Raw genomic sequence first — 181,735 nt, 5'->3', positions numbered from 1 at the left:
ATCCGCGCGCACAATCGCGCTCTCACGAGCGCAGACGCGAGCGCGTTCGCTATCCGCGCGCACAATCGCGCCCCGACCAGTCACCATTTCCCGCGCACCCGACGAACGGGCGCGCATTCGCGGCGGCCGGGCCCTGGACCCAGGCGCGCACACCGCTGCCCCGAACTGCTCCGGAGCGTTTGCCCCGGCGCAGACGCGCGCGCGTTCGCTATCCGCGCGCGGATTCGCGCCCCGACCGGTCACCATTTCCCGCGCACCCGACGAACGCGCGCGCATTCGCTCGCCGCCAGGTCGAACATCCTCTCCCCGGCGAGGCTTCGTGGGTGTCGACGAGATTCTGTGGCACAGTCGATGTCGATGAAACTCCCCGTCGAACAGCGCCGTATCAGCAGAGTTCTGCTCGATTTCGATCTGAGTATCGAGTTCGACAACGGTGCCAGCATTGCTTTCAGTGAGGTAGTGATCGATGGCCTCACTGTCGATGAAGACAATCAGTTCGAGGGTCTACGAGCCTTCGCAGCACTGCACGGTCTTGTCTGCGAGGACGCAGACTACGACGAAGCCGGTGTTCTCCGTCTGACGTTCGAGGGCAGGCAAAGGGTGGTGGCCGCCCCGCGAGACGAAGTCGAATCCTGGGAGTACAGCGCGACAGATGGTTCGACCGTGTTGTGTGGACCGGGAGGGGCCGTCGAATCGTGGCCCGCACCCGAGCACCCGAAGGCGGAGACCCCGACCGTCGAAAGGCTTCCTTCGATCGGTGCCACTGTGGTCCGACTCTCGACCGGCGACGATCCTGCCGTCGAATTCTCCGACGGCACGAAGCTGTTGTTCGACCTCGCCCTCGACGCCGGCTATCTCGTACTGCGGGAGAGTGTGACGTCGAGCTCCCACTCGGACGGTGCTGTCACAGAGGGAGATTGGGTCGTCGAACTATCCTCGGGTCACGTGATCTTCTACCGGCCGCGCACGGTGTAGGGCTTGCCGAACTGAGTTTCTACACCGGGGGAGTACAGCACCGAGTCGGGTGGCCGAGTACTGACATCGGGTAGGCCTGCCGCAGCGACGAGCTCGTCGGAGCAGTGGGTGAGTTCAGCATCGACCAGCTGCCAGTGTCGGTGCACGTTCGGCACGTAGAGCAATCGCCCGGCCAACGATGTGTGCAAGCCCCACCTCGCGGTGAGGAAGACCGCGAGCGCGTCCTCGGACATATCGCGAGTTCCTCGGACGATTCCGAAGTCGGTCGTGGCACCGCGATGCGGGGGAGCGAGCCGCCGACTTCGATAGCTGATTGTCGTCGTGTCGTCGTCTATGTCGATCGACGACCAGCGATACGGAATGCGAGCGGCATTGGTGCCCAACACGACTGCGAGTCTGGACGCCTCGAGAGATCGGAACACGACGCCGCGTCGACCTTCCGCGTCGATCGAGTACAGGCGCACGTTTATCTCACCGAACGTGCCGAAGTACGGAACGGGGTGACGGTAACCGAGGCCGGCACCGACCATGTGGAAGCCGATCAGCCCGACCCACGACGAGCCGTCGAATTCGTCGGGCGTGCATCCGCGAGGCAACAGCGGGGCGACGGCCGAACTCGGAACTCGCCAATGCAGAAAGACGAGCCGTTCCCAGCGCTGATCCATCAGGATCGGACGAGGCAGCAGCGGCGGCCGCGGCCAGAGGCGTCGGGCATCGTCTCGATTCATGATTCGAGCCTAGGCGCGACGCGTCAGGAGGCCGTGAACCGGGCGTGCACGCTCGCGGAGATCGTGATGTTCTCGGGTTTCAGTGCAAATCCGGCAGGGGTCGACTGCGCGGCGAACATGCGAGCGGAGGGCTCGGCTCCACCATGTTCGGTGGTCCCAGGAAGCAGGCCCGGGTCGGCTATCGCCACAGCGTGCACGCCCGAACGGCCCAGGCTCGATGCATAGGCCTCGGCCTTGGAGACGGCGTCGCGCACAGCGAGTTCTCGGACCGCGAGCGTACGAGCGGTTCTGCTGGATTCGGTGAGGTCCCAGTCGAAGTGGTCGATCGACACTCCCTCCAGTGCAGAGGCTGCGTAGACGAACGCGTCCACCAGATCGAGTTGGCTGAACTGCACCTCCACCGACGCCTCGGCTTGGTAGACGTAAGGGAGTTGTTCTCCGTCGTTGTTGAACGGGCGGTGGCGCGAGTGGCGCACCTGGTCCACCGACCAACGATCGATCGGTCCGCCGTCGCTGTTGTAGAGCGGCTCGACCAGTCTGGTGAGCTCCCGGACGAGTTGCTGAGCGGGTTCGGACGCGGACTCCGCCGTGCGGCCGTCGGTGCGAACGGTGAGCGAGAGTGTGCACTGCTCGGGTGGGTAGGTCGCTGCGCCGTGACCGACGACGGTGATGTCGAGTGCTTCAGGGCTCATGGCGTCCAGTCTGGCATCCACGCGCCGATATTCACCGAACCTCAACAGTGCTGGCCGACGCGTCAGGTGGGGAGGACAATTGCGAGCATGCTTCCCGTTCTGGATCTCGGTCTGGCCGATGACGACCCCCGCTCGTTCGAGCTGTCGCTGCGTGAAGCGGCTCACGGGTCCGGCTTCTTCTATCTCGTCGGACACGGGATCGAGAACGCTCGTATGCACGATGTGCTTCGCATAGCGCGTGAGTTCTTCGCCGTGCCGGACCATGTCAAGGACGAGATCAGTCAGCTGAAGAGCCCGCACTTCCGCGGTTACTCGCGGGTGGGTGGCGAGCTGACCAACGGTCGGGTGGATTGGCGGGAGCAGATCGACATCGGTCCCGAACGTCCGGCAATCGAGGGTGCGGCGGGCTACTGGAATCTTCAGGGCCCCAATCTCTGGCCTTCGCAGCCCGCAGGATTCAGAGAGACGTTCGAGCAGTGGGAACGGACGTTGTCGGGTCTTGGACTCCGGCTGCTTCGGCATTGGGCACACTCCCTGGGAGCGCCCGAGAACGTATTCGACGACGCTTTCGCCACCGCTCCCGCGACACTGATGAAGGTCGTGCGTTACCCGGGTACTTCCGATCATTCGCAGGGCGTCGGTGCGCACAAGGACTCCGGGGTGTTGACGCTGCTGCTCGTCGAGCCGGACTCGACCGGCCTGCAGGTGGAGACGACGCCCGACACATGGATCGATGTGCCGCCGCTGGACGGGGCGTTCATCGTCAACATCGGTGAGCTGTTGGAAGTGGCGACCGGCGGCTATCTACGGGCGACGCGGCATCGGGTGGTCGCGCCCGGGCCCGGCACCGATCGAGTCTCCGTGCCCCACTTCCTGAGCCCCGCCCTCGATGCCGTCGTACCTGTCATCGAACTGCCACCGGAGTTGGCGCTGCAGTCACGAGGCGTCGAGAACGATCCCGACAACCCCATCTATCGCACCTACGGCGAAAACGCGTGGAAGTCCCGAACGCGAGCGCACCCTGACGTGGCGCAGTTGCACCACGGCATTGCCCCAGCAGAGCAACGGTCGACCTACTGACGCCTGCTGCGTCCATGTCGTGACTGTCGGTACTGCGCCCATGCCCCGGTGCACCACAGTGCCCACACGATCAGTAATGGTTGGAACAGCAATCGGATTCCTCGTGCCGTGTCGGAGTCGAGGCCGAAGGCGTTCGTGTGGTTGAAGAACTGCGAGATGTTGCCGGGGAACACCGCGACGAAGAACGCGGCAACAACCCAACCGACGAGCGGCGCGCGAGCAGTCCAGAACAGCAGCGCCAGGCCGAGCACGATCTCCACGACGCCCGATGCCAGCACCACGAAATCGACACTGATCGGCATCCACGTCGGCACCTGAGCGGCGAAGGTGCTGCGCGCCCAGAAGAGGTGGCTGAGCCCGGCGAAGACGAGGAACGCCCCCAACACGACCCGCCCGATGGTGCGAGAAATCGATTTCGTCATGGCGTCATGAGACACCACGGGCACACTGAACACCATGACCGGGAGCGCTTCGACCGACATCGCGCGTCGCCGATGGGTACTGCACGTCGACCTCGATCAGTTCATCGCTGCCGTGGAAGTGCTCCGCAATCCGGATCTGGCGGGCAAGGCAGTGGTGGTCGGCGGCAGGGGAGATCCCACCGAGCGTGGGGTGGTCTCGACCGCCTCCTACGAGGCGCGTGCGAAGGGCGTCGGATCCGGAATGCCATTGCGCGTCGCCGCGAAGAAGATTCCCGACGCGGTCTTCCTCCCCGTGGACAAGCCTGCGTACGACGAGGCGTCGGCGATGGTGATGGACACTCTGCGGACGTTGGGATTCGTCGTCGAGGTGATCGGTTGGGACGAGGCTTTTCTCGGTGTCGAGACCGATGACCCCGAGGGGGTAGCGAAGACAGTGCACGACGCTGTCTTCGACGCGACGGGGCTGCATTGCTCGGTGGGCATCGGAGACAACAAGTTACGAGCCAAGATCGCCACCGACTTCGACAAGCCGCAGGGCGTCTACCGGCTCACACAGGACAACTGGTTCGAGGTGATGGGCGATCGCAGTACCGATGCGCTGTGGGGGATCGGCAAGAAGATCTCGAAGAGGCTGGCCGCCCTCGGCATCTCGACAGTCCGAGAACTTGCCGATGCCGGGGACGTGGACCTCGCCGCCGCGTTCGGACCGAAGATCGGTCCGTGGCTCGGTACGAAAGGACGAGGCATCGACCTCGCACCGGTGACGTCCGAGCCGTGGGTTGCACGGTCTCACAGTCGTGAGGTCACGTTCCAGACGAACGTCGCCGATTGGGCGGTCATCCGAGACGAGGTGGCCGGTTTGACGTCGAAGGTGTTGGCCGACATCGAGGCCGAGAACCGGCCGGCAGTTCGAGCTGCACTGAAGATTCGCTACGCGCCGTTCGAGACGCATACCGTCAGCGCACCGATCGTCGGCGCGCCGACCTTCGATCCGGAGATTCTGACCTCTGCTGCGGTGGCGCTCGTCGATCGCCTCGACCACACGAGAGAGGTTCGATTGATCGGCGTCCGGCTGGAAATGATTCCGCCGCAACCTCTCTGACTACTTGCGGCCCGTTGCCCAGCGCAGTCCCCAGCCGTACTTCTTGTCGAGATCGGCCTGGCTGCCCTGGATGTACTCGACCTCGCGGGTGACGGTGATGCCCGCAGAGGTGTTCTCCAACAACGCGATCGAGCAGATTCGCGCGGAGTTCTCGGCAGAGTCGAGGCGTACCTCTACCTGCGGTCCGCTGGTGGGGTAGAGCGTCACCACTCCGTCCACTGCGGCCCAGTTCGGTGCGCCGTCGTAGATCATCGCGAAGATCAGGATTCGAGCGAACTTCTCGGGATGGGCAAGGTTGATGTGCATGTTCTCGCCGCCGCTGACCGAACCGGAGCGATCGTCACCGTCGAGCGCGATGAACGGGGCATCCTGCAGTGAACCGAAGCTGTTGCCGAGCGCCTGCACGACGCCCTTGGAACCGTCACGCAGTTCGTAGAGGCAGCCGAGGTCGAGATCGACACCGCCGGAGCCGTACGACGCCGCGGCCAACTTGGCCAGGAAGCCCTTCTTCTTCGGCTGTGCCGCGGGTGCGCCGGTCGACCAGTTCAGGTTGACCCGCATCGAACCCTGCTTCTCGCCGGACTTGGTGAGGCTGATCGTCGGTGACGCCTTGGACAGCGTCACTTTGCTCAGGCTGACAGGAGCTCCGGGTTGCTGCGCTGGGTTCTGCCCGGTCGAGGGCTTGCGGGTGTAGTCGATGGCCATGGTCGTGCCTTTCGATCGCGGTGTGCCCGAAATGCCTAGTTGACCCTAACAAACCGACCACCCGTGCCCCGGCCGCTACCTCGGATCGGAGATTTGCGACCGGCGGAACAACTCCACTTGTTCGTCTACGAACGTGTGGTCGTCACGATGAGGTAGGCCGGACACACCGACGAATCCGACTATGCCCACCCTCTGGACAACGATGGGAAGAACCCCGCCCGCAGCTGCGAATTCGTTGTGGGGAAGTCGCGAGTCCGTGTCGAAATCGCGGCCGGTCGAAGTGAAGAGTTCGAGCACGTCCAATGAACTGCGGCCATAGCGCTGCGCGGTGGCGATCTTGCGGTTGAGCCAATGATCGTTCTCCGGATATGACCCGGGGAGCGCGGTGTGAAATGCGCGCTGTTGGCCGTGCACCACCCCGATGACGATCGGGAGCCCGCGTTCGACTGCAGCACTGCGCAACTGGCAGCCCAGGGTCCAGGCGTCGTCGTAATCGAAGGAGGAGAAGTGCACCTGTAGTTCGTCCGGCAGCACGGCGTCGGCGGTGTTCACGCGGTGCTCGATGCCAGCCAGATATTGAGGCCTCCGTCGACTGCGTACTCGTCGATCTCGGCGAGGTCACTGTCGGAGAACTCCGGACTCTGCAGTGCAAGAACGCTGTCGGCGAGTTGGTCTGGGCGTGACACACCGATCAGTACAGACGAGATCTGCGAACGACGAAGTACCCACGCCAGCGCCATCTGGGCGAGCGGCTGACCGCGCCTTTCGGCGATCTTGTTCAGCGCAGTCACGTTGTCCAGGTTTTCCTGCGATAGCATTCCCTCGCGCATCGTCTTGCCTTGTGTGGCGCGTGATCCGTCGGGAATGCCGTCGAGGTACTTGGTCGTCAGCAGCCCCTGTGCCAGCGCTGAGAAGGCAATACAGCCGATTCCCTGGGCGTCGAGAACTTCGAGCAACGACGGCTCGCCGTCCTCGACCCAGCGGTTCAGGAGTGAATACGACGGTTGGTGGATGGCCAGTGGGGTCCCGAGATCACGCAACAACGAGGCCATCTCGACGGTTCGCGCTGCCGAATACGATGAAATGCCGACGTAGCGAGCCCTACCCGAGCGCACAGCGGCGTCGAGTGCGCGCGCTGTTTCCTCCAGCGGGGTATTCGGGTCGAAACGATGACTGTAGAAGATGTCCACGTAGTCGAGCCGGAGGCTGCGCAACGAATGGTCGAGGCTGCCGAGGAGATACTTGGCTCCGCCGCCGCGGCCGTACGGACCCGGAAAGAAGTCGTAACCGGCCTTGGTGGACACCACGATCTCATCCCTGAGATTGGAGAAATCCTCGTGCAAGATGCGCCCGACATTCTTCTCCGCTGACCCCAGCGGCGGACCGTAGCCGTTGGCGAGGTCGAAGTGAGTGATCCCGAGATCGAATGCAGCTCTGATGATCTCACGCTGACGTTGCAGAGGCGTGTCGTCGCCGAAGTTGTGCCACATGCCGAGTGAGACCGCAGGCAACACTAGCCCGGATGCTCCCACGGCACGGTAGTGCATGGATTCGTAACGCGAGGACTTCGGGGTGTAGGCGTCGTCGAGTAGCGAGGGCATGGTTGATCTCCTATCGAACTGCGAGAAGGTTGGAAAGAAGGTCGATTTGGACCTCGTCTTCGAGGGCCGAACCAACGGCTATCACGCTGGCTCCGGCTGAGAGGTAATCGGGGGCATTCCGTGCATTCATGCCCCCGGTGGCTACGAACTTCAACTGTGGGAACGGCCCACTCATCGCCGTGAACCATCCGGGGCCGAGCACCGAGGCGGGGAAGGCCTTGACCCAGCTGAGGCCGAAAGCGGCGGCGAGTTGCACGTCGGTACCGGTTGCAACACCCGGTAGGTGTGGCATGCCTGCGGCGATGCTTGCCTGCGCGACGAGTGGATCGAATCCGGGTGCAACAGTGAAGGCAGCACCTGAATCAAGTGCTCGAACAACATGGTCCGTAGTGACCACGGTGCCCGCTCCCACGGTGAGTCCGCGCTCTCTGGCTGCGTCCGCCACTGCCGAGAGGGCGTCGAGTGCCGCCGCCGATTGGATCGGTACTTCGATGCAGGTGATTCCGGCATCCCAGCCCCGACGAGCGAGTTCGACGGTTCGTTCGGGTGAGAAACCCCGCAGGATTGCCATGACGGGAGTGTTCGTGAACGCTTCGTCGAACCAGGAGTTCGCCTGAGCTACTCCGTATTCCGTGGTCTCCATCCGAGCTCCTTGGATATGTTGTCGGTCACTGTCTTCAGATCGGGCAGCAGAAGACCGAGTGCGGTGAGATCGGCACGGCCCTTGAGGGCTGTGACCGAGACTGCTGCGACGACGCGGTTCGCGGCGTCGCGTACCGGCATTGCGACGCAGTTGACGTAGTCCTCGTATTCGGCGTCGTCCACGGACCAGCCTCGCTCTGCGACGACCGCGAGTTCGTCGTCGAATTGCGCCCGCGAGGTGATCGTGGTGGACGTGTGTTTCTCGAATTCTGCTGCAGCCATTACTGAATCGACCGTCTCGGCATCCTGGAACGCCAGGATTGCTTTACTGACGCCTGCTGTGTGCAGACATACCGATGCGCCGATCTGCGAGAACAATTTGATCATGCCGGGCTGTTCGATCTTGTCCATGTAGATGATCCGATTCGCCTCCAACGCGGCGAGATGGATTGTGTGCGAGCACTGCTCGCCGAGCCCGACGAGGTAGGGGCGCGCTACGTTGGCGAAATCGAACTGTTCGCGGGCGGCATTCGCCAGCCCGGCGAGCCGGTATCCGACGCTGTACTTGCCGTCCTCTCGTCTGCGAGTGAGTCCGTAGTCGGTGAGCGTCTGCAGTACTCGCAGGGCTGTCGATCGGTGTACGTCGAGGTGAGCTGCGACCTCGCTCTGCGTGCGCGGCCGCACGGCGACGTATTCGAGTATCTCGACTGCACGTTCCACGCTCTGCGACATCTGCTGACTCCTGTTCGTACGGGTTCACCCATGAGTGCGGACCCCGGTGATAGCTGGAACGTAGTCGTTGGTACTGGACAACGCTCGTGCGGCAAGGTCGTGTCCCAGAGACAATCGTTCGCGAGCCTCCTTACCAGTCAGCAGGCCCGACAGGTACCCCGCCGCGAACGCATCCCCCGCTCCCACCACTTCGACAACGTCCACTCGGTGTGCCGGCACGAATGTCGCACCCGCCGATGTGATCTCGGTGGCACCGACGTCGCTGTCCTTGACCACGAGTGTCTCCACTCGATGCGGCCCGGCATCCATCAATGTGCCGATGGATCTTGCGTCGGTGGTGCCCCACAGCTCGGCCGACTCGTCTCGGCCGACGAACACCACGTCGGCGCGTCGTGCGAGTTCGAGCAGGATCGGACCGGCCTCCGCTGTGCTCCAGACTCCCGGACGGTAGTTGACGTCGAAGGAGATGCGTGTAGTCGAGCCGACACACAGGTCGAACAATGCGCGCATCATCTCCAGACACGAATCGGACAGCCCGGCGTTGATGCCGGAGACGTGCACCAGAGGTGCCTCTCGCAGCGGTAGGCCGTCCAGGGTTGCGGGAGACATGTGTGAGGCCGCAGACCCTCGCCGGTAGTAATGGACCGTTGTCGCTGTGCCTTTCGGGTCCTTGAAGTACACCCCGGTGGGAGCTTCGTCCGCGAAACGCACGAGGGAGGTGTCGACGCCGTGCGCGGCGATGTCGTCGACGATACGGCGGCCGAGCGGGTCGTTGCCGACGCGGCTGGCCCAGGCGACGTCGTGGCCCAGTTCGGCGAGATACAGGGCGACAGTCGATTCCGCACCGCCCATGTGCAGCGTGAACAGGTCTGCGGACGCAAGAGGTGTCGCGTCGACGGGTGCGACCAGTGTCATGGTCTCACCGATGCAGATGACCTCAGGCATCGATGTCCTCCATGGCCTCGCGGCGGCGGGTCTTCGTGAAGACGGTCCGAATGTGGGGGCCGACGACGGCAAGCACACTGAGCACCAGCAGACCGACCGCGATCGCGCTCGTGTAGATGCTGGCGGCACCGTCGATCAGGAATGCACGGCGAATGTTGCTTTCGGCCAGAGGACCCAGAATGAGCCCGAGTACCAGCGGCCCTGCCGGAAAACCGTTGCGTCGCAACACCAGACCGAGGAGGCCGAACACGAGCATTAGTCCGACGTCGAATGCACTGTTCTGTACGGCATAGGTGCCGACCATGCAGAACGTGATGATCACGGCCCACAGGTACTGCTGGGGGAGATCCAGCAGCTTGATGACACCGCGCATGCGGACCAGTGCCAATGCGAGGGCGGCGAAGGTGGCGAGCAGCATGATCGCAGCGAGGCTGTAGACGAGATCGGGTGAGTTGACGAACAGCGCCGGGCCGGGTTGCAGGCCCCAGATCACCATCGATCCGATCATGACCGCCATGACGGCATCTCCCGGAACACCGAGTGCCAGAGTGGTTGTCACCGATCCGCCCATGGTCGCGGTACTTGCGGTATCCGCCGCGGCGAGTCCCTCGATTGAGCCCTTGCCGAACTTCTCCGGTGTCTTCGATGCACGCCGCGCTTGGTCCCAGGAGACGATTCCGGCGATGTCGCCGCCTGCTGCGGGAACCACACCGACTACTGCGCCGACGCCGGAGCCGATCATGGCCGGTTTGATCAATTCACGTCGCTCGGCCTTGTCCGGCCACCACTTGCCGAGTTGTGTGATGGGCGTCGGGATCATGTTGGGGTGCCGAGTGATCATCTGGTTGAACACCTCTGCGATGCCGAACAGTCCGACGATCGCGGCGATGAACGGAATGCCGGAGCTCAGTTCGTTCATCCCGAACGTGAAACGTCCGTCGCCAGTGATCGGGTCACGGCCGATGGCCCCGAACAGGAGTCCGAGTACACCGGCGAACAATCCTTTGACTACGCGTCCGCCGGATACACCGATCATCATCGTCATTCCGAAGACGACGAGTGCGAACATCTCCGCCGGGCCGAACTCCAGCGCGATACTGGCGATGGGTTGTGCGGCGAAGATCAGAATACAGATGCCCACGACCGAGCCGACGGCCGAAACCAACGCCGAGCTGGTCAGAGCAACTCCGGCGCGGCCTTGTTTGGCCATCGGAAATCCGTCGAACGTCGTCGCGATGGAGGCCGGGGTGCCGGGGGTGTTGATCAGGATCGCCGGGACGCGGTCGCCGAACTGCGCCGCGACGTAGATGGACAGTAGAACCGAAAGGCCCTGCAGCGGTTCGAGTGTGAGGGTGAAGCCGGCGGCGAGAGCGACGGCCATAGCGGCGGTGATACCGGGAACTGCACCGACGAGGGTGCCGAGGAGGACACCGACCAGCAGGCACAGACCAATGCTCGGATCGAGTAGTGCGCCCAGGCCTTCCGCGACCGCGCTCACAGTGGAACCTGCAACAACAAGCCGAAGATCAGCCACAGAATTGCGGTGGTGACGATCGGGAACACGGCGAGAGCTTTGACGCCGCGACCGCCCGAGATCGCTGTGATGGCTGCCAGTAAGAAGACGGTGACGAGCCGGAAGTCCAGGTACTGCCAGGCAGATCCGTAGACGACGATGGTCGCGAGCGTCGCTGCCAGCACGAACCCGCCGGATGCAGTGATGGGCGGTTCGTCCGAAGTGATACGGCTGAGAAGGGACTGCAGCGCCAAACCGAGTCCGATGACGATCATCGCGACGGCAAGGGCTGTGGGCCACCAGCGCGGTCCGAACTGTTGCCCTTCGCGGGCGACGTCGATGCGGCTGGTCATGACGTAGACGAGTACGCCCAGGGCGATGACCGAGACGGCGACAGCCACCTCGTACGATCGCCGGTTGGGGGAGCGCGGGGTATCCGCACCTGCGTCTTCCACCATCTGATCGACGGTGGGTAGGTCTCGGGTGGTCATTCCTGGGCCGCCAACTCCGCGAAGCGATCGGATTCGGATCCCACGAACGAGGTGGTCTCGCCGGCCGGACGGTAGAGCGGCAGATTGCCGCCGGATTCGATCAGATCGATGTATTCGTCTGTGGCCGAGGCCGTCTCGATGGACTGCTCCAGCTTCGTGGCAACATCCTCGGGCAGGCCGGTCGGCGCCGCGATGACGGCCCAGCTGCCGATCACCACATCGAGCCCGAGTTCGGTGGCGGTGGGGACCCCGGGAAGTGCGGGTGCCTGGTCCTCGGTGAACACGGCGAGTACACGCAGGCGTCCGTCGGAATGCGCCGGTGCAGTTTCGCCGATGCCTGCGACCACTGCATCCACCTGAGATCCGATTGCAGCGGTCACCGCGGGTGCGCCACCGTCGAACGGGACTCCGGTGAACTCGACACCGGCTACGCGGCCGAGCTCGACAGCCCCTGCCTCCCAGATGGACCCAGGTCCGGCATTGGACACGGTGATGGAACCGGGGTCTGCGCCGGCTGCGGCTATCAGATCATCGAGGGTCTGATAGGGGCTGCTCGCGGGCACTGCGATGGTGCCGGGTTGGGAATTGACCTGGCCGAGAAAGTCGTAGGCCGCCGGGTCGATGGAATAACCCTGATGGCCGAGCAAGCTCACCTCGACTGGAAGAACGCCGATCGTGTAACCGTCGGCGTCCTGGTCGGCGAGATACTGCATGCCGATGGAACCCGCTCCGCCAGGCCGATTTTCGACGATGACACTGACGCCCAGGTCGGCTTCCATCTGCTTGCCCAGCGTGCGTGCGGTGAGGTCTGTTGCGCCACCTGCGGACGTCGGCGTCAGCAGGGTGATGTTGCCGCTCGGATACGTTTCGCCGTCGCCACCTCCCGATGAGCGGTCGGCGCAGCCGGCGACTCCGCCGATGAGTAGTACTGCCGCGGCACTGCTGCCGACGGCGACCCTGACGGTGCGGGAGCGGAACGTGAATGTGGGCACGGGGTCCTCCGGGGGTGAGGTGCATCTGGTGGATGGCGAAGCTTCTGTTGCGCTGTATGCAACAGCGTTGCTGGCTGTGCACACAGAGTAACTCATGTGTGACCCCCGGCATAGACTTTCTTTACTGTGATGGAGCGCGCTGCGCTGTCGAGGTCGAGCCGATCGAACCACCGACAGAAAAATCGGCGCGACGGGTGAGACCTCGAAGGGCCACCCATCGCGCCGATGTCTCGGGCGCCGATTCGATCTACGGCCGTGGCACGTTGCGCAGATTCGACTTGGCCATCCGGACTGCCTCGCCGACGCCACCGTTGAGCACGACCTTGCTCATCGCGAGCGCGAATCCCTTGATCTGCTCCCCGGTGATGGTCGGCGGCACCGACAGCGCCATCGGGTCGGTGATCAGCTGGACCAGTGCCGGACCGTCGACCGCAAAAGCGGTTTCGAGTGCACTGCGAATGTCACCGGGCTGTTCGACGCGTTGTGCGTGAATGCCCGCTGCGGCAGCGATGCCGGTGTAGTCGACCGGCGGCACGTCGACGCCGAAGTCGGGCAGACCGTCGACGAGCATCTCGGCCTTGACCATGCCGAGCGTGGAATTGTCGAACAGCACGATCTTGACCGGCAGCTTGTACATCGCCACGGTCAGGAGCTCGGAAAGCAGCATCGAGAACCCGCCGTCGCCGGAGATCGAGACGACCTGGCGGCCCGGGTTGGCGAACTGCGCGCCGATGGCGTGCGGCAAGGCATTGGCCATCGAACCGTGCAGCATCGACGCGACGAAAGCCCTTCTGCCGGTCGGGTTGATGTAGCGCGCGGTCCACACGTTGCACATGCCGGTGTCCGTGGTGAACACCGCGTCGTCGGCGGCAAGGTCGTCGAGCACCGACGCGGCGTATTCGGGGTGGATGGGAACGAGCTTCTCGGCGTTGCGGGTGTATGCGCCGATCGTCTTGCCCATGAGGTCGTTGTGCTTGTCCACCCACTTCTCCACGTACCGGCGGTCGGTCTTGCGAGTGACCAACGGCTGCAACGCATTCAACGTCGCGAGAACATCACCGTGAATCGGGTACTGCACCGAGGTTCGGCGTCCGAGCTTCGTCGGATCGATATCGATCTGTGCGGTGGTGACGTCCTCCGGCAGGAACTGCTGGTACGGAAAATCGGTGCCGAGCAGGATGAGCAGATCTGCGTCGTGGATGCCTGCATGGGCTGCGCCGTACCCGAGCAAGCCCGTCATTCCGACGTCGTACGGGTTGTCGTACTGGATGAACTCCTTGCCACGCAACGAATGTCCGACGGGAGCGCCGATCGTGTCGGCGAACGCGACCACTTCGTCGTGGGCACCCTTGACGCCGTAGCCGGCGAAGATGGCAACCTTCTCGGCGTTGTTGATGGCGTCGGCGAGCTTCTGGATGTCCGCCGCAGGAGGTGTGACGACCGGTGTGGACGGAACGGCAATGGGATCCATCGTGCCGGACGCCGACAGCTCGGCGATATCGCCGGGGAGTGTCACGACCGACACCCCGCCGCCGGTGATGGAGGCGTTGATCGCCGCGCGGAACACCCGGGGAGCCTGGTCGGCAGTGGAGACGAATTCGTTGTAGAGCGAGCATTCACCGAACAGGCGGTCGGGGTGCGTTTCCTGGAAATAGCCCGAGCCGATCTCGCTGCTGGGAATATGCGACGCGATCGCCAGAACCGGTGCGCCGGAACGGTGTGCGTCGTACAGGCCGTTGATCAGATGGAGGTTCCCGGGCCCGCACGAACCCGCGCAGACGGCCAACGTGCCGGTGGTCTGCGCGTCGGCCGAAGCAGCGAACGCTGCGGCCTCCTCGTGTCGGACATGAATCCAGTCGATGCCGCCCTTGGCCGATCCGCCGGTACGGCGCACCGCGTCGACCACCGGATTGAGACTGTCGCCGACGATGCCGTAGATGCGCTGAACGCCGGCGTCGACGAGTCCTCGAACGAGTTGATCGGCCACTGTGGTGGGCATGTCACTGTCTCCTCAAAATTCGGTGACGCACCGATGTGCCTCGGCTACGCCTTCTCGACGCCTTCCCTGGACCGAGGGTCTGCCAAACATGGAAGTGCACGTCGGTGGGGGCCGTCAAGAGGAAAGCGCTGGTCAAGCCCCGTGGCGATCTCCGTCACGTCGCACTACGCCCACCGATGACTGCGGTTACCCGCGGACCGGCGAGAACTGTGTCGGTGCAGTTCGCCCCGGGACCGTGGAGTCGCGGACGACCAGCGTCGGTGTGAGTGCCACCGAGGACACCGGCAGCCCGTGGGTGACGGCCAACAGCATTTCGGCTGCGCGTGTGCCGATTTCGCGGTGGGGACTGTGAATTGTCGTCAAGGGCACCGTCAGTTCGCTGCAGATCGAGATGTCGTTGTAGCCGACGACCGCAATGTCGCGTCCCGGCTGCAACTGCGCTTCGCGCAGGACTCCGAGGACTCCGATGGCACTGAAATCGTTGGTCGCGAAGATCGCGGTCGGAGGTGTCGGTAACGCCAGAAGTGCTGTGGCCCCGCGTCGTCCGGCCTCGGGATCGAAGCCCTCTTCCCGTACGTACTCGTCGGGAACGTCGATGCCTGCATCGCGGAGGGCAGCTCGGCAGCCCTCCGATCGGTCGATTCCGGTGCTGGCCCACGCCGGGCCGGACACGATCCCCACTCGGGTGTGGCCGAGCCTGGCCAAGTGCTCGCCGGCAAGGTAGCCGCCCCGATGGTCGTCGCACGTCACCGAGGTCATCCCCGGGTATCTACGGCTGATGAGCACGAACTTGATTCCTCGGCGGTGGAGGTCCTCGAGGTTCTCGCTGTCGAGGCGAGCGTCACCGAAGATGAGGCCGTCGACGTTGCGGCCGAGCAACAGGTCGATGCGTCGACGTTGCTGAATCGGATCGTCGTGGGTGTTGGCGACGAAGGTCTCGTACCCGGCACGGTTCGCTGTCTCTTCGATGGCGTCGTACATCGCCGAGAGCACCACGTCGGTCAATCGCGGGACGAGTACTCCGAACGCGGTGGACTTCTTGGTGGTCAAGCTCGCCGCATTGGGGTTGGGGACGTACTCCATCTCGCGGGCCAGCTCGAACAATCGCAGATCTCCTGCGCTGGCACCGGCCGGGTCGAGCGCGACGCGTCGGAGAGCTCGGGAAACGGTCGAGACATGTACTCCCGCAGCAGCTGCGACCGTTTTGAGCGTGACGCTTCCCGACGTAGTGCTGTCCACTGGCGGTTCCCCTCGATCCTCCGTCGGCGCTGCCCCGACCCCTGATGACCCCTAAGCTAGCACCGTGCGCAATCGTTTGCGCAACAAGTTGCTCTCGAGGAACGGACATTCGATGACAGGTTTGGGTGGTCTCAATCCATCGCCGACGTCGCTCACGCTCGGCCTGGTTCAACAGCAGGTTCCGCTGATCACCAGCATGGCCGACGTGGATGCGACGACCGATCGCGTGTGCAGTCAGTTGCGTGAGGCGAAGGCCGGCTTCTCGGCCCTGGATCTCGTGGTGTTCCCGGAGTATTCGCTGCACGGCTTACGCAAGTCCTCGTGGGCATCCGACGAGGTGATGTGCGATATGGACGGTCCGCAGGTGGAGCGATTGCGCGACGCGTGCCGTGAGTCGGCAGTGTGGGGGTGTTTCAGCATCATGGAACGCAACCCCGGCGGAGCGCCGTTCAACTCCGGAATCATCGTCGACGACCGAGGCGACATAGCCCTGTACGTCCGCAAACTCCATCCCTGGACGCCCAAGGAGCCCTGGGAGCCAGGCGATATGGGTCTGCCGGTCTGCCCGGGGCCCAAGGGCTCGGTTCTGTCGTTGTTGATCTGTCATGACGGGATGTTCCCCGAAGTCGCCAGGGAGGCGAGCTACCGCGGTGCGAACGTGCTGCTGCGCACGGCGGGGTACAAGTTTCCGCTGCGGCAGTCCTGGCGTATCACCAACGAGGCCAATGCCTTTCATAACTTGGCGTACACGGCATCGGTGTGTCTGGCGGGGGAGGACGGCAACGGCATCCCGTCGATGGGCGAGGCGATGGTGTGCGACTACGAAGGAACCATCGTCGAGCGCGGCGATTCGACACCCGATCGAGTGGTGACCGTGTCGATCGAACCGGCCAGGGCCGATGCGGCACGTCGAGAATGGGGAGTCGAGAACAACATCTACCAACTGGGACATCGCGGGTTCACTGCCCTGGCCGGTGGCGCGCAGGACTGCCCGTACACCTACGTTCGCGACCTGGCCGACGGAACCTATCGACTGCCGTGGGAGGACGAGGTGCGCATCGTCGACGGGACGTCGGAGGGGTACGGGCCCCCGCGTAGACCCGACAGTGCGACCGATTCGGCGCGGGCCGGTCTGCGCGGCGAGTAAGGCGGAGGTTACGCGGCCGGTGCCCGTGTAACGGTGCCATTAATTGGTTCCGGATTTGTCGTTCAAAGCTCGACATCGAGCTCGAAACCCCTCTATCGTCAGAGCAACGCAATCGGTTGCACGACCGGTTGCACAGCAAGCGAAAGAAGGCTCGTTTCGATGACTTCCCAGGTAGGCGACTCTCTGGAGCTCACGGATCGCACCCGCCACGACATCGATTCGATGTCTTCGGGGGATGTGTACAAACTGCTGTCCTGCGCGGTGCAACCTCGTCCGATCGCGTGGATCTCGACCGTCTCCGGCGACGGCGTTCGCAACCTGGCACCGTTCAGCTTCTTCAACGTCGCCTCGCGCAATCCGGCGACGCTGATGATCTCCATCGGCGAGCGCATCGGGTCCCCCGGAGAGCTCAAGGACACGTTGGTCAACATTCGCGACACCGGCGAATTCGTCGTCAACATCCCGTCCGCCGACACCGTGGATGCGGTGACCGCGAGTTTCGCCACCGTCGATGCGGAGATCGACGAGTTCGAGCTCTCGCAGATGACCGCGGTGCCGTCGGTCTCGGTCTCGGCTCCGTCGGTCCTCGAATCCCTGGTATCGCTCGAATGCCGAACGTTGCAGGAAATCACCCTCGGCTCGGACACCCTGGTACTCGGGACCGTGACGACAGTGACCAGCAGGCCCGGGTTGCTCACCAGCGACCTGCATGTCGACACACTCCAACACCGATTCCTCGGCAGGTTGGCAGGCCCGTTCTACACCACCGACATGAACCGAGTGGCGCAATGACCACGTCGGCCCGCCTGCGCGGCGTCGACACCGAGCCGGTCGTCGACACTTTCGATATCGCTGTGGTGCAGACCGGTTCGCGGACCGGTGCCTGGCAGCAGAACATCGATGCAGTGGCTGCAGAAGTGCGTACGCTCGCCGCCGCCGGGTCCAAGCTGATCGTCCTACCCGAATTGTTCGCCAGCGGTTACGATCTCGACGATCTCGATTCGATGGCCGAGTCGGTACCCGGTCGTACATCGATCGCACTCGGTGAGCTCGCTGCCGATACCGATACGGTTCTGGTGACGGCAATCGTGTTTCGTGACTCCGCAGGAGGCGTCTTCGACAGCTCGCTCGTCGTGGGTCCGGACGGCCTGCTGGCGTTGGGACACAAGCGTTTTCTCTGGGACCGAGAGAAATCGGTGTTCACTCCCGGAGCAGAGAGCGGACTGCTGGTCAGCACTCCGTTCGGCACCATCGGCGTCGTGATCTGCTACGAGGCAGGCTTTCCCGAGACGGTCCGCGATCTGGTCCAGCGAGGAGCCGATGTGATCGCCGTGCCGTCCGCATTCGGGCACGTTCGCCTGCACGTGTGGAAGCTGCTGACCCGGTCCCGTGCACTCGAGAACGGCGTCGTCGTTGCGGCCGCCGGACTCACCGGACAGACCGGCGACGGCCCACGGTTCGCGGGTCACAGCGTCATCGTCGGACCGCAGGGGCGCACCATCGTCGAGATGGACGAGGGCGTCGGATCGGTATCGGCCACAGTGACTCGACGCGAGTTGCTCGACGCACGCGACGAAGTGCCCTATCTGAAAGACCTTGCCCGACTGGGCGGTATCACCGAGACACGTACGACCGAGAACGATCACGAGAGGAACCGAGATGTTCGATCTGCGATCAGCTGATCTGTTGCGCGCATTCACCCGTCAGCTCGAGCTGTGCAAAGTTCGGCCCGGAGAGCAGGTGGTGATTCTCGCGGAACCGTCGAGCCGCGGTGATTACATCTCGGCTGCCTTCGGTGCGGCCCAGAGCCTGGGTGCCCAGGTGCTCGCGGCAACGGTGCCCGGCGGCAGTCCGGCGCCGATGCCGAGCACCCACACCGGGGCAGGCCCCGGCCTGGTGTCGGTCATGAACAGTTCGGTGGCTCAGGACATGCTCAAGGGCGCGGACCTCGTGGTCGACCTCACCAGTGAAGGCTTCATCCACGCGCCCATCCAGCAGGAGATCCTGGCCGCCGGAACGCGCATCATCTTCGTCTGCGACGCCCCGGACGTGTTGATCCGCAACATGCCCCAGGACGGCGACAAGGAGCGAGTGCAGGCGGGCGTCGATCTGATTCGCAACGGTTCGACCATGCGCATCACCAACGAGGCCGGCACCGATCTCACCGTGCAACTGAGCAATTCGCAGCCCGAGTTCCAGGTGGGCTTCGCCGACGACAAGGGCCGCTGGGATCATTGGCCGTCGACGATGGTGCTGTGCTGGCCGGAGATCTCCAACGGAAAGATCGTGCTGTCCGAGGGCGACATCTTGTTGCCGTTCAAGGAGTACGTCCGAGACGAGACGACGCTGACTGTCACCAACGGTCACATCGACGAGGTCACCGGCGGCGGCGAGGCGGCGCTGCTGAACATGTTCTTCGCCGACTCCAACGACAAGTGGGCGCGCTACCTGTCCCACATGGGCTGGGGACTGATGAAGACCGGCGACTGGTTCGCGGCCGCGATGTACGGCAAGGACGACATCATGGGCATGGACGCCCGCGCGTTCGCCGGCAGCTTCCTGTGGTCCACCGGCCCGCACCCTGTCCTCGGCCGAGACTCCTACGCACACCTCGACATCGGAATGCGCGCCTGCACCGTGTCCATCGACGGCATCGATGTCGTCACCGAGGGTCGATTGGTGGAGAGCTGACATGGCACCGATCGAAGTGGTGATCGCAGGCGGTGGCCTCGGCGGCCTGACCGCGGCGCTCTCGCTGCGGCACAGAGGAATTCAGGTGACGGTACTCGAGGCCGCTGCCGAGCTGGGCGAGGTGGGCGCGGGAATTCAGACCGCTCCCAATGCCAGCCGTATCCTCATCGCCCTCGGGATGCGCGAGAAGCTCGAAGCGATCAAGACCGAGCCGATGGATCAGGTGCGCAGGCGCTGGGAGAACGGCAAGGTCATCGCGCTCACCGCGCTCGGCGAGTACTGCAAGAAGACGTTCAACGCCCCGTACTGGCACTACCACCGCGCAGACCTGCACTCTGCCATCCACGCTCAGTGTCTCGACCCCGACGGCCCCGGCCCGGTCGTGGTGTTCGAGACCGATGCGAAGGTCGTCGAGGTCGATCGCACCGACCCGATGCGGCCCGTCGCGGTCACCGGAGCGGGACGTCGGTACGAATCGGATCTGCTCATCGGAGCCGACGGAATCCGCTCGACGGTACGCGATCTCATCGGTCTACCCGATACGCTCGTGTTTTCCGGCGAAATGGCCTATCGCGCACTCATTCCGGGTGATCGCATCGTCAAGGATCCGGCTACTCGCTGGCTCGTCGACCGATACCAGAGCACCATCTGGTACGGACCGGACCGGCACCTGGTGCACTACATGATTCGTAACGGCGAATACCTCAATGTCGTTGCGCTGGCCCCGTGTACCGACGAGGTCCGCGACGGTGGGCCACGGCTCGTCGGACCCGAGGAACTGATGGGGACATTCCCGGATTGGGACGATCGCGCCCACGCGATGCTCTCCAAGGCTGACGAGAACGTGCTGTGTCAGGCGCTCTACTACCGCAGGCCCGACCCGCGGTGGACCGACGGCCGTGTCGCGCTGCTGGGCGATGCCTGCCATGCCATGCTGCCGTATCAGGCACAGGGGGCCTCGCAGGCCATGGAAGACGCGGCAGTGCTGGCCGAGGAGCTCGCGAAGGTCACCCCGAGCGGGATCGACGAGGCGTTGGCGCGCTACGTGTTTCGGCGGGCCAGGCACGCGCGGATGGTGCAGGACGCGAGCCTGCAGAACAAGACTTTTTATCACATACCCGATGGACCCGAGCAGCAGAAGCGGGACGCGACACTGGCGTCGTTCGATGGGGAATCCGACATCTCGTACGACTGGCTGTGGAGCGGTACCCCGCTCGACGACAGCGACGACGAGAAATTCCATTACTCGTTCGTCCGATGACGACCTCGGACCACAACACCGCGCCGGAGGCTGCGATGAAGACTGGTGATCAGGTAGTGCAGGAACTCCCCTGGAAATGGGGTGTGCAGGGCAAGATCTTCATCATCGGTGGGCTGGGCTACATGTTCGACGCCTGGGACGTGGCGCTGAACGGCTTCTTGACCCCGCTGCTCGGAAGCTACTGGGACCTCTCCCAAGCCGAGCGCGGTCTGGTCGCCACCGGCAACCTGATCGGCATGGCCGTCGGAGCCGTCGTGTGGGGCACGATCGCCGACCGAGTCGGACGTAAGCGTGCATTCTCGTTGACGCTGTTGATCTTCGCGCTGTTCTCGGTCCTCGGTGCCTTCGCGCCGAGCTTCGAGATCTTCATCATTCTGCGGTTCCTCGCCGGGTTCGGCCTCGGTGGCTGCATCCCGGTGGACTACGCGTTGGTCAGCGAATTCTCACCGCGTCGCATTCGCGGCAAGATCCTCTCTGCCATGGATGTCTGGTGGCCGATCGGTGCCACCATCTGCGGCGTCGTCGCCACGCTGCTCGTCCCGATCGACGGCGACGTTCGCTGGCGCTACATGCTGCTGTTCATGGTTCTGCCTGCGCTGCTGCTGTTCTGGGTTCGACGCGGTATCCCCGAGTCACCGATCTACCTCGCCAAGGTCGGCCGTGAGGCCGAGGCCCGCGCCGTCATCGACGACATGGTGACCCGCACCGGATCCGAGGCAGTCGACTACGTCATCGTCGCCGACACCGCCCCGAAGGGACCGGGCGGCATGAAAGCAGCTCTGACGCAGCTGAAGTCGGTCTGGCGATACAGTCCGCGGATCACCGCCGCAGCCTGGATGCTGTTCGTATCGATCATGCTGCTGTACTACGCAGCGCTGAGCTGGATGCCGTCGATCCTGCGGGCCGAGGGCTACGGGGAATTCGCAGCCTTCGCCGGTACGACGCTGATGACCGGAGTCGGCATCGTCGGTGTGCTCACGTCGGCGTTCATCGTGGAGATCTTCGGACGCAAGTGGGTCATCGGACTGTCCGGCCCGATCGCGGGTAGCGCGCTGGTCATGTTCGCCGTCATGCTCGACATCCAGTCGGCTGCGCTGATCTGGCTCGGCATCTTCGGATTCGTCATTCAGCTGACCATCCCGGTCCTGTACTGCTACGTCTCGGAGTTGTACCCCACCAACATCCGCGCCTCGGGATTCGGGTACGCGTCCTCGGTCAGCCGGGTCGCAACCGGCTTCGCGCCGCTGTTGTTCGGCTCCGTCATGTGGCCGATCCTCGGTCTGCCGTTGACCTTCGGCATCGTCACCGCGTTCGTGTTGTTCGCGGTGATCTGGATGGCGTACTTCGCACCGGAGACCAAGGGACGCGAACTCGACACCCTCGTCGACGAACCCACCGAGGTAGTCGCAGGCGAGGCTCGGGTCTGATGAAGCCCGCACAGTTCGACTACCACCGGGCGCGCGATGTCTCGGGTGCAGTGCGGCTGCTGTCCGAGCTGGGCGAGGACGCGAAGATCATCGCCGGAGGCCAGTCCCTGGTCGCCATGATGAACTTCCGCCTCTCCCGGCCCGGGCACCTGGTCGACGTGGGTGGGTTGAACACTCTGCAGTACATCCGCCGAGAATCCGACGGCTTGCACATCGGAGCACTCACCACCCACCACGACGTCGAATGCGGCGACGTGGGAACGGACTTCGGTGTCCTTCGCGAGGCGATGCGGTGGGTGGGGCACTACCCGATCCGTACCCGCGGGACCGTCGGGGGCAGCATCGCCCATGCGGACGCCACCGCGGAATGGTGCTTGTTGGCCATACTGCTCGACGCCCGCATCGTCGTCGAGAGCGTGCGGGGGCGGCGAACCGTCGAGGCGGACTCGTTCTTCTTCGGGTACTACTCCACCGATCTCGCGTTCGACGAGATGATCGTCGAGATCGTGTTCCCGAACCCGGCACCGCACGCTGCGGTGACCGAATACGCCGAGCGACAGGGAGATTTCGCAATCGTGGGCGCAGCGGTGTCCCTCGATCTCGACGGCGTGGCCGTGGTGGGCGGGCGGGTTGCCCTCGCGGGAGTGGGAGCAACTCCCGTGCGATCGCCGGCTGGGGAAGCCGTCCTGGCCGCAGGCGGGACCTTCGCGGACTGCGCGGACGCCGCAGCCGAAGCACTGGAACTGGAGGACGAGGGCATGGTCACCGCCGAGTACCGCCGCACCCTGGTGCGCACGTTGGTCGCCGAAGCGTGCAGCGACGCACTGGTATCGCAGGGGGTGCCCACGTGAGCGTCGATCAGGTTCTCACGCCGAAATTCGTCGGCACCTCGGTCGCACGCCGCGAGGATCCGCGCTTGCTCACCGGTCGAGGCAGATTCGTCGACGACATCGCGATGCCGGGAATGTTGCACGCTCAGTTCGTCCGCAGCACCGTCGCGGCCGGATCGATCACCGATCTCGACGTCGGTGATGTCGCCGGAGTCGAAGGAGTGCGCGGCGTATTCACCGCGGCGGACCTGGACCTGCAGCCGATCCGCGCCGAATTGTCGCGTCCGCTCAGCGAATTCGTGCCCACCGACATGCCCGTGCTGGCGCACGACGTGGTGCGCTACGTCGGTGAGCCACTGGCCATCGTCGTCGCCGCCGATGCCTACAGCGTCGAGGACGGGCTCGAGGCGGCACGAGTGTCGTACCGGACCGTCACCGCCGTCACCTCCGCAGATCAGGCCATGTCCGAGGGCGTGCCTTTGGTTCACGATTCGGTTCCGAAGAACATCGTCGTGGACGTGCAGATGTTCGCCACCGACGGCGTCGACGAGATCTTCGACGACGCGCACACCGTCGTGTCCGTGCGATCACGCACCGGCCGCCAGAACGCGCTTCCGCTCGAGACCCGTGGATGCATCGCGTACTGGGACGATCGCGACGAGCAGCTGATCATCTACATCTGTACGCAGGTTCCGCACCAGGTTCGTACCGTCACCGCGCAGTGCATCGGGCTCGACGAGCGCCAGGTGCGCGTCGTCGTACCCGACATGGGCGGCGGCTTCGGGCAGAAGTGCGTCGTCGGACGCGAGGAGATCGCCGTCGCCGCAGCTGCGTTGAAGCTCCGCCGTCCCGTGAAATGGATCGAGGACCGCAAAGATGCACTGACGGCGTCGTTCCTGGCGCGCGAACAGCAGTACGACGTGCGAGCAGCATTCGATTCCGAGGGACACATCCTCGGCCTCGACGCGGACGTCGTGTGCGACATGGGCGCGTACTCCTGCTACCCGTTCACCGCCGGCATCGAGCCGCTGATGGCCTCAGCGGAAATGCCAGGGGTGTACCAGGTTCCGGCGTACCGGGTGCGGGGCCGTTCCGTGTTCAGCAACAAGGCACCGACTGCGCCGTACCGCGGGGTGTCCCGCCCGCAGTACGTCATGGTGATGGAGCGGTTGTTCGAGCGAGCGGCCCGTGAGTTGAACCTCGATGCGGTGGAGATCAGGCGGCGCAACGTCATCACCGCTTTCCCGTACACGGGCGTCAACAACATCACCTACGACCCGGGCTCGTACCTCGAGGCGCTGAACCTGTGCGAGCAGACCCTCCGTGACGGCGGTTGGTACGACCTCCAGGACCGGGCAACCGCCGAAGGCCGGCACATCGGCATCGGATACTCGTGCTTCAGCGAGCGAACCGGCTACGGCAGCAGCGCATTCGCGGCGCGCAAGATGAACGTGGTGCCCGGGTTCGACATTTCGGAGGTCAGGATGGACACCTCCGGCACGGTCGTCGTGACCACCGGAACGATGAGCCACGGACAGAGCCACGAGACCACGATGGCGCAGATCGTCGCCGATCGCCTCGGCATCGGCGTCGAACAGGTCAAGATCGTGCAGGGCGACACCGATCGGATCACCTACGGCTTCGGCTCGTTCGCCTCTCGCTCCATCACCATCGGCGGCAGTGCGGTGGCGTTGGCGTCGAACAAGCTGGGAGACAAGCTCTGTGAGATCGCAGCGCACCTGCTGGAGACTCGCGACGACAACGTCGAGTTGGCATCGGGGCGCGTACGTCAGCGCGACGACCACTCGAAGTACGTTACCTACCGGGACATCGCCGACGTCGCGTATCTGAAGGCGCAGCTGCTGCCGAAGGGCGTGGAACCCGGATTGTCCGCGACGGCAAGCTTCGACGTGTTCAACGACGGCACCTTCTCCAACGCCACCCACGGCGTTGTGGTCGAGTTGCACGAGGGCACCGGCCGAGTGGAGATCCTCAAGTACGTGTGCGTCGAGGACTGCGGCGTCGCCATCAACCCCAAGATCGTCGAGGGCCAGTGCCGGGGTGGGATCGCCCAGGGCATCGCCGGGGCGTTGTTCGAGCAGGTGTCGTACGACGATCACGGAAATCCACTGTGTGCCAGCTTCATCGACTACAAGGTGCCGACTTCCTGCGAGATCCCGGACATCGAGATCCACCACCTCGAAACTCCCTGCCTGTTCACCGAATCCGGAGCCAAGGGAGCCGGTGAGGGCGGAACGATCGGTGCACCCGCCGCCGTGCTCAACGCCGTCAACGACGGATTGCGCTCCACCGGAGTCGAACTGAACGACACACCGATCACCCCCGTGGCAATACAGGCAGCACTGGCGAAGGGCAGGCCGTGAGCAACAAACAACTGATCGAACTGAACGTCAACGGCACCGTCCGTGAGGTGATCACCGAACCACGCCGCACTCTGGTCGACGTATTGCGCCACGATCTCCAGCTCACTGGAACCCATGTCGGCTGCGAACACGGCGTGTGCGGAGCCTGCACCGTGCTGATCGACGGCAAGCCGGCCCGCGCGTGCCTGACGTTCGCAGCGCAGGTGGAGAACTCGGACATCGAGACCGTCGAATCACTCGGCATCGACGGTGAATTGAACGATCTGCAGCAGGCCTTCGCAGACCACCACGGTCTGCAGTGCGGATTCTGCACACCGGGGTTCCTGATGTTGGCCGAGGGCTACCTCGCCGACAACCCCGATGCCACCAAGGAACAGATCCGCGAGGTGGTGGCGTCGAACTACTGCCGCTGTACCGGGTACCAGACCATCGTCGAGGCCATCGACTCGTGCGCCGAGCAGCGACGCTGCGCCGGCTGTGTGAACGGAGTTCTCAAGTGATACTGACCAATACACTCGATATCGACGCGTCCGCCGAGGACGTGTTCCGGCTGATCAACGACGTCGAGAAAGTCGCGACCTGCGTACCGGGGGCGGCCATCACCGGTAAGGACGGCGAGACCTACCTCGGCGGTGTGAAGGTCAAAGTGGGCCCGATCAGCGCGTCGTACGCCGGCACGATTCGGTTCCTCGAGGTCGACGCGGAGACCCGCACGCTCACACTCGAAGCCAAGGGGGCGGACTCGCACGGCAACGGCGACGCCGAGGCCCAGGTCGATCTGGCGGTCGAGGCGCTCGGTGATCGTTCGCGGTTGACCCTGAATACCGATCTGGTGATCAGCGGAAAGATAGTCTCGTTCGGCAAGGGCGCGATCGTCGCGGTGTCGAACAAGGTCCTGCAACAGTTCGCCGTCAATCTCGGTGCGCTGCTCAGTGGTTCGGCCACGGCCGAATCGACCACGCCTGCAGCTGTGAAGGCTGCTGTTGCGAGCCCGATGGGCGGCGAATTGAACGCGATGAGCCTGATGCCCGAACCGGTGCGCAAGTACGCACCGATCGCGGGCATCTTCCTCGCGGGAATGGTCGAGGGCTGGCTGGTGTCCAGGGCCTTCGGACGTCGATAGTTCAGCTGCGTACCGCGTTCGAGATTCTGTCGACGACCATCGCAACGGCACTCGGAACCGGCTCGATGACGTCCACGTCGGTGCGCAGTGCCAGCCGCCGGGCCGAATCGCTCAACGGACCGCCGCCGATGACGACCGCCGTCGCTCCGGCGCCGACTGCTGCATCGACCGCTGCTCCCAGTTCGACGACGCTCGATGCGAGGTCCTCGGCCAGGACCAACGGCGATGACGCGGTGAGGAACACACCCGCGAAATCGCCGTCGGGCACGGTGGCACGGGTCAGTGCATCGAGTTGGGGGGCGAGATCGGCTGTGGTGGTGGCGATCGCGAAGCGCCGACCACCTCGTGCAGCGTGCAGGATTCCTGCCTCGCCGATCCCGGCGACCGGAATGTCGACGAGGGTTCGGAGTTCGGCGGCACCGGGATCACCGAACGCGCCGACGATCACCGCTGCCGGGCCATGGTGCTCGATCGCGTCGAGGGCCGCGGTTACGACATCCGGTCCGGCAGCACGCAACTGTTCGGTGCCGGTGATCATCGCCGGTCCGTTACCCGCGGTGACCCCGACGACGGTGAATTCTGTGTCGTGGACACAACGCCGCGCGACGTCGACGAGCAGCTGCGTCGTTGCAGTGTTCGAGTTGGGGTTGATCACGAGAATCTTCACTGCTCAGCCATCTTCCGGCATCGGTTGTCCGAAGGTCTCTTTCGGGAACTGCACGGCAATCCCGCACACGATGAACAGGCCGGCCAGCATCGCGAACATGGCACCCACGCCGGACGAGTCCAGTACGGCTCCGGCAATGAGCGGGAACAGTCCGCCGGAGAGGGAGCCCAGCGCCAGGATCACCGACGTCGCGAGGCCACGGATTCGTGTGGGGTACTGCTCGGGTGCAAACAGCCAGATCGTCGTGTTGAGGATGATGACCGAGAAGTTGAACAGGGCACCGAAGAACAGGACGAGGCCGATGGACGTTGCGAAGAAGCCGAATCCGAGCCCGGCGACGATACCGAGCACAGCGCCACCGGTCAGCGTCACCTTGCGGGGGAGTTTGCGAGCGATGAGTGCGGCGGTCAGCGCGCCGATCAACGACCCGGACTGCATCACGAGGGTGTACCAGAGCGCACTCGAGATCGACATTCCCCGCTCGGTCAGGATGACGGGGATCAGCGTGAGCATCGAGATCTGTGCTGCGTAGGACATGCAGACGGCAATGCCGAGGGCGAGAGTGCTTCTGCGGTAACGCTGCCCGAACATCTCCGTCCACCGTGCGCGCGGTGCGGCGTGATCATCGACCGTGGTGTCGACGTTCAAGTACTGAACCTCGGAGTCGAGGGTGCCGCGAAGCTTGCCCTGCGCCAGGCGGTTGATGACGGTGTTGGCCTCGGCCACCCGGCCCGTCGCTGCGAGGAAGCGAGGTGTTTCCGGAAGCGAGCGGCGATAGAACACGACCGCGAGTGCGGGCAGTACCAGCAGACCGAACAGCCAACGCCAGCGGTCGTCACCGGTGAAGATGGCGAAGACGATGACCCCGAACAGTGGGGCGAGCATGTTGCCCAGGCCGGCCGCTGCGACGTTGATCATGCCGACCGCGGTACCGCGGTGCTTGGCGGAGAAGAACTCGGAGAGCATGATCACCGCCACAGCGATTTCACCGCCGAGTCCGAGACCGACCAGGAATCGAGCGCCCACCAACACCTCGTAGTTGGGTGCGAATGCGCACAGTAGCGAGCCGAACGCGAAGACGAGAAGGTTTGCGCCGAGGAGGGTTCGACGACCGAAACGGTCCATCACCGCTCCGGCCAGGATTCGCCCGAGGGCGACGGCGGTGAACGTCGCGGTGTTCAGCAGTCCGATCTCGGTTCCGCCGAGGCCCCAGGATTCACGCAGGAGCGGTCCGGTGATGCCGACGGCATTCTGTTCGATGGCATCGAAGAACACACCGAACAGGACCATGGCGACGATGCCGAAGTGCGCTGTGGTGAGGCCGATCTTCGAGTACGACGCCTCGATCTGTTCACTGAGGCTGCCGGCCTCGGGCGGTGGGTCGATCGGTGACGGCTTCTCGTTCCTGGTCGGGACGCTCATCCCAGTGCCTCTCGCTAAGTGGTATACCAACAACGGAGAATTTACGGAGCATTGGACCGCGAATGGTTTCTCGGCGGTAACGCTTGCGTTTCCAGGTCCTCTCACCTGGCTCTTGCTGTCTAGGTCTTCGTTGGACAAAGCTTGCCGATGACGCTGGCGGATGCGCGGTATACCTACAGTTCGCTGGTATACAAGCATCATGGCATCCACGGAAGGTCGCGAATCGCTGTCGCGATCGGTGTTCGACGCGATCAGAACACGCATCCTCGACGGCCGCCTCCGGCCTGGTGAAACGCTGAGCGAGCGCAATCTGGGAACCGAGTTGCAAGTGTCGAGGGTCCCGATTCGCGAGGCGCTTCCATTGCTCGAAGCAGCAGGGTTGGTGACGCTGTCGCCGCGACGCCCTGCCGTGGTGACAGGAGTGACCAGAAGTTCCGTCGACGAGTTGTACGACATCAGGTCCGCGCTCGAGCCGCTCGTTGCTCGCCGGGCAGCGTCCGCTGTGGCGGCGGGCGCGGACTCGTCGTCGTTGGTCGACGCCGTGTCCCGTGCAGGTGCAGCGCTCGACCGGGGTGATCTGCTCGAATTCCATCACGCGAGCTCGGGGGTGCACTCGGGGATCGAGGCATTGTCCGCCAACCGGCTGTTCCCGGTCATCATGGAACCGTTGCGGGAGCGCAGCAATCGACTCAACATGGCCAATCTCGAACGGGACCCGTCGCTGCGCCACGGGGAGCATGTCTCCCTCGTCGACGCCATCGCCAAGGGGGACACGGAATTGGCTGCCGCTGTTGCGTTCGCACACGTCGAATGGGGCCGAGCGCGAACGTTCGAGACTCTGGCGCAAGTTCCGGGCTACGACCCACAGCACTGAGCCGAGTCCGCGCTACTCAGCGCGACGCGGGCAGTCCTGCCGCGGTAGGTCCAATGGGCGGTGACTGGGCGATGACGGGGCGGTGCTCATCACCGTGATGCCCATGAACGTTTCTCGAAGCGGCCGGAGGGAACCGATCGGGGCACACTCGCGTCAAACCCGATGACGCCGATTCACCGGGCGTCGCCACGGTGCAACTCGGGGGAGCGTTATGACAGTGAATGTGGATCCAGCGATCCTGCGGCAGTTCTCGAATGTGTTGTCGGCAACTGGCGGGGTGATCCGTGAGGTGGATGCTCTTGCTCCGTTCCGTGCGTCGGAGAATGCGTTGCAGGGTAGTGACTTTCACGCAGCATGTGCGGCGGCGGCAGCTGCGGCGGCCGGAGCTGTTGCAGCTCTGGCCGGGCGGGCCGAATGCGTCGCGGACATCGCCCGCGGCGTCGCGCAGAACTACGAGATCGCCGACGACGAACTCGCCCGCCGCCTCGCAGCGATGGACCAGCCGAAATGACCCCGACGGTCCCGCACGTCGCGGGTTGGGAGCCGGAGTCGATGCGCAAGACGATGATCGAGTTGTCGGAGATCGTCGAGCGCGTCAACGGCCAGCGCTCCGGAGTGCTGGAGGAGCAGGACGTACTGGCCGAGACGTGGACCGGTGAAGCAGCCGATGCCGCAGCCGAGCGTGTGGTGAGCGAATGCTCTCGGATGAGCTCGGTGTGCAGTGAAATCGATTCACTCGGTAGAGCATTCGAGACCGCAGCAGGAATGGTCGATGCTGCGAAGGCCCACCTGCAGGCGCAGGTCTCGGCGGCGACGGCGAGCGGGTTCGCCGTTCGGGCCGACGGTGTAGTGGATCCCGACGGGATGATCGCATTGATACCGGACGTCCTGGGTGAAGAAAAGATACGGAAGGCCGACGAACTACGCTCTGCTGCAGCGCAGTTGACCGAGGATATTCAGGGAGCTCTGAGACAGGCCGACAGGGCCGCACTCGACGCTGCGCAGCAGTTGGCCGAGCCCACGAAGCTGCTGACCGAGATTGCGCTCACCAACCCGACCGGGCAGCTCGTCGAGAACCCGGACGGATCCTTCTCGTGGATGCCGGATTGGCCGACGACCGTTGCAGCCACCGTCATCGGTGGTATGACCGACGTGACGAGGAGGACTCTCGAACTTCCGGGTGTCGGTTCCGTCGACGATGTTGCCAAGAACATCGGTCGGGGGTTGGGGGCGTTCGGCGCGGTGGCGGGAACGGTGCCCTCGATTGGCCACGATATCGATGAGGGGGTGAGCCCCGCTGAGGCGATTGCGGTCAATACGGCGAGTACCGCCGCCGGCCTCGCAGCTGCGAGCTACGTGACCGGTGCCCTGGTGGGAGTCGGTGGTGCCGCGGGTTCGGTGTTTCCCGGGCCGGGCACGGTTGTCGGTGCTGCCGCAGGCGTCGCGTTGGGTGCCCTGGTCGGGGGCTCCGTCAGCCACGGCGTATCGAAGGTCTTCGAATGGACACTGCGATGACCGATCGTGAGGACACAGGCGCTTACACGCCTGCGACAGCGAATCCGGGACCTGTGTGGGTGCGGAGGTGGCGCAGTGTCCACCTCGGCTGGCTCGCAGCAGTTTTCGGCATCTGTACGGCAGTGGTGGGACTGCTGGTTGCCGCTGTCCCTGTGGTTGCCAGGACGGGCGTAGGCGGCCTCCTGGCACTGTCGTGGCTCGCGTTCTTCGTGCTCCTTCCCTTGGGGATGGCGGTGCCGATGTCCGGCATCGGAGCTGCGCGATTGTCACGTTTCGTGCGGCGGGTCGACGTTGCAGGCGTCGGCGCAGGTCTGTCGGTGCCCGGGCGCGGGGACTTCGTGGTCCGGGCAGGTCTACTCGCCTTCGCGTCGGTGGTGGGGCTGTCCTACTTCGTATTCAGAGATGACGGACCGGACCCTCGTCAAGAGAGGGCCGAGTTGCTGACGGCGATAGGCGCGCCGGCATGCCTGGTGTGGTTCGTGCTCGGGTTCGTCATCGTCAACCGCACCAGGATCTCTCTGCACCCCGAAGGTATTGTCCAACAGATCTATCGACGTCGTGGGTGGAAGGTGTCGAACGACGTGAAGGTCGTGCCCTGGAGCGACATTGCGGATCTGCGCCTGGAGGAGCATCCGAATCCAGCAGTACCGCACCGAGGTGACCTGCCGGTGATCAGAGTCCCGCGCCGATCGAGCGAGACCGACGAACCGGAGCTGGTCATCATGGCGTGTGAGAAGAAGGTCGAACCGAATTCGCTGCTCGCGCTGCTTCTGTGGTGTCGAGACAATCCCTGGGCTCGTGCGCAACTGGGCCACGACGATGCGCGGGAGTTGCTGCGCCCACCCAGGCTGCGCGAGCGTATCCGCGCCGACCGTGCCGCATCCACTGTCGGTGGAAGGAACACTGTCCAGTGACGGTTCGACAAAGGACGGTATACACCTATCTCCAGCAGCAGGGTGTCGAACTGGCACCGGTGCATCGCGACGAATGCGACAGGTTCGGGCTCGAGCTCCCGGTGCTACCGGACTGGGAGGCTGTTTCAGAGCTTCACTTCCCACACGCCACCGCGGTGCTGTGCTCGCCGGCGAACGCAGTCGACGGATTCGTACCGAATGCGGTGGTTCTGGTCGGGAAGCTCGCACGGTCGGTCGACCCGGATGCCCTACTGGAGTGCGGCTTCGGAGACGCGCGGGCACTGCCCGGCTGGGTCGAGATCAGTCACGACCGAGGTTCGTTCTGCGGTCTACCGTCCGTCTCGATCGCGGGTCGCTACGACTGCGCCGGTCGGTTGCTCTTCGCCCGGACCCGGTACGTCGTCGTCCACCACATCGTCGACCAGTACCTGGTTCAGGTGACGGTCACCGTGCCGGATTCGCTACGACAGACATTGTCCTGTGTTGCAGATGAATTCGTCGACGAGGTGCGTATCGGTCGACGCTAGCGAATCGGTAGTGCGCGCAACAGCGCCGCAACGTCCTCCGTATCGCCGAGGGAGTCGACGATGTCCTCGATGACCGCGGTATCGGATTCGCCGACCAAGCGGGCGATCTTGGCGCGCACCGCGCTGTAATCCATCGGAAAATGGTCGATGTCGCCCAGCGGATTCGGGGCAGTCGCCGAAAGTGTGGTGCCGTTCCGAAATTCGATCGTCACTTCGGCGGCTCGGCGCTCGGGTAGCAGCGCGTCGAGCTCGCTCGACGATGCGACGTCGACTCGGGCGCTGAACGCTTCGGCCGTCGAGAAGCCCGAACCTCGGGGGTCCAGAGAGTCGACGTCTATCGCGTCGGACACGAACGCTGCGGCCACCACGAACGGCAGCGAGAACATCGCGCCCAACCTGTTCGACGGATGTCGGCGGAACAGGGGTTCCGCCAACGAATGTGTCCGCACGCGAACATGTTCGATGTCGGCGGCGGACCATTCGGCACCGACGCGCAGGCTCTGTACAGCGTCCACGGCGGCGTGTGTGTACGAGCAGCTGGCGTGCTGTTTCGTGTAGCCCTCCAGCGTGAGCCATCGTTCGCCGAGATCCTCGGTCAGTCGGGACGTGTCCAAGGTCCCGACCAGAGCGCCCAGGGTGTGCTCGATGGCCCCCGAGTTGTGGACGACCCCGGATCGGGCGAGCCTGGCCGCGGTCACGCCCGCCCGTGCGGCACCGCCGATCCACAGGTTTCGCGAGAAATTGCCGTCGAGAACCACCGCCCAGGGCGCTACCTGAATCAACGCAGACGACGAGTCGATCGCCGCGGCAACCTCGTTCGCATCGGCACCACGAATCGACGCGGCTGCTGTGGCCGCGCCCGTGGCACCCCAGTGTCCATGGGTGTGCCACGCACTGTGCCGGGTCAATGCCCAGCCGAATCGAGCGGCAACCTCGTAGCCCGCTACGACGGCCGTCAGGAAGGCCCGGCCCGAGATCGGCGTCGATGCCAGCCTGGCCGCGGCGATCGCTGCAGGAAGGACATGCGCAGCAGGATGTCCGGCGGCGTACTTGTTGCCCTCGTCGAGCTCGAGGCAGCACGATGCGATGGCGTCGAGCTCGGCCGCAGTCTCGATGGTGGTGCCGGTGCTTCCGCCTATCGGGTACGTCGATCCTGGTTCCGCGTCCCACTTCTTCCGTAGTTCGACCATCTCGGCGGTGCGGGCACCGGCAAGGGTGACGCCCAGCAGGTCCAACAGAATCAACCGCGCTCGGTCGCCGAGCTGCGCGGGGAGGGGTGACTTCCGTAGGTCGACCATCGCGGTGGCCAAGGCGTCGACCGCGTGCATGTGTTCCGTTGAGCGAAACGCAATTGAACCGTTCATTGGTGGACACTAGAAGGCTCGGAAAGAAAGAGTCAATGATCGAGACGCGCAACCTGCCGACTGCTAGGCTCGGCCTACCGCCGGCGCGAGTCCATACCGCTCAGAACCGTTCCGGCTAGCGAAACGAAACAACGCTGGTGTGAGGTACGCACGCAGCGTCGAACGAGGAGACGAAGCAATGTCCGATCAACTTCTTCGTGCAGTCCAGGGGGGCGTGCGCGCAGTCGATCTCGGTAGACAGTTGAGGGTCGGGATGCCGCAGTCGCCCAATCATCCTCAGTTCTGGCACACCCTGCCGCGCAGACACGGCGACGTGACTCGAGCAGACGGTGGCAGCGCCGCAAACGACATGATCACCACCGGAACGCACGTGGGCACTCACATCGACGCTCTCGCTCACGTCAGCCACGACGGAAAGCTGCACGGCGGTGCCGATGCCGGGCAGTCGTGCCTAGGCGGCAAGTATGTCGAACACGGCGTCCACACCATCGAACCCATGATCCGCCGCGGCGTGCTGCTCGACATCCCGAGGCTCCTCGGTGTCGGTCGCTGCGAGGGCGGGTACGAGATCACTGTCGATGATCTGCAATCGGCATGTGCTGCAGAGAAAATCGAGATCGAACGCGGCGATGTCGTGCTGATTCGCAGCGGATGGGGGCAGTTGTTCGCCGAGGGGTCGCCGTACGTCGGCGGCCCGTCCGGAGTTCCCGGAGTCGGAGAAGCAGGCGCGCAATGGCTGGCGGACAAGGGTGTACACGCTGCAGGCGCAGACACCATCGCGTTCGAGCGGCTCGCCCCCGGCGGTGGTCACGCCCTGCTCCCCGCGCACCGAGTTCTGTTGGTGGAGAGCGGTATCTACATCATCGAAGCACTCGACCTCGAAGAGCTTTCCCAGCAGGAACTGTTCGAGTTCACGTTCGTTCTCGTTCCCCTGAACATCTTCGGCGCAACGGGTTCACCGGTACGGCCGCTGGCGGTGACGTCCGCATGAGCGAACGCACACTTGCGCAGCACCTGGCGCGTTTCGCCGCGACCACCCGCTTTCAGGATCTGCCCGACGCCGTCGTCACCTCGGTCGGGATGCGGGTGCTCGATACGCTCGGGATCGCGGTTGCGGCCACCGACCTCGAGACGAGCAAGGCCGCGACCGCATGGGCCCGCGAACAAGGCGGGGCAGCAACGGCATCCGCGGTCGGCCTCGACGTCGCTCTCCCTCCGGCCCTCGCCGCTTTCGTCAACGGAGTGCTCGCACACTCGCTGGATTTCGACGACACGCATCTTCCATCGATCCTGCATCCGAGCGCCAGTGTCGTGCCCGCGGCTCTTGCGGCCGCTCAGGAGCACGGTGCCGACGGTCGAGAACTCGTCCGTGGCATCGCGATCGGGCTGGAGGTGTGTGTGCGCATCGGTATGGCGGGGTTCGACCCGGAGACCAAGAACTCGGTGTTCTTCGAGCACGGACAGCACGCGACGTCCATCTGCGGTGCGATGGGTAGCGCTGTGGCTGCCGCTGTCATCGGTGGTGCGTCTGAGGAACAGATCGTCGACACGATGGGCATTGCCGCGTCGATGGCGTCGGGCATCATCGAGGCCAACCGCACCGGGGGCACCGTCAAGCGCATGCACTGCGGTTGGGCTGCGCATTCCGCGCTCTCCGCGGCGGGCCTTGCGCGTCATGGGATCACCGGGCCGCCGACGGTCCTCGAAGGACGGTTCGGCTTCTTCCAGGCCTGGCTGCACGAGCCTGGCCGAGCCAACGAGATTCTGGACGGACTCGGCTCCGAGTGGGCCGTTCCCGGAATCTTCTTCAAGCCGTACCCAGCCAATCACTTCACCCACGCGGCAATAGACGCAGGAGCAGCGCTGCGGGCGAGAGGAATCCGGCCGGAGCAGATCGAGAAGCTCGAGCTGGGAGTGCCCGCGGCGAACCTGCGGACCATCGGCGAACCCATCGACGTCAAACGCACGCCCGAGACCGGGTACATGGCGCAGTTCAGCGGACCGTACGCCGTTGTCGTCGGCTTGCTCGGCGGGGGCGGGCTCGGCGCAGCACTCGATGACTACACCGACGAGTTGGCGAAGTCAGCAGATCGGCGAGCTCTGATGGCCAAGGTCGACGTCGTTCCGAACCCGAAGTGCGACGCCATCTTCCCGCACCAATTCCCGGCGGTGCTGACCGCAACTCTGACCGATGGAACAGAAGTGGTCGAAGAGGTGCTCACCACTCGTGGCGGACCCGAACGGCCGCTGACCTTCGGTGAGGTCTCGACCAAGTTCACCAGCAACGCGGGGCCGTTCCTCTCCGACGTCGAGCTGAAGGAACTGGCCGGCCGATGCGATCGGCTCGGGGACCTGACCGACATCGGGACACTGCTCGCACCGTTGACCGACCTGAAATCGACCACGCAGCAATAGGACAGTCGTCCCACCGGCTCGGGCACCGTCACTCGTGTGGCGGTGCCCGAGCTGCAGTTCGGTCGGTTCAGGCCCGGGCGAGGATTTCCCGTGCGCCCCGCACCACTGCCTCGTCGACGAATCGTCCGTTGTCGTCGACGGTCGGTCCTCCCCGAGACACCTCGTACAGCTCCACCAGTCGACGTGCTGTGGTGATGTCGTCCGAGGACGGGGTGAGCGCGGCATTGATGATCGGAACCTGACTGGGGTGCAATGCCGTCCGGCCACGGAAACCCATCTGCACGAAACGGGCCGTGGTGCCGACGAACCCGTCCAGATCGCGAAAATCGGTCGACGTCGGGGCAATCGGTGCTGCCAATCCCGCAGCAGCACAATCGATCACGACGTTCAGCCTAAGTGCGTCGATCATCGATTCCGTCGATTCCGAACGGGTGATCCGTAAGTCCGCGAGGAGGTCGACTTCACCGATCCCGAATGTTCGCACTCTGTTGCATCGAGCCATCTCCGGCAGAGCACGCAAGGAGTGAGCCGTCTCGATCAGCCCGATCAGCTCGACCCCGGGCAGGTTGTGCTCGGTGAGCAATCGGTCTGCGCGCGTGAGTGACTCGACCGAACACTTCGCCACCATGATGCCGGTGACACCGCCTCCGGCGACGGCCTCGAGGTCCTGCGTCATGAATTCGGGGGTGATGCGAATCCAGATCTGGGTATCGGTCGACGGCGTCGAGGCCAACCACCCCGCGAGGTCGGCACGCGCTCGGTCTTTGTCCGCCAACGGAACCGCGTCCTCGAGGTCGATGATCAACGCGTCTGCGGCACCGCCCACGGCCTTGTCGAACAACTCGGGCTTGTTTGCCGGTACGTAGAGGAACGACCGGGCGGAGGTAGAGGTCATCGAGCTGCACGCGCTTCCAGGATGGTGGTGATCGACTGGGCCGCCGCGACGACCTGACCAGCATGAACGATGTGTTCGTCGTCCGCGGACGAGGAGTAGCGGAAAGCGGGGCCCGAGGAGCTGACCGATCCGAGTACGTGCCCTGCGGCGTCGAAGAACGGCGCGGCGATCGATGCTGCACCGGTGTTTCGCTCGTTCGTCGAGGTTGCGTATCCGTTGGTACGGATCTCTGCGAGGCGGGCGCGGAAGCGGGTCTCGTCGGCGTCGGGGGAACTGCTGCGGAGTTCCTGGAAGGCCTCGTCCGCGAATCGATCGGGGAGGAACGCCAAAATCGCTCGGCTCGAGGCTCCCGAGTGCAACGCGTACTGAGGGCCGATCTCGACCACCATCTTCACCTCCTGGGGGCTCTCGTACTGATCGAGATAGACCCGACGGTGCCCCACGAGTACCGACAGCGTTGCGGTCTCGCGTGTGTTCGCGCGAAGCGCGCGCAGCACGGGAGCAGCGATCGACCGGACGTCGAGCTGGCTCCACGCCTTGGTGCCGAGTCCGATCGCCGCCGGGCCGAGGGAATACGTCGACTCGCCCGCAACCGGCTGCACGATCGACCGCGATGCCAGCGACTGCAGAATGCGGTGCACCACAGCCTTGCTCAGGTCGAGAGTGCGAGCGATCTCGGACACGCCCAGTGCCCGATCGGATTGTGCGAAGGCGATGAGCACATCGGCGACACGATCGGCGGACTCTGTTCCCGTCGACGTCTCCAGTGCAGGCCTGCTGACCATAAGTGTCACCTTTCGGATGTGCGTGCGTTCCGCTGAGCGAACCATACCCGTAACAAGAAATTGACGGAAGAGCCTGTTCTGAGGCCGTGATGCGTGCCATACTCGATTTCAGCGAGATCAATCATCAATCTGATGGTGCGCTCAGCGGAACGGTAGGTTCCGCCCAGTGGTTCGACTCGGCGCCGATGGGCGCGGAAGGCAGACTCAACAATGAAGAAGCTCGTAGGCGTGCTGACAGCCGTTGCAGTCGTGGGTGCGGCAGCATGTGGCTCCTCCACCGGCTCGGACGACTCCGGCCCCATCAAGATCGGATCGGTTCATCCCACCACAGGAGCTCTGGCGGGAGTGGGCGGGCTGATGAACGACGGTGCTGCCCTCGCCGTGGCCGATATCAATGCAGCAGGCGGCATTTCGTCCATGGACGGTCGGCAGTTGGAGTTGGTGTCGGGCGACAGCCAGGGCAAGGCAGAGGTCGGACAGAGTGAGGCGCAGCGGCTGATCGACGACGGCGCGGTGTCGCTCATCGGCACGTACCAGAGCGACGTCACACAGAACGTCGCCTCGGTTGCCGAGCGATCTCGGGTTCCGCTCGTGATCGATGTGGCGGTGGACGACAAGATCCTCGACCAGGGTTACCAGTACTCCTTCCGCATGCAGCCAAATGCGTCCAGCATGGGAACCGACGGTGCCAAGGCGCTCGCCGCGATCGAGGAGCAGACCGGTCAGCCGATCGACCGCGTCTCCTACCTGCACATCGAGGGATCCTTCGGAGACAGCGTCTTCAACGCATTCGAGGCCGAGGCCGCGAACCAGGGAATCTCGTCGGTGCAGGAAATCACCTACCCGGCAACGAATTTCTCCGACGCCACCACGCAGGTGCGTGAGGCTGCAGTGTCCAACCCCGACGTCATCGTCGCCACCGGCTACTACCCGGACGGGTTGCTGATCGCACGTGCGGTCGAGCAGCTGAACCTGAACGTCAAGGGCGTCTACGGAATTGCCAACGGCGCGTTCGACGACAGCTCGTTCCCCAGTGACGCAGGTGCCGCAGGGGAGGGCGTGTTGAGCGCCAACTACCACTTCGACGCCACCAGCGACCGCGTCACCGACATCCGCTCGCGGTTCGAGGCCGAATACGGACGCCCGATGGAGACCGCAGCGATGCTGTCCTACCAGGCAGTCGAGGTCATCGCGGCCGGACTGAACGACGGTGCGTCGAGTGATCCTGAGGATCTGCGCGACGCCATCTCCGGCGTCTCGATCGAGGATCCGCTTCTCGCGTTCAACGGACCGATCGAGTTCGACGAGACCGGCCAGAACAAGAACGCCACCGTCATCGTCATGCAGGTTCGCGACGGTGCAGTCGCTCAGGTCTTCCCCGAGGAGTTCGCAACGGACGCAATCCAGTTCCCCGCGGGAGCCGGCCAGTGACGGCCGCTACCTCGACCGCAGAGAAAGCGGGGAACAAAGGTCTCGCGGGGCTCAACCCCGGTATCCCGGTCGCAGCAGCGATCGTCGTCATCATGGCGGTGATCTACCTCGTCGGTGGAAAAGACCAGGGCCTGGTCACGCAGTCGGTCGTCTCCGGACTCCTGCTCGGCGGTGTGTACGCACTGATCTCCGTCGGACTGACGCTGATCTTCGGTGTTCTCGGCATCGTCAACTTCGCCCAGGGTGCGATGCTGACGATGGCGATGTACATCGTCTACACGCTGTCCACCGCCGGGTTGCCGGTCTACGTTGCAACACTGGTCGCCGTTCCGGTGATGTTCTTGTTCGGCATGGTCGTGCAAGCGACACTGTTGACGAAACTGACCATCAGCGGCAGTCACGACGGCCCGCTCCTGGTCACCCTCGGCCTGTCGCTGCTGATCATCAACGTGCTGCTGATGATCTTCGGAGGGCGGCCGCAATCGGTGCAGGCTCCGATCGACGGTTCCCTCGACGTGCTCGGTGCCGTCGCGTCGTGGCCGCGAGTGATCGCGTTCATCGGGGCCGCGTTGGTCGCCGTCGCGCTCACCGCGGTACTGAAGCGGACGCCGCTCGGATTGTCCATCCGCGCAGTCGCATCCAACTCCGAGGGAGCCAAGCTCGTCGGCGTCGACATCGGTCGGGTCTACGCGCTCACCTTCGGTATCGGCGCAGCCTGCGTCGCGGTCGCAGGCGGGTTGATGACACCGTTCACCAGCCTGACGCCGTCGGTCGGAGAACAATTCACCATCCTGGCGTTCGTCATCGTGGTTCTCGGCGGACTCGGAAGTGTCGTCGGAGCCATGGTCGGTGGCCTCGTCATCGGACTCGTGCAGACCGTCGGCGCCCTGTATCTCCCCGGAACAGGTTCGCTGATCCTGGTATTCGCGGTGTTCGTTCTCGTTCTGTTTCTCAAGCCCGAAGGATTGTACGGAGCGCGCCGATGACTACGACAAGAAGCGCACCCACACCGGTGCAGCACGATCCGCGGTTGAAGGACACGTGGCTACGCCGCCAATTGATCACGCTGGTCATCGGATTCGTCGTCGTGGCGGCATTGCCGCTGCTCCTCGGCGAGCAGGCCCAGACGGTTGCCGTGCGCACGTTGATCTTCGCCGTGATGGCCGTGGCGTGGAACATCATGAGCGGGTTCGGCGGCATGTTCAGTTTCGGCCACGCCGCGTTCTTCGGAATCGGTGCGTACTCCGGTGCGTATCTTCTGGTCGAGCACGGAATTTCCCCGTGGATCTCGATGGTGGTCGCGGCAGTCCTCTCGGCCACGGTGGGCACACTCATCGCCTACCTGTGCCTGCGCTACCGACTCGCCGGGTCGTATTTCGCACTGGCGACATTCGCCTTCGCACAGATGTTTCTGCTGCTCGTGCAGAACCTCGAGGTGTTCAACAAGACCGAGGGCTTCAATGTGCCCATCCTGCCGCGTGATTCGTGGTGGATGCTGCAGTTCGAGAAGGGCAGCCCCAATTACGTCTGGATTCCGCTGGTCATTCTGACGCTCGCGGTTCTCGGCACCATCTTCTACACCCGTTCCCGGGCAGGGCAGTTCGTCCAGGCCACCCGTGACGACGAAACCGCTGCAGCCTCGCTCGGTATCGACACGATGAAGTATCGGTTGATCGCCGTGGCGGCGAGTTGTGCGCTGACCGCCGTAGCCGGGGTCTATTACACGCAGTACTACTTCTTCGTCGGTCCCGAGCAGGCCTTCGGTTCGGCGGTTTCCGTCGAAGCGATCGTGCCGGCCGTCATCGGCGGCATCGGAACGATCTGGGGCCCGGTCATCGGTGCCGCCGTGATCGGGCCGCTGTCGGAGTTGATCAACGAACTGCTCAGAAACCCACCCGTCTTCCTCGAATTCCTGCAGGGGACAATCGGATTGGACGTCGCCGCGTACTCGGTGATTCTGATCGCGATCGTGATCTTCCTGCCCAAAGGAATCTTCGGCACGATCCGTGAGAGGTGGAACCGATGAGCTTGTTGAGCATCGAGAACCTGAGCAAATCCTTCTCGGGAATCCACGCGGTACGCGAGGTCAGCCTCGACGTGCCCGAGCACGAATTCCTCGGCATCATCGGCCCCAACGGGGCAGGCAAGACGACCCTGTTCTCCCTGCTGTCGGGTGAGCAGCCCCCGACAGCAGGCCGAGTGATCTTCGACGGTACGGACATCACCGGATGGCCGGCGAGCAAGATCGCGCGAGCCGGGCTGGTACGTACGTTTCAGCTCATGCGCCCCTTCGAGTCGATGTCGGTGCTCGAGAACGTCACCATCGCCGCACTGTCGAAGCGCAAGTCACGCAAAGACGCCCGGCAGCATGCCCTCGACGTCCTCGACCGCGTGCAACTGTCCGACCAGGTCGGCGGCAAGGTCTCGACGATGTCGACGGCAGGATTGAAGAGACTCGAACTCGCTCGCGCCCTGGCCATGGAGCCACGCGTCGTGCTCCTCGACGAGGTTCTCGCCGGGCTCGTCCCGGCCGAGCGGGCACCGATGATCGAACTGCTGCGCACGGTGCATCAGCAGGGCCAGACGGTGTTCTTCGTCGAACACATCATGGCTGCGGTGATGGCCCTGTCCGAACGTCTGGTGGTCATGCACGAGGGGGCGGTGCTCACTTCGGGCGACCCACGCACGGTGGTTGCCGACGACCGCGTCGTCGAGGCATACCTCGGTGAGGAGAAGACAGCATGATGCTCGAAATCGACAACCTGCACGCTGGATACCGCCGTCTGGAGATCCTGCACGGGGTGAACCTCTCGGTCGATCGGCACGAGATCGTCTCCCTGATCGGCGCGAACGGCGCGGGGAAAACGACCACGCTGCGTGCGCTCTCCGGCATGGTGTCCACGTCCGGTGGCAGAATCATGCTGGATGGCAACGCGATTCACGGGATGCGGGCGGACCGGATCGTGCGAGCCGGGCTGGTGCACGTCGCCCAGGATCGGGCGTTGTTCGGCAGCCTCACCGTGGCCGACAACCTCGAGATGGGCGCGTACACCCAGAAGCGCAGCGGCGTGAGGGAATCCCTCGACCAGGTCTACGCCCTGTTCCCCATTCTCGCCGAACGACGAGAGCAGCGGGCCGACACCATGTCCGGCGGTCAGCAGCAGATGCTCGCCATCGGCCGCGCCATGATGTCCAAGCCGCGAGTACTGACACTCGACGAACCGTCCGTCGGGCTCGCTCCCAAGCTGGCAGCTCAAGTGCTCGAGGCGATCGTGCGTATCCGCGACTCGGGTGTGACCGTACTGATCGTCGAACAGAACGCCGCGCAGGCACTCGCGATCTCCGATCGGGCCTACGTCATCGAGAGCGGGTCCATCGTGCTGACCGGCACCGGGCCCGAACTGGCACACGACGAGCGGGTCAAAGCTGCCTACCTCGGTATTTAGGAGTTCACCTCACATGCATCTCTTGGCTTTCACCCCGATCGACGTCGACGCGGCAGAACTGCAGCGCCGGCAGGATCGTTACGACCACCTTTCGCCCGCGGGGATCACCGTCGAGCTCCGCAATATCGGGCCCGACGCGCCGAGCGCACTGGATACCGAACTCGACGTCCGACGGTCGGAACAGGTGCTGTCACAGGCCTTTCGTTCCGTGCTGGACACGCACGCCGACGGGTTCCTGCCCGACTGCGTGCTCGACCCCTGCGCCGAGGAAGCGGATTCGTTCGCTCGGCCGCTCTACGGCCTCACCCGGCTGACGGCCTCGTTCTATGCCTCCCAGGGGCATCGGATCGGTGCATTGGCGAGGAACGACGCCATCGCCGCAGAGCTGGACCGCCGACTCGGGTTCTACGGGATCGTCGCCGAGGCCACCGAAGTACTCGGGCTCGGTGTGCACGACATCGCAGACACCGGCACCTGGGGGAGAGCGGTCTCCGAACACGCGGGCAAGCTCCGCTGCACCATCGCCATCAATGCTTGCTCTGCAGTCGATCTCGTCGATCCACCGACGTCACCGCAGGTGGTGGACCCGACCGGCACGGCGTTGCGGCTGCTGGGTCTGCGTTCCGAGCTGCAGGTCTCCCCGTGAGCGAAGACGGACCCGACCTGGTGGTGGCCGGCGCGGGCGGTGGCCTCGTCGCTGCTCTGCGTGCAGCCGAGCTCGGACTCGACGTGCTGGTCGTCGAGGCCAGTGCGCACTTCAAGCGGGGCAACAACACGGCGATGTCCACGGCCATGATCCCCGGTGCCGGCTCACGGTGGCAGCGTGCGGCCGGAATCGACGATTCGCCGCAGCAGTTCCTGGACGACGTCCTGCGTAAAACGAAGGGCAGTGCCGATCTGCGGCTGGCCTCCACCCTCGCCGATGTCAGTGCCCCGCTGGTGGAATGGCTCGCCGACCACGTGCAACTGCCGCTCACGCTGGTGACCGACTTCGCATACCCCGGCCATTCGCAGTTGCGTTGTCACACGGTCGAAGGCCGTCACGGCAGTGGGATGCTCGAGCACCTCGCGCGAGCGGTCGCCGCCGAGCCGCGCATCGACATGCTGATGCCCGCCCGACTGACCGATGTGTCCGTCGATTCCGACGGGGCCGTCGACGGCGTGACGATCACGATGCCCGACGGCAGCGTCGACGAAGTTCCGACGCGCGCAGTCCTGTTGGCCACCAACGGCTACGGTGCCAACGCAGAGTTGGTGGCAGAGCACGTGCCGGAGATATCCGCGGCGCGCTATCACGGAAGTGAGCACTCCGTCGGTGACGCGCTGACCATCGGGCGCCGTCTCGGTGCTGATTCGGCGTATCTGGATGCGTACCAGGGACACGCGGCACTCTCGAAGCAGGCGACGACTCTCGTCGGATGGGCGACGGTGATGCACGGCGGCGTCGTGCTCGACGCATCCGGTCGCCGGTTCGGTGACGAGACGACCGGGTACTCCGAGTACGCAGCCATTCTGGCCGCCAGGCCCGGATCGGAGGGCTGGGTCGTCATCGACCGCGAGATCTACGACAAGTGTCTGTCGTTCAAGGACTTCCAGCAGACCGTCGACTCGGGTGCCGCGGTGTGGGCCGACGATGCGGACGGCCTTGCTGCCGGAACCGGGCTCCCACCTGCGGCAGTGGCGGAGGAGCTGGCCGCTGTGCAAAAGTATGCACGGGGAGAGGCGTCGGATCCGTTCGGCCGCAGCTCTTTCGAGCATTCGCTCACCGGACCCTACGCAGCCATCAAGATCGTGCCCGCGTTGTTCCACACCCAGGGCGGGCTCGTCGTAGACGAGAACGCACGTGTTCTCCGCACCGACGGTTCCGCCATCACCGGTCTGTTCGCCTCGGGCGGTGCCGCAATGGGCATCTCCGGCCACGGTGCTGCAGGGTATCTCGCGGGGAACGGACTGCTCCCGGCGCTCGGACTCGCATACCTCGCGGCAAGTTCGCTTCGAACACCCCAACTCTTGTGAAAAAATTCGAAAGGACCACCATGTCAACGCTGTTGATCACCAATGCGCGCGTAGTTCGACCAGGTTCCGATGCCCCCGACGAGGGCGAATTTCTGGACCTGCTGATCGAAGACGGCAAGTTCACTCGCATCGAAGCGAATATCGATGCCTCGGCAGCGGATACCATCATCGACGCGGCCGGCAAGGTCGCGTTCCCCGGTGTCGTCGACGCACACCAGCACTGGGGTATCTACAACTCCCTCGGTGACGACGCCGAGACCGAGTCGCGGGCGTGTGTCCAGGGCGGCGTCACCACGTCGCTCTCCTACATGCGGACCGGGCAGTACTACATGAACACCGGTGGTTCCTACGCGGATGTGTTCCCCAAGGTCCTGGAGGCCACCGAGGGACGCCCCTACGTCGACTACGCGTACCACCTCGCGCCGATGTCCAAGGAACACATCGACGAAATCCCCGCGCTCATCGCAGATCACGGCGTCACGTCGTTCAAGATCTTCATGTTCTACGGCAGCCACGGGCTGCACGGCCGGTCCACCGATCAGAGCGAATTCCTCATGACACCCGAGGGCGAGCGATACGACCTGGCGCACTTCGAGTTCGTCATGCGCGGCATCCAGGCTGCCCGAGAGCAGATGGGCGACAAGGCCGATCACATCTCGCTGTCGCTGCACTGCGAGACCGCGGAGATCATGAGCGCGTACACCAAGATCGTCGAGGAGGAAGGCACCCTCGAGGGCCTCGCGGCCTACAGTGCGTCGCGGCCGCCGCACTCCGAGGGGCTCGCCGTCACCATCGCGTCGTTCCTCGCCGACGAGACGCAGCTGCCCAACATCAACCTGCTGCACCTGTCCTCGCGCAAGGCGTTGGCCGCGGCGATGCGGATGGCAAAGGCGTTCCCGCACGTCGACTTCCGCCGCGAGGTCACCATCGGGCACCTGCTGGCCGACATCGACACCGCCTACGGACTCGGCGGCAAGGTCAACCCGCCGCTGCGCCCGCGCGACGACGTCGAAGCACTGTGGGAGCACCTGCTCGCCGGTGACATCGACTGGGTCGTCAGTGATCACGCCTGCTGCAAGGACGAGAAGAAGTTCGCCGAGGACCGGGGCGACATCTTCGCCGCGAAGTCCGGCTTCGGTGGTGCGGAATACCTGCTGCCCGGTCTCGTCAGCGAAGGACGCAAGCGCGGCCTGAGCTGGCGTCGTATCGCCGAGCTCACGTCACTGAACCCGGCCCGACGCTACGGCCTGCCGGGCAAGGGAGACATCGCCGTCGGCATGGACGCAGACATCGCCCTCATCGACCCCGATCACACCTGGACCGTGCGCCCGGAGGATTCCGAGTCGGCTCAGGAGTACACGCCGTTCGAGGGATTCGAGCTCGGTGCCAAGGTGACCGACACGTTCGTCCGTGGTCAGCGGGTACTCGCCGACGGTGCCGTCGCCGGTGCTCCCGCAGGCCGCTACCTGCACCGTCCGTACCTGTGACGGGCCCACTGGAGGGCATCAAGGTTCTCGACATCTCGACGATCCTCGCCGGCCCCCTCGTCGCGCAGATCCTGGGCGACTTCGGGGCAGAGGTCATCAAGATCGAGCACCCCACCAAGCCGGACGGCATGCGCGGACACGGTCTGGACAAGGACGGTCACCCACTGTGGTGGACGATGATCGGGCGGAACAAGCGCACGGTCACCCTCGATCTTGGAAACTCCCAGGGCGGAGCTCTCTTTCGCCGCCTCGCCGCAGAGGCCGACGTGGTGGTCGAGAACTTCCGGCCCGGGACCCTCGAACGCTGGGGGCTGGGATACGACGTGCTCTCCGAGCTCAACCCGGGTCTGATCCTGTTGCGTGTCACCGGTTTCGGTCAGACCGGACCGTACGCCACCAGGCCCGCCTTCGGCACGCTCGTCGAATCGATGAGCGGGTTCGCGCACCTGACCGGTGAAGCCGACGGGCCGCCGACACTCCCGGCGTTCGGATTGGCCGATTCCCTCGCCGGGATCGCCGGTTCGTCGGCGGTGTCGATGGCTCTGCTGCACCGAACCAACAACGGCGGCATCGGCCAGCAGATCGATCTGGATCTGTTGAGCCCGATCATGGCCGCGGTCGGACCGGGCGTCATCTACGCAGACCAGCTGGGGATCGATCAGGAGCGAACCGGGAACCGGTCGAGCAACAATGCGCCCCGCAACCTGTACAAGACAGCGGACGGGCATTGGTTGGCCATCTCCACGAGCGCCAATTCGATAGCAGAACGCGTGCTGGTCCTGGTGGGTCATCCCGAAGTGCTCGACGAACCGTGGTTCGCCACCGGGCGTCAGCGCGCCGCCCACGCGGACCTGTTGGACGAGTACGTCGGCGGCTGGATCGGCGAACGGACGAAGGACGTGGTGATCGACGAGTTCGAGAAGGCAGGTGCCGCAGTCGCTCCCGTCTACAAGCCGAGCGATCTGTTGTCCGATCCACAGGTCAACGCCATCGAGATGGTGACGACCGTCGAGGACGACGACCTCGGTCCCGTCCGGATGCAGAACGTCATGTGGCGGATGGGTGGTAGCCCCGGCCGCATCAGGTACACCGGCCGCAAGCACGGGGCCGACACCGACGAGGTGCTCACCGAAATAGGCTGCAGCGCCGACGAAATCGAGGCCATGCGGCGCGACAGCGTCGTGTAGAGCACGGCCAGTGCCCGGCAACGGTCCCCTTCGGCAGCACTGCCGAGGGAGACCGTTGCCGATGGACGCGCCATCGGGCCGGTCCTCGGTTAACACTGAAATCTGTTGCACGACTGAAGGCAGCCGTGGCCGGCTGGCGCGTTACCCCATCGTCGCCGGGTTCACGCCGGAATCTGTCTCACCACATCGGAAGGCGGCTGTGGCCGGCTGGCGCGTTACCCCATCGTTGCTGGGTTCACGCCGGAATCTGCTGCACCACTGCGGCGACGGCTTCCACCTGGTCCGCGATGCGGGGACCCCACCGACTCGACAGGTCCTCGTCCATCGGGAAGATCCTGCCGTCTCGGACGGCGGTCATCGATCCCCACCCCGGTCGAGCCGCAACCGATTCGGCTGTGACGCCGCAGCATTGGGCGTCGGCCAGGAACACGACATCGGGATCCGCGGTGATCACCGATTCGGCGGACAGCTGGGGGTAGTCGCCTGCGCCGGAGCCGTCGGCGATGCTCGTCAGGCCGAACAGACCGTAGATCTGGCCGACGAAGCTCGCGCTCGACACCGTGTACAGCGTGTCGTCGAGTTCGTGGAAATACGTCAGGGGCTCGTCGCGCGCGGGGACACTGGCCACGGCGGCATCGATTCGGTCGCGCATCTGTGTGACCACCGCGTCGCCCTCGGCGTCGTGCCCGGTCGCGTCCGCGACGAGCTCGATCTGCGAGTACGCGTCGTCCAGGCTCGTCGCCGCCGGGACGAGCAGCGTCGTGATACCGGCCTCGGCCAGAGTGGACGTGACCAGGCCGAGGTCGGTGGAGGTGATCACCAGATCGGGGTCGTACGCGACGATCGCCTCGAGGCTCGGCGTGAACGCCGACAGCCCGGTCTTCGGTGCGTCGGCGGGATAGTCCGACTGATCGTCGACGGCGGCCACCTGCTCACCCGCCCCGACGGCGTACAGGGTCTCCGTCGCCGTCGGGCTCAGCGAGACGATCGAACGTGGCATCGCGTCGATGGTGACGGTCCCGCCGTCCGAGCCCGACGCGATCGTCCTCGGGAACTTCCCGCTCGACGCCGCGACCGAGGTGGTTGCCGGCGGGGAGTCGGTCGTCGTGCTGCCGCAGCCGGTCGCGACCAGTGCTACAACCGCGAACCCTGCTGAGATCATTCGTGCCGATCGACGCTGCACTGCCACTCCTGTGTGTCCGATGCCCCTGGAGCGCCAACACTATCGGGTGGTGGTCACCGGCCCAGGCTCCGTGCCAGGTAGGTGCCGGTGTGGGTGTCGGAGACCACCAACTCGTCGACGGTTCCGGTGAAGGTGATCAGACCGCCGTTGTGCCCGCCATCGGGGCCGAGGTCGATGACCCAGTCGGCGGCGGCGATGACGTCGAGGTTGTGTTCGATGACGATCACCGACCTGCCCTCGTCGACCATCCCGGAGAGCAACGCGATCAGGTTCGACACGTCCGACGGATGCAGACCGGTGGTCGGCTCGTCGAGGACCAGCACCGGCGACGACCCGACCAGTTCGGTGGCGAGCTTGAGCCGCTGCCGCTCGCCGCCGGAGAGCGACGACAGGTTCTGGCCGAGCGAGAGGTAGCCGAGTCCGACGTCCCGGCACCGGCGGAGGATGTCGCGGATCTTTTTGACCTCGAAGAAGTCCTGGGCGTCCTCGACGGACATCTCGAAGATGTCGGCGATGCTGATGCCGTCGACGGTGTGCCGGATCGCGCCCGACCGAAATCGCCTGCCCTGGCACGTCTCGCAGGTGCTCGTCACCGGGTCGGTGAACCCGAGATCGGTGAAGATGACACCGCTGCCCTGGCAGTCGGGGCACGCGCCGTCGGAGTTGGGCGAGAACAGCGACGGCGGCTGGCCGGTCTTCTTGGCGAAGTACGCACGGATCGGATCGAGCAGACCGGTGTACGTCGCGGGGGAGGAGCGCCGCGATCCGCGGATGGGTGCCTGGTCGATAATGACGGCGTCCGGTGCGGCCTCACGGAGGTGCCCGTGGATGAGACTCGACTTCCCGGAACCGGCGACGCCGGTGACGGCCGTCAGGACTCCCAGCGGAATGTCGACGCTGACGTCGCGCAGATTGTGGGTGCTGGCTCCCGTGATGCTCAGCCAGCCCGAAGGGGTTCGGGGAGTATGCAATACGACATCCTCGCGCCGCAACGCGGCACCGGTCCTGGTGTCCGCGTCGCGCAGCTCGTCGTAGGTTCCCTCGAACACGATTGTGCCGCCCGCCTTTCCCGCGCCGGGGCCGATCTCGACGATGCGGTCGGCGATGGACATGACCTCGGGGTCGTGCTCGACGACGAGGACGGTGTTGCCCTTGTCGCGCAGCGCGAGCAACATGTCGTCGAGGCGGTGGACGTCGCGGGGGTGCAGGCCTGTGGTCGGTTCGTCGAAGACGTAGAGCATGTCGTTCAGGGTCGCTCCCAGGTGGCGGACCATCTTGATGCGCTGGGATTCACCGCCCGACAGCGACGACGTTGCGCGGTCCAGGCTGAGGTAGCCGAGACCGAGATCGACGAGTCTTCGCAGCTGCGTGACGATTTCGGCGGTGACGGTACCCAGGCCGTCGATTTTCCACCCGTCGATGCGGTCGGCGAGCTCGGACACCTGGATCGCGAACGCGTCGGGCAGAGACAGGCCCTCGAGGGTCGCGCCGCGGATGGTCTCGTTGTATCGGGAGCCGCCGCAGGATTCGCAGACCCCGCGCGTGACGATGCGCTCGAACGCGAGCTTGGCCTTGCCCTTCAGGGCGTCGGCGTCTTTGGCCAGGTAGCTGCGCTTGAACCGGGACACGATCCCCTCGTAGCTCTTCATGACGGCATCGGGGTTCAGTACCTCGAACTCGCCGGGTTTCGCATCGAAGAACATGTGGCGCTCGCGGGCGGAGTATTGCTCGATCGGGACGTCGAGATCGAACAGGCCCGAGTCGGCGAACACCCGATACGGCCATTTGCCGACCTCGAAGTCCGGATGCTTGAACGGCCCCTCGCGCAAGGACTTCGACTCGTCCACCAGTTCGCCGAGGTCCACGACCTTCGCCTCGCCGAGCCCCTCGCACTCGAGGCACATGCCGGCCGGGTCGTTGAAGGAGAACGCGTTCGCGAACCCGATCGTCGGGGTGACGCCGCGGGACCACAGCATGCGCAGCCAGTCGCCGATGTCGGTGATGGTGCCGACGGTCGAGCGCGGGCCGCCGAACAGACGCTTCTGGTCGACGATCACGACGGCCGACAGGTTCGCGATGAGATCGGCGTCGGGACGGCCGTAGGACGGAAGGAATGTCTGCGCGAACGCGGTGAACGTCGAGTTGATCTGCCGTTGAGCTTCGGCAGCGATGGTGTCGAAGACGAGTGATGACTTCCCCGACCCGGAGACGCCCGCGAACACGACGAGCGAGCGTTTGGGCAGGTCGAGGTTCACGTCGCGGAGATTGTTCTCGCGTGCTCCGCGAACGAGGATGGTGGACAGTTCGTCGATGGATGGCTGAGTTGGTGTCGTCGGCTGGGCCTGGGTCATGTGCGCTTCGGTCGCCTTTCGCCGCCCCCGACGCTGGTTCGCCCGGGGCCGACGCAGCTTACCGTACGGTGTACGGAAACGCCACCGATGGACGGGAAGTAACAGGCTTACCGGTCTGACGATCTCCCATGGGTACCGGTTGCGCCAGGCCATCGGTCGGTCGAAGGGTTTTCATGACGAGCAGTAGTCGTTCCCGCGTGCACTCGGTCCTCGCGCTTGCCCTTCCTGCGCTCGTCCTCGCGGGCTGCGGATCCACGGACTCCGCCGAGCCCGAAGTCCGGACCGAAGTGCGGACCGTGACCGTCGAGGCGACCACGCCCGCACCGACGCCGGTCGACAGGATCGTTGTCCCGGACACCACCGCGTCCGAGCCGCCCGCCGCAGAGCCCGTCCTCGCCGCCATGCCTTCGGTCGTGTGCATGAACTTGCAGTCCGCCCAGAACGCGATCCAGGCGGCGGGAATCTTCTACTCCAGGAGCGTCGACGCGTCCGGTGCGAGCCGGATGCAGGTCAACGACTCGAACTGGATTGTCGTGGCGCAGGATCCGCAAGCAGGGGTGCTCGTCGGTGAGGGTGATGCTCTGCTGTCCGCGGTGAAGATCGGGGAGCCGAACAACTGCTGATCTATCGGCGAATGCTGTGCTTGCCTGCCGGAGCCGGTTCCTGCTCGGTCGAGCTGTAGGCGAGGTGGCCTCCGATGAGACCGCCGACGCTCGCCGTTGCCAGACCGGCAGCGGCCAGGGCCTTGGCGATGCCATCGGTCTGCTTCCGGCGCCGCAAGTAGGAGCCGAGGAAGAGGAAGACGCCGGTCGCGTTGGACGCAGCGTGGATCATCCCGACGCGGCGCTGGCGGGTGTTCATCGTCGACCAATCGGCCCATCCGGTGGCGATGGCTGCCGGCGCGGACACAAGCCCGAGGGAGATGACGAGCTTGCTCGCCCTGGACTGGTGGTTCAGCAGATCGAGGACCACGGCGCTCGTCCAGCTTCCGATGGTGACGTTGACGAGAGCCGGGTGGATGGGATGGCCGATCCACCGGCCGCGTAGACCTGCGCCGACGGCGGTGTCGTCCAGTGCGGGTTTCAGGACACTGTTGATCGCGTTGCTCGCTCCGTCGAGGAACGAGGCAGATTCGAGGCTGTCGAGGGCTTGTTTCGTTGTCATGCGTTCTCGCATGCCCCAATGGCATCGATCGAACCCTGAGGGCAGCCAAACACGGCACGAGATGCTTGGACGTCCTATAACGTCGGGTGATGAGCAGCGGAACACGAGTGAACACCGTCGACGGCGTCCTGCGACGGTCGGCCGCGAAATTCCCCGACCGCCTCGCCGTGACATTCGAGGGACGCAGTCACACCTACGCAGAACTCGATACCGCGGTCACCCGCGCCGCTCGACGGCTGATCGCGTTGGGATTGAACAAGGGCGACCGCGTGGCGGCGTACGGCGTCAACTCCGACGCGTACGTCGTCGCGTTCCTCGCCTGTGCGCGAGCCGGATTGGTGCACGTCCCGATCAACTACGCGCTCGTGGGCGACGAATTGCAGTACCTGTTGCAGCAATCGGGTTCTCGGGCAGTGTTGGTCGACCCGGAGTTGGCGGGCACGCTCGATTCGGTTCGCGGCGAGCTCAGCATCGAGCACGTGGTCTCCCTTCCCGACGTGCTGGGCACGGACGGCGACGGCTCCGAACTCGACCCCGTCGCCGATGCGACCGACCTCGCTCAGTTGCTCTACACCTCCGGGACGACGTCGAAACCCAAGGGCGCGATGATGTCTCACGGCGCCCTGGTCGCGGAGTACGTCTCGTGCGTCATCGCGCTCGGGTTCACCCAGGACGACGACCCGCTTCTGGTGATGCCGATGTACCACTCGGCGGGGATGCACGTGTTCATGCTGCCGTACCTGTCGGTGGGTGCCACGGTCCGCTTGATGCGCAGGCCCGACGTTCCGGAGATCCTGCGCCGCATCGAAGCGGAGAAGATCAAGTCTCTGTTCCTGGCGCCGACGGTGTGGGTTCCGCTCGCCAATCACCCCGATCTGGCGACGCGCGATCTCTCGTCGTTGAAGAAGGCGCAGTACGGGTCTTCGATCATGCCCGTCACAGTTCTCACTCGGCTGCGTGAGCGGTACCCGGACATCGAGTTCTACAACTGCTTCGGGCAGTCCGAGATCGGGCCATTGGCAACGGTATTGCAGCCCGAGGAGCACGAGGCGCGGCCGGCGTCGTGTGGACGTGCGGTGTTCTTCGTCGAGACCCGCGTCGTCGATGCCGACGGCAACGATGTGCCGGACGGCGAACCCGGTGAGATTCTCTATCGTTCTCCTCAGCTGTGCGACGGCTACTGGGACAAGCCGGAGGCGACGGCAGATGCGTTCTCGGATGGGTGGTTTCATTCCGGTGATTTGGTGACACGCGACGCCGAGGGGTTCATCACTGTGGTCGACCGGATCAAGGATGTCATCAACACCGGCGGCATCCTCGTCGCGTCCCGCGAGGTGGAGGATGCGATCTACACCCATCCGGCGGTCGCCGAGGTCGCGGTGATCGGGATGCCCGACGACAAGTGGATCGAGGCGGTGACGGCCGTCGTCGTGCTCAAGGACGGAAGTGAGATGTCGTCGCAGGTGTTGATCGACCACGTGAAGGGTCGGATAGCGCCGTTCAAGGTGCCCAAGACCGTCACCTTCGTCGACGAATTGCCGCGCAATCAGAGCGGAAAATTGCTCAAGCGTGAGCTGCGCAGCTGACTAGTTGTCACGCTGCGCGACGTTTTCGGCGGTGGTAGCTGGGGATGGGTTGTCGTGTGGGGTCGGTGGATTCGGGTGGGATGGCGTAGGGGTGTCCGTCGTCGCCCATGAGCAGTTGCCAGTCGCCGTGGTGGACGAGGCGGTGGCATTCTCCGCAGACCAGGGCGAGGTTGTTCAGGTCGGTGCGGCCGCCGTGTTCCCAGAATGTCACGTGGTGGGCTTGGCACCACTGTGCGGGGCGGCCGCACATCACGCAGCATCGGTCGCGGATGGTCAGGGCGATGCGTTGGTCGTCGCTGGCGAGTCTGGTGGTGCGGCCGAGGGCGAGCGGGACGCCGTGGTGGTCGACGATGACCGGGGTGAGGTCGGCATCGCAGGTGAGAAGTTCGGCGAAAGCGCGGCTCATCGGCCCGGTCCAGTCGAAGTGGAACGGCCAGTCGGCATCACCGGGCTCAGGTGCAGACTTCTGCCCGCGATGGTCACCGGCACCAGTGCTGGGACCGACACGATCGCCGCGGGTATCACCGGTCCGTGAACTGGCATCGGAACAAGCACGACTCTTGTTCACGTGGTGCCCGCCGTCAGCGCCAGCAACGGGACCCGTATCGGTATCGCCGGCCCGTGAGTCGCCACCGGAACCGTCTGTCGTCGAACCCGTTGCTGCGCTGTTCGATTGAGTGTGTCCACGGTCGGCGAGCAGGTCCCGCAGCGGGACGATCAAGTGCACCGATGCCCGCGACCCGCCCGCCGATCCGCGGCCACCACCGCTCAGGTGCCGGTCGAGGATCCGATCGAGTGCATCCGCCCGCCGCTTCGACGGATCACGTAGATCGCGTTCCCCACCGGGGCCGGGCTGCGGCGCGGTCAACGCCGACAACGCGGTGAGCAGCTTCTCGGCCAGGAGCCGGTCGACGTTGCCACCCATCTGGAAGCGGCCACTGGCAAGCGGGTGAACATCGAAACGGTTCAACTCCGGGTTCTCCGACACCGGCACCGGCGGCGGCCCCGCTGGAACAGGTTCGGGCTCGCCCGAGCCGGCTGCGTCACCCGCGTCAGCTCGGCTCGCACGGTCCCGCTCTTGCTCCCGCTCCTGTTCCCGCTCCTGTTCCCGCTCCTGTTCTTGTCGTTGCTTCTCGGCGTGCTCGTGGCGGGCTCTGGCGTCCTCGGCCGCGGAATGCGCCAGTGCCTGCGCGCGGGAGGCGACCTGCCCGGCGGTGCTGCGCATGGCGGTTTCGAGCAGTTCGGCGACGACCGCGTCGCGGCGTTGTTCGTCGAGGGTGGGGTCGGCGACCACCACGGTGGCGTAGCCGTCGGCGATCGCCGAGGCGTGCGCGGCGTGGATGTCACCACCTGCGAGGGCGTTCAGCACGCTGGGCCGGTCGGTGAGCCACTGCCCCAGCTCCATCTGACGGGCCGCGGACCCGTCGGTGATGCGCACCGATCGCGCGTACCACCGGGTCACCGACGAGTAGCCGAGTTTCATGGCAAGACCGCGGCGGTCCATTTCCGCCAGCAGCGTCAATCGCGTTGCAGCGAGCTCGTTTTCGAGGGAGGACACGCCAGCGAGCTCGGAGACCAAATCCTGGTCGCCGAGCCCGAACACATCCCCCCATGCCTTCACACCACAAAAGCTATACCCACCCACCGACAACTTCTGTGTCGCAGGTCAGCGCGTCCATCGGATGCGGATGGGCCCCTTCGCGGTCGACGGATCGACGACGGATCCTTTCTGGGTGATCTCGACTTCTCCCGCGTCGACCATCCGGCGGGCGGCGCGGCGAACCGGTTCCATCAACTCCCGCCAATTGTCGTCGGACAAGGCTCGTGCGACGTCGGAAGGGCAGATGGTGGAGTCGCGGGACCGGGCGTCGAGCAGGGAACGGATCTTGTCTTCGAGTTCCTTGTCGGTGGTGCTCACCTTGTGCCGCCGGCATGCGTCGCTGCAGTACTTGATGTCATCCCAGTTCTTCTCCCACTTCTTGCGCCATTCGATTCGCCGTCCGCACGACGCGCAGACCTTGTCCGCGGGGTGAGCCGTGGGGGAGCGACGGGAATGAGCCATGCTTCGACAGTAACCTTCTCGCATGGCTATTCGACCCATCCTCGTTGCCGGCGACCCTCGTTTGACGACCTGTGCCGCTCCCGTCACCGAGTTCGACGCGGAGTTGGCCGCGTTCGTGGAGGACCTGTTCGAGACCAACACAGCGGCGCACGGTGCCGGTCTTGCCGCCAACCAGGTCGGTGATCCGCGTGCGGTGTTCGTCTACGACCTGCAGGACGGCGGAGTCCGGCATCGCGGGCACGTGGTCAATCCAGTGCTCGAGACATCGGCGATCCCGGAGACGATGCCGGACCCCGAGGACGGTGAGGGGTGTCTGTCGGTCCCGGGGGAGCGGTACCCGACCGGCCGTGCGGACTGGGCCCGCGTGACCGGTGTCGATGTGGAGGGCAGTCCCGTGACGGTCGAGGGCCACGGCTACCTGGCGCGGTGTCTGCAGCACGAGTCCGACCATCTGGCCGGTCACCTGTACCTCGACCGTCTGATCGGCCGCAATCAGCGCGCAGCGAAGAAGATGATCAAGGCCCGGGGGTGGGTCGGGCCCGGCAACAGTTGGCTTCCCGGATCCGACTCGGACCCGTTCGGATGGTGACTAACAGACCCCGGTGACAGCGCACGCTGTCGAGCGTTCCAGCTTCCAACGGCCCTCGGAGACAACGAAGCCGATCGAGGACACTCGCCCGACGGACGTTCCGCTCGCCTCGACCCGGCCGGGTGCGACGACGTCGATGCGGTCGAACGACGCCTCCGACATGATCCCACCGCTGTCGAAGACCGCAGCGTTTTCCTCGGCAGATCCCTCGAGCGCGTCGGCGCGGTCGGACCGCTCGGCGGTCCAGTCGAAGACGGTGCGGAAGATGGCCGTCGCCTCGTCCGGGGTCGGGATGGCGGAGGGTGCGACGGAGGGAGGAGGTGCCGGGAACGACGACGGCGCAACGTTCACCGCCGCCTCGATGGTCGGCTCGGGTTGCGTTGCAGCGCAACCGGTGAGGGAGATGAGAGCCAGTCCGCACTGGACGCGGCCGGCGATCATCAGAACGGGTTGTAGACGTAGAGCGTCCGGTAGTCCCATTCCGACGATCCGGCCGGGATTCGGATCTCCGTCAGGACCCGGCCGTTCTGGGAGCACGAACCGCGGGCGTGAAACGACCAGCAATCGATCTGCCGGCTCGTGCCGAACGGGCTGGCGATCAACGATGTGGCGCTCGCTGCACCGTATGCCGCAGGGTCGAACGCGCTCACGAAGTTCGCGGTGGAATCCGTGGGCCCGAACGGGTTGTCCTCGGGTGCGGCGGAGGCTGTGGGCGCCAGAAGCACCGCTCCGCCGATCGCCAGCGCGACTCCGGCGAGGACCTTCTTCAGCATGGTGGCTCCGTTCGTTTCGAGCACGAGTACCCGGTGCTCTTGGGATCGGCCGCAACCGACCGCGCGTTACGAACCGCTTCGTCCTCGAGCGCGGCACACTGGAGTGCATGACAGCACTCGAAGCGCCCATCGTTGCCCAGCAGCTCGGCCGTCGCCTCGCGGTGTGGGGCGGTGGAAGTGTGCTCGCCGGAACGGTGTTGGCGTTGCGCGGGTCGTCGCCTGCCCGGCGGGCGTTCGGGTTGCAGACGGCGGGGTGGGGCGCGATCGATCTGGCGATCGCGGGTGCAGGCGCGCTGAGCTCGAAGCCCCCGACGGCCGCGAGTTTGAGCCGGCTGCTGTGGATCAATGCCGGTCTCGACGTTCTCTACATCGCGACCGGTGCGCACATCGCCGTCAGGAAGCCTCGGTTCGGCGGCCGGATCACTGCTGACCAGGCCGTGGGTCACGGCACTGCCGTCGTCGTGCAGGGCGCTGCACTGCTCGCGCTGGACACGACTCACGCCCGCATGATTGCCGGCTAATCACACGAGTGTCATTCTCTCCGTAGGTGTTTTGTCAAGTACCGACATGCCCGATTTGTTGCGCGATCAGTAGATTTGCGTAACACTCGTCCCATCAGTCACATCAGTATCGTGGGTCACACGGGGAACGGTGGGTTCGTCTATGCGTGTACGTAGTCGGCAGATCGCTGTCGGGGCTGTCCTGGCGCTGGCAGTGAGCGGACTCAGCGCTTTGACTGCGCCCACCGTGTCGGCCGAACCGTGTGGTGGGCTCGGCGGGCCGGGCTCGTCTCCGCTGTTCGGGTCGTCGGGCAGCGCGGGCATGTCGGGTAAGAACCCGCAGGGTCCGCAGGGGCCGCTTCCTCGGATCACCGGCAACACGCAGAGCATCGCTTGGGTCACCGGTCCGCAAAGTGTGAACAACACCTACAACGACCTCGCGATGTCCGGCACCGACCTCGGCATCAGCTGGGACAACGGTGCCGGCCAGATCCTGATGGCGTTCGGTGACACGTTCGGCGACTGCTCCTCCGGCAATGCCCAATGGCGCAGCAACGCACTCTTCCGTTCGGACAAGGCGTCGACGAACTTGGCGCAGGGTATCGAGATCGGTCCAGCCGATCCCGCGGACAACACCTCCGGTGCCGTCGTGCGTGCGGACAACCCACGCTACGCGGCCGAGATCATCTCGAGCGCAAAGCTACCCAGCGTCGAGGACACGACCATTCCCACGGCGGCCATCGCGATCGGCAACACCCAGTACATCAACTACATGTCGGTGCAGAGCTGGGGCACACCCGGGCGCTGGATCACGAACTACTCTGCGACTGCGAAATCCACTGACAACGGCCAGAATTGGTCGACGGATCCCAGGACCATCCGCGTCAACAAGGGTGTCACCATCCCCGGCTTCACCAACGTCCACGAAAGCCAGGGCAAGTTCCAGCAGAGTGCGTACGTCCTGGGCCGCGACGGCGAGTACCTGTACCAGTTCGGTACTCCGAACGGACGATTCGGCGACGCCTTCGTCTCGCGGGTCGCTCCTGGGGACATCGAGAATCTCGACGCGTACGAGTACTCGACGCAGGATCCGGATCCGACGAAGCAGTGGTCGAAGAACATCGGCGATACGGTCGCCATCGTCAAGGGCCCGGTCAGCGAGATGTCCGTTGCGTGGAACGACTACCTCGGCCGTTACGTGATGATGTACGGGGACGAGAACTCTCGCACTCTGGTCGCTCGCACTGCAGCCAATCCCGAGGGTCCGTGGAGTGCGCCGAGGACCATCCTCGACGCCAATCAGACGGCCGGCGGAATCTACGCACCGTTCATTCACCCGATGTCGAGCGGTAAAGACCTGTATTTCACCGCTTCTCGGTGGTCGGACTACAACGTGCTGCTGTTGAAGACGAACCTCGACGCGCTGAAGTGATCTCCGCGGATCGTCGAATGGCTGCCTCCAGGTAGGCGTCGACGTCCAGATCGAGTTCTGCGCCGAGCAGTCCGCGGCGAATGGTCGAGAGATACCTGCTCGACGGTTCGCCGGGCTCGCGCACGGTCGAACTGGTCAGCGTGAAGGCGGACCTTCCGTCGATGTCCGGAAGCCGTAGCAGTGCATCGTATTTCCCGCGGAAGCTCTCGCCCTCGCGGTCCACTGTCAGCTGCGACCACTGTCCGATGGCGAGCGTCTCCGTCGCCCCGATATCGACGGCTGCGACGACGTTCTCGACCGCGGCCAGATGAGCGAACTGGGCTTGCTCGATCAGATATCCGCGCCCGACAGAGCGATTCGCCGGATCGACCGTCGTGGAGACGAATGCGGACGCTCCGGTCCAGCGCCGGGAGACTCCCGCGAAATACAGCGCATGATCGATCCGCAGCCATCGTTGTTCGGCGGGTAACGACGCGGTGGGTGCCGGCGGGTGCGCACCGAATTCGGAGCTCTCGTCGGACCCGGTCAGGTAGGTATGGAACCTCTCGCGCAGCAGGTTGGACCCGTACGAGACGTACCACAGCCGATCGGTCACTCGGTCTCGAACAGCTGCCGGTATGCCTCGGCGAGCAGGTCGGACGCGAGGTCGTGGTTGTGTGATGCTGCGCCCGTTGAGTTTCCGGATCGCATCAAACGGGCGTTGAGACCGTAAGCGAGGTCGTCGAACGTGTCGTCGTCGATGCCGAGGTCGACGTCCACGTCTTCTTCCAGCAGTGCGCCGAGGTCGATCGACCACGACCACACGCGTTCGTCCCGGTGCGGACCGCGTCCTGCGCTGACCGTCTCGTTGGAGACCTCGAGCTGCTCGTCGGTGCGGTCGCGCGGAACGTTGGTGTTGATGCGCAGGTCGAGTTCTATGGTGTCGTCGTCGTGCACGATCTCGTCGACGCGGAGCGTCTCGAAGCCGCCGCACGTCAGCGTCACCAAGCGTCGCGGACCGGTCTCGGCGATATCGTCGGACAGGGCAGCGATCTGCCACAGATACTTCTCGGTGTTCGCCGGGTCGGGGATCGAGGAATTGATGTAGTCGGCCACGATGCTGCGGATGGCGGGGTACGCGATGTGGTCGGACAGTTCCCAGAACTGCTTGCGTGCCTTGCCGACTGCCGTGTCGAGCAACGTCGCCCGCTTGGCTCTTTCTTTCGGCAGTGCGGATTTCGCGCTCGGTGCTTCGCCGATCGCGCCAGGATCGGAAGGGCGTTCGCGGAGGCGGGTCAGGCGCGACACGAGCTCCTGCAGGTGCTCCAGCTGATCTGCAGTTCCGGCCGCGAAATCGAGTGCCTCGATGTCGGTCCACACGTCGAGGTCCGCGGCGAACCGCGCGGCGACCGAATCTGCGTAGCCCGAGTAGGCCGAGCCGTCGGTGAAGTGCAGAACGTAGAGCCCGGCTCGGTGTTCCTTGGCCGCGAAGACCGTGGCGATGGATCCGGCGTCGGTGACGTCGAATCGTTCGAAGGCGAATCCGTCGGGGGTGGCAGCTGCGGTCATGAACGTGAATCTACCGATGCGAGTGGAGAGCACCTATTCCGCGCCTTGTCCATATTGTCGGAATTGGTGCGCCTGTACCGGTGGCTGTCTCCAAATATGTTCCGACACCGCAATTTCCGGTTTGTCCGTTCCGTAGAAGTATTTTCTCTTCCATGAACGAACGGCAAATTTCTGGTGCTATGTTGTGGAATGTCTGTTTCTACCGCTAACGAAACAAGCAGGAAACACGCGGTGTGAACAATGCCGAGAGCAGTGCCAGTGGGCACCGCCGTGGTGCTCGATGGAAGGTGGTTGCGCGTGGGCGGTTATCTTGCGCGGAGGTTGCTGAACTACGTCGTACTGCTGCTCATCGCGACGTTTCTGACCTACCTTCTGGCGTCGCTCACGTTCGATCCGCTGTCCAATCTGCTCAGCCGTAACCCGCCGCCCTCCGAGGCGGTGCTGGCCGCCAAGCGCGCGGCTTTGCACCTCGACGACAATCCGGTGCTGCGTTACCTGAAGTGGCTGTGGGCGGTGCTGCACGGTGATTTCGGGCAGACGATCGCTGCCGGTTCGGTCAACGACGAGTTGTGGCGTCGCATCCTCGTCTCGCTGCGGCTGGTAGTGCTCGGCACTGTCCTCGGTGCGGTGCTCGGCACCTTGATCGGTGCGTACGGTGCCGTCCGGCAGTACAAAATCTTCGATCACGTCGCGACTGTCGTGACGTTCGTTTTGATCAGTACGCCGATTCTGGTGCTTGCTCCGGTGCTCAAATACCTTGCAGTTCAGGTCAATCAGAGCACGGGGAGTCAGTTCTTCCAGTACACCGGCGAGACGTCGACAACGCTCGCGCCAGGCCTGATGAACGAAATCGTCGACCGTGCACAGCATCTGCTGCTACCCACCGTCGTGCTGATGCTGTTCACCATCGGTGGCTACAGCCGCTACATGCGCAGTTCCATGCTCGACGAGCTGAACATGGACTACATCCGCACCGCCCGCGGCAAGGGGCTCACCCGCGGCCGGGCGATCTTCAAGCACGGCTTTCGCACCGCGCTGATCCCGATGGCCACTCTGTTCGCGTTCGGTATGGGCGCGGTGATCACCGGAGCCACCTTCACCGAGCGCGTGTTCGGTTGGTACGGCATGGGGGACTGGCTGATCTACGGCATCACCAGCCAGGACATCAACATCACGCTCGCGGTCTCGCTCTTCACCGCGCTCTCGGTCCTCGTCTCCGGAATGCTGACCGACATCCTCACTGCCGCACTGGATCCGCGCGTTCGCTACGCGGACTGACCCACCACTTCGATCGAGGAAAGGATCGGCGATGGCAACACCTGTGGTTCCCGAGATCGCTGCGGTGGACGGCCAGGGCGGGACGACGGCCCCGATCACCCGCCGTCGACTGGTGCTGCGTCGGTTCCTGCGCAACAGGCCGGCCCTGGTGGGCATTCTGGTGTTGGTGGTGATGTTCGTCGGCGCGTTCGTGCTTCCACACTTCATCCCCTTCACCTACGAGGAACTCGACGCGTACGCGTTGAACTCTCCGCCGACCACGCGGCATTGGTTCGGCACCAACCAGATCGGGCAGGACGTCCTCGCTCAGACGCTGCGAGGATTGCAGAAGTCGCTGATCATCGGCATGCTCGTCGCGTTGATCTCCACCGTGCTCGCCGGCGTCGTCGGCGCGGTGGCGGGATACTTCGGCGGCTGGACCGACCGTGCCCTGATGTGGGTTGCCGATGTCCTGCTCGTCGTCCCGAGCTTCCTGGTCATCGCCATCTGCTCACCGCTGTTCCGCGACAAGAGCTTCTTCATCCTGGTGCTGCTACTTGCGGCGTTCGCGTGGATGATCACCTCGCGCATCATCCGAGCGATGACGAGGTCATTGCGTGAGCGCGAATTCATCCGTGCCGCAAAGTACATGGGCGCGACCCCGGCGAGTGTGATCGGCAAGCACGTGCTGCCATCGATGGCCTCGATTCTCATCGTCGACGTCACGCTCAACGTGGGTATCGCCATCATCGGTGAGGCGTCCCTGAGCTACTTCGGCTTCGGTGTCCAGCGACCCGACGTCTCGCTCGGCACGCTGATCGCCGACGGCACGTCGTCCGCGTTGACGTATCCGTGGCTGTTCGCGTTCTGCTGTGGCGCACTGGTGTTGATCGTGCTGGCAACCAATTTCGTCGGCGACGGTCTGCGCGATGCATTCGATCCGAACTCGACGAGGGGACAGGCACGTGGCTGAGATTGTGCCGGTGTTGAAGGTCAGCGGGCTCGAGGTCAGTTTCCCCAGTGAGGAGGGGCGCGTCACCGCAGTCCGGGGCTTGGACTACCAGGTCGACAAGGGTGAGGTGTTGGCCATCGCCGGCGAGTCCGGCTCAGGAAAGTCGGTGTCGTCCCTCGCCGTCATGGGACTTCTCCCGCAGACCGCGCGGGTCACCGGATCCATCGAGCTGAACGGCCGTCAGCTGCTCGGCCTGTCCGACCGCGAGATGTCTCGCGAGCGCGGACGTTCGGTGGCCATGATCTCGCAGGACCCGCTGACTGCACTGACGCCCATCTACCGCATCGGTGACCAGATCTCCGAAGCGATCTCGGTACACAATCCCTCGCTCGGCAAAGGGAAGGTGCACGAGCGTGCGCTCGAGTTGTTGGATCTGGTCGGTATCGCCGATCCGAAGACACGGGCCAGGTCGTACCCGCACGAGTTCTCCGGTGGCATGCGCCAACGCGTCGTCATCGCGATGGCCATCGCCAACGACCCCGACCTCATCATCGCCGACGAGCCCACCACGGCCCTCGACGTCACAATCCAGGCCCAGATTCTGGATCTGCTCCGTACCGCGCGGGACGTCACCGGCGCCGGGGTCGTGTTCATCACCCATGACCTGGGAGTCGTTGCCGGCGTAGCCGATCGGGCCATGGTGATGTACGCCGGTCGCGCAGTCGAGACCGCGCCTGTGGTCGAGCTCTATGCGCATCCGTCGATGCCGTACACCGTCGGGCTGCTCGGATCGGTTCCTCGCCCCGACCGGCCGGCCCAGGAGCGGCTCGTGCCGATCGAGGGCACCCCGCCTGCTCTGGTCAACCTGCCGACGGGATGCCCCTTCGGTCCTCGGTGCCCGTTGCACACCGACGCGTGCGACGCAGGCGAACCCCAGTTGATCGAGGTCTCACCGAGCCATGATGCTGCGTGCATTCGCATCGATGCCGCGACGGCAGAATCGGTGGAGACGGAGTTCGAGGGTGCCCCGCGGTCGGAGGCCCCAGCGGAAATGGTGGTGACGGTCTCGAAGGACGCTCCGGTGCTGTCGGTGACCGATCTGCACAAGAGCTACCCGGTGTTCAAGGGCTCGGTACTGCGGCGTCGGGCGGGGGAAGTGCCTGCGGTGCAGGGCATCAGCTTCGATGTGCATGCCGGGTCGACGCTGGCGATCGTCGGCGAATCGGGCTGCGGCAAGTCCACGACCCTGCTCGAGATCATGGAATTCGTGAAGCCGCAGCAAGGTTCGATCCGGATCAACGGCGTCGAGCCGTACAGCCTGAGCCGCGCCGAGCAGCGACAGCTCCGCGCGCACATCCAAATCGTGTTCCAGGACCCGATGGGCTCGCTCGACCCGCGGATGCCGGTGGGGGAGATCATCGCCGAGCCGTTGAAGATCAACGGTGTCCCGGTGGACGAGCGCACCCGCCGGGTTCGGGAACTGATGGACACCGTCGGGATGCGTCCGGAACTCGCAGATCGGTATCCCACACAATTTTCCGGCGGGCAGCGTCAACGAGTCGGTATTGCACGGGCTTTGGCGCCGAAGCCGTCGATCCTGGTGCTCGACGAGCCGGTGTCCGCACTCGACGTATCGATCCAGGCGGGCGTGCTGAACCTGCTGCAGGATCTGCAAGCGGAGCTTGGCCTGGCATATCTTTTCGTCTCGCACGATCTGTCGGTGGTGCGTCATCTCGCCGACGAAGTTGCTGTGATGCGCAACGGGGTGTTCGTGGAGAAGGGTCCGACGGCGCAGATCTTCGACGCACCCGAGGACCCCTATACCCGGGCGCTGTTGAAGGCCATCCCCATTCCCGATCCGGTGCTTCAACGAGCCCGAATCGCCGAGGCCGCAGCACTGGCCGACGCCATCTGACCCTGCAGGTTACGTGCACACTGAGAAAGGTGAATTGATGAGAGCCAAGCTATTTCGGGCACTGGTCCCGATCGCGGTGGCCGTGACCACTGTGGGACTGGTGGCGGGCTGCAGCTCCGGCGATACCGGGCCCAACCCCGATGCGCCTGCGTCCTTCGAGAGCGGAGCGCAGATCAACCCGCATCCGATCAGCGATCTGCAGCAGGGCGGAAACATGAACTTCCCGCTCTCGCAGGTGCCGACCAACTACAACTACTACCAAATCGACGGCACCACAGTCGACGCTGCGCGGTACTACGCCGCGTTGATGCCTACGGCGTTCAAGGCTGCTGCGGACGCAAGCCTCACGACGGCGACCGATTTCTTCACCGACATCACCGAGTCCGAGGTCGACGGTAAGCAGGTGATCACCTACAACATCAATCCCAAGGCCAAGTGGAGCAGCGGGAGGCCGCTGGACTACACCGACCTCGTGGCCACATGGACTGCGAACAGCGGCAAGGACCCGGCTTACGAGGCGTCCAGCACCGCGGGCTGGGACAAGGTGGAATCCGTTGTGCGCGGTGAGAACGACCAGCAGGTGACCCTGACGTTCGCCGAGAAGTTCGCAGACTGGCGCTCCCTGTTTTCGCCGCTGATGCCCGCGGAGTCCGTGAACAGTGTCGAGGCGTTCAACACCGGTTCGGTCGAGACCATGCCTGCCACCGCCGGCCCGTTCCGCATCCGCACGATCGAGCCCGGCGGCAAACGCATCGTTGCCGAGCGCAACCCGGACTGGTGGGGTGAGAACCCAGCGGTGCTGGACACCATCACGTACCTGCCGCTGGATACGACGGCATCTATCGGTGCGTTGCAGAGTGGCGAGATCGACTACTTCGAATTGGGCAGCAGTGCGGACGCTTTCAAGGTTGCCCGCGGTATCCCGAATGTCGACCTGCGTCAGAGCCTGGGCCCGCAGTACCGGCACTTCGACTTCAACGGAGCCCCGGGACGCATCACCTCGGACAAGGCAGTGCGCGTGGCGTTGATGAAGGCGATCGATCGTGACTACCTGGCGACGTCACAGCTCGGTCAGATCACCTCGAGCCCGACTGTCCTGAACAACCACATCTACGTGGACGGGCAGAAGGGCTACCAGGCCAACAACGGCGATATCACCTTCGACCCCGAAAAGGCGAAGGCCGAACTCGACGCGGCAGGTTGGACGATGAACGGGGAGTTCCGATCCAAGGACGGCATGCAGCTCGATCTGCAGGACATCATTCCGGCCGATACCCCGAATGCGACGCAGGAAGCGCAGATCATCCAGCAGAACCTCAAGGCCGTCGGTGCTAATCTCATCATCCAATCGGTGCCGTCGGATGACTTCTTCGAGAAGTACATTCTGGTCGGCGCATTCGATGTCACCCACTTCACCTGGGAGGGAACGCCGTACTCCTCGAGCAGTGACGGCATCTTCCGGCTCACGCCCGGCAGCACGCTGCAGAACTACGGCCAGGTGGGATCCGAGGAGATCAACGGTTTGCTCGACAAGGCTGCCGCCGAGCTCGACGACGATGCACGCATCGCCGACTACAACGAAGCGGACCAGGCGATCTGGGCCGAGGGCCACAGCCTGACCATGTTCCAGCGTCCGTCGACGTACGCGACCAAGTCGAATCTCGCAAACTTCGGAGCTCCGGGATTCGGCGATCTCGACTACTCGAAGGTCGGGTTCCTGAAATAGCTCACGGTCTCGGATATCCGGTCGGTGCCGCGGCGATCACTCTGGTTGTCGCGGCATCGACCGCTGTCGTCATTGCGCCACTGAGCGTGTTCGTGGCCCTGATCGTCCTCGTCTGGACGGGCTGGTCGACAGCGTGCGCAGTGCTGGCCGGTAGGTCGATGAACACCTCGACCACCGTGCGGCGAGTGCGGTTTCAACACCGTATGCGTTCTCGCGGATACCTGGAAGTACACGAGAACGGTGGGCGGGCCTGGTACCCCGTCTACTTCCACACCGGGCTTCTGGCGATCGTCCCGGACGCCGACGCGCGCGCGAGTAGGTCGATTCTCGGGCGGCGCGCCTTCGTCATCGAACCCGGAATTGTGGCGCTGCCGTCGGGGCGGCGTTGTAGTTCGTTGCCTCCCGGCACACCCCTCGATGCCCCTCGTCTCAACGATTTCGACCTGCTCACCCGCAGTGATCGCTTCGGGTCGCTGCGGCGTCGGATCATGCTCGACGCCCCCGCCGCGGTGGCAGGTCCGATCATCGGATTGCTGTGGCTCGTCGTCGACGGAGGCGGATTCGCCGAGTTCGTGGCAGTGAGTCTGTTGGCTGCTATCACCGCCATCTGGTGGTCAGCAATCGGCGGCAGCGACCCCAGCTGAGCAATTGGGGCGACGCGTGATCGTAACTGCCGAGAAACACCTCCGGTCTACGTTCGGGTTTCGGACAATTCAGGAGGCATCATGGCGCGGTCGATGGCGGAGCAGGCAGCGGAGACGATCACCAAGGGGATCGGACGTCGCGGATTCATTCAGGCGGTGGCCGCGCTGGGCGCGGGCGTCGGAATCGCCGGAACGGCAGCCTGTTCGACGTCGTCGTCGACGAGCACCGCCGCCGCGAGTTCGTCGGCGCCGGCACCGGTCGGGATTCTTCAGCCCGGCGCGGGCGACATCTCCGGCGATCACTACCTGAGTTCCGAAGTCGACAAGGTTCTGTGGGGGTACGTCCCGACAGTCGAGTCCGAATCGGTGCTGCAGATGAAGTCCGGTGAGACGGTGACCATCGATGCGCTCAGTCACGAGGGCATTCTCGAGGACCAGGGCCGCGATCCCGTCGAGTTCTTCGGCGGCAAAGGTGTATCCGAATCCGATGTGCTGCAGGACGCCATCGACATCGCCGGCGGGTACGACCGGACGGTCCGCAACTTCGACGTCGACGGTCCGCACGTGGTGACGGGCCCGGTGTTCGTCGAAGGTGCGCAGCGTGGTGATGTGCTCAAGATCGAGACGCTCGAGGCGATTCCCCGCGTGCCGTACGGCGTGGTGTCGAGTCGGCACGGCAAGGGTTCTCTGGCGGTGACCGCGTCCGGTGAGGCACCCGCAGGTATCAGCCTGGACGAGGTGATGCCGCCGATCGGCAGCGATGGCAGGCCGTCGGGTGATCCGACGCAGTACGGCAACGTCTCCACGTTCACCGCCGTCGAGGACGGGCAGGGTGTGATGCGTTACGGCGATGCGGCCGTGCGCTTTCCGCTCCGTCCGTTCATGGGCATGATGGGCGTGGCGTTCGCCAGCGACCCGGGTCTGACGTCACCCAACGCGAACTCGATTCCGCCGACGCTCGGCGGCGGCAACATCGACGTCGGTTTGCTCGGTGTCGGATCGACGTTCTACCTCCCGGTGTTCGCGGAGGGTGCGTTGTTCTACGTCGGCGATCCGCACATGGCGATGGGCGACGGGGAGGTGGCGCTGACCGCGATGGAAGGTTCTCTGCGTGGCACGTTCCGGCTCACTGTCTGCAAGGCGGGCAGTGGAGACGCCCCGTCCGTCGCGTACTCGTATCCCTTTGCCGAGAACGAGGACTCGTGGATCCCGATCGGCCTGTCCGACCCGGACGGTGCCGTCGGCGGCCAGAGTTCGGACTTGAACGCTGCCATGCGTCGGGCCGTGGTCAACGCGCTCGACTTCCTCGAGACCGACCTCGGTATGGACCGGGCGACGGCCTACGCGTACCTCTCCGCGGCCGCGAACTTCACCGTGTCGCAGGTGGTCGACAAGACGGTCGGCGTGCACGGTCAGATCTCCAAGGCACACTTCGACCGGTAGGAGTGCGCCTCCGGCGCAGTGGTGCGGGTAAGTGCCTCAGCGGGCACATAACCGCGCCACTGCCGAAGGCACCTCAGCGGTGTGCCGTCGCGATGAAGTGGCGGGTGGCGGCGTCGACGATATCTGCTGGGGTGACGGCTATCTCGTCGTTCAACCACGCGATGACCAGTTCCGCGAGTCCGCCGATGAACAGCAGGCCGTTGATTTCGGATTGTGGCTGCGGCCAGGCCTGTTCGCCGAACAGCTCGCTTGACTGCTCGGCGACCAGATGGGCGAACGCGCGCATGGACTGTCGTCGATAGTCGCGCAGTGAGTCGACGGCCAGCGACTCGATCATCGCGACGCGGCCCTTGCGTCGGTCGTCGGTGAGAACGCCGACGAACGCGGCGATGGCGTTGTGTACCTGGTCCTCGACGGTGGGGGCGGGGGAGTGCAGAGCGTCCAGGGCGGCGGCCCGGATCTCGTCGGATACCGACTCCACCACTTTCTCGAGCACATCCTCCTTGCTGGAGAAGTTCTGGTAGAAGTAGCGCTCGGTCAGCTTCGCCTCCGCGCAGATCGCGGTCATGGTCGTGTTCTGGGCACCGGCCGTCGAGAACACTTCGAGTCCGGCTTCGAGCAACCGTGCGCGACGGTCGGCGGTGCGATCGTCTGCGCTCATGCCGTTGTAGCGGCGCGTGGAAGCCATGCGTAGATCTTGACAGAGGGAGCAGGTGTGACGCAGACTACATTCCATCTGACAGGACGCTCTGTCAGATTGACGGAGGTCGACAATGGCACGTGCTCTGGCTGCTCCACCTGCTGATTCAACGCTAGAACCGGTATACGGCGACGGCGGTATGCCCGTCGTCGGGCACACGCTCGAGTACATCCGAGACCCCCTGAAGCTGCTCGGGAGTCGGTGGGAGAAGTACGGCGAGGTGTCGTGGCTGACGATGGCCGGTCAGAAGTGGATCACCGTTCTGGGGCCGGACGCATGCCAAGAGGTGTTGCAGAACGCCGACAAGGCGTTTGCGAACGGTGACGGCTGGTCCCTGCTGATCGGCCCGTTCTTTCACGGCGGATTGATGTTGCTCGACTCCGAGGAGCATCTGAAGCACCGACGGATCATGCAGCAGGCCTTCACCAGGGACCGGCTCACCAAATCCGTCGAGGCGTTGAATCCTGTCACAGCAACAGGTTTGGACGCGTGGCAAGGCGGGCGCGACGTTCAGGTCTACCCGGCGCTCAAGGCGTTGACCCTGGAGGTGGCAACGAGCATCTTCATGGGCGGCGCAGAGGGCAGCACCGATGCCGAGATCGCCGAGCTGAACTGCAGTTTCGTGGCGTGCGTTCAGGCGGCGACATCCATTGTGCGCTTTCGTGTTCCCGGAACTCGGTGGAAGCGCGGTCTCGACGGCCGCGCCATGCTCGAGGAGTTCTTCCGGCGGTACCTTCCGTCCCGGCGTGCCACCGAGACCGACGACCTGTTCTCGGTTCTGTGTCGCATCGAGGGGAACGACGGCGAACGCTTCTCCGACGACGAAGTGATCGACCACATGATCTTCCTGCTGATGGCCGCGCACGACACGTCGACGATCACGCTGTCGACGATGATGCAGTACCTCGGTCAGCATCCGCAGTGGCAGGACAAGTGCCGTGCCGAGTCCGAGGCGCTCGGTACCGATGCGCCGACGCTCGCGCAACTCGACGAACTGCACAGCGTCGATCTGGTGATGAAGGAATGCTTGCGTTTGGTCTCGCCCACGCCGGTGGTGGCGCGCCGCGCGGTCAAGGACACCGAGGTGCAGGGCAAGTTCGTCCCCGCGGGGACGTATGCGTCGGTCGCCCCGCACTTCACGCATCACATGGCCGAGTACTGGCCGAACCCGGAGAAATTCGATCCCGGCCGGTTCGCCGACGACCGCCGGGAGGACAAGGTGCACCGCTACGCGTGGGAGCCGTTCGGCGGAGGCGTGCACAAGTGCATCGGGATGTTCTTCGCCGGCGCGGAGATCAAGACGATCATGCATCATCTGCTGCTGCGGTTCGACTGGTCGGTCGACCCGGATTACGTTGCGCCGCTGAACTTCACGTCGCTGCCCTTCCCGGAGGACGGGCAGCCCGTGCAGCTGCGAAAGCGGTAGGTCTATCCGGCGCGGTCGGTGAGCCAGCCGATGATGTTCGCGGTGACCTCGTCCCGGTTGGTCTCGTTGAGGATCTCGTGGCGGGCACCGGGGTAGAGGGTGACGGTGACGTCGCTCATCCCGGCCTCGCGGTACCGGGCAGCGAGGGTTTCGATCAACTGTCCGCCGCCGGCGAGCGGGTCGTCGGTGCCCGAGGTGATGAGCAGCGGGAGATCGGAACGGATCTGCTCGAGGTTGTGCGGGTCGGCCAGCTTGTCGGCCTCACCGAACAGCGCCGGGACCGTCGAGTCCGGGAGGTCGAAGCCGCAGAGAGGATCGGCGACGTAGGCGTCCACTTCGGCCTCGTCGCGGGAGAGCCACTCGTATCCGGTGCGGTGCTCGAAGGCGGCGTTGAACACGCTCAGGTCACCGGCTGGCGCGTCGGCCATTCCGGCGGCGAGGATGTTCAGCGTGGTCGAGCCCGACAGCACCACACCCTCGTACAGATCGGATCGTTCGATCAGAACATGCTGCGCGGCAAACGATCCCATGGAATGGGCGAACAGGAACAGTGGCAGGTCGGGATATTCGTTCAGCAACGACTCCCCCAACTGCTCGATGTCGGCCCACAAACCTGCGAACGCTGCAGCACCGAAATCGCCGGGGGTGTCGACGATCGACTCTCCGTGGCCGCGATGATCGGACGCGACGACGTGGAATCCGGCGTCGTTCAACGCTGCGGCGAAGCGGGCATAGCGGCTGCCGTGCTCGGCGAGTCCGTGTGCGATCTGTACGACGCCGCGAGCCGGGTCGGCGGACGTCGCCCAGATGTAGGTACTGATCTCGGTGTCGTCCTGCTTGGATACGAACGACGAAGCATTGGCCACGGGTGACTCCTAGAAACGGCGATGGGGACGAGAATCGAACTTATCTCCTACGCCCTGAGCCTCGGAGCGAAATGCTCGACGACGGGGAAGGGTTCGTAGAGATGATGCAGCAGCGTCTTCCACTTCTGGTACTCGTCGGACTGCCTGAAGCCCTCGGTGTGGTCTTCGAGGCGTTCCCATTCGACCAGCAGTAGATACGTATTCGGCTGCTCGATGCCCCGCGACAATGTCAGATTCACGAATCCCGGCATCGCGGAGATGATCGACTTCGCGTCGGCGAACGCGGCCTCGAATTCGTCGGTTCGATCGGGGGCGATGTGCAACAGAGCATGTTCGACGATCATCGAGACAGTATGGCCGCGGCACGACAAAGCTCCCCGGGCAACTGCCCGGGGAGCCATGCCGACAGGAACTACTTCGCGGAGACGCGCACGAGCTTCTTGTTCACGAACTCGTCCATGCCCCACGGTCCCAGCTCACGGCCGACGCCGGAGCGCTTGACGCCGCCGAACGGCAGGCCGGGCAGCGTGGTGCCGTGCTCGTTGACGAAGGCCATGCCCACTTCGAGCTGCTCGGCCACGTCACGGGCCTTGTCCAGGTCGGCGCTCCACACCGAGCCGCTCAGGCCGTAAGCCGAGGAGTTCGCCAATTCGATTGCCTGCTGCGGGCTTTCGACCTTGTAGATCACCGCTGCCGGTCCGAACAGCTCCTCGCTGTACGCACGCATGTCCGGGGTGACGTCGGTCAGCAACGTCGGCTGCACGAATGCACCCGGTCCGTCGATCTTCTTGCCGCCGGTCAGCAGCGTTGCGCCCTTGGCGACGGCGTCGTCGATCTGCTCGATCAACGTGTCGGCTGCGGTCTGCGACGACAGCGGGCCGAGGGTGGTGTTCGCGTCCAACGGATTGCCCGTCTGCACTGCCTCGAACGATGCGGTGAGCTTGGTGACGAAGTCGTCGTAGAACTCCTCGGCGACGAGGATGCGCTTGGCGGCGTTGCAGGCCTGGCCTGCGTTGGACAGCCGCGCCCGGGTTGCGGATTCGACGGTGGCGTCCATGTCGTCGGAGTCGAGCATGATGAACACGTCCGAGCCCCCGAGTTCGAGAACGACCTTCTTGAGGTTGCGTCCGGCGGTTTCGGCGACCGAGGTTCCGGCCCGCTCGCTACCGGTGAGCGAGACACCCTGCACGCGTGGGTCGGCGATCATCTCGGCGATCTGATCGTTGGTCGCGAAGATGTTGATGTACGCGTCCTGGGGGAGTCCGGCCTGTTGGAAGATCTCCTCCATCAGCAGGGCCGACTGTGGGCAGTTCGGTGCGTGCTTGAGCAGAATCGTGTTGCCCACCATCAGGTTCGGGCCGGCGAACCGGGCCACCTGGTAGTACGGGAAGTTCCACGGCATGACGCCGACGAGCGCGCCCACCGGCTTGCGCTGCAGCACAGTGTCTTCCGCGCCGGGGACGTCGAGCTTCTCGTCCTCGAGCAGCGCGGGACCGTTGTCGGCGTAGTAGTGGTAGATGTTCGACGACAGCTCCACCTCACCCTGGGATTCGGTGAGCGGCTTACCCATTTCGAGCGAGATGGCCCGCGCCAGTTCGTCCGAACGTTCGGTGTAGAGATCGGCGACCTTGTGCAGAATTTCGGCGCGGTGCTTCGGTGAGGTCTTGCGCCACGTCTGGAAGCCGGCGTGTGCGTCGGCCAATGCGCGCTCGACGCCGGCCGCATCGAGAGTTTCGAATTCCTTGACAGTTGTGCCGTCGGCAGGATTGACAGTTTTGTAGGTCGTCATATTCGGTTCAACGGTCGGGGAGGGGTCCGTTGTTCCGATCCGGGCAAATCGGATGCTCCGACGGTGGTCAGAGGCGGGGCAGGGGTAGGCGGCGAAAACCTTTGAGCGCCCTACCGGTCGGTAACTTGGAACCGCCGATGGAGTGATACCCCACTGGCACGCACAGCGGCGGGTTCAAAGATTAAAGTCGACGGTGGACGCATCCAAAAGACGACGTTGAAACTGAGGCAAAGGCGAAACATGACTGCGAAGAAGCCGACCATCATCTACACCCTGACCGACGAGGCGCCCATGCTGGCGACTCACGCGTTTCTGCCGGTCATACGTTCTTTCGCCAGCGCGGCCGAGATCAACGTCGAGTCGAGTGACATCTCCGTTGCCAACCGCATCCTCGCCGAGTTCCCCGACTACCTCAACGAAGACCAGCGAGTGACCGACAACCTCGCCGAGCTCGGCAAGCTGACGCAGCTGCCCGAGACCAACATCATCAAGCTGCCAAACATCAGCGCCTCGGTTCCGCAGCTGCTCGCTGCCGTCAAGGAACTGCAGGACAAGGGCTACGCGATCCCCGACTTCCCCGGCAATCCGAAGACCGACGAAGAGCGCGAGATCCGCGAGCGTTACACCAAGTGCCTCGGTAGCGCGGTCAATCCCGTTCTGCGTGAGGGTAACTCGGACCGTCGCGCGCCGAAGGCCGTTAAGGAATTCGCCCGGAAGCACCCGCACAGCATGACCGAGTGGTCGATGGCGTCGCGCACCCATGTCGCGCACATGCGCGAGGGCGATTTCTACCACGGCGAGAAGTCGACGGTCGTCGACGGTGACCGTGAGATCAAGATGGAGCTGCTGCCCGCCGACGGCGAGCCGATCGTGCTCAAGGAGACGGTCTCGCTCACCGACGGTGACGTCATCGACTCGATGTTCATGAGCAAGAAGGCGCTTCTCGATTTCTACGAGCACGAGATGCAGGACGCCTACGACACCGGCGTCATGTTCTCCCTGCACGTCAAGGCGACCATGATGCGGGTCTCGCACCCCATCGTGTTCGGCCACGCTGTGCGCGTGTTCTACAAGGACGCGTTCGCCAAGCACAACGAGCTCTTCGAGGAGCTGGGCGTCAACGTCAACAACGGCCTGTCGGACCTGTACGCCAAGATCGAGACACTCCCGGCGTCCAAGCGCGACGAGATCATCGAAGACCTCCACAAGTGCCACGAGACCCGTCCGGAGCTCGCGATGGTCGACTCCGCCCGCGGCATCTCGAACTTCCATTCACCCAGCGACGTCATCGTCGACGCCTCCATGCCCGCGATGATTCGCGCCGGCGGCAAGATGTGGGGAGCGGACGGTCGTCCCAAGGACACCAAGGCCGTCAACCCCGAGTCGACGTTCTCCCGGATCTACCAGGAGATGGTGAACTTCTGCAAGACCAACGGCCAGTTCGACCCGACGACGATGGGCACCGTTCCCAACGTCGGCCTGATGGCGCAGAAGGCCGAGGAGTACGGCTCGCACGACAAGACCTTCGAAGTACCGAAGGCAGGCGTCGCGAACATCACCGACAAGGCCACCGGCGAGGTGCTGCTGACGCAGACCGTCGAAGAGGGCGACATCTGGCGTCTGTGCATCGTCAAGGATGCCCCGATCCAGGACTGGGTCAAGCTCGCCGTCACGCGTGCGCGTGAATCCGGAATGCCGGTCGTCTTCTGGCTCGACCCGTACCGCCCGCACGAGAACGAGCTCATCGGCAAGGTGCGCAAGTACCTGAAGGATCACGACACCGAGGGCCTCGACATCCAGATCATGTCCCAGGTGCGTGCCATTCGGTACACGATGGAGCGTCTGGTCCGCGGACTCGACACCATCTCCGCGACGGGCAACATCCTGCGTGACTACCTCACCGACCTGTTCCCGATCCTCGAACTCGGCACCAGCGCCAAGATGCTCTCCATCGTTCCCCTGATGGCAGGCGGCGGACTGTACGAAACGGGTGCAGGTGGGTCGGCTCCCAAGCACGTCAAGCAGCTCATCGAGGAGAACCACCTGCGGTGGGATTCGCTCGGTGAATTCCTGGCTCTGGCCGTGAGCCTCGAAGATCTCGGCACCAAGACCGGCGACGTCAAGGCGACCATCCTCGCCAAGGCACTCGACTCCGCCACCGGCAAGCTGCTCGAGAACAGCAAGGGCCCGTCGCGCTCGACCGGTGAACTCGACAACCGTGGCAGCCAGTTCTACCTCGCTCTGTACTGGGCACAGGAACTTGCCGAGCAAACCGAGGACGCCGAACTGGCCAAGCACTTCGCTGCACTGGCGAAGACGCTGGCGGAGAACGAGGAGAAAATCGTCTCCGAGCTCAACGAGGTTCAGGGCACCGCAGTCGACATCGGCGGCTACTACTACCCGGACCCCGAAGCCACCGCGGCAGTGATGCGTCCGTCCAAGACCTTCAACGAGGCTCTGGAGTCGGCGAAGAAGTAGTTTTATCTGCTCCACCCCATGGAATGAATGGTCCATTCACGCGCTCAGACGTGTTGAATGGACCATTCATTCGTATTGGGGTGCAACAGCATTGGGGTTTACCGCCCACCCCGTTCGGATCAATGTGACTTTCACGCGCTCAGACGTCGTGAATGGACCATTCATTCGTTCAAGGCGGGCACCAAAATATCCAGAAACGCCGTACAGCTCGCACTTTGGCGTCGCCCCGGCAACTGGACAACAGAGATGGTGCGATGGATGGTCGGCTCGATAGGCAGGTAGACCAGGTTCGCGAACGACATCATCGGCACCACCAGTTCCGGGATCACGGTGATGCCGAGTCCGGCAGCGGTCATGCCCGCCACGGCGGCCACGTTGTGCGCCTGAACCGATGGCCCGACGTCGACTCCCGCGCTTTCGAGCCCCAGTTGCACGTGTGAGGCGATGCTCGATTCGGGACCGAACGCAACGAACGGCTGGTCGGCGAGGTCGGTCCACAGTAGGCTTGTCCGTTGTGCAAGAGCATGATTCGGAGGCAACGCGCAAACGAAGGCGTCGGTGCTGACCGTCAATCGCACCAAGTCGTTCGCTCGTCCCGACGCGGCGACGACTGCGAAGTCCACGGAACCGTCGCGAACCGAGGCCACAACATCGTCGCGCAGCCCGTCTCTGATGTGTACCGAGACGTCGGGGTGACTGCTGCGGAAGTCCACGATGTACGGCGGGAGAAACGTCGCCGCGATCGAGGGCAGGCACGCGATGGTGACGGTTCCGCGGTCGCCGGATACGAAGCGCCCGATCTGCTCCAGGCCGTCGTCGAACTCGAGCAATACCCGACGGGCATAGGCCGTGACTTCGTGTCCGTCTCCGGTGAGGTCGACGCTGCGGGTGGTGCGCATGAACAGTCGGACGCCCAGGCGTCGTTCGGCCTCGGCGACGGTACGGCTCAGGTTGGGTTGGGAGACCTGAAGCCAGTTCGCCGCTGCAGTGAAGCTCGCATGATCGGCGAGTGCGACGACGGCGCGTAGATGGGCGATGCCCAGGTTTATGCCCACGGTGCATGAATCTATACCCAACTGATGTTGGACGGAGTAAGTGATCTGCACAACACTCGTCGTATTCGATGAAGGAGATCACATGCTCTCACTGCTTGGCTTCGGGACGATTGCCATCATCCTGCTGCTGTTGTTCACCCAACGCGTTGCGGCGATCGTCGCGCTTGCAGGTGTCCCGCTGGCTGCGGCGTTCCTGGCCGGCAACTCGCCATCCGAGGTGGCCGGGTTCGTCAAGGACGGACTCGGCGGCGTGGTGGGCGTCGCGGCGATGTTCCTCTTCGCGATCGTGTTCTTCGGGATCATGCGCGACGCGGGACTGTTCGATCCCATCATCGCCCGCATCGTGCGCTGGGCAGGTAGTGCCCCGCCGACCGTGGCAGTCGCGACCACTGCCCTTGCCGTGGTGGCTCACCTCGACGGCGCCGGCGCAACCACGTTCTTGATTGCCGTCCCCGCCATGCTCCCGATCTACGAACGCCTCGGTATGAGCCGGCTCGTCCTGGCCACCTGCGTCGGACTCGGTGCCGGAGTGATGAACATGGTCCCCTGGGGTGGTCCGACGGCTCGCGCTGCAGCAACTCTGGGCGTCGACGCCAACGAACTGTGGGTTCCGTTGATTCCTGCTCAGATCGCCGGAGTCGTGTTCGCACTGGGCGTCGCCTACTACCTGGGTCGGCGTGAGCGGACCCGTCTGGCCAAGGTCGCCGCGGGCGATGCGTCGGCGGTCGTGGAGGAGTCGACGGCGCGAATCGCCGAACGAATGTCCGTGGGATCCGGGGATACCGGATCCGCAGTCGGTGACGCGAACGAGGAGCCCGGCAGCCCGTCGACCGGTGGCGACGATGCGGACGGTCCGGCAACCGCGTCGAGTGACCGAGCACTGCTGCGGCCGAAGTTGTTCTGGGTCAACGCCTTCCTGGTAATCGCGACGTTGGCTGCGTTGATCGCCGCCATCGCCCCTCCGGAAACGTGCTTCATCATCGCCACTATCGTGGCGCTACTCGTCAACTACCGCGGAATGAAGGCCCAGTCCGCCCGCATCGAGGCCCACGCTGTCGGCGCGATGCTGATGGTCGGCACGTTGTTGGCTGCAGGGGTACTTCTCGGTGTGCTCGACGGCAGCGGCATGATCGAGTCCATGGCGGTCAGCGCAGCGAATGCCATTCCGGACGCGATGGCCCCCGCCTTGCCGCTCATCGTCGGCGTGTTCGCCGTCCCGATGAGCCTGATCTTCGGGCCGGACGCCTACTACTTCGGTGTGCTGCCGGTCCTCATCGAGGTAGGTGACCAATTCGGAGTCAGCGCAATCGATCTGGCGCAGGCCTCGATCATCGGTGAGGAAACGGTCGGATTCCCGATCAGCCCGATGACCGGCGCGTTCTACCTTCTGGTGGGTCTCGCGAAAGTCGACATCGGTAAGCACATTCGGCACACGTTGGGGTGGGCGTGGCTGATCAGCCTCGGCATGCTCGGCGTTGCCATGGCCACCGGCGCGATCCCGCTGTGGTCGTCATGAGCGCCCGCGGAACCGTCCGGTTGGGTGCCGGCGCAGGTTTTGCGGGCGATCGCATCGACCCGGCGCAGATCTTGGCCGAGCGGGGCGAGCTCGACTATCTGATCTTCGAGTGCCTCGGAGAGCGGACGGTGGCGACAGGGCAGGCCCGAAAATTGCTCGATCCCACGGCGGGCTACGACCCGCTGTTGGCAGCGCGGATGCGTGCAGTTCTCGGGGCGACGACGGAGCAGGGCATCACCGTCGTCACGAACTCCGGAGCCGCGAATCCTGTTGCGGCAGCGGCCGTCGTTGCGCGCGTGGCCGAGCAGGTGTGCTCGCGTTCGGTGCGCATTGCTGCCGTCACCGGCGACGACGTGCTCGACGCGGTGCGCCGGATCGACCCGGTGGTGTGGGAGACCGGTCGACCGCTGTCGGAGCATTCCGAGGAACTCGTATCGGCCAACGCCTACATCGGTGCCGATGCGGTACTGCCTGCCCTCGACGTCGGTGCCGACGTGGTCGTCACCGGCCGTCTCGCCGATCCGGCGCTGTATCTCGCACCTCTGATCCACGAGTTCGGTTGGGCCGGGCAGGATTGGGAGACACTTGGTGCAGGAACTGCCGTCGGACATCTTCTCGAATGTGCGGGCCAACTGACCGGTGGTTACTTCGCCGATCCGGTCACCAAGCCGGTGCAGGGTCTGGCGAATCTGGGCTTTCCGTTCGGCGACGTACGCGCAGACGGCACAGCAGAATTCGGCAAGGTCGACGGTACCGGCGGGGAGCTGACGCGTCGAACGTGCGCCGAGCAATTGCTGTACGAGGTCGGCGATCCCGCCAGATATCTGACGCCGGACGTGACCGCCGATTTCACCGGAGTCTCGTTCGAGACCGTCGGACCCGATCGGGTGGCGGTGTCCGGGGCAACGGGCAGCACGCGGCCGGAGGAGCTGAAAGTGACCCTCGGGTTCCGGGGCGGTTGGCTCGGTGAGGGGCAGATCAGCTACGCGGGTCCGCGCTCGCTGCAACGCGCCGAGCTCGCCGGAGAGATTGTGCAGCAACGACTGTGGGAGGTGCACGGTATATCCGCCGAGAACGTGGCCGTCGAATACATCGGTGCGGGCGCTGCATTCCGTGGACTCGTCGCCCCCACCGATGTCCCTGAAGTGAGACTGCGCGTGACGGCGAAGGTGCCCGACGCCGAAACTGCGGCTCTCGTCGGCTGGGAAGTCGAGAGTCTTTACACCAACGGGCCCGCCGGCGGTGGCGGTGCGCGCAGCAGCAACACGGAGGTCTTGGCTATCAGATCCTGTCTGATTCCACGTGCACAGGTGACGACCTCCGTGCACATCACGGAGGTGACGATATGAGGACTGTCGACGATTTCGCCGACGTGCGAACCGGGGACAAGGGCGACACTCTCATTCTTGCTGTCTTCCCGCGGACCGACGAAAGCTACGAAGTGCTGACTCGCACAATGACTGTCGAGGCCGTCGCTGCGCATTTTGCGCCGCTGGTGACGGGAGAGGTACGCCGAACCGACATGCCCCTGGTCTCCGGACTGGTGTTCGAGCTACCCGGCGTACTCGGTGGGGGAGTGACGGGTAGCCCGGTGCTCGACGGACACGGCAAATGTCTGAGCTACCACCTGCTGAGTATGACTGTGCCCGAGCAGATCTAGTCGAGTTGCTTGACCTCAGCATCCGGCAGCACCGGCAATGTCACCGGGTACAACTGAAATGTTCCGCTCATTCCCTTGAGTTCGACGTCACGCGGTGTCCCGAGACTCAGGTCATGCGCCCTGTCGATGGCATTGCGCACCGGTTCGCTGACCAGGATTTCGCCGCCGTCGGCTTGGTTCGCCACTCGTGCCGCCATCGCGACGTTGAGCCCGAACAGGTCGTCACCTCGGCGCACCGAGCTGCCGACGTGCACACCCATACGGACGCGAATGCGGTCCCAGCGATCGGGGTTCTTCAGCAGTGCTTCCTGGACTTTCACCCCGCAGCGCACGGCCTGGGCCGGGTCGGAGAAGGCGATCATGTAGCCGTCGCCCTGGCTTTTCACTACGTGACCGTCGTGATCGTCGACGTGTTTGCGTATCAGCTTGTTGTGCTTCTCGAGCAGCTTCACCCAGCCGCGGTCGCCGAGTTCTTCGTTGCGGGCGGTGGAGCCCTCGATGTCGGAGAACATCACGACGATGTCGCCGTCGGCGGTCATGCGCGCGAGGTCGGGGCGTTCGACCTTCGCCCAGCCGGCGAGGTCCTCGACGGAGTTGCGGACCGTTGCGCCGAAGCCCTTGTTGATGAGTAAGTCCGTGGTGTGGAAGGCGGTTCTGATCGCGAAGGGCACGATGCCGCGTCGCTTACGGCGTTGCTGCGATTCGAGAGCGCGGTCCAGTGCACGACGTGTGTGCTTCAGCTTCCGACGCGAGACGATCAAGACCACACCGAGTGCGATGATGGCAGCGAGCTCTACTCCGGCAACTATCCACAGGATCACGTCGCTCATCTTTGCCTGTCGACGATGCTCGTGGTTGCACAACCGACCGCAAACTGCCGTCGGTAGGCCGTCGGCGTCACCGCGAAGGCCGAGCGGAAGTTCTGACGCAAAGTGACGGCGCTGCCGAATCCGCACAGCGCTGCGATGTTCTCGACGCTGCGATCGGTCGTTTCGAGCAGGCTCTTGGCCTCGTTCAGTCGCTTGTCCAGTACCCAACGGGCGGGGGTGGACCCCGTCTCGAGGTGGAACTGGCGGATGAAGCTGCGTCGGCTCATGCACGCATGTTCGGCCAGTCGCTCGATGGGCAAGGGCTCGTCCAGTCTTTCGAGTGCCCAGCTCAGCACGTCGGCAATCGCGGTACCTCCGGATGCCTCCGTGACCGGACGCTCGATGTACTGGGCCTGGCCACCGTCGCGATGAGGTGCGACCACCAGACTGCGCGCCACCCGGGTCGCCGCCGCCGAACCGAGGTGTTTGCGCACGATGTGCAGGCAGGAATCGATCGACGACGCGGTGCCCGCAGACGTCATCACGTCGCCGTGATCGATGTAGAGCACCGACTCGTCGACGCCGGCGTGTGAATTTCGCTCCCGCAGTTCGGTCATCTTGGTCCAATGAGTGACGGCCGGGCGGCCGGCTAGCAGCCCGGTATCTGCGACGGCGAACGAGCCGAGGCACAATCCTGCGATTTCCGCTCCACGCGAATGGGCGTCGCTGAGCGCCGCCGACAGGTCTTTGCCGATGTGCGGCAACGACTCCGGCCACGACGTGACGATGACGATGTCGGCCCAGTCGACGGTATCGGGGCCGGCGATGTCGCCGACCGGGAAGCCCTCCTCGGTGCGGATCGACCCGGCTCGGTCGGACCACACCCGAGTCTCCCAGTCCGGTGCGAGTCCGAGTCGAGTCACCTCGCCGAACACCATCAACGGCGCGGCGAGGTGAAACATCGTGATGCCGTCGAACGCATAGAGCGCGATGCGCATGGCGTCTCCGATCTCGAATGTTGGCGCAAATGCATCGAAAGTATGCATCCGTGCCACTCGTGGAAGCAAGGCCGCCACCGCAGGATGAGAAGCGACCGAGATCGCCAGTCGAAGGAGAACACCATGACCGCACCACGCAGAGCATTGATCGTCATCGACGTCCAGCAGGAGTACTTCGAGGGCGTGCTGAAGATTCAGTACCCGCCTCGTGACCAGTCGTTGGCCAACATCGTCCGGGCGATCGAAGCCGCAGTGGCGCAGGATCTTCCCGTGGCGATCGTGCAGCACGAGATGCCCGACGGCGCTCCGGCGTTCGTGAAGGGCACCCCGACGTACGAGCTGCACCCCGACATTCAGGCGCTCGTACAACCCTCGTTCGAGCGAGTCGAGAAGAAGTACAGCAGCGTGTTCGCCGGTACCGGTGTCGCGAAGTGGTTGCAGGGCAACAATATCGATACCGTCACGATCGTCGGATACATGACCAACAACTGCGACCTCGCATCCAGCGCCGACGCCGAGGTGCTGGATCTGACCGTCGAAATTCTGTCCGACGCCACCGGCGCGATCAATCTCTCGAATGAGGCAGGCACCGTCTCGGCGGAGCAACTGCACAAGGCGTTGATGGTGCTGCTGCAGTCGAACTTCGCGGCAGTGGCTTCCACCGACCAGTGGGTCGACGCCGTCAAGAACGGAAACGATCTGACCGCAAACAATCTGGTGGTCTCGGCAGCTCAGGGCAACGACGCGGTGGCCTGACGCTCGGTACGCTGGATGCGGTGACGGCACGGGCAATTACCGACGAGACATTCGGTGCGTGGGTGATCAAGTGCAATCCGCACAAGACCGATCTCGCGCCGATGGTCGACGCCGGACGTGCGCACGACCACTGGTGCGTCGCCGACAACTATCGAACTCGTCTGATGGCACCCGGACAGCCGGTGTTGTTCTGGGTCAGTACCCATGCCCGACGCGGAATCTGGGGTGCCGGCACCCTGACCGGCACCTCGGTCCCCGGTCCCCAGTGGAAAATCTCGACGGACATCACGCTGTTCGACGAGCCGATTCTTGCGTCGGACATTCAGTGCATCGCGGAATTGTCGATGCTCGAGGTGTTTCGATCACCGCAGCAATCGAATCCGTCCTGGATCGACGTGTCCGCGTGGGCAGTGATCAGGCAGATGCTGCCTCCCGAATGATGTGATGGCGGTATGACCCTGGAGGACGAGCCGACACTGCACGGAATGTTGGACGTGGGGGACGGGCAGCGCATTTACTGGGAGCAATGGGGTCCGTCCGACGGCGTTCCGGCGGTCTGTCTGCACGGCGGTCCGGGTGGGACTCTGAACGCGAGCCAGTTTCGTCGTCACTTCGACCTATCGCGAGTTCGCGCAATCGGATTCGAGCAGCGCGGGTGCGGACGGTCCACCCCGCACGCGTCCGATCCCTCGACGTCGTTGTCCACCAACACCACTGCCCATCTGATTGCCGACATCGAAGCGTTGCGCGAGCACCTCGGCGTGGAGGCGTGGATCGTCAACGGCGTGTCTTGGGGATCCACCCTCGCCGTGGCCTATGCCCTCGCACACCCCACCCGTGTCCTCGGCGTCGTATTGTTCGCCGTCACCACGACCTGTCGTGAGGAAGTCGATTGGATCACCGAGGGCGTCGGCGCGGTCTTCCCCGAAGCGTGGGATCGTTTCGCTACCTTCGCCGAGCAGGCCGGCGTTGGCTATCGGCGCGGGCACGGTCGACTGGTCGACGCGTACGACCGTCTGTTGGATTCGCCTGATCTCGCGTTGCGTGACAGTGCATCCCGAGAATGGGCATTGTGGGAGGACGTCCACATCTCGATCGGCACCGGCGGTCTCAGACGCGATCCCAGGTGGGAGGATGACCGGTTCCGACTGGCCTTCGTACGGCTGGCCACGCATTACTGGTCGCACGACGGGTTCTGCGATCCGCCTCTGCTCGATCGCGCCGCAGGTCTGCGCGATATCCCGGGCGTCCTGATCCATGGCAGACGCGACGTGTCCGGACCCGCCGTCACCGCGTGGCGTCTGCACCGGGAGTGGCCCGGATCGACACTTCTCGTCGACGAGGGTGACGGGCACGGTGGCAGGTCCATGGCCGCGCGTTGGGACGCAGCGAACGAGGAACTGGTCGAGCGGGCCCAGAGGCGACCGAATGGTGCATGATCGAGGAGTGACTTCTTTCCCGATCATCGCCCTCACTCCCGACGAGCTGCTGACCACCACGCGCACGGTCCGCAAGCGGCTCGATCTGACGCGACCGGTTCCGATGGAGCTGATCAAGGAATGTCTCGAGATCGCGTTGCAGGCACCGTCCGGCTCGAACAAGCAGGGGTGGCAGTGGATCGTCGTCACCGATCCTGATCTTCGCGCTCGCATCGGTGCGATCTACGGCGAACTGTTCACCGCGTATCAGGCGTCCAAGCATTCTGCAGCTGCCCTGTTCACCGACGACCCGGAACGTGCCTCGGTCCAGAAACGCGTCGGAGACAGTGCGAGCTGGCTCGGCGAGCACATGGGCGAGGTTCCGGTGTTGCTGATCCCATGCATCCAGGCCGGCAAGACGCTCCCGGCCGGTAACCAGGCCGGTCTGTGGGGCTCGCTGCTACCCGCGGTGTGGAACTACGCCCTGGCCGCACGGGCGCGTGGTCTCGGAACAGCTTGGACCACAATTCATCTCGCGAAGGAAGCCGAAATCTCCGAACTGCTCGGCATTCCCGACGACTTCCATCAGGGTGCGCTGATCCCTACGGCGTACTACACAGGGGAGACCTTCAAGGTCGCTCCGCGGGATCCGATCGAGACGGTGCTGCACGTCGATCGCTGGTGATGCGACGTTGCGATTCCAACCGCTGACCTCGGCCCCATGACCGTCGACGAGTGGCTGCTCGAGTCCGATCCGGCGATTCGATGGCAGGTATTGCGTGATCTGCACGATTCATCAGCTGCAGACGTGGAAGCTGAGCGGAGCAAGGTAGCCACGGAGGGCTGGGGTGCCCGGCTGCTTGCCGCCCGCGATCCAGGTGGTGTGTGGGCCGGAGGTGCGTGCTTCCCATCGGGTTTCGACGGCGACATGTCGACTGGGCAGCCGTGGACTCCCACGCTCCCCACGTTGACACTGCTGCGTGAGTTGGGCGTCGACCCGGCCGCGGACGCTGTTCGGGTCGCGATCGAGGCGGTGCGCGAGACCGGCCGATGGGAGCATGCGGGCCAATGGTTCTTCGACGGGGAAGTGGAACCCTGCATCAACGGCAGGACCGTTGCCGTGGGTGCCTACTTCGGCGTCGACGTCGATGGGATCGTCGCCAGGTTGGTGATTGAGCAGTTGCCGGACGGCGGCTGGAATTGCGAGGCGGAATACGGGTCGACGCGCGGGTCGTTCCACTCGACCATCTGTGTGCTCGAGGGTCTACTCGAGCACGAACGCGCGACAGGTGGCACCCCGGAATCGATTGCCGCACGGGACCGCGGCGAGAAATACCTGCTGGAACGCCAGCTCTGCAGGCGACTGAGCACGGGCGAAATCATCGAGCGGAACTGGTTGCAGTTTGCTTTCCCCACCTGGTGGCACTACGACGTGTTGCGCGGTGTGGAGTACTTCCGAGCTGCCGGATCAGATGTCGATCCTCGGTTGGCAGCGGCTGTCGACCATGTCCGGTCGAGGCAATGCGGCGACGGCACATGGCTGCTCGACAAGAGTCACCCCGGCGCGGTCCACTTCACGATGGAAGAGGGCATTGGTCGGCCAGGCCGGTGGAACACACTTCGCGCGTTGAGGGCATTGAAGTGGGCCCGACGGGGGTAGTGCGATCACCGAAAAGCGACAACAATCCGGTCGATCAAGTGCGCAGGTACGCCACCACCGCCATCACGCGGCGGCTCATACCGCTGGAGTTCGCCAATCCGAGTTTGTCGAACACGGCGTTGATGTGCTTCTCGACCGAGCTCACCGAGATGTACAGATCGGCGGCGATTCGCGCGTTGGTGAGACCCTGCGCCATCAGCTCGAGCACATCACGTTCGCGTGGCGTGAGTCTGTCGAGTGGATTTGATCGGGTGGTGCGTGACAGCAGCTGGCGCACCACTTCCGGGTCGAAGGCGGTCCCGCCGTCGGCAACTCTGTTCAGAGCGTCCAAAAATTCGTCGACCTGCGCGACGCGGTCCTTGAGCAGATATCCGACCTTGCCTCCGGATCTGCTGATCAGCTCTGCCGCGTAACGGTTCTCGACGTACTGGGAGAGTACGAGCACCGCTACGTCCGGCCATCGATCGCGAATGATCAGAGCCGCTCGCAGTCCCTCGTCGCTGTGACCCGGAGGCATGCGGACGTCGGTGACGACGATGTCGGGACGGTCCTGTTCCACGGCACTCAGGAGCATGGCGGCATCGCCCACGGACGCGATCACGTCGTGGCCCTCGTCGACGAGCAGACGAACCAAGCCCTCACGCAGCAGCGTCGAGTCCTCCGCGACGATCACTCGCACGGGACGCTCGCCGTCACGACGGTCGGGCCGCCCACCGGACTGTGCACGGTCAGGGTGCCGTCCATCGCCGCTACACGACGGGACAGCCCGGACAAGCCTGTTCCCGACGGATCGGCCCCGCCGGGTCCGTCGTCGACGATGGTTGCGAGAACGCGGTCGAACCTCTGATGGGTCACGGAAACCTCCACCAGTCGAGGGGAGGCATGCTTGGCTGCGTTGGTCACCGCCTCCGAGATGACGAAATAGAGAACGGTCTCCACCGCGGGACGTAGCTTTTCCGTCAGCTCGTATGTGAATCGGACGGGGACACTTGCCCGTTCGGCCATCGTCTCGACCGCTGTGTGCAGACCGGCCTGATCGAGCGCGATCGGGTACACCCGGTTGGCGACCTCGCGCAGCTCGCTGATCGCCTCCTGGGATGCGACATGGGCTTGGGTGAGGAGTTCGTGCACCTTCTCGGGTTCCTGGGCGCGGCGAGCCCGGCCGATCAGCATCCCCACCGCAACCAACTGCTGCTGGACTCCGTCGTGCAGGTCGCGCTCGATGCGGCGGCGTTCGTCGTCGATGGCATCGACGACGTGATCGCGGCTGCTCGTCAGCTCGACCACCCGCTGGTGCAGCAGTCGATCCGACTGACGGCCGAGTACCTGGATGACAAACCAACGGTCCAGCGAGCCCACCCCCACCACCCCGGCGATTGCGACGAAGATCAAGAGGGTTCCCGGCAGCGACACCAGCGCTACGACTCCACCGTCGACCCGGTCGGAGTTCTCGATCAGGCCCCAGTTGCCGTTCATGATCCACGCCGAGACCATCGAGCCGGCCACGATGAGACACAGAGCCAGGAACAGGACCACGCCGGTTCCGAGTAGACCGATCGTCCAGCGTCCGCCGAGATACCAGCGACAGCGGCGAGGGGTCAGCACGTCCGTGTGGAGCCTGCCGTGGAAGCGGGCGATTCGCCGGATCTCCCACTCGCTCAGGCCCAGTGCCCCTTCATCGACTGCAGCTCTCACTGGCTCGCCCCACCGGCCGAGGAGGCGCGCCGGAGTCAGTACGAGGAGAGCCACCACGGTGAACAGGAGGGCCGAGACCGCCGTGACGCTACCGAGCAGAACTCCGGAAAGTGCCATCAGCCAACGCTGAACAAGCGAGCCGGCGGCAATCCGATCCGCCAGTTCGGGTGGATGTACGACGTCGTTTCCGAGCACGCAAGCAGCGTAGCGGGGTAGGCGGCCGCTGATATCGCGGTAAACCGCAAGGTTTCGACGGGGGAGTCCCCGTCAATGTTCGACGGTTTTCCTCGATGCCCCCCATTCGGAGAATTTCTAGCGTTCTCAGTGGCCGTCCCGACCGGAGACGGCACCGACGAACAGGGGAATGAATATGTTCGACTTGCTGATTGCTGCAACTGCTGAAACCGACCAACTCGATGGGCTGGCCGGATGGGCGGTCGGCGTCATGGACGCACTCGGCGGCCCCGGTGCGGCCGTAGTCGTCGGGGCCGACAATCTGTTCCCGCCGATCCCGAGCGAACTCGTTCTGCCCCTTGCCGGTTTCTCGGCCAGTCAGGGCGTCTTCTCTTTCCGTGCGGCTCTCTTCTGGACGACGCTCGGCTCGGTCCTGGGCGCGATCATCGTCTACGCAGTCGGTGCGCTCATCGGGCGCGAGCGCACGCGGGCACTGGTGGCGCGGATCCCGCTGATCAAGGCCAGCGACTTCGACCGCTCGGAGGCCTGGTTCGCCAAGCACGGCTCGAAGGCGGTGTTCCTCGGCCGGATGGTCCCGCTGTTTCGGAGTTTCATCTCCTTGCCTGCCGGCATCGAGCGAATGGGAATGCCGAAATTTCTGCTACTCACCACACTCGGCAGCCTGATCTGGAACACCGTCTTCGTCACCGCGGGCTATCAACTCGGCGAGAACTGGCACCTGGTCGACGCCTACGCCGAAATCCTGCAGAAGATTGTCATCGTCTCGGTCGCAATCGCTTTCGTTGTGTTCGTGGCGATGCGGCTGCGATCTCGCCTCCAGACCAGGCTGTGACAACGCCTGATTGGAACTACCTGGGCAGCCCCATCTTGTACTGCAAGGCGTAGGCCAGCTTTCCGGGCTTGTCGTCCGAGTACGGTGCCGAGAGCTTTCCGAATTCACCCTTGGTGGCTGCCTTGCCGTCGTTCCAGGCGTCGAGCGCACCGAGTTCTGATGCGGTGCGGCCACTGTCGATCACCGCATCTTTGGGTGCCGCGACCTGTGCACGCGACACCGCCTCGACGGTGCTCAGGTAGCTCGTCAGGTTGTTGGCGTCCCAGCCGCTGATGTCGACGGCACCCGAGTCACGAACCCATGCACCCCAATAGAATTCCTGGAACGGAATGGTTCCGGGAGTGAAGCCGATATCGCGCCCGAAGTACGTCAGGCTGCGGTACTTGTCGTTCTGGAACTTGGCGAGCCCCACTCCCGAGGGCAGCTGTTCCACCGGAACCTCGTTGCCGTCGACGTCGTAGTTCCACACCCACTTCTCGGCCTTCATCCGCGCCCAGAAGTCAGCGGGGCTCAGGTCACTGAGGTTCGCGACCACCCGCAGGCGCAGATGCAGATTCGGTCCACCGTCGGCCGTTTCGTAGAACGAGGTCAGCGTGTGGTGTCCGTCGGTCAGGTAGGGCACGCCATCCGGACCGATGACGACCGTCTTCATCGGCGCGATGGTGTCGGGCGTTTCCTGGCCGACGGGCACAGTGCAGGTGAACGACGACGGATTGTCCAGTCGCGCATCGGGCATCGCCGACGCGACCTCTTCCTGGCCGTTGGCTTCGCACCAGTCGTCGAACTTCTTGTTGATCCCGTCCTTGCCGAGCGTGTACCGACCGAGCTTGTAGTACACCTCGTCGTACCCGAGTGACGGTTGTGTCGCGCGCACCTCACCGATCGGGAGATCGAGAAGCTCACCCGCTTCGGCACATTGGTAACCGAGGCCCGAAGACGATCCGGTGGGGATGAGGTCTGCGACCTGGCACAGCGGCGATGCCGTCCGTGCCGGCGCAGCAGTGGCAACACTGGCCAGCGACGTGGATGCGACAGAAATCAAAGCGAGCGTGCCCAACAGTGCAGCTCTACGAAGCGAGGCCATCGGTGAGACTCCCATGAGTTCGAGTGAAGTTCCCCGGAGACTGCCCCACTCCGGTCACCGTTCGATGTCGCAGAACCAACGCAGAGGTGAACGTCGCATGATGGACGTCAGCGATCCTCGCGCAACATCGCGTAGACAAGGGTGTCGGTCCATTCACCCTTGCACCACCAGTTCTGGCGGAAGTGCGCTTCCTGACGCATCCCGACCCTCGCGGCCAGGCGGGCAGAGGCGTCGTTGCGTCCGTCCAGCTGCGCGCTGACACGGTGAATCTGGGGAAGCGAGAACACGTGCTCGATCAAGGCTTGTACCGCCTCGGTGGCGTATCCGCGACCGGCTACCGCAGGGGAGAACGTCCACCCGAGTTCGACGAGAGCCGGTGACCCGTCGATCAACCATGCCTCGACGTTGCCCACCACCGTCCCCTCGTGTTCGACGACCATCGCGAGGGCCTGAGTGTTCAATCCGGTTCGCTTCATCCGCTTGCCCACCGCAGCAACGGCATCGGCGTGCGACCACGCTTCGTGCAGAAGGTAGCGGCAGACTTCGGGATCGCTGTAGTACGCGAGAATCCCGTCCACGTCGGTGGGCTCGTACAGGCGCAGCGTCAGGCGCTCGGTATGGATGGGCTCGACGTTCATGAGGGCAATTCTGCCCGACCTAAATTCACGCTGATTCGAACCCTGGTCGTAGGCCCCGGTCTGACCGAAGGTGAGTAGTCGAACCTGCTCGCACTCAACCGGAAGGCCTGTACCCATGGTCGTGACGTCGTACGCCGTTCCCGCGGCACCCGTGGACACGCGTGTCAGCGACGTTCCCAACGGCGGCCCCGCGCATGTTTCGCCGAAACAGTCGGTGTGGCAGCGGTACCGATGGACCGTCGTTCGCGTTCTCTCACCCGTCGCACTCCTAGTCCTGTGGCAGATTGCCAGTGCTGCCGGAGTTCTCTCCGAACGAGTACTGCCGGCACCATCGCTGATCTTCGACGCGGGCCTAGAGTTGCTACGCAACGGAGAGTTGGCCGATGCCCTCACCGTCTCCGGAACCCGTGTGGTGCAGGGACTCGTGCTCGGAGGTGTGATCGGGGTGGCGCTCGGTGCGCTCGTCGGACTGTCCAAGCTCGCCGAGGCAACCGTCGATCCGCCGCTCCAGATGCTGCGGGCACTTCCGCACCTCGGGCTGATCCCGCTCTTCATCCTGTGGTTCGGGATCGGCGAGACTCCCAAGATTCTGCTCGTGGCTCTCGGAGTCGCATTTCCGCTGTACCTCAACACGTTCTCGGCGATCCGCCAGATCGATCGCGACTTCCTCGACACGGCCGTCGTACTCGGCTTCTCGTGGCGTCAGCGGCTCACCACCATCATCCTGCCCAGCATCGCCCCACAACTACTGGTGGGATTGAGGCAATCGCTGGCTATTGCGTGGTTGTCGCTGATCGTGGCCGAGCAGATCAATGCCGAATCTGGGCTCGGCTACATCATCAACAATGCGCGAGATTTCCTGCGTGTGGACACCATCATCTTCGGGCTCGTCGTCTACGCGCTGATGGGAATCGCCACCGACGGCATCGTGCGCATCCTCGAAAAACGCGCTCTTCGTTACCGATTGGATGTCTGAATCATGACTGCGACGACAACGTCCGTTGCCACCCTGCACGGGATCGAGAAGTTCTACGGATCCAGCCACGTGCTGAAGGGCGTCGACCTGTCCATCGAACGCGGCGAGATCGTCTCGCTCGTCGGACGATCCGGGTCCGGCAAGTCGACGATCCTGCGCGTTCTGGCCGGGCTGTCGACCGACCACACGGGTGAGCGGCATGTCGCCGGGAATCCCGCGGTGGCGTTCCAGGAACCACGGCTGTTTCCGTGGCGGTCGGTTCGCCAGAATGTGTCCTACGGCCTGAACACCGCAGGCGTCACCGGCAACGGTGCGCTGACCGCGGCGGATGCAACGCTCGCCGAAGTCGGGCTGGCCGAGAAGCGAGACGCGTGGCCTCTCACGTTGTCCGGTGGGCAAGCTCAGCGCGCAGCCCTGGCGCGGGCGTTGGTGGGGGAGCCGGAACTGCTGCTCCTGGACGAACCGTTCGGGGCGCTCGATGCACTCACTCGACTGACCATGCAGTCCCTCCTGCTCGACCTGTGGGGACGGCACCACTTCGGCATCCTTCTGGTCACCCACGACGTCGACGAGGCAATCGCGTTGGGGGACAGGGTGGTGGTGCTCGACGGGGGTGCGGTGGCCGAGACCGTCACCGTCGATCTGCCTCGTCCCCGCGACCGGGGAACAGCCGGATTCTCCCGCATTCGTACCCATTTGCTCGGGGCCCTCGGCGTTCACTGACCGATCAATTCCTCTCATACGAAGGATCTTTCACGCATGTCGTCACACGCTCGTTCCAGATCCCTGCGCGCCATCGGTGTGCTCGCTGCGCTGTCTCTGACGGTCGTCGGACTCACCGGCTGCGTCTCCCGCGGCAGCGACACCACTACCACCGAAGCGCCCGAACTCGTCTCCGACGACCAGCTCACCACGGTCACGCTCGACGTCGGCGACCAGAAGGGCGGCACCGAGGCGCTGCTTCGTGCGTCGGGTGAGCTCGACTCGGCCCCATACGATGTTGTGTTCTCCACCTTCACTTCCGGCCCGCCACAGGTGGAGGCCGCAACAGCCGGCCAGATCGACTTCGCGGTCACGGGCAATACACCTCCGGTGTTCGGGGTCGCAGCCAATGCGCGCATCAAGGTCGTCTCCGCCTACAGCAACGACGCCAGCGGCGATCAGATCCTCGTGCCGTCCGATTCGACGCTCACGTCGTTCTCCGATCTGCGCGGCAAGAAGATCGCGGTGGGCAAGGGAAGTTCAGCGCACGGCCACGTGCTGCTGCAGTTGCAGAAGGCCGGGTTGACCGAGGACGACGTCCAGATCATCTTCCTCCAGCCGGCGGATGCGCTGACGGCATTCACCTCGGGTGAGGTCGACGCCTGGGCGATCTGGGATCCCTTCACCGCGATCGCGCAGGTCCAGAACGGCTCGAAGACACTGACCACCGCCGAGGGCGTTGCCAACGGTTACGGGTTCGGCATCGCCTCACAGCAGGCTCTGGACGATCCGGCGAAGAACACGGCGTTGCAGGACTTCGTGGTTCGTCTGGCCAAAGCCTCGGCCTGGGCTGAGAAGAATCCGGCCGAGTGGGCGTCCGCGTACTCCACGGCCGTCGGGATCGACCCGGCTGCAGGCGAATTGGCGCAGGGACGAAGCCAGCGACCCGCAATTGCTCTGGACGACACTGTGATCGAGTCCGAGCAGGCTCTCTTCGATGCGTTCGTCGAGAGCGGAAGTATCCCCGGCGGCAACACGTTCGCGGACTTCGTCGACACGCGTTACAACGACGCCATCGCAGACGCATCCGCCGCCACCAACTGATCACCCACCACGTTCTAGGAGTTCCACTCGTGACCGCACGCATCTTCTGGTTTCTTCCCACTGCAGGCGACGGCCGCTCCATCGTCGGCGCGTCCCACGCATCCGGCAATCTCCGCGAACCCGCCGGCTTTCGTCGCCCGTCGTTGCGGTACCTCACCGAGGTGGCTCAGGCCGCGGACCGCCTCGACTACGAGGGCGTGCTGACTCCGACGGGAACGTGGTGCGAGGACGCGTGGCTGACCACGGCGGCGTTGCTACAGAGCACCCGACGGCTGAAGTTCCTCGTTGCCTTCCGCCCCGGTCTCACGCCGCCCACGTTGGCGGCGCAGCAGGCCGCGACGTTGCAGCGGTTCTCGGAAGGGCGAGTGTTGTTCAACATCGTCACCGGGGGCGACGACGTCGAGCAGCGTCGTTTCGGGGACTGGATCGACCATGACCGGCGATACGCTCGCACCGACGAGTTTCTCGAACTCGTACAACGCATTTGGACCGAGACTTCGGTGGACCACGAGGGTGAGTTCTTCAAGGTTGCCGATGCGCGGGTGTCCGAGGCTCCGGACCCATTGCCGGAGTTCTGGTTCGGTGGCTCCTCCGAGCCTGCTCTGGCCGTCGCAGCCAAGCGGGTGCAGACGTACCTGACGTGGGGTGAGCCGCCGGCCGACGCCCGCGCGAAGATCGAAAAAGTACAGGCGTTGGCAGATGCCGAGGGCCGCAAGCTGACCTACGGCGTCCGCCTGCACACCATCAGTCGCGACACCTCCGAGGAGGCCTGGGCCGTCGCGCAGAAACTCCTCGACGAGCTCCCCGAGGAACAGGTGTCTGCGGCGCACGCGCTGCACTCGTCGTCGCAGTCCGAGGGACAGCGCCGAATGGCCGCACTGCACGGCGGCAGCAAGGACTCGCTCGAGATCTACCCGAACCTGTGGGCCGGTGTCGGTCTGGTTCGCGGCGGTGCCGGGACGGCGTTGGTCGGTTCGCACGAGGAAGTCGCGAACCTCATCGGGGAATACCACGATGCCGGGTTCGACGAGTTCATCCTCTCGGGCTACCCGCACCTCGAGGAGGCGTACCACTTCGCCGAGGGAGTGCGGCCGATCCTCGACGCGCGTGGAATCACCGTTCCCGCGCGTCGGGTGTGATGTCGGACGTCCTCACTAAGCAGTGGATGACAGTGCGTCGAACACGGCCCGCACGTACTGCTCGGCTCGGTCGGAGCCGATGATTCCCGGCCCCATTCGGTTCATGACGTAGGAGATGGTCAGCTTCGACTCCGGGTGCATGACGGTCAGCGATCCACCCCATCCGCCCCAGAAGCAGATCTTCCCGTCAGGGATGTAGGGCATCGATTCTTGCTGTGGCAGAGCGAAACCCAGGCCGAAGCGCAACGGAATGCCCAGGGCCAGATCGACTCCGTTGGATTGCTCCTCGAAGATCGAGTCGATCGTGCCGGGACTCAGCAGTCGAACGCCGTCGACGGTGCCGCCGCGGGAAATGACCGACAGGATTCTCGCGACCGATCGCGCATTGCCGTGACCGTTCAATGCGCCCATGTCCGCGGCACGCCATGCCGGTGTATTCGCGGACGAGGCCTGCACCAACGGCCCGAGAAAGGTCCTGCGACGCACCATCGTCGGATCGGGCACGGCATCATCGGTCGGCGGGGGCGGCGCAACCACATCGGCGATCCGGGACCTGTCGGTCTCGGCGGCACCGATCTGGAAGTCGGCTCCGAGCGGACCGGCAACCTCGTCGGCGACGAACTGCCGCAACGGCTTTCCGGTGACGCGGCGGACAACTTCGCCTATCAGGTGGCCTTGGCTTGCCGCGTGATACCCCGAAGTAGTGCGCGAATCCCACCACGGAGCCTGCGCAGCCAGACGCGAGGTGGAGAGTTCCCAGTCGTAGAGGTCCTCTTCGTTGAACGGTCGGTCCCAGCCCGAGACGCCGGAGGTGTGCGACAACAGGTGCCGAACCGCGATGTCCTGCTTGCCTGCGGCCGCGAACTCGGGCCAGTAGGTCGCGACCGGCGCATCCGGATCGAGCTGTCCGCGGTCGATGAGCATCAGCGCCGCCAGGCACGTCACCATCTTCGTCGTCGACCAGACGTTGGTGATCGTGTCCGACTCCCACGGCAGGCGGCGCTCAGCATCGAGGTAGCCACCCCACAGGTCGACGGCGGTATGGCCGTCGATGTCGACCACAATGGACGCGCCAAGCTCTTCTCCGCTGTCGAGGTTGGCGGCGAGCGTGTCGCGCACCGCAGCGAACTCGGGATCGCAGTGACCGTCAATTGCCATGTGAGGCCCCCAGAACGCGGTGGACCGCCAGTTCGACGTAGCCGTCGGCGACGTCCTCGATGCTCAGCTCGCCGCCGTCGTGGAACCAGTTGCTGATGCCGTTGAGCATGTCGGTCAGGGCGAACGACGCGAGCCGTGCGTCCGGAACGGTGAATTCACCGCTGCGCATTCCGGCAGTGATCACGTCGCGCACGCGTCGTTGGTACTGGCGGCGGTAATCTTCGATGACTGTGCGGTGCTCCGGGGTGAGTGAGGCGAGCTCGTGCAGGCCGACGATGTATTCCACCCGTCGACGGTTCAGATGCACCAGGTGCGCCCGCACCAGTGACGACATGCGTTCGGTAGGGGTTCCGGCCGCGTCGAGCAGTGGCAGGTTCTCCTCGGCCGGTTCTTGCGTGACCGTCAGGCAGATTGCGAACAGGATGTCTTCCTTGGAAGGGAAATGGTGGTAGAGGCTGGCGCCCTTGATACCGACGGCGTCGGCAATATCGCGCATCCCCACGTTCGAGTAGCCCTCACGCGCAAAGATATTCGCGGCATTGGCGACGATGTCGTCCCGTCGTTGGCGGGTGCGGACCTGACGGGGTAAAGCTGTGACCTCGGAGGGCTGCGTCATACAGTTTCCTCGACCGCCGCCAGCAGCCGCAGTTCACGCTTGAGGATCTTGCCCTGCGGGTCGACAGGCAGCTCGGCCACGATGTGAACCGACTTCGGAGCCTTGTACGACGCCAACTCGGTGCGGCAGTACTCGATGATCGCGGCCGGGTCGGCGGTCACCCCGTCGCGCGCGATGACGAAGGCAGTCACGGCCTCGGACCAGTACGGGTCGGGAACTCCGACGACGGCGGCACGCAGCACGTCCGGGTGCGTGTGGATGGTGCGTTCCACTTCCTGCGACGACACGTTCATCCCTCCCGACTTGATCATGTCCTTCATCCGATCGTAGAAGAACAGGTTGCCGTCGATGTCGATGCGCACCATGTCGCCGGTATGCACCCAGCCGTCCCGGAACACCTCGGCGGTGCGCTCGGGGTCCTTGAAGTAGCCGAGCATCACCGATGGAGTGCGGCAGAGCAATTCACCGATCTCGCTGTCGTTGCCCGCGGGGTCGACCACCTTGATCTCGAGGTGGGTGACGGGCTTGCCGATCCACGACGCATCGCCGTCGGGAATGTCGTCGAGGCTCGAGAACCAGCCGACCGAGCCGAGCTGCGACAGTTCGGACTGCCCCCAGTAGGTGCCCCAGATGGCCTCGGGTGCCGCGGCGGCCCAGGCGCTGATCGTGTGCGGTGACACCTGGCCACCGTAGGTGAGGCAGCGTCGAACCTGGCTCACGGTCTCGGGGCCGAACTGCGGGTCACGGGCCAGGGCCAGGTAGAACGTGGGAGTCTGCGCGATGACGGAGATCTTCTCGGCGGCGATGATGCGCAGCGATTGTGCTGGGTCGACCGTCGCAGGCAGCACGAGGGTGGCACCCATCAGCGTGAGGGTCGTCATGGAGCCGAGTCCGGCGATGGTGTGGAAGGGCATGACGAACAGCCAGGTGTCCTCCGGCCCGGTGCGCAGGCCCCAGCTCCACGCGGGCGCGGTGGAGATGAGGAAGTTGCGGTGCGGAATCATCACGCCCTTGGGTGCCGCTTCGGTTCCGGAGGTGTAGATGACCATCGCGACGTCGTTTTCGTCCATCTCGACGTCCGGCTCGGTGGACGGGGTGTTTGCCGTCAGTGCGGCGTATTCGGGCCCGAACGTCACCAGGGTGGTGGTCTCCGGCTTCACCACGGAGATGATCTCAGCGTAGGCCGGATCTGCCACCACGACAGTCGGTTCCGCGTGTTCGAGTTGGTGCTTCACCTCGGCCGCGCGATACATCACGTTGATGCCGGTGAACGCCGCACCGGCCTTGAGGGTGCCGTAGTACGCCACCACCACGTCGACGCTGTTACGAGCCATCGATGCGACGCGGTCACCCGAGGTCACTCCGAGATCGACCAGCAGGTTGGCGAACTGGTTTGCCCGAGAATCGAGTTCGCCGTAGGTGGTGACCTCTCGGGTGCCGTCCGCCGCGTAGCTGATGAACGCGACCTTGTTCGGCTGCGTCCGCGCATGACGACGAAGCTGATCGCCGATGGTGGCGCGGCCGATGGGGGAGCGATGGTGGATGGCAGTACCGGGCACGGCGGACTCCTGAGGTCAGAACTGGGTCAGAGGGCGGGGGAGAGGGCAGCGGAGTCGAACATCGGCTGCGAGAACGTCTCTGCCGCAACGATCTGCTCCACCGGATCACGGGTGAGCTTGCGCGGGAACGACTTCTCCGGATATCCGACGGCGATGTGTGCGGCGGTGATGTAGTCGTCCGGGATGCCCAGCAGTTCGCGAATGGCGGGCTCCTCGTGGCACAGCAGCGTCGTCACCGCGGTCGCGACGCCCTGATCGCGCAGGCTCAGGCACAGGTTCTGCACGGTGGGGTAGATGGATGCGCCGCCGACGACGGAGAGTCGGCCGAGTTCGTGGTCGGTGGGGTGCAGTCCGTCCAATGCCGCGCAGACCACCACGATGGCGGGCACCTCGTGAAGGTGGCGGGCAAAGTAGTCGGCGTCCTGCACGGTTTTGGGCAGGGCACCGACGGCAACGGTTCCGCCGGTGATGCCGGCGAAGTAGGCGTCCCACATCGGCAGGTAGAGATCGGCGAGGGCCTGCTTGCGGGCGGCGTCGCGCACGACGATCCACCGAACGGGCTGACGGTTGCCGCCCTGTGGGCCGAAGCGGGCGACGTCGAACGCGGCCTTGAACACCTCGTCGGGAACAGGATCGCTGAGGTACCGCCTGCAGGTGCCGGTGGTGCGCATCGCCTCGGTGAGTTCCATGGGTGTGTCCCTTCGCCTGTCCGCTGTTAGGTAGTGCCATGAAGCATCGTGTGGCGTGGGCCACATTGTCAAGACTCGATTTGCTGTGAATTTCGAGATTCCGAATCCCTTGCGCGAAATTGCCTAACCGTGGTTAGTTGAGCTGTCGGAGTCGGATGGAGCAGCTCACAACAGGAGGTACCGGTGTCCACAGACGCAGCAACGGCAGCGGAAACCGTGGGTCGGATCGATCGTGACCGGCTCTCGCGCGCTCTCACCGCCGCCAACCTGCCCACGCTGGTCGCGGTGCTCTATCAGCTGACCGGTGATCCCACGTGGCTCGCCGATCCGTACCGACCCACCCGTAGCCGGGGCATGGACAACAACGACACGGGCGGATTCGACGACGCCGTTGCAAGCCGCATCCGGTCCGCGGCGCTCGACGCGATCTGCGCGTTCCACGAGGGCACGCCCATGGCGGTGCCGTCACCCGACCCGGAGCACCTCGTCGAGATGATCAGCGTGGCCGTCGGTGAGCAGGTCCCACCCGAGTTCGGCGTCATGGTCGCCGAGGACATGGGCTTCACCGCCTCGGACACTCCGGTGGCTGCGCCGAACGATCTGTCGGTCATCGTGATCGGTGCAGGCGTCTCCGGAATGCTCGCGGCCATCAAGCTGCACGAGGCGGGCATCAGTCACACAGTGCTGGAGAAGAACTCCGACGTCGGCGGTGGATGGTTCGAGAACACCTACCCCGGTGCCGGCGTCGACACCCCGAGTCACCTGTACTCCTACTCCTTCGCGCCGCGGGCCTGGAGCACGCACTTCGGCAAGCGGGACGAGGTGTGGGAGTACCTCAGCGACGTGGCGTCCGAACACGATCTGCGGCAACGCATTCGGTTCGACACCGAGGTGGCGACCGCCGAGTACGACGCGCAGAGGCAGGGATGGACCGTCACGACGGTCGACGGCGAGACGTTGACCGCAGACGTGGTGATCACCGCTACCGGTCAGCTCAATCGGCCGAAGGTGCCGAATATCCCCGGCCTGGCGTCGTTCGACGGCCCGATCTTCCACACGGCGAACTGGCCGGCCGATCTGGATCTGACCGGTAAGCGCGTCGCCATCGTCGGTACCGGGGCCAGCGCCATGCAGGTGCTGCCGGCCATCGCGTCGACGGTGGGGCATGCGACGGTCTTCCAGCGTTCGCCTCAGTGGGTTGCGTCGAGTGACGTCTATTTCACCGAGATGAGCGACGACGCCAACTACCTCATGGATGTCGTTCCGTTGTATCGCCTGTGGTACCGAACGCGGTTGGCCTGGAACTTCAACGATCGCGTGCACAGCTCGCTGCAGGTCGATCCCGAGTGGGAGCATCCGGCACGTTCGATCAACCCGGTGAACGACGCCCATCGACGCGTCTTCACCCGCTACATCGAAGCCGAGCTCGAGGGCAGGCCCGATCTGATCGAGAAGTCGCTTCCCGATTACCCACCCTTCGGCAAGCGGATGTTGCTCGACAACGGCTGGTACGCCGCGCTCAAGCGCGACAACGTCACCCTCATCGCCGACGCCGTCGCGTCCATCACCGCCAACTCGGTTGTGGCACGCGATGGTTCGGAGACCGAGGTCGATGTGGTGATTCTCGCGACGGGCTTCGAGACGCACAAGCTGCTGACGCCGATCGATGTGCGCGGACGATCGGGGGAGTCCATCCGCGATATCTGGGGCCCGGAGGACGCGCACGCGTATCTCGGCATCACCGTTCCCGACTTCCCGAACTTCTTCATCACCTGCGGTCCAGGGACGGTGTTGGGCCACGGGGGTAGCTACATCACCATTGCCGAATGCCAGGTGCGGTACATCGTCGATGTGCTGATCGACATGGTGGACAAACGAATCGGGGCCATCGAATGCAAGGCCGATGTGGAGGCGGAGTATGTCCGCAAACACGATGAGGCTCACGCGAAGATGATCTGGTCGCACGGCGGCATGGACAACTGGTACCGCAACGACGCCGGACGCGTGGTTTCGACTTTGCCATGGCGCATTGTCGACTACTGGGAGATGACGCGGCGGGCCGATCTGAAGGACTTCGTGACCGAGGGCAGGCGGGAGGACGCCCGCTGATCAGCGGGATGTCCCCTGAAAGCTGTTGGTACCCGTGATTGTTTGGACCCATACCGCCGAAGATGTCCGAAATCCATGCAAGGCTCGACGGTGCACACACACCCGAACGATCGAATGGAGTGCGCGTCGATGGAACGAACGGCAGTCAACCCGGTGCAGTGGTCGGTGGACATGGGATTCAACCAGGGGGAGATCGTCTCGGGGCAGGCCCGGACGCTCTATCTCTCCGGCCAAACAGCGACGGGCGATGACGGCTCACCTCAGCACCCCGACGACATGGGCGCGCAGTTGTCTCTGTGTCTCGACAACATGGAAGCCGTTCTCGCCGAGGCGAATATGTCCTTGGCGAACCTCGTTCGGCTCAACGTGTACACCACCGATGTCGACGCGTTGCTGCCGCACTACGGAGACTTGGCAGCGCGACTGGGTGCGGCGGGCGTGAAGCCCACCAGCACCCTGCTCGGGGTCACCCGGCTCGCGATTCCCAGTTTGCTGGTCGAACTCGAGGGCACCGCGGTCGGGTAGATCGACTACCGGGCTACGACGAGGCCCGTCAGGGTAGGGCTCGCTCAGCGCAATCAGTTCGACGTGGCTTGCTGCATCGACAGCACGAATCCGTGTCCGCCGCCCGCGTCGCAGATCATCGCTTCGACACGAGAGAAACACGTGAACCCGTTGAACGTGATGGATGTGTTGTATTCCAACGGTTGTGCGTTCTCGACTCCGAATTCGCCTTGGTTGAAGCATGTCGGCGTCACCTTCCCCGGAGTCATGTAGAAGCCCTTGCCGAGTTGGTCGATGGTGAACGACGGGGTGACGCAGTTCGCGCCGTCGGGTATCGGAGCATCCGCTGCCTGGCAGCCGGACGAGAATTCACTGTCGCCGATCTTGCAATAGATGTTGCCCGACGGCGACTTCCAGCCCACCTGATTGCCGTACGCGCTGTATAGGGCAGGGTCGACGGGGGTGATGGGTGCGGTGTTGTTCGCGGGATCGGCAGCGGTCGGGTTCGATTCGGTCGCCTGTGGTGCTCGTGTCGCACCTTCCGCGTTGCCATCGTTGGAGTCGGTCGGCGCGGCGATGGTCACCTGCGGAGGCGCGGGTATCTGCGCGGCAACGCTGGTCGGGGGAGCGGGAGCGGCGGCGGGTGCATCCTGATTTCCGCACGCCGTCAGTACAGCCGTCGCCAGCACGGCGGCGAGCGCGAATCTGCGGATCATCGTGAACTCCTTCATCAGAATGCGAGGTTGACGTCGCGCGAGATCATGAAGCCTCGGTCGCCGTCGTAGCAGGTGATGCCGGCCTCGGTGGAGCTGCAGAAAGTGCCCGTCACGCCGATGACCTGGCCGTATTCCAAGACTCGAGGGCGTTCAGGTCCGCCGACGAAGATGCCCTGATTGGTGCAGATCTGTTCGACGGTGCCGTCTTGGTTGATCTTCACCCCGTAGGTGTTGTTCTCGGTGTTGAGGCACTCACGGCCGGTGTTGCCCGGCACCGAGTAGCGGACCTGGCAGCCCACGATCGTCCCGGGCACATTGGAGGAGTTGAATCCGCAGAACACGTTCCCGCTGGGGGACTGGAAGAAATACTGCCCTCCGGCTTGCTCGAAGTCCCGTGCATCGACGTTGACATCGTCGCGGTTCGGGGCGGGCGGTACGGCTGGTGCGCTCGCGGCGGTGGGAATTGCTTGTACTGGGGTGACTATGTCGGGAGCCTGTCCGATTCCGCCTGAGCCGCCACCATCGTCGGAGTCGGAGTACCCGTTTGCCGACGGAGCAGCCGCTGCGCTGGTGACCGGTGCGGGTGGGTCGCTCACCGGCTCGTCGGAGCCGCAGGAGGTGGATGCGAGAGCGGTAACGGCGATCAGCGCGCCTGTGGCCACGATTGTGCGGACTTGCCTCATTCGATGGTCCTCACCGGTGGCTGCGGAGTGCATCACCTCTGATCATTGAATCGAACGGGCCAAGTGGTCTGTTAACGTCTTTCGTGTCACGACCCAGTCACGAATCGGTATCCGAGCGGTCCTTTTGTCGCTGTGGCTGCGAGGGTGGGTCGGGTAAAGACTCAAGAACCACTTGATGTTTCAGGTTCAACCTGGGGCTCTTGGTCCGGTGTCACGTGCGATCCGGTATCTCGTTGTGCGACATGAGCGAAAGGCGTGCTGTATGCGAAAAACATTGCGGCGAGGGGTCGTATCGATCGCACTGACGATCCCCCTGGCACTGGGCATCGGCGAGGGAACGGCCGTGGCAGCGCCGCAGACCACGCTGCTCCAGATTCCGGTGGTCACCGGTTTCCAGATCGCACCCGGTGCCGTGCCCGGTGGGTTGTTCCAGACCATTCCGATGAAGGCGACGGTCGGTACCGAGCCGGGTGTTCTGCTGCTGTCCGCGGCGAATATCGCACCGTACGCAGACCAGTACCCGTACCGAAGTCTCGGTGTGAGCTGGCGAAACTGGGACATCGGCTTCCGTGGAAGCGCGGGACTGCGGCACTGGCAGGACAACCCCAACCCGGGCCCGCCCAACGACCTGCCGCCGCTGCACGGTGAGCAGTACCCGCGGGAAGTAGCTCTGCCCACCGGAAGTGGCTGGGTCGAGATCACCGTGACCCACTACCGCGACTACCACTACGGCGATCCCTACGCCGACACGCTGATCCCGGGCAAAGGCCTGATCTACGTACCTTGATCGTCCAACCGAAAGGAAACTCGATGCGGAAATCGATCCGAGGCGGTGTCGCCGCCCTGGCGCTGACCGCCCCCCTGGTCTTCGGCATGGGTGCCGGAACTGCAACCGCTGCGCCGCAAGAGTCGGTAATGCAGGTGCCTGTCGTGACCGGGCCGGAATTTGTCCCTGCGGGCGTTCCCGGCGGACTTGTTCAGACCATTCCGATTCGCTTGGTGGTCGGCGAGAAGCCGGGTGAGGTGCGCTTCTCGGCCACCGACATCCGGCCGTACTACTACCAGTTCGCTTACCGGCACCTGACGGTCAACTGGCGCAACCTATCCACCGGTGAGGCGGGCTCCGCCGGCTTGCGGCACTGGAACGACGAGATCGATCGGACTCAGCCGGCCAATCAGGGTGGTCCGCAGGCCTACCGCCTGCCGACCGAGGTGACGGCTCGGACGGGCGCGGGTCCGGTATTCGTGACGGTGACCCACGACCGAGAGAATCCCGATGCGTCGAACGCTCTCATCCCCGGCTTGGGTGTGTTGTTCGTACCCTGACATGCGGTGTTGTAGGCGGTCAGGTACCCAGATCGCCTGCGATATCCGCGGCGGCGAGCATCGAAACCAAGAGCGGCACAACTCGTTTGGCGGCAATTCGATAGTCGCCGCGACCGTGCTGCTCCACGATGTTCGCCGAACTCAGCGTCTTGAGGTGGTGATAGATCTGGCCGGACGAGCCGAGTCCCACGGCTGCGAGGAGATCCGCCGCGTTCGCCGGTCCTCGCAGCAGCGTTCGCACGATCTGCAGTCGCACCGGATGTCCCAGAGCGGCAAGCACTTCCGATGCGGAGGGAACCGGTAGTTCCACGATGGCGTCGGGGGAGTAGCCGATGTCCCAGCGGACGGTGCCGTGCAGATGGACGTCGCCTTGATAGGCGACCAAGCCGCCGGTCGACGGGGCGGCATTAAGCTGTTCGGGAGCGTCGCGTCGTTCCAACTCGGCGACGCGGGCTTCCAGCTCTGCCAGTCTCGATTCGAACTCTGCGCTCACACCACGCAGGCTATCCGGTCGAGAACCTCGGGCGAGAGCATCGCCTCGACGATGAGTTGCTGCTGTACGCCGAACTGGGTCATGGCCTGATCGAATCTGTCCGCGGGGAGGCCACCGATCAGCCACACTGCCGTGGCGACGGTTCCGTCGTTGCGGCGCAACTCGAATCCCTGGGTCAGCACACCGGGGAGGCTGCCACCTTTGAAGCCGATACCGCGAACGCTGTCGCCGGCAGGTTGCCATTCCAGTTGACGCAGAATGGTGTCGGATGCCGCGCCGTAGGTCCCGTCCGTGAAGGCGCGATACATTCCGCTCAATTCTTCGGCCGAACCGCCGCGGAAACTGCTCTCGACCCTGGATACCTGGTCCTCGTAGGTCGGCACTTGCACGGACGCCTCGGCCTGGGCTCGGAACTGCGGGTCGAATGCCCACTTCTGAGCGGTCTCCCAGGTATCTGCATCGGCAAGTTCGGGATCGAAGACCGAGAGCATGTCGGCCACCATGCTTGGTGCCTCGAAGTTCTCCCATCCTCCGGCGGCTGCGGCGTCGACGAGTGCTTGATCGCCGAGTCGGTATCGGAGGTAGTCGGGAACCGAGTTGTCGCTCTCCTGGATCATGGCCGAAACCATGTCGTCGATTCGGACCGTGGCGTCGGGATCGGTTGCGTTGGTGCCGGCGTTCGCAATGCCCAACCGGGTCAGGGCATTCGGATGAGCATTGGCGTCGGTACCGGGCACGTACCAGCGCTCCCAATCCGAGAGGGCCACTTGCTCGTTGGGGTCGATGGTGCCGTTCGCGACTGCCTGAGCGTAGGCGGCGAGATGCACCACCTTGATCGCCGATGCGAGTACCTGCTCTTGATCGGCTCGATGTTCGACGGTTCGGCCGCGGCCGTCGTCGATGACGAGGCTGACGGTGTCGGGAGCCTGATCGATCAGTCCGATCCACCCGTCCTCGGTAGCGAGGTCGGTGGAAGTGGCAGGAGCGCAGTTCTCCGGCGTCGGGGTAGTCGTGGCCATTGCAGTGGCGTCGGTGTCGGTGGCACATCCGCCCACCAACAGCACGGCTGCGCAGGTGGTCGAGATCCAGGCTGAGCGTCGCATCGAGGTCTCCCATCCGTTATTCCGTAATTACGGATAATCGTAGAACTGAAAGTGCAGCGCGGCAACCCCTCCATCGGACTTCGGTCGTTCAGAACAAGGTGGGTGCGTTGTAGCTGCCGAATCGTGCGTCGTCGAGTCGGGCGCTCCAGCGCTGCACGAGCCACATCTCGACGAGTTCGGGACGGGTGTCGATCTCGTTGGCCCAGCTCGTGATGAGGTCGATGTAGCGGTCGTAGCGGCGACGCGTGAATCCGGTGACGGATGGGTCTTCAAGCCAACCTTCGTGGATGAGGGTCGAGACTCCGTATTGGTCGATCAGTTGGGCCGGGCCGCCATAGACCGAGGCGTTCACCGCCCACAGAAATGTGGCCATCAGTGAGACACCGACGCCCGGAGCGTCCGGCCATCCCGAGCGAGTTTCAGTCGGATGCTCGGGCACCTCGCGGTTTCGGACGCAGTAGTCGAGCACCGCGAGGGTCTTGGCGACGGGGTTCTCGTCAGGGTGCGTGAGATGTGGATTCATGACGTCGGGGAATCTCCGCGCCGCTCGGCGATGTTTGTGACTACCCTGCCAGGCGGCGCACAGAAACAGCAGACCGAGTGAATCATGCTCGCCTACAGCTAGATCGGTGCCGATTCGAAGATCGTTGCGTTGGATTGTGGCATTGCCGTACTCGACGACTTCGCCGTCGAGATTACGCCCGCGCAGTCGAAGTTCGTGGCCTGCCCGGTCGAGGTGGCCGTTCCACCAATCCAGGTCCACCAAGACACCGTCGTCGAGGACATGCAGGTCGTAGGTGCGGTGCCGACACCACTGCACACAGGCCTCCGGTGGCGAGAACCCCTCGTCGCGTTGTGACATACCGCCATCGAAGCATCGGGTACCGACAGATCGAGGGCTGCTGTCACTCCGAGCGAGTTCCGGCTGGGCTGTCGTGCTGATCAGATTTCTCGTGTCCGAGCATTGCCAGTAGGGCCAATTTGTCGGCATCGGGGCTGCCGAGGGCAGCGGTATACAGGATCAGGTGCTGGTCGACTTCGACGAGTTTCAGTGAATCGCAGTCTACCGTGATCTCGCCAACGGCTGTGTTCCGAAACGTCTTTCGCAGCGCGGGGGAGACTGCCACATCGTGTCGTTCCCACAGCCGAGCGAACTCGGGACTGCCATCCCGGAGTTCGGCGACGAGCTCGGACACAATCTCGTCCGTGGGATAGCGGGTGAGGGCGGTGCGGAGTTCGTTGACCGCACTGCGGCGAAAGTGGACGTCGTCGGAGATACCGTAGAGCCGCTCGCTCGGCTGCTCGGTGCCGAGGAAAGCTTTACGGGCAAGGTTGCGGTCACGAGGGGTCAGGCTGCCGAAGTCTTCCATGAGCGATACGGCCAGATCGTTCCAGGCGAGAACCTCGAACGCGGCGGACATCACGATGCCGGCGGTCTGAGGTAGTCGCTCCAGGAGCGTGAGAATGCTGGGCCGAACATCGCGCCGGTGCAAACCGGATCTCGCGGGGGCGGTGCCCGCCAGCGCGTGCAGATGGTCGGACTCGGTGTCGTCGAGGCACAGGGCAGCCGCGATCCCCGCCAGCACCTCTGCCGACGGGCGTGGTGCGCGGCCTTGTTCGAGGCGCACGTAGTACTCCGTCGAAATGTGCGCGAGCACGGCAACTTCTTCACGGCGAAGACCCGGGGTTCGGCGACGAGGGCCGGACGGAAGACCCACATCTTGTGGTTGGAGCTTTTCGCGGCGGCTGCGGAGAAACGCCCCGAGTTCCTGCTTGTCCATGAGTTCGATTGTGCCGCAGGTAGAGCGTCGGATCCTGGTACCACTTGTGCCTGTCTCCGGTGCCGAGGAGCATCGATGCTTGCACCATGACCAACGAAACAGCCTCGCGTACAGCCGGCCTCCTGTCCGGCAAAGTCGTTTTCATCACCGGCGCAAGTCGAGGAATCGGTGCTGCTGCGGCTCACCTCTTTTCCGCTGAGGGAGCGGCTGTTGTGCTCGCCGCCCGCAACGTCGACGCGCTCGACCAGCTCGTCACGACGATCCGAGCGGCCGGCGGCACCGCCGACGCCGTAGCCATGGACCTCATCGACGCTGACAGCATCCGCGCCGCGGTCACCCGCGTCGAGCAGCTGCACGGACGACTCGACGGAGCGTTCAACAACGGTGGCGTCAACCAGCGGCAGATCGGCTCCCTCGACACCACCAGCGACGACGACCTCGACGAGCAATTCACCGTCAACTTCCGCGCCCACTGGACCGCGATGAATGCCGAAGCCGCCCTGATGCGTCGGAGTGGCGGCGGTGCCATCGTCAACACCTCGAGTATCGGCAGCCGCCGTGCCGTTCCGCCGCTACCGGCGTACGGGGCAATGAAGCGGGCGCTCAACAGCATCACCGAAACCGCAGCCGTCACCTGGGCCCCGGAGGGTATCCGTGTCAACGGTCTGATGCCCGGAGGCACTGCAACAGAAATGATGGACGAATGGGAGGCAAAGACACCCGGTGTCATCGCGGCCAGTAGCGCTGCGTCACCGATGGGGCGGATGGCCGAGGCTCGCGAAGTTGCCGAGGCCGCCGCGTGGCTGCTGAGTGACAGGGCTTCCGCGGTAACCGGGGCGATCGTGCCCGTCGACTGCGGTTCGGGGGCCTGAACCTGACTGCCACGTTCGCACCTTCCGCGCGCCCTCGAATGCTTCATGTCCCTGCGGACTGTCGGTCCCGTATGGAACTGTGGGTTCTGGTTAGCCATCAGAACGAACAGGGGAGTGCCGGTGACCGTTGCCGACAATGCTGTCGACAGGCCACTCGTCGACGTGGTGATCGACGCCATCGACGCGGACAATGACCTGTCCGACGAGGCCAAGTACTACGTACTGGCAGCGCTCGAAGGGCCGACAGCACTACAGGAGCTTCTGGACGGCATCTCGACCCCGCACGTTCCGGAGCCGTCGGGGAGTTAGCTCCTCGAAGAGCCGGTCGGTGCGTTTTTGACCTCGATCACTGCCGCGGGATTCCGCGGCATCGGGCCCAAAGCAGCGCTGCAGCTACACCCCGCGCCGGGGATCACGATCGTCAGTGGCCGCAACGGATCGGGCAAGTCGAGCTTCGCAGAGGCTCTAGAATCCGCGGCGACCGGTGCGAGCTACCGATTGAAGAACAGGGCCTTACTGTGGGCTGGCAGCTGTGCAATCTGCTTCAAGAGAATCCGTGCGAGGTGCGTGGCTGTCCGATGTTCTGGAAGTCCGAGGTATTCTACGCAGAAACCTCTACCAGCCTATTGACGCCAACCCTCGACTTGGACCACGGCAGCGTCACCGCGAGGTCGAGCGCCGAGGCCGACACTGGCAGCTTCAGCGCGGAAGCCAAGACGTGTGCAGCCAATCGCGGCGGGATTGCGTTACCGATCTGCTGTGAAATGTCGCGGCCTGACCACGGGTAGTCGGCAGGAAACGTTTGCAATAGCCCTGCTTCGACGGGAGTCATGCCACTGACATTGCCGTTGCGCATCCGAATCTTGTTCCGGGTGGCCTTGCCCGTCACAGTGGCTGCGGGCTCTGCGGATGAGCGTTCGCCGCGTTTGCGCGGATCACCGCCGCTGCCATAGTTGGAGACCACGGTGAACGGGGAGCCTTTTCGTAGTGCCGACTGCATGGGGACCCAGGGCAGAAGGGCAGTCCCAGTAGGGACGGCTGCCCCTTTTCGAAAGGGTTCGTGAGTCGGTCTGGGCAGTGAAACGTCATCTTGCCATCGTGCTACCAGGATGGCGCGTCGTCGGGTTTGCGGCACGCCGAACTGCTCGGTACGCAGAACGGCGTAATCGACACCGTATCCGTGGCTACGCAAGACATCGCCGATCGCTTCCCAGATGGGAAGTACCGCTGGCACCTGCTCCAGGACAATCGCTTCGTACGGTTTCTGCGCTTTGAGTGCCTCCAGAGCCCAACGAAGCGGCTCGAGCACCAACCCAGTCCGCTCGTCCTCGAACTTGTGAAGACTCCGGGCCGCGTCGACTTCTTCGGCCATCGCTTCGGCGATGGAGACCACCTTATCCAGGGCTTGTCTGCCACTACCCTTACCCGCCAGTGTGTACGTCTGGCAAGGCGGTCCGCCGGTCAGCACGTTCGCTTCAGGGAAGCGGTCAGGCCCATAGTGGCGCACATCGGCCTGCTCTGTGGTCAGTGCGGCCTTAGCGCGAGTGGCGCACGCGTCGGGGTCGATCTCGATCCCGGTAGTAGTCATTCCGAGCCAGTGTGCACCCACATCGAGTCCGCCGGGCCCCGCGAACAAGTCGATTACCTTGTATCTCGTCGTCGACTGACCTTCGGCGGGACCCATGCAGGAATGATAGCCGGCAGATCGAGGATCGCGTCCTCACCCTTGGCCACAGCTTTGTGGCTCGAAGACACCAGACCGCCCGGATCGTTTCTGACCCGAACTCAACACTTACTGCGATAGCGTTCTGTCGTACCAAGCGAGACGGAGGCACGGAGTTGATGGACGAGTTCTACGCCGTATTTGCAGGCTGGGCGAGGAAGACATCGTTGGAGTCGGCCATCAAGAGCTTCAAGGGCAGGGTGTCCGCAGAGGAGTTGGATGCCTTCGTCGGGGAGTATCGGCGGAACATGGAGGGTGTCCTGAATGGCGGCCCGCCGATCATTCATGGACCCCGTGACCCGTGGTACGCAGGACCGAACGACAGTGCAGACGTCTACTGGCCGGCGCTCCGCAAATATATCAGCGTCGACTTGTCGTGGCCCAAAGACCGGGTTGACTCGCTGAACGGCTCGTCGAACAAGGTCATCGCCTACACCCCTCGGCCGAATGAGTCGTCCTGGGATGCAAAGGGACTCGTTGTCGGTTACGTACAGTCCGGGAAGACCACCAATTTTACCGCCGTCATCGCGAAAGCCGCGGACGTCGGCTACAAGTTCGTGATCGTGCTGTCCGGTATTCACAATGGGCTACGCAAGCAGACACAAGAGCGCCTCGATGAGCAGCTCCAGCAGCTCACCCCAACGAAGTGGAAGCTTCTGACAAACGCGGACGACGATTTTCGTGCCCCGGCAATCAAGTCGACGGCATTGCTACACGTCGACGACAGTGGGGTCATCCTTGCCGTAGTCAAGAAGAACGCGGCTGTGCTCAAGCGTTTGGACAAGTGGTTGGAGCCAGCGGTCAAACAACGAGCCCTGGTCGATGTGCCGACGTTGATCATCGACGATGAAGCAGATCAGGCCAGTGTGGAAACCAAGTCGATCAACCCGCTGATCCGGGGCATCATCGCCAAGCTACCTAAGAGCACGTACATCGGTTACACCGCAACGCCATTCGCCAACATTCTGATAGATCCCGCAGGCGGTGACCTGTATCCGAAAGACTTCATCTTGAATCTCCCGGAGCCGAAGGGATACTTCGGTACCGAGCGGATATTCGGCCGAGATGTGGTCGAAGGTGATGAAGCGGACGGGAAGGATCTCGACGGCTCCAACATGTTGCGGATCATCCCCGATGGCGACGTCGATGACGTACGTCCGCTGGGGAAGACCGCAGCAGCAAATTTCATCCCTTCGATTCCGCCGTCGCTTGCGGCCGCGCTCGATTGGTTCGTCTTATCCACAGCAGCGCGCCGCGCTCGCGGTGACGCCGGACATTCGACGATGCTGATACACACGTCGATGAAGACGGACGTGCACAATCAGTTCAAAGGTCCGCTCAATGCGTATGTATCCGCCCTTGCGCGAGCATGGGCGTCAGGCGAGGAGGGTACTCAGACCCGTCTCCGGGCGCTGTGGAATGCAGAGTCTGCGAAGGTACTGTCAGACGAATTCGGCTTGATTGCACTCAGTTTCGATGAGGTCACCGCGGAGCTCGCGCAAGTATTGACCGACTGCCGCGTCATCATCGACAACTTCCGCAGCGATGATCGCTTGGACTACTCGGTCGAGGGTCAAGTGGCAATCGCGGTTGGCGGTAATACTCTGAGTCGTGGGTTGACCCTCGAAGGGCTGATCGTAAGTTACTTCGTCCGCGCGGCGGGAGCGTACGACACCCTTCTGCAGATGGCTCGCTGGTTCGGCTTCCGACCGGGTTATGAGGATCTGCCCCGGATTTGGATGACTGACGAGCTGCGCCGGTGGTTCCGCCATCTCGCGACGGTAGAACGTGAGATTCGGCTGGACATCGAACGGTACGAGTCCGAAGATCTCACTCCGACGGAGTTCGGCGTTCGGATTCGTACCCATCCGACGCTTCGCATCACCGCCAAGATGGGAGCGGCGATTCCTGCGTATGCCTCGTACGGTGGCCGCAGGGTCCAAACTCGTTATTTCAAAGCGCGGGACCATGAATGGCTGTCGCACAACAAGGATGCTGCCGACGGCCTCGTGTCACGTGTGCGCACCAAAGGATCAGAAGCGGAAGTGCTGGACTCGGGAACAGTACTGTTCCGCGACGTCGAGGCCGATGACGTACTCACTTTTCTCAGCGACTACAAAGCTCACACCGACTCGCCCGATATAGACCATGAACTGATCAGGAAGTACGTGATCAAACAGCAGCGGCAGGGAAGTCTCGAAAGATGGAACCTGGCCGTGATGGCTGCTAAGTCTGGTGCGGAGAGAGGCACCGTCCGGTTAGGCGGGATCGATTTCGGTCGGATCGTTCGTTCCCAGCTCAAGAACGACGGCGATGAGCGAGCCGATATCAAGACACTAATGTCGAAAGATCACCGGGTTGTGGACTTCATGGCTCCCGCCGAAGCCCGTAAACGTGGCGAGAACACGCTGATGGACGATCGGGATAAAGATCCGAAAGTTAGACGAATGGGTCTCCTGCTTGTCTACCCAATTGATCCGTTGTCCGAACCCGAAGCGGTTAACTCCGAGTCCAGAAAAGCGTTGGATGCTGTTGACGACGTGATCGGGATAGCATTGGTCTTTCCAGGCTCCGCCGTCCAAACCAGCCAGGTGTCGCAGACATACGTCAGTGTGGACTTGAGCGAGGCTGATATCGAAACGAACGATGACGAGCTCAACGAGCTGGTCGGTTCGGAGTCCAGTTGAGCCTGACTGCTGCGGTAGAGCAGCCGGCGTGGTGGTCGCAGCGCGTTGCCGCCGAAGGTTCGACTGCCTCGGAGGGAATTCGTCGTCAGCTGGGCAAGCCCAAACTTGATCCATTGACGGTCCTCATCCGTGAAGCGGCTCAAAATAGTTGTGACGCAGCACTTCCTGGTCATGATGTCGAGTTCAAGGTCCAAATCCGTAAACTGACTGGTAAAAGACTGGCTGGGTGGCGAGGGTTCTTGCTTCCCGGACCCGACGGCGGCGGTCTGGGGCTGAAGGAGGCATTGGACCGTGAAGCAACAATCCTCATCATCTCCGACCGAGGTACAACTGGGCTCGGAGGGCCCCTGCGTGCTGACGAGCCCCCGCTCGATGGGGAAAGAGCGGATTTCGTCAAATTCATCCGAAATGTCGGTGAACGCAAAGGTGTCGATCTCGGGGGAGGTTCATACGGCTTCGGCAAGGGAATTCTGTACAACGTCAGCCGCTGTCATGTGATTGTGGCGGATAGCCAGTGCGTCTTCCGTGGAAAGCCACAACGTCGACTCATCGGTGCGGCGATGGGGGATGGATTTCAGCACGACGGCGTGCGGTACACCGGGCGACACTGGCTCGGCGTGCAGGAAGGCGAGATCGCGCAGGCCCTCATCGGCGATGAGGCCGAAAGAATGGCGTCGTCGCTTGGTTTGCCGTCTTTTGCGCCCGGTCAGACGGGGACCACCGTCGCTATCGTCGACGTCGACCTTGGCGCAGTTCGCAACGGCGACAACGAAGAGCCACGCACACCGGAGGGCGCGGCTGACTACATCGCTTCGACTATGTTGTGGAATCTGTGGCCTCGGATGATAGACGGGGACAACAACCGGCTGAGGTGCTCGGTCAAATTCGAGGGCTTTCCGGTAGACATTCCAGATCCGGCGCGGACTATCGAACTGAAGCCCTTCGTGGATGCCTACCGAAAGCTTTCGCGTGCCGGCGAGTATGATGTGCCAGTTCGGAAAGCCAAGCCGCAAGAAATCGGTCGGTTTGCAATGGTGGAGTCGATGGCACCGATCACGAAGAGCTACCTGATGTCCCTTGCTGCGCCATTCAGCGGGTCCGCACATCATTGTGCGCGAATGCGTCAAGCTGATCTTGTAGTCGATTATGTTGCAGGCGAACCACACCCGAATGAGGCAGTTCAGTACGGCGCAGTCTTCAAAGCCGGCGTCGATGCCGACAGCTACTTCTCGGACGCGGAGCCACCCACGCACGACGATTGGGTGACAAGTGGGCTCCACGGAGCCGCACTTGGTGTTGTTCGGCTGGGAGCACGCTTCCTGAAGAGCAACCTCAAGCCATCTGTTCCGGATATCGACCCGGAGTTGCACCATGAAGCAGCGTTGGCTCCTCTAGCTGGACGGCTATCTGGCTTGGTTGCAGGGGCGTCGGCCGATGGAGCCGGCTTATCTGAGGGGAGTGGGAGCCGTCGGTCCGGTCGTTCTGGTGGGCGTTCAGCGGCCAAGCCAAAAATCGTGGACGGGCCTGCTCTCGTGGTGGTGAACGGTGAGGCTCTGGTAACTGCCACAATCGAACTACCACTGTGGCCGACCTCGAAAACGGTAACCGCGGAGCCGCTCGTAGTCATCGAGGGAGGAACGGAGCAACCGGGGACACTGGAGCCTCCAGTGGTCTTGGGGTGGGCCGACGCTGCCAACGGAGAGCAGCGGGTAGGTCGCAGCATTTCTGTCGCTCGGGAGGACAGCCGGAAATGGACGGTCTCCATCAGGCCTCCTAAAGACGCTGTAGTGCGCATTGCGTTGACTGTCGAGGACGAGGGCTGATGGCAGTCAGCGATGTTCGTCCGTACTTGGTTCCAGCCGTGGATACCGTGCAGCCTTCAACGTGGTTCCGATCGGTCGACGGTGAATGGGAGCCGTTGGGCGACGCCATCGAGAACTGGGACTACCGTTCCGAGCTTCGCTTGCGCTGCACGATCGAGGTTGATCCAGCAGTCGTACGTGCGCAGTCGATGCTCGACGATGGGTCGCCCTTGGCTTTCCACTTCGGGTGGCGAGCGTTGGACACGTATCTGGTCGGGCCTTCGGTGCGTGTGTCGTTGTCAGAGAACTACTTCGAGGTAATCATCGAAATTGATCCGCAATTTGCGGGTGCCACTATTTCGTTGACTCGGCGATTGGTGCTGGAGCGCGACAGGTTGAGCCCGCTTCCTGGCGAGGCCCGGCACGCGGGAAGCATCCTGTGGAGCGATGAGCAATCGCTGAGGCTGACTGGAACCGAAGCCATGTTTCCGACGGAAGTGGTCGACTTCGAGGCATTCGGCATCGATAACGGTGCCAGTTGGCACCTTCGGATGCCGCCCAGCCCTGATGAGCCTGCCATGGGTGCGTTGCTGCTATTGCTGAACCCATTGGACACGAAGCTCGTCAAGGCCGTGCAGAAAGAAAAGAACCACACGGACGAACAGCTCGCACTGATCCAGGAGATGGAGGAAGATCTCGTGCAGGAGATTGTTCGGTGGTCGTTGGCTCATTGGGACGAACTCGAAGATTGCGACAAAGAATCCTTCGGTGCCGCCGCTCGTAGCCTCGCGTTGCGCGTCCTGGATGATCCTGCCGCATGGACAGCTGAGTCGGTCCTGAGCTCCTCCATGGATTTGCGTAGCTCTCTTGTCGCGGGCGCACGCTCGATTGGATTCGGACGGCTCCTCTCGTGACAGAACTCTGGCCTCGGCTCAGTCTTGCATCGGGCGTGGTTGCGCTTCGCAAGCTCGACGAAGACCTAGAGAGTATGGCTGGTGCAGCGCGGGCGAAGCATCCTCAGATGACTTATGCCGCTAGCGGAGGAAGGCGAGTCAGCGAGTCGGGTGTACAAGGGTTGGTCGATGCTATTCGTACGATTGCGCAAGATCACGGCTACCCGGGTGAGGTAGCGAAGGCGGACCTGATCAATTTCGATCGAGTGGCGGCCGAGCGTATTCACCGGACTATGCGGATCACTTCGGTCGAAGCTGCAAATCGAGGCGTGTGGACCTTCCTCTCGGTTGTAGCGATGCCCGATATAACCCAGTGGCGCTTCCCCAACGAGAACATAGAACGTTGGATAGCGACTGACCTGACACGGCACATGTTCTCACGACTGTGGTGGCAGGCAATGACATTCGGACGATCCGTAGATGGAGCAATGGACTACTCCCTACTGCGAAAACTGTCGGAAAGCGACTTGAACCAGATCACCGAACGACGCTCGATTGCTGGTGTCACCCCACTCGCCCGCGCCATCGCACGGGTCTCGACCGAAAGCGACGGAGCCACCGGTCGCCGCAAGGCCCTTCGCGACTCGGTACCTCGACTCCGCAGACTGATGGCGTTCATAGACTTCTCGGTGCTGAGTGACGACCAGCTCGACGACCGCGTCCGGGCGATCTTTCGTGAGACTTCGGTTGCAAACCCGGCGCAGGAATGATTCTGCAAGCAAAGGCGACCGGGAATGGATGGAGGTTGTGGCAGCGCGTATCGGCTATTCGGCAGGGGCAGAATGGCTTTGAACCCTCGATCTCGACGTGTGGTCTGAGCTTCCCTCATGCCGCTGTGAGTGTGATTCCTGATTCTCTGCAACAAAGTAACTCATGAACGGCGGAATAAACTTGCGAATGAATTGTGGTCCGCCGTTCACTCAAATTCTTCAGAGATCGAGCCTCGCGAAGCTCCGGATTATCAGTTGACTCTCGAGAAGATTAGTCGAACGAACGACGGCGCAGCGTAATCAGATGCGAAACATTAACTCGAAGTGGCCGAAGTGGGCACCGGAACCACTTGTTTTTCCAGTACAAACGTAGCGAACGGCGAGGATAGCCGCAAACGTACAGATACGATCGTGGCAGACCGAATCGTGAGGGAGCACGCTAGATGGGTTCATCGAACAACGCTGCAGGCTCGCTTACGCCTGAGCTCGCCGGAAGACTCGATCGCCAGCTCTCGTCGTGGCGGGAGAACCTCTTGGCGCTGGACCGTCGACAGCGCCTCGTGTATTTCAAGCACACCAAGGTCGGATCGCTGGAGATCGCTGATCCAGGCCCTGAAACACTCTTGTCGCAGTTGTCTACTGGTTCCCTGACAGTGCGAGTACGCGACGCCGAGGGGGCGTCGCGCACGATCGGCCGGACGGTGTTCGTGAAAGACAAGACGCGGGAGACCCTCGCGACCTCGATGCGTCGCATTGACACTCAGTCCAACCAGGCCTATGCCGACAGCGGTGTGTGGACACTGAACCTGGGACTGTGGATGCTTCGGTGGACTGACACCGCTGATGATGCCGTGGTGGAAAGTCCACTACTGATGATTCCCGTCCGGGTGCATCGGACCGGCGCGGACCAGCCGTACTCGATTTCGCGCACCGAAGACGACATCGCCGTCAATCCGGCTCTCAAGCTGAAGCTGGACGAATTCGGTGTCACACTCCCTGACATCGATCCGGACGTAGTCGCAGTAGAGACCTTCCTATCCGAGGTCGGCAGGCTCATCGCTGGTAAGAAGGAATGGTCTGTTGAGCGGCGAGCGGTGTTGTCCAACTTCACCTTTCACAAGGAGGCGATGTATCGAGACCTTGCCTCGAACCGAGACGTCGTTGCTCGACACCCGATTGTTCAGTTGCTCTCCCTTGGTCCACAAGCCCCATCCGCGGGCAACTACGGGTTTACGCCACTTGCCTTGGAAACCCTCGACGAAGTGAAGCCTCCCGAGGAACTTTTCAGTATCCTCGACGCGGACTCCACCCAACGGCGTTGTGTCCTGACAGCGGTCAGCGGCAGGAGCTTCGTGATGGACGGCCCGCCGGGAACAGGTAAGAGTCAGACGATCGCGAATATGATCGCTGAACTTATCGCCGCTGACAAGACGGTCCTGTTCGTCAGTGAGAAGGCGGCCGCTCTGGACGTCGTCCGCGACCGCTTGGACAACGCCAACCTCAAGCATTTTCTCTTCGAGCTCCACAGCCATGCTGCTACGCGGAAGGGCGTGGCCGAGGAACTTGGTAAGAGTTTGCATCAGAGAATCAAAGTGCAATCCAGCTTCGGCGATCAGGATGCGTCGCGGCTAGGAAGAACGCGTGGTGAACTGGGCGAGTTCGCGGCTGCGATGAACGAAGTAGACCCGAAATTGAGACGAAGCGTCTACAGCGTCGTCGGCCGGTTGATCGAACTCGGTGAACGCGTCGAGGTGTCCTTGTCCCCGGACGCGCGGTGGACGAAGTTGAGTGCTGAGTCCCTCGACGAACTTCGTCAACACGCAGAGCGTCTTGGAAAGCTGTGGTGGGTCGTCGAAAAGGGTGACCAGTATCTATGGCGAGACTTGCTGCGCGAAGACTTGAACGGTGAGGATGCGCGGGCGTACGGGCGCATTGCCGGTCGTGCGGCAGCTAGCGCGCATGCTGTTCTGTCGCGGGCAGAAACCATCGATGAAGACACGGGTATCGACTTCGAGGACTCGATGGATGGGGTGAATCGGCGAGTAAAGCTGTTGGAGCTCCTCGACTCCCGGATCGGTACTCCTGAGCACTGGTATGCGTCGAATGAGCTGCCCGATGTTCGGAGTCGGCTGAGGTCGGCGAGGACACTTGTGCTCGACATCAACAAACGTGTCAACAAGCTGACCGAGTCCGCTGGACCACGATGGCGTGAGCTCGATAAGTCTGGACTCAGAACATTGCAGACGCACACGAACAGCACGGTCGATACCCAAATGACGGGAGGGCAAATCGAGCAAGCGGTGGCAAAATTAGTCGAGCTGAAATCGACCCTCGCCGAAATCAGCGAGGCGCACATTGAACTGTGCGCCCTGCTTGGGCTGCCCTTCGGAGCGCCGAGCCTAGGACGCGTGACGGAGATCGCCGACCTCGCTCAAATCGGTGCAGCGAACGACCTGCCAGAGAAGAATTGGTTGAACGCCGCGATTCTCCAAAGGATCAGCGAGTCCATTGATGTTCTGGAATCGGTTGTGGAGCAAGCAAACAGGCGTCAAGAGTCCTTGAAAGACGTTTTCACTCCGGCCGCCCTTGATCTCGACCTCAGCGCGTTGAACGTGAGATTTCGGGAGGTGCACATCGGACTTCTCAAATGGTCCTCCACCGCACGTGCAGACAAGAGATCACTCAAGTCCGTGACGGTTTCAGGTCGCGTTGACAAGTCCGTGCTCGGCCGTCTCGATGAAGCTGCGAGCTGGCAGACATCAGTACGTGAGGTTGCCGAAAAGGAGACCCAGCACGGTGCGAACTTGGGATCGAAGTATCACGGTCCAACCACCGAATTCGATCGAGCCAGAGCAGCGTTGGACAACGCACGTCGGGCCGTCCGCTTGGCCGGGGCCGATATCGATCCGGATACCCTGGCAACTCAGATTTCGGCGGGGGCCGTTGCTGATCCTCGCTTGCTCGTTGTTGCTGCTCAAGCGCGGGATGCCATCCGGCACTGGCATACCCTGGCCAAGTCGTTACCGGTCCTCGCCGCTCAGGCAGCCGACCCCAATTCGAGTCTCGAAGAACTTTTGGCATGGGCGTCGAATAGCCTGGACTCCCTCCGGAACTTGCTGCCAGTAGTGCAGCAGGTTTCCGAGGTTGCAGGCTCGTCAGTCTCGCTCGCGGTGGCCTTCACAATGCTATTCGAAACTGATGCCGTCGCCACCATGATCGACGAACTTCGTTCCGTGCCGGACTTCGATCAGAGCTACTTCGGTGTACCTACCCTCGGACTGGATAGCGACTTCGACGACTACGAGATGAAGCTCTGTCATGCCGAGGCCTTTCAGGACCTCCTGCATGGTTCGGTAACCCCCGAGGTGGCGGCCAAGTTCAACGAGTCGAGCAGCACCTTCGCGGATTTCGATGATGTCGTTTCTGAATTCGAGTCCGGCCGCGAGGAGTTCCTCGGCTTGTTCGCGAACGAGCGCCGCAGTGAACTGGAGCGTGAGCTTGTCGCGGGAGTGGAAGAGTTCGGTGCCATGTTGCGTGAGTTCGAAGAATCAGCGGCTGGCGAGGTGGAGGAGTGGTGCGACGCAACTACCGAGATTCGGTGGTTCGAGCGGGCCGGCTATTCGTCTGTCCTTGCCGCCTTGCGGAAATCTAGAAGGTCTCCGACCGATGTCGCCGAAATTCTGGAATACGCGGCGCTGGAGGCATGGATCGACTCGCGGTCGCGACACGACCGCAGGCTCAAGCACTACCGAGCTCTTGACCGAAATCAAGCTGTCGAGACGTTCAGGGCGCTCGATACCGAACTGGTAAGTAATGCGCGGGCGCGAGTGATCGAACAGTGCAATCGGCGGGCTCCGATCAACATCAACAGCCGAGCTGCTGGCATCATTACTCGCGAGAAGGAGAAGAAGACCCGTCACAAGCCGGTACGAAAGTTGTTGGAAGAGACAGGATCGCTTGTCCAGCAGATCAAGCCGTGCTTCATGATGAGCCCGCTGGCTGTCTCGCAGTTCCTACCGCCGGACCTCCGTTTCGATGTAGTGATTTTCGACGAAGCATCGCAGGTTCTTCCGTCCGATGCGGTGAACTGTGTCTACCGCGGTGACCAATTGATCGTGGCCGGTGACCAGAAGCAGCTACCGCCCACCGACTTCTTCCGCTCGACCGCTGACGATCTCGACGCGGACGAAGATGACGAGACCGACGTGTTCGACTCAGTGCTCGACCTTGCCAAGGGCGCCGGCGGGTTGACGTCGCTCCCGCTGAACTGGCACTACCGCAGCCGTCACGAGGATCTCATCAGCTTCTCGAACTACAGCTTCTATGACGGCAGCCTGAATACCTTTCCCGGTGCCGTGTTCGACGCACATGACCTCGGTGTCGAGCTGCAATACGTTCGGGGTATCTATCGTCGTGGCTCGACTCGCGACAATCCAGTCGAGGCATCGAAGGTGGCCGAGCGTGTGGCGTGGTTCAGGGAGCACAATCCGAACGACTCGATCGGCGTCGTTACATTCTCGTCGGCGCAATCAGATTGCGTTCTGGCCGAGATCGACAGGCAGTCTACGACTGTCCCGAGTCTGTACGGGATCACCAGCGAACACGACCGTCTCGACGGCTTTTTCGTCAAGTCACTCGAGAACGTTCAGGGCGACGAACGAGACATCATCATCTTCAGCCTGGGTTATGGACCCACTGAGGAGGGCAAGCTGCATTCCAACTTCGGACCACTGAATCGTGCCGGGGGATGGCGTCGCCTGAATGTCGCCATCACACGAGCTCGTAAACGTGTCGAAGTTGTTGCCTCGTTCCGTGCGTCGGAGTTGCCGGATTCGAATAACCCGTCACTTCGACATCTGAAGAATTACCTGGACTTCGCTGAGCGCGGTCCGAAATCACTGGCGATCGACGCAGTCGATACCGACGAGCTGTTCGAGAGTCCCTTCGAGGAACAGGTCGCCTCTGTGATTCGGAGCTGGGGGTACGACGTCGTGTCTCAGGTTGGGGTGGCTGGATACAAAATCGACATTGCCATCAGACATCCCTTACGGCCAGGCACATACGTTCTAGGGATCGAATGTGACGGTGCCGCGTATTTCTCCGGCAAGACTGTGCGCGATCGCGACCGGCTACGCGATCAGGTTCTCAGAAGCCTGGGTTGGTCGATCTACCGAGTGTGGGGTCTGAGTTGGTGGCGTGACCGCTCCGGCCAGGAGGCGGTTCTTCGACATGCCATTCAGGCCGCAATAAGCGGTGCCGACCGGATCGCGTCCACCGGGGCTGAGGGCGACGCGCCGAGCGCTGCGGTTCCGGTCGTCGAGTACACCGAAGTAAGAACGTCAGGAGCGCGCGACTGGACGACGGAGTACGTGGCCTTCTCCCAGCCTGAGGGCGATACGGGGGATGTGAGGACCCCGGAAGGCAAGCGAGATGCCAAACGGTTCTTCGAGGATGTCATCAGCATCGAGTCTCCGGTTCACGCCGATGTACTGTATGAGCGCTTCCGGAGCGCCTGGGGCATTGCGCGGCTGGGAGCGGCGATCAAACCGGAAGTCGACCGCGCGATGAACCGCGCAAGCCCCTACGGTGCCGACGAAAGAGGCTTCTATCGGAGCGGCTCTCACATAGTTGACACCGTTCGGACCCCAGGTCGCGGGCAAAACGCTCGAAAGCTAATACACGTTGCGACAGAGGAGATCTCGATCGCGGTCTGTCGCATCGTGCAGGAGTCGGTGACCATCGATGACAAGAATTTGATGTCGCACGTTGTCGAACTGTTCGGTGGTCAGCGGGTGTCCGCTGAATCGAAGGTCCTGATGAGCTCGGTGGTGGATTCGCTCATCGAAGCCGGCCGTCTTTACCGAGATCAATCGGGGGATCTGGCAGCAGCGCTAATCGTCTAGTTTTGTATTTTTCGATTTACTTGGACGCTGCAACATCTGCTTTCACCTCGAGTTACTTCTGCCCGCACGGTGCGTTGTAGGTCCTGTTCGGGCTCGACTGTTCTCCAGGCTTTAATTGTTCGTTTAAGTCGAACGGTTTAAGTCGAACGAAAGGAATAAGCTGTGGCGATTCACGGTAAGGCTGAAAATCAAATGGCGCGCGAGATGCGTGAGCTGGGATATAACCATGCCAGTGTCTCGACCGACCGGAGTGCGTATGGGGTGATAGTCCGCGCGCCAAAAACTATGGCACAGGTCCGCGATCATCAGGCGGCTGCCGAAAGGGCTGATCTCACGAATCTGTTCCTGGCTCGTGGTATGGAGAAGGATATTGACCTCATCTTTTTTGCCCGTGGTGGCTACACCGAAGCGGCCTTCGAGTATGCAGGTCACGCCGGGATCGCGCTATTCACGTTCGACCATAAATGGCAGAGCAAGCCTGTGAACTTTGCAGCGATCGAAATATACGAACAATATGCAAAACGACTTGCCCAAAAGGCCGCTCAACTTAAAGCGCGCGAAAGTCGACAGCATACCGAGCGGCCCACCGAACGAGGACTCCTGAATCTGAGGATTGTCGGCATCCTCGTCGTGTTGTCTATCCTGAATCTGATCGGGGTAGCAATCTTCGATATTCCAGCTGGATTTTGGATAGTTTTCTGGATCATTGCGCTCGCGTACCTGCGAACGACGATCGAGTCTGACGACTGACGGATGATGTCTCGTCTGTTAGGTAAGCGAGACATCCGTTTCTTCCGCCGCTGCTTCGAGTGTGGCAGCCACGACCTGCAGAAAGGTGGTTGATTCCGAGTTTGGTGCTTCCCGGTGCGCAGTGACGTTCTTAGCAAAAATGTCGTGGGAAATGTGGGCGGCCCGCAAGACTGTAGATCCGGTACCGCTGTAGTTGTAGCTGATCTGCCAGTCCGAGCGTGGGAGCTCGGAAAGTCGCTTCTGGATCGGATCCACCAACCTTTGAGCAATCTTGTTAGCAAAGTGGTCGATCACCGCAGCTTGGTCCTCTGCGGTCTCCGGCGGACGCCCGTTCCATCGAGCCGGTTTTTCTAGCGCCTTGTAAATTTCTTCTTTCAAGGCTTCACGAAGCTCAGCGTTGGGTCGCAGCGTCTCGTATTGATCTGCACTGCCTTCGGCGAAGCGTTTGGAAAGAGCTTTGATCTTTTGCCAGGTCTGCTTCTGGACTTCCTCGACTTCGGCGATACCCAGAATTCCACCCCAGCGGTAGTGAAACTGGCGGATTCCTGTCTCGATAGCTTCGATGAGTGAAGCCCTTTCGTATACCGGTGTTGCCAGACCTGATTCGGGTGCAGGTGCACTTCTCTCGATCATTTCGAGTAGTCTTTTGAACTGCGAAATCGACCATTTTCCATTTCGATTGCCAGGCTTCAGCTGCTGGTCGATACCCGCAAGGAACACGCGATTATCGCCAAGTCTCTCGCGGACCGACTGTTCCGGCCGCTGACCGAAGTCCTTGCGAATCGCGCTGATCACATTGTCCACGCTCGCGAGGACGTGATGTGCTCGGTCACTCGCACTTGTGAGGTTGTCTCCCTGCACGTCCTCGAAATGGGTGAAGCAGAAAATCAACTTCTCGATGTTGCCGGACGTCAGGATGGATCGGATGGCGGCGGTAGGTGCCGCCTGCATCGGTTGCTGAGCATTGTCCACCAATACCACGGCGTCCACGTGGTTAATCGTGTGTGCAACCGAAGTCGGAAGCGCGGCTGAAGATTTGGAGGTATGGCCGAGTCCCTCACCGTCGATGAGCACCATCTTGGGCAGCTCACCGTCCGCCCAATCCGGTAGGAACGGCCCGGATACGCGGATGCCGTCGACCAGTGGTGTCAGCAGATGGCCGAACAATGGCGCGTAGTTGGATGTGAATCGATTGACCGTTTTCAGGAAGGTTGCGCGATCGTCGGACTCGAAATGCCACGACTCGGGCCAGCCCGTGTGGTCGCGCGACAGGGTCCCGATGTGCTGGACACGGAATCTCTTGTCCATGTCGTCCAAGAGGCTGTCCACTATGCCGTGAAACATTTCTTGCTGACGCAGCCACGAGTCGACTTCCTCGTCGGCTTCACCGTCATCGCTAATTGCAGCGTGACTCGAGACCAGGAACTTTAGGCCCTCGATCGCTGCATCGATTTGGCTCGAACTGAAGTCGAGGTCGATGCCATCGAGGGGAGTTGGTTCTGCATCGAACACGGGCTTGACACCAGGCGAAGAGTCGGACTCCTCGAATTCGTCGAACTCATCGAACTCATCGAACTCACTGGTTTCTACGGCTACAGGAACCGCCGCCTTTGCATTCTGCTTTCGGCCGAAGACGTAGCTGAAGCGAAAGCGCTGGTTTTCGTGATCCAGGAGTGCAGACCGAATCGCGTCGGGTGCGGCACCGCTTCGGATCAATAAAGCTGCCCTGACGCCATTTTCGAGGAGGTGGTCGGTCACCTCGTCCGAGGAGAAGAAGGTGACGACTGCCTTGTACGGCCCGTCGGCGACAATGATCTCGGTGTCAGCCACGGTCGTTTTCGCGGTCGATGTCGACGGAAATCGGTCGCGGTCCGGATCCGTACCCAGCATCTGACGAATGACTGTGGTCTTGCCGGCCCCCGTGGTTCCGATCATGAGTACGCGGCGGTAGTCGTCTTCGATGGTGGGCAAAGGGAGGTGGTCGTCGCGAAGTGCCACCGACGCATCGAGGCGTCGAGGTTCGGCGCTGTCGTAGAACGCCGAGACCACGGTGGGGCTGAACGCCTTCTCTGCTTCGGAGCGAGCTGACGAGTCCCACCACCGCTGCTTCTGAAGCAGCGAGTTGAGCTGGCTGACAAAGACGTCAGCAGCATCCTCATCCGATGTGCCGATCGACCGACGGATTCGACGGCCGGGGAGACCAGTCGATGGATCCTCTCGTGCTGGGTGCCGGAACGTAACCGTGAACGGCTCATGAGTGCTGTTTTGCGTTGCTGTCGCCGTGTAGCTGATTGTTCTGCCTTCGCCCGAGAATGTCGTGATCGGACATTACTATCTCGTGACGCTGCCTCCGCGTCAATCGACGCGGCTCAGCTGCTCTTCCACCGAAGTCGACCATCGGACGCGGTTCCGCAGACCATCGCAGTACCTTTCTTGGTAACTCCAGGCAGACCGGGAACATCGCAGAATGAGCCTGGATGCACCACGCCGCCAACCGACTCAGGCACCTCTACCGGCGGTGGGGTGTAGACGGGTGCGGGCGGGGTATAGGCGGGAGCCGGCGGGGTGTAAACCGGTTCAGGTGTGTACTCGGTCGTGGGTGGCACGTACACAGGGGGATTTGTGGTGACAACAGGCGGAGTAGTTGCGACGGCTGTCGTGGTGGTGGCGGCGGTTGTAGTAGGTGTTGTTGTCGCCGCCCGAGATGTTGTGTTCACGTCGGGGAGTGGCGGGACGGTGACCCGCACTGCGTCGCCGGTGCCGCCGGCTTCGTCACTCGAGCACCCGCTCACCAGAACGACAATTGGTAATGCCGCAGTGAAAGCTATTCCCGCAGAGCGTCGTACAGCAATGCGCAAGGTCGATGGTGCTCGGTGCTTCACGGTTTCTCATAACGGTCGCAGGTGGGTACCGCAGGTTCCGCGGTCACGCTCACAGGGTCGTGCGCTCGGGCTGGGGTGTTACAGACTCCCGCGAATCGAAACATTTTCATGGGCCTTGGCGATTAACATTCATACACTTCCAATTCGACAGGATGACAATGTTGCCACCGCTCGGGCCCACGATGAAGGAGAAGGACGCGGTCAAATGGCTAGCGTCACTGAGCGACTACCTTGCTCCCGGCGAATCAGTCAGGGCGTTGGCCCGGTTCAGCACCCTCCGGCCCCTAACGGACGCGATTGCAGTGACCGATCGACGAGTGATCGCGTTCTTCGGCGCGAGCGTGAGCAAGAAGGGTCCGCTCGTCGAGATTGCCTCTGCCGAGATCGGGCAAGCGGACGCTCATACGAAGTTCGGGGGACGGACACTCACCGTTCACGCCCCGGGTAAAGAACCGCGACATGTCGGAACTTTGCGAGCGGACGACGTTGGTTTCGTGGTGGGGCAGGTAAACGCGATCGCAGGTGCCAGGGAGCCGGACGCCCCAACGGTCGATGTGTATGACCCCTTCTCGAAGCCGTGGGAAGCGCCGAGCGCGCCCGCTGATGTCCCTCGGACCCAGTTCATGGAGCCCCCTGGGAACGACTACCCGCAATCACAGCCGGTGTTCGATGAACCGGTTGCATCGGAACTGTTCCACGGTCCCGACAGCGTGGCGGCTCAGAAGCCGAAGCGGCTGGTTCCGCTGTGGAAGTCGGTTCCGCTGTTGATCGTTATCGCATTCTTCGGGCTAGTCGCGATAGCCGGGGCATTCACCTCTGGGCCAAAGCTCGCAGGCTTGATGGTCGTCGCTGCGCTCACCCTGGTGCCAGTCCTTGTGCTGACCAGCATTCGGCATCGTGCCGCGCGGCGGCGGGCAGAGGCTTCGGGATCGATTCCCGCCTACGGCTTCTTCGAGCGGAACTGGGTTCCAGCGGGGATTCCGCTGGCGATCCTGCTTTTCATCGTGGGCATCGCAATCAGTTGATATTCATTCAAACGTACGACGTAACAGCGTTCGTCCCGAATCGGGCCCTTTGGTCTGCTAAAAGTAAAGAGTTGTAGTTTTCAGGTGGCAGGACCCCGGATGGATCGGTCTCGGATGGACGAAGGAGTCGAATCATGAGTGTGACCCTGGCTAAGGGCGGCAACGTCTCGCTGAGCAAGCAGGCCCCGCAGCTGACAGCTGTGACCATCGGCCTCGGATGGGATGTCCGATCGACCAGCGGCGGTGACTACGACCTCGACGCGAGTGCAATTGCGCTGGGCAGCAACAAGAAAGTGCTCAACGAACTGTTCTTCGTGTTCTACAACAACCTGCGTTCGCCCGACGGGGCCATAGAGCACACCGGAGACAACCGCACCGGTGAGGGCGAAGGCGATGACGAGTCCATCGACATCGATTTGTCAGCGCTCTCGCCCGAGATCGAGTCGATCATCTTCCCTGTCTCTATCCACGCTGCCGACGAAATGAACCAGAACTTCGGCCAGGTCGTCAATGCGTTCATCCGCGTGGTCGACAAGTCCGACAACCGCGAGCTCGCCCGCTTCGACCTCAGCGAAGACGCATCCACCGAGACTGCCATGGTCTTCGGAGAGCTCTATCGGCATAACGTCGAGTGGAAGTTCCGCGCCATCGGTCAGGGCTACGCATCCGGCCTCGCCGGTATCGCTCGTGACTTCGGAATCAACGTCTGACATCGACGTACTCGAATACTGTTGAGCCGTAACATGTCGAGTGCAGACGCGTGTTCCCCTGGGAATGATGTGCACTGTGTCGTCAGCCGCACGCAAACGTCACTCTGAGGGGATTGCACACTTGTCTTCATCACCGGATCCGTTCGGCTACGGCAACGACAGGGGATCCGGGTCGACCCCGCCGCCCCCACAGTCGTCCAGTGCGCCGCAGGCATCCACCCTCTCGGTCGCGGGCCCACCAATCATCTATCTGATTGTCTCCGGGGCGCTGGCGCTGGTCGGGTTGATCATCGGAGCAGTACTCGGTGGTTCCGGACCGCTCGCTGTCGTCGGATGGGTGTTGGCGGGGCCAATCGCCATCGGCGTCCTCTCAGCGTTCACGCTGCTCGATACCAACCGCCGAGCACGGCCGATTTATGCGGAACCGACGTGGGTCAAACCCGCGTATTGGGCCGTCCTGATCATGGCGGCTGTCGGGATCATCATCTGCGCGCTGCGCATCGCTGACTGGATTGGTCGACTGTGAACAAAGCGAAAGCCGGCGCACTCTTCTCGGCGACCCTGCTGGGCGCATGCGCCGCGATCTCGGTTGTCCTCGCCCCACCCGCCGCGGCAGCACCGGGAGGTGCCGCAGTGTCGGACTTCGGTGCCTGCCTCGCGGCACAACGCAGCGGCGACCTCCTGCTGATGATCGACGAGTCGTCGAGCTTGCAAGCCTCCGACCCGGACGGTGCACGCATCACCTCGGCAAACTACTTGCTCGATCAGCTCACCAAGTACAAGGAGTCGTCGGGCATCGACCTCGACGTCGCGGTGGCCGGTTTCGCCGATAGCTATTCGGTGGAATCCGATTGGTCGGCTCTCGACTCGGGTTCTTTGCCGTCGATCAAGAACGCGGTTGAGGGGTTCCGCGACCGCAACAACGGCATCGACACCGACTACTGGCTGGCGCTCGACGGCGCTCGGCAAACTCTCGCCGACCACACCCAACCCGTTGACGGCGTCGATCCGTGCCAGGCCGTCGCCTGGTTCTCGGACGGCAAGATCGATTTCACTCCGCGCGCAGACACCAGCAAGCCCTACGCCCCCGACCTTCCGCTCGATACCGCTGATGATGTGACGCGAGTAGTCGGCGCGGCCACCGAATCGATCTGCCGCGCCGGTGGAGTCGCCGATCAACTACGGTCGTCCGGCATCGTGCTCTTCGGTATCGGCCTTGCCGCAGGCACCGCGCAGCCGGCCGACTTCGACGTCATGCGATCCATTGCAACCGGAGAACCGACGGGCGGCACCGCGTGCGGCAATATCGCCAGCCCGAGCCCCGGTGACTTCTACCTTGCGGGCAACATCGATGACCTGCTGTTCGCGTTCGATGCATTTTCTACTCCCGGGCAAGCGCCCCTGACGCGCGAAACAGGCGTCTGCGCACTGACGGTCTGCGAGGAAGGCAAGCACCGCTTCGTTCTCGACAACTCGATCGACACGGTGTCAGTCCTCGGATCGGCTGACGTCCCCGGGTTGATCCCCACACTCGTGGCCCCCGACGGCACGGAAGTGCCGCTGCCGTCGTCGGATTCGGACGTCGCCGTCGATGCTGCCGGAGTGAATGTCACCTATCGGTGGCAGTCTCCGCGCACCCTGTCGTTCGACATGAACAATCCCGACTCACCGCAGTGGCAGGGCGTCTGGGCTCTAGCCTTCGTCGACCCCACCGGCGACGCCGCCGGCGCTCGTACCCGATCGAACATCCACATCTCGGGAAACCTCTTCCCTGAGTGGAAAGGGCAGCGGACCACGGCGATTCACAGCGGTGAAGCCGACGTGCCCATCGATCTGGGAATCGTTGACGCCTCGCGCAACGAAGTGGACCCGCAGTCTTTGCTCGGAACCGCCACGCTGGCAGCCACCCTCATCGAAAGTGACGGCACGCAAACCGTCGTCGGCGCGGATATCCCGAAGGAACAGATCAGCGAGCCGCTGCGTCTCGATCTCTCCGATGTGGCACCCGGCCAGGCGTCGGTTCGGCTCACCCTGAACGTGACGACTGCCGACGCAACCACACCTGACGGAACCGTCGAGCCAGGAACGGCGCTTGCTCCACAGTCGGTGGACGTGCCGCTCACGGTTGCACCGCCGATCGGCTTCCCTGCCCTGTCTCGGACCATCGATTTCGGAACGGTCGAAGGTGCCGGGCAATTCACCGTAGACCTGCCGATCACCGGCCCCGGTTGCGTGTGGCTCCCCACCGACGCCGGCACTTCTGTCGTCGCCTCTCCCGACGGAGTGGGTAGCCTCGGATTGTCGACGCCGGGAGCTACATCCGTGGATTCTTGTCAGGCGCTCGGTGACGGGCAGGAAGGAACGCTCCCCATCGCCTTGCAGGTCGAGAACGCGGCGAACGGTCCCGTCAACGGCACCGTTGCACTCATGGTGGCACCCAATGGCGAAGCCGATCGGGCCCTACCCATCGACGTGGAGTTCACCGCTGACCTCGAGAAACCGCTCGACACCGGCAACGCACTCCTGGCACTCATCGTCGCGCTGCTGCTCGGGCCTGGCATTCCGTTGCTGTTGCTGTACGGCGCAAAGTGGTTCACGGCAAAGATTCCCGCGCGCACTCTCAAGGGGCAGCAGTTCCCGGTCACCATCTCCGGAAACACTGTGCTGCGCAACGGCTCCCCATTCGCACTCAACGACCGCGATCTCATCGAGGTAGTCCGCGGTCTCGACTCGCCGGCTCGATCCCTCGATGTAGCAGGCGTGCAGCTGCGCACGCATGTCGGATGGTCGCCGGTCGGAGCTGGATTCGTCACCGCAGTCGCCGCGGGCCGAGTTGGAGCGTCGTCGACGCTGCCCGCGACCCACGGCAAGAATCACGAGGCACGATTGCCGCTCGCCGTGCACAACAGGTGGTTCGTTCTGCACGATCTACAGGGACCAGCAGACAACGCCGTTGTCGTGTTGCTCATCGGTGACGACGCTGGCCCGACGGTCCGCAAGTCGGTCGTCGACGATATGACCAATCGCCTGCCGAACGTGTTGGCGACGCTGCGGTCGTCCACCGAGGCCGGTGTTGGTTCGTCGAATCCCAGCTCTAGTGCACCGCGGCCCGCGCCGACCGGGTTCGATCCGTTCGGCGGTGGCGGAAACACTCCACCGCCTGCGCCCGGCAACTACGACCCGTTCGGCGGTGGCGGCAACACCCCGCCTACTGCCCCGCGCAACAACGACCCATTCGGTGGGCCGCCGCGAGGTCAAGGCTCGGGACCCAGCCAGCCGCCGGGTCAGTCCGGCCCGTCGAAGCCGTTCGATCCGTTCGGAGACGGACGATGACGGTGCCGACACGACTCACCATTTCTCGACAAACAGCAACAGGAGAGGTTGACGTATGAGGCGCTTTCTCGTCGTCGGATGCGGCGGTTCCGGTGGAGCCACGCTGGCATACATGATGGACCAGCTTCGCTCCGACCTCGCCTCACACGGCATCGATTCCATTCCGGCCGGGTGGCAGTTCATTCACCTCGACGTTCCGACAGCACCGTCGCCCGGGCCCGACGGCATGGGACACGTCCGTGAACAGGGCGGAACCTACGTCGGCACCGGACCGCAGAGCGACAGCTACTCCGTGCTGGACAATGCGATGAGTCAGCAGTTCATCGGCAAGCAGCGCCTGGACACCATCGCGACGTGGGCTCCACGTGACCCGTCGGCCGTGCACACCCCGCTCAGTACCGGTGCCGGTCAGTTCCGCGCCTTGGGTCGCATGATCACGCTGAGCCGCGCCGGCTCAGTGCGTGAGCGACTCGAAACTGGCTGGGGCAAGCTCAACTTGGTCGATACCGATTCTGAGATGCGCAGCCTCGACATTCCCGGTGCCGGCAAGTACGACCCGGGCGAGCGGCCCGTCGTTCTAGTCGTGTCCTCGATGGCCGGAGGTGCGGGAGCGTCGATGGCATTGGACATCTGTCGATTGCTGACACTGATCACCGGGGTTGATCCGCGCCTGATGGGCGTGTTCATGGTGGCTCCGGACATCTTCGACGGTCTCGATGCGTCTGCCACAACCGGTGTCCGTGCCAACGCGCTGGCCATGCTGGGCGAAATCGTAGCCAGTCAGACAGGTTCGGCGCGTGAGCACGACGTCGCGATTCTGCGTGCTCTCGGGCAGCAGAACGGTGAAGGCGAACTGATTCCCTTCGCCCGCGTGTTTCCGGTCGGCCGTTACGTCGGAGCCGAGCAGACTCTGTTCGGTGACGGCACCCCGAACGCGATCTACCGTGGCCTCGGGCGTGGTCTCTCGGCACTGATGATGAGCCAGTCGGCAACGCAGCAGTTCGTCGAGTGGGACCTGACCAACGGCGGCGGTATCGCCGGAAACCGCGAGTACCTCGGCTGGGGTAACCAGCAGTGGAACACGCTGCCGTGGGGGTCTTTCGGGTTCTCCAGCCTCAGCATGGGCCGCGATCGGTACGCGGAATACTCCTCGCAGCGACTGGCTCGTGCCAGCGCGGACAAACTGCTGCGCGGGCATGTACAGCCCGGCAATCGCGCAAGCGAGGACGAGCAGGCTGCAGCGGTACTCGACAGTCAGTGGCCCAATATCTGTGCTGCACTGGGTCTCCCGGTAGGCCACACCGACGCGAACTCGGTGCCCTACGACATCGGTACCTGGATCACGAACACCGTACTCCCGCGGTCCGAGGTATCTACCCTGGCCACACATGTCATCGACACGACACTGCGGGACTACATTCCGTCAGGCAACGGTTTGAACGCGTCTGCCTGGGTGCCAGAAGTCAACCGCAACCTCAATGCGCGACGCTCGGCGATGCTGTCCAGTGCGCAGAGTGCGGCGTACTCGAAAGCCTTCGGCTGGCATCTCCACTTCGCGGACAAGCTCGAAGATGTGGTGGGGAACGCCATCGCAGATCTCGGACTGCCGTACGCCACGGCGTTGGTCAAGCGGGTCTCGAAGTACATGCAGAATGTGGTCCTGCCTACGGCACAGGATCTTTCGAGGCAGGCCCCACAGGACATCTCCGAACCACCGGAGGATGTCCGCGCGACTCTTGCGTCGCTGAAGGGCACGTTGTCGAATGCGCAGGAAGTCGTGTTCGCGGTCCTCGATGGCGCACGTCGAATCACCGAAAGGCAGATCTACGCGACGCTGTCCACGCACCTGAGTGCGGCGGCTGGAGCTATGGTGGCGGAACTGTTCGACCCGCTGATCGAAGCACTCAACGAATCTCACACCCTGCTGCGGCAGGCCTCGGTAGAACAGCCACGCGATCTCGGATTGGCGCGCCTGCACACAGATCAGTACGCGGCATGGCCCTCGGACCGGGATGAGCGGGTGCCCTCGCGGTTCGCCGAGGCGAACAACGAAGTGATGCTCACCAGCTCGAGTGACTTCAAGATGAGATACGAACTCGACTTGCCGGCAGCAATCGGCAGCGCCAATACTGATCAGCGCGCGTTCAGTGATGCCGTCATGCGCGCTGCTTCCCAAGCCATCACCGGAAAATGGGAAACGAGTGACGGGACGACCGCGCCTGGATACACCGTCAAGCTCGTCGAACGGACGGCCACCTGGCGTTCCCGCGTGTTCCCGACCAACCCGGCCAGCGGTGAATCGATCATCTCGTCGCCCTCGGCTTTCGACGTGCACACTCGCCCTCCCGAATTGCTCGCGCGGGCACGGAAGTTCGTCGCTCGCACCGGCGAATCGTTCGACAAGTTCTGTTCGGTGTCACTGCACGATTACGTCACCGGTGGCGGAGCCGCCGAGTCCGAACTTTCCGGTCGTCGTCGCGATCTCATCGCGAAGTTCGGCCAGGCCATCGCACTTGCACGTCCGCTCGCCAGCGTGAACGAGACAGCCATGCAGGCGATCCACAACGATCAGCAGATGCAGTACCGTTTCAAGTTCTCGGCCATCCCGTTCCAGGGCCAGAGCATCGCCGAGGAGCTCTCGGCGGAGCTCGAACGCAGCGTCCGCATCGACCAGACGACCAAGGACGTTCTGGTCAATGCGCTGACCGACGAGAAGCAGATCAAGCGCATCGATATCTTCGGCTCCTACCCGAACTACTCACCGTTGGCCTACAACTCGGTGATCGGGCCAGCCTCGCGGCAGTGGAACACATCGTCCCCGTCGCAGCGGAAGGCGTTCTGGAACCTGCGTCGCGCGCGCCCACTGGCCGCGTCCTTGCCGATGCACAAGTCGGAGCGTCAGGCGATGGTCGGCGGCTGGTTGCTCGGTCATCTGCTCGGCCGAGTGTCTCTGCCGAAGGCACCGTTCATCGAGCCGGCGCGGATCTTCGACGGCGATTTGGGTCGATGGCTCGAATTCCCGAATCCTTTGTTGACGCCGCCGTCCGAGTTTGCCGCGGACTACGACTGGCTGCCTGCCATTCTCGAATCTGTGCTGCTCGCCATTGCGCAATCACATGAGCCGCCGGTGATGTCGTCCATGCAGTCGTACCGTGCCCTGCGGCGAATCTACGATTCCTCCGCCGAGGACGAGGTCGGCGGAATTCTCGGTCTCGCTGCCTCGGCGCACCTGACCGAATGGCTACGTACCGGCGCTACCGGAACCGGTGTCGCGTCGGCGGTGGCCGATACCGGTGAGAATGCCACCCCCCAGGATCGTGCAGCGAAAGCCAAGGCCTGGCTCGAGGAAGAACGCGGCTTCGCGGGCAAGCACTACATGCCGCCCGGCTCCGGCGGTGGTGTCGGTGAAGCGGGTGCTGTAGGCGGTGGAGTGTTCTCGAACATCACCGTGCGAGCGCAAGCGACAAAAACTCCGATCTACCGCGACGTCGCGCCCGACGTGTTCTGGGCAACCAACAAGCTGATCGCGCTGATCGATGACAGCCTCGCTGCAGCATTGCGGCCCGCTGCGGCTGATGAATTCACGGCAGCACCGCCGGCATCGAGTTGGTCGGCGGGCGCAGACTCGTTCGAGATTCCACAGCGAGGAAACCACTGATGTCCGAACTGACAGTGTTCCTGGCACCCACCGGCGTGGCCGAGGGAGTCAAGGACGTTCTCAAAGATCTCTCCGCAGTCGGCATGGTTCGCCCGTTCCTCTGGGTCGACGGCGCGGACGCTGATCGCGCTCCGACCGCCGCATGCTGGGTGCAGGACGGTCGAGAATTCGACACCACGGTGCAGGAAGTCGTTGCCTCGCAACGCATCTTTGTGCTGCGGCTCTGTGTTTTCGTGCCTTTGACGGGCATCCTTCCGGCGCTGGAGGCCGACACCGAACGGCGGTTGGCGGAGCTGCTGGCATCGACATCGGGCGGCGCGAGCGTGGTTCGGCTACGACTGCTGCTCGGACGACCAGGAGCTGCTCCTCCCTCGAATGCCGTTCTTGCCCTCGACGGTTGGCACAACATCTTGGTGGCACCCGAGGATGCGCGCGGCCCAGGCATGGGCCATATCGCGCTGACTGCCACAGACAACACGCTCGAGATCGGACGCCACGCGGCACCCGTCGTCGCTGCGGTGTCCGGGCTGTGGGCCGACGTGGAACACGCGCCGTTCGACGCCAAGCCCGTCCTCCCCGGAAACCTCGTCAGTCTGGCCCGGTCGTTCTACCGTCGACTCGACACGTCCGAAGTGGAAAACTCACTGCGTCGACAGATCTTCGAGCAAGACGGCGGCCTTCCACTCCCGCGCGAAAGCGGAGCTCCCGTCACATACGTCGATGACGTTCCTTTGGCGACGCAGACGATGGCGCGAAGCCTGTGGGGAAAGCATCGCGCGGTCCTCAAAGGTGATCGGGTTCCGTATGAGGCCGAGCAGACCCAGACGATCGGGTTCTGGGCCGCACTCAAGATGTTCTTCTCGTTCCTGGGAGCCGCGCTGCGTAATGCGCCCGCCGCTTGGTATGCGCGAGTGGTGGACAGCGTCTCCACGTCAGCTGCTGGAGCCGTGCACGCGACCGTGTTCGGAAACAACCCATCGGCCTACGAAGTTGTCGCCAACGGGCGCACCCCTCAAGGGCGGCAGGCAAGTTGGACTCAAGTGGGATCGGCGACCCACCAGTTGAGGGATTCCCTGGAGTCCACCGACGACGAGCGTCACCACAGTGCGCGCACAGATCTCTCCGATCTGTGGCAGGACTACGCGAAGGCTGCGATGACCCTCGCCGACGGCGGTGCGCGATCCGCTGAATTGCCCCCGGTACAGATCGGAGCCAGCAGGGGAGTGTTGCGCAGAGCAGCGGACGTCATCCCCGGACCCGCAGAGCGATTCGATCGAGTGCCCGGGATCGTGGCCGCGACCGTCGAGGTGGACGGAGTAGATGCCACCGATGTGATCGGTGCCAATCAATTGCGCGGCAAGCTCGGTGAACTCGATCAGGACGCAGCTCTCGGACTCGAGGCGAGGCGCACGGGTTCCGCTCTCGACGAGTGGCAGGCGCGCGGAGGCAACAGCTTCGGTGTTGCTGTCGGACGGACCCTGGCGCAAAATTTCGTCGAGCGTCACAACGAGGTCAGAGATCTGATGGCGCGGCTGCGTGCGCATGCCGACGCCGCTCCACCCGCCGAGAGTAAAGGGCACAACAAGCTTGCCCGCTGGATCCAAATCACCTCGGTGATTCTCTTGCTGGTTGTCGTCGCATCAGCGGTCGGCATCGCGCAGTCATGGTTCGACTGGTGGATCGGCGCGTTGATCATCGTTGGTTCGATCGTGCTGTGGATTGTGGTTCTGGTGTTCGTGTTCCTCCGTGGGCAACAGGATCTGTTCCAAGACCTGAACAGACGTAAAGCAGCGGCCGCCAACGCTTCTGCTGACGAAGCGAATCTCCGCACGGCGCTACGCGACCTCGACCGATTGGCCGACGCGTACTCGCAGTACTTGTCGTGGAGCCGCGCGTTGGGTGCATTCTTGGCGGAGCCGCTCGGGCCGAATAGGTTCGAGCGCTCGGCCGAAGGCCGGATTGCCTGGGGGCTGCCCAAGAGCACTGGCATCGGTTACGCGAACCCACACCCCGACCAGCTCGCCAACACGGCCGAGTATCTACGGCAGGACCTGTTCGGCCTCGGCTGGCTGACACCGCCCTGGGAGAGCGCACTGGGTAATGCCGGAGACTTCCTCGGCAGTGATGGGCGTGACGTCAAAGCGGACCCCACCCTGCTCTGGCGAGCCCCTGGAGCCGGTTCGATGTCGTCGTTGGATCGGTGGTCCGGCGGGTTCTTCAGTGGCGAATTCCGGTCCACCGGTTCCGAGCTGATGTGGGAAAAAGCTCGGATGAACTTGATGGGGCCCAAGTCCGAGCTCGTGCAATCCCTCGTCGGACAGATCGAAGTGCTCACCGACGGCACTACGACCTTCGTACCGATGGTCGACTTCATGGCGGGGGTCGGCGACGAAGCAGGACAGGGCCGGATCGATCATTTCGACCGGTCGATGGTCACCGACCTTGCGGCAACTCAAGGCCTGACCGCCGTCAAGGACGACCACCGCCAACGTGGTTGGGCAGGGATCGGGACAGTCAGTGTCGCAACGCAGATCAGTGACGGCTTGTCAGCGGACCAACTGACTCTCGGTTCAGCCGAGGCGCCGACCCAGTCGCAGGACTGGAGCGTGCCCGAAATGCCCGAACGTCACACTTCGACCGATCCCGAACCGGCTGCAGAACCGGAGACCTACGACGCGCCGAACAGAGAGTTCCGATTCTGATATGGCGACAGACAAGCAGGCACGGCGCACCAGCGCACTGACCGACTGGGCCGACGCGGCAAAGGCTGTTGGGTTCGAGGTACCGTCACCGGCCGACATCCTCACCATCGCTGCCCATCCCGATAGCTGGGAGACGGAATTCGTTTCGTCGGCAGCCCGCGATTGGTCGGCAACAATTGCGCACATCAACCATCAGATCAAGTTCGGCATGGCCCCGAACGAGGTGGTGCGCCACCTGCCCGAAGAGCTGCGGAAGCCGCGGAGCGGGCCGGTAAAACCGAAACCTGCGGCGGTTGTCGAGCCTGCTGCCGTGCCCCCCGAGGCTGCTGAGGTTTCGGACGAAAAGTCAAAGCCAATCGACGCTCTGTTTGCCTGGCGCGCGAACCGAATTGCCGACGGTGATGCGGCTGCCGCGTCGATCAAGGACGTTACGTTCCACAATCTGATCAAATACGGCCACACCTCCGCCGCCCAAATTCGCAAACAGTTGCGCGGACCGTCGGTCTCGTTGGCGAACAGCATTGCCGAAGTATTCGCTGGTTTCGATGGAAAGGAGGAAGAGGCAGCGCCGGAGCCAACTATTACTGCGCCCGAATCTGCCAATGAGCGACCCTCCTCGACCCCGGAACGTGCACCGCGACGGACGAGCCACAGGCTGCAACCGGCGTCGGAACCGACACCCATGCCTGAGCCAAATTCCGCGCCCGCGCCCGCGGCGTCCGCGTCCGCAGGTTCGTCGGTGTTGGACGGGCTCGACCACGCAGACTTCTGCGAGTTCAACTTCGAAAGCACGTTTCTACCTACCTCGTTGACGTTTACCAAAGTGGGAGAAAGCCAACGCTTGTCATGGTCGCCACACCCCGATGCCGAGGGATTGGTTGCGTTGTACCGAGTGGTGTCCGGCGAGAACGCCGCACCCTACAAACCCGAAGCGGGTGAACTCCTCGGCGTCACGACGGGGACGACGTGGACCGACGACCGCTTTCCCACCTCAGCCGTGCGCAACTATCAGGTGTGGTGCCACCTCGGCCGCGACAACGCCGACGCGATGGTGCAACAACCGGACAAGCTAGCTCAGGGCGAGGCCGTAAGCCCGGTGTCGGAGTTCGTGCTCAGCGAGGATGAGGGCCGCGTCATCGGCCGTTGGTCAGCATGGTCCGGCACTCGAGCGGTACGTATCTTCCGGATCCCGCTCGACGGCGCGTCACCGGTCAGCAACGACCCGAGATATCAAATCGAATCGCATCAGGACAATCTGACGGGGTTCGTCGACGAGGGCGTCGCGCGCGGGCAGCGCTACCTATACCGAGCGCTGTCCGAAGTCGTCGTGGGTGAAGGAACCCGCCAATCTTCTGCGTCGCAGGGCGAAATCCTCGTGTCGGTGGTGCTCGAACCGGTCGATGACCTGACAGTTGTCCCCGACGACCACCCGGACAAGCCGTCGTTCGATCTCACGTGGAAGACCCCGGAGTCAGGCAACGTATTCGTCTACCGCACACAGACGCCGCCCGATGCCGGTCTTCGCTTTGCGGCGCTTGCCGAATCGGCAATCGAGGTAGAGGGCCTGACGCGGGCGACGCAGCTAGCGCATCCGATCGAAGCCGGGGAAGCCGGTACGTCGCGGATGCGCCGAATCCCCTGGCCGACAGGCTGGGATCGCGCATACCTGACACCGGTGACCATCCTCAATGGTTCTGCGCGAGTGGGCAAGACAACCGTGCAGACGCGGCCGATCCCGCCGGTGACCGACGCGAAGATCGTGGAGCGATGCGCCACGCAGCTCGTCACGTTCGGTTGGCCGAAATCAGCAGCCAGCGTGCTCGCTTACCTCGGGCCGCGAAATCACATGCCTGAGAACCTCCTCGAGTCCAGGGCCGAGCAGGAAATATCCGCAGCACAGTACAAGCGTGACGGTGGGTTGACCTTCCGGACGCTTCCGCCCAATGGTTGTGCGGTGCATTTGATTCCGATTGCTTACTCCCGGGGGGAGCGGGTGACCGGCACTGAGGTGACGCTGGACTACCCTGGCTTGATCCGCCTTCGGTACGCCGTCAACCGGACCTTCACTGCGAACGGTGGCATCCGGTTGGGTGTCGTTCTCGCCGCGGAAAACGAACTGGAGCCACCCGCTCCGCTAATGCTCGTGCACAATTACGAGCGATTGCCACTCAGCGCGCGCGACGGCGAACCGCTGGCACTGCGCGATCAGAACGATCCGTCGGGCCGCGAAATGCGCCAGTTTCTTCCGCCGCGATTAGTGCCCCAGTGGACACCCACAGGGTGGAGTGCGGACATCACAGGTCGCCAGGGCTACGTCCGACTGTTCCTCGACATCGACCCGGTTCGCGCACGGGGCTTCGCCATGTTGGACCCCGTCGTGTCGGAACTGATGCTCGACCCCAACTCGGGTCCTGATCGGTGATGCCGGTAGAGCGTGGACGTTTTGGGCACCTGATCTACACGTCGTTCGACGACGGATCTGGAACCGGTGGTGGGTGGCAGGTCAAAGACGTCTCTGGGGGAATCGACTCGGCGGAGCGCGAGATTCTCACCTCCTGGGTAGCGACACGCTTCGACCTGATGCCGGCACTCGACCGATATCCGACACCCACCGACATTGATAACCGACAGCGCCGACTGATGTACGCGAAGGTGTCGTGCGGTGCTGCTTACTGGCACACGGTGGAAGCGGGAACCGACGGGTCGGGTCGACCAGGAAATGTCTTCGCTCACGTAGTGCTGGATCGTGAAATAGACTCAGCTGAGCCACCTTTCAGGCCTATCGAGCTTTGGATGTCGCCTACATGGTTGATGCCGTACGGGCCGGTGAATACGAGGGTTGCAACCGTGGACTCCGTCGAGTTGCCAGCACTCGGGGGAGTCGTCACGCGAGATCGCGTCATCGATTTCTTGTTGGATGCCAGTGTTTTTCGACTGGGTACGTTTCAAGTTCTGCTCGATGCCGTTGCCTATTCGTGGGACGGTGGCCCGCCAGTTGTTCTGCTGGTGGAAGACTCTGCGTCCGCCGTTTTGTGGATCGGGGCGGTCGAATACTTCATGTCTCCGGGGACCAGTCGGAACTTCAGTTGGAGCACCCACGACCGCGCTGATGCAATCAGCGAGAGCATTCGACGCAAGATCCATCTGACAATCGCACCCAGTTCCGAGAGTGATTCGCTCACCGGGCGAGGCGACATCGTATTACTCGACGACACCGACGATCCCACCCTCGGCGTTCTCGACGAAGACCCCCATCTGACTCGAGCGGGAACGGCCGTCGCGGTCACGCCCTGGTCGATGCTGGCGCAAGCCGTGCTGATCGACCACTCGACAGCGATTCTTGCACTTGGATCACAGGATTCGATCGCCATCGAGGCTGGCGACACGGCCCTGTCACCCATGTGGCCGCTGGCTATGGCCGTCGCGTCGATGCCGGGCATGGACGACGTCAAAAAGGAGGTCGCACGGGTCATCTCCGAACAGCGTCCGGCGGAGCTCGCGCCCGGGTCGCGCCTGGCTATGTTCTCGGATCAGGTCGACGAGGAATCGGCGCCGAAGACCACTGCGGAAGCAGTCGCGGCCTTACGACGAGCCCAATCACGCTCTCTCAGTGTGTCGACACCGTTGAGCTACGTCGTACGCCTCGCAATCGCCGATTCTGATTGGTTGATCGCCCACCGGGCCGGCGAGATCGGAGCCGAATTCACTGGCCCGGCACCCGCGGCTCTGGCGGCGGCTATTGGAACCGTTCTGCATGGCTACATCGATGCAGCGCAGGACAAGTTTACGAAGAAGATCGACCAGGCAGTACGGATCCTCCGTATCGCAGACCTCCTTGTGATGACGAACTGTGACAAGGCGATGGGCGTCGACGTCATAGACCTGCTGTGCAACGCATTCGAGACGGTGGTGGCGGAGTTCTCGGACACCGCGTCGGCTATCAAGATCATCGAGAAGGCGGGTGGTCTCGACGAACGTACGCTGCACCTCGTCGTCAGGCCTATGCTCGCGACATCACCGGTCGCACAGAAACATTCGTTCGGACACCGCTTCGAAGAGTCTGTTCTTCGTTGGGCATTCTCGAAGTATCCAAATATCCCAATCCTACGGGAAATTGCAGACGGAACCGATAAGTCGGAACTTCGGCACGATGTGTCTTTGTTCTCTGAGATTGTGTACGGAACTCTCATCGACGACTGGATTCCGGATCCTCGGCAGTCGAACCTGAAGGAATTTGCCGATCTTGCGCTGTGGGGGATCTTTAACGACGTGAGCGAAACGGGCGCTCAACATCGTCTCGATGAAGTCCGCATGTTGTGTCGTCTGAATACATTGTCTTTCGCCGATCTCGATGTGTTGTTCACGCGCTTCGGCACCGCGGTCCCACCCGAAGCGGCGCATGCCGCGGTGGTAACCGAGAAGGTTTCACCACACCTCGCGTCTGTCCTGGCGCAGCTCACGGCTGCAGGCCATCGAATGGTCACTGACCCCGATGTCTTGACCAGCCAAGACCGCGCGACTGTGTCATGGGCAGCATTGAGGGGTGTCGGAGCGTGGACGGATCTGAGACCTGATGAGCTGAATGAGTTGGTCGATAAGCACTTCGATGTCATAGTGGCCGACCTCGGCGGCGAGAAAACCAGGAAACCCACCGCACCCGTCGAGATGGCCCCGGATGTTCTACGGAATCTCGCCATCCTCTTCTACATTGCGCAGTCCCGTGGCCGCGACGTGTCTGCCGTGCCGGCGGTCGATAGGGACAAGCTTCAGACGGCACTCGGAATTCAGTCCCGTGTTCTGAGCGGGTTGATCGAGGCGGGTGTTGTCGACGTTGCGGGCATCGCCGCGCGATCGTTCTTCGATTATTCGAGGCAGCAGTCGAACCGGGTTGAACCTCGTCGCTCGCACGAAGATGACGTCATCGCGGATCTTGCTCGTCGCCGGCTCTATACGGGGCCCTTGGACTGGGAGTCCTTGCGCGACGCGATGTGGCCGATCATCCGTGAACTTTCAGCAGCCGAGGCGGAGAACATCTTCGCGTCCTATGGGCGGTACGTGGAGGAGTGGGTCGCCCGGTTCGAGCTGCGAACCCGTCCGGATATGTCGTGGCCCGCATTCAGGATTGAGCAACAGTGATACACAATGAAGCCGTGCACGAGCATCGAGAGGACACCATCTGATGGTCACTTACGTACTGGATGGCAAGAGCAAAGCTCACCTGCCGAAGCGACCGTTGATGGTGACGATGTCGGTAGTCGGCGCGCCCGGATCGGCAGCTCTGGACGTCCGCCGCGGGGGAGCGTCCGATCCTTCGGTGATCGCGCACAGCCCAGGCATGCTGATTCTGCCCCGAGTCGAGCACGAGATGTTACTCGTTGCCATTCCGGCACAGGGGAACTCGACCTTTCCCAGTGGTACCACGCTGCACGTGTCGGTTGCGGTCGACAGTTCACATGATTCGGACCCCGATAGGGCCCAGCTGACGCCCCGCGATGTGTCTGGACTGAGTTACCTCGAACTCGCGACGATCGGGCCGGACGGTGACCGCATTGCGGTGGTGACGCGGTTGGAAGAGCCGGAGGTAGAGCTCGGCCCGCTGGCATCATTGGCTCGGGCTGCTGCCAGATCGGTGTTGCGCGTCGATCAGCTCTCGGACAGTCAGCAAACGATGCTCGATGTCCGCGTGGACTCGAGTGCGTCCATGCTGCCTGCTATCGCCGATGGAAGCGTCCGCGCGATCCTCGACATTCTTGCGGGAATCTCGACGGTCATCTCCTACGATCGACAGCCCGCGGTCAGCATCGTCGGAAACCGTTCCACTGCTGCAGCGTTCGAGACCGCTGGCGACCTGGCTGAGACTGTGCAGCAGCAATTGTCGAGTGCTCTACCCGGTGTTGGATTCGGGACTGGAGAGCAGTTCAGGCAGGCTCAGCCGGATTCCATGATCGTGTTGGTAACGGATTCCGCGACCGATTCGATTGTCAGCGAACATGAGTCGGCGAACTCGCACTTCGCCACGATGATCGCATCACCTTCCCGTGCGGCCCTACGTGCACCCACTTTTGCCGGCGCAATAGTCTCCCCAGCGCCGAACGGGACTGACACCTCGGAGCATTTGATCGCTAATCGGCACGAAGTCGACACGATTGTCCGGTCGTTCCTGCAGCAGCTCACTGGACGAATTACAGCCGACGTACGGGGATCCGAGTAATGACCAAGTGTCCGCGCTGCTTCAACTTTTTGAGTCATGAGTGGTTTGCCTGGACGGAAGAGACTCCGACGCGGACCGAGGACGACGAACGCGCTTCGGCGTTTGCAGGCGTGCCCGTCTCGATGGGCCAGACGGTCGAACTGCGCAAGCCCGAACATGCTTCGCCGGATTGGACTCCTCCTGCGCATTACGGCGCGGAGCAGTTGGGTGGGCCTGTCGTAGACCTGTGCCCCATCTGCCACTACAGGCTGCCGGCGTCGTGGCGGTGGGGAAATGCCACTTGCATCACGATGGCAGGGGCACGCGCAACGGGTAAGACGGTTTATATCGCAGTCATGATCAAACAGCTTGAGCGACTTGCAGAGCTGCGCGGGCAGTCCGTCGAACCTGTCAACTCCGAGACCGAGCGTAATTACCGTGAGTTCTACGAGAAGCCGCTGTACGAAGAGCGTGGGATTCTGCAGCCTACGCCGACCGTCAACACGGGGAGTTCTTACCAACGCGATCCGCTGATCTTCAGCTTGGGCACTTGGGGAAATGTTCGTCAGTACCTTGTGATTCGCGACGTGGCGGGCGAGGATCTCGAGAACGCGAACACAGAGGGATACCCCTGGCAATTTTTCGGTCTCGCGGATGCAGTTCTGTTCATGTTCGACCCGCTCCGTGTCGAAGAGATCGCAGATCAGCTGCGCGATCTTGTTCCGATGCAAGGGAACTTCGGCGGCGACCCGAAAGTGGTGTTCCGTACCGTCACCGGTGTAATCGATCGTGGTACGCCACGCGTGGCGATGATTCTCTCCAAGTTCGATGCGCTGCATGAACTTCAGTACGTCAACGGGAGTAACTGGAGTCAGATCATGTCCAATCCCGGTGCAGCGTTCTCCCGGGATCCTGGCATCGGTGCGCCCTACGACGAAGAAGACGGCAGGCTTCTGCACGAGGAAGTCAAAAGCATGCTGCAGAAGCTCGACGCCGGGCCGATCATCAGATCGGTCGTCAACTCGAGCACCGGACAGCCCTACGTGCACAGGTTCTTCGCAGTCTCGGCGTTGGGTGATTCACCGGTGGGCAGTCGATTGCACGAGAACGGAATTTCACCGTTCCGCTGTCTTGACCCCATTCGATGGGTGTTGTCCGAGAACGGCATTCTCTAGAACGAAGACAGAGCAATGTCCGGAAACGATGACCCGTGGTTCCGAGCGGATGTTGCATCACCGCGGCCACCTGGAGGGGCCGACCCATTTAGCTTCGATGCCGGACCGGCACGCTCGGCGGTCCCTTGAGCCCGAGACGGTCGTTTCGCACCCGCCGTGGCTCGATTGATCTCAAGACCGGTGTCCATGCTTGTGGCGTTCGCGTCCCTGTTACTCGCAGCAGTGCTCGCATTGCTCGGGGTGCTGACTATTTTTCGACCTGCAGGTAATTGCAGACCCTGATCGGAACGGAGCCCTCGGGCATCGCAACCGTGTAAACCGACGGCGCTACCTTCGTATTCGTGGTGGTGGCTGTCGCTGCCGGATTCGCTTGCGGCTACTTGCTGTTCGCGCGTGCGGTGTTCAAGGGTGACGAGGCTCAGCAAAATTCCCCAACCGCGCTCACCGAAATTCCCCACTCGTGAGCGGTCTTCACTGTAGTGGTTGGCGGGTCCCGGTGGTGGCTTTGCGGAGCTTCTCCGATCTGGCGCTGTGGCTGCCGACATCGAGGCGATACTGCGACTACGCGTCGACCCGTCTGTAGTCGACTTGTGGAAGTCACCTCGGCAGAACTGCACACTCGAAGCTCTGAATGGGTTGAGCTATCGCATGGTTGGAGACGGCTCGCCTCGTTCACGTGACCATTCCTGCCCGGAAGGCCGCCAGTGCCGCCTCGACTCGATTGCGGACACCGAGTTTCACGAAGATCCCGGAGATGTGGGTCTTGACCGTCGTCTCGCTGAGGTAGAGCTCGGAGGAGATATCTGCATTCGTCGAACCAGTCGCCAGGATGCGCAACACTTCTCGCTCCCGTGGGCTCAGCACGTCCATCGACACCGATGTCGGGGCCACCGGCACCGCCGACGTCGCCACGATTTTCCTGAGCGAATCTTCACTGAACAACGTGTTGCCCGATGCCACCGCTCGAACCGACTGGTGGAACGTCTCGGGTGCCTCGCTCTTGCTCAGGAAGCTGTGTGCCCCCGCCTCGATGGCGCGCACCACCAGATCGTCCACATCCATCGCCGTCATCGCAATGACCTTCGGGGGATGGGCCAGCGCCATCAACTCGCGGGTGGAGTCCAGTCCACCGACCCGGCGCATCTGAAGATCCATCAGCACCACGTGCGGTCGGAACGCCGCCACTGCATCAGGAACCTGGTCGCCGTCCTCCACGTCGGCCACCACCGCAATGTCCGGGGTCTTTGCGAAGATGTCCGACACACCACGCCGAACGAAGGGGTCGTCGTCGACGATCAGAACGGTGATAACGGCTGGCGTTGTCATGGTTCGCTGAGCTTAGAACGCCACTCCGACACTGCCCGTCAGGAGTACCACGGCAACCAGCACGACACCACGAACTCGCCCGGCTGCGCGCCGGCAGTGAACGTGCCGCCCACCCCGTAGACCTGTTCGGCCAGGCCGGTCAACCCCGTGCCCGACCCGTGCGCAAACGCGGGTTGCCCCATCAGCTGATTTCGTACCTCGACGCGCACGCCTGCCTGATAAGACCCGTACACCGCCACCCGTATGGTCGAACCGCCAGCGTGCTTCTCCGCGTTGGTGAGCGATTCCTGCACCACCCGATACGCCACATGACTGCTCGTAGCGCCGATCTCACCGGGCGTCACGTCGAGCATCATCGTCGTGTGCAAGCCCGCGCCTCGCGCAGAGTGCACCAAATCAGAGATGCCCTCGACACTCTGCCGGCCACCGCCCGAGTTGTCGGCCGATCCGCGCAGCACACCGATGATGCGCTTGAGCTCATCGAGCGCATCGTGCGCAGTCTGCCGAATGAGCGACGCCGTCTGAGCTACCTTCTCGGGCCCATCGGCGCTGTTGACCTGCATTCCGCCCGCGAACAACGAGATGCGGCTGAGACTGGCGGCGAGGGTGTCGTGCATGTCGCGGGCGATGCGGGCACGTTCCGCGGTCAGCAGCATCTCCTCGCGAAGCGCGTTGGACTCCACCGTCACCTTGTCTCGCGTGACCACAGCCTCCGTCAGGTCGGATCGCGTGCGGCGCAGTATTGCTCCACCCACGACCAACCCGACGAGCACTGCCGCGACGACCCACGGAATCCACGCCGCGACGTCCCATTCGACTGGCGTCGACCCATCCTCGGTCTTGGTCGAGCCGATGGTCAGGACGGAGTAGTACCGACTGCGATGCGCGTCGTACGTCAACGACACTCCGCACACTACGTACACCGCGACGGCGGCAACCAGCATCGGCTTGGTGCGCGCGAACGCACCGACGGCAAACAGGGCAATCAAGGCTGCCGTCGCATCGGTGGCGAACAACATCGGCCCGGCCAACGCCAGTCCCAGCACCACCCATGGCCGTTCGTGTCGCCAGATCAAGGCGACACCGGCGATCAGGTTGAGCGTGACTCCGAGGCCCAGGTTCCACCCCGGCGTCCCGGACGCACCCGCCAACCCGGCGGTCATCATCGAGCAGAACAGGCTGAAGGCCACCGCCGCCGTCGTCCAGGCTTTGCGGCGCAGGGTGCCTGTCCGATGGGTGCTCACGAGGAGAAGCGTACGGCCGAGCACTGACACCGCGAATCGTCCTATCGGCCCGCATCACTGTCCGAATGCGACCGAAAGGAGGAGGTGCACCGACCGGTCAGCCGAGGCGCGGGCAGGGCCGACTGCGGTGTGGTTGATGCATCGCCCAACGAGAGGAATTTCGACATGACCAACCAGAACCCGAACCCCCAGCAGCAATACGCTCCGCCCGCTCCCGAGCAGAAGAAGAGTTGGTTTGCCCGACACAAGATCCTGACCGTCATATTGGCGATCGTCGTGCTGGGTGTCATCGTCCGGCTCGTCGGTGGCGGTTCATCCGAGACGCCGACAGCTCCCGCGCCGGCCGGATCCTCGGCGTCGGAGGAAGCGGCTCCTGCAGCACCGGCCGAGCCGAGTAGTCCGGGGATCGGAGTCCCGGTGCGCGACGGAAAGTTCGAGTTCGTTGTCACCGCGGTCGCACCACCCGTCGCGACGGTCGGTTCGGAGTACCTGACGCAGACCGCGCAGGGCGAGTACGTCCAGGTGACGATGACCGTGCGCAACATCGGCGACCGAGCGCAGAGCTTGGACGCGTCCTCGCAAAAGTTGCTCGACGCGGACGGCAAGCAGTACTCCGTCGACAGCCTTGCGACTGCCTACCTCGACGAGGGCATCGGCTACGAACAGATCAACCCAGGCAATGCGCTGGACACGACCGTTGTGTTCGACGTTCCCGTCGGGACCGTGCCTGCCGAGATCGAGCTGCACGATTCGGCCTTCTCGGGCGGTACGACGGTCGCGCTGCGTTGATCGACGCGAACAGCACTCTCGTTCTTGCCGAATCTATTTCACTCGTTGCAGTTTCGGCTGCGACCTGAAGGAGGAAACCATGACCAACCCTCAGTTGTCCCTCGTCGCCGCACTGCTCGACCGCTCCGGCTCGATGCATTCCATCGCCGACGACACCTGCGGCGGATTCGACTCGTTCATCACCAGGGAGCGTGAGGCCGACGGTCGGACCGTGGTTAGGCTCGCGCAGTTCGACGACCGGTACGAGCTGGTCTACGACAACTCGCCCATCGAGGACGTTGCACCACTCGTACATGAGCCGCGGGGCAGCACCGCGTTGTACGACGCGATCGGCCGACTCGTCACCGAGGTCGGCTCCGGGCTGGCCGCGATGCCGGAGGACGAACGTCCCGGTTCGGTGACGGTGCTCGTAATGACCGACGGTCACGAGAACGCGAGTCGAGAATGGACGAATTCGGCTGTGCGTGAGCTGATTAAGCGGCAGGAAGCCGAGTACAGCTGGGACTTCGTGTTCCTGGGATCGAACATCGACGCCGTCGAGGTGGGTGCCGATCTGGGCTTTCAGCGGGACAAGTCGATGACATACGTCTCGACGTCAGTCGGCGTGACGGCAGCCTTCGATTCGGTAGCGGATTACCAGCATCGAAAGCGCTCGGCCGGTGTCGATGCGTGTTCGGTATCTGCTTTCACCCCGGAAGATCGCAGACGAGCGCGAGGGGAGTAGGGGAGAAGGACAAAGTCAATCGCAGGCGAGACGCGGTTCGTTGTCCGGATGAGACCACCGACCGCGTCCGTACTGGACTTTGCATCGCCGCTGATCAGCTCAGATAGTCGTTCTGAGCTGATCGACCGCGGCTAGTGTGTCGGGAAGTGACCGTGTGTGCCGAACTGGTGGCCCTGCAGGAACGCCTCATTCTGAGCGTTCGCGCTGTTGATCAGACGCTGTTGTTCCTGCTGGGCGACCAACTTCTTCGCCTCGTTCGACTTGTAGATCTTCATGCCGATCCAGATCGCCGCGACGACGAACAGCACCCATGGATTGGATCCCACGAACCCGATCGCGAGCAGCACCAGGAACGCGGTCAGTATCGGATGGCGACGCGGCCATGAACGTTGCGGCACTACGTAACCGACATGCGTGGTCTGATGGATGTTGATCGTGCCGTAGTTCGGGCTGTCGTGGAACTCGTTGTTCATCTTTTGTCTTTTCTCGAGTGCTGCGGGATCCGTTGCCCGGCACTGAGCCAGACAGTTACGACCATGTGGTCGGTTTCCGGGGTCGACGTGTTACACGCCAAACTCGAGTGTGCGAGGATTCGCTGATCTCAAACGAAGGAAGACTCTCAATGGCAACCAGCCCGTGGCACATTTTGATCGTTCTGGTTCTCCTAGCGATTCCATTGGTGGTCATAGGAGCAATTGTTTACGCCGTGGTTGCGTCGAACCGTCGACGTTCTACACCCGGGGTGCAGATGTACCAGGCACCTCGACCAGGCTGGTATCCCGATCCGGGAAGCCCGGGCCAGAGCAGGTGGTTCGACGGAGTGCGGTGGACGGATGCAACAGCACCAACGGGTCCGGTGCCACCCTCAGCGCAGTGAGCCCAGTCCATCCAGCGGACACACTCTGGAATGGAGTAGGTCTTCGACTTCGGCGGTACCCGGTAGTCGGGCGCACGGGTGCTACCTCGATGGCGGGGATTCACCTACGAGAATCGACACCCGCACCAGCAGATCTCCCGCTTGCCCGCTCTCGAGGGAACTGGAGCAGTGTTGGCGACATTGATCGATTCGGACTAGTTGGATGCGGGTGGTTGCATATACCGCCCGCGGACTGAATTTTGGGGCTGAGCAAGTCCTAGCGGACTAGAGCGCGAATCGGTGTCGGGGACCTACCCAGCAAGGTTGCCGTGACAGCGCTACTGGCCAGGAAGTCGCGGTCGTTGTAGTACTCGAACATAGCCGAGAGACGCTGTTGTGCATCGGGATTTAATTCGGTGCCGTGAACTCTAATCCACTCGTCGACACCGATGGACTCCACCGACACCGCCCGGCCCGTCAGCGCCTCGACCAGACGCACCACGTCTCTGACACTCAACATCTCCGGTCCACCCAGCTCGTAGGTTGCCCCGTGGTGGCGCTCCGCACCCTCGACCAGAATCCGGGCAGCCACCTCGGCCACATCGTCGAGGCTGACGAAGGAAAACTTGGTATCGAGGCTATAGGGCACAACGAGACTCGGAGAACCGGTCAGAACTGCCTCGAAGTTCTGCGCATAGGCACACGGCTGCAGGATGGTCCAGTGCAAGCCCCGCTCCGAACCGAAGGCACGCAGCTCCTCCTCGCAGCGGGCCTTGTCCATGTGATGCGGCATTCTCGGGCTGTAGGGCCAGGCCACCGAGTGGTAGACGAGGTGGTCAACTCCTGCCGACGCCGCCGCGTCCAGCGTCCGCGAAAGTAGAGCCGGCTCATCCGGATGCACATTGGGCGCAATGAAATACACCCCGCGGCACCCGGTGAACGCCTCGACAAGGCCTGCACCGGTCTCCAGGTCCACCGGATAGTCCGGTGCGGAACGACTCAGCCGCCGTACCACCGCCACACCGTCGAGTGCAGCGGCGACGGCTCGTCCGGTCTTGCCCGTGGCACCGACGATCGCGATGTCGGTGCCACGGGACACATCAAGCTCCATCAGTGAATCTCAGCGATCGATGAAGTCGTACTCGGCGAACTTCGCGCCACCGGACAGGCGTTCGTAGCCGGGCCCACGGTCGAAGAACGGCTCGTCGAGTCCGCGCGCATTGCGCATCTCGGCGCGCAGCTTCTCCGATGCCTCGACGTCGGCGGTCGCCGCGGATTCTGCAATGACGACGCCGTAGTCCTTGGCCGCGAACTCACGAGAGACTTTGCCCCACAGCACGTCCTGCTCGACGGACTCGATGGGGCGCTCGAGGGGATCACCCCAGCCGCCACCACCGGTGGTACGGATGCGGATGGTATCGCCGGCCAGAATCGGCTCGGCATCGGTCAGCGCGTCGAACTCACGCTCGTTCGGCTGACCCGGATTCAGCGTCACCGAGAACGATCCGCCGGCCTTACCGCCCTTGACTCCCCAGCACGCGAGAATCGAACGGTCGGCAATGGACATGAAATGCGCATCCTTGAGCATCCGGATGTGCTTCTCGTACCCGAGGCCGCCGCGGTAGCGTCCGGCACCGCCGGAATCCTTCGCCAAGCCGAGCTTTTCGACGATGAACGGGAAACGGCTCTCGGTGAACTCGGTGGGCAGGTTCCGGGAATCAGGTACAACGTGGATGGTGTCCTCACCGTCCGCGTAATGCCGTCCACCCGACCCGCCGCCGAGTACCTCACGCATGAGGTAGGAGTTGCCGTCGAAGTCATCGCCGTACACACCGGTGTAGCGGATGGTCTCCTGATCGGCAGGCATGTTGCCGTCCACGGCCTTTGCGACGACGCCGGCGAGCACACCGAGCAGACGCAGGATGACGAACGTCCGCGCGTTGGTCGGAGCCGGGAAGATAGGGGTGATGAGCGTGCCCTTCTCGGGGAACTTCATCTCGATCAGCGGAATGACACCCTCGTTGACGTCGAGCTCGGCCATGCGCTCGGGGGAGTCCGCGAGGTTGCGCAGCACCGGCGCAAGCCACTTCGCGAGGAAGTTGCCGTCGGCGTAATCACCGCAATGGTTGATCGGACCCTTGGCCTGCGGTCCGGTTCCGGTGAAGTCCAGGATCAGACGCTCGCCGCCCTCGTCCTCGGGACCGGTCTTGGTCAACGTGATGCGCTGAACGTGCAACATGGGCTCGTCGACGCCGTCGTGCTCGGCGTAGTCCTCCCAGGTGTATTCACCCTTCGGGATCTTGCTCAGAATCTCACGACGGTAGATCTCGGTGGTCGCATCCATCATCGAGTCGAAGCACGCCTCGACGGTATCGACGCCGTACCGCTCGTACAGCTCCGTCATCCGCCGGGCACCCATCAGACACGCCGAGCATTCGGCATCGAGGTCGGCGGCCAACGCGTCGGGCATCCGTGAATTGCGCGTCATGATGGTCAACGCGGCCTGGTTGGGTACACCCTGATCCCACAGCTTGATGGGCGGAACCATCAGGCCCTCTTCGTACACGGTGGTGGCACCCGACGGCATGGAGCCGGGGCAGCAGCCACCGATGTCGTCGTGATGACCGAATGCCTGAACGAAGGAAACGACTGTCGGCTCGGTCTCGCCGGGCTTGGTCGCGAACACCGGCACGGTGACACAGAGGTCGGGCAGGTGGCCGATGCCGCCTTCGGAGAGGTAGACGTCGTTGTGGAAGTAGACGTCACCCGGCTTCATGGTCTCGAGCGGGAAATCGCGGGCGACCGGATGGACCAGCGCGGAGTAGGAGCGGCCGGTGAGCTTGCGCAGATTGCGGTCGTGGATGCCGGCGCGGAAATCGTGGGCGTCGCGGATCATCGGTGACCGCGACGTCCGCGAAATAGCCGTCTCCACTTCCATTTCGACACTCGCGAGGTAACCGGCCACGATCTCGACGAGAACGGGATCGGGCGCAGGTGCGTCGACCGGAGACAGTCGGTAGGGCTTGTTGTTCACCTTGTCGATGACGGTCATCAGTTCGCTCCGTTCGAGTCGAGAGTGCGGGTGATGCGGACGTTGCCGAACGTGTCGATGCGAGCCGAGAAGCCCGGATCGATCGGCACGGTGGAGCTGAATTCTTCGATGACGGCCGGACCGGTGATCGTGTCACCGGCACCGAGATCCGCACGGCTGTAGATGGCGGTCTCGTGCCAGCCGTCGAAGTAGGCCTGACGCGTTCCGGTGCGCGCACTTTCGGCTCCGGTGCCGGCGGCGATCTCGGACAGCACGGGACGCTTGATGGGGCCGATACCGCTGACCCGCAGGTTCACCCACTCGACGAACTGGCTCTGATCGCCGCGGAAGTCGTACCCGTAGAGCTCGCGATGCGCTTCGTGGAACGCCTCGGCGGCCTGATCGATCGTGACCTGGGTGATCTCACCGTCGGCGATCGGTACGCGCACCTCGAACGCCTGCCCGAAGTAGCGCAGATCGGCCGAGCGTGCGTAGCGACGATCCTCGGCTGCGAACCCTTCACCGGCGAGTGCTTCGTCGGCGCGCGCAGCGAGCACGGCCAGCTCCGACTCCAGGTCCTCGGCACGAAGCCGGTCGTGGCGGTTGACGTGCGTCTGCACGTAGTCGTTGCGGACATCGACGGTCAGCAGTCCGAACGCCGATACATTGCCCGGGTTGAGCGGCACCAGAACGTCTTTCAACCCCAGGATGTCCACCAGGCGGCAGGCGAGCAGTGAACCGGAGCCACCGAAGGTGACGAGGGTGAAGTCGCGGACGTCGAGTCCGCGCTTGACCGAGATCTGACGCAACGCATTGGCCTGGTTCCAGGCGGACACTTCGAGAATGCCGGTGCCGCAGGCCTCGACCTCGAGCGAGAGCTGATGTGCGAGGTCTTCGATGCCCTTGCGCGCCAGGTCGGTATCGAGGGGAATTTCGCCGCCGAGCAGGTGTGGAGGGATCCGTCCGAGGAGAACGTGGGCGTCGGTAATGGTCGGAGCGGAGCCGCCGTTGCCGTAACACATGGGGCCGGGATCGGCTCCGGCCGAATGCGGTCCGACGCGCAGCGTTCCCTCAGGGGTCATCCACGCGATCGATCCACCGCCTGCGCCGACGGTGGCGACGTCGATCATCGGAATCTTCGACGGGTAGTTGCCCACGCGTCCCTCGGTGGTCAAGGCAGGCTCGCCGCGGACCACGACGGTCACGTCGGTGGAGGTGCCGCCGCCGTCGCACGTCAACACCTGCTCGACGCCCGCAGCGCTGGCCACCAGAGCTGCCCCGAGAGCGCCGGCAGCGGGACCGGAGAGCACGGTGGTGATGGGCTGGTGCACAACCTCTTTGGCGGACAGGACGCCGCCGTTGGACTTCATCACGTAGAACGGCACGTCGCGTGCTTCACCGGATTCGGTGGCGAACTCGCGCAGCCGGTTCGCGATGTTGTTTACATAAGAGCGGATGTTCGGCTTGACGGCCGCGTCGACCAACGTGGTGATGGCGCGCTCGAATTCGCGGTATTCACGCAGCACCTCGGTGGAGATGGAGACCGTCGCCTCGGGGTATTCCTCGAGCAGGATGTCGCGGACGCGCTGCTCGTGGTCCGGGTTGGCGTAGGAGTGCACCAGGCAGACGCCGAGCGTCTTGACGCCCTCGGCCTTGAAGAACGCGGCCGCGGCGCGCACATCGTCGTCGTTGAGGGGGCGAATCTCGTTGCCGTCGAACGAGAGCCGGCCGCGGATGGTGCGGACGCGGTGTGCGGGCACGATGCGATCAGGCTTGACCCAGAAGTACGAGTTGCCGTAGCCGTCGGGTACCGACTGGCGGGCGATTTCGAGTACGTGCTCGTAGCCCTCGGTGGTGATGAAGCCGAGGTTCTCGACCTTGCCCTCGAGCAGCTTGTTGGTGGCGACGGTGGTGCCGTGGCTGACGGCGCTGAGCGAATCACCCGAGACACCCAGCTGGCGAAGCACTTTGTCGATGCCCGTCAGAAATCCCTCGGCCGGATCGCTGGGCGTGGAGGGGGTCTTGGTGGTGACCATGGCACCGGACTCCTCGTCCACTGCCACGACGTCGGTGAATGTGCCACCGGTGTCGATGCCGACCCGAATCTTTCGTGGTTCCACGCTTCCTCCTCAGTAAGTTTTCGTAGGCCACGCGTCCGAAGCTCGGATCTGCGGGTGCCTGACGTGTACTCACATTCGACCCGTTATGCGCGTCACAATCTTTGGCACAAGGTGCCAAACTCCGACCGTGCATTTGAGCTCCGCACGCTCTGCAGCACCATCGAATTGGCAGTACTTACAACGCGGAAGGCCGCTCACCCCGCACTGGGGGTGAGCGGCCTTCTGTCTACGAGGCTGAAGCTACCGATTACACGACGAACGAGTGAGCACGCTGCCCAGGACAACTCCGGCCAAGGCAATGCCCGCGCCCGCCGCAGCCGCGATCAGCGCACCGTGAACGGACGGCGCGGCCACCGGAGCGCCGGCACCGACCGAACGTCCACCCGCGGTTGCGACCGGCAGCGCGATGGAACCACCCGCTGCGTCGGCGGGGGACGCCTCGGCGGATGCCGAGGCCTCGGGCACCCCGTTCGCGATGACGCCGTCGAGTCCGTTGAAGAACACCCCGGCCATCTTCTTGGCGACACCGGTGATCATGCGCTGCCCGACGCCGCCGACCATGCCCCCGACAACGGCATCGGCGTCGTAGCTGAGCAGGGTGCCACCGCTCTGGGTCTGCTCGAGCTTGATGGTGACATCGGCGCGCACAGTGCCCGGCGCACCCGCACCGGAGGCCGTCATGACGAACGACTCGGGCCGATTCTGTTGTGAGAGCAGCACTTCACCGTCGTACGTGCCTTTGATCGCCGCGACCCCGGCCGTGATGGAGAGCTTGTAGTGATCGTCGCTGAGCTGCTCGAGCGATTGCACACCGGGGATGGTCGCGGCCAGGACTCGGCCGTCCTGCATGCTGTCGTACACCTCGGCGGGCGGTGCGGTGAGTGTTGCGGTGCCTGCGATTCTCATGAATTCTCCTTGGATGACTGGGCGACCGCGTGGGTCAGCCGCAGTTCGTACAGGTCGGACGGGGATATGGGCATCGAGGTGATCGGGAAGCCTTCGGCGTCCTCGACCGCAGCCGCGATGACGGCGGTAGTGGGAATGACGCCGGCTTCACCGGCACCCTTCATTCCCAACGGGTTGAGGCCGGACGGGGTGACGGTGTGATCCATCTCGATCGTCTCGGGAACCTCGGTCACGAACGGCATCAGGAAGTCCATGAACGAGGCGTTGAGCAGCTGGCCGTGCTCGTCGTAGACGATCTTCTCGTACAACGCGCCGCCGATACCCTGGGCGACGCCGCCGTGGATCTGGCCCTCGACGATCCGAGGGTTGATGACGTTGCCGCAGTCGTGCACCACTGCGTAGCGCTCGACGTGTATCTCGGCTGTCACTGGATCGGTTTCGACGATCGCGGCGTGGATGCCCGACGCGAAGGTCGACCGCGGGGGCGAGTAGTACCCCGTCGCTTCCAGGCCCGGCTGCTCGCCCTCGGGGACCGGCGGGATCGTCATGTCGGTGTCCATCTTCGCGAAGCCCGTCGCCTGCCTCGATTCCTTGTCGAAGGCATACCGCAGCGGATTGGACAGTACGGCAACCACTCCGAGTGAGATGGATGTGCCCTCGGCTCCGGGTTCGGTGCCGATCTTGCTCACGTAGCCCCCGCGTAGTTCCAACTCGACGGGGTCGAGATCGAGTGCACGCCCGGCGATGATCTTCGCCTTCTCGGCCACCATCTGCGCGGCCACATGGAACGCAGATCCCGACATGACTGCGCCACGAGAGGCGAATGTACCGACTGCATAACCGAATCGACGCGTATCGCCGGTGGTGATCTCGACGTCGGCGATCGACACACCCAGGTCGTCGGCGATGATCTGCGCGAACGTCGTCTGATGACCCTGGCCCTGGGTGGTCAAACCCGTTGCGCCCTTGATCTTTCCCGAGTTCTCGATCAGGACGTGCGCACCCTCGTACGGCCCGGGGCCGGTGCCCTCGACGTACGCGCCGACGCCGATGCCGACGGTGCGTCCCTGCGCCGCTGCCTGCCTCTTGTATTCGGGGAAGCCGTCCCAGTCGATCAGTGCCTTGAGCTTGTCGATCCCGGCCTGGTAATCGCCGGTGTCGTAGATCAACGGTCGACCGTCCTGGAACATCAGACCGAAGTCGTAGGGCATCTCCTCGGGCCTGATGAGGTTCTTCTCTCGTACCTGCAACCGGTCCTTGCCAAGATACTGGGCGATGGCATCCATCGACCGTTCCATCGCGAAGACGCCCTGCGGACGGCCGGCACCGCGATAGGGGATGACGATGACGGTGTTGGTGTACAGCGAATAACCGTTGCAGCGGAACGAGACCGGCTTGTAGGGGCCGAGCACCTGCGTCGCCGTGTTGATCAGCACGATGATGCCGTACGGCAGGTACGCGCCGTTGTCGTGCCAGACGGTGAAGTCGAACGCCAGCAACCGTCCTTCGTCGTCGAACCCCAGGGTGACCTCTTGGACCTGGGCCCGTTCGTGGGCGCTCGAGATGAAGTGCTCACGACGGTCTTCGACCCATTTGACCTCGTTCGAGATGCCGGCTCGGCCCAACTGACGCGCTGCCCACGTCACCATGACCTCTTCGGGCCACGGGTGCATGATCTTGACGCCGAAACCGCCACCGACGTCCGGCGCGATGCAGTGAATCTTGTTCATTGCCATGCCGAGCCGCGCTGCGACGGCCGCGCGCACCGAGGTGGAGGTCTGCGTCGACGACCAGAAGGTCAGCGTTTCCTCGTCGCTGTCCCACCGCGCATAGACACCCTTGCCCTCCAACGGCATTGCTGCCGAACGCTCCACGTCGAGATTGAGCGTGATTCGGTGCGGTGCCGTCGCCAATTCGCGGTCGATGTCGCCGAAGCTGTGCTGCAGATGCGCTGCAACGTTGTCGGGTACATCGTCGTGTACTTGCCGAGTCGCGGCGCGAGCGGTCTCGATTCCTACGACCGGATCGAGAATGTCGTAGGTGACCTCGATGGCCGCGCAGGCGTCCTCGGCCACGTAGCGGCTCTGCGCGATGACCATGACGATGGCCTCGCCGACGTGGTTGACCTCGTCCTTGGCAAGGGGAAAGCCGTTGCGCGGGGCGATGATTGCCGGGTGCGGGATCAACAGCGGCAAGCCCTCGGCCATCTCGGGAGAGTCCGCTTCGAGATCGTCGTAGGTGTAGACCGCGTGTACGCCCTGCATGGCGAGCGCGGCGTCGATGTCGATACCGGTGATCCGCGCATGTGCGTGCGGTGAGCGAACGAAGGCCGCGATCAGTGCGCCGTGTCCGAGGTCGTCGAGATACTTGCCCTTCCCACTCAGCAGTCGATTGTCCTCCGACCGCGAGAGCGGTTGTCCGAAGAGCGGGGCAGTGTTGGTCGGGGTGTGCGGTGGGGCCGTGCGGGTGGTGCTCATGCTCGGCCCATCCGTCCGCCGACGGGATTGGTGGTTCCCCGTACTTTCCGGTCCAGTGCCGCTCGGCTGGATTCGTCGTCCGGCCCGAGGGGGAATTCGCCCGCGCGTTCACGCTTGATCTCGGCGGCGCGCAGCACCGAGGCCTTGATGTTCTGATAGCCCGTGCACCGGCAGATGTTGCCGGCGATGGCCTCGGTGGCTTCTTCCTGCGTCGGCGAGTCGTTCTCTTCGAGGAACGCCGCGATGGTGGTGACGAATCCTGGTGTGCAGAAGCCGCATTGCAGACCGTGGCAGTCCTTGAACGCCTGCTGCACGGGGTGCAGCGTGCCGTCCGGCTCCACCAAACCCTCCACCGTGGTGACACTCTGGCCCTCGAGGCTGGCGGCCAGCATCAGGCAGGCCCGGACGGGCTTACCGTCGAGCAGCACGGTGCAGGCACCGCACACGCCGTGCTCGCACCCGACGTGGGTGCCGGTCTGGCGAAGATTGTGGCGGATGGCATCGGAGGCGATCGTTCGGGCGGGAACCACGATCGTTTGTTTCGTCGAGTTGAGCGTGAACGTCACCTGTACGTGTTGTTCGCCGGTCTCGGCCATCAGATCGTCGAGCTGTTGTTCGATATCTGTTGTCGTCATTACTGGTTCACTCCGGAATCGACGTGCAGCGCTGCCTGGTGCGTGGTCAACGAGGATGCGCCGTCGACTGCGGCGGCCATCACCACCCGTGCGGTCAGCGCTGCGACGAGTTGAGATCGGTAAGCGGCTGTGGCGTGAATATCGGGCTCGGTCTCGATGCGATGCCGAGCAGCTTCGGATAATGCGTTCCACTTCGGATCACGCGCGTCGGAAATCGATGCACCGGCGATGACATCGCTGAAGTCGACGACCTCGCCGAATTCGCCTGCGGAGACGTAGGTGACGTGGGCGGTGCGTACCGCGTCATCGGCCACCGAGACACGGGCCGCAACCCCGACGAGCGCGTAATCGCCATGGCGGCGGGCGATTTCGTCGATAGCGGTTCCCACACCCGGTCGAACTGCGGGAACGGTTGCCGAGACGGCGATCTCGTCGGTCTCGAGCGAGGACTCCAGCGGACCGAGAAACAGGTCTTTCGCGGCGATCTCGCGTCGTCCCCGTACGGACTGGACCGTGACCGAACCGTCGAGCAACCGGATCACGGCGGGCATCTCGGCCGACGGGTCGGCGTGAACGATGGATCCGACGGTGGTTCCACGGTTCCTGATCGTCGGGTGGGCCACCAACTGCAACGCTCGTCCGAGCAATGGCTGGGTCCGAGCGGCCGAGCGGTCCGAGGCCACGGATGCGTGCGTGGCGAGCGCGGCGAAGGTCACGCCCGACTGCGTGGAGGCGGTGATGTCTGCGAGCCCGTCGATGCCGGTGATGTCGATCAGGTTGCCGGGGGCCGCCAACCGCATCGACAACATCGGGATGAGCGACTGCCCGCCGGCGAGTACCTTGCCGTCGACTTCCGCCAGAATCTGGCACGCCTCCTCGATCGACCGAGGTCGATGGTATTTCAGTGGAGAAGGTTTCATATCCCGATCCTGCCTGCCTGTGCCGATAAGTGTTTCGTCAAGAGGTGACAAACGTCACGCCTCAGTGTGGCAATCGCTCGTTACCGCAACGGCTCGAGGGGGCCCACCTCGGTCGTGCCCCCACGGGTGGCCGATCGACGGGTGGGTGAGTGGTCGATCGGTGTCTTCATGTGTTCTGGGGCAATGCGTGCACACAGGTGGTAGAGCCCGATGACGATGATGGTGCCCAACGAGATACCGCTGAGCGAGAACGAATCGCTGAAGACGAGGGAGGTGTCTCCGATGGCGATGATCAGTCCGGCGGCGACGGGCATCATGTTGAGCGGGTTGCCGAAGTCGACGCCGTTCTCGCGCCAGATCTTCGCGCCGAGAAGGCCGATCATGCCGTACAGCACCACAGTGATGCCGCCGAGTACTCCTCCCGGCGTGGCAGAGATCAGGGCACCGAACTTGGGCGAGAATCCGAGGATCACTGCGATGAGTCCGGCAGCGGTGTAGGCGGCCGTCGAGTACACCTTGGTGGCGGCCATGACGCCGATGTTCTCGGCGTAGGTTGTCGTGGGCGAGCCACCGACCGAACTGGCCAACACCGTCGCGACGCCGTCTGCAGCCAGTGCGCGTCCCATCATCGGGTCCAGGTCGTCCCCGGTCATCTCGGCGACGGCTTTGACGTGTCCGGCGTTTTCGGCGATCAGGGCGATGACACCGGGGAGCACAAGGACGATGAAGGCCAGGCTGAACGATGGTGCATGGATACCCACGATGCCGTTCGCTTCGTCGCTGAACGGCGGCAAGCCGAACCACTGCGACGACTCGACACCCGACCAATTGACTCGGAAGTGCTCGGTCACCTCGCCGGCCGTGGCGTCGTAGGACGTGATGGGGCCCGATACGAGATCGAGTATCCACGACAGCAGGTATCCGAAGACCAGGGACAACAAAATTGCGATGCGTCCGAGGAATCCGCGCAGAGCAACACTCATGACGATCAGGGCGAACATCACTGCGAGAGCGACCCATTGATCCTGGGGCCAATACGTGCTGGCGACAACGGGGGCCAAGTTGAAACCGATCAACATGACCACCGCGCCGGTGACGACCGGGGGCAGCACCTTGACCACCACGCCGCCGCCCATGAAGTGAATGGCGAGGCCCGCGAGTGCGAGCACCACACCGGACACCAGGATGGCTCCGGTGACCTCGGCCGACGTGCCGCCCTGCGCACGAATGGCGGCGACGCCACCGACGAAGACCGCGGAAGTGCCCAGGTAGCTGGGGATTCGGCCCTTGACCATGAGCAGGAACAGGATCGTGCAGAAGCCCGACATGAGTATGGCCAGCTGGGGGTTGAGTCCCATGATGATGGGGAAGACGAACGTGGCCCCGAACATCGACACGACGTGTTGGCCTCCGAGGCTGATGGTGCGTCCCCAGTTCAATCGCTCGTTCGGTGCGACCACTTCGCCCGGTGCGACGTTCTTTCCGTCTCCATGAATCTTCCAGATAGGCATGTCGAGCCTTTCTTCGACGTCCCGAACCAAGTGGCCCGTGAGAATGGGTAAAGTGTTGTGCTGCAACGGTACTGCGGCTGGGTCAGGTAACTACGAGCGCAATCTGCCAAGTACTCGGTGGTCCGGCCGTCACATCTGGTGGTCGATGCCGCGCATCGCGATGATCTTCAGTGCGAGGGACAGATCGAGCCGCAGATCTGCGCGGTCGGTGAAGGGGCCCAGAATCTTCTCGAGTTTGACGATTCGGTAGCGAAGAGTGTTGTAGTGAAAGTGAAGTGCGCGAGCAGTTTCCGCGATGTTGATGTTGGTGGACAGCAGCATCTCCAGTGTCTTGCGCATGTCCCGTGCCTCGTCGCTGTGTCCTGCGAGATCGTGCAACGTCTCTCGTGTGAACGACTCGAGTTCGTCGTCGTTGTCGACCAGGCTCAACAGACGAAAGACACCGAGTTCGTCGAACGTGGTGACGGCCCAGTCACCGGCGATTCGGCGGCCGACTTTCACCGCAGTTCGGGCCTGACCGTAGGTTGCGGGGATGTCCTCGACCACAGTGCAGGGCCGTGAAATGCCGACGGTGAAGGGTTGTCGACCGCCGCCGCCGTCGCCGTGAACTCGCTCGACGATCTCGTGCACGTTCGAGACCGTCTCGGGGCCACTGCCCATGATGATCACGGTTTCGTTGCCCAGGACGGCTATGGCGGCGTGCGGGTCTCGCTGCGCAAGCGCTCCGGAGAATGCCGACATCTGCCGATCGACGAGGGGTCTGCGAGTAGGTATCGGCTCGTTTCCGCACGGTATCGGTTCGATTGCGACGACAACGACAGGCCGTCCGATGTCCCAACCGAATCGTCGGGCGTGCGCCACGGCGTGTGCATGTTCGCCGCCTCGTCCCAGCAGCAGATCGCGCAAGAAGTTCGACCGGTGCTTTTCCTCGACCGCCGACAGTGCGAGATCGCGAGTGACTGCCACCGCGAACACTCCGGCTGCGGTATCCGCGGCGTAAAGGTCCGATTCCGCCAGCTCTCGACGAGAGGAGGACAGTACTACGCGGCCGTGATCGGTTCCGTTCGCCGTGATTGCGCACACGGCTATCGAATTGTCCTGGAGCGAGCGCAAACCCAGTCCACCGTCGATGGAATCGGTACGCAGCCGCCCGGTGGAATCGAGGGCCGTGCTACTCCGAAGTGCCCGCAGTTCCGCGTCATTGCCGGCGGTGGTGATCTCTCGGCCGTCTACCGTGGTGACCGACACGGCCGCATCGCATTCGACGGATGCGGCGGACGCCAAGTCCGTCACCCCGCCACCGGCAAGAGCTATCTCGGTGAGTGTCCGACGCAGACGTTCCGACCGAAACATGGCGCGCGTGTGCATCTTCGCTCTCTCGCGAAGGCCTGCGGTGAGCTGATGATCGGTGTCGAGTTGCTCGTTCGTCGTCAGCAGTGGAAAGCCCAGGTCGTCTGCGCTCAGCCGAATGCACTCCGGTACCGCGGTTGCATCGTCGACCTGCACGATGATGCCCGCCACGCCGAGGGAATGTGCGCGGGCCAGGAACGCCGCCGTCGCCTCCGTGATGTGTTCGAGAGCCTCGCATGTCGTCGACAGCAGGTCACCCGGCCGCAGCCAGAACCACATGCCGCTGGGATCTTCGATCTGGTTCACCCGCGATACCGATCGGCCGAGTCCGGTGCGGCCTGCCAGGAGGGTCGCGTGCGCGAACAACCTCGACTGGAGGAGGTTGCCGACTGTATGTGGAGCCGCAGTGGTGCTCGCCGGCTGCTCGTCGATCGCTGTCAGCACCGCACGGCCGATCGCGACTTCGTGCGATTGTTGCTGTCGGACAGTACATCACGGTGTATCGGGCCGCTGAGGTCGCGCAACTCGAGACCCGTGGCCTGCCGTGACGTCTTCAGGATTTCGGCCAGGATGGATACGGCCGTTTCCGCGGGAGTTCGTGCCCCCAGATCCAGACCGATGGGGGAGTGCAGCCGTGCCAGCTCGGTGTCGGTCACCCCACGCCCGCCGAGCAGCTCGATGCGGCGACGGTGAGTGGACCGACTCCCGAGCGCGCCGACGTACGCAGCGTCACTGCGCAACGCGCGTTCGAGAAGGGGAATGTCGAACTTCTCGTCGTGAGTGAGAACTGCTACGACTGTGCGCTCGTCGACCGGCGCAGTCTCGAGAAACGTATGTGGCCACGAAACCACGACCTCGACGGCATCGGGGAATCGCGCCCGAGTGGCGAATACCGCACGCGCGTCGACGACGGTGACGGCGTAGCCCGCGAACGTTCCCAGATGGCACAGAGCGGCGGCGAAATCGATGGCACCGAAGACGTACATGCGGGGTGGAGGTCCAAAGAGCTCCATCATGATCGGACTTTCGCCGGTGTCTGTGAATCGAACGTCGTGAACCGATTCGCCGCGCTGCAGCGCCGCTCGGACGGATCGTTCCAGAGTCGATCCGTCGGCTTCAACGTCGATGAGTCCGTCCGAGTCCACGGTGACGTTCGATCCGAGAACCGCGTGCCGTGTCGGAGCATCGGCCGTCAGGTCGGTGAGAACGGCGACCGGCTCGCCCGCAGCGATGAGACGTGACACTTCCGCGAGCGAATCGCACGCTTCGCCGTCGATGAGACGAACGAACACCTCGATGGTTCCGCCGCACGTGAGGCCGACCCCGATGGCGTCGTCGTCCGCCACGCGATAGGTCTCGCTCCTGGCACAGCCGTCGGCGAGGACCTCGTTGGCAAGTTCGTACAAGGCACCCTCGACGCAACCGCCGGAGACGCTGCCGATCACCTGTCCGAAGGCCGACACGGCCATTGCCGCACCGGCGGGGCGGGGCGAGGACTGCCAGGTCCGTACCACGGTGGCGAGGGCGAAGGGCTCACGCTCGAGCAGCCATGGGGCGAGATCGTCGAGGATGTCGCGCATGCCGCCGCCTTCCTACTGGATGAGTGATGCCCATCACGTTAGTTGGCGGCGCTGCTTCGACGTGAAACATAATTCGACCAAATCCGAAGCGGGTCATTGTAAGAACTCGCCGTCGCGGGTGGTGGTGACGCGGGGGATTCAGCTCAACACTGCAGCGACCGCGAGCGCGTGGTGTTCGTGCCACGGCCGGGCGATGATCTGAATCCCGATCGGCAGACCACTCTCCGAGGTGGCAACAGGAACCACCACCGACGGCAGACCGAGGATGCTGATCGCGCGACTGCTGGCCAACGCCTGCGACCACGACAATGCGGTGCCGTCCACGTCGAAGCTCGTCCGTTCGAGCGGTGGGGCGAGAATCGACGCGACCGGGAGTACCAAGACGTCGCCCATCTCGGAGAGCAACCTATGCTGCAGTTCGGCGCGGTGAGCCCACAGTGCTTCGACGTCCGCCGCCGACGTCGGTCGGACGGCGGCGAGGATCTCCCGAATGTTCTCACTGAATTCGGCGGGCCCGTACTGCTCGATGTCGGTCTGAGTTTCGCAGGCGCGCATGCGCGTGAACAGGTCGTCGGCTTCGGCCAGCGTAGTGCCCCGATAGGGCGCGACCGACCTGACGGACGAGGCGGTGCGCAGGGCGGCCGCTTCGGTGGCGGCGCGAATCTCCGCGTCGACCGGAACTGTTCCTTCTCCTGCCGCCCAACGGATATCGAGATTGTGGGTGTTCACTTCCGCAGGGTCGATCCACCGGTACTGCGGTGACGAGAGCACCCTCAGTACCAGGCTGACGTCGTCGAGGGAGCGTGCCATCGGCCCGATGGTCTGCACCGCACCGTGCATGGTCGCCGTATTCGTCAGGACCCGGTGATCGCGCATGACACCGGGATATTGGCCGTCCGGGTCGACTCTTCCCGGTGTAGGCCTGATCGAATACAGACCTGTGCAGTGCGCGGGCCAGCGCACGGAGCCACCGAAATCGGTGCCCAGCCCCAGAACACTCATGCCCGACGCGATCGCCGCAGACTCGCCGCCGCTGCTGCCTCCGGGGGACAGCCTTGTCCCCGCCGGTGACAGCGGATTGACGGTGTAGCCGAACACGTCGTTGTGCGTCAGGCCGCTGGCACCGAATTCGGGAGTGTTCGTCTTCCCGATGAGGATCGCATCTTCGGCGCGCATGCGGGCGACGGCCGGTGCATCGATGCGAGGAACGTTGTCTGCGAGAGCATAAGAGCCTGCAGTGGTGCGGACACCCGCGGTGGCGATCAGATCCTTGACCGTGAACGGCACTCCGGCGAGCGCCCCGACAGGCTCTCCGCGGGCGACGCGGGCGTCGATCTCATCGGCAGCCGACAAAGCCGATGTGCCCGCGACCGTGACGACTGCGTTGATCTCGGAGTTGATTTGTTCGAGGTGTTCGAGGTGTTGTTCGATCACCTCGCGCGCGGAGAGGCTACCCGAGCGCACCGCCGCGGCCAGGGAACGAGCATCGGATCCGATCGAATTGCGTTCGAGCACTGGGTAACTCCTGAGTGAATGTCACAGACCCTTCATTTCCGCCACGCGTAACGCGAGCGCCACGTCCAGGCGCAGAATCGGATCGGTGGTGAACGGGCCGACGATGGACTCCAGCTTGCCGATTCGGTAGCGGAGGGTGTTGTAGTGGAAGTGCAGCACGCGCGCCGTTTCGGCGACATTGCAGTTGGTATCCAACAGCGCTTGCAGCGTCTGGCGCAGATCGAGAGCATCGGCATCGTCGCCCGCGAGAGAACCCAATACTTCGCTCGCGAACGCCTGTAACTCCGCGGCATCGGTCACCAGGGACAGCAGGCGGTGCACACCCAGGCTGTCGAAATGTGCCACCGACCCGTTGCCGCTCATGCGCCGGCCGACCATGACGGCCTTGCGCGCTTGATCGTAGGCGCGCGGAATATCGGCGACGGAGTCGATGACACGGCTGACCCCTGCGCCGAACGAATTTCGGCCACCACCTTTGTCGCCGGCCACGGCCCCGATCAGATCCTCGACCACCTCGTGTTCGGTGCCGGGCTCGGCCGGCATGAGGATGACGACCTCGTTGCTGAATCCGACAACGGGTGCCCGTCGATCCCGACGCCGCACGACCTGTTGCCACGCTGCGGTGAGACGCTCCTGCGGCAGCCGTCCGGAGACCGCAGGCTTCATCGAATTACGCACGGCCGCTTCGGCGATCTCGTCCAGTTGAGCCACGATGACGACCATGCGTCGGTTGACGTCCCAGTCCAACTGCGCGCAGTACTCGATGATCTGTTCGGGGGATTCGGCCGCTCCGTTGAGAACATCGCGCAGAAAGTCACCTCGAAACTTGGATTCCACCGCCGAGACCGCGAGCTTCTTGATGACCGCCAACGCGACCACCGTGGCCGCACGTTCGAGAGACTGCATGGTGACAGGCCCGAGGCGTCCGGCCTCTGCCACCGCAACGATGAGGCCGTGGTCGGTTCCGCCCGCGATGATCGGTGCCACTGCCATGCGGTGCGTGGTATCACTCGGCACCGGCTGAAGCCCTTCGTGAAGGCGCTCGGTGAGCAGCCGACCCGAAGGATCGAACAGCGGCATCTCTTCGAGTGCAGCAAGATCCGCATCGGCCCCGGCCGTCGCCTGCACTCTGCCGTCGGGAGTGCAGATCAACACCGATGCCTCGAAGAGCGTGGCCACCTCGTCGGCGATCTGCGGTAGGTCTCCGCCTTCGAGCACGATCGAGGTGAGTGCTCGATGCATTCGGTCGGCGATGTCGAGTGCCCACGCCTGTCGATCGACGAGGTGGGTGAAGACCTCGGAGATGACCTCGTCGAAACCCACGTCGCGGCGAATGAGGAAGAGGGGAAGGTCGAGTCGGTCGGCTGCCTCGATCATTGCGGCGGGGACTTCCCCGAAATAGCGGCCTTCCTTGACGCCGAGCGCTGCGGCACCGCGTTCGGCCAGTCCTTCGACAAGCTCGACGAGCGCGTGTGCATCGAACGGACGTCCTGAATCTCCATGTCGGAGAGGGAAACCCGTTGTCAGCAGAAGTTCGTTCTGTTTCACCCAGGGCAGGATGTCAGGAACTTCGATGACGTTGACGCGTCGTACGATCTTCTCGAGGCCACGCTCGCCGGCGACCAGAGTGGATCCCGAGAGGCTGGGCAGTGAGAGCAATTCTTCGACCGTCAGTGCGTAACCCGCCGACGCCGGAAAGTCTCGTGCTCGTGGACGAATTTCACCGACGATGTCATCCATTGTTAGACCGTACTCCGCCCGCTCGATTCACAGTGCCAGTGGTTCAGCGGGCGTGGAGCGCAGGAGGGACGACGCGTTCGACCCAGCGCGAGGCTTGCTCGTAGGCGTACGCGAGTTGCAGAACTGCGCGGTCGGCACCGTGCCTGCCGATGATCTGTACCCCCATCGGTAGGCCGCGATCGTCGAAACCGACCGGCACGGCCGCAATGGGAACACCGGCCATCGTCCATGGCACCACCGTCTCCATCCACCGGTGGTAGGTGTCCATCGAACGCCCCGCGATGGACTGCGGCCAGTGCTGTTCCTTGTCGAACGGGAATACCTGGGCGCTGGGTGCGAGAACGAAGTCGTAGGTCTCGAACAGCGTGTTGAGTGCAGCGTTCCAGTCGTTGCGCTTCTGCGCTGCCATGGTGATGTCGAGGGCGCTGAGTGCGACGGCATGCTCCATCTCCCAGACCATTTCGGGCTTCATCAATGCACGCGTCCGAGGATCCGCATACAGGTCGGCCATCCCGAGTTGAGCCCACCAACGCCACGTCAGGAACGAATCCCAGATGTGGGCCGGGTCGTAGTCGGGCAAAGCTGCATCGACCTCGCAACCGAGATCGGCGAAAATGGGGAACGCGGATTGGCACAGGTCGAGTACACCGGGTTCGGTTGCCAGATAACCGTTCCAATCACCGACCCACGCGATCCTGGCCCCCCGAAAGCTGCGTTCGAGGGTGCGCGTGAAGATTTCCGGGTCCTCGTCGATTGCGAGTGGAGCGTTGGCATCCGGGCCTGCCATCGTCGAGAGCAGGTGAGCGACGTCGGTGACCGATCGTCCCATCGGGCCGGCCACTGCGCCTTGGGCTACGAAACCAGGCTCGGGGATTCGTCCCCAGGACGGTCGGAAACCGACGACGTTGTTGAAGGCTGCCGGATTGCGCAGCGAACCCATGTAGTCGGTGCCGTCGGCCACGGGCAGCATGCGCAGCGCGAGTGCCGCCGCCGCACCTCCGCTGCTGCCGCCTGCGGTGCGCGAGGTGTCGTACGGGGACACCGTGGTGCCGTACACAGGGTTGTACGTCTGGGATCCGTAGCCGAATTCCGGGGTGTTCGTCTTGCCGATGATGAGCGCTCCGGCGGCTCTGATTCGAGCGACGAAAAGGTCGTCCGCCTCGGCGATCCGATCCGCGAAAATGGCCGATCCCGAGGTGAACGGCAGGCCCTTCACAGCCGAAAGATCCTTCACCGCATGGGGAAACCCGTGCATCCACCCGAGGTACTGCCCCTGCGCCAGCTGATCGTCACGTTCTTGCGCTTCGGCGATCAACTCGTCGCGGGCACGAAGGGCCACGATGGCGTTGACGGTGGGATTGTGGATCTCGATGTGGTCCAGGTACGCCGTCATGGTCTCGACACAGGACACCTCCCGACGCTTGATCTTTCCGCTGAGTTCGAGTGCGTCGAACATCAGAAGTTCGGTAGCGGGTCCGGCGGTGGTTGCCATGGGAGTTCCTTCGTTCGAGATCCACAATGTAGAGGTCCACAGTGTCGAGATCCGAGAGATGCAGTGGTGAGGGCCGAATGCCGCGCGGCTCCGACTGATCGGTTCCGCGCGGCGTTCGTTCGATAGTGGAGCTCTGCGCTATCCGAGGTCGACGATGGCAGCGACAGGCCCGCCGCCCTCGGGGCCCTGGTGTGCGGCCGAGACCGAGACGAACACTGCCGGGTCGCCGGTCACTGCGGCGGTGACTCCACCGACGCATGCCTTGATCTGGCGGTGCCAGTGCACGTCGGAGTCGTCGAGCATGGCGTTGCGTCGGCCGCGGACCGTACCGTCCTGGCTCGCTTCGCATTTGAGAAACACGTTGACCAGCTTGCCGTCGAGATCCTTGGTGTGCGGGCGCTCGGGAAGGTCGAGACCGGCGTCCTTGATCGCGTTCCAGATGCCGTCCTGATCCAGCGCGTCGTTCATGACACTGTGGCCGATGCGGTAGCGACCGCCGATGCCGCGGGTGTTGCCGACCACGACGATCTGCGCGCGGTCCAGCTCGACACCGGACGAGCACGACGCGACGGAGGAGTACAGCTCGCGGCTGTGCATGACGTCTTCGTCGGTCGGCATGTCGATCTCGCCGAGGGCAACAGCGATACCGAGAGCGGTTCCGCCGTTCGAGAGGTCCATGGACTCGTGGGTCTGCTCGGTCCAGACCGTCTTGCCACGGCTCTTGGCGTCGCGGATGGTGTGAATCGTCAGCAGCGGCGTCTTGGTCTGTACGTAATGCACGTCGGCGGGATCGCTGATGCCCGCGTTTGCCATTGCGTCCTTGACCGCTGCCGCCACCTTGGTGATCATCGCGGTACGGCCGATGTCCTCGGGCATCAACTGCTCGCTCATTGCGACACCGACGGTCAGACGCGGCTCTTCGGTCTGCACTGCCTTGTCCGACGGTACGGTCGCGAAAATCGTTGCGTGCGGGCTGATCACACCGTCGGTTCCGCCGGACCACACGATGGGAACCTCGCCCACATCGTGCGCACTGCGAGTGCCTTTGGCGGACAGTACTTCACGGAACGCCCGGTCGGCGATGATGCGGGTGTAGTCGTTGACGCCACCGTTGCCCTCGGTCTTGCCGATGACCGCGATGACGCGGTCGGCGTCGAGCACCCCGTCGTCGATGAGCTTTGCCAGTTCGCTGGCATCGGACACGTTGTGGAGCGGGACCTTGCGGACCTCGATTGCATCGGGCACTGAAATCTCCTTCATCGCGGACTGTGGTTTACGGCAGAGTCGGCCGGCGTTGGCGCGGCGGTGCTCGTGCCTCTCGAACGTTATCGACCGTTCGAGGGGGTATGCACTGGCAAGCTTTGCCCAATGAGTGCTTCTTTTTGGTGATCGGACATCCCCAGGTAGCGGTATCGCTGCAGTCGTCGGACCACCAGATCTGCAGGATCAGCGGCCAGGAGTACGGCCAACTCGTGCTCGAGCACGGTACCGAGACGAGAGAGGAATGCTGCGGGCTCGTCGGAGGCATCCGGGCGTTCTGCCACGATCCGATCGATGACGCCGTTTCGGAGCAGGTCGATGCTCCGTACGCCCTGCTCGTCCGCCATGTCCGCAGCGCGGTCGACAGTGTGGAACTTGATCGCCGACGCACCCTCGGGAGGTAGCGGTGACAGCCAGCCGTGCTGTGCGCACAGCACCCGGTCGGCCGGGAGTAGCGCGAGGGCACCGCCCCCTGCTCCCTGGCCCAACAGTAGGCAGATCGTCGGTGCCTTCAGCGTCGTGAGTTTGACCAGGCACCTGGCTATTTCACCCGCCAGGCCGCCTTCCTCGGCCTCTTTGCTCAATGCGGCACCCGCCGTGTCGATGACGGTGACGAGAGGCAGTTGCAGTTCCTCGGCCAGTCGCATACCGCGGCGCGCTTCGCGCAGTCCTGCCGGTCCGAGAGGCTGGTCTGCGAAGGTGCGATCCTGACCGAGCAATACGCACGCTGATGCGCCGAACTTGGCCAATGCGAGAAACAATCCCGGCTCTATTTCGCCGGCCCCAGTCCCTTGCAGCGGCGTCACCGTGTTCGCTGCCGACCGCACCAGTTGTCGCACGCCTGGCCGTTCCGGCCGTCGCGAGCGTTGGATGGATTCCCAGGCCGGCACGTCGTCGAGATGTTCCAACGGGATGTTGGGAACGGGTGGAGGTGGCTCGTGCGGTGCGCACCGCACGGCCAGTGCCGAGATCGCGACTTCACGTAATTCCGCGGGTGGGACGACGGCGTCGACAAGTCCTCTGGCCGCTAGGTTTTCGGCGGTCTGCACGCCTACGGGAAACTTTGCGCCGTAGAGAGCCTCGTACACGCGCGGGCCGAGAAACCCGAGTAACGCGCCCGGTTCGGCTGCGGTCACGTGGCCGAGCGAGCCCCACGATGCCAGCGCGCCGCCGGTGGTGGGGTGACGGAGATAGACGGCGTAGGCGAGGCCCGCCGACTTGTGTGCCGCGATCGCCGCCGAAATCTTCACCATCTGCAGAAACGCGACGGTGCCCTCCTGCATGCGTGTTCCACCCGAGGTGGGCACTGCCAGCAGCGGGAGCTTCTGCGCAGTGGCCTTTTCTACGGCCTGCACCAGTCGTTCCGCGGCTGCGGTGCCGATGGACCCAGCGAGAAAACCGAACTCGCACATGACAAGTGCCACACGTCGACCGGCCAGTGTCGCTTCGCCGGTCAGTACCGACTCGTCGCAGCCGGTCGTTTCGCGAGCCGCCGCGAGCTCATCGAGATAACTCTGCTGTGGAGGCCCGTGGACCCCGATCGGGGGTAGCGGTTCACCGTCCCAGCGAACGAAACTACCGTCGTCGACGACCATCTCCACCAGTTCGAGAGCGCCGAGGCGGGTTGGTACGTCTGTCCGGGTCACGACGTCGACTCCAGCCATGCGCGGATCGAGTCGCCGTGCTGATCAAGGGTGGGAGGAGCAGCATGGGTCTCACGCATACCGGCACCCTCGCAGTCACTGTCGAAACGAAGTGCTGGGCCGGGCAGCGTGATGGTGCCGAGAGCAGAGTGGTCGACGTCGATCAGCAGCCCCTGCGACCGGGTCTGCTCCCACGTGTAGACCTCGGCGAGATCGCGGACACGCCCTGCGGGAATGCCCAATTCACCGAGCAATCCGAGCAGTTTGTCGGTGGGCCAGTCTGCGACAGCCTCCTCGACCGCAGCGATCACCGCTTCTCGATCGGCGACGCGTTGAGGGTTGGTTTCCCACTCTGGTCGGTCCAGTCCGAACTCGGGGGCGAAGCGCCGCCACAGCCCTTCACTGCCGACAGCGATCTGTACCAAACCTTCTGCCGAGTGGAAGAGGCCGTACGGGCAGATCGACGGATGATGCCCGCCGGTGGGTCGGGGCACCTCACCGGCGACGGTGTAGCGGGTGCCCTGGAACGCGTGGACGCCAACGATGGAGGCCAACAGGCTGGTCCGCACGACTCGTCCACGACCGGTGGTGTTTCGTTCGTGGAGTGCAGCGACCACGCCGTAGGCACCGTTCATGCCTGCGAGCAGGTCCCCTATAGGAACACCGACCCGCGTCGGTTCGTCACGGGAGGGCCCGGTCAGCGACATCAATCCTGCTTCGCCCTGGGCGATTTGGTCATAGCCGGGTCGAGCGCCTTCGGGACCGTCGTGCCCGAACCCGGTGATCGATAGGATGACCAGGCGCGGATTCAGCTGGTGCAACGCCTCCATGCTGAATCCGAGGCGGTCGAGGACTCCGGGTCGAAAGTTCTCGACGAGTACGTCTGCGCGGCCGATTAGGTCGGTCAGGGTTGCCCGATCGTCGGGGGCCTTGAGATCGAGCGCGATGGATTCCTTGTTGCGATTGCACGAGAGGAAGTACGTCGAATGCCGGTCACCGTCGCTGTCGGGCACGAAGGGCGGCCCCCAGCTTCGGGTGTCGTCACCGCCGGTCGGTGTCTCGACCTTGATCACTCGCGCGCCGAGATCGCCCAGCATCATGGCGGCTTGGGGTCCGGCGAGTGCGCGGGAGAGGTCGACGACGAGACAGTCCGACAGCGGGCCGACCGTCATCGGACTGCCCCACACGTGTCGGTGCTTTCGGTGTGGGCGGCGAGGCCGAACGGAGTGCAGGGAGGCGTCATGGATCCGAGTCAACGTGCCCATCACTGTCGAGTCGTTGGCAAATGTTGCCGACGCTGATAGGTGGGTTTCGGATGTCTTCGAGTACCCGTAGGCAAAGGACACGGCAGGTGGACGAACGGTCGATCGACGGCCCATAATCACCGACCATGGACACACTGATAGTCGATCACCCTTTGACTGCAGCACTTTTGACGACCATGCGCGATGTGCACAGTGACAACGCCACCTTCAGATCTGCGCTGCGACAGCTTACGCACACGTTGGTCTACGAAGCGTTGCGTGATGCGCGGGTGGTGGAATTCGATGTCGACACTCCGGTCTCCCGCACCACCGGTGTCCGGCTCGCACACCCACCTCTGCTTGTGCCGGTGTTGCGCGCCGGACTCGGAATGGTCGAACAGGCGAGCACTCTGATTCCCCAGTCCGGAGTCGGATTCATCGGCATGGCACGCGACGAGGAGACCCTCGAACCCGTGCCGTATCTGGAGTCGCTGCCTGTCGATCTGTCCGGCACACCGGTCTTCGTTCTCGATCCGATGGTGGCAACCGGTGGATCGATGGTTAGGACGATCGATCTGCTGGTGGCCCGCGGAGCAACAGACGTGGTGGTCGTCTGTGTAGTCGTGACACCCGAAGGCCTTGCTGCTCTGGAGAAGTCCGCTCATCCGGTCAGAGTCGTCACCGCTGCCATCGACGATGAGCTCAACGATCACGGCTTCGTCGTGCCCGGTCTGGGTGACGCGGGGGACCGGCAGTTCGGGCCGCGCTGACGATCCTGAATATGACGAGAACGATTCCTATACAACAATGTCCGTTGTTCAGCCCACCCGGATGCGCCTCAGTGGCAATCCTCGTCCACCTGTTGCGCGACGCATCGCGTCAGAACAGGTTTGGGCGACCACGACCAACGAGAAGACGATGGACAGTCAAAGCGTGCAGTGCGTGCTGCGAGAGCAATTGCGTGACTGTGAGCCGCAGGCATGGTCGTGAGTGTTTCGAGTGCCGATGGGGTCGAGAACACATGTTGCCCAGAGGGCAGCCGACGACTTCGGAACTGATTTCTGATCGCTCGTCGACTACTGGTGATCGAAGTTGTTTGATAGGTCGATGTGGTATCCCTGCAGCCAAGAAAAATCGACCCGTAGATCTGTGATCTTGTTTCGGCCCAGCCAGATTGGAGAGCCTACGGGTTGACTTGCATACAGTCCCCGTGCTGATGTGACCACTCGATCGAATTGCACCGGCCAGTCGATAGTTGCAGCCAATTCGGTGATGGAATCGCGGCCGCGGTCGAGTGCACGTAGGACGTGCGGTCGCGCGGGCAACAGCTGAGACTTGCTGGTGTTGCAGGATGGGCAAGCCAACACCAAGTTCGCGAGGCCGTCGATCCCGACCCTCGACCATGGAAGTACGTGGTCGACATGGGCTTCTGGTCCCACTCGCGTCGAGCAGTAGAAGCACGACGGCCCGAAGGCCTGGATCAACGCGGCTCTGGGACGGATGAGCGCGATTCGACTGTTGCCGAACAGGTGGCCTTCGAGATCCGGCACGTCCTCGTCGAGAAAGCTGTTCTTTCGCCGGACGTCGTCGACCCACGCCAGCATCAACGCAGGCTTGAGTAGTGCGGACAATCGCGCCAGCGCGAAACACACTCCGGGGTACAGTGTGATGCGGTTTCCGTGGGCCAAGACCGTGGTCATGCCCATCTTTGCGCTCATCCAACTGTCGTCGTACAGAAACGACTCGCCCGCGTACCCGCCCGGAACTCGCTGCAGGCGATACAGCGGCTGTGTGGCGAGAACGAGCTTCACCTTCTTGATCATCTCGCGGAACAGGTCAGGGTTCCTCCGTGAAGCGATGTCCAGCGGCGTTTCTCGGCCGGCGGTCGCCGTCGCTCGAGCAAACTCGCGGACAGCGTCGGGAATCGTCGCTCTGGCCTGCGTGGACTGGCGAAGATAGTGACCGTCGAAGTCACGTACCTGCCGCCAGTACAGACCGACAACGCGCGCGGCCAAGTCGTCGAGATCGACGTCCACGGCGGAACTGTGGTAGTCGGGAACGTTCTCGACCGAGAATTCGAGGAGCGCGACCAATACGGCCAGTTTGTAGGTGGCGACGCGTGCACCGGTGTCGAGAACGCTGACCAGATGCTGGCCCAGCGTCAGCGGGTCAGCGGGCGAGGGAATCGACATATCTGCAGACTACTGAGCATGGGAAAATCTGTTCGTGATCTGATTCCGTCGATCATCGAAGCCTCGGGTCGTGTTCCGGAATATCGAACCCTCGATCATGGTGAGTACGGAACGGCACTTATCGACAAGCTCTTTGAGGAAGCACGCGAATTTCATGACGCAACGCCATCAGACAGGCCAGGGGAGTTGGCCGACATCCTTGAGGTCGTCCGTGCACTGGCCGCGCATCTGGGCCTGCCCGATTCGGATCTCGATAACCTGGTTGCGGACAAACGGGCGGATCGCGGTGGCTTCGAGCAACTGGTCTGGCTCGAGTAGTGACTGTTCGCTGCGCAAGGCACGCAGAGCAACGAGGTTTGGTGACCGTGGTTCGGGTCCGGAACGGGCTCAGACCGAGCGCAGCCCCAGCAGGGGACCCTGGACCGTGCTGACCAGATGCGCTGGCTCAAGGGCGGGCAGTGAATCGTAGCTGTTGGTCACTTTAGACTGCTGCGCAGCCTAGTAGCCACTGCGCAAAAAAATCGAAGTATTGACGTCCGTGTTGTGCAATTGTGGTGCAGGAGGCTGTTCTGCTGGGTGCGAAATCTGGTCGACGGTCTCGAACGGTGCTGGCCCCGGTTGACTTGCCGACGATGTCGTTTTTGCTGGGGTCGTCGCCGGTATCTCTGCTCTCTTGTTAGCATTGATTGGGGATTTTCGGGCGGCGAAGGAACAGCCATAATTTCAGATCCAAGCGCTACGCTCCGTCAACGCAGCCAACGCACTGTGACAATATGTCAACGATGTCGGCTACCCCATCAGTCGTAAGTGGAACGTTCTTTACTGCCACAAACGTTTGGAAAGAACCCGCATTTCCTGGGTGTCTAGACGCATTCTTGAATCTGGAGATTAACCGGTCGAGCCTCTGGTTGAGGTTCCTCCGCGCATTGGCACCTGTTGTGTACGCCCCAATTGGTATGCTTCCGGTCACCGAGATCTCAATCTCAACGTCAATCTGTACATAGCTGTTTACTGATTGTCCCTTTGAGCGGACGGTGACGGAGACCTGCCCTGAAAGACTCAGCATCCTGGCGGCGAGATCGGAAATGGTGTATTTGCCTACGCCTCTGTAGCTGTGGGCAACCCTGTCGATGAAGTCATACTTGGACAACTTCGTGTCAGCAGATAGGGAATTGACATATGCCTCGGCGCGCGAGACTATTGATCTGAATTTCCCAACACTTTCCGGCCTATCCGACGGTTCTCGCTGTGACGCAGCTACGTAGAGATCGTAAAGCAGTGTAACGGCGCGCGGGTCGGTCCACTTCTTCAGTGTCCGCTCCAATTTGGTCTTATTTCGCTCAATCGAATCGCTCGCGGGATCTTCGCCTGTAATTATGTAATACCCCAGTTGGCCGAGGCTGTATACGTCAACTTCGGGAGATCTGGCGGATTTTGCGGTGGGAGTGTGTAGTTGCTCTGGTGCGGCGTAACTAAGGACACCCCCGACGCCGTACATGGCCGTAACCGTCCTGTTTGTCTGATGGTAAGCGAGGTCGAAGTCAGTAAGGTAAGGAATTGGGACCCCATCTTCGGAGAACTTGATGATGATATTCTCGGGTTTAATGTCGCGGTGCAAGACATCCTTCGAGTGAGCGTGTTCGACCGTTTCGCATATTTCATTAATGATGCGGAGGCAAAGTGACGCGTCGCTACGATCAATATATGAATCGCGAAGATTCTTTCCGTCTATATAATCCATAACGATTCCCAATGGTGCCTCTGTGAGGTCATGTACGCCAACGATTCGTGGATGCTCAAGCTTGCGCATTGCCTTGTATCCGTTTCGGAACCTGTTAATCTTTATCTCGTCATGAAGTTCAGATGGGTGGAAAACCTTGTAGGCAACCTCGGTGTCGACGTCCCTAACGAGCCAAACACTTCCAAATCCGCCTACGCCCAGATTTCCTCGGATCGTGCCTTGCCTCACGGATTGCCCGTTCTTCGTGGGCGCGAGCGCTGAGCTATAGTTTCGGAGAGTTTCTTGCATCCCGATCCATATAGGATCCTTCAGCAGCGCGGCTTGTCCTTTTGATTTCTCTTCGAACCACATTACGATTGGCTCAAGCTCCAATGAGCAATTTTTGAGTCCGTGCTTGTCTTTATGCTCGGCGCTGTCTAATTCTCGATTTTGAACATATTGATATGAGTCCAGTAGTGCTTGCCCCCGCCCGACTGCTTGCTTGATCTCAAAATCTGACAGAGGGTTTCCGGTGGTGGGTGTGAATCCTGCACCGAGCACAACCGTTCCGGAAATATCTCCTTTGAACACTGGTGTTTGGTTCAATCCCTGCAGTGAACGATCCACGAACTCGTGCAGAGTAAAAACCGTGACTTCGCCGTATTGATTGGCGGCATCGCCCAGCAATCCGGTAACCAGGGCGTCAGTGAATGCTCCGTGACCCGAAACTTCGATCGAGGTCTCCTCTGGTCTGCAGGCGGCGAGAATGCACCTTGACTCGTTAACGGTTCTTAGGTCACGTTCCACGTCTCGCGCTGAAATCGGTCTGCTGTTTGTCCACGTGTATGCGGAGCCTGCGTGGCAGCAATCCAAAATCACAATTACGTGTTTGTAGCTTGAACTAGCGGACTCCATGAGTTGACCTAAGTGCGCTAAAGATATGCCCGGATCGTATGCCGTACCGTCAAACATAACGAGATGGCCTTGGTCGCCGAGAACTTGCCCGTGGCCAGCAAAATAAAATATAAGAGTTCCGCTCTCGCCGTCACCGTAGGCCAATTCTCCTAGTTGGGCTAAAACGTTCGACCGAGTCGCGTCACTGTTGTGGATAGGAATGCAATTGAAGGAGTACTGACTGAGGGTTAGGCATTCTGTTATGTCGGAGGCGTCGTTCACGCACCCTCGCAGGGGGGCGTCTCGGTAGCCATCGATGCCTACAACTACGGCGTCCAGTTTCAACGTGCCCCCATGTGTTTGCCCCTAGCGCTGCGTTGGCAGCGATTTGGACGCTACCGTAGCGATCGCTTCTACGTGAGGCAATCCGTGGTTAGCCGAGACGCTGACGTTGGATATAGGCCGTGTCGGACGTGTGGAGGGTTGCCGCACTGAACGTGACTGTCTCAAGATCCCGGCCGCTGGGATTGGGGACCTGTTAAGGGGCTAGAGATGCGCGTCTAAATCATTCAAACGATTGACGCCGCTGCCTTTGTTTGTCTCGTTTGGAGACCTAAGAGGCATACCTGCCTGAGGAGCTTGTTCGCTGGACTGGACGTGTGACAGCCCCTAGTCAAGTAAACAGGCCCCGCGAGTCGCACGCAGTCCATCGATCTTGGTGGTGGGGTGATGGCTTCTACACCAAGCAACCTGCACACCTGGTGTCGCGGCCACTGTGGAGCTGGCGAACCTGCCGTGGTCGGGAGCGAGACGGCAGTGCAACGCTCCCTACCGACCTCGGTCCGTCCGGAGTTTGAGTAAAGATAAACAACGGATCGGGATTGAAGCCGTTTAAGCACAAGGTATCTAGGCAATGATCTGAGCGCCGTTACTGGTCGGTGCCGTGTCCACGAACTTGCGGTGGCGCGAATAAGTACACAACAGGGAACCGATCACGTCCTGCCGTTACATGGCGAGAAGCGCCAGTGAGTCGACCGGCTCAACCGCTCGAAGACGCGGCACCGTCTGGTTCGCTATCCAGGGTGGCAGCGCTGAACTGAGGTCAGCGACTTCCGTACTTCGAGGTGATGCGGCTCTCCAACCACTGCAGGGCGATGGTGGGAGGCAGGGCCATCACGAGGATCAACACAACCGTGCCCATGATGTTTTCCATCCGCACCAGGCTGACGTTGCGCAGGAGCTCGTATCCGATGCCGCTGGACGACGAGAACATCTCGGCGAGAAGCAGTCCCAGGAACGCCAAGCCGAAGGTCATGCGCATTCCCGTCGCCAACGCCGGCAGCACTGCCGGAATCACGATCTGGCGAATCAATCTGGGCCAGCTCACTTGCAGTGACGCCGCCATTTTCAGATGGATTTTCTGGACCGACGCCGTCGCCTCGACTGCGACGAGGAACATCGGGATGAAGGCGGCGTAGAAGGAGAATCCGAATCGGCTCAGTGCGCCGATCCCGAGGAAGGACAGGAAGATCGGGTACAGCACGATCTTGGGAATGCTGTTGATCGAGTACACGATCGGGGCGATGGTTCGGGTCCAGAACGGACTCAGTCCCAGTGTCAGGCCGAGCAGTGAGCCCACGACTGTGCTGGCGATAAACGCGAGCACGAGAATGCGCAGGGAGTCGCCGACATTGGCGCGGAAGTCCGCCTTGCCCAGGTCCTCGGCGAGCGAGGCCATGGCCTCGGCAGGCGTCGGGAAGATGAGACTGTCGACCAGAACCGCCGCGACCCACCAGATCAGGACCGCGACGACGGCCACGACCAGAGGAGGGAGGAACCGTCGGGCATTGGTGCGGCCCGCGGACGACGTGACCTTCGGGGGAGCGGTGGGGGCGGTGACTACTCTGTCCAAGGTGCTGCTCATCAGCGGCGCCTCCAATCGAATCGGTTGAGCGCGAGAGAGATCAGCGAGGTCGAGAGCAGCGCGATCAGCGCCACGATGAGGATCCCGGCATACATGTCGGCGATGTCGAACCCGTCGTAGGCGATGGAGATGAAGTGGCCCAGGCCTTGAGTCGAGAGGATGAACTCACTGGCCAGCACCGAGATGACGGCGTACGAGAGCCCCAGTTTGAGTCCGGTCACGATGCTCGGCAACGCATACGGCAGCAGTACCGATCGGAAGTACTGCCACCGTGTGAGCATCAGTGTGGTGCCGAGCTTGGTGACGATCGGCGATACCGCGTTGAAACCGGTGCGCGCGTTCAACGCCACGACACCGAAGGCGAAAATGGTGGACAGGATGGCGATCGGAGCCACGCCGGCACCGAACAGCACCACCATGATCGGATACAGCGCAAACGTCGGGACCGCGTAGTAGACGTTGAGGTACGGCTGAAACGCTCTGTCCCACAACTCGTACCGCCACAGAACGTACGCGGCGGCGACACCGAGTACGGAACTGAGCACGAAGGCGAGGACGATGATCCCCAGCGTCCGGCCCAACTCGTCGATCAGGAAGTCAGGGTCGGTCAGCAAGCCCAGCGACGTCGAGATCATGTCGGTCACCGGAACGATGTCCAGCGGTGAGGCGAAGAATCGTGCCGAGATGTCGATGACCACCAGTGCCGCGACGAGGATGAGAACGGTCCATCCCCAGGCGGGGAGACCGAGTTGGGTGGAGGGGGCCGGCCGGATGTATCCGGGAACCACGGAGGCGCGCGTGCTCTCGCGCGTGGGCGCACTCATGGTTCGATGCTCATCGTCTTCTTGGCCTCGTCCCGCAGCCGCGACCAGATGCGCTCGTGCAGTGCAACAGCGTCGGGACTTGCCAGTACGTCCTCGGATCGCGGGCGCGGAAGATCGATGTCCACCTCGTCGATGAATCGGCCGGGCCGCGCACTCATCACCAGCACGCGGTCGGACAGCAGTACTGCCTCCTGAATGCTGTGGGTGATGAACAGGACTCCGCACGTGAGCTTTTCGACGATCTTGAGAAGCTCGTACGACATCACCAGTCGCGTCTGTTCGTCGAGTGCGCCGAACGGCTCGTCCGCGAGAATGAGGTCGGGCTCCATGGACAGGCAGCGCGCGATGGCCACACGCTGGCGCATACCGCCGGACAACTGGGTGGGGTAGTGGTCGCCGAACTTGCTCAGCCCCACAGTGTTCAGCAGCTCGTCGGCGCGGGCCCGACGCTCCTTCTTGCCTACCCCGCGGACTTCGAGGGCGAACGCGACGTTGTCTCGCACGGTCCGCCAGGGCAGCGTCGCCGATTCCTGGAAGATCACCGCAGTTTTGGAGCGGGGTCCGGTCAACGGCCGACCGTCGATCTGCACGGTGCCGCCGTCGTGATCCTGTAGGCCTGCGAACACCTCGAGCAGAGTCGACTTGCCGCAGCCACTGGGGCCGACGACGGAGACGAATTCGCCTCGGCCTATGGACAAGTCGATTTCGTGCAGGGCCGTCACGTCGCCGAAGTGTCTCGACACCGAGGACGCGACGGCGATGGCCGAGGTGGTGTCTTGGTGAGGTCGAACCGATGTTTGCGTCACGTCGCTACCTTCTGGTGGTGGGAAATTGTGGTCAGGATTCGCAGTCGTCGGGCATGTCGTTCGTGACTCCCTTGGCGAGGAAGTCCGGGTCGAACAGGGTGCAGAAATCGGGTTCACGATCGCTGCCCGACGCCTCCACTCCGTCCTGCGCGGACATGACGGACGCCGTATCGAACCCGCCGCCCCACGTGTCGACCGACGACGCCCGCTCGACCACCGCGGTGGCCGACTCCACGTCGAATCCGGTGTAGTTCGCGTAAATCTCAGCTGCCGCAACAGGATCGGCCTTGATCGATGCGACCGCCTCGGTGTAGCCGGCGTTGATGGCGCGCACGACCCCGGGGTTGCTGGCGGCGTAGTCCTTGGTCGTGGTGATCGTCGACTGCAGGAACCGAGACATGTAGTCGGGGCTGCTGACGATCAGCTTGAAGTCCTCCGGGCGCTGCTCGGCGACGATGGAGGGGACGAGAGCGATGTCGACGTTGCCTGCTTCGAGAAGCGCGAAGCCTTCACCGATTCCGCCGGAGGCGACCCGCTCGATCTGGCCGGCGTCGACGCCCGCGAGTGAGGGAATGAGGCGGGTGAGGGCGTCGGACGCCGAGTTGGGCCGGGTGTACGCCCAGCGGCGGACGTCCTCGATGGAGTTGATGTTTGGGTTCGAGGCGAGCGCGTAGAAATTCATCGGATACGGCCCTTGGGTGCCGCCGCCGACGATGCGTAGTTCGGAACCGGCCGCGTCCGCCTGCACGATCGACGGGTAACTGACTTCACCGATGGGGATGTTGCCGTCGAGCAGTGTGCGCATGGTCGCGCTGCCGCCCTTGCCCGGCACGATGTTCTCCACGATGACACCGTGCTTCTCGAACAGTCCCTGTTGCTGCGCGACAAGCCAAGGGATGCTGTAGATTTCGGC

At 63.4% G+C, this 181,735-nt stretch carries 159 protein-coding genes and 1 pseudogene (1 of these 160 only partly in view); 83 read left to right on the top strand and 77 right to left on the bottom strand.

All coding sequences use genetic code 11. The annotated features are described in order from the left end of the window. Window positions 1-357: 357 nt before the first annotated feature. Complete coding sequence (locus CH283_RS27885) at window positions 358-975, top strand: DUF6188 family protein (protein WP_176460546.1); 618 nt, start codon at window positions 358-360, stop codon at window positions 973-975. Here the strand turns inward: CH283_RS27885 and CH283_RS27880 are convergent. After that, the gene (locus CH283_RS27880) at window positions 954-1,703 is read right to left on the bottom strand and encodes a YqjF family protein (protein ID WP_255183387.1); all 750 of its coding nucleotides are present in this window, start codon (window positions 1,701-1,703) and stop codon (window positions 954-956) included. The two genes, CH283_RS27885 and CH283_RS27880, sit on opposite strands and share 22 nt — an antisense overlap. A gap of 23 nt (window positions 1,704-1,726) precedes the next feature. Continuing rightward, window positions 1,727-2,395: an SIMPL domain-containing protein gene (locus tag CH283_RS27875; protein ID WP_094640029.1), complete on the bottom strand. Its 669-nt coding sequence runs from the start codon at window positions 2,393-2,395 to the stop codon at window positions 1,727-1,729. An 87-nt stretch (window positions 2,396-2,482) separates the two neighbouring features. Between CH283_RS27875 and CH283_RS27870 the strand changes: the two genes are divergently transcribed. Then, a complete protein-coding gene (locus tag CH283_RS27870; RefSeq protein ID WP_094639838.1) occupies window positions 2,483-3,475 on the top strand; it encodes an isopenicillin N synthase family dioxygenase in 993 nt (330 codons plus the stop codon). On the opposite strand, the gene CH283_RS27865 is transcribed toward CH283_RS27870, so the two are convergent. Further along, the gene (locus tag CH283_RS27865; RefSeq protein ID WP_217901147.1) at window positions 3,469-3,897 is read right to left on the bottom strand and encodes a DoxX family protein; all 429 of its coding nucleotides are present in this window, start codon (window positions 3,895-3,897) and stop codon (window positions 3,469-3,471) included. The two genes, CH283_RS27870 and CH283_RS27865, sit on opposite strands and share 7 nt — an antisense overlap. 34 nt (window positions 3,898-3,931) lie before the next feature. Here CH283_RS27865 and CH283_RS27860 point away from each other — a divergent pair, with 34 nt between their 5' ends. After that, entirely contained in the window at window positions 3,932-4,999 is a 1,068-nt protein-coding gene (locus CH283_RS27860; protein WP_094639839.1) for a DNA polymerase IV, read from the top strand. On the opposite strand, the gene CH283_RS27855 is transcribed toward CH283_RS27860, so the two are convergent. The 11 genes from CH283_RS27855 to CH283_RS27805 form a co-directional block, all read right to left on the bottom strand. Continuing rightward, on the bottom strand, window positions 5,000-5,704 hold the full coding sequence (locus tag CH283_RS27855) for a TerD family protein (RefSeq protein WP_094639840.1): 705 nt from the start codon (window positions 5,702-5,704) through the stop codon (window positions 5,000-5,002). A gap of 75 nt (window positions 5,705-5,779) precedes the next feature. Next, window positions 5,780-6,256, bottom strand: coding sequence for a heme-degrading domain-containing protein (locus tag CH283_RS27850; protein WP_255183386.1), 477 nt, complete (start codon window positions 6,254-6,256; stop codon window positions 5,780-5,782). Continuing rightward, entirely contained in the window at window positions 6,253-7,305 is a 1,053-nt protein-coding gene (gene mgrA, locus CH283_RS27845) for an L-glyceraldehyde 3-phosphate reductase (RefSeq protein ID WP_094639842.1), read from the bottom strand. The genes CH283_RS27850 and mgrA overlap by 4 nt, the downstream gene beginning before the upstream one ends. Before the next feature lie 10 nt (window positions 7,306-7,315). After that, a complete protein-coding gene (locus CH283_RS27840) occupies window positions 7,316-7,948 on the bottom strand; it encodes a bifunctional 4-hydroxy-2-oxoglutarate aldolase/2-dehydro-3-deoxy-phosphogluconate aldolase (RefSeq protein ID WP_094639843.1) in 633 nt (210 codons plus the stop codon). Then, window positions 7,924-8,679, bottom strand: coding sequence for an IclR family transcriptional regulator (locus CH283_RS27835; protein ID WP_094639844.1), 756 nt, complete (start codon window positions 8,677-8,679; stop codon window positions 7,924-7,926). Before CH283_RS27835 ends, CH283_RS27840 begins: the two co-directional genes overlap by 25 nt. A gap of 24 nt (window positions 8,680-8,703) precedes the next feature. Continuing rightward, window positions 8,704-9,624 (bottom strand): sugar kinase, encoded by a 921-nt coding sequence (locus tag CH283_RS27830; protein WP_094639845.1) that lies wholly within the window; start codon window positions 9,622-9,624, stop codon window positions 8,704-8,706. Next, a complete protein-coding gene (locus tag CH283_RS27825) occupies window positions 9,617-11,122 on the bottom strand; it encodes a tripartite tricarboxylate transporter permease (RefSeq protein ID WP_094639846.1) in 1,506 nt (501 codons plus the stop codon). Before CH283_RS27825 ends, CH283_RS27830 begins: the two co-directional genes overlap by 8 nt. Then, a complete protein-coding gene (locus tag CH283_RS27820) occupies window positions 11,119-11,628 on the bottom strand; it encodes a tripartite tricarboxylate transporter TctB family protein (RefSeq protein ID WP_094639847.1) in 510 nt (169 codons plus the stop codon). Before CH283_RS27820 ends, CH283_RS27825 begins: the two co-directional genes overlap by 4 nt. Next, window positions 11,625-12,620 (bottom strand): tripartite tricarboxylate transporter substrate binding protein, encoded by a 996-nt coding sequence (locus CH283_RS27815; RefSeq protein WP_255183385.1) that lies wholly within the window; start codon window positions 12,618-12,620, stop codon window positions 11,625-11,627. The genes CH283_RS27820 and CH283_RS27815 overlap by 4 nt, the downstream gene beginning before the upstream one ends. 247 nt (window positions 12,621-12,867) lie before the next feature. Continuing rightward, a complete protein-coding gene (locus tag CH283_RS27810; RefSeq protein ID WP_094639849.1) occupies window positions 12,868-14,619 on the bottom strand; it encodes a pyruvate dehydrogenase in 1,752 nt (583 codons plus the stop codon). Between the two features lie 186 nt (window positions 14,620-14,805). Further along, on the bottom strand, window positions 14,806-15,858 hold the full coding sequence (locus CH283_RS27805; protein WP_094639850.1) for a LacI family DNA-binding transcriptional regulator: 1,053 nt from the start codon (window positions 15,856-15,858) through the stop codon (window positions 14,806-14,808). A 112-nt stretch (window positions 15,859-15,970) separates the two neighbouring features. Here CH283_RS27805 and CH283_RS27800 point away from each other — a divergent pair, with 112 nt between their 5' ends. The 10 genes from CH283_RS27800 (at window position 15,971) to CH283_RS27755 (ending at window position 26,721) form a co-directional block, all read left to right on the top strand. Next, window positions 15,971-17,005: a formamidase gene (locus tag CH283_RS27800; RefSeq protein WP_094640031.1), complete on the top strand. Its 1,035-nt coding sequence runs from the start codon at window positions 15,971-15,973 to the stop codon at window positions 17,003-17,005. 159 nt (window positions 17,006-17,164) lie between these two features. Further along, window positions 17,165-17,797 (top strand): flavin reductase family protein, encoded by a 633-nt coding sequence (locus CH283_RS27795; RefSeq protein WP_094639851.1) that lies wholly within the window; start codon window positions 17,165-17,167, stop codon window positions 17,795-17,797. Continuing rightward, window positions 17,794-18,687, top strand: coding sequence for a carbon-nitrogen hydrolase family protein (locus tag CH283_RS27790; RefSeq protein WP_176460545.1), 894 nt, complete (start codon window positions 17,794-17,796; stop codon window positions 18,685-18,687). The genes CH283_RS27795 and CH283_RS27790 overlap by 4 nt, the downstream gene beginning before the upstream one ends. Further along, a complete protein-coding gene (locus tag CH283_RS27785; RefSeq protein WP_094639853.1) occupies window positions 18,665-19,696 on the top strand; it encodes a hypothetical protein in 1,032 nt (343 codons plus the stop codon). Before CH283_RS27790 ends, CH283_RS27785 begins: the two co-directional genes overlap by 23 nt. A gap of 1 nt (window position 19,697) precedes the next feature. Continuing rightward, window positions 19,698-20,957, top strand: a complete 1,260-nt coding sequence (locus CH283_RS27780; RefSeq protein ID WP_094639854.1) for an FAD-dependent monooxygenase — start codon at window positions 19,698-19,700, stop codon at window positions 20,955-20,957. Beyond that, window positions 20,954-22,384, top strand: a complete 1,431-nt coding sequence (locus CH283_RS27775) for an MFS transporter (RefSeq protein WP_231893678.1) — start codon at window positions 20,954-20,956, stop codon at window positions 22,382-22,384. Before CH283_RS27780 ends, CH283_RS27775 begins: the two co-directional genes overlap by 4 nt. After that, window positions 22,384-23,235: an FAD binding domain-containing protein gene (locus CH283_RS27770; protein ID WP_094639855.1), complete on the top strand. Its 852-nt coding sequence runs from the start codon at window positions 22,384-22,386 to the stop codon at window positions 23,233-23,235. Before CH283_RS27775 ends, CH283_RS27770 begins: the two co-directional genes overlap by 1 nt. Continuing rightward, window positions 23,232-25,598 (top strand): xanthine dehydrogenase family protein molybdopterin-binding subunit, encoded by a 2,367-nt coding sequence (locus tag CH283_RS27765; protein WP_255183384.1) that lies wholly within the window; start codon window positions 23,232-23,234, stop codon window positions 25,596-25,598. Before CH283_RS27770 ends, CH283_RS27765 begins: the two co-directional genes overlap by 4 nt. Beyond that, entirely contained in the window at window positions 25,595-26,098 is a 504-nt protein-coding gene (locus CH283_RS27760; protein ID WP_094639856.1) for a (2Fe-2S)-binding protein, read from the top strand. The genes CH283_RS27765 and CH283_RS27760 overlap by 4 nt, the downstream gene beginning before the upstream one ends. Further along, the gene (locus tag CH283_RS27755) at window positions 26,095-26,721 is read left to right on the top strand and encodes an SRPBCC family protein (RefSeq protein ID WP_068051155.1); all 627 of its coding nucleotides are present in this window, start codon (window positions 26,095-26,097) and stop codon (window positions 26,719-26,721) included. The genes CH283_RS27760 and CH283_RS27755 overlap by 4 nt, the downstream gene beginning before the upstream one ends. Before the next feature lies 1 nt (window position 26,722). Here the strand turns inward: CH283_RS27755 and CH283_RS27750 are convergent, their stop codons facing one another. Next, complete coding sequence (locus tag CH283_RS27750) at window positions 26,723-27,388, bottom strand: aspartate/glutamate racemase family protein (protein ID WP_094639857.1); 666 nt, start codon at window positions 27,386-27,388, stop codon at window positions 26,723-26,725. 3 nt (window positions 27,389-27,391) lie between these two features. Next, the gene (locus CH283_RS27745) at window positions 27,392-28,810 is read right to left on the bottom strand and encodes an MFS transporter (RefSeq protein ID WP_094639858.1); all 1,419 of its coding nucleotides are present in this window, start codon (window positions 28,808-28,810) and stop codon (window positions 27,392-27,394) included. 199 nt (window positions 28,811-29,009) lie between these two features. Between CH283_RS27745 and CH283_RS27740 the strand changes: the two genes are divergently transcribed. From CH283_RS27740 to CH283_RS27725, 5 genes are all read left to right on the top strand, one after another. Then, window positions 29,010-29,684 carry a GntR family transcriptional regulator gene (locus CH283_RS27740; protein WP_094639859.1) on the top strand — a complete coding sequence of 225 codons (675 nt, stop codon included), beginning with the start codon at window positions 29,010-29,012 and terminating at the stop codon, window positions 29,682-29,684. Between the two features lie 211 nt (window positions 29,685-29,895). Next, the gene (locus CH283_RS27735) at window positions 29,896-30,195 is read left to right on the top strand and encodes a type VII secretion target (protein ID WP_082898564.1); all 300 of its coding nucleotides are present in this window, start codon (window positions 29,896-29,898) and stop codon (window positions 30,193-30,195) included. Then, entirely contained in the window at window positions 30,192-31,199 is a 1,008-nt protein-coding gene (locus CH283_RS27730; RefSeq protein WP_094639860.1) for a WXG100 family type VII secretion target, read from the top strand. Before CH283_RS27735 ends, CH283_RS27730 begins: the two co-directional genes overlap by 4 nt. Beyond that, window positions 31,196-32,113, top strand: coding sequence for a hypothetical protein (locus CH283_RS28540; RefSeq protein WP_176460544.1), 918 nt, complete (start codon window positions 31,196-31,198; stop codon window positions 32,111-32,113). Before CH283_RS27730 ends, CH283_RS28540 begins: the two co-directional genes overlap by 4 nt. After that, entirely contained in the window at window positions 32,110-32,640 is a 531-nt protein-coding gene (locus CH283_RS27725; RefSeq protein ID WP_176460543.1) for an LpqN/LpqT family lipoprotein, read from the top strand. The genes CH283_RS28540 and CH283_RS27725 overlap by 4 nt, the downstream gene beginning before the upstream one ends. On the opposite strand, the gene CH283_RS27720 is transcribed toward CH283_RS27725, so the two are convergent. Next, a complete protein-coding gene (locus CH283_RS27720; protein ID WP_094639862.1) occupies window positions 32,637-34,004 on the bottom strand; it encodes an MmgE/PrpD family protein in 1,368 nt (455 codons plus the stop codon). The two genes, CH283_RS27725 and CH283_RS27720, sit on opposite strands and share 4 nt — an antisense overlap. 178 nt (window positions 34,005-34,182) lie before the next feature. Here CH283_RS27720 and CH283_RS27715 point away from each other — a divergent pair, with 178 nt between their 5' ends. After that, entirely contained in the window at window positions 34,183-34,995 is an 813-nt protein-coding gene (locus tag CH283_RS27715; RefSeq protein WP_068051189.1) for a cyclase family protein, read from the top strand. Next, window positions 34,992-36,419, top strand: coding sequence for an MmgE/PrpD family protein (locus tag CH283_RS27710; protein WP_094639863.1), 1,428 nt, complete (start codon window positions 34,992-34,994; stop codon window positions 36,417-36,419). Before CH283_RS27715 ends, CH283_RS27710 begins: the two co-directional genes overlap by 4 nt. 67 nt (window positions 36,420-36,486) lie before the next feature. Here CH283_RS27710 and CH283_RS27705 read toward each other — a convergent pair whose 3' ends face one another. Continuing rightward, window positions 36,487-37,314, bottom strand: a complete 828-nt coding sequence (locus CH283_RS27705; RefSeq protein ID WP_068051169.1) for an HpcH/HpaI aldolase/citrate lyase family protein — start codon at window positions 37,312-37,314, stop codon at window positions 36,487-36,489. After that, the gene (locus tag CH283_RS27700) at window positions 37,311-38,099 is read right to left on the bottom strand and encodes an IclR family transcriptional regulator (RefSeq protein WP_068051171.1); all 789 of its coding nucleotides are present in this window, start codon (window positions 38,097-38,099) and stop codon (window positions 37,311-37,313) included. The genes CH283_RS27705 and CH283_RS27700 overlap by 4 nt, the downstream gene beginning before the upstream one ends. 210 nt (window positions 38,100-38,309) lie before the next feature. Here CH283_RS27700 and CH283_RS27695 point away from each other — a divergent pair, with 210 nt between their 5' ends. Genes CH283_RS27695 through CH283_RS27655 form a run of 9 tightly spaced genes read left to right on the top strand, consistent with a single transcriptional unit; the run spans window position 38,310 to window position 47,666 of the window. After that, on the top strand, window positions 38,310-39,530 hold the full coding sequence (locus CH283_RS27695) for an ABC transporter substrate-binding protein (protein ID WP_068051173.1): 1,221 nt from the start codon (window positions 38,310-38,312) through the stop codon (window positions 39,528-39,530). Continuing rightward, window positions 39,527-40,516, top strand: coding sequence for a branched-chain amino acid ABC transporter permease (locus CH283_RS27690; protein ID WP_094639864.1), 990 nt, complete (start codon window positions 39,527-39,529; stop codon window positions 40,514-40,516). The genes CH283_RS27695 and CH283_RS27690 overlap by 4 nt, the downstream gene beginning before the upstream one ends. Beyond that, a complete protein-coding gene (locus CH283_RS27685; protein WP_094639865.1) occupies window positions 40,513-41,556 on the top strand; it encodes a branched-chain amino acid ABC transporter permease in 1,044 nt (347 codons plus the stop codon). Before CH283_RS27690 ends, CH283_RS27685 begins: the two co-directional genes overlap by 4 nt. After that, window positions 41,553-42,275 (top strand): ABC transporter ATP-binding protein, encoded by a 723-nt coding sequence (locus CH283_RS27680; RefSeq protein ID WP_094640033.1) that lies wholly within the window; start codon window positions 41,553-41,555, stop codon window positions 42,273-42,275. Before CH283_RS27685 ends, CH283_RS27680 begins: the two co-directional genes overlap by 4 nt. Next, on the top strand, window positions 42,272-42,976 hold the full coding sequence (locus CH283_RS27675; protein ID WP_176460542.1) for an ABC transporter ATP-binding protein: 705 nt from the start codon (window positions 42,272-42,274) through the stop codon (window positions 42,974-42,976). The genes CH283_RS27680 and CH283_RS27675 overlap by 4 nt, the downstream gene beginning before the upstream one ends. A gap of 13 nt (window positions 42,977-42,989) precedes the next feature. Continuing rightward, the gene (locus CH283_RS27670; protein WP_094639866.1) at window positions 42,990-43,622 is read left to right on the top strand and encodes a hypothetical protein; all 633 of its coding nucleotides are present in this window, start codon (window positions 42,990-42,992) and stop codon (window positions 43,620-43,622) included. After that, window positions 43,619-44,992 carry an FAD-dependent oxidoreductase gene (locus tag CH283_RS27665; RefSeq protein WP_094639867.1) on the top strand — a complete coding sequence of 458 codons (1,374 nt, stop codon included), beginning with the start codon at window positions 43,619-43,621 and terminating at the stop codon, window positions 44,990-44,992. The genes CH283_RS27670 and CH283_RS27665 overlap by 4 nt, the downstream gene beginning before the upstream one ends. A 20-nt stretch (window positions 44,993-45,012) precedes the next feature. Continuing rightward, window positions 45,013-46,479 carry a dihydroorotase gene (locus tag CH283_RS27660; protein WP_094640035.1) on the top strand — a complete coding sequence of 489 codons (1,467 nt, stop codon included), beginning with the start codon at window positions 45,013-45,015 and terminating at the stop codon, window positions 46,477-46,479. Next, entirely contained in the window at window positions 46,476-47,666 is a 1,191-nt protein-coding gene (locus tag CH283_RS27655) for a CaiB/BaiF CoA transferase family protein (RefSeq protein ID WP_094639868.1), read from the top strand. Before CH283_RS27660 ends, CH283_RS27655 begins: the two co-directional genes overlap by 4 nt. A 235-nt stretch (window positions 47,667-47,901) precedes the next feature. On the opposite strand, the gene CH283_RS27650 is transcribed toward CH283_RS27655, so the two are convergent. Together CH283_RS27650 and CH283_RS27645 are read right to left on the bottom strand one after the other, a co-directional pair. Further along, complete coding sequence (locus CH283_RS27650) at window positions 47,902-48,828, bottom strand: ABC transporter substrate-binding protein (RefSeq protein WP_094640036.1); 927 nt, start codon at window positions 48,826-48,828, stop codon at window positions 47,902-47,904. Between the two features lie 74 nt (window positions 48,829-48,902). Next, window positions 48,903-51,200 (bottom strand): ATP-binding cassette domain-containing protein, encoded by a 2,298-nt coding sequence (locus CH283_RS27645; RefSeq protein ID WP_094639869.1) that lies wholly within the window; start codon window positions 51,198-51,200, stop codon window positions 48,903-48,905. Window positions 51,201-51,373: 173 nt separating this feature from the next. On the opposite strand from CH283_RS27645, the gene CH283_RS28970 reads away from it, so the two are divergent. Further along, window positions 51,374-51,823, top strand: a complete 450-nt coding sequence (locus tag CH283_RS28970) for a hypothetical protein (protein ID WP_255183383.1) — start codon at window positions 51,374-51,376, stop codon at window positions 51,821-51,823. A 1-nt stretch (window position 51,824) separates the two neighbouring features. Here CH283_RS28970 and CH283_RS27635 read toward each other — a convergent pair whose 3' ends face one another. Then, window positions 51,825-52,364 carry a DUF2231 domain-containing protein gene (locus CH283_RS27635; protein WP_094640037.1) on the bottom strand — a complete coding sequence of 180 codons (540 nt, stop codon included), beginning with the start codon at window positions 52,362-52,364 and terminating at the stop codon, window positions 51,825-51,827. Window positions 52,365-52,453: 89 nt separating this feature from the next. Between CH283_RS27635 and CH283_RS27630 the strand changes: the two genes are divergently transcribed. Next, window positions 52,454-53,950 (top strand): acyl-CoA synthetase, encoded by a 1,497-nt coding sequence (locus CH283_RS27630; protein WP_094639870.1) that lies wholly within the window; start codon window positions 52,454-52,456, stop codon window positions 53,948-53,950. A 7-nt stretch (window positions 53,951-53,957) separates the two neighbouring features. On the opposite strand, the gene CH283_RS27625 is transcribed toward CH283_RS27630, so the two are convergent. The 3 genes and pseudogenes from CH283_RS27625 to CH283_RS28960 form a co-directional block, all read right to left on the bottom strand. Further along, complete coding sequence (locus tag CH283_RS27625; RefSeq protein ID WP_255183382.1) at window positions 53,958-55,571, bottom strand: HNH endonuclease signature motif containing protein; 1,614 nt, start codon at window positions 55,569-55,571, stop codon at window positions 53,958-53,960. 45 nt (window positions 55,572-55,616) lie between these two features. Next, window positions 55,617-55,868, bottom strand: coding sequence for a DUF3253 domain-containing protein (locus CH283_RS28965; protein WP_255183390.1), 252 nt, complete (start codon window positions 55,866-55,868; stop codon window positions 55,617-55,619). Window positions 55,869-55,883: 15 nt separating this feature from the next. Continuing rightward, window positions 55,884-56,012 (bottom strand): annotated as a pseudogene (locus CH283_RS28960) (DUF2256 domain-containing protein); the annotation flags it as partial. Window positions 56,013-56,034: 22 nt separating this feature from the next. Here CH283_RS28960 and CH283_RS27615 point away from each other — a divergent pair. Continuing rightward, the gene (locus tag CH283_RS27615; protein WP_094639873.1) at window positions 56,035-56,601 is read left to right on the top strand and encodes a peptide deformylase; all 567 of its coding nucleotides are present in this window, start codon (window positions 56,035-56,037) and stop codon (window positions 56,599-56,601) included. On the opposite strand, the gene CH283_RS27610 is transcribed toward CH283_RS27615, so the two are convergent. Both CH283_RS27610 and CH283_RS27605 read right to left on the bottom strand, forming a co-directional pair. Further along, window positions 56,602-57,081, bottom strand: a complete 480-nt coding sequence (locus CH283_RS27610; RefSeq protein ID WP_141215351.1) for a hypothetical protein — start codon at window positions 57,079-57,081, stop codon at window positions 56,602-56,604. Then, window positions 57,042-57,374, bottom strand: a complete 333-nt coding sequence (locus tag CH283_RS27605; RefSeq protein WP_094640039.1) for a hypothetical protein — start codon at window positions 57,372-57,374, stop codon at window positions 57,042-57,044. The genes CH283_RS27610 and CH283_RS27605 overlap by 40 nt, the downstream gene beginning before the upstream one ends. Window positions 57,375-57,481: 107 nt before the next feature. Between CH283_RS27605 and CH283_RS27600 the strand changes: the two genes are divergently transcribed. Both CH283_RS27600 and CH283_RS27595 read left to right on the top strand, forming a co-directional pair. After that, window positions 57,482-57,895 carry a DUF6992 family protein gene (locus CH283_RS27600; protein ID WP_094639875.1) on the top strand — a complete coding sequence of 138 codons (414 nt, stop codon included), beginning with the start codon at window positions 57,482-57,484 and terminating at the stop codon, window positions 57,893-57,895. 142 nt (window positions 57,896-58,037) lie between these two features. Continuing rightward, window positions 58,038-59,306, top strand: coding sequence for a DUF4185 domain-containing protein (locus tag CH283_RS27595; protein WP_094639876.1), 1,269 nt, complete (start codon window positions 58,038-58,040; stop codon window positions 59,304-59,306). Here CH283_RS27595 and CH283_RS27590 read toward each other — a convergent pair. Further along, entirely contained in the window at window positions 59,239-59,901 is a 663-nt protein-coding gene (locus CH283_RS27590; protein WP_094639877.1) for a hypothetical protein, read from the bottom strand. The genes CH283_RS27595 and CH283_RS27590 overlap by 68 nt on opposite strands. Next, entirely contained in the window at window positions 59,898-60,854 is a 957-nt protein-coding gene (locus CH283_RS28955; protein WP_255183381.1) for a hypothetical protein, read from the bottom strand. The genes CH283_RS27590 and CH283_RS28955 overlap by 4 nt, the downstream gene beginning before the upstream one ends. A gap of 297 nt (window positions 60,855-61,151) precedes the next feature. Between CH283_RS28955 and CH283_RS27580 the strand changes: the two genes are divergently transcribed. The 6 genes from CH283_RS27580 (at window position 61,152) to CH283_RS27555 (ending at window position 68,791) form a co-directional block, all read left to right on the top strand. Further along, on the top strand, window positions 61,152-62,132 hold the full coding sequence (locus CH283_RS27580; RefSeq protein ID WP_094640041.1) for an ABC transporter permease: 981 nt from the start codon (window positions 61,152-61,154) through the stop codon (window positions 62,130-62,132). 31 nt (window positions 62,133-62,163) lie between these two features. After that, window positions 62,164-63,084 carry an ABC transporter permease gene (locus CH283_RS27575; protein ID WP_094639878.1) on the top strand — a complete coding sequence of 307 codons (921 nt, stop codon included), beginning with the start codon at window positions 62,164-62,166 and terminating at the stop codon, window positions 63,082-63,084. Then, entirely contained in the window at window positions 63,077-64,978 is a 1,902-nt protein-coding gene (locus CH283_RS27570; protein WP_255183380.1) for a dipeptide ABC transporter ATP-binding protein, read from the top strand. The genes CH283_RS27575 and CH283_RS27570 overlap by 8 nt, the downstream gene beginning before the upstream one ends. A gap of 37 nt (window positions 64,979-65,015) precedes the next feature. Continuing rightward, on the top strand, window positions 65,016-66,704 hold the full coding sequence (locus CH283_RS27565; protein WP_141215350.1) for an ABC transporter family substrate-binding protein: 1,689 nt from the start codon (window positions 65,016-65,018) through the stop codon (window positions 66,702-66,704). 92 nt (window positions 66,705-66,796) lie between these two features. After that, entirely contained in the window at window positions 66,797-67,348 is a 552-nt protein-coding gene (locus CH283_RS27560) for a hypothetical protein (protein ID WP_141215349.1), read from the top strand. A gap of 81 nt (window positions 67,349-67,429) precedes the next feature. Then, window positions 67,430-68,791: an acetamidase/formamidase family protein gene (locus CH283_RS27555; RefSeq protein ID WP_094639882.1), complete on the top strand. Its 1,362-nt coding sequence runs from the start codon at window positions 67,430-67,432 to the stop codon at window positions 68,789-68,791. Between the two features lie 73 nt (window positions 68,792-68,864). Here CH283_RS27555 and CH283_RS27550 read toward each other — a convergent pair whose 3' ends face one another. Further along, entirely contained in the window at window positions 68,865-69,479 is a 615-nt protein-coding gene (locus CH283_RS27550; RefSeq protein ID WP_176460541.1) for a TetR/AcrR family transcriptional regulator, read from the bottom strand. An 85-nt stretch (window positions 69,480-69,564) separates the two neighbouring features. On the opposite strand from CH283_RS27550, the gene CH283_RS27545 reads away from it, so the two are divergent. After that, window positions 69,565-70,917 carry a cytochrome P450 gene (locus CH283_RS27545; RefSeq protein ID WP_094639883.1) on the top strand — a complete coding sequence of 451 codons (1,353 nt, stop codon included), beginning with the start codon at window positions 69,565-69,567 and terminating at the stop codon, window positions 70,915-70,917. 2 nt (window positions 70,918-70,919) lie between these two features. Here the strand turns inward: CH283_RS27545 and CH283_RS27540 are convergent, their stop codons facing one another. From CH283_RS27540 to CH283_RS27530, 3 genes are all read right to left on the bottom strand, one after another. Beyond that, window positions 70,920-71,783, bottom strand: a complete 864-nt coding sequence (locus CH283_RS27540) for an alpha/beta fold hydrolase (RefSeq protein WP_094639884.1) — start codon at window positions 71,781-71,783, stop codon at window positions 70,920-70,922. 47 nt (window positions 71,784-71,830) lie between these two features. Then, entirely contained in the window at window positions 71,831-72,127 is a 297-nt protein-coding gene (locus CH283_RS27535) for an antibiotic biosynthesis monooxygenase family protein (RefSeq protein WP_094639885.1), read from the bottom strand. Between the two features lie 68 nt (window positions 72,128-72,195). Beyond that, window positions 72,196-73,572 (bottom strand): NAD-dependent succinate-semialdehyde dehydrogenase, encoded by a 1,377-nt coding sequence (locus CH283_RS27530; protein ID WP_094639886.1) that lies wholly within the window; start codon window positions 73,570-73,572, stop codon window positions 72,196-72,198. 240 nt (window positions 73,573-73,812) lie between these two features. Here CH283_RS27530 and CH283_RS27525 point away from each other — a divergent pair, with 240 nt between their 5' ends. Then, on the top strand, window positions 73,813-76,050 hold the full coding sequence (locus CH283_RS27525) for an NADP-dependent isocitrate dehydrogenase (RefSeq protein WP_094639887.1): 2,238 nt from the start codon (window positions 73,813-73,815) through the stop codon (window positions 76,048-76,050). Window positions 76,051-76,211: 161 nt separating this feature from the next. On the opposite strand, the gene CH283_RS27520 is transcribed toward CH283_RS27525, so the two are convergent. After that, window positions 76,212-77,105 carry a LysR family transcriptional regulator gene (locus CH283_RS27520; RefSeq protein ID WP_094640043.1) on the bottom strand — a complete coding sequence of 298 codons (894 nt, stop codon included), beginning with the start codon at window positions 77,103-77,105 and terminating at the stop codon, window positions 76,212-76,214. Window positions 77,106-77,187: 82 nt separating this feature from the next. On the opposite strand from CH283_RS27520, the gene CH283_RS27515 reads away from it, so the two are divergent. From CH283_RS27515 to CH283_RS27505, 3 genes are read left to right on the top strand one after another with little or no spacing between them, the layout of a single operon-like run. Continuing rightward, on the top strand, window positions 77,188-78,621 hold the full coding sequence (locus CH283_RS27515) for a CitMHS family transporter (protein ID WP_068047205.1): 1,434 nt from the start codon (window positions 77,188-77,190) through the stop codon (window positions 78,619-78,621). Beyond that, complete coding sequence (locus CH283_RS27510; protein WP_094640044.1) at window positions 78,618-79,970, top strand: acyclic terpene utilization AtuA family protein; 1,353 nt, start codon at window positions 78,618-78,620, stop codon at window positions 79,968-79,970. The genes CH283_RS27515 and CH283_RS27510 overlap by 4 nt, the downstream gene beginning before the upstream one ends. Continuing rightward, window positions 79,967-80,281, top strand: a complete 315-nt coding sequence (locus CH283_RS27505) for an AtuA-related protein (RefSeq protein WP_094639888.1) — start codon at window positions 79,967-79,969, stop codon at window positions 80,279-80,281. Before CH283_RS27510 ends, CH283_RS27505 begins: the two co-directional genes overlap by 4 nt. Here CH283_RS27505 and CH283_RS27500 read toward each other — a convergent pair. Continuing rightward, window positions 80,278-81,111 (bottom strand): adenylate/guanylate cyclase domain-containing protein, encoded by an 834-nt coding sequence (locus CH283_RS27500; RefSeq protein ID WP_176460540.1) that lies wholly within the window; start codon window positions 81,109-81,111, stop codon window positions 80,278-80,280. The genes CH283_RS27505 and CH283_RS27500 overlap by 4 nt on opposite strands. Continuing rightward, complete coding sequence (locus tag CH283_RS27495) at window positions 81,108-82,088, bottom strand: GlxA family transcriptional regulator (RefSeq protein WP_094639889.1); 981 nt, start codon at window positions 82,086-82,088, stop codon at window positions 81,108-81,110. The genes CH283_RS27500 and CH283_RS27495 overlap by 4 nt, the downstream gene beginning before the upstream one ends. A gap of 123 nt (window positions 82,089-82,211) precedes the next feature. Here CH283_RS27495 and CH283_RS27490 point away from each other — a divergent pair, with 123 nt between their 5' ends. The 5 genes from CH283_RS27490 to CH283_RS27470 are packed head-to-tail and all read left to right on the top strand — an operon-like array spanning window position 82,212 to window position 85,922. Continuing rightward, on the top strand, window positions 82,212-82,844 hold the full coding sequence (locus CH283_RS27490) for an isochorismatase family protein (protein WP_094639890.1): 633 nt from the start codon (window positions 82,212-82,214) through the stop codon (window positions 82,842-82,844). Between the two features lie 20 nt (window positions 82,845-82,864). After that, window positions 82,865-83,284: a hypothetical protein gene (locus tag CH283_RS27485; protein ID WP_255183379.1), complete on the top strand. Its 420-nt coding sequence runs from the start codon at window positions 82,865-82,867 to the stop codon at window positions 83,282-83,284. Between the two features lie 12 nt (window positions 83,285-83,296). Continuing rightward, on the top strand, window positions 83,297-84,283 hold the full coding sequence (locus tag CH283_RS27480) for an alpha/beta fold hydrolase (protein WP_094639891.1): 987 nt from the start codon (window positions 83,297-83,299) through the stop codon (window positions 84,281-84,283). Window positions 84,284-84,290: 7 nt separating this feature from the next. Then, window positions 84,291-84,947 (top strand): nitroreductase family protein, encoded by a 657-nt coding sequence (locus CH283_RS27475; RefSeq protein ID WP_094639892.1) that lies wholly within the window; start codon window positions 84,291-84,293, stop codon window positions 84,945-84,947. Window positions 84,948-84,983: 36 nt separating this feature from the next. Then, window positions 84,984-85,922, top strand: a complete 939-nt coding sequence (locus CH283_RS27470; protein ID WP_094639893.1) for a hypothetical protein — start codon at window positions 84,984-84,986, stop codon at window positions 85,920-85,922. A gap of 34 nt (window positions 85,923-85,956) precedes the next feature. Here the strand turns inward: CH283_RS27470 and CH283_RS27465 are convergent, their stop codons facing one another. Together CH283_RS27465 and CH283_RS27460 are read right to left on the bottom strand one after the other, a co-directional pair. Further along, on the bottom strand, window positions 85,957-86,601 hold the full coding sequence (locus tag CH283_RS27465; protein WP_094639894.1) for a response regulator: 645 nt from the start codon (window positions 86,599-86,601) through the stop codon (window positions 85,957-85,959). Then, a complete protein-coding gene (locus tag CH283_RS27460) occupies window positions 86,592-87,812 on the bottom strand; it encodes a sensor histidine kinase (RefSeq protein ID WP_094639895.1) in 1,221 nt (406 codons plus the stop codon). Before CH283_RS27460 ends, CH283_RS27465 begins: the two co-directional genes overlap by 10 nt. Window positions 87,813-87,987: 175 nt before the next feature. On the opposite strand from CH283_RS27460, the gene CH283_RS27455 reads away from it, so the two are divergent. Next, window positions 87,988-88,644, top strand: coding sequence for a DedA family protein (locus tag CH283_RS27455; RefSeq protein WP_094639896.1), 657 nt, complete (start codon window positions 87,988-87,990; stop codon window positions 88,642-88,644). Window positions 88,645-88,660: 16 nt separating this feature from the next. Here CH283_RS27455 and CH283_RS27450 read toward each other — a convergent pair whose 3' ends face one another. Next, on the bottom strand, window positions 88,661-89,743 hold the full coding sequence (locus CH283_RS27450; protein WP_255183378.1) for a ParB/Srx family N-terminal domain-containing protein: 1,083 nt from the start codon (window positions 89,741-89,743) through the stop codon (window positions 88,661-88,663). A gap of 92 nt (window positions 89,744-89,835) precedes the next feature. Then, complete coding sequence (locus CH283_RS27445) at window positions 89,836-90,366, bottom strand: GNAT family N-acetyltransferase (protein WP_094639898.1); 531 nt, start codon at window positions 90,364-90,366, stop codon at window positions 89,836-89,838. 115 nt (window positions 90,367-90,481) lie between these two features. Here CH283_RS27445 and CH283_RS27440 point away from each other — a divergent pair, with 115 nt between their 5' ends. From CH283_RS27440 to CH283_RS27425, 4 genes are read left to right on the top strand one after another with little or no spacing between them, the layout of a single operon-like run. After that, window positions 90,482-91,342: an ABC transporter permease gene (locus CH283_RS27440; protein WP_082898554.1), complete on the top strand. Its 861-nt coding sequence runs from the start codon at window positions 90,482-90,484 to the stop codon at window positions 91,340-91,342. Window positions 91,343-91,345: 3 nt separating this feature from the next. Next, a complete protein-coding gene (locus CH283_RS27435; protein WP_094639899.1) occupies window positions 91,346-92,065 on the top strand; it encodes an ABC transporter ATP-binding protein in 720 nt (239 codons plus the stop codon). Between the two features lie 36 nt (window positions 92,066-92,101). Further along, window positions 92,102-93,148, top strand: a complete 1,047-nt coding sequence (locus CH283_RS27430) for an ABC transporter substrate-binding protein (RefSeq protein ID WP_094639900.1) — start codon at window positions 92,102-92,104, stop codon at window positions 93,146-93,148. Window positions 93,149-93,177: 29 nt separating this feature from the next. Then, window positions 93,178-94,287, top strand: coding sequence for an LLM class flavin-dependent oxidoreductase (locus tag CH283_RS27425; RefSeq protein ID WP_094639901.1), 1,110 nt, complete (start codon window positions 93,178-93,180; stop codon window positions 94,285-94,287). A gap of 15 nt (window positions 94,288-94,302) precedes the next feature. Here the strand turns inward: CH283_RS27425 and CH283_RS27420 are convergent, their stop codons facing one another. The 4 genes from CH283_RS27420 to CH283_RS27405 are packed head-to-tail and all read right to left on the bottom strand — an operon-like array spanning window position 94,303 to window position 98,309. Beyond that, the gene (locus tag CH283_RS27420) at window positions 94,303-95,445 is read right to left on the bottom strand and encodes a serine hydrolase domain-containing protein (RefSeq protein WP_094639902.1); all 1,143 of its coding nucleotides are present in this window, start codon (window positions 95,443-95,445) and stop codon (window positions 94,303-94,305) included. Further along, window positions 95,435-96,061, bottom strand: a complete 627-nt coding sequence (locus tag CH283_RS27415) for a TetR/AcrR family transcriptional regulator (RefSeq protein ID WP_094639903.1) — start codon at window positions 96,059-96,061, stop codon at window positions 95,435-95,437. The genes CH283_RS27420 and CH283_RS27415 overlap by 11 nt, the downstream gene beginning before the upstream one ends. Next, window positions 96,058-97,620 (bottom strand): class I adenylate-forming enzyme family protein, encoded by a 1,563-nt coding sequence (locus CH283_RS27410; protein ID WP_094639904.1) that lies wholly within the window; start codon window positions 97,618-97,620, stop codon window positions 96,058-96,060. The genes CH283_RS27415 and CH283_RS27410 overlap by 4 nt, the downstream gene beginning before the upstream one ends. A 26-nt stretch (window positions 97,621-97,646) precedes the next feature. After that, window positions 97,647-98,309, bottom strand: a complete 663-nt coding sequence (locus CH283_RS27405) for a nitroreductase family protein (RefSeq protein ID WP_027497814.1) — start codon at window positions 98,307-98,309, stop codon at window positions 97,647-97,649. A 183-nt stretch (window positions 98,310-98,492) separates the two neighbouring features. Between CH283_RS27405 and CH283_RS27400 the strand changes: the two genes are divergently transcribed. Next, window positions 98,493-100,418 carry a flavin-containing monooxygenase gene (locus CH283_RS27400; protein ID WP_255183377.1) on the top strand — a complete coding sequence of 642 codons (1,926 nt, stop codon included), beginning with the start codon at window positions 98,493-98,495 and terminating at the stop codon, window positions 100,416-100,418. A gap of 129 nt (window positions 100,419-100,547) precedes the next feature. After that, window positions 100,548-100,943, top strand: coding sequence for a RidA family protein (locus CH283_RS27395; RefSeq protein ID WP_094639905.1), 396 nt, complete (start codon window positions 100,548-100,550; stop codon window positions 100,941-100,943). Between the two features lie 53 nt (window positions 100,944-100,996). Here the strand turns inward: CH283_RS27395 and CH283_RS27390 are convergent, their stop codons facing one another. Further along, window positions 100,997-101,638 (bottom strand): hypothetical protein, encoded by a 642-nt coding sequence (locus tag CH283_RS27390; RefSeq protein ID WP_141215348.1) that lies wholly within the window; start codon window positions 101,636-101,638, stop codon window positions 100,997-100,999. Between the two features lie 14 nt (window positions 101,639-101,652). Next, entirely contained in the window at window positions 101,653-102,321 is a 669-nt protein-coding gene (locus CH283_RS27385; RefSeq protein WP_094640048.1) for a hypothetical protein, read from the bottom strand. Window positions 102,322-102,583: 262 nt separating this feature from the next. Between CH283_RS27385 and CH283_RS27380 the strand changes: the two genes are divergently transcribed. Both CH283_RS27380 and CH283_RS27375 read left to right on the top strand, forming a co-directional pair. Then, window positions 102,584-103,108: a hypothetical protein gene (locus CH283_RS27380; protein ID WP_094639907.1), complete on the top strand. Its 525-nt coding sequence runs from the start codon at window positions 102,584-102,586 to the stop codon at window positions 103,106-103,108. 23 nt (window positions 103,109-103,131) lie between these two features. Next, window positions 103,132-103,647 carry a hypothetical protein gene (locus tag CH283_RS27375; protein ID WP_255183376.1) on the top strand — a complete coding sequence of 172 codons (516 nt, stop codon included), beginning with the start codon at window positions 103,132-103,134 and terminating at the stop codon, window positions 103,645-103,647. A gap of 19 nt (window positions 103,648-103,666) precedes the next feature. Here CH283_RS27375 and CH283_RS27370 read toward each other — a convergent pair whose 3' ends face one another. The 4 genes from CH283_RS27370 to CH283_RS27355 all read right to left on the bottom strand — a co-directional run bounded on the left by CH283_RS27370 (window position 103,667) and on the right by CH283_RS27355 (window position 107,024). Continuing rightward, window positions 103,667-104,140: an ArsR/SmtB family transcription factor gene (locus tag CH283_RS27370; RefSeq protein ID WP_094639908.1), complete on the bottom strand. Its 474-nt coding sequence runs from the start codon at window positions 104,138-104,140 to the stop codon at window positions 103,667-103,669. Further along, window positions 104,137-105,243 carry a serine hydrolase gene (locus CH283_RS27365; protein ID WP_094639909.1) on the bottom strand — a complete coding sequence of 369 codons (1,107 nt, stop codon included), beginning with the start codon at window positions 105,241-105,243 and terminating at the stop codon, window positions 104,137-104,139. The genes CH283_RS27370 and CH283_RS27365 overlap by 4 nt, the downstream gene beginning before the upstream one ends. Before the next feature lie 88 nt (window positions 105,244-105,331). After that, window positions 105,332-106,105: an 8-oxoguanine DNA glycosylase OGG fold protein gene (locus CH283_RS27360; RefSeq protein WP_094639910.1), complete on the bottom strand. Its 774-nt coding sequence runs from the start codon at window positions 106,103-106,105 to the stop codon at window positions 105,332-105,334. Window positions 106,106-106,148: 43 nt separating this feature from the next. Further along, window positions 106,149-107,024 carry a helix-turn-helix transcriptional regulator gene (locus CH283_RS27355; protein WP_094639911.1) on the bottom strand — a complete coding sequence of 292 codons (876 nt, stop codon included), beginning with the start codon at window positions 107,022-107,024 and terminating at the stop codon, window positions 106,149-106,151. A gap of 86 nt (window positions 107,025-107,110) precedes the next feature. On the opposite strand from CH283_RS27355, the gene CH283_RS27350 reads away from it, so the two are divergent. From CH283_RS27350 to CH283_RS28945, 3 genes are all read left to right on the top strand, one after another. After that, a complete protein-coding gene (locus CH283_RS27350; protein WP_094639912.1) occupies window positions 107,111-107,896 on the top strand; it encodes an SDR family NAD(P)-dependent oxidoreductase in 786 nt (261 codons plus the stop codon). A 120-nt stretch (window positions 107,897-108,016) separates the two neighbouring features. Then, a complete protein-coding gene (locus CH283_RS28950) occupies window positions 108,017-108,205 on the top strand; it encodes a hypothetical protein (RefSeq protein WP_255183375.1) in 189 nt (62 codons plus the stop codon). Window positions 108,206-108,232: 27 nt separating this feature from the next. Beyond that, window positions 108,233-108,526 carry an ATP-binding protein gene (locus CH283_RS28945; RefSeq protein WP_255183374.1) on the top strand — a complete coding sequence of 98 codons (294 nt, stop codon included), beginning with the start codon at window positions 108,233-108,235 and terminating at the stop codon, window positions 108,524-108,526. Here the strand turns inward: CH283_RS28945 and CH283_RS27340 are convergent. Beyond that, complete coding sequence (locus tag CH283_RS27340) at window positions 108,498-109,580, bottom strand: DNA cytosine methyltransferase (protein ID WP_094639913.1); 1,083 nt, start codon at window positions 109,578-109,580, stop codon at window positions 108,498-108,500. The genes CH283_RS28945 and CH283_RS27340 overlap by 29 nt on opposite strands. A gap of 158 nt (window positions 109,581-109,738) precedes the next feature. Here CH283_RS27340 and CH283_RS27335 point away from each other — a divergent pair, with 158 nt between their 5' ends. The 6 genes from CH283_RS27335 to CH283_RS27310 all read left to right on the top strand — a co-directional run bounded on the left by CH283_RS27335 (window position 109,739) and on the right by CH283_RS27310 (window position 122,424). Then, complete coding sequence (locus tag CH283_RS27335) at window positions 109,739-112,306, top strand: Z1 domain-containing protein (RefSeq protein ID WP_094639914.1); 2,568 nt, start codon at window positions 109,739-109,741, stop codon at window positions 112,304-112,306. After that, window positions 112,303-114,129, top strand: coding sequence for a hypothetical protein (locus CH283_RS27330; RefSeq protein ID WP_141215347.1), 1,827 nt, complete (start codon window positions 112,303-112,305; stop codon window positions 114,127-114,129). Before CH283_RS27335 ends, CH283_RS27330 begins: the two co-directional genes overlap by 4 nt. Further along, window positions 114,129-115,022, top strand: coding sequence for a hypothetical protein (locus tag CH283_RS27325; RefSeq protein ID WP_052047681.1), 894 nt, complete (start codon window positions 114,129-114,131; stop codon window positions 115,020-115,022). The genes CH283_RS27330 and CH283_RS27325 overlap by 1 nt, the downstream gene beginning before the upstream one ends. Beyond that, a complete protein-coding gene (locus CH283_RS28140; RefSeq protein ID WP_141215346.1) occupies window positions 115,019-115,771 on the top strand; it encodes a DUF6339 family protein in 753 nt (250 codons plus the stop codon). Before CH283_RS27325 ends, CH283_RS28140 begins: the two co-directional genes overlap by 4 nt. A 443-nt stretch (window positions 115,772-116,214) precedes the next feature. Continuing rightward, window positions 116,215-121,674, top strand: coding sequence for a DUF3320 domain-containing protein (locus tag CH283_RS27315; protein ID WP_094639917.1), 5,460 nt, complete (start codon window positions 116,215-116,217; stop codon window positions 121,672-121,674). A gap of 162 nt (window positions 121,675-121,836) precedes the next feature. Beyond that, window positions 121,837-122,424, top strand: a complete 588-nt coding sequence (locus tag CH283_RS27310; RefSeq protein WP_094639918.1) for a restriction endonuclease — start codon at window positions 121,837-121,839, stop codon at window positions 122,422-122,424. A gap of 18 nt (window positions 122,425-122,442) precedes the next feature. Here CH283_RS27310 and CH283_RS27305 read toward each other — a convergent pair whose 3' ends face one another. After that, entirely contained in the window at window positions 122,443-124,473 is a 2,031-nt protein-coding gene (locus tag CH283_RS27305; protein WP_094639919.1) for a hypothetical protein, read from the bottom strand. Between the two features lie 1,015 nt (window positions 124,474-125,488). On the opposite strand from CH283_RS27305, the gene CH283_RS27300 reads away from it, so the two are divergent. From CH283_RS27300 to CH283_RS27255, 10 genes are all read left to right on the top strand, one after another. Continuing rightward, window positions 125,489-126,331, top strand: coding sequence for a hypothetical protein (locus CH283_RS27300; protein WP_141216258.1), 843 nt, complete (start codon window positions 125,489-125,491; stop codon window positions 126,329-126,331). A 134-nt stretch (window positions 126,332-126,465) separates the two neighbouring features. Next, window positions 126,466-127,041 carry a TerD family protein gene (locus CH283_RS27295; RefSeq protein WP_094639921.1) on the top strand — a complete coding sequence of 192 codons (576 nt, stop codon included), beginning with the start codon at window positions 126,466-126,468 and terminating at the stop codon, window positions 127,039-127,041. Between the two features lie 121 nt (window positions 127,042-127,162). After that, window positions 127,163-127,567 (top strand): hypothetical protein, encoded by a 405-nt coding sequence (locus CH283_RS27290; RefSeq protein WP_141215343.1) that lies wholly within the window; start codon window positions 127,163-127,165, stop codon window positions 127,565-127,567. Continuing rightward, window positions 127,564-130,374 carry a VWA domain-containing protein gene (locus CH283_RS27285; protein ID WP_094639923.1) on the top strand — a complete coding sequence of 937 codons (2,811 nt, stop codon included), beginning with the start codon at window positions 127,564-127,566 and terminating at the stop codon, window positions 130,372-130,374. Before CH283_RS27290 ends, CH283_RS27285 begins: the two co-directional genes overlap by 4 nt. A 55-nt stretch (window positions 130,375-130,429) precedes the next feature. Beyond that, window positions 130,430-134,032 carry a tubulin-like doman-containing protein gene (locus CH283_RS27280; protein WP_094639924.1) on the top strand — a complete coding sequence of 1,201 codons (3,603 nt, stop codon included), beginning with the start codon at window positions 130,430-130,432 and terminating at the stop codon, window positions 134,030-134,032. Beyond that, window positions 134,032-136,734: a hypothetical protein gene (locus CH283_RS27275; protein ID WP_094639925.1), complete on the top strand. Its 2,703-nt coding sequence runs from the start codon at window positions 134,032-134,034 to the stop codon at window positions 136,732-136,734. Before CH283_RS27280 ends, CH283_RS27275 begins: the two co-directional genes overlap by 1 nt. A gap of 1 nt (window position 136,735) precedes the next feature. Next, window positions 136,736-139,156 (top strand): hypothetical protein, encoded by a 2,421-nt coding sequence (locus tag CH283_RS27270; RefSeq protein WP_094639926.1) that lies wholly within the window; start codon window positions 136,736-136,738, stop codon window positions 139,154-139,156. After that, on the top strand, window positions 139,156-141,870 hold the full coding sequence (locus CH283_RS27265) for a GAP1-N2 domain-containing protein (RefSeq protein WP_094639927.1): 2,715 nt from the start codon (window positions 139,156-139,158) through the stop codon (window positions 141,868-141,870). Before CH283_RS27270 ends, CH283_RS27265 begins: the two co-directional genes overlap by 1 nt. 43 nt (window positions 141,871-141,913) lie before the next feature. Continuing rightward, window positions 141,914-142,945: a hypothetical protein gene (locus tag CH283_RS27260; RefSeq protein WP_094639928.1), complete on the top strand. Its 1,032-nt coding sequence runs from the start codon at window positions 141,914-141,916 to the stop codon at window positions 142,943-142,945. Beyond that, window positions 142,945-144,099 carry a hypothetical protein gene (locus CH283_RS27255; RefSeq protein ID WP_094639929.1) on the top strand — a complete coding sequence of 385 codons (1,155 nt, stop codon included), beginning with the start codon at window positions 142,945-142,947 and terminating at the stop codon, window positions 144,097-144,099. The genes CH283_RS27260 and CH283_RS27255 overlap by 1 nt, the downstream gene beginning before the upstream one ends. 672 nt (window positions 144,100-144,771) lie before the next feature. Here the strand turns inward: CH283_RS27255 and CH283_RS27250 are convergent. Continuing rightward, complete coding sequence (locus CH283_RS27250; protein WP_094639930.1) at window positions 144,772-145,425, bottom strand: response regulator; 654 nt, start codon at window positions 145,423-145,425, stop codon at window positions 144,772-144,774. A 38-nt stretch (window positions 145,426-145,463) separates the two neighbouring features. Continuing rightward, window positions 145,464-146,669 (bottom strand): sensor histidine kinase, encoded by a 1,206-nt coding sequence (locus CH283_RS27245; protein ID WP_306437452.1) that lies wholly within the window; start codon window positions 146,667-146,669, stop codon window positions 145,464-145,466. A 165-nt stretch (window positions 146,670-146,834) separates the two neighbouring features. On the opposite strand from CH283_RS27245, the gene CH283_RS27240 reads away from it, so the two are divergent. Together CH283_RS27240 and CH283_RS27235 are read left to right on the top strand one after the other, a co-directional pair. After that, entirely contained in the window at window positions 146,835-147,458 is a 624-nt protein-coding gene (locus tag CH283_RS27240; RefSeq protein WP_094639932.1) for a DUF4352 domain-containing protein, read from the top strand. A gap of 79 nt (window positions 147,459-147,537) precedes the next feature. Beyond that, window positions 147,538-148,182, top strand: coding sequence for a hypothetical protein (locus tag CH283_RS27235; protein WP_094639933.1), 645 nt, complete (start codon window positions 147,538-147,540; stop codon window positions 148,180-148,182). Window positions 148,183-148,313: 131 nt separating this feature from the next. On the opposite strand, the gene CH283_RS27230 is transcribed toward CH283_RS27235, so the two are convergent. Continuing rightward, entirely contained in the window at window positions 148,314-148,655 is a 342-nt protein-coding gene (locus CH283_RS27230; RefSeq protein WP_094639934.1) for a hypothetical protein, read from the bottom strand. A 149-nt stretch (window positions 148,656-148,804) separates the two neighbouring features. On the opposite strand from CH283_RS27230, the gene CH283_RS29105 reads away from it, so the two are divergent. Further along, the gene (locus CH283_RS29105; RefSeq protein WP_094639935.1) at window positions 148,805-149,059 is read left to right on the top strand and encodes a DUF2510 domain-containing protein; all 255 of its coding nucleotides are present in this window, start codon (window positions 148,805-148,807) and stop codon (window positions 149,057-149,059) included. A gap of 256 nt (window positions 149,060-149,315) precedes the next feature. Here the strand turns inward: CH283_RS29105 and CH283_RS27220 are convergent, their stop codons facing one another. The 16 genes from CH283_RS27220 to CH283_RS27145 form a co-directional block, all read right to left on the bottom strand. Beyond that, on the bottom strand, window positions 149,316-150,149 hold the full coding sequence (locus CH283_RS27220; protein WP_094639936.1) for an NmrA family NAD(P)-binding protein: 834 nt from the start codon (window positions 150,147-150,149) through the stop codon (window positions 149,316-149,318). 9 nt (window positions 150,150-150,158) lie between these two features. After that, entirely contained in the window at window positions 150,159-152,090 is a 1,932-nt protein-coding gene (locus tag CH283_RS27215; RefSeq protein WP_094639937.1) for a hydantoinase B/oxoprolinase family protein, read from the bottom strand. Then, window positions 152,090-154,189, bottom strand: a complete 2,100-nt coding sequence (locus CH283_RS27210; RefSeq protein WP_094639938.1) for a hydantoinase/oxoprolinase family protein — start codon at window positions 154,187-154,189, stop codon at window positions 152,090-152,092. Before CH283_RS27210 ends, CH283_RS27215 begins: the two co-directional genes overlap by 1 nt. A gap of 240 nt (window positions 154,190-154,429) precedes the next feature. Beyond that, a complete protein-coding gene (locus CH283_RS27205) occupies window positions 154,430-155,095 on the bottom strand; it encodes an SRPBCC family protein (protein WP_094639939.1) in 666 nt (221 codons plus the stop codon). After that, window positions 155,092-157,572: an aerobic carbon-monoxide dehydrogenase large subunit gene (gene cutA, locus CH283_RS27200; RefSeq protein WP_094639940.1), complete on the bottom strand. Its 2,481-nt coding sequence runs from the start codon at window positions 157,570-157,572 to the stop codon at window positions 155,092-155,094. Before cutA ends, CH283_RS27205 begins: the two co-directional genes overlap by 4 nt. Beyond that, window positions 157,569-158,207: a (2Fe-2S)-binding protein gene (locus CH283_RS27195; RefSeq protein ID WP_094639941.1), complete on the bottom strand. Its 639-nt coding sequence runs from the start codon at window positions 158,205-158,207 to the stop codon at window positions 157,569-157,571. The genes cutA and CH283_RS27195 overlap by 4 nt, the downstream gene beginning before the upstream one ends. After that, window positions 158,207-159,127, bottom strand: coding sequence for an FAD binding domain-containing protein (locus CH283_RS27190; protein ID WP_094639942.1), 921 nt, complete (start codon window positions 159,125-159,127; stop codon window positions 158,207-158,209). Before CH283_RS27190 ends, CH283_RS27195 begins: the two co-directional genes overlap by 1 nt. A gap of 80 nt (window positions 159,128-159,207) precedes the next feature. Further along, a complete protein-coding gene (locus tag CH283_RS27185; RefSeq protein WP_094639943.1) occupies window positions 159,208-160,638 on the bottom strand; it encodes a uracil-xanthine permease family protein in 1,431 nt (476 codons plus the stop codon). Between the two features lie 129 nt (window positions 160,639-160,767). Next, on the bottom strand, window positions 160,768-162,432 hold the full coding sequence (locus CH283_RS27180; protein ID WP_094639944.1) for a helix-turn-helix domain-containing protein: 1,665 nt from the start codon (window positions 162,430-162,432) through the stop codon (window positions 160,768-160,770). Further along, a complete protein-coding gene (locus CH283_RS27175; protein ID WP_094639945.1) occupies window positions 162,426-163,568 on the bottom strand; it encodes an XdhC family protein in 1,143 nt (380 codons plus the stop codon). The genes CH283_RS27180 and CH283_RS27175 overlap by 7 nt, the downstream gene beginning before the upstream one ends. A 138-nt stretch (window positions 163,569-163,706) precedes the next feature. Further along, the gene (locus CH283_RS27170; RefSeq protein ID WP_094639946.1) at window positions 163,707-165,083 is read right to left on the bottom strand and encodes an amidase; all 1,377 of its coding nucleotides are present in this window, start codon (window positions 165,081-165,083) and stop codon (window positions 163,707-163,709) included. A 21-nt stretch (window positions 165,084-165,104) separates the two neighbouring features. After that, a complete protein-coding gene (locus tag CH283_RS27165; RefSeq protein ID WP_094639947.1) occupies window positions 165,105-166,823 on the bottom strand; it encodes a PucR family transcriptional regulator in 1,719 nt (572 codons plus the stop codon). Window positions 166,824-166,866: 43 nt separating this feature from the next. Continuing rightward, complete coding sequence (locus CH283_RS27160) at window positions 166,867-168,315, bottom strand: amidase (protein ID WP_094639948.1); 1,449 nt, start codon at window positions 168,313-168,315, stop codon at window positions 166,867-166,869. A 138-nt stretch (window positions 168,316-168,453) separates the two neighbouring features. Further along, the gene (locus CH283_RS27155; RefSeq protein ID WP_094640050.1) at window positions 168,454-169,560 is read right to left on the bottom strand and encodes a ring-opening amidohydrolase; all 1,107 of its coding nucleotides are present in this window, start codon (window positions 169,558-169,560) and stop codon (window positions 168,454-168,456) included. 80 nt (window positions 169,561-169,640) lie between these two features. Continuing rightward, entirely contained in the window at window positions 169,641-171,170 is a 1,530-nt protein-coding gene (locus CH283_RS27150) for an acetyl-CoA carboxylase carboxyltransferase subunit alpha/beta (RefSeq protein ID WP_255183389.1), read from the bottom strand. A 47-nt stretch (window positions 171,171-171,217) separates the two neighbouring features. Continuing rightward, a complete protein-coding gene (locus CH283_RS27145; RefSeq protein WP_094639949.1) occupies window positions 171,218-172,390 on the bottom strand; it encodes a CaiB/BaiF CoA transferase family protein in 1,173 nt (390 codons plus the stop codon). A gap of 218 nt (window positions 172,391-172,608) precedes the next feature. Here CH283_RS27145 and upp point away from each other — a divergent pair, with 218 nt between their 5' ends. After that, window positions 172,609-173,232, top strand: coding sequence for a uracil phosphoribosyltransferase (upp, locus tag CH283_RS27140; protein ID WP_094639950.1), 624 nt, complete (start codon window positions 172,609-172,611; stop codon window positions 173,230-173,232). Between the two features lie 306 nt (window positions 173,233-173,538). Here upp and CH283_RS27135 read toward each other — a convergent pair whose 3' ends face one another. Continuing rightward, complete coding sequence (locus tag CH283_RS27135; protein ID WP_094639951.1) at window positions 173,539-174,654, bottom strand: HNH endonuclease; 1,116 nt, start codon at window positions 174,652-174,654, stop codon at window positions 173,539-173,541. Window positions 174,655-174,672: 18 nt separating this feature from the next. Between CH283_RS27135 and CH283_RS27130 the strand changes: the two genes are divergently transcribed. After that, complete coding sequence (locus CH283_RS27130) at window positions 174,673-174,972, top strand: nucleoside triphosphate pyrophosphohydrolase (protein WP_094639952.1); 300 nt, start codon at window positions 174,673-174,675, stop codon at window positions 174,970-174,972. A 418-nt stretch (window positions 174,973-175,390) separates the two neighbouring features. On the opposite strand, the gene CH283_RS27125 is transcribed toward CH283_RS27130, so the two are convergent. The 5 genes from CH283_RS27125 to CH283_RS27105 form a co-directional block, all read right to left on the bottom strand. Continuing rightward, window positions 175,391-177,613: a protein kinase domain-containing protein gene (locus CH283_RS27125; RefSeq protein WP_094639953.1), complete on the bottom strand. Its 2,223-nt coding sequence runs from the start codon at window positions 177,611-177,613 to the stop codon at window positions 175,391-175,393. Window positions 177,614-178,370: 757 nt separating this feature from the next. Further along, window positions 178,371-179,192, bottom strand: a complete 822-nt coding sequence (locus CH283_RS27120; RefSeq protein WP_094639954.1) for an ABC transporter permease — start codon at window positions 179,190-179,192, stop codon at window positions 178,371-178,373. Continuing rightward, window positions 179,192-180,016, bottom strand: coding sequence for an ABC transporter permease (locus tag CH283_RS27115; RefSeq protein WP_094639955.1), 825 nt, complete (start codon window positions 180,014-180,016; stop codon window positions 179,192-179,194). Before CH283_RS27115 ends, CH283_RS27120 begins: the two co-directional genes overlap by 1 nt. After that, a complete protein-coding gene (locus tag CH283_RS27110) occupies window positions 180,013-180,822 on the bottom strand; it encodes an ABC transporter ATP-binding protein (RefSeq protein ID WP_094639956.1) in 810 nt (269 codons plus the stop codon). Before CH283_RS27110 ends, CH283_RS27115 begins: the two co-directional genes overlap by 4 nt. Window positions 180,823-180,853: 31 nt before the next feature. Beyond that, a protein-coding gene (locus CH283_RS27105) for an ABC transporter substrate-binding protein (protein WP_255183373.1) crosses the window boundary here: on the bottom strand, window positions 180,854-181,735 show its 3' portion. The gene runs 207 nt beyond the window's last position; 882 of the gene's 1,089 nt are visible here — the last part of the coding sequence; the start codon falls outside the window, past its right edge; the stop codon is at window positions 180,854-180,856.

This window comes from Rhodococcus sp. 05-2254-2 (genome assembly GCF_002259095.1).
Lineage (GTDB): Bacteria > Actinomycetota > Actinomycetes > Mycobacteriales > Mycobacteriaceae > Rhodococcoides.
Note: the sequence above shows the minus strand (reverse complement) of the source record. Positions and strands in the feature narration are given on the sequence as shown.

Coding starts and splice junctions, on each gene's coding strand:
- CH283_RS27885 (WP_176460546.1), top strand. CDS start 358: ATGAAACTCCCCGTCGAACAGCGCCGTATCAGCAGAGTTCTGCTCGAT.
- CH283_RS27880 (WP_255183387.1), bottom strand. CDS start 1,703: ATGAATCGAGACGATGCCCGACGCCTCTGGCCGCGGCCGCCGCTGCTG.
- CH283_RS27875 (WP_094640029.1), bottom strand. CDS start 2,395: ATGAGCCCTGAAGCACTCGACATCACCGTCGTCGGTCACGGCGCAGCG.
- CH283_RS27870 (WP_094639838.1), top strand. CDS start 2,483: ATGCTTCCCGTTCTGGATCTCGGTCTGGCCGATGACGACCCCCGCTCG.
- CH283_RS27865 (WP_217901147.1), bottom strand. CDS start 3,897: ATGACGAAATCGATTTCTCGCACCATCGGGCGGGTCGTGTTGGGGGCG.
- CH283_RS27860 (WP_094639839.1), top strand. CDS start 3,932: ATGACCGGGAGCGCTTCGACCGACATCGCGCGTCGCCGATGGGTACTG.
- CH283_RS27855 (WP_094639840.1), bottom strand. CDS start 5,704: ATGGCCATCGACTACACCCGCAAGCCCTCGACCGGGCAGAACCCAGCG.
- mgrA (WP_094639842.1), bottom strand. CDS start 7,305: ATGCCCTCGCTACTCGACGACGCCTACACCCCGAAGTCCTCGCGTTAC.
- CH283_RS27840 (WP_094639843.1), bottom strand. CDS start 7,948: ATGGAGACCACGGAATACGGAGTAGCTCAGGCGAACTCCTGGTTCGAC.
- CH283_RS27835 (WP_094639844.1), bottom strand. CDS start 8,679: ATGTCGCAGAGCGTGGAACGTGCAGTCGAGATACTCGAATACGTCGCC.
- CH283_RS27830 (WP_094639845.1), bottom strand. CDS start 9,624: ATGCCTGAGGTCATCTGCATCGGTGAGACCATGACACTGGTCGCACCC.
- CH283_RS27820 (WP_094639847.1), bottom strand. CDS start 11,628: ATGACCACCCGAGACCTACCCACCGTCGATCAGATGGTGGAAGACGCA.
- CH283_RS27810 (WP_094639849.1), bottom strand. CDS start 14,619: ATGCCCACCACAGTGGCCGATCAACTCGTTCGAGGACTCGTCGACGCC.
- CH283_RS27800 (WP_094640031.1), top strand. CDS start 15,971: ATGACAGGTTTGGGTGGTCTCAATCCATCGCCGACGTCGCTCACGCTC.
- CH283_RS27795 (WP_094639851.1), top strand. CDS start 17,165: ATGACTTCCCAGGTAGGCGACTCTCTGGAGCTCACGGATCGCACCCGC.
- CH283_RS27790 (WP_176460545.1), top strand. CDS start 17,794: ATGACCACGTCGGCCCGCCTGCGCGGCGTCGACACCGAGCCGGTCGTC.
- CH283_RS27785 (WP_094639853.1), top strand. CDS start 18,665: ATGTTCGATCTGCGATCAGCTGATCTGTTGCGCGCATTCACCCGTCAG.
- CH283_RS27780 (WP_094639854.1), top strand. CDS start 19,698: ATGGCACCGATCGAAGTGGTGATCGCAGGCGGTGGCCTCGGCGGCCTG.
- CH283_RS27775 (WP_231893678.1), top strand. CDS start 20,954: ATGACGACCTCGGACCACAACACCGCGCCGGAGGCTGCGATGAAGACT.
- CH283_RS27770 (WP_094639855.1), top strand. CDS start 22,384: ATGAAGCCCGCACAGTTCGACTACCACCGGGCGCGCGATGTCTCGGGT.
- CH283_RS27745 (WP_094639858.1), bottom strand. CDS start 28,810: ATGAGCGTCCCGACCAGGAACGAGAAGCCGTCACCGATCGACCCACCG.
- CH283_RS27740 (WP_094639859.1), top strand. CDS start 29,010: ATGGCATCCACGGAAGGTCGCGAATCGCTGTCGCGATCGGTGTTCGAC.
- CH283_RS27735 (WP_082898564.1), top strand. CDS start 29,896: ATGACAGTGAATGTGGATCCAGCGATCCTGCGGCAGTTCTCGAATGTG.
- CH283_RS27730 (WP_094639860.1), top strand. CDS start 30,192: ATGACCCCGACGGTCCCGCACGTCGCGGGTTGGGAGCCGGAGTCGATG.
- CH283_RS28540 (WP_176460544.1), top strand. CDS start 31,196: ATGACCGATCGTGAGGACACAGGCGCTTACACGCCTGCGACAGCGAAT.
- CH283_RS27720 (WP_094639862.1), bottom strand. CDS start 34,004: ATGAACGGTTCAATTGCGTTTCGCTCAACGGAACACATGCACGCGGTC.
- CH283_RS27715 (WP_068051189.1), top strand. CDS start 34,183: ATGTCCGATCAACTTCTTCGTGCAGTCCAGGGGGGCGTGCGCGCAGTC.
- CH283_RS27710 (WP_094639863.1), top strand. CDS start 34,992: ATGAGCGAACGCACACTTGCGCAGCACCTGGCGCGTTTCGCCGCGACC.
- CH283_RS27705 (WP_068051169.1), bottom strand. CDS start 37,314: ATGACCTCTACCTCCGCCCGGTCGTTCCTCTACGTACCGGCAAACAAG.
- CH283_RS27700 (WP_068051171.1), bottom strand. CDS start 38,099: ATGGTCAGCAGGCCTGCACTGGAGACGTCGACGGGAACAGAGTCCGCC.
- CH283_RS27695 (WP_068051173.1), top strand. CDS start 38,310: ATGAAGAAGCTCGTAGGCGTGCTGACAGCCGTTGCAGTCGTGGGTGCG.
- CH283_RS27685 (WP_094639865.1), top strand. CDS start 40,513: ATGACTACGACAAGAAGCGCACCCACACCGGTGCAGCACGATCCGCGG.
- CH283_RS27680 (WP_094640033.1), top strand. CDS start 41,553: ATGAGCTTGTTGAGCATCGAGAACCTGAGCAAATCCTTCTCGGGAATC.
- CH283_RS27675 (WP_176460542.1), top strand. CDS start 42,272: ATGATGCTCGAAATCGACAACCTGCACGCTGGATACCGCCGTCTGGAG.
- CH283_RS27670 (WP_094639866.1), top strand. CDS start 42,990: ATGCATCTCTTGGCTTTCACCCCGATCGACGTCGACGCGGCAGAACTG.
- CH283_RS27660 (WP_094640035.1), top strand. CDS start 45,013: ATGTCAACGCTGTTGATCACCAATGCGCGCGTAGTTCGACCAGGTTCC.
- CH283_RS27650 (WP_094640036.1), bottom strand. CDS start 48,828: ATGATCTCAGCAGGGTTCGCGGTTGTAGCACTGGTCGCGACCGGCTGC.
- CH283_RS27645 (WP_094639869.1), bottom strand. CDS start 51,200: ATGACCCAGGCCCAGCCGACGACACCAACTCAGCCATCCATCGACGAA.
- CH283_RS28970 (WP_255183383.1), top strand. CDS start 51,374: ATGACGAGCAGTAGTCGTTCCCGCGTGCACTCGGTCCTCGCGCTTGCC.
- CH283_RS27635 (WP_094640037.1), bottom strand. CDS start 52,364: ATGACAACGAAACAAGCCCTCGACAGCCTCGAATCTGCCTCGTTCCTC.
- CH283_RS27630 (WP_094639870.1), top strand. CDS start 52,454: ATGAGCAGCGGAACACGAGTGAACACCGTCGACGGCGTCCTGCGACGG.
- CH283_RS27615 (WP_094639873.1), top strand. CDS start 56,035: ATGGCTATTCGACCCATCCTCGTTGCCGGCGACCCTCGTTTGACGACC.
- CH283_RS27610 (WP_141215351.1), bottom strand. CDS start 57,081: ATGGGACTACCGGACGCTCTACGTCTACAACCCGTTCTGATGATCGCC.
- CH283_RS27605 (WP_094640039.1), bottom strand. CDS start 57,374: ATGCTGAAGAAGGTCCTCGCCGGAGTCGCGCTGGCGATCGGCGGAGCG.
- CH283_RS27600 (WP_094639875.1), top strand. CDS start 57,482: ATGACAGCACTCGAAGCGCCCATCGTTGCCCAGCAGCTCGGCCGTCGC.
- CH283_RS27595 (WP_094639876.1), top strand. CDS start 58,038: ATGCGTGTACGTAGTCGGCAGATCGCTGTCGGGGCTGTCCTGGCGCTG.
- CH283_RS28955 (WP_255183381.1), bottom strand. CDS start 60,854: ATGACCGCAGCTGCCACCCCCGACGGATTCGCCTTCGAACGATTCGAC.
- CH283_RS27575 (WP_094639878.1), top strand. CDS start 62,164: ATGGCAACACCTGTGGTTCCCGAGATCGCTGCGGTGGACGGCCAGGGC.
- CH283_RS27565 (WP_141215350.1), top strand. CDS start 65,016: ATGAGAGCCAAGCTATTTCGGGCACTGGTCCCGATCGCGGTGGCCGTG.
- CH283_RS27555 (WP_094639882.1), top strand. CDS start 67,430: ATGGCGCGGTCGATGGCGGAGCAGGCAGCGGAGACGATCACCAAGGGG.
- CH283_RS27550 (WP_176460541.1), bottom strand. CDS start 69,479: ATGGCTTCCACGCGCCGCTACAACGGCATGAGCGCAGACGATCGCACC.
- CH283_RS27545 (WP_094639883.1), top strand. CDS start 69,565: ATGGCACGTGCTCTGGCTGCTCCACCTGCTGATTCAACGCTAGAACCG.
- CH283_RS27535 (WP_094639885.1), bottom strand. CDS start 72,127: ATGATCGTCGAACATGCTCTGTTGCACATCGCCCCCGATCGAACCGAC.
- CH283_RS27530 (WP_094639886.1), bottom strand. CDS start 73,572: ATGACGACCTACAAAACTGTCAATCCTGCCGACGGCACAACTGTCAAG.
- CH283_RS27525 (WP_094639887.1), top strand. CDS start 73,813: ATGACTGCGAAGAAGCCGACCATCATCTACACCCTGACCGACGAGGCG.
- CH283_RS27515 (WP_068047205.1), top strand. CDS start 77,188: ATGCTCTCACTGCTTGGCTTCGGGACGATTGCCATCATCCTGCTGCTG.
- CH283_RS27510 (WP_094640044.1), top strand. CDS start 78,618: ATGAGCGCCCGCGGAACCGTCCGGTTGGGTGCCGGCGCAGGTTTTGCG.
- CH283_RS27505 (WP_094639888.1), top strand. CDS start 79,967: ATGAGGACTGTCGACGATTTCGCCGACGTGCGAACCGGGGACAAGGGC.
- CH283_RS27500 (WP_176460540.1), bottom strand. CDS start 81,111: ATGAGCGACGTGATCCTGTGGATAGTTGCCGGAGTAGAGCTCGCTGCC.
- CH283_RS27495 (WP_094639889.1), bottom strand. CDS start 82,088: ATGCGCATCGCGCTCTATGCGTTCGACGGCATCACGATGTTTCACCTC.
- CH283_RS27490 (WP_094639890.1), top strand. CDS start 82,212: ATGACCGCACCACGCAGAGCATTGATCGTCATCGACGTCCAGCAGGAG.
- CH283_RS27480 (WP_094639891.1), top strand. CDS start 83,297: ATGACCCTGGAGGACGAGCCGACACTGCACGGAATGTTGGACGTGGGG.
- CH283_RS27470 (WP_094639893.1), top strand. CDS start 84,984: ATGACCGTCGACGAGTGGCTGCTCGAGTCCGATCCGGCGATTCGATGG.
- CH283_RS27455 (WP_094639896.1), top strand. CDS start 87,988: ATGTTCGACTTGCTGATTGCTGCAACTGCTGAAACCGACCAACTCGAT.
- CH283_RS27450 (WP_255183378.1), bottom strand. CDS start 89,743: ATGGGAGTCTCACCGATGGCCTCGCTTCGTAGAGCTGCACTGTTGGGC.
- CH283_RS27445 (WP_094639898.1), bottom strand. CDS start 90,366: ATGAACGTCGAGCCCATCCATACCGAGCGCCTGACGCTGCGCCTGTAC.
- CH283_RS27440 (WP_082898554.1), top strand. CDS start 90,482: ATGGTCGTGACGTCGTACGCCGTTCCCGCGGCACCCGTGGACACGCGT.
- CH283_RS27435 (WP_094639899.1), top strand. CDS start 91,346: ATGACTGCGACGACAACGTCCGTTGCCACCCTGCACGGGATCGAGAAG.
- CH283_RS27430 (WP_094639900.1), top strand. CDS start 92,102: ATGTCGTCACACGCTCGTTCCAGATCCCTGCGCGCCATCGGTGTGCTC.
- CH283_RS27420 (WP_094639902.1), bottom strand. CDS start 95,445: ATGGCAATTGACGGTCACTGCGATCCCGAGTTCGCTGCGGTGCGCGAC.
- CH283_RS27415 (WP_094639903.1), bottom strand. CDS start 96,061: ATGACGCAGCCCTCCGAGGTCACAGCTTTACCCCGTCAGGTCCGCACC.
- CH283_RS27405 (WP_027497814.1), bottom strand. CDS start 98,309: ATGGAACTCACCGAGGCGATGCGCACCACCGGCACCTGCAGGCGGTAC.
- CH283_RS27395 (WP_094639905.1), top strand. CDS start 100,548: ATGGAACGAACGGCAGTCAACCCGGTGCAGTGGTCGGTGGACATGGGA.
- CH283_RS27390 (WP_141215348.1), bottom strand. CDS start 101,638: ATGATCCGCAGATTCGCGCTCGCCGCCGTGCTGGCGACGGCTGTACTG.
- CH283_RS27385 (WP_094640048.1), bottom strand. CDS start 102,321: ATGAGGCAAGTCCGCACAATCGTGGCCACAGGCGCGCTGATCGCCGTT.
- CH283_RS27380 (WP_094639907.1), top strand. CDS start 102,584: ATGCGAAAAACATTGCGGCGAGGGGTCGTATCGATCGCACTGACGATC.
- CH283_RS27375 (WP_255183376.1), top strand. CDS start 103,132: ATGCGGAAATCGATCCGAGGCGGTGTCGCCGCCCTGGCGCTGACCGCC.
- CH283_RS27365 (WP_094639909.1), bottom strand. CDS start 105,243: ATGCGACGCTCAGCCTGGATCTCGACCACCTGCGCAGCCGTGCTGTTG.
- CH283_RS27360 (WP_094639910.1), bottom strand. CDS start 106,105: ATGTCACAACGCGACGAGGGGTTCTCGCCACCGGAGGCCTGTGTGCAG.
- CH283_RS27355 (WP_094639911.1), bottom strand. CDS start 107,024: ATGGACAAGCAGGAACTCGGGGCGTTTCTCCGCAGCCGCCGCGAAAAG.
- CH283_RS27350 (WP_094639912.1), top strand. CDS start 107,111: ATGACCAACGAAACAGCCTCGCGTACAGCCGGCCTCCTGTCCGGCAAA.
- CH283_RS27340 (WP_094639913.1), bottom strand. CDS start 109,580: ATGGGTCCCGCCGAAGGTCAGTCGACGACGAGATACAAGGTAATCGAC.
- CH283_RS27335 (WP_094639914.1), top strand. CDS start 109,739: ATGGACGAGTTCTACGCCGTATTTGCAGGCTGGGCGAGGAAGACATCG.
- CH283_RS27325 (WP_052047681.1), top strand. CDS start 114,129: ATGGCAGTCAGCGATGTTCGTCCGTACTTGGTTCCAGCCGTGGATACC.
- CH283_RS27315 (WP_094639917.1), top strand. CDS start 116,215: ATGGGTTCATCGAACAACGCTGCAGGCTCGCTTACGCCTGAGCTCGCC.
- CH283_RS27300 (WP_141216258.1), top strand. CDS start 125,489: ATGAAGGAGAAGGACGCGGTCAAATGGCTAGCGTCACTGAGCGACTAC.
- CH283_RS27295 (WP_094639921.1), top strand. CDS start 126,466: ATGAGTGTGACCCTGGCTAAGGGCGGCAACGTCTCGCTGAGCAAGCAG.
- CH283_RS27280 (WP_094639924.1), top strand. CDS start 130,430: ATGAGGCGCTTTCTCGTCGTCGGATGCGGCGGTTCCGGTGGAGCCACG.
- CH283_RS27275 (WP_094639925.1), top strand. CDS start 134,032: ATGTCCGAACTGACAGTGTTCCTGGCACCCACCGGCGTGGCCGAGGGA.
- CH283_RS27270 (WP_094639926.1), top strand. CDS start 136,736: ATGGCGACAGACAAGCAGGCACGGCGCACCAGCGCACTGACCGACTGG.
- CH283_RS27265 (WP_094639927.1), top strand. CDS start 139,156: ATGCCGGTAGAGCGTGGACGTTTTGGGCACCTGATCTACACGTCGTTC.
- CH283_RS27260 (WP_094639928.1), top strand. CDS start 141,914: ATGGTCACTTACGTACTGGATGGCAAGAGCAAAGCTCACCTGCCGAAG.
- CH283_RS27255 (WP_094639929.1), top strand. CDS start 142,945: ATGACCAAGTGTCCGCGCTGCTTCAACTTTTTGAGTCATGAGTGGTTT.
- CH283_RS27250 (WP_094639930.1), bottom strand. CDS start 145,425: ATGACAACGCCAGCCGTTATCACCGTTCTGATCGTCGACGACGACCCC.
- CH283_RS27240 (WP_094639932.1), top strand. CDS start 146,835: ATGACCAACCAGAACCCGAACCCCCAGCAGCAATACGCTCCGCCCGCT.
- CH283_RS27235 (WP_094639933.1), top strand. CDS start 147,538: ATGACCAACCCTCAGTTGTCCCTCGTCGCCGCACTGCTCGACCGCTCC.
- CH283_RS27230 (WP_094639934.1), bottom strand. CDS start 148,655: ATGAACAACGAGTTCCACGACAGCCCGAACTACGGCACGATCAACATC.
- CH283_RS29105 (WP_094639935.1), top strand. CDS start 148,805: ATGGCAACCAGCCCGTGGCACATTTTGATCGTTCTGGTTCTCCTAGCG.
- CH283_RS27220 (WP_094639936.1), bottom strand. CDS start 150,149: ATGGAGCTTGATGTGTCCCGTGGCACCGACATCGCGATCGTCGGTGCC.
- CH283_RS27215 (WP_094639937.1), bottom strand. CDS start 152,090: ATGACCGTCATCGACAAGGTGAACAACAAGCCCTACCGACTGTCTCCG.
- CH283_RS27205 (WP_094639939.1), bottom strand. CDS start 155,095: ATGAGAATCGCAGGCACCGCAACACTCACCGCACCGCCCGCCGAGGTG.
- cutA (WP_094639940.1), bottom strand. CDS start 157,572: ATGAGCACCACCCGCACGGCCCCACCGCACACCCCGACCAACACTGCC.
- CH283_RS27195 (WP_094639941.1), bottom strand. CDS start 158,207: ATGACGACAACAGATATCGAACAACAGCTCGACGATCTGATGGCCGAG.
- CH283_RS27190 (WP_094639942.1), bottom strand. CDS start 159,127: ATGAAACCTTCTCCACTGAAATACCATCGACCTCGGTCGATCGAGGAG.
- CH283_RS27185 (WP_094639943.1), bottom strand. CDS start 160,638: ATGCCTATCTGGAAGATTCATGGAGACGGAAAGAACGTCGCACCGGGC.
- CH283_RS27175 (WP_094639945.1), bottom strand. CDS start 163,568: ATGCGCGACATCCTCGACGATCTCGCCCCATGGCTGCTCGAGCGTGAG.
- CH283_RS27165 (WP_094639947.1), bottom strand. CDS start 166,823: ATGGATGACATCGTCGGTGAAATTCGTCCACGAGCACGAGACTTTCCG.
- CH283_RS27160 (WP_094639948.1), bottom strand. CDS start 168,315: ATGGCAACCACCGCCGGACCCGCTACCGAACTTCTGATGTTCGACGCA.
- CH283_RS27150 (WP_255183389.1), bottom strand. CDS start 171,170: ATGGTCGTCGACGACGGTAGTTTCGTTCGCTGGGACGGTGAACCGCTA.
- CH283_RS27145 (WP_094639949.1), bottom strand. CDS start 172,390: ATGACGGTCGGCCCGCTGTCGGACTGTCTCGTCGTCGACCTCTCCCGC.
- upp (WP_094639950.1), top strand. CDS start 172,609: ATGGACACACTGATAGTCGATCACCCTTTGACTGCAGCACTTTTGACG.
- CH283_RS27135 (WP_094639951.1), bottom strand. CDS start 174,654: ATGTCGATTCCCTCGCCCGCTGACCCGCTGACGCTGGGCCAGCATCTG.
- CH283_RS27130 (WP_094639952.1), top strand. CDS start 174,673: ATGGGAAAATCTGTTCGTGATCTGATTCCGTCGATCATCGAAGCCTCG.
- CH283_RS27120 (WP_094639954.1), bottom strand. CDS start 179,192: ATGAGCAGCACCTTGGACAGAGTAGTCACCGCCCCCACCGCTCCCCCG.
- CH283_RS27115 (WP_094639955.1), bottom strand. CDS start 180,016: ATGAGTGCGCCCACGCGCGAGAGCACGCGCGCCTCCGTGGTTCCCGGA.